Source organism: Saccharopolyspora endophytica (assembly GCF_018070075.1).
Classification (GTDB): domain Bacteria; phylum Actinomycetota; class Actinomycetes; order Mycobacteriales; family Pseudonocardiaceae; genus Saccharopolyspora; species Saccharopolyspora endophytica.
The window spans coordinates 1-230,686 of sequence record NZ_JAGPXE010000004.1; the positions used below are offsets into that span (position 1 = coordinate 1).

The following is a 230,686-nucleotide window of genomic DNA, read 5'->3' on the forward strand; positions in this document are numbered from 1 at the left end:
GAACCGGAGTCCCCTCCCGACCTCGACTCCCGCACCGGGTGACCCGATTTCAAGGGAAGTCCGGGTCCCGATCTCAGTGGAAATCGGAACCCGGACTTCAGTGGAAATCGGGTCGACGAAGGTGAGGGCCTTGTCAGCCGGCCTTGGCGGGCATGGCGACCTCGACGCTGCCGTTGTTGCGGCGGTGCTCGGCGACCCAGTTCTCGACCGCCTGGTGGCAGGCGCGGTCCAGGTGGCGGACCGTGCTCAGGTCGAGGTGGACGTGCTTGCCCGTGGGCAGCTTCTCCAGGTGGTCGAGCAGTCGGGGCAAGCGCAGGAACGTGGCGTTGCCGCCGAGCTCGACGTGAACCCGGTCCTCGCTGTGCTCGGCGTTGACCGACAGCCGGGAGACCTCGATCGCGGTCTTGACGACCGCGACGGCCAGGCCCGTCAGGGTGCCGATGAGCAGGTCGGTGGCCACGATCGTCACCGCGGTCAGCACCAGCACGAACGCCTCGGACCGGTGCTCGCGCACCAGCTTGGCGACCGCCTGGATCTCCAGCAGCTTCCACCCGGCCTGGATCAGCAGCGCGGCCAGCACGGCGGTCGGGATGAACGCCAGCAGACCGGGCAGCAGCACCACGAACAGCAGGAGCCAGAAGCCGTGCAGCACGCGGGACAGCTTCGTCTTCGCACCGGCCTGCACGTTGGCGGAGCTGCGCACGATCACGGCGGTCATCGGCAGCGCGCCGAAGACGCCGCAGACGGCGTTGCCCGCGCCCTGCGCGACGAGTTCCTTGTTGTACTGCGTCTTCGGGCCGTCGTGCATGCGGTCGACGGCGGCGGCGCTGAACAGGCTCTCCGCCGAGGCGATCAGCGCGAACGTGAGGATCGAGCCGAGCACCGCGAGGTTGACCGCGCCGAAGTCGGTCAGCGCGGGCGGGTTCAGCGACGCCAGCAGCGAGCCGACCTCGATCTTCTTGACCGGCAGGGCCAGCAGCGCGGCCGCCGCGCTGGTGAGGACCACGGCGATCAGCGCGCCGGGAACCAGGTTCAGCGGTGCGGGCACGAACTTCTTCCAGCCGGTCATGACCAGCAGCGCCGCGATGGCGAGGCCGAGCCCGGCGATGCCCTCCGGCGTGGTCACCATCGCGGTGGCCAGTTCGCCCAGTCCGCCGAACTTCTCGAAGGTCGTGTCGGGCTGGGCCAGACCGCCGACCGGGTAGATCTGGCCGAGGATCAGCACCAGGCCGATACCGGCGAGCATGCCCTGCACGACCGAAGGCGAGATGGCTCGGAACCAGGTGCCCAGCCGGCTCACGCCGAGCAGGATCTGCACCACACCGGCGCCGAGCACGATGATGCCGAGCATCCCGAGCCCGTGCTGGCTGACGGCCGAGGCCACCAGCACGGTCAGGCCCGCGGCCGGGCCGGAGACCTGCAGCGAGCTGCCGGGCAGCAGGCCGACGACCAGGCCACCGACGATGCCGGTGACGATGCCCAGCTCGACCGGAACACCGGATGCGGCGGCCACGCCCACGCACAGCGGGACGGCCACCAGGAACACCACCAGGGAGGCGGCGAGGTCCGCGCCGAACGTCGGCGCGCCGGGCATTCGCCCGGTTCGTGGTTGCGACGTGTCTTCAATTTGCGTTGTCACGATGCCCTCCAGGGCGAAAACGGGAGCGGGCATCGATCCGGGCACCCTGCGCGGTGGGGCCCGGATCGATGCCGCGAGCGCGGGCTTTCTCTACAGCGGGAGGAAGTCCTCGTCCTCCGCGGAGTGCGGTGCGACGTAGACCAGGCCGGTGTCGATCTCGTAGAACCAGCCGTGCAGGCGCAGCCGCCCGGATTCGATCCGGTCGCGGATGAACGGGTATTCGCGCAGCACGTTCAGCTGCGACCGGAGGTGCCGTTTGCTCTCGGCGCGGACGGCGGTGTCCTCGGGTTCGGTGGCGACCTGGGCTTCGGTGCCCAGCCAGGTGCACAGCGCGGGCAGCTCGTCGAGCCCGCGGCCGGCGATGGTCAGCGCGGTGACGGCGCCGCAGTGCGAGTGACCGCACACGATGATGTCGGGAATCCCCAGCTGCAGAACCGCGTACTCGATCGTGCCCATCTCACTGGAACCGGAGTCCGGGGAGTATTTCGGCACCACGTTTCCGGCGGTCCGCAGTTCGAACAAGGTTCCTGGCTCAGCCCCGGTGATGTGCGACGGCGTCACACGGGAATCTGAACATCCGATGAACAGTGCGGAAGGTGTCTGGCCCGCGGCCAACTGCTCGCGCTGGTCCGCGGAAAGCAGGTTCGGATAGCGACGTGCGTGTTGCACGAAGTTTTCGAAGCTCATTTTCGTATCTCCGGGTCGAATCGGCTCGGAAAAAGCGGAAGCCGAGTCGATCAGTGCCGCATGACCTGCAGCATCGCCGGTGAATGTCTGAGCCTGCCGTGCGCGTGGTGCGCATCGGCCCCGGTGTTCGGGAACGCGGCGGAGCGGATGAGGATTTCGAAATCCGCCGCCATCCACCGGGACGAACCGAGCAGGAGGTCCCGGTCGTGCTCGTGGCGCATCTGGGTGCGCCGGTGCGTCGCCGGACTGGGCAGGCGTTCGCGGAGCTTCTCGCCGTCCCGGTGTTCCTTCGGGTCGGGTTTGTGCTCGTTGGTGGTGGCGCAGGTGGCCTGACCGGCCAGCGCCGCGTCAGTCGGCCCCAGGGCGGCGAGCACGACCGCGAAGAGCAGGAAGAGTCCCACCCTCGTGATCTGCCATGCCGTGCCGCGCACCGAATGCCTCCCCGAAAAAGAGCAGCGGATCCCCTTCCGGCGACGCCGACGGTTGCGGGGTGAACGAGCGAAAGCGCTCGAACCCCACAATATCGGAAGCAGCACCTCCGCACGCAAGTCGCAGATCGGACGAATCTGCCGCGCAACAAATGAGAATTCCTTAATGCGGGAACCCGATGCCCACAATCACCCGGTCGTCGGGTCGACATCCCGCGCGCCACTACTTTCCGCGACATCAGACGTCACGGTGCGCACCTGAGATGTGATCGGCATAACCGCATCGAGGGACGGATCAGCAGCAATCTATTCACTTGCGAAACATCGCAGAAACGCGATTCCTACCGAACGCGATAATGATATGCATGCGCGAGTATGAATCCGAGCGATTCGTAACGACTCCGCGCGACCGAGTTGTCGGTCTCGACTTGGAGGAACACCCGCTCGGCCGTCGCCCGACCGGCGCCTTCCCGCATCAGCGCGGCGGCCACGCCGCGTCGCCGCCACTCCGGGGCCGTGCGCATCCCGTAGACGCCGCACCAGCCGTCCGAGACGGCGAACAGGCCGACCCCGACCGGAACGCCCCGGTGCACGGCGGTGGCGAACGCGACGGGCGCCGGCACCCGGTCCAGGCTCGGCTCAGGCCGACCCCCGACCGCCGCCACAGCGTCCAGCCACCGCGATCCGGGCTCGGCGTCCAGCAGGACTTCGACGTCCGACACCGAGCAGGCCTGCAGCAGCGCCTCCCGATCGGCCCGCATGACCGTGGTCGGCGCGTCGGCCCGGTAGCCGCGAGCGGCCAGGAGCCCGTCCAGCTCCTCGTGCTCGTCGAGCGGGCTGACCTGCACGATCGCCGGGCTCGAACGCTCGGCGTAGAAGCGCTCCGCGGCGTCGATCGCGGCTTCCGGGTCGTCGAGCGGACCGAGGGGCAGAGCCGAGTTCGAGCGGCGGCGGCCAAGCAGGTCGCAGTGCCGCAGCAGCCAGCCGTCGCGACGCACCACCGTCGAGGCGGGCCAGGTCGCCACCGCCGCGCGCTCGATCGCCCAGGTGTCGGGGTTCGTCACTCCGTGCGGAACGCCGGGTAGGGCTGCAGGTGCAACGCGCCCGCCCCGAAGCGGTCCACCAGAGCGTCGATGACGGTGTCGGCGAACTCCGCGACGTCGGACAGCTGCGCGTCCTGCGCGTCGGAGCGCAGGTGCCGCCAGCGGTCCACCAGCGCGGTGCTGCGGCGCGGCGACGGCTGGTGCAGGTCGATCGGCCGGTCGTGCTCGCCGGTGCGCGGCAGGAACCACCACGTCGACACCCACACCCACAGCAGCTGGGCGTTGAACAGCCTGGGCAGCAGCACCTCGTCGGAGTCCAGCTCCGGCCACACCTCGGCGATCTCCGAGCGCCAGGTCGCGAGCATGCTCTGCGCCAGGTTGTCCGGTAACGCGTAGGAGCACCACGAGGACGGGAACGGGTACTGCAGGTAGGCGGCGTCCATCGCGACGTCGCGCACGCAGCCCCACTCGAAGTCCAGGAAGCGAACTCCGCTGGATCCGGTGACGAGGCTGTTCTCCGGGCAGATGTCGGACGGGCTGAACGCCTGGTAGCGGCTGGAGCCCAGCTGCTCGGACGCGGCGGTGAGCCGCTCGACCAGCTCCGGCGGCGTGCGCACGCCGAGGATCTGGCTGAGCAGCTCGGGCAGCTCGCCGACCGAGGCGACGATGTCGTCGGCGACCGGGTCGGTCCAGGACTTGGCGCCCAGCCTGCGCATCAGCGCGTCGAAGTCGGCGGCGCAGCCGGCGGTGCTGCTGTGCAGGCGGCCCAGCGCCCGGGCCCACGCGAGCAGAGCGGTTTCGGCGGCGCGCGGGTCCTCGGCGAAGAGCACGTCGGCCAGCGTGGAGCCGCGGCCGAGGTCTTCGAGCACGAGCAGGCGCTCGTTGACGTCGTGCGCGATGAGTTCGGGGCTGACGCGCGCTTCCGGCGGCAGCGCCGTGGTCAGCTGGCAGCTGGCCGCCTCGTGCGCGAAGGGGTCGGTGCGCGCCTCCGGCGGGCACTCTCCGTAGTGCTTCACGACCACGGTGCGCGGCAGTTCGAACGGCGATTCGGCGATCCGCACCCGCAGCACGACCGAGCGGTCACTCCCGCCCAGGTCCTCCGCGTCGGCAAGCCGCACCGGAGCTCCGGTCCTCTTGCTCAGCACCGCTTCTGCGGTGGCGACCGTGTCGGTCGCCTCGGTGCTGGCCGGGACCCGGACCTCCGGGGGGCCGGTGGTGATCTCCACGCTCATCGTCTCCAGACACTACCCCCACAAACTGAACCTCTAGGGCCATGACCGGTCAAGTGACACCTGACCGGGCATCCGCCGTGTGCGCTGCGTATTCACCCCTGAACTCCCCACGCGCACGGCTCCCTCAGACGTTGACGGAACCGGCCCTCGGCAACGTTGCACGGGTGGCGAACTCCGATGCCGAATCGCTTCCCGCGCACATGAGTGAGCCCGGCCGAACGCGCGGATGACGCGCTCGGCCGGGCCACCACTCGATGGGAGCAACGTCAGCTCTGCGGCTCGACCGTCCCGGTCACGTCCTTCTCCGCGGCCTTGGCCTGCTTCGGCTTCGCGTCGATGCCGGCCTCCTTGCGCTGGGCGTCGGTGATCGGCGCCGGCGCGGCGGTCAGCGGGTCGAACCCGCCGCCGCTCTTCGGGAACGCGATGACGTCGCGCAGCGACTCGGCACCGGCCAGCAGCATGCAGATCCGGTCCCAGCCGAAGGCGATGCCGCCGTGCGGCGGGGCGCCGTACTTGAACGCCTCCAGCAGGAAGCCGAACTTCTCCTGCGCCTGGTCCTCGGTGATCCCCAGCAGCTCGAACACCCGCTCCTGCAGGTCCGGCCGGTGGATACGGATGGAGCCGCCGCCGATCTCGTTGCCGTTGCAGACGATGTCGTAGGCCCAGGCCAGCGCGTTCTCCGGGTCCTTCTCGAAGTTGTCGACCCAGTCGGCGTTCGGCGAGGTGAACGGGTGGTGCACCGCGGTCCACTTGCCGCTGCCGACGGCGACGTCGCCGGCCTCCATGTCCTCGACGGGCTCGAACATCGGCGCGTCGATGACCCACACGAACGACCACGCGTCGTGGTCGATGAGGCCGCAGCGCTCACCGATCTCCAGGCGCGCGGCGCCCAGCAGCGCTCGCGCCGAGGACTTCGAGCCCGCGCCGAAGAACACGCAGTCGCCCGGGTTGGCGCCGACGGCCTTGGCGAGGCCCTCGCGCTCGGTCTCGGACAGGTTCTTGGCGACCGGACCGGAGAGCTCGCCGTTCTCGCCGACGAGCACGTAGGCCAGACCCTTGGCGCCGCGCTGCTTGGCCCACTCCTGCCAGGCGTCGAGCTGGCGGCGCGGCTGGTCGGCACCGCCGGGCATGACCACGGCACCCACGTAGGGCGCCTGGAACACGCGGAACGGCGTGTCGGAGAAGTACTCGGTCATCTCGGTGAGCTCGAGACCGAAGCGCAGGTCGGGCTTGTCGGTGCCGTAGCGGGCCATCGCCTCGGCGTAGGTCATCCGCGGGATCGGGCGCGGGATCTCGTGGTCGACCAGCTTCCACAGGCCGGCCAGGATCTCCTCGCCGAGCTCGATGACGTCGTCCTGCTCGACGAAGCTCATCTCGATGTCGAGCTGGGTGAACTCGGGCTGCCGGTCGGCGCGGAAGTCCTCGTCGCGGTAGCAGCGCGCGATCTGGAAGTAGCGCTCCATGCCGCCGACCATCAGCAGCTGCTTGAACAGCTGCGGCGACTGCGGCAGCGCGTACCAGCTGCCGGGCTGCAGGCGGGCCGGGATCAGGAAGTCGCGGGCGCCCTCCGGGGTGGAGCGCGTCATCGTCGGCGTCTCGATCTCGACGAACTCGCGGCCGTGCAGCGTCTCGCGCGCGATGCGGTTGATGTCGCTGCGCATGCGCATGATCCGACCGGGCTCGCTGCGGCGCAGGTCCAGGTAGCGGTGCTTGAGGCGGATCTCCTCGCCGACTTCCAGGTGGTCGTCCAGCGGGAACGGCAGCGGGGCCGCTTCGCTGAGGACCTCCAGGTCGGTGGCGGTGACCTCGATGGCGCCGGTGGGGATCTCGGCGTTCTCGTTGCCCTCGGGGCGGACGATGACCTCGCCGGTGATCTTGATGCAGAACTCGGCGCGCAGCCGGTGAGCGCGCTCGGCCATCTCCCCTTCGCGGAAGACGACCTGGGAGACGCCGGAGGCGTCGCGCAGGTCGATGAAGATGACCCCGCCGTGATCGCGACGGCGCGCCACCCACCCTGCGAGGGTGACGGTCTGCCCGGCATGACCGGCGCGGAGCGATCCGGCCTCGTGCGTGCGCATCACGGGTACTCAGGCTCCTTCTTCCGCTTTTCGAGCGTTCGACTGCGTTGGCCGCTTCCCGCGTCGTGAGCAGGCGGGACGCGAGGTTCCAGGCTAGCCAACCTGCCCTGGGCGATCGCGGGCAGGGCGGCGGCCGGTCCTGCGATGTGAGCGGACCCGATCAGAGCCTCGACCTCGCCTCACCAGCATGACAGCCTGGTCCACACCTTTTTCCGAGTGATCGACAATTCGCGGTTTCTCGGACTGGATGCCCGGCGGAGTGAACCATTGTGGGCCGTTGCATACGTGTGGAAGAGAGGAACAACAAAACACAGGCATCGCCCGAGGTGGGCTACTCCTAAAGTGGGAGCCGCCTACCGGAACTCGGTCGTTGCGCAACAGTGACCCACTGATTAGCGTAAGTTCGGAATTCGCCGGACACGAGGAGTAACGATGACCGGCCCGAAAACCGAGGCCCGCCCGACCGCCCGCCCGGCCGTTCGCGGCATGCAGCAGGGCGCCCCGCAGGCCCACCCGACCCAGCAGCCACCCTCCCAGGCCACGAAGCCGCAACCGACGCAGCAGGCCAACGCGATCTCGGCCGAGCTGGCGGAACTGCTTCGAACGGGCCCGTTCGAAGCCGCTCTGCGCACCGCGATCCGCTCCAGCCGCCTGAGCCTGGAGCGCATCCAGCACCGCCTGCGCGCCAGAGGCACCCCTGTCAGCATCACGGCGCTGAGCTACTGGCAGTCCGGCCGCCGCCGCCCCGAGCGCCCCGATTCGCTGCTCGCGCTGGCCCAGCTGGAGCAGGTCCTGGGCGTTCCGGAGAGCTCCCTGTCCGCGCTGCTCGGTCCGCCGCGCCCGCGCGGCCGCACCCGGCAGGCGTCCGCCGAGGCACCGCCGCTGAGCGCGCTGTGGTCGGAGCACGAGTCGGCCGCGGAGCTGCTCACCAAGATCGACACCAACCACGACAGCAAGCTGACCCGCCTGTCGCACCACGACGTGGTGCACGTCGACCAGCACGGTGACCTGCGCAAAATCCGCACCCGCAAGCTGGTTCGGGCGGAGACCAACAACGCCGACCGCTGGGTGATCATGTTCGACGGCGCGTCGTCGGTGGCCACGCCGCCGATCATCCGCCCGATCCGCTCGTGCCGGCTGGGCCAGGTGCTCACCGACCACGCGCGCGATCTGGTGGTCGCCGAGCTGCTGTTCGACCACGCGCTGGCGCGGGGCGAGACGCTGCTGCTCGAATACGAGATCATCGATCCGCCGACCGGTCCGAACGAGGCCGAGCACAGCTTCTGCCGCCTCTTCCGGCTGCCGGTTCGCCAGTACGTGGTGGAGCTGCAGTTCGATCCGGCGCACCCGCCTGCGGGCTGCGAGAGCTACGTCGGCGATTCGTCGATGCAGGAGGCCGAGCAGCCCAAGCCGCTCCAGGTGGATCGATTCGGGCGCGCGCACGCGGTCGCGCTGGACTTCGGCATGGGAGTCTTCGGCGTCCGCTGGCAGCCCGAGCAGCAGAGCCAGGAGCTCCCGGAGACGGAGTAACCCGGTCCAGCGACCTGGTTCACCCACCCCTCTGCACGCGCCGTAACGAAGACGCGAACAATTCAAGAAACCGCGAAAGCTCCCGATCAGCGCGTCTTAGCATTCGAGAAACAATGGTCGGGCGCGCTCGACCACAAAAGAATTCCGGATTTCGGCTGCTTGCGGCAAAAGCACCGATCTTTTCCGACAATCGCGAGGAGGCCGAGTCGGCGCAGGCTCGGCCTCCTCCTCTTTGGCCGGGGCGTGACCGTTCGGTGAACGTCCGCCAACTTGTCCATACAAGTGGCCGTCGTGGCTGGCAGGATGCCGGGCATGACTGCTCCTGCCCGCGCTCTCGGCGTCGCCCTCTCCGCCCGGTGGGAAGGCGTCGGCGAGCCGTTCACCCTCGTCGAGTCGCCCCTCCCGGAGGCCCTGGAGGCCGGCGAGGTCCTGGTCGAGATCGAGCTGGCGACGGTGTGCGGCAGTGATCTGCACACCGTCACCGGCGGTCGCCCCGCCCCCTCGCCAGGCGTGCTCGGGCACGAGCAGGTCGGCCGCGTCATCGCGGTGGGCCCCGGCGAGGCGCCCCGCTGCCTGGATTCGACTCCGGTGACGCCCGGTCTCCGCGTGGTGTGGTCGGTGGCCGCCTCCTGCCTGCGCTGCGCGCGCTGCCTGGCGGGGATGCCGCAGAAGTGCCTGCACCTGCGCAAGTACGGGCACGAGGCGTGGGACGAGGGGCGGCCGCTGCGCGGAGGTTTCGCCACGCACTGCCTGCTGATGCCGGGAACCGCGATCGCCGCGGTCGACGAGTCGCTGCCCGCGGAGGTCGCCGCACCGGTGTCCTGCGCGACCGCGACGGTCGCCGCCGTGGTGGGCGCGGCGGGCCCCGTCGGCGACGGCACCCGCGCGCTGGTCAACGGAGCCGGGATGCTCGGGCTGACGGCGGTGGCGATGCTCTCGGCGGCCGGCGCCCACGTGGTGGCGGTCGACCCGCATCCGCTGCGCCGCGAGCAGGCGCTGGCCTTCGGGGCCTCGGAGGCGGAACCGGCCGGGAACCCGGTCGGCGAGGTGGACGTCGCGCTCGAACTGTCCGGCGCCACCGGCGCGGTGCAGTCCTGCCTGGACTCGCTGGCGGTCGGCGGTGTCGCGGTGCTGGCCGGTTCGGTGTCACCGGGACCGGCGGTCCAGCTGGATCCGGAGCGGCTGGTGCGCGGCTTGAACCGGATCGTCGGCGTGCACAACTACCACCCGCGCGACCTGCTCACGGCCGTCGACTTCATCACCGAACACCACCGCACCCGCCCGTTCGGAGACCTGGTCGCGGGCCGCTACGGCCTCACCGAGCTCGACGCGGCCTTCGCAGCCGCCCGCCGAGCCGAAGCCCCCCGCCAGGCCATCGCCCCCTGACCCCAAGACCCGGCCACCCGCCGTCGCCGACCGAACGCGGCCACACCCACCCTCCGGACACCGCACAACCCGGATTACCGCCGTAATCGGGTTCCCGAATACCGCCGTATTCCGGTTCCCGATTACGGCCGTAGTCCGGGGCCCGGGGGTGCTGCTCCTGTCCACGCGGGTCCGGAGCGGGTCACGTCGGTGCGGCGGCTGCGGGTGTTGGTGACGGTCACCGAGGCGACGTCCGGGCGGTAGCGGTCCTCGGAGCACTCCAGCGGTGTGCCCGCGGAGTCGGTGGTCACCCGTCGTTCTCGCAGCAGCGGTGCGCCTTCGGCGACTTCGAGCAGCCGCGCGTCGGTCGGGTCGGCGGCCACGGCGTCGAAGGTGTGGCGCGCGGCGTGCAGGTCGACTCCCTGCTCGGTGAGGTAGGCGTAGATCGATCCCGCGTCGAGGTCGGCGTCGAGCAGGCTTCGGCCGATCTGCTCGCGGTAGGTCATCCGCTCCAGCATGGCGGGGCGGCCGTCGAGCAGTCGCAGCCGCAGCAGCTGCACCGCCAGGGCGTCGGGTTCGAGCTGAAGTGCCGCGGCGATGGCCGGTTCGGGCCTGCGCAGCGCGATCTCCTGGAGCTGCTGGCCGGGCACGTGCCCGGTGATCTCGGCGCGGCGGGTGAACGACAGGAAGGACTCGAAGGGCTGGCTCGGCACGGCGTCGAGCACCACCGGTCGCTTTCCCTTGCCGCCGCCGATCAACCCCTCGTCGCGCAGCGCGGCGAGCGCTTGCCGGATCGGGCCGCGCGAGACCGAGAACTCCTGGCACAGCTGGGATTCCGACGGCAGGGATTCGCCCACGGCGATCTCGCCCGACCGGATGCGCTGCCTCAGTTCGCTCGCGAGCACGCGGTGCAGTGGAGTCGTCACGGACTGGACTATACAAGCTTGCACCGACAGCACATGGACGCCCGAAAAAGCCTGGTTGAACGACAGATTACTTGTACATACAAGTCATTGACCTTGCTTCTCGCGCGCTGGCACCGTGAGCGGTGTGAGCGTTTCGAGCAGTTCAACCGACTTGATCGTCGTGGGTGCCGGGATCGTCGGCCTGGCGCACGCCGTCGCGGCGGTGGAGCGGGGGATGTCGGTCACGGTCGTCGAACGCGACGCCCACGCCGTCGGCGCCTCCGTCCGCAACTTCGGGCACGCCTGCATCACCGCCCAGACCGGCGAGGCGCTGCGCTTCGCCGAGCACGCCAGGGGAACCTGGCTGCGGCTGGGCGAGCGGGCGGGCTTCGACGTCGCCGAGTGCGGCACGGTCGTGGCCGCCCGGTCGGCCGAGGAGACCGCTGCGCTGGAGGAGCTCGCCGAGCTCCGAGGGCCGGACCAGGTCCGGTTGCTCACCGCGGACGAAACCACCTCGACCGCACCGATTTCCGCCGAAGGACTGCACGGCGGCGCGCTCCTGCCCCGCGACCTGCGCGTCGACCAGCGGCGCGCCGCCGCCGCGATCGCCGCCTGGCTCGCCGAACAACCCGGGGTGCGCGTGCTGTGGGGGACCCCGGTGCTGAGCGTCGAAGACGGCCTGGTGCGCACCGGACAGGGCTCGCTGCACGGCGATCAGGTGGTGGTCTGCGTCGGCCACGACCTCGACCGGATCCTCCCGGACGCGGCCGAGGCGGCCGGAATCCGCCGCTGCGTCCTGCAGATGCTGCAACTCCGGACCCCCGGCCTGGAGCTCGGCCCGGCGCTGCTGACCGGAACCTCGATGCTGCGCTACCCGGCCCTGGCCGGGACCGAAGGCGCCCGCGCGCTGCGCGAGCGCTGGAGCGAGCAGCGGCCGGAGCTGCTCGCAGCGTCGGTCAACCACATGCTCACCCAGCTGCCCGGCGGCGACCTGGTCGTCGGCGACACCCACACCTACGCCCGCACCCCCGAACCCTGGTCGTCGGAGGAGTTCGACGAGCTCCTGCTCGCCGAGACCCGAGCGCTGCTCGGCCGCGACGACCTCGCGGTGGTCCGCCGCTGGCAAGGCGTCTACGCCTCCGCCGACGGCGAGTTCCTCCGCACCCGCGTCTCCCCCGGCGTCACCGCTGTCGCCGTGACCTCCGGAATCGGTATGACCACCGCTTTCGGGCTCGCTCCAACCGTTGTCGAATCCCTCGCCTGATCCCCTCGGGAGCACCTGATGTCCTTGCGCCGCTTCACACGCCCGATCGCCCTCGCCCTCGCAGCCGGCTCGGTCTTGGCCCTGACCGCCTGCGGCACCGGCGGTGATTCCGCCTCCGAGTCGCCGACCTGCCCGGACGGCAAGATCCGCTTCGGCGTCGAACCCTTCGAAGACCCCGCCCGGCTCACCCCGGCCGCGCAGAAGCTGGGCGACGCGCTGTCCAAGTCGCTCAACTGCCCGGTGGAAGTCCAGGTGACCCAGGAGTACTCGGCCGAGGTCCTGGCCATGCAGAACGGCAAGCTCGACATCGCGATCTTCGGACCGCTCGGCTACGTCTTCGCCAGCCAGCGCGCCGAGGCCGAGGCGGTGGCCTCGTTCGCCGACGCCAACCGCGTGCTGTCGACCTACACCGCGGGCATCTGGGTCCCGAAGGACTCCGACATCACCTCGGTGCAGCAGCTGCGGGGCCGGTCGCTCGCGCTGGGCTCGGTCGGTTCCACCTCCGGCGACGCGCTGCCGCGCAAGGCCCTGGCCGACACCAAGATCCCCGAGAAGGAGGTGAAGATCGACTACGCCGGCGGTCACCCGGAGGCGCTGCTGGCGCTGACCAACCGCTCCGTGGACGCCGCCGAGATCAACTCCCAGCAGCTGGCCAGCGCCACGGCGGCCGGGCTCTTCGACCCCGCCGCGCACCGCCGGATCTGGAGCTCCGCGCCGATCCCGAACGACCCGATCACCGTTCGCGGCGACATGGACCCGGCGTTCAAGCAGGCCGTCCGCGACGCGCTGCTCAACCTGGACCCGGCCACGGTCGGCGAGATCGGAGCGCTGCTGGACGTCTCCCCGCCCGGCCCGCTGGTGCCCGTCGACCGCTCCACCTACCAGCCGCTGTTCGACCTGGCCGCCTCCCTCAAGCTCACCGAAGGCGACGTCTGATGCTCACCGCCACGGGTCTGACCGTCCACTACGGATCCCGAGAAGTCCTGCACGGAGTCGACGTCACGGTCGCCTCGGGTGAACTGCTGGCCGTGCTCGGTGCCAACGGGTCCGGCAAGTCCACGATGCTGCGCGCCGCCGCGGGGCTGACCCCGGCCGAAGGCACGGTCACGATCGACGGCCGTCGCCGGGGTCCGCTGGACATCGCCTTGGTGTTCCAGCGGATTCACCTGGTCGGCCGCCGCAGCGTCCTGGACAACGTGTGCACCGGGGCGCTGGGCAGGCTCCCGCTGCACCGCTCGCTCACGCCCGCGCTGTTCCCCCGCTCGGTGCGGGAGGAGGCGATGGCCTGCCTGGAGCGCGTGGGGCTCGCCGACCGCGCGCACGACCGCGCTTCGGGCCTGTCCGGCGGCCAGCAGCAGCGCGTGGCCATCGCCCGCGCGCTGTGCCAGCGGGCGCCGGTGGTGCTGGCCGACGAGCCGGTGTCGGCGCTCGACCCGGCGGCTGCCGAGCAGGTCCTGGAGCTGCTGGCCGAGCTCGCCCACACCGAGCGGCTGGCCGTGCTCGCGGTGCTGCACCAGCCCGATCTCGCCCGCCGCTACGCCGACCGCATCGTCGGCCTGCACGACGGTGCGGTCGTCCTCGACGGGGACCCCGCTCAGCCCGTCGATTCCCTGTACCCGCACGCCCTGCTGGAGACGTCGTCGTGACCACCGCCCTGCACCCCGCGCGCCGCGCCGTTCCGCCGAAACCGCCGCGCGCCCGGCTCCGGATCATCGGCTGGACCGTCGCGGCGTTGCTCCTCGCCGCCCACGCGGTGGCCTGGAACGCCACCGAGATCTCGCTGACCGCGCTCGTCGAGGGCGCCACCGGCATGGGCGAGTTCCTGTCCGAGGCCGTGCCACCGGAGCTCGGCTCGGACGTGCTCGCCGAGAGCGCGTCGGCTGCGGTCGTCACGCTGTGGATCGGCCTGCTGGGCACGACGCTGTCCATCCCCGGATCGCTGCTGCTGGCCCTGCTGGCGACCCGCGGCACCGCGCCCGGCTGGGTCTACCAGCCGGCGCGGAGCCTGCTGTCGTTCCTGCGCGCGGTGCCCGACGTGGTGTTCGCGCTGATCTTCGTCACCGCGGTCGGGCTCGGTCCGTTCCCGGGCGTGCTGGCGCTGGTGTTCCACAACGTCGGCGTCATGGGCAAGTTGTGGGCGGAGACGCTGGAGGACGCCGATCCCGGTCCCGCGCAGGCGCTGCGCTCCGCCGGTGCCGGTCGAATCCAGGTCGCCGCGCACGCGCTGCTGCCGGTGGTCACGCCGCAGATGGTCGGCCTGCTGCTGTACCGGTTCGACGTCAACGTCCGGTCCTCGCTGGTGCTGGGCCTGGTCGGTGCCGGTGGCATCGGGTTCCTGATCAACCAGTCGATCCAGCTGTTCCAGTTCGACGAGATGCTCACCCACATCCTGGTGGTGCTGGTGCTGATCGTCGCAGTGGACCAGCTCTCCGCCCTCATCCGCCGCCTTCTCGGGAGCACGTCGTGATCGCCCTGGTCGCACTGGACATCGCAGGTACCACCATCGACGAGGGAGGAGCGGTCTACCGGGTCCTCGCCGAGGTCGTCGCCGAGCACGGCGCGACTCCCTCCGACGCGGACCTGCGGCACTGGATGGGCGCGGACAAGCGTGCGGCCCTGTCCGCGCTCACCGGCGATCCGGACGCGGTGGAGCGGTTGCACGACCGCTTCGTGGCAGGCCTCGGCGAGGTCTACGAGCGCACGCCGCCGCAACCGTTCCCAGGCGTGCCGGAAACCCTCGCGGCGCTGCGTGAATCAGGGGTGAAGGTCGCGCTGACCACCGGATTCGACCGGCGGATCACCGACCTGATCCTGTCCGAAGTGGACTGGAAGGTCGGCGACCAGCTCGACGCCGTGGTCTGCGCGAGCGAAGTGGCGGCAGGACGCCCGTCCCCGGACATGATCCACCGGGCGATGGAACTGACCGGAATCACCGACCCCGCGGAGGTTCTCACCGGAGGCGACACGGCCCTCGACGTCCAAGCGGGCCACGCCGCACGCGCCGGTCAGGTCGTCGCGGTCCTCACCGGCGCCCAAACCCGAACCGAGCTGGAGCAGCACAACCCCACGCTCGTCCTCCCCGGAGTCGCCGACCTGCGCGCCGCACTCACCACCTGACCGCGATCACAGCAGGGAGAGCTGCCCCACCCGATCCCGACCGGAGTCCGACCGCGGCAGCTCTTCCCGCTGCACGCGGAAGTTTCCGGACCGCTGTGGTCGCGCGAGGCCGTGACGCTCCTTGGCCTGCTCGACCAGGTCGACGACCTGCCGTTGGTAGGACTTCGGGGTGTAGGCGCCGTTGCGGTAGAGGCGTTCGTAGAGCGGGAGCAGGTCTGGCCGCCGAGCGCTGAGCCACTCGTGGAACCACTCGCGCGCGCCCGAGCGCAGGTGGAGCACGATCGGCGTCAGGCTCGTCGCGCCCGCCCCGGCGATCGCGGCCACCGTCCGGTCGATCTCCTCCGGTGAGTCGCTGAGCCCGGGCAGGATCGGCGCCATGAGCACCGAGCACCCGACGCCCGCCTCGGCGAACCGGCGCACCACGTCGAGCCGCCGCATCGGTGATGGCGTTCCCGGCTCCACGACCCGCCACAGGTCCTCGTCGACCGACCCGACCGACACCGCGATCGACACCTGGGTCCGCTGCGCGGCCTGCGCGATCAGGTCCAGGTCGCGCAGGATCAGCGTGCCCTTGGTCAGGATGGAGAACGGGTTCGCCCGGTCCCGCAGCGCGGCGATGATCTCCGGCATCAACCGGTAGCGACCCTCCGCCCGCTGGTAGGGATCGGTGTTGGTGCCCATCGCGATCGGCTCGCCGGACCAGCGCGGGCCGGCCAGCTCCTTGCGCAGCAACGTCGCCGCGTTGGTCTTCGCGACGATCTTGCTGTCGAAGTCGCGCCCCGAATCCAGGTCCAGGTACGTGTGCGTCCGCCGCGCGAAGCAGTAGACGCAGGCGTGGGTGCAGCCCCGGTAGGGGTTCACCGTCCAGCGGAACGGCACCTGCGCCTCTCCCGGCACGCGGTTGAGGATCGACTTCGCCTGGATCTCGATGGCGTAGGCACCCTCGGTCCCGGCCTCGATCGGCACCGGTTCGGGCAACGCCAACCCGGCTCGGCCGCTCCCGCGCACGACGGGGTCGGGCAGACCGAGCGGCAACTCCCCCGCCCGGCCTGCATCAACCCGCTGCTCTTCCCAACGCATGACCCGATTCGAACACAGATTCGAAGCTCTGTCGAGCCGTCCCCACCGAGCTCACACGATCGAGCGGCCGAGGTCACGCCCCCGAGAGCAGGACGACGGAGTTGTGGCCTCCCATGCCGAGGGAGGACTTGACCGTGATCCCGTCCTGGACGGGCGTCGGGCCGTTGAGCAGGCGCGGGTGACCGGAGGACACCGAGGGCGGGGCCGGGAGGGTGCCCCGGTCGTAGCCGAGAGCGGTGGCGGCGATCTCCACCGCCGAGGCCGCGCCCTGGCAGTGGCCGACCAGCGGTTTGACCGAGTACAGCTCGGCTTCTGCTGGGAACAGCGAGTCGAAGACCGTCGCCTCCGCCCGATCGCACTGGGCCGTGCCCGGGCCGTGGGCGTTGAGGTAGCGCAGGCTCGACGGTTCCACGCCCGCGTTCTCGACGGCGTCCTCGAAGCAGCGGGTGATGTCGGTCAGGCTCGGGTCGATCGAGGTGACGTGGTGCGCGTCGTGCGACATCGCTCCGCCGAGCACGTGCGCGTAGGACGTGCCGCCGCTCTCGCGCGACAGGATCATGGCCACCGACGCCTCGCCCATCGCGAAACCCCGGCTGCCCTCCTGGAACGGTCGGCACACCTCGGGCGGTTCGGCGTCGCTGAAGGCGACTCCGAGGCGTTCGAAGTGCAGCACGTTCTCCGGGGTCGCCGACACGTCCGTGGCGACGAAGACTACGTCGTCGACGATTCCCGCGTCGATCCACGCCTTGGCGGTGAGCAGTCCCGCGTTGCCCGACGAGCACATCGCCGAGACGTTCATCGCCGGCCCGTGGAAGCCGAACTCCTGCATCAGCAACGACATCGGCGTCGACGGCATCAGCCGCAGGTAGTCGCGCGAGGCGACGCTGCCCCCGTGCCGGAGGTAGAAGTCGCGCCACAGCTCCACTTCTCCGAGCACGACCGCGTGCAGCAGACCGACTCGCCGCCCTTCGCGCCACCCGCGTGCGCGCGCGTCGGCGACCGCTTCGCGGGCCGCGCCGCGCATCGAGCGACCGAACGTGCTCGGTCCGTCGGACTCGTCGCCTCCAGGCGGGATCGCGGCGATCCACGCCGTCCGGTCGCGGTCCTCCCCGTAGCCCTCGGCCAGGGTGGCCGCGTGCTTGCCGCCGAGCAGTCCGTCCCAGAACGGCTCCACGCCCCAGCCGTACCCGGTCACGATTCCCAGACCACGAATGCCTAAGTGCGGTTCCATCTCCATCACCTTCGAACGTCATGATCATCGCTGATCAGGGTGCTTTTCCCGTCCTCGGTGCAGATCGTCGTGATGGGGTGGTGCGCTACGGGGTGGTAACCGAGCTCTCGCCGGAAACCGGGTTCCGGCAAGCGGTCGTCCGCATCATTCGGCCCGCCGATGCGCGGAACCGGGGCTACGCTTCACGACGTGCTGGTCTACTCGATGGGCGTTTCGGTCGACGGCTACATCGCCGACCGGCGGGGCGAGTTCGCCTGGACGGCCCCGACCGAGGAGCTGTTCGGGTTCCACCTCGCGCGGACCCGCGAGCTCGGCGGTTTTCTGTGCGGCCGCAAGCTTTACGAGACCATGCTGGTGTGGGAGACGGACCCGTCGATGCGCTCCGACGAGCTCGGCGCCGCCTTCGCCGACGTCTGGTCGGCCCTGCCGAAGGTCGTCTTCAGCCGCACGCTCAACAGCGTTGACGGCAACGCCCGCCTGGCCGGCGGATCGCTGCGCGAGGAGGCCCGAGCGATCGCCGACTCCACCGACCAGGACGTCGGGATCGGCGGCGCCACCCTGGCGGCCGAGGCCATCGAGCTGGGCCTCGTCGACGACCTTCGTCTCTTCCGGCACCCGATCATCGTCGGCGGCGGTACCCCCTCCCTCCCGCCGGTCGCCGAGAACACCCGCCTGAACCTCGTCGAGACCCGGACCTTCAACGACGCCGTGGTCTACGAGCGCTACGTCCGGAACACGGCCTGACCCACCGCACGCCGGGGACAACGGGTTGCTCGCCAAGGGCTTTCGCGCATGCATGATGATGTGGGGACGAACGCCCGACAGCGAAGAGAGGGAGACGCTTGCGAGCGAGCAACACCACCCCGCGGCGGAAGATCACGTGGGGACAGCTCAAGGTCGGCGATCTCTGGATCGGCGACCGCCCGGCGAACGAGACGCGAGCGGTCACCGAGGTCGCCCCGGCCTCCGACGGAACCGCGACGATCACCTTCGACGACGGAACCGCGCAGACCCACCCGACCGACTTCGAGATCACCATCGCCGTCACCGGCGAGGAATGACCGCGCGGGTCACCGCGATTCGATGATCTCCGCCAGCAGCGCTCCCGCCCGCAGCAGACCCAGCGAACGTCGCGCGATGGCCTCCACCCGGGCGTCGAGCGCTGCGAGCGAGCAGCTCACGTCGCCCATCTCGCGGATCGCGGTGATCGCGGTGCGCACGTCCGGAACTCGGTAACCACCGGCCCGGAGCGCGGCGGTGATCCGCGCTTCCCGGATGGCGGCGATGCCGTAGCGGCGCGCCGTGCCCGCTCGGGTCGTGATCCGGTCGGGCTCGACCAGGCCTTCGCCCTCCCAGAAGCGCAGGGCCGACGATCTGACGCCCAACGCCTGGGAGAGCTCGGTGATGGTCATGGCGTCCGCCGCGACGGGCTCCGCGTCGGTCTCGGCCTCCGCCTGGATGGCCTCCAGCCCTCGACGGGCCGCCAACGCCCGCTCGCGCTCGTGGTGGAGCCCGGTGTGCAAGGAACCGATGAGCGCCGCGCCTTCCTCCGGCGAGCAGCGGCGGATGTCGCGCATCGCCCGCCGGGCCTCCACGGGCCCCACGGCGAGCACGAGGCCCCGGTATGCCCGGAGAGCGCGCACGTGCGCTTCGGAGAACCGCCGATACCCGTTGCCCGCTCTTGCGGCGGGCGGAATCACACCTCGTCGTTCCAGGTCGCGGACCTGCTGGACCGAATAGCCGGACGCCTCGGCGACCGCGGCGGTGCTCATCACAGCCCCCGGCTCGACCACGAACCCTCCACCAGCGCTTCAACCACACACTTGAGCCATGAGTATGGAGCACATCCTGGAGGCGGTCCGGAGCTTCGACGGCGTTCTCGAGCTCGCGCCGGTCGAAGGCGGCGAGTTCCCCGAGATCGCCTGGAACGACCACTTCTTCTACTACGCGCCCGACGGCGAGGTCCCGCAGCGCGAACAGCCCTACGCCACCGTCGTCACGAAGAACTACCCCGGCGACGACCGGTGCGACCTCGACGCACCCGGACGCCGGCGGCTGAACGTGCACGTGGGGAGGGCACGGTTCACCGAGCTGACCGGGGAGGATCCTCGATCCGCTCCGGCATCGCGGGACCTCACCGCCGTCGACGTCGTCTTCGGCCACCCCACCTACCGGGCGCTCGGATGGTTGTCGATCATCAACCCCGGCCGCGCCACGCACGAGCTGGCGATCGACCTCCTCCGCCACGCCCACGACGACGCCCGGCGCCGCGCGGAGCGGAGGGCACGCCGATGACGGGCCGAGACTCCGGCTCGACGCCCCCGGAAACCACCAGAGCAGCGCAGGAGCAGTCCTGACCGGTCCGGGCCGCGGCGCGCGAAGTTCGCGCCGCGGACCGGATTTCCGCGCGACGTCGTCGGTGGGCCGTCGTACCGTCCTCCCATGCCGGTTCACACGACCAACTACGCGAACACGTTCATCGAGGCGGCCGCGGACTGCCCGGTGGCGCAGGCGGAAGAACCCCCGCTGCGGACGACTCCGTCGGTGGCCCGCATCCAGTTCGACATGCTCATCGCCGATCCGTACCGGCACACCTCCGACGACGTGGTCTACGAGTCCAACGGACGACGGCGCGGCCTGAGCCGGGAGGAGTTCTTCGCCAAGGGGCAACCCTGCCTGCGGGCCTCGCCCCTGACCAAGCGGTACGGCTGGGGCGTCCACCACGACGCCGACGGACGCGTCGCGCTGGTCCCGGCGGGCTCCGACCAGTACCGCGAACTCGCCGCCGACCCCTCGCTCCAGCACGTGAACGCCATGCGATCCAGCCGCGCCTGACCCTCATGCGCAGCGCGGTCGATCACACCGGCCACGCGGTCACCTCGCCAACGCGTCCGAGATCGACTGGGCGATCGGGGTCGTGGGGCGGCCGATGAGGCGGGAGAGGTCTCCGCTGCCGCCCTGGAGCAGGCCCTTGGCGATGGCCGAGACGTCCACGTCGACGAGGATGTCGGCGAACGCGTCCGGGACACCGGCGCCGGTGAGGATGCCCTTGAGGGTTTCCGGCGGGACGTCGGTGTAGGTGACGTCCCGGCCCGACTGGCGGGCGAGCTCCGCCGCGTACTCCGCGAGCGTGAAGGCCCGGTCGCCGCTGAGCTCGTAGCTGCGGTTCTCGTGCCCCGACTCGGTCAGGACCGCGACCGCCGCGTCCGCGTAGTCCTCGCGGGTCGCCGAACCGATCTTGCCGTCACCGGCGCTGCCGACGACGCCGTGCTCCAGCTGGGTCGGGATCTGGGCCGTGTAGTTCTCGCTGTACCAGCCGTTGCGCAGGAAGGTCCAGGTCAGACCCGAGTCGAGGATGGCCTGCTCGGTGCCCTTGTGGTCGTCGGCGAGCGCGAAGTCCGCGTTCGGGCCGCCGAGCACTCCCGTGTAGACGATCCTGGCCACGCCCGCTTCCGTCGCCGCGTCGATCACCGCCCGGTGCTGCGGGAGCCGCCTGCCGGCGTCGGGGCTGGAGATCAGCAGGACGACGTCGCCGTCGTTGAACACCTCGCTGAAGGTGTCGGGCGTGTCGTAGTCGGCGATGCGCAGCTCGACGCCGCGCGCGGCCAGCGGCGCCGCCTTGGCCGCGTCGCGGACCACCGCGGCGACCTGGTCGGCGGGAACCGCGCGCAGCAGCCCCTCCACGACGAGCGAGCCGAGCTGTCCAGTGGCTCCGGTGACGACGATGCTCATGTCCATGTCCTCCAGCAATGCGTGAATGCGCTTCGGACTAACCGTATCGATGGAACTAACTTCTGGTGAGTACCCACTTTCGAGTAAGGTAGTGGCATGCCGGTAAGCAAGCAGGTCACCTTCACCGAACAGCCGAATGTGAATGCGGCCACCTGCCCCTCGCGCAGCGTTCTCGAGCACATCACGAGCCGCTGGGGCGTGCTCGTCCTCGCCGCCCTGTTGGAGGACGGCCGACGGTTCAGCGAACTGCGCCGGATCATCGGCGGCGTCAGCGAGAAGATGCTGGCCCAGACGCTGCAGACCCTCGAACGCGACGGTTTCGTGCACCGCGAGGCCCACCCGGTGATCCCCCCGCGAGTGGACTACTCGCTGACCGAGGTGGGTGAGCAGGCGGCGCGGCTGGTGTCCGGACTCGCCCGGTGGTCGGAGGCGCACGTGACCGGCGTGCTGGCCGCGCGGGAGGCCTACGACAACCGGACGTGAGCCGACGGGGTCCCGGGAGCCGCAGGACCGACCCGCATAATTGCCGGGTGACCGAGCCACCCGAGATTCCCGGACGTCGGCCGCGCCATCGACAGCCGGGACAACCCGCGTGGCAGCCGCCTCCGCAGCAGCCCGGCCGCCGGCCACCCCAGCCGCCCGGGGAGAACCCACCGTCCCGGGACGCCCAACCTCCTCGGGACGCTCAGCCTCCCCAGGACGGCCGGCCACCTCGGCAGGCGCCGCCGCGGCGCCCGGACCAGCAGCGCACCCGCCCGCCGCACCCGCAGCCGACTCCCCCGCCGCCGGAGGAACCGCGCTCCCACCGGCGCCGCGAAGAACCCGCCGGTCACGGGCACGGTCACGGTCACGGCCCGGCCGCCCCGGCGTCGACGCACGTCAAGCGACTGCTGGCGTTCCTGCTGATCCCGTTCGCGCTGGCCGCGGTCGTCGGGATCTTCGTGCTCTACCCGTGGGGCCACGACCAGAAGACCGGTGCCGATCTCGGGTTCGGGCAGTCCCCGGTCAACGGCGAGGTCATCTCCGCCGGAGCCACCTCGTGCAGCGAGGGCGAGGCCGGTCAGGGCTGCGTCCAGCTCGCCGTGAAGATGCAGGACGGGCCGCGCCCGAACCAGACCATCGAGCAGGTCGTGCCCACCGACCCCGGCAGCCCGCGCTTCGCCGTCGGCGATCAGGTCGTGCTCTCCTACGCCGGGGAGAACCCCGACGACCCGACGTCGTTCCAGGTCGTGGACTTCCAGCGCGGCATGCCGCTGACGCTGCTGGCGCTGGTGTTCGCCGCCGCCGTGCTCGTGCTCGGACGCTGGCAGGGGCTGGCCGCGCTCGTCGGTCTCGGCCTGAGCCTGGTGATGCTGGTCGGATTCGTGCTCCCCGCGATCCTCGCCGGTGAGGATCCGCTGCTGGTGGCGGTCGTCGGCGCCGGGCTGATCATGTTCGTCGTGCTGTACCTGACGCACGGGTTCTCCGCGCGGACCTCCACCGCCGTGCTCGGCACGATGCTGAGCCTGGCGCTCATCGGCGTCCTGAGCACCGCGTTCTCCGCCGCCACCAGCCTGACGGGGCTGGACGAGAACACCTCCAGCCTGATCGGGGCGCTGGGCGCACCCATCGACGCGCGCGGGCTGCTGCTCGCCGGGATCGTCATCGGCGCGCTCGGCGTCCTCGACGACGTGACCGTCACCCAGACCAGCGCCGTGTGGGAGCTGCGAGCGGCCAACCCGACGCTGTCCTGGCGGCAGCTCTACGGGGCGGGCTTGCGCATCGGTCGCGACCACGTCTCGTCGGCGGTCAACACGCTGGTGCTGGCCTACGCGGGCGCGGCGCTGCCGATGCTGCTGGCCTACACCCTCTCGGGACGCACCTTCGGCGAGATCGTCAGCTCGCAGGCCGTCGCGCAGGAGGTCGTGCGCACGCTCGTCGGCAGCGTCGGCCTGGTCGCGGCGGTGCCCATCACGACGGCGATCGCCGCGCTGGTGGCCGTCCAGGAACCCGCCGAACGGCCTGGCGAAGAGGGTGCCGAACGGGCGAAGAAGCGGCGACGTCCGGGTAAAACCGAGGGCCGGTAGGGCTGCGAGCAGCCGCCGACCTGCCGCAGACTGGCGGACATGCCCACGCCGTTACCCGATGTCGGCAGCGTCCTGGACGTCCCGGGCCGCCTGCTCGGCGGCCTGACGTCCCTCGCCGGAGCGGTGCTCCGCGAGACGACGGCCGTGCTCGCCGCGATCCACGCCCTGCCCCGCCTGGTGGTCGCGCTGGAGCGGATCGGACCGCTGTCCGACACCCTCGCCGAGACGCGGGACGCGCTGCGCGAGCTCGCCGACGGCGCGAACGACCTGGGCCCGACCACCGATCAGCTGCGCTTCCTGCACGAGCAGGTCGTTCAGCTCGCCTGTGACCTCCGCGTCCTCGAACCGGACGTGGAAACCCTCACCAAGACGACGGCCCAGCTCGACCAGACGGCCCAGCTCCTCATCGCAGCCCTCAACCGCGCCTGAACGTCACCTGTTCGAGCGGGCGGATTCGAATTTCGCGCGAAATTCGACCGCGAACTTCGCGCCTCCAATTTCGCGCGAAATTCGAATCCCCGGGTTCAGAGGGTGGCGACGAACTTCGAGACCGCCTCCGGCTGGAGGCGCTGGGCCATGCGGCCCTGAGGCGCGAGGGACGCCAGCTGGTAGAGGGGGCGGTTGGGCGGCGCCTCTCCCCTGGCCTCCGCGCGGAGCTGCGCGACGACCAGCTGGGAGAGCACCAGACCGCGGGTGTCCTCGTTGCCGGCCAAGGCGTCGGCCAGGCGGCGCAGGGCGTAGACGCCCAGCTCGCGGCCACCGGTCCCGGCGTACATGGCCAGCGAAACACTGATCGCCTTGCCCTTGGGCGCACCACCGATGAGCACGTTGATGGTGCGGGCACCGCGCAGGTCGGTGACGAACAGGTCCAGCCGCGTCGCCTTGTGCACGTCGACCACCCGGCTGCCCAGGGCGCGGGCCACGACCTCGTGCCCGCGCAGCGTGATGGTCTTGCGCGACTCGGTCCAGGCCAGCAGCAACAGCGGCACCGCGACGATCACCAGCGTCGTCACGAAGCCGACCGGCCCCGCGAACAGGCTGACGATACCGCCGAACGCGGCGGCCACGATGACCGCCGCGATCGCCACGTTGCGGGCCCGGACCCGCACGGTGCGCCGGTCCAGCAGGTCCAGCGGCACCGCCTCGACGTCGCTCATCGGCTCTCCGAGACCGCCGCGCGCACGTCGTCGACCAGCGACTCCAGCGACACCGCGCGCTGCTCGCCGGTGGCCAGCTCCTTGAGCTGCGCGCTGCCGGATTCCAGGTCCCGCTCGCCCAGCACCAGCGCGAAGCGGGCGCCGGAACGGTCGGCGGCCTTCATCGCGCCCTTGAGGCCCTTGCCGCCGTAGGCGATGTCGACCCGCACACCGTGCGCGCGCAGCCCGCCGGTGGCGGCGACCAGCGTGCGCTTGGCCGTCTCACCCATCGGCACGCAGTAGACGTCGCACCGCGACTGGTCACCGACCGACAGCCCTTCGGCCTGGCAGGCCAGCAGCGTGCGGTCCACGCCGAGGCCGAAGCCGATGCCGGACAGCTCCTGGCCGCCCAGCTCGGCCATCAGCCCGTCGTAGCGGCCACCGCCGCCGATGCCGGACTGCGCGCCGAGCCCGTCGTGGACGAACTCGAAGGTCGTCTTGGTGTAGTAGTCCAGGCCGCGCACCAGCCGCGGGTTCTCCACGAACTCCACGCCCAGGTCCACCAGGTGCGCCTTGACCGACTCGTAGTGCTCCTTGGCCTCGGCCGAGAGGTGGTCGACCATCAGCGGCGCGTCGGCGACCATCTCGCGGACCTCGGGGCGCTTGTCGTCGAGCACCCGCAGCGGGTTGAGCTCGGCGCGGCGCTGCGTGTCCTCGTCCAGCGGCAGCCCGCGCAGGAACTCCTGCAGCTTGGCGCGGTAGGTGGGACGGCAGGTCGCGTCGCCCAGCGAGGTCAGCTCGATGCGGTGCCCGGTCAGGCCCAGCCGCCGGTAGCCCTCGTCGGCGATCGCGATGACCTCGGCGTCCAGCGCCGGGTCGTCCACGCCGATGGCCTCCACGCCGACCTGCTGCAGCTGCCGGTAGCGGCCGGCCTGCGGGCGCTCGTAGCGGAAGAACGCGCCGCTGTAGTAGAGCTTCACCGGCAGCTGACCGCGGTCGAGGCCGTTCTCGATGACCGAGCGCATCACGCCGGCCGTGCCCTCCGGGCGCAGCGTCACCGAACGCCCGCCGCGGTCGGCGAAGGTGTACATCTCCTTGCTGACCACGTCGGTCGACTCGCCGACACCGCGCGCGAACAGCGAGGTGTCCTCGAACAGCGGCAGCTCGACGTAGCCGTAGCCGGCGCGGCGCGCGGCGTCGGACAGGGTCTCGCGGACCGCGAGGAAAGCCGCCGAGTCCGGCGGGAAGTACTCCGGGATGCCCTTGGGGGCGTTGAACGTGCTCATCAGGTGTGCGATTCGTCCTCGTCAGTGGGCGTCGGAAGCGGGCAGTTCCTGCAGGAACGGGTTGCCCGCGCGCTCGCGCCCGATGGTGGTGGTCGGTCCGTGGCCCGGCAGCACGACGGTCTCGTCGTCCAGCGGCAGCACCTGCGTGCTCAGCGACTCGAGCATCGCGCCGTGGTCGCCGCCGGGCAGATCGGTGCGCCCGATGGCGCCGGCGAAGAGGGTGTCGCCGGACAGCAGCAGCCGCCCGCCCTCCTCGGTGCCGACGCCGAACAGCACCGACCCGCCGGTATGGCCCGGGGTGTGCGTGACGTCGAAGCGCAACCCCGCCAGCTCCAGCACGTCGCCGTCGGCGATCTCGCGAACCTCGGCGGGCTCCTCACCGCTGATGCCGTCGCCGAAGAGCTGGCGGCCCGCGGGCCCCAGGGTCGCGCCCGGGTCGGCGAGCATGAACCGGTCGACGGAGTGGATGTGGGCGGGCACGTCGTGCTCGGCGCAGATCTGCGCGGCCGAGAGCACGTGGTCGAAGTGCCCGTGCGTCAGCAGCACGGCCGCAGGCGTGAGCCGGTGCTTGGCCAGCTGCTCGTCCAACGGCTCGACGGCGTCCTGACCGGGGTCGACGACGACGCAGGCTTCGCCCTCACCGCGGGCCAGCACGTAGCAGTTCGCCTGCAGCGGTCCTACCGGGAAGCCGAGGACAAGCACGTCAGAAGGGCCTTTCGTCGAGGATGCACAACCGAATGGCCACCCTAGATTATCGTCCGCCGCCGATCCGCCTGCGCACACCGGCATGGGCTCTCAGGAAGCGGTCCCGGGGCACCTCATAAACTTCGCTGCACAACATCAGATCATGGAGTGCGGGGAGGGGAGCAAGTGCCCAGCAACGAGCAGCGTCGTCAGGCGGCCAAACGGAAGCTCGAACGCCAGATGCAGCGCCGTGAGGAGCAGGCCAAGCGACGCCGGGTGATCACCATCGGGGCGACGATCGTGGTGGTCATCGCGATCGTGGTTGGCGTCTTCTACTTCAGCCGCAGCGGCAGCGAGCCCGCGGCCGAGCAGCCGCCGCCGCAGCCGCAGGTCAACATCCCGACCGAGCTGGCGCCGCCGCCGGCCCGTCCGACCCCGCTGGCCGACCCGGTCTCGTGCGCCTACCGCCCGGACGGCCAGGCGAGCAAGCCGGTCCAGCCGCCGGCCAACGGCGAGGTGTCCTCGAAGGGCACCGTGCAGGCCACCATCGAGACCAACCAGGGCACCATCCCGCTGACCCTGGACCGCTCGCTGGCCCCCTGCACCGTGAACAGCTTCATCAGCTTGGCCAAGCAGTCGTTCTACGAGGGCACCAACTGCCACCGGATCAGCACCGAGGGCCTGCAGATGCTGCAGTGCGGTGACCCGACCGGGCAGGGCTCCGGCGGTCCCGGCTACGCCTTCGACGACGAGACGTTCCCGGAGCTGAAGTACGGCCGCGGTTACCTGGCGATGGCGAACTCGGGCCCGAACACCAACGGCAGCCAGTTCTTCATGGTCTTCGGCGACGCCCAGCTCTCGCCGGACTACACCGTCTTCGGCACGATCTCGCCCGAGGGCCTGAAGGTCATCGACGACGTCGCCCGCGCGGGCCACGACGGCGCCTTCGACTCCTCCGCCGGCGGTGGCCACCCGAAGAAGCAGGTCACCTTCAACAAGGTCAACGTCCAGGCCTGACCCGGACCCCGCAGGGACCTCACGTGAAGAGGGGCACCGTTCCACCCGGAACGGTGCCCCTCTTCACTGCGTCGACCGGATTGCTCCGGTAATCCGAAACCCGATTACGGCAGTAATCCGCCCGCCCCCGATCCTCCCGATCCGGAGACGGAACACCGCAGTAATCGGGACCCGAAAACGGGAGTAATCCGGGTGGGACGGGACCGAGCGCAGAAGGTCGATGGACCTGGTCAGGTGGCGGAGGTGACTCGGTAGACGTCGTAGACGCCTTCGATGTTGCGGACCGCCTTGAGGACGTGGCCGAGGTGCTTGGGGTCGCCCATCTCGAAGGAGAACCGGCTGACCGCCACGCGGTCCTTCGAGGTGGTCACCGAGGCCGAGAGGATGTTGACGCGCTCGTCGGCCAGCACCTTGGTGACGTCGGAGAGCAGGCGGTGCCGGTCGAGCGCCTCGACCTGGATGGCGACCAGGAACACCGAGGACGACGACGGTGCCCAGTGCACCTCCACCAGGCGTTCCGGCGTCTTGCGCAGGTCGTCGGCGTTGGTGCAGTCGGTGCGGTGCACGCTGACCCAGCCGCCGCGGGTGACGAAGCCCAGGATCTCGTCGCCGGGAACCGGGGTGCAGCAGCGGGCGAGCTTCGCCCACACGTCACCGGCGTCCTTGACCACCACGCCGGAATCGCCGCTGCTGCGCCGCTTCCCGCCACCTTCCAAGGTGGACGGCGTGGAGCGCTCGGCGATCTGGTCGGCGGCCTGCTCCGGTCCGCCGATGTGCTGCACCAGCTGCTGCACGAGGTGCTGCGCGGAGAGCTGCTTCTCCCCCACCGCCGCGTAGAGCGCGGTGACGTCGACGTAGTGCAGCTCGCGGGCGACGGCGCCCAGCGCCTCGGCGGAGACCAGGCGCTGCACCGGGAGTCCGAGGCGCCGGATCTCCTTGGTGATCAGCTCCTTGCCGGACTCGATGGCCTCTTCGCGGCGCTCCTTGGCGAACCACTGCTTGATCTTGGCCTTCGCGCGCGGCGAGGCGACGAACGACAGCCAGTCGCGGCTCGGCCCGGACCCCTCCGCCTTGGAGGTGAAGATCTCGACGACCTCGCCGTTCTCCAGCTTGCGCTCCAGCGCCACCAGCCGGCCGTTGACCCGCGAGCCGATGCAGCGGTGCCCGACCTCGGTGTGCACGGCGTAGGCGAAGTCGACCGGGGTCGAGCCGGACGGCAGCGTGATCACATCGCCCTTGGGCGTGAAGACGAAGATCTCGCGGGTGGCCAGGTCGTAGCGCAGCGACTCCAGGAACTCGCCCGGGTCGGCGGCCTCGCGCTGCCAGTCCAGCAGCTGGCGCATCCAGGCCATCTCGTCGACCTCGACGCCACCGCCGCTGTTGCGGCCCTTGGTCTCCTTGTAGCGCCAGTGCGCCGCGATGCCGTACTCGGCGGTCCGGTGCATCTCGCGGGTGCGGATCTGCACTTCGAGGGGCTTGCCCTCGGGACCGATGACCGTGGTGTGCAGCGACTGGTAGACGCCGAAGCGCGGCTGGGCGATGTAGTCCTTGAACCGGCCGGGCATGGGCTGCCACAGCGCGTGCACCACGCCCATCGCCGCGTAGCAGTCGCGGATCTCGTCGACCAGGATCCGCACGCCCACCAGGTCGTGGATGTCGTCGAAGTCGCGACCGCGGACGATCATCTTCTGGTGGATCGAGTAGTAGTGCTTGGGCCTGCCCTCGACCTTGGCGGCCAGCCGGGCGGCGTCGAGCTGCGTGGACAACTCGTCGATCACGGTGCGCAGGTAGGTGTCGCGCGAGGGGGCGCGGTTGGCGACCAGGCGCACGATCTCGTCGTACTTCTTGGGCTGCAGGATGGCGAAGGCCAGGTCCTCCAGCTCCCACTTGATCGTGGCCATCCCGAGCCGGTGCGCCAGCGGCGCGAGCACTTCGAGGGTCTCGCGGGCCTTGCGGGCCTGCTTCTCCGGCGGCAGGAAGCGCATGGTGCGCATGTTGTGCAGCCGGTCCGACAGCTTGATCACCAGCACCCGCGGGTCCCGGGCCATCGCGATGATCATCTTGCGGATGGTCTCGGCCTCGGCCGCCGCGCCCAGCTTGACCTTGTCCAGCTTGGTGACGCCGTCGACCAGGTGGGCGACCTCGTCGCCGAAGTCGGACCCGAGCCGCTCCAGCGAGTAGTCGGTGTCCTCGACGGTGTCGTGCAGCAGCCCCGCGACCAGCGTGGTGGTGTCCATGCCGAGCTCGGCCAGGATCGTGGCCACCGCCAGCGGGTGGGTGATGTAGGGGTCACCCGACTTGCGCTTCTGGCTGCGGTGCTTCTCCTCGGCGACGTCGTAGGCGCGTTGCAGCAGCGTCAGATCGGCCTGCGGGTGCAGTTCGCGGTGGACCACCGCCAGCGGTTCCAGGACCTGCTTGACCTGGGCGGCGCGCTGGGCGGTGATCCTCCTCGCCAGTCTGGCGCGGACTCGGCGCGTGGCCGAGGTCGCACGCGGCTCGGCAACCGGATCGGTTGCCGAGGCAGGAGAATCAACGTGGTGGCTCACCGCACGCTCCCGGGCTCAGGCGTTGCTTAGTCCCAGGTCCGGGGGACCCGGACACTGAGAATAACGCCGACGGGTCAACGACCCATCCCTGGTGTGGTGGTCGATACGCCCAACGGTCACCTTCTGCAGTCGAGATGACCTTGGAAGTTCAGTCGAACCGATCACCGATCGTTGTGACGCTGCTGGTTGGCAGCGTCGGCGATCACGATCGCAGCAGGGCTCGGACGTGCTCGTCGACGATCTTGTCCCGGCCTTCCAGGGCGGTCAGCTCCATCACGACCGTGGCCGCCGTGACCTCCGCACCCGCCTGGCGGATCAGCCGGCACGCGGCACCCAGGGTGCCGCCGGTGGCCAGCACGTCGTCCACGACCAGGACCCGCTGCCCGGCACCCAGGGTGTCGGCGGGCAGTTCCAGCGTCGCCTGGCCGTACTCCAGCTCGTAGGAGATGCGGTCGGCGACCTCCGGCAGCTTGCCGGGCTTGCGCAGACCGATCACACCGGTGCCGAACGCCTGCGCGACGGCGGCGCCGAGCAGGAAGCCGCGGGCCTCCACGCCGGCGACGACGTCGAACTCCAGGCCCCGGCCCAGCGCGTCGGTGATGGCCCGCAGCGCCGCCGGATCGGCGAGCATCGGGCTGATGTCGCGGAAGAGCACGCCCGGCTCCGGGAAGTCGGGGACCTCCCGGATCAGCCGGACCGCGCTCTTGAGGGCGACGTCGTCGCCGTCGACGACTTCGACGCCCGCGGTGATTTCCTCGGTCATCAACGACGTCGCTTTCCGCTGGGCCGCGCGGCCTTGCCCGCCGGGCGCGCCGCGGGCTGCTGCCGCGTCGCACCCGCCGTGACCGGGCGCTTGGGCTCCTCCGGGACGTCCTCGCCCGCCTCGCGGGCGGCGGACTTGGCCCGGCGCTGCTCGACCTTCTTGGCGTGCGAGCGGTACTTCGACTCGCGCATCTTCAGGTCCACCAGCAGCGGGGTCGCGAGGTAGATCGAGGAGATGACACCGGCGATCATGCCGACCATCTGCACCAGCGCCAGGTCGCGCAGCACGCCGACGCCGAGCAGTCCGGCACCGACCACGAGCAGGCCCAGCACCGGCAGCAGCGCGATGACCGAGGTGTTGATCGAGCGCATCAGCGTCTGGTTGACCGCCAGGTTCGCCGCCTCCGGGTAGGTGCGGCGGGTCATGCTCAGCAGGCCCCGGGTGTTCTCCTTGACCTTGTCGAAGACCACCACGGTGTCGTACAGCGAGAACCCGAGGATCGTCAGCAGCCCGATCACGGTGCTCGGCGTGACCTCGAAGCCCACCAGCGAGTAGATGCCGGCGGTGACCACGACGTCGTGCAGCAGCGCGACGAGCGCCGCGACCGCCATCCACCTCTCGAAGTAGAACGCCAGGAAGATCGTCACCAGCACGAGGAACACGCCGAGCGCGAGCAGCGCCTGGGTGGTGATCTCCTCGCCCCAGGTGCCGGAGACCGCGCTGTCGCTGATCACCTGCTGGCTGGGCTTGCCCGTGCCGTCCAGCGGCTGGGTCTGGTTGAAGATCTCCTGCTTGACCTCGATGACCTGGTCCACCGTCAGCGACGAGGACCGGACCTGGATGCTCTGGTTCCCACCGGCGCCGACGACCTGGACCGTCTCGGCCGGGTGCCCGATGGCGTCGCTGAAGGCCGACTGCACCGCGTCGGTCTCGATCGGGCCCTGGGCGCCGACCGCGGGCATGGAGATCTTGGTCCCGCCCTCGAAGTCGATGCCGAGGTTGAACCCCTTGAACCCGATCGCGCCGATGCACACCAGCACCAGCAGACCGAGCGCGATGTACCAGCGGGAACGCTTGCCGATGATGTCGAAGGCACCGGTACCGGTGTAGAGCCGGTGGAAGACGCTCTCGCGCTTCTGGGCCCCTTCGGTGTCAGGAGTCGTCACCTTCACGCCTCCTTGGAGGTGGTCGCGGCGGCCTTGCGCGCGGCGCGGTTCCGGTTGCCGATGCGCTGCACGGCGCCCAGCCCGGAGACCGACGGCTTGGACAGGAACTTGTTCTTCGAGGCGAGCGCCACCAGCGGGTGCGTGACCAGGAAGACCACCACGAGGTCGAGCACCGTGGACATGCCCAGGGTGAACGCGAAGCCCTTCACCTGGCCGACGGCCAGCACGTAGAGCACCGCTGCGGCGAGGAAGCTGACCGCGTCGGCGGACAGGATCGTGCGCCGCGCCCGGACCCACGCCCGGGGCACCGAGGAGCGGAAGGTGCGACCCTCGCGGATCTCGTCCTTGAGCCTCTCGAAGAACACGATGAACGAGTCAGCGGTGATGCCGATGGCCACGATGAACCCGGCGACACCGGCCAGGTCCAGGGTGAACCCGATCCACCTCCCGAGCAGCACCAGCACCCCGTAGACCACGCCGCCGGACAGCACCAGCGACAGCACGGTCAGGATGCCCAGCAGCCGGTAGTAGGCCAGGCAGTACACGGCCACCAGCAGCAGGCCGATGCCACCGGCGATCAGACCGGCTTCCAGCGAGGCGATGCCCAGCGTCGCCGAGACCGTCTCGGCCTCGGACTGGTCGAAGGCCAGCGGCAGCGAGCCGTACTTGAGGATGTTGGCCAGGTCCGTGGCGGACTGCTGGTTGAACTGGCCGCTGATGCTGGCGTTGCCGCCCAGCAGCGGCTGGTTGATCGAGGGCGCGGAGACGACCTCGCCGTCCAGCACGAACGCGGCCTGCTGGCCGACGTTGGCCGAGGTGAAGTCGGCCCAGGTCTTGGCTCCGCCCGACTTGAAGTTCAGGCTGACCGTCCAGCCCGGGCTGCCACCCTGCGGGTTCGGCGGCTGGGCCATCGAGTCGGAGATCTCCTTGCCCTCCAGGAACACCGGCTCGAGGATGTACTTGGCCGTGCCCTCCCGGTCGCAGGCGACCAGCGGCAGCTTCGGGTCCTCGTTGCCGCGCAGCGGGTCCTCGGCCTTGCAGTCCAGTGCTTGCGCGGCCTGCATCAGCACGTTCGGATCAGTGCTCTGCCGGGTCGCCTTCGCGGCTTCGATCGCCTGGTTCGGGTCGCCCGGCGGCTGCGCCTGCTGCGGCGTCGTCGGCGCCGGGGGCTGGGTGGCGGGCAGCTGCTGGGCGACCTTGCGGAAGTTCAGCTCCGCGGTCTGCCCGAGCTGCTTGGCCTCTTCACCGCCCTCACCGGGCACGGTGATGATCAGGTTCGACCCGTCGAGGGCGACCTCGGAGCCGCCGATGCCCATGCCGTTGACGCGGGTCTCGATGATCTGGCGCGCCTGGTCCAGCGACTCCTTGCTGGGAGGCTGCCCGTCGGGGGTGCGCGCGGTGAGCGTGACCCGCGTTCCTCCCTGCAGGTCGATGCCCAGTTTCGGATTGGGCTTGCCATCACCGGTGAAGAACACCAGTGCGTACAGCGCCATCACGATCAGCGCGAAGATCGCGAGATAACGCCCTGGGCGCAGCTGCCCGGCCGGAGGTGCCACGGTGCGTCGGTCTCCTGTTCAGGGTCAGTTCGGATGCGCGACCCGGCCGGGGCCGAGAGCGCGAGCGGCGAGCGGTTTCGCCCTCGACAACGTACCGCCGGTTGTACCGGGTTCCGCCGTTCGATGCGATCTTGTGGCGGTCTTCGCCACCACCGACCGCCACGTACCGTCATCCAGTCTCGCAGGCCCGGAACGGGCCGCGACTACATGGGGTGGCCGAACGGCAGCGACGCGGGCCCGGAGTGGTTCGGCTCCGGTGCCCGCGTCGCGATGACGGCACGCTGTCCCCCGGCGGGCGCCCGACGTGCGGCACCCGTCACCGGGGTCGACCAGGCGCGTCAGCTGGTCTTCTGCTTCTCCGCCGAGTCGGCGACCTCGGTCGCGGACTTGTCCTCGACCTTGGTCTCCTCGGTCGCGGACTCCTCGGCGGGAGCCTCGACGGCCGGGGCCTCGGCGGCCTCGGTCTCGACCTTCTCCCGGACGGCCTGACGCACCCAGGTGGTGGTCATGCCCGGAGCGATCTCGATGTCGATGGTGTCATCGCTGGTCGACACGACGGTGCCGAAGACGCCGGAGGTCGTCATCACCCGGTCGCCTGCGGTGATCGAGTTCTGCAGCTTCTGCTGCTCGGCCATCGCGCGCTTCTGCTTGCGGGCCTGCAGGAACAGCGGCACCGCCAGCAGGACGATCAACAGCGGCAGGATCAGGGATTGGAGTTGCATCATGCTCCGTTCAGCGGGCGCACGACAGGACCAACCAACGAAGTCCGCGCCCGGTTTGTTCGGATGTTCTCGCCCCAGTCTGCCAGGTCAACGAAAGTGCCAGGTTGACGCGTGGCATTCAGCTGGTCCGCCGCCACCGTAACGGCGGATTGTCACCGTTGGGTCACTCCGCGAAAAGGGAGGGCGGACCTTCTCCGGGAGCGTTCGCCGGAGGCGTCATGCCCAGGTGGAACCAGGCGGCGGCGGTGGCCACCCGGCCTCGCGGCGTGCGGGCCAGCATTCCGGCCCTGACCAGGTACGGCTCGCACACCTCCTCCACCGTGGTGGGTTCCTCACCGACCGCGACCGCGAGCGTGGAGATGCCCACCGGCCCGCCGTGGAACGACTTGATCAGCGCCCGCAGCACCGCCCGGTCCAGGCGGTCCAGACCCATCTCGTCTACGTCGTAGACCTCCAGCGCGGCGCGCGCGACCTCGCGGGTCACGGCACCGTCGGCGCGGACCTCGGCGTAGTCGCGAACCCGGCGCAGCAGCCGGTTGGCGATGCGCGGCGTGCCCCGGGAACGGCCGGCGATCTCGGCGGCGCCGTCGTCGCGCAGGTCCACCCCGAGGATCCCGGCCGAGCGGCGAACCACCTGATCGAGTTCGTCGGAGGTGTAGAACTCCATGTGCGCGGTGAAGCCGAACCGGTCCCGCAGCGGACCCGTCAGCGCTCCGGAGCGGGTGGTGGCCCCTACCAGCGTGAACGGCGCGAGTTCGAGCGGGATGCTCGTCGCGCCCGGCCCCTTGCCCACGACGATGTCGACGCGGAAGTCCTCCATCGCCAGGTAGAGCATCTCCTCGGCGGGGCGGGCGATCCGGTGGATCTCGTCGATGAACAGCACGTCGCCCTCGGCGAGGTTGGACAGCATCGCCGCGAGGTCACCGGGCTTCTCCAGCGCGGGCCCGGAGGTGACGCGGATGGCCGAGCCCAGCTCCGCGGCGATGATCATCGACAGGCTCGTCTTGCCCAGGCCGGGCGGGCCGGAGAACAGCACGTGGTCGGGCTGGTCGCCGCGCCGCAGGGCGCCGTGCAGGACCAGTTCGAGCTGTTCGCGCACGCGCGCCTGCCCGACGAACTCGCTGAGCTTGCGCGGGCGCAGCGTCATCTCGACGTCGCCCTCGCCGTCGTCCTCGTGCGGGGCGAGCGAGACCGCGTCCTCGGGTGCCGACCAGTCCTCTTCCTCGTACATCGGCTACCTCACTTGGGCCCGAGGGTGGCCAGCGCCTTGCGCAGCACCGCGGAGGTGTCCAGGTCGCCGCCGCCGTTGGACAGCACGGCTTCCACGGTCTGGTCGGCCTGCTTGGCGGAGAAGCCCAGCCCCACCAGCGCCTCGGAGACCTCGCTGCGGATCCGGCCGCGGTCGACGGTGGCCGTCGGTTCGACCGTGGTGCCGGCGACGACGCCGACCTTGTCGCGCAGTTCGAGGATCAGCCGCTCGGCGCTCTTCTTGCCGATGCCCGGGACCTGGGTGAGCACGGTGAGGTTGCCGTCGGCCAGGGCCGTGCACAGCTGATCCGGCGAGAGCACCGCGAGGGTGGCCAGGGCCAGTCGGGGACCGACGCCGGAGGCCGTCTGCAGCAGCCCGAACAGGTCGCGGGCCTCGGCGTCGGCGAAGCCGTAGAGGGTCAGCGAGTCCTCGCGCACGATCAGCGAGGTCCACAGCCGGGTCTCCTCACCGCGCCGCAGGCCGGCGAGGGTGGACGGGGTGGCGTGCACCGCCATGCCGACGCCACCGACCTCGACCACGGCGTGGTCGAGGCCGATCGACAGCACCGGTCCGCGCACCGTGGAGATCATCGGGTCTTGCCTCCTGTGTTGGGAGCGGCCTGCTGCTGCCGGCCCGCTCGCTTCTCCTGCGCCGCTTTGAGCTTCGCGCGGTGGTTGCGCGCCATCTCGGCGGCTCGCGCCTCCGCCTGCGCCAGCCGGTCCATCATCGGCGCCCGCCACAGGTGGCAGACGGCCAGGGCCAGCGCGTCGGCGGCGTCGGCCGGTTTCGGCGCCTCGGCCAGCCCGAGGATCTTGGTGATCATCGTGGTGACCTGCTTCTTGTCGGCCCGGCCCGAACCGCTGATCGCGGCTTTGACCTCGCTCGGCGTGTGGAAGGCGACCGGCAGCCCGCGGCGCGCGGCGGCCAGCGCCACCACTCCGGAGACCTGCGCGGTGCCCATCACGGTGCGCACGTTGTGCTGGCTGAACACCCGCTCGATGGCCACGACCTGGGGTTCGTGGAGGTCCATCCACCGCTCGACCTCGGTGGCGACGGTCATCAGCCGCGAGGCGAGCTCGTCCTCCTGCGGACTGCGCGCCACGCCGACGGCCACGCACGCGACGGAGCGCCCCTTGCCGCCGTCGACCACACCGAGCCCGCAACGGGTCAACCCCGGGTCGACTCCCAACACGCGCACGACGCCACCCACCAAGCCGGAAAGAACACTCGTTCGAACCCTAACCAACCCGGGCTCACGCACCACACCCGACACGCCCTCCCCATCACCCGGGAGGGTGGGCCATTCGAATTTCGCGCGAAATTCGAGTCCCGAAGATCCCGGTCGAATTTCGCGCGAAATTCGAATGGCCCGGCGCGCCCGGCCTCGAGAGCCGAGGTCAGGGGCCGTCGACGCCTGGGGTCCAGGATTCGGGGAGGCCTGAGTCGGTGAGGATCGGTTGGTACTCGCGGAAGCCGCCGGGGGCGTCGGGTTGCCAGGGGAACTTGGCGTCCTCCGGGCTGGAGACGATGAGCTGCACCGCCGGGAAGTCCGGTCCGCTGTAGACCAGGAACGCCGAGCCGAGGTACTCCGGGTAGTGCTGGAGCGCGATCTTCTCGAAGGTCACCGGGCAGCCCTGCAGGAAGCCCTCGTAGAGCTGACCGGGCTGGAACCGCTCGCCCTGACCCGCGCGCTGCACGTAGGTGTTGACCACCGAGTGCGCGACCTCCTGCGGAAGCCCGATCACCACGACCTCGGGCTTGCCGAACCGGCGCCACGCGCCGACGGAGAAGGCGTAGGCCGGGCCGCTGTCGTCCCCGGCGACGTGCATGACCGCGGCGCCGTGCTGCTCCGCGGTGTTGACCATCCACTTGCGCAGTGATTCATCGGTGTCGACCACGGCGCCATTCTGCACGTCAACGCAAGAACCGCTCCCGCCGACGCCCGATTTCACGGACGCCAAGGGAGCGGTTCGCGCACTTGATGATCCGAATGCGAGCGGCGCAGCCGCGAGGCGTGAGGAACCACCCCCGCAACTCGCGCCGCCGCGGGTTCTGACACGTCGCCTGGCGATGACGCCGCGAAGCCAACCACAAGGACCACGGACTTCGTGACCGTCAGGCGTTGACCTCGGCCATGACCGAGTCGCTGACGTCGAAGGCAGCGTAGACGTTCTGGACGTCGTCGCAGTCCTCGAGGGCGTCGATCAGCTTGAAGATCTTGCGCGCGCCTTCGGCGTCGAGCTCGACGTTGACCGAGGCCAGGAAGTTGGTCTCGGCCGAGTCGTACTCGATGCCTTCGGCCTGCAGCGCCTTGCGGACGTCGACGACGTCCGTGGCCTCGCACAGGATCTCGTAGCTCTCGCCGAGGTCGTTGATCTCCTCGGCACCAGCCTCCAGGACGGCCGCGAGCACGTCGTCCTCACTGAGCCCGTTCTTCGGCAGCAGCACCACGCCGCGACGGGTGAACAGGTACGCCACCGAACCGGCGTCGGCCATCGAACCGCCGTTGCGGGTCATGGCCGTGCGGACCTCGCCCGCCGCCCGGTTGCGGTTGTCGGTCAGGCACTCCACCAGCACGGCCACGCCGTTGGGGCCGTAGCCCTCGTACATGATCGTCTGCCAGTCGGCGCCACCGGCCTCTTCGCCAGCTCCGCGCTTGCGAGCGCGTTCGACGTTGTCCCCAGGGACCGAGTTCTTCTTGGCCTTCTGGATCGCGTCGTAGAGGGTCGGATTGCCCTCCGGGTCACCGCCGCCCGTGCGGGCCGCGACCTCGATGTTCTTGATCAGCTTCGCGAAGAGCTTGCCGCGCTTGGCATCGACGGCGGCCTTCTTGTGCTTGGTGGTGGCCCACTTGGAGTGGCCGCTCATCTCTCCTCCGTCTTTCCACGCCCGTGACGGGATGTCACCGCCCGCGGACGATCCGTACGAAATAGCGGTGCACCCGCTCGTCCCCCTCGACCAGTTCCGGGTGGAAGGCCGTGGCGAGCACCGCTCCCTGCTGAACCGCGACGATCCTACCGGCGAGGCCTTCGCGCTCGGTGGCGTCGGGGGTGGTGGCGTCGTCGAGCGCCTCGGGCACCGCGGCCAGGACCGACACGCCGGAGCCGATTTTCTCGACCCACGGCGCGCGGATGAACACCGCGTGGACCGGGTCGGAGATCCCCTGGAAGTCGAGGTCGGTCTCGAAGGAGTCGACCTGCCTGCCGAAGGCGTTCCGGCGCACGACGACGTCCAGCGCGCCCAACGGGCGGACCGCTGCGGTCCTGTCGTCGTCAACGCTGGTGGCCAGCATGATCATTCCCGCGCAGGAGCCGTAGGCGGGCAGGCCGTCGGCCAGCCGCGCGCGCAGCGGTTCGTAGAGCTCGAAGGTGTCCAGCAGCCGGGTCATGGTGGTCGACTCCCCGCCGGGCAGCACGATGCCGTCGACGGCGTCGAGCTCCTCGACCCGCCGGACCGGGATCGCCCGCGCGCCGCAGCGCTCCAGCGCGGCCAGGTGCTCGGCCACTCCCCCTTGCAACGCCAGCACACCGATGACGGGCTGGTCCATCGCTTCCCCTCCTACCCACGGGATGTACGGGCTCATCCGTGAACGTGCGAGCGGCGCAGCCGCGAGGCGAGAACCACCCTCGCGACCTGCACCGCCGCGTCGCCGTGCAGTGACCGCCCGGAGTCCGGACGGCGTCTTCCGGTTCCGCTACGCAGCAGGACCGCAGTTCTCGCTCGTCACCAGCCGCGGCCGGCGAGGCGGTCCTTGCCGGAGAGGTCGTCGATGTTGATGCCGACCATGGCTTCGCCGAGACCGCGCGAGACCTTCGCGAGGACGTCCGGGTCGTCGTAGAAGGTGGTGGCCTTGACGATGGCCTCGGCGCGCTTGGCCGGGTCGCCGGACTTGAAGATGCCGGAGCCGACGAACACGCCCTCGGCGCCGAGCTGGCGCATCATCGCGGCGTCGGCGGGGGTGGCGATGCCGCCCGCGGTGAACAGCACGACCGGCAGCTCACCGGTGCGCGCGACCTCGCGGACCAGCTCGACGGGTGCGCGCAGCTCCTTGGCGGCGACGTAGATCTCGTCGGCCTCCAGGGTGGACAGCCGGCGCATGTCGGCGCGGATCTGGCGCATGTGCCGGGTGGCCTCGACGACGTTGCCGGTGCCGGCTTCGCCCTTGGAGCGGATCATCGACGCGCCTTCGGCGATCCGGCGCAGCGCCTCGCCGAGGTTGGTCGCACCGCAGACGAACGGCACCGTGAAGGCCCACTTGTTGATGTGGTTGGTCTCGTCGGCGGGGGTGAGCACCTCGGACTCGTCGATGTAGTCGACGCCGAGCGACTGCAGCACCTGGGCCTCGACGAAGTGGCCGATGCGGGCCTTGGCCATCACCGGGATGGACACCGAGTTGACGATGCCCTCGATCATGTCCGGATCGGACATCCGGGCCACGCCGCCCTGCACGCGGATGTCGGCGGGCACGCGTTCGAGCGCCATGACCGCGACCGCTCCGGCCTGCTCGGCGATCTTGGCCTGCTCGGGGGTGACCACGTCCATGATCACGCCGCCCTTGAGCATCTCGGCCATGCCCCGCTTCACGCCGTCGGTGCCGGTGGGAGCGGTGTCCGCTGCGCTAGTCAACTTTGATCTTCCTTCACATTCCGGAGGTGTTCCCGTCACCAACCTAGACACGAACTGGACCACCGCAACGGTCCACTCAGTCCCGATTTCAGTAGTCCACTTCGCGCGCGGGTCCCCCAGGCGCGGCCTTGCACGAGCACACCACCGGGTGTGTGATCGGAGACACATTTCTGGCCGTCCGGGTAGCGCAGGAGCTCGCCATGGGAAGCAAACAAGCCGGCACAGTGGCTGGGCCGGGTGCACCGGCCCCTTCAGATCCCGCTCAGATCCGCAACGTCGTCCTGGTCGGCCCTTCCGCGGCCGGCAAGACCACGCTCGTCGAGGCCCTGCTGGAGGCGACCTCCGCCATCCCGCGCCCCGGCGCGGTCACCGAGGGCACCACCGTGTGCGACCACGAACCGGCCTCGATCGACCAGCAGCGCTCCATCGCGCTGTCCGTCGCCCCGGTCCAGCACGGGGAGACCAAGATCAACCTGATCGACACCCCCGGCTACGCCGACTTCGTCGGTGAGCTGCGCGCGGGCCTGCGCGCGGCCGACGCGGCGCTGTTCGTGGTGGCCGCGACCGAGGGCGTCGACGCGGCGACCCGCGCCATCTGGCACGAGTGCGCGGCGGTGGGGATGCCGCGCGCGGTGGTCATCTCGCGACTCGACCAGCCGCGAGCCGACTTCGACACCGCACTGCTGACCTGCCAGGACGCCTTCGGAGGAGGCGTCCTTCCGCTGTACCTGCCGCACGTGGAAGGCGGCGAGCCGACCGGGCTGCTCGGGCTGGTCACCGAGAGCATCTACGAGAACGGCCAGGTCCGGCCCGCCGACGAGTCCCTGCGCGCCGAGGTGGAGCAGCCGCGCGGCGAGCTGATCGAGGCGATCATCGCCGAGAGCGAGGACGAATCCCTGATGGACCGCTACCTCGCAGGCGAGCAGATCGACGAGGACACGCTGATCGGCGACCTGGAGACGGCGGTGGCGCGCGGCGGACTGCACCCGGTGCTACCGGTGTCGGCGCTGACCGGCCTGGGCATCCCCGAGGTCCTCGATGGCATCCGGCGCGGCTTCCCCTCGCCGCTGGAGCACCAGCTGCCCGAGTTCACCGACCCGCAGGGCGGCAACCCGCGCCTGCTCACGCCCGATCCGGACGGGCCGCTGGCCGCCGAGGTCGTGCACACCTCCGTCGACTCCTACGTCGGACGTGTCTCGCTGGCCAGGGTCTTCTCCGGCACGATGCGCCCCGAGCGGCCGGTGCACGTCTCCGGGCACGGCATGGCCGAGCGCGGCCACCCCGATCACGACGAGGACGAGCGCGTCGCCCACCTGTACTCACCGCTGGGAGCGACCCTGCGGGAAGTGCCGCAGTGCGTGGCGGGCGACCTGTGCGCGCTGACCAAGGTCGGCTCGGCGGAGACGGGCGACACGCTCTCCGACCCGTCCGACCCGATGCTGCTCACCCCGTGGCCGATGCCCGAACCGCTGCTGCCGATCGCGGTCACCGCCCACAACCGCAGCGATGAGGACGCCCTGGCCCGCAACCTCAACCGGCTCATCGCCGCCGACCCGAGCCTGCGCCTGGAACGCGACAGCGAGACCCACCAGCTGGTCCTGTGGTGCATGGGCGAGGCGCACGCCGACGTCGTCCTGCAGCGGCTGCGCGAGGGCGGCGCGGAGGTGGACACGGTTCCGGTGCGGGTCGCGCTGCGGCAGACCTTCACGAAACCTGCCAAGGGGCACGGGCGGCACGTCAAGCAGTCCGGCGGGCACGGCCAGTACGCGGTGTGCGACCTGGAGGTCGAACCGCTGCCCGCGGGGTCCGGAGTGGAATTCGCCGAGAAGGTCGTGGGCGGTGCGGTGCCGCGCCAGTTCATCCCCAGCGTCGAGAAGGGGGTGCGCGCCCAGCTGGAGAAGGGCATCACCGAGGGCTGCCCGATCGTCGACGTCCGGGTCACGCTGGTGGACGGCAAGGCGCACAGCGTCGACTCCTCCGACGCGGCGTTCCAGGCCGCCGGTGCGCTGGGGGTGAAGGCAGCGGCCGAGCAGGCGGGCCTGACCACGCTCGAACCCGTCGACGAGGTCGCCGTGCACATCCCCGACGAGCACCTGGGCGCGATCCTCGGGGACCTGTCGAGCCGCCGGGGCAAGGTCGTGGGTACCGAGCCCGAGGACGGCGGCTGGACGGTCGTGCGGGCGCACGTCCCGGCCAGCGAGCTGATCCGCTACTCGGTCAACGTCCGGTCCCTGACCTCGGGCAGCGCGACCTTCACCAGGCACTTCGAGAGCTACGAGCCGGTGCCGAACGGCCTCGTGCCCAAGTGAGGGCGGCTCTGGACGGTCACCGCCGGCGCTCCGCGACCCCGGTCACGCCTTCGAGGAGGCGTGGACGGCGTGGAGGCGCTGGGCGATGGTGATCAGGGTCAGCGCCGCGAGGAGCCAGATGGCGACGTCGATGACGTGGGGAACGCCGAGACCGTGCAGGCCCGCGCCGGTGAGGATGATCAGGAAGCGCTCGGCCCGCTCGGCGAGGCCGCCGTCGGCCCGGAGGCCGTTGGCCTCGGCCCGAGCCTTGATGTAGGAGATCACCTGGGCACCTGCCAGGCAGATCAGCAGGCCCAGGCCTCGATCGCGATCGACGTCGACGACCAGCGCCCACCAGACCAATGATCCGAACAGGACGCCGTCGACGATGCGGTCGCAGCTGGCGTCGAGCACTCCCCCGAAGCGGGTGACGCGGCCACCGACCCGGGCCATCGCGCCGTCGAGGATGTCGAAGAGCAGGAAGATCGCGGTCACCACCGTGCCGACGAACAGCTCACCGCGCGGGAAGAACCACAACGCCGACACGACCGAGGCGACGGTGCCGACGACCGTCACCGCGTTCGGCGTCAGGCCGATGCGGACCAGGCCCAGCCCGATCGGATTGGTCAGCCGGGACAGGGACGCCCGCGCGAAGATGTTGAGCATGTGCCTTCAGGTGCCAGCGGTGGTGTGCAGTGACGTCCGCGCACGAGGCGCGTCGTTGCAGATTAACCGGATCTGGATCGGCTCCGGCCGCTGGTGTGACGATCTCCGAACCCGAGAAGTGACCCGCGCCACACCTGGGAATGGTTGAAGCTTCAACCTAGTTGGGCCAAGGTGAGAGCAACACCCGACACCAACACTCTTGGAGGCACGCGACCATGACGGCCACCGCGCAGATCCCCGGCTACACCACCGGCACCTGGGACATCGACCCGGTGCACTCGGACATCCTGTTCTCGGTGCGCCACATGGGCGTCGGCAAGTCCCGGGGTCGTTTCGGCGCCTTCTCCGCCGAGATCGTCACCGCCGAGGACCTGCTGCAGTCGTCGGTGAAGGCGACCATCGACGTCTCGTCGATCGACACCCGCAACGCCGACCGCGACGCCCACGTGCGCAGCGCCGACTTCTTCGACGCCGAGCAGCACCCCACCGCGACCTTCCGCTCCACCGGCATCCGCCAGGACGGCGAGAACTACCTGATCGACGGTGAGTTCACGCTCAAGGGCGTCACCAAGCCGGTCACCCTGACCGCCGAGCTCAACGGCTTCTCCGAGAACCTGCTGGGCATCTCGGCCACCACCACCATCAACCGCACCGACTTCGGTGTCGGTCAGCCCGGTGGCGCCGTCGTCGGCGAGAAGATCACCATCACGCTGGACATCGAAGCCCAGCTCCGCGCCTGATCCCCCTCAGGAAGAAGAGCAGGACCGGCCCACGCCGGTCCTGCTCTTCGCGTTCCGGCAAGCGACGAAGTCGCTTTCTCTTTGCCCCGGGAGGACAGCCGCAGCGCCGCGTTCGACATACTCAAGTCGCGGATCCCGGAGCCAGAAGGCGTGTCAGGTTCCGCCACCCGCACCGCCACGCACAACGAGCCCGGAGAACGAGCTACTCGGCCCAGGCGTCGGCCAGGAGCTTCCAGGTGTCTCCCAGCAGCTGCGGGAGCACCTTGGTGTGGCCGATGACCGGCATGAAGTTGGAGTCGCCGCCCCAGCGCGGCACCACGTGCTGGTGCAGGTGCGCGGCGATGCCGGCACCGGCCACGGGCCCCTGGTTGAGTCCGATGTTGAAGCCGTGCGGCGAAGAGATCTTGCGGATCACCCGCATCGCGCGCTTCGTGTACTCGGCGACCGCGACCGTCTCCTCGTCGGTGAGCTCGGTGTAGTCCGCGACGTGCCGGTACGGCAGCACCATCAGGTGGCCCGGGTTGTACGGGTACAGGTTGAGGATCGCGAACACCAGCTCGCCGCGTGCGACGATCAGCGAATCCGAGTCGGGTTGACCGGATTCGAGCAGGCGGCAGAACGGGCAGCCGTCGCTGTCATCGCCGTCCGGCTTGTTCTCGCCCTGGATGTAGGCCATCCGGTGCGGGGTCCACAGACGCTGCAGCGCGTCATCGACCCCCGCACCCTCCTGCCGCGTCAGCTCGACGCCCTCGGAACCGCTCACGCCTGGCCCGCCTGGAAGTTCTCGGCGTTGGGCGAGGCGTTCTCGCGCCGCTGCACCCAGTCGACCAGCGCGTTGATCGCGTCGTCGACCGGGACGCCGTTGATCTGCGAGCCGTCGCGGAACCGGAACGACACCGCGTCGGCCTCGACGTCCTTGCCGCCGGCCAGCAGCAGGAACGGGACCTTCTGCGTGGTGTGGTTGCGGATCTTCTTCTGCATCCGGTCGTCGCTGGTGTCGATGTCGACCCGGATCCCCTTGGCGCGCAACGCCTTGCGCACCTTCTGCAGGTGCTCGACGTGCTCGTCGGCGATCGGGATGCCCACCGCCTGCACCGGCGACAGCCACGCCGGGAACGCGCCCGCGTAGTGCTCGGTGAGCACCCCGAAGAAGCGCTCGATGGAGCCGAACAGCGCCCGGTGGATCTTGATCGGCCGCTGCTTGCCGCCGTCCGGGCCGGTGTACTCGAGGTTGAAGCGCTCCGGCAGGTGGTAGTCGACCTGGATGGTCGACATCTGCCAGCTGCGGCCCAGCGCGTCCTTGGCCTGCACGGAGATCTTCGGGCCGTAGAAGGCCGCGCCGCCCGGGTCGGGGACGAGCTCCAGGCCGGAGGACTCGGCGGCCTCGCGCAGCGCGTTGGTGGCGACCTCCCAGCTCTCGTCGTCACCCACGTACTTCTCCTCGTTGCGGGTGGACAACTCGAGGTAGAAGTCGTCGAGGCCGTAGTCGCGCAGCAGGTCCAGCACGAAGCCCAGGAGCGACTTGAGCTCGTCCTGCAGCTGGTCGGGCATGCAGTAGATGTGCGCGTCGTCCTGCGTCATGCCGCGCACGCGGGTCAGACCGTGCACCACGCCGGACTTCTCGTAGCGGTAGACCGAGCCGAACTCGAACAGCCGCAGCGGCAGCTCGCGGTAGGAGCGACCGCGAGAGCGGAAGATCAGGTTGTGGAACGGGCAGTTCATCGGCTTGAGGTAGTAGTCCACCCCTGGCTTGCGGAGCTCACCGTTGGCGTCGCGCTCCTCGTCGAGGTGCATCGCCGGGAACATGCCGTCCTTGTACCAGTCGAGGTGACCGGAGGTCTGGAACAGGGTTTCCTTGGTGATGTGCGGGGTGTTGACGAACTCGTAGTCCGCCTCCTCGTGCCGCTTGCGGGAGTAGTCCTCCAGCTCGCGGCGGATGACGCCGCCCTTGGGGTGGAACACCGGCAGGCCGGAGCCGATCTCGTCCGGGAAGGAGAACAGGTCCAGCTCAGCACCGAGGCGGCGGTGGTCGCGGCGCTCGGCCTCGGCGAGCCACTCGAGGTGCTCGTCGAGCTTCTCCTTGGACTCCCACGCCGTGCCGTAGACGCGCTGCAGCTGCTGGTTGTTCTGGTCGCCGCGCCAGTAGGCGGCGGCCACCCGCATCAGCTTGAAGGCCGGGATGAACCGGGTGTGCGGCACGTGCGGGCCGCGGCACAGGTCGCCCCAGACGCGCTCGCCGTGCCGGTCGATGTTGTCGTAGACCGTCAGCTCGCCGCCGCCGACCTCCATGATCTCGGAGGTGTCCACATCGGACTTGATGTCGACCAGTTCCAGCTTGTACGGCTCGCTCGCCAGCTCTTCCTTGGCGGCCTCGACGGAGTCCAGGCGGCGGCGGGAGAACTTCTGGCCGGACTTGAGGATCTGCTTCATGCGCTTCTCCAGCGCCTGCACGTCCTCCGGGGTGAACGGCTTGTCGACGTCGAAGTCGTAGTAGAAGCCGTCCCTGACCGGCGGGCCGATGCCCAGCTTGGCGTCCGGGAACAGGTTCTGCACCGCCTGCGCGAGCACGTGCGCGGCGGAGTGGCGGATGACGCTGCGGCCGTCCTCGGTCTCAGCGGCGACCGCCTCGACCTCGGCGTCGGACTCCGGCGCCCAGTCCAGGTCGCGCAGGTCGCCCTCGGCGTCGCGGACCACCACGATCGCGTCCGGGCCCTTCGACGGCAGCCCCGCCTCGGCGACGGCCGCACCCGCAGTAGTGCCCGCCGGAACCTTCACCCGGGGTGCTTGCTGGGCGTGGGAAGGCTGTACGGACACGATCACTCCTAGACTGGGCCGGTTCACCGGCGCGGACACGCTTCGCCACCCGATGCTATCGGTGGCCACCAACCCGTTAACGCCCAGCCCAAGCCCTCTGCAGGGGTTCCAGTGGTCACCTCGCTCGGCGGTGCGGGTAGCGGAACCTCAGCGGCCCTCCGGCTCCGGGGTCCGAGACTGATGTGTGCCGATACACGGCGCTACGGCTGTCCTCCCCAGAGAACCGCTGAGAAATCCCCCGAAGGGGACGACACAGCGGTGCGAGCTGCGCAGGTGGTCTTCGCGGCTCGCTGCCGATCGACAACCGCTCACCCCTGCTCGGCGATGAGCTGTTCGAGCTCCAGGGCGGACACGCGCTCACCTGCGAAGGCTCCGATCGCCGAGCAGACGCCCAGGGCGTGCAGCCGCTCGGCCTGGAGCTCGTCGTGGACGCCCCCGGCGACCACCGGCAGGTCCATCAGCTCGGCCGCTCCGGCCGCCGCGCCGAGCAGGTACTCGTCCAGCGGATCGGGTCCCTCGGGGTCGGCGAACCCGTCGAGGTGCGGGCCGTCGATGCGCACCCCGAACAGCGGCAGGCCGCGCAGCCGGGCGACCCGCGTGTAGTCGTCGCCGAACTGGTAGACGACCAGCCTGATGCCCATCTCGGCGAAGATCTCCACGGTGTCCACCGGGTCGCCCTGGTGGTCGAACAGCGCCGACTCCGGCATGCCCAGCGCCAGCGACTGCGCGGGCAGGCCCGTCTCGCGCAGGATGCGCTGCACGTCGTTGACCAGCTCGGGGTCACGGCAGTGCCGGTGGGAGAGGTTCATCGCCGCGACCGGTGCGCGCTCGCCGAAGCGCTCGGTCCAGCGCGCCGCGTGCCGGCACACCTCCCCCAGCGCCCAGCTGCCGAGCCGGGTGATCAGCCCGGTCTCCTCGGCCAGGTCGAGGAACGACTCCTGCCCGAGCTCGCCGAACTCGGGGTGGTCCCAGCGGATGTCCGCCGCCGCGGCGAACAGCGAGCGGTCGTGCAGCAGCCTCGCCGGCTCGTACTCGACGAACAGCTCCCCCTGCTCCAGGGCGGCGGGCAGGGCTGCGGAGAGCCTGAAGCGATCGCGGGCCTCGGCGTTGAGCGCGGCGTCGAAGAGCACCCACTGGGCGCGGCCGTCCTGCTTGGCCCGGTAGAGGGTGATGTCGGCGTCGCGCAGCAGCGACTCGGCGTCGGTCCCGGCCACCGGGCGTTCGACGATGCCGACGCTGGCCGAGGCCGACAGCTCGTGCGCACCGATGCGGGCAGGCCGGGTGACCTCGGAGAGCATCTTCTCCACCTGCCCGACCAGTCCGGCGGCGCCGTCGGTGTCGGGCACCAGCACCACGAACTCGTCACCGCCCATCCGCGCGGCCAGCGCGCCGAACTCGGCGGTCAGGGCCTGCAGGCGCTGCGCGACCGCGCGCAGCAGCTGGTCGCCGACCGGGTGCCCGAGGCTGTCGTTGACCGCCTTGAAGCCGTCGAGGTCGAAGAAGCACAGCCCGACCCGGCGGCCCGGCGCGGACGGTTCCAGCGCGCGTTCCATGCTGGTCTGCAGCTGGGTGCGATTGGGCAGCCCGGTCAGCGGGTCGTGCACGGCCTGGCGGCGGAACTGCTCCTGGAGCATGTGCCGGTCGGTGATGTCCTCGTAGAGCATCACCAGGTAGTCGGGCGCCCTGTTGGCGTCGCGCACCAGCGAGGCCGACAGCTGGGTCCAGATGTGCGAGCCGTGCTGCTCGGTGTAGCGGATCTCCAGCTGGTAGCGGTCGACCTCACCGCGGACCAGGTCGGCGTTGGCGACCGTGAGCTCCCCGATCCACGACGTGTCGGCCAGGTCGAAGATCGTCCGGCCCACCAGCGCCTCGCTGCCGAGCCGGAAGATCCGGGTCATGGAGGGGTTGATCTCGTCGATGACGCCGTCGAGGGTGACGATCGCGATCCCCAGGGCGGAGGAGAGGAACACCGCCCGCGACCGCGCCTCCGACGCCCGCAACGCCTCCTCGGCGGCGTCCCGGGCGTCGAGCACGGACTGCTTGATGATCTCCTGCTCGTCGAGGGTCTGCTCGCGCAGCGCCCCGGCGAAGCCCGATCCGACCGCGCCGAGCACGTCGACCAGCCTGGCCTGGTCCACCTCCCGGTGGGCCGGCAGCGCAGAGGCCAGGTGGTTGAGCGTCTTGTGCACGACGACGGGGTTGGTGAAGTGCACGCCGACGAGGCGCACACCGACCTGGCGCGCGGACTCCAGCGGTCCGTCGCAAGCGGCGAGCACGTCCTCGAAGCACTTCGCCAGGAACGCCTCGATCTCGGGACGACCCATCGCCACGTAGCTGGTGTGGATGATCTCGCGCGTCCACTGCGCAACCACGTGGTGACGTTCGACCTCCGCGTCGGAGGTTCCCTCGGATTCAGGCATTGCTCACACCTTCTGCCCGGCGTCGCCGGTCGCATCGCACCCGCGTCCGGGCTCGGACGGGGTGAAGTCGGTGATCAGTTTGGCGATCCCGCCACGACCTCGCACGACGACGGGCTCTCAGACCTTGCGGCCCACCAGGCCGTAGACGATGGTCTCCTCCGGGTGGTCGCCGACGTCCTCGGGCGAGTCCGGGTGCCACTCGGAGACGTAGACGACGCCGGGATCGACGAGTTCGAAGTCGGAGACCAGCTCGGCGACCTCGGCGCGGGTGCGCAGGGTGACGGGGTTGGTGCTGTTCTCGTAGAGCTTGACCAGGCCCTGCACGCCTTCCGGGAACTCCTCCCCGGTGACGTGCGAGAAGCCCAGGTAGCTGCCGGGGGCCAGCTTGTCGTGGTACCGGCCGATGATCTCGCGCGGCTTGGCGCTCTCCGGCACGAAGTGCACCAGCGCCACCATCATCACCGCGACCGGCTGCGAGAAGTCCAGCAGCCGCTGGGTTTCCGGGGATTCCAGGACGGCCTCGACGTCGATCAGGTCGGCCTGCACGATCGTGGCGTTGTCGTTGCCGTCCAGGATCGAGCGGCTGTGCGCGACGGCGACCGGCTCGTTGTCCACGTAGACCACGCGGGCCTGCGGGTCCACGGCGTGCACGATCTCGTGCACGTTGCCGGCGGTCGGGATTCCCGATCCGATGTCGAGGAACTGCCGGATGCCCTGGTCGAGGCAGTAGCGCACCGCGCGGCGCAGGAACGCGCGGTTGTTCAGCGCGACCTCCTTGACGTTGGGCACCACTTCCAGAACTTTGTTCCCGAGTTCGCGGTCCACGGCGAAGTTGTGCGCGCCGCCTAAGTAGAAGTCGTAGCAGCGGGCGGCACTGGGCTTGTCCAGGTCGACGCCCTCTGCCAGCCAATCGGGTCGCTGCTCCATAGAATCCAGCCTCCTGCACTCGGTTTGGTCGTTCAGGCACCCGAAACGGTGATCAAGAAGGCCATCGTAGGTGTCACACCTCGCGTTCGGCCATGCACCCGGAGTAGGGTCACCGGAACGCTCACGTGCTCGGCCCTTTCGAAGAATCCGTCGGGAACTTCGGGTTTTTCGAGCCTCATCGGCTCATCGCGCGCCGCCCACGAGATCGACGACCTCCGTCGCCGAAACCCGATCGCTGACATGCGGCCCCTGGATCAGGGCGACACCGATTTCCCCCAACCGGTGGGCCTGCTCCGCACTCGTCACACCGGTGGCCAGCACCGGCAGGTCCATCAAACGCGCCGCACCGACCGCGCTGCGCACCAGGTACTCGCTGAGCGGCTCCGGCCCGTCGGGATCGGCCAGCCCTTGGATGTGCGGCCCGTCGATGAGCACCCCGGCCAGCGGCAGGTCCTTGAGCCGGTCGACCCGCGTGTAGTCCGAGCCGAACTCGTGCACGAACAGCCGGATCCCCATCTCCGCGAAGATCTCCACGGTGTCCACCGGGTCGCCCTGGTAGTCGAACAGCGCCGGCTCCGGCAGGCACAGCACCAGCGACTCCGCGGGGAGGCCGGTGGTCTCCAACGCCTCCCGCAGGTCGCGGACGAGCTCCGGGTCGCGGCAGTGCCGGGCCGACAGCGTCACCGCCAGCAGCGGCGCGTGCTCCCCGAGCTCGCGCACCCACCGCGCCGCGTGCCTGCCGGCCTGCTCCAGGGTCCAGCCGCCCAGCCGGGTGATCAGGCCGGTTTCCTCGGCGAGGCCGAAGAACCTGTTGGATCCCAGTTCGCCGAACTCGTCGTGGTCCCAGCGCACGTTGGCCATCACGGCGAGCACGTCGCCGGTCTCCGCGTCGGCGACCGGGTCGTACTCCACGAACAGCTCGTTCTTGTCCAAGGCCGACGGAAGTGCCGCCGAGAGCCGGAAGTTCTCGTGCGCCACCGCGTTCCGCTCGGCGTCGAAGAGCACCCACAGCGCGCGGCCGTCGCGCTTGGCCCGGAACAGCGTGATGTCGGCGTCGCGCAGCAGCGAACCGGTGTCGGTGCCGACCACCTCACGCTCGACGATGCCGGCGCTGGCCGACGCGGCGAGCTCGTGCGCGCCGATCCACATCGGCTTGGTGACCTCGCGCAGCAACCGCTCGACCAGCTCGGTCACCCGGGCGGCGTCGTAGGAATCGGGGATGACCACGGCGAACTCGTCGCCGCCGGTGCGCGCCACCACGGCGCTCTCCTGCGCGGCCAGGGACTGCAGCCTCCGCGCGACCTCTCGCAGCATCCGGTCGCCGATGCCGTGGCCGAGGCTGTCGTTGACGGCCTTGAAACCGTCCAGGTCGAACAGGCACAGGGCGACCCGGCGGCCCGGGTAGACCGGCGTGAGCGCGGCGTCGATGCAGGATTCGAGCTGGGCGCGGTTGGCCAGCCCGGTCAGCGGGTCCTGGACGGCCTGGCGGCGGAACTGCTCCTGGAGCATGTGCCGGTCGGTGATGTCCTCGTAGAACACCACCAGGTGGTCGGGTTCGCCCCGATCGTCCCGGACCAGCGACGCGGTCATCCGGGTCCACACCTGGGCGCCGTCGGTGGTGGTGAAGCGGGCGTCGAGGTTCACCCGCTCGCTCGCGCCGTCGGCGAGGCCCGCGAGGGCGCCGGTGAGCTCGGGCCGCCACCGGTCGTCGACCAGCGCCAGCACCGAGGCGCCGGTCAGCTCCTCCTCCGTGAGGCCGAACATGCGGCGCAGGGCTCCGTTGGTCTCCTCGATGGCACCCGTGGTGCTGACCGCGGCGACCCCCATGGTCGAGGTGTGGAACAGCGCCCGCGAACGCGCGGGGAGATCTCGGCCGGGTCGCTCGACGGAGCCGCCGTCGGCGCGCAGCCCCTCGGCGAAACCCGCGGCGAGGTTCCCGAGAGCGGCCACGATCCGGTCCGGCGGAACCTCGGGCAGCAGGCCGGGCAGCTCGGCGGCCAGCAGCTTCAGGGTGCCGGGCAGGACCACGGGGTTGTCGGCGTGCAGCGGCAGCAGCGCCGCGCCCGCGCTGCCGGCCTCACCCGCCCGGTCCGGGCAGGCCAGTTCGCCGAGCAGGTGCTCCAGGCAGGTGCTCAGCAGTTCCTCGACGTCGCCGCGGCGCAGCGGCGCGTAGCTGTTGTGCGCGATCTCGCGCTTCCACCGCTGGATGAACTCGTGGCGATCCACCCTGGTGATCACGGTTCGACTCCGTCGGCGCTCCGGTGCGGCGTTCGACGCACTCGCCCACCCTGTCTCGACATCTGGACACCGCGTGTAACCGGCCCTGCACGTTGAGTACCGACGCGGTTGATCAGTGACCGATCCTACTGTCACTCACCGCGTCCGGTCACGTACTCAGCGCTGAATAAATCCGCCCGCAACACCCCTTTTGTCCAGCCAGGCCTGCGGAAATGATCTTGGTCGGGCGGGTTCGCCGAGGTGGTGGGCGAGATCAGTTATGAGCATTGTCACCAGCCCGCATCGCGGGATCGGGGGTAAGGGCTCCCTAAGCTGGTAAGGATTCCGCGCATGGCCCAGGCCCGGTCCACTTCGGGTCCGCTGCCACGCGGCTTCGCAGTCGAGCGCGCCGAGCCAGGCGCACCCAGGAGGAGAGTGCATGACCCGCCCGTTGCGAGTCGCGATCGTCGGGGCCGGCCCGGCCGGCGTTTACGCCGCCGACATCCTGACCAAGTCCGAGACCCCGGTCGAGATCGACCTGCTGGACCGGATGCCGGCACCGTACGGGCTGATCCGCTACGGCGTGGCGCCCGACCACCCGCGCATCAAGGGCATCATCAACGCGCTGCAGCGCGTGATGGAGAAGCCTGAGATCCGCTTCCTCGGCCACGTCGAGTACGGCGTGGACGTCAAGCTCGAAGACCTGCAGCGCTACTACGACGCGGTGATCTTCTCGACCGGCGCCGACCAGGACCGCCCGCTGGACATCCCGGGCATCGACCTGCCGCACAGCTACGGCGCCGCCGAGTTCGTCTACTGGTACGACGGTTACCCCGAAGCGCCGCGCGACTGGACGCTCGACGGCGAGCAGGTCGCGGTCATCGGCGCGGGCAACGTCGCGCTGGACGTGGCCCGGGTGCTGGCCAAGCAGGCCGACGACCTGCTCAGCACCGAGATCCCGGCCAACGTCTACCAGGGCCTGACCAAGTCGACGGTCACCGACGTGCACCTGTTCGCACGCCGCGGCCCGGCGCAGGCCAAGTTCACCCCGCTGGAGCTGCGCGAGCTCGACCACCAGGACGAGGTCGAGGTCATCGTGCACCCGGAGGGCTTCGAGCTCGACGAGGCCAGCGAGAAGGAAGCCCAGTCCAACAACCAGGTCAAGACCATCGTCAAGACCCTGCAGGACTGGGCGCTGCGCGACCCGAAGCACAACACCAAGCGCCGCCTGCACCTGCACTTCCTGCGGGCGCCGGTGGAGGTCGTCGGCACCGACCGCGTGGAGGGCTTCAAGGTCGAGGTCATGGAGCTCACCGGCGACGGCAACGTCCGCGGCACCGGCGAGTACGAGACCTACCCGGCCCAGCAGGTCTACCGCGCCGTCGGTTACCTCAGCTCGCCGGTCGCCGACCTGCCCTTCGACACCAAGAAGGGCACGGTGCCCAACGAGGGCGGCCGCGTGCTGGACCTCGACGGCGAGCACATCCCCGGCGTCTACACGACCGGTTGGATCAAGCGCGGCCCCGTCGGCCTGATCGGCCACACCAAGGGCGACGCCCTGGAGACGATCAACAACCTGCTGGCCGACCTCGACAAGCTCCCCCAGGCCGAGCAGCCCGACTCCGACAGCATCATCAACGTGCTGGAGGAGCGCGGCATCGAGTACACGACCTGGGACGGCTGGACCCGCCTGGACGCCCACGAGAAGTCCCTCGGCGAACCCCACGGCCGCGAACGCATCAAGGTCGTCGCCCGCGACGAAATGGTCAAGATCTCCCGAGCAGACTGACCCGACCGCTCACCCCCGAGAACGCCCCTGCGCCCCCAAGCGCAGGGGCGTTCTGCGCACAGCAGTCCCAAACCGAACCAACAACCAGCACCCCGGCCACGACAACAACGCGACCACCCGGATTACCGCCGTAATCAGGGACCCGATTACGGCGGTATTCAGGGTCCGATCGCGGCAGAAACCCGGTCTGGCTACGACGGCGATCGGCGTCCCGGTTACGACGGCGTCCCGAGACCGGACGGATTACCGCCGTAATCAGCCACCGGATTACGGCCGTATTCGGGCTGCCGATTACGGCGGTAATCCGGGTTCGCACTGAACACCGCCGCAATCAGGGGCTGATCGCGGCGGTGTTCGGGGGTGGTTTGCTGAGTCAGGGTTGGGATTGGGCCCGGGTCCGGGTGGCTTGGTGGCCTAGGAGGCCTCCGAGGGCGGTGATGAGGGCCAGGAAAAGCAGGAGGGTTGCTGCCGACCAGGATTGCTGGCCGCTGGCGATGAGCAGGGCGCTGGCTGCCAGGGGGACGAAGCCGCTGATCAGGCCGCTGAGGTTGGAGGAGATCGCGACGCCGCTGTAGCGCAGGTGCACCGGGAACAGGCCGGCCAGCAGCGAACCCGAGACCGCGTACGGGATCGACAGGCAGTTGATGCCCAGCGTCACCGCGATGATCACCAGCACCGGGTTGCGCGTGTCGATCATCCAGAACACCGGGAAGGCCACCAGCGCCGACAGGACCCCGCCCCACAGGCAGACCTTGCCGGGGCTGAACCGGTCGGCCAGCCTGCCGCCGAAGATCAGCGTCACGACCTCGGCCGCCGCCGCGAACAGCGTCGCACCCAGCATCAGCGACTTCGGCAGTCCCAGCTGCCCGGAGCCGTAGCTGATCACGAAGGTGGTCAGCAGGTAGAAGCCGCCGATGCCGATCAGCGACGCCGCGATGCCGATCAGCACCTGCCGCCAGGCGGTGCGGAACAGCTCCACTGCGGGCACCGAGGCCCGATCGTGCTCGGCGAGCATCTGCTCGAACAGCGGCGACTCCCCGACCCGGCGCCGCAGGTACAGCGCGACGCCCAGCAGCGGGAAGGCCGCCAGGAACGGCAGCCGCCAGCCCCACGAGTCGAACGACTCGTCGGGCAGCATCGCCACCAGGTAGAAACCGCCCGAGGACAGCAGCGTGCCGATGGGTGAGCCGATCTGCGGCAGCGCCGCGAACCGGCCCCGCTGCTCCGGCGGCGCGTGCTCCACGGCGAGCGTGACAGCACCGCCCCACTCACCGCCGACCGCGATGCCCTGCAGCACGCGCAGCGCGGTCAGCAGCAGCGGAGCGGCCAGACCGATGGCCATGAAGTCCGGCAGCAGGCCGATGAGCCCCGTGACCACGCTGATCAGCGTGACCGTGATGAGCAGGCTGCGCCTGCGTCCGATGCGGTCGCCGAGGTGGCCGAACACCACCGCGCCGAGCGGCCGCGCGAGGAAACCGATCGCGAACGAGGCGAAGGCGGCCAGCGTGGCCACCGCCGGGTCCTCGGTCGCGAAGTACAGCCGGTCGAACACGATCGACGCGGCCGTGCCGTAGAGGAAGTAGTCGTACCACTCCAAGGCGGTGCCGACGAACGCGGCGAACGCGACCTTGCGCGCCTCCGCGGGGTCGGTGCGTGGCGTGCTCGCTGTTTCGGTCACGGGGCCTCCCGGTGTGCCGGATCAGGTGGGGACTTCTGCGAACTCGTCCGCTCCGTGCACCGCGCGGCCGGCGACGAACGTGGCGCGCACGTCGATGTCGCCGATCTCCGAGACGGGCACGGTGGTGGGGTCGGCGTCGAGCAGCACGAGGTCGGCGAACATGCCCGCGGCGATCTGACCGCGCTGGTGCTCCTGACCGGCCGCCCACGCCGCGTGGGTGGTGTAGGCGCGCAGCGCCTCGACGGCGTCGACCCGCTCGTCGGGGGCGAGCACGCGCCCGGCCTTGGTGGTGCGGTCGACCATCGCGCGCATCCCCAGCAGCGGCGCGCCGTTGGACACGCACGGGCGGTCCGAGCTGCCGGGCACCACCAGGCCGGCGTCCAGGAAGGACCGGTGCCGGTACAGCCACGGCTCCCGCTCGTCGCCGACCGCTCCGATCATGGTGTCGCCGATCTCGTAGAGGAACCGCGACTGCGGCACCGGGATGACGCCCAGCGCGGCCATCCGGGAGAGCTGGTCGGGGCGCACCATCGCCGAGTGCTCGATGCGGTGCCGCGCGTCCGGTCGCGGAACCTCGCGCTGCGCCTGCTCGAACGCCTCCAACGTCAGGTCGATGGCGCGGTCGCCGATGGCGTGCGCGGCGATCCGCCAGCCGCCCCGGTGCGCGGTGAGGATCCGCTCGCGCAGCACGACCGGGTCGTCGCCGAGCACGCCGTGACCGCCGTGCCCGTGGAACGGGTCGGTGACCGCAGCGGTGCGGCTCGACAGCGCGCCATCGGTGAAGATCTTCATCGGCCCGATGCGCAGGAACTCGTCGCCGAAACCGCTGCGCAGCCCCAGATCCAGGCCGAAGGCGTCCGGACCGACCTGGTGCAGCACCTCGTTGGCGGGCATCAGCTCCACGCGCAGCGGCAGCTCGCCGCGCTGCCGCGCCAGCTGGTACGCGGCGGCCTCGGCCGGGCTGTGCCCGATCCAGCCGCCGCCGATGCCCGCTTCGGTGACGTGCGTGAGCCCTTCGGCCGCGTAGCGCGTCGCGGCGCGGCCGATCGCCGCCACCAGCTCCTCGACCGGGTAGGGCTTGACCAGCGCGTCGACGAGTTGCTGCGCCTGCTCGGCGAGCAGCCCGGTCGGCGATCCCTCGGCGTCGCGCTCGACCACGCCGCCCTCGGGAACGCGGGCGGAGCCGTCCAGAACCCCCGCCTTGGCGAGGATTTCGGTGCTGGCCACGCACATGTGCGCCGAGCGGTGCTTGAGCCACACCGGCCTGCCGCCGCCCGCCCTGTCGAGCCGGGCGCGGTCGGGGTGCCCGCCGATGACGAAGTCGTCGTAACCGGACCCGATCACCCAGCCGTCGGAGGGCAGTTCGGCGGCCTTGGCGGCGACCAGGTCGTAGAGCTCCTCGGCCGACCGGCAGCCGGACAGGTCGAGTTCGGCGAGCGAGAGCCCGTACCAGACCATGTGGTTGTGCGAGTCGGCGAAACCGGGCGTCACGACCGCGCCGCCGCCGTCGATCACCTGCCGCGCGGGCAGGTCGGCGATCTCCTCGTCCACCCCGACGATCCGGCCGCCGAGCACCCCGATGGTGTGCGCGGTGGGGTGGTGCGGGTTCATGGTCAGCGCGCGGACGTCGCGCAGCAGCAGGTCCAGCACTTCGTTCCTCTCCTCAGCCCAGGTGGTGCGTGCGGGTCAGCGGCAGCGTTGCCGCGCGGTGCACGTCGATCTCTACACCGTCGACCGACACCGGACCCGGTTCGCGCGGGACTTCCACGCGCGGGGTCGCGGTGTTGCGCACCATGTCCGCCCTGGTCAGCCCCCTGCTGTCGCGCACGGAGGCGTAGTTCGGGCCGCTGGGCAGGCGCGCGCGGTCGGCGGCGTCGGCGACGAACACCGTGGACAGCCTGCGGGGCGCGGCGCCGAGTCCGCCGAAGAAGGGGCGCATGACCCTCGGTTGGGTGAGCCTGGTGGACCCCGATCCCGACCCGCTGGCGCCCCAGGCGACGAACCCGGACTTGATCACCAGGTCGGGTTCGGCGCCGAACCAGGCCGGTTGCCACAGCACGATGTCGGCGAGCCTGCCCGGCTGCAGCGACCCGACCTCGTGGGCCATGCCGTGCGCGATCGCCGGGTTGAGGGTGATCTTGGCGAGGTAGCGCAACACCCGCTCGTTGTCGGCGTGCTCGGGCCCGGTCTCGCCGGCGAGCGCGGCCTGCACGTGGGCGAGCTGCCAGGTGCGGCGGGCGGTTTCAGCGATGCGGCCCATGCCCATCGAGTCGGAGTTGACGATGCTGATCGCCCCGGAGTCGTGCAGCGCGTTCTCCGCGGCGATGCCGTGCTCGCGGACCCTGCTGCCCGCGATGCTCCTGTCGCTGTCCACCATGGAGTGTCCCTTGTGGACCGTCATGGTCATCGGGAACAGCTCGGCGACCGTCGCCGGGGTCAGCGGCAGCGTCGGGGTGGTCGAGGAGGTCAGCACGTGCGGGCTGCCCACGACCTCCAGCAGGTCGGGATGCCCGCCACCGCCCTCGACGTGGTAGGCGTGCACCGTGCGACCCCGCGTCGCGTCGAGGGTGTCGGCGAGGAAGCCGGACTCGTTGAGCGTGTCGGTGTGCAGCGCGACCGGCAGGTCCGCCTGATCGGCCACGCCCAGGCAGGTGTCCACGATGTGCGGGGTGGCGCCCCAGTCCTCGTGGATCTTGAACCCGCCCGCGCCGGACAGGACCGCCCGTTCCAGCAGGTCGTTCGAGGACGACGATCCGCGGGCCAGGAACGCGACGTTGATCGGCACGTCCCGCCACGCCTCGATCATCGAGTGCAGGTTGTGGGCCGGGTTCGCGCCGACGTCCCACACCCCGCCCATACCCATGCCCACCAGCGAGGTCACCCCGGCCGCCAGCGCGGCGGGCACCACCTCGGGGCTGGACAGGTGCACGTGCGAGTCGACCACGCCGGGCGTGGCGATCAGGCCGTCACCGGTGATCATCGCGGTGTGCGAGTCGACGACCAGCTCCACGCCGTCCCCGGCCTCCGGGTTTCCCGCGCGCCCGACCCCGACGACCCGTCCTTCCTTGATCCCGATGTTGGTCTTGCGCACGCCCAGCACCGGATCCAGCAGCAGCACCCCGAGGATCACCATGTCCAGCGCGCTGTCCCGGCCCGCCTTCGGCGCGACGAGCAGTCCGTCGCGGGCGGTCTTGGCGCAGCCGCCGAGCATCTCCTCGCCGGGCTCGGTGTCGTCGTCCTCCACGCGCACCCACAGGTCGGTGTCGGCCAACCGCACCAGGTCACCGGTGGTCGGTCCGTACAGCGCCGCGTAGCGCTCCCGGGACAGGCTGGTCATCGGCTGCCTCCCATCGCCACGAGGACGAGTTCCTTGCGCTCCCCCGCTTCCAGGCGCACCGCCGTGCCCGCGGGCACCGCCAGCCGGAAACCGGCGAGCTCGACGTCGCTGCGCACCGCCGGGTTGAGCTGGTCCAGCGGGAAGTGGGAGGAGATCCACACCGGGCGTTCACCGGTGTTGTGCAGCCACGCCGTCCGCCGCTCGCGACCGGCCGCCAACTCGATCTCGCCGTCGGCGGCGCGCACCGCTCCCGGCGCGTCCGGGCCGGGCGGGCCGAACGGCTGCGGCACGTGCACCAGCGAGCTGCCGTGCGGGAACAGCGCTTCGACCTGGATCACCGGGACGGCGGCGGGAACACCCGGGCGGACCTGGTCGGCGGTCAGCAGCGCGCCGGCCCTGCGCACGATCTCGTCGATGTCCACGCCGTCCCAGGCGAGTTCGCAGATCTCGTCGCACACGTAGGCCACGGCGTCGGGCGCGCCGAGCAGCGCTCCGCGGGCCAGCCTGCGGCGGGCCAGCTCCGCGGCGGTGAACAGGTTCAGCCGCTCCTGCTCGCGGGGCGTCAAGTGCATGAGAGCACAGTCCTCTGGTCACCGGCCCAGCACAATGATGGATCCACGCCATCTGATCGCTCTAGATTGGGCGGATGCACACTTCGCTTCACGAGCCGGTCACACCCGACGGGCCGTTGCGCAGGCTGGTGCACTCCTGCCTGGACGATCTCGACGAGCTGGTCGCGGTGTTCCTGGCCGAGCTGCGCTCGATGGAGCCCTACGCCAGCGACGCCGTGCCGTGGTCGGAGCTGCGCGAGCACGCCGAGGGGAGCATGGAGCTGCTGCTGCGGCTGTCCGGAGGCCTGGCGGTCCCCGACAGGCTTGGCGACCTGTGCGAGCGCATCGGGCGCAGCCGCGCGCAGGCGGGCGTCCCGCTGGAGGTGCTGCTGCACGCGGTGCGCGTCGACTTCCGGGTGCTCTGGGACGCCTTCGCGCGACGGGTGTCCGAGGACGAGCTGCCGTCCCTGGTGCGCAGCGCCTCGCGGGTGTGGGCTGCGGTCGACCACCACACCACCCGCATCCACCTCGCGTACCTGTCCGAAGCCGCGGTGGTGGCCCGCGAGCAGGAGCACGAGCGGGCCCAGCTGGTGGCGCGGCTGCTGACGACCGACGCCCGCGATCCGCAGGTGGTCGCGCAGGTCGCCACGGCGCTCGACGTCTCGGCCGACGCGGACTTCGCGGTGGCCGCTGCTCCGCTGCCCGCCACCCGGCCGCTGCGCGACGCGGCCGACGAGCTGTCGGCGCGGGGCATCTCGGTGCACCTGCAGGACGTCGACCGGCGACCGGTGCTCATCGCGCAGCTGCCCGCCGGTGTCACGGCGGTGCCTCAGCGCTGGTTGCAGGAGGTCCCCTGCGGCCTCGCACCCGTGGCCCGCACGCTGGCGGGTGTGCCGCGTGCGGTGCGCATCGCCGCCGAGCTCGCCGGAATCGGCGCGGCCGAGGCGGGTCCGCGGGCGCTGCCCGACGTCTGGTCGTCGGTGGTGGCGGGGAGGCTGGGCGAGCTGGGCGACGCCCTGGCCGCCGAGGTGTTCGGCCGGATGCGCGGCATCGGCGCGGGCGAGCGCTCGCGGCTGCTGGAGACCGCGGCGGCCTACCTGCGCACCGGATCGGCGGGTGCGGTGGCCGGTGAGCTGTACTGCCACCGCAACACGGTTCTCAACCGGCTTCGCCGGATCGACGATCTCACCGGCTGCGATCTCACCCGTCCCGACCAGGCCGCGTTGTTCGTGGTGGCGCGGGCCTGCGACCCGAGTGCGTGATTTCGAACGCCGTGCGGGTCACCGGTTGTCCGGCGTACTACGGTGGTGGTGGACCTCTCTCGATCGCGCAAAGGATGGGACGTTGACCGCGACGCAGATCCCGGACACCACCCGAGCCGAACTCGACGCCGCGCTGCAGCGGGCCGCCGACGCCGCCGAGCCCTTCGGCGAGCAGGCCCCGGCGGAGCGCGCCCGCCAGCTGCGGGCCGTCGCCGACGCCCTCGACGCGGCGGCCGGTGAGCTGATCCCGCTGGCCATCAACGAGTCTCACCTCTCCGAGGGCCGGCTGACCGGTGAGCTGAAGCGGACCACCTTCCAGCTGCGCCTGTTCGCCGACACCGTCGAGCCCGGCGAGCACCTGCGGGTCACCTTCGACCGAGCCGACCCGGACTTCGCGCTGGGCCCCAAGCCGGACCTGCGGCGGATGCTGCTGCCGGTGGGCCCGGTTCTGGTGTTCGCCGCCAGCAACTTCCCCTTCGCGTTCTCCGTCGCCGGCGGTGACACCGCCGCAGCGCTGGCGGCCGGGTGCCCGGTGGTCCTCAAGGGCCACCCCGGTCACCCGGAGCTGTCGGTGCGGACCGGCGAGATCGTTGCCGAGGCGCTGCGCTCGGCCGGTGCGCCGGAAGGCGCGTTCAGCGTCGTGCTCGGCTTCGACACCGGCACCGACGCGCTGCGGGACGAGCGGATCAAGGCGGCCGCGTTCACCGGTTCGGTCCCGGCCGGGCGCGCGCTGTTCGACATCGCCCACTCGCGTCCGAAGCCGATCCCGTTCTTCGGCGAGCTCGGCAGCCTCAACCCGGTGTTCGTCGCACCGGGGGCCGTGGCCGCGCGCGGAACCGACATCGCCAAGACCTACGTGACCTCCTACTCCGGCAACGCCGGTCAGCTGTGCACCAAGCCCGGCCTGCTGTTCCTGCCCGCCGACCACGGCCTGGAGGACGCGCTCGCCGAGGAGTCGGCGGCCGTGGCGTCCCACCGGCTGCTCAACGAGCGGCTGCACGAGGGCTACTGCGGTCGGCGCTCGGTCGTCACCGACGTCCCGGGGGTGCGCGTGCTCGTCGACGGCGCGAGCGACTCGGCGGAGGACGGGGCGGCGCCCACGCTGCTGGCCACCGACGTGGAAACCCTGCTGGCCAACCGGGACGCGCTGCTGGAGGAGGTGTTCGGCCCGCTGTCCATCGTGGTCACCTACACCTCGGAGGACGAGGCCCGCCGCGCGGCGGAGGCGTTCGAGGGCAACCTCACCGCGACGGTCCACGCGGAGGACTCCGACACCGACTTCGTCGCCACGCTCCTGCCGCGCCTGCGGGAGCGCGCCGGGCGCCTGCTGTTCAACGGCTGGCCGACCGGCGTCGCCGTCTCCCACGCCATGCAGCACGGCGGTCCCTACCCGGCCACCACGGACGCCCGCTTCACCTCGGTCGGCACGGCGGCCCTCGACCGCTTCCTCCGCCCGGTGACCTACCAGAACGTCCCGGCCGCGCTGCTCCCGCAGCCCCTCCAGGACCACAACCCCTGGAACATCCCGCAGAAGATCCACGCTGCCGGCTAGACGCCCACCCAGCAGCAACCGCCACCTCGGCCCCCCGCGGACGAGGCCTGCGCGGAAACCACCGGAGTCCCGTCCCCACCGCGGCCATTCCAATTTCGCGCGAAATTCGAGGGCTTGAGATCGCCTTCGAATTTCTCGCGAAATTCGAATTTGTCGCCCGCGCGAGTGACGGGGGACGTCAGGCGGTTCGGCGGTAGCGGGCGACCGTGACCGCGGCCGTGGGCGTCACGGGTGACGGCAGGGCGGCGATCTTGGCTTCGAGGGCTTCGGGCGTGGTGTGCCAGGCGCTGGGCCCCATGGCCACGGCTGCCAGGGCCTCGGCGTGGGTCAGTTCGAGCCGGAACTCCACCGTGCGCCGCTCCAGCGGGGTGAAGTGGCCTCCGAGCTGGTCGGCGAGGCGTTCCGGTTTGGACTCGTCGACGTTGAGCAGGCCCAGGTGGTCGACCAGACCGGTGAGGTGGCCGGGGTCGGGGATCACGACGACGAGCTCACCGCCGGGACGCAGGATCCGGCGCATCTCCGGCGCGTTGCGCGGAGCGAAGACGTTGAGGACGACACCCGCCGCACCGGTGCGGATCGGCAGCGGCTGCCAGGCGTCGGCCACCGCCGCGCCGATGCGCGAGTGTGCCTTGGCAGCCCTGCGGCACGCGTACTTGGAGACGTCCAGGGCCACACCGATCCGCTCGCCGAGGGCGCGTACCAGGTAGAAGCCGGTGCCGGCCCCGATGTCGACCACCGGGCCGTCCCCGGTGACCGCCGCTGCCACCGCGTCGGCGATCGGGTCGTAGTGCCCGGCGCCCAGGAACCCGGCGCGGGCGGCGACCATCTCCGCGGTGTCACCGACGACCTTGCTGCGACCCGAGAGCAGGCTGACGTAGCCCTGCCGCGCGAAGTCGAACACGTGGTTCGACGAACACCGCAGCGAGTTCCCGCTTCGCTCCAGGTCGAGTCCGCAGTGCGGGCAGGCCAGCACCTCCACCACCTCGTCCAGCACAGCCCAGCCTCCACACGCTTCGCAGATGCGCGATTCTAGTCGTCGGGGAACGCGGCGAGCGGCGCGGAAGGAGGCGCGGCGATGTGGCACTGGCTGAGCGCACCCGAGTACCAGGCGGCGAGGTTCGCCGTCACCCACCTGATCGCCCTGACCTACCTGATCGGCTTCATCTGCTTCCTGCGGCAGTTCCGCGGTCTGCTCGGTGAGGACGGGCTGACGCCGGTGGTCCGATTCGTCCAGCGGGTGCCGTTCCGCCGGGCACCGAGCGTGTTCCACTTCCGCAGCTCCGACCGGTGGCTGGCGGGCGTGGCCTGGACCGGCATCGCCGCGAGCGCGCTCGCCCAGTTCGCGGACTTCGCCCCGGTCTGGGGCTGGATGCTCGTGTGGGCGCTGCTGTGGGTGCTGTACTCGTCGATCGTCAACGTCGGCCAGGTCTGGTACGGCTTCGGCTGGGAATCGCTGCTGCTCGAAGCCGGTTTCCTGGTGATCTTCCTGGGCCCGGCGCACATCGCCCCACCGGCGCCGGTGCTGTGGCTGCTGTGCTGGCTGCTGTTCCGCGTCGAGTTCGGCGCCGGGCTGATCAAGCTGCGCGGGGACTCCTGCTGGCGCGACCTCACGGCGCTGCACTACCACCACGAGACGCAGCCGATGCCGGGTCCGCTGAGCCGCTCGTTCCACTGGCTGCCGCGGCCGCTGCACAAGGTGGAGGTGCTGGCCAACCACGGGACCCAGCTCGTCGTTCCGTTCCTGCTGTTCGCCCCGCAACCGGTGGCCACCGTCGCGGCGGCGATCATCGTCGTCACGCAGGTGTGGCTGATGCTCAGCGGGAACTTCGCCTGGCTGAACTTCCTGACGATCACCCTGGCGTTCGCCGCCGTCGGCGGGCCGCCCGCCGCGCTCCCCGATCCGCCGGGCTGGTTCGCGGTGCTCGTGCTGGCGGTGACGGCGCTGTTCGTGGTGCTGGCGTACTGGCCGGTGCGCAACATGCTGGGACGCGGACAGGTCATGAACCGCAGCTTCAACCGGCTGCACCTGGGCAACACCTACGGCGCGTTCGGCAGCATCACGCGGGTCCGCTACGAGGTCGTCGTGCAGGGCGCCGACGAGCCGGGAGGCCCGTGGCGGGAGTACGAGTTCAAGGGCAAGCCCGGCGACCCCGCGCGCAGACCGCCCCAGATCGCGCCGTACCACCTGCGGCTGGACTGGCTGATGTGGTTCGTAGCCATCAACCCCTCCTACGGGCGCACCTGGCTGCCGAGGTTCCTGCGCGCCCTGCTCCGCAACGAGCCCCCGGTGCTGGCCCTGCTCCGGCACAACCCGTTCCCCGACGCACCGCCGAAGTGGGTCAAGGCCGACCTCTACCGCTACCGCTTCACCACCCGCCGGGACCGCCGCGCAACCGGCGACCACTGGAGCAGGACCAGGTCCTCGGACCTCGTTCCGCCCCTGAGCCTCGACGACCTGTGATCACCCCTGCGCGGCGGCTTCGAGTTCGGCGATGTCGAGCTTGCCCATGCTCAGCATCGCCTTCATGACCCGGTCGGAGACCGCGGGATCCGGCGAGGTGATCAGTTCCAGGAGGCGCCGGGGCGTGATCTGCCAGGACAGGCCGTAGCGGTCCTTGAGCCAGCCGCAGGGGCCGTGCTCGCCGCCTTCGCCGAGCTGCTCCCACAGCCGGTCGATCTCCTCCTGCGACTCGCAGGTGACCTCCAGCGAGACCGCCTCGGTGAATGTGAACTGCGGTCCACCGTTGAGCCCGACGAACTGCTGACCGAACAGTTCGAACTGCACCACCAGCACCGTGCCGGGCTCCCCCGGACCGGCCTCGCCGTGGTGCATGACGTGCACGATGCGCGAATCCGGGAAGATCGAGCAGTAGTGCTTCGCGGCTTCCTCGGCCTCGGTGTCGAACCACAGGTTCGGGGTGATCTTCTGGGCGAACTCGTACATGGGTCTACCCCTTCGTCGCGGAAAACCAGGCTGAAGGGGTAGACCCGCTCACGCATCGGAACTCATCGGTCAGAACGCGGGGCGCAGCGACATGCGGGCGTCCGTGCCGTCGAGCTTGACGCCCAGCACCTGGTGCAGCTGGATGTTGTTGCGCTCGAACCCGAGCTGGCAGGCGGCCATGTACAGCCGCCACACGCGCGCCCGCGCGTGCCCGGCCTCGGCGACCGCGGCCGACCAGTTGCGGTCGAGGTTCTCGCACCAGTGGGCCAGCGTCATCGCGTAGTGCTCGCGCAGGTTCTCCTCGTGGCGCACCTCGAAGCCGTTGTCGTTCATCGCCGACACCAGCGTGCCGACCGGTTCGAGCTCGCCGTCGGGGAACACGTAGCGGCCGATGAACTTGCCCGTCCGCGCCCTCTGCCGACCGTGCGGGCGGGTGATGCAGTGGTTGAGCAGCCGGCCCCCCGGCACCAGCTTGTCCTGCAGGAACGAGAAGTAGTGCGGCAGCTGCTTGAGACCGATGTGCTCGGTCAGGCCGATGGAGCTCACGGCGTCGAACCCGGTTTCCGGCACGTCCCGGTAGTCCATGTAGCGGACCTCGGCGAGGTCGGCCAGGCCGCGTTCGGCGATGGCCTTCTGCGCCCACTGCGCTTGCTGCCGCGACAGCGTGACGCCCAGCCCGCGCACCCCGTAGTGCTCGGCGGCGTGCATGACCATGCCGCCCCAGCCGCAGCCGACGTCGAGCAGCCGCTGGCCTTCGGACAGGTCGAGCTTGCGGGCCACCAGGTCGTGCTTGGTGAACTGCGCCTGCTCCAGGGTGGCGTCCTGCTCCGGGTAGACCGCGCAGGTGTAGGCCATCGACGGGCCGAGGACGTACTCGTAGAACCGGTTGGAGACGTCGTAGTGGTACGAGATCGACTGGCTGTCGCGGTTCTTCGAGTGTCGCCAGCCGCGCGAGCGGTGCTCGACCTCCGGCACCCGGACCGGCCACCAGAACCGGTACCCGGCCAGCTTGAAGAGCAGTTCGCGTCGCAGGTCCGCAGGCACGTCGTTGAGCGTCACCGACGGGAACGCCGAAAGCGCGCCGTACATGTCGCCGTGCACTTCCAGCGCGCCGCTGACGTAGGCGCGGGCGAGCCCCAGCTCACCGGGCGCGTTGGCCAGGTGCGACAGCGCCAGCGGCGAGCGGACTTCCACGCACACATCGGCCCCGGCGGTCCCTGCTCGGCTGCCGTCGAAGGCTCGGATCTCCACCGACAGGTCGCCGCCGAGAATCCGCTCGAACACCCCTGCCCATCCCATCAGAGGGTCTCCTTTCCAGTTTGATGTGTCGTCTGCCGCGAGTCAGCGCTCGCGAACGCACTTCTCGTACAGTCCCGGCAATCGGCCCTTCGGGTCGTAGGTGTCCTTCAGCCGCTGGTAGGCCGGTCGGTTGTAGAGCCGCCAGAACTCGTCCTCCTCGAAGTAGGAGTTGGAGTACAGCGACTTGTGCCCGTCGAGCTCGGTCACCTTCCGCTCGATCGCGCGGTTGTGCCTGCCCGGCGCCTCGCCGGGGCGCAGCGGCACCGTCGCCCAGAAGCCGACGTTGACGTAGAGGGTGTCGGGGTCCATCGGGTACAGCGACCAGCCCTTTCGGTCGCGCAGCCGCACCGGGCACAGCCAGATCGGCGAGATCCCGATGTCGCGGTGGAAGAACTCCAGGAACTCCGGCAACCGCTGGACCGGGATCTCGACGTCCTGGATCACCGGTTCGTTGAGGCCCTTGCCCTGCAGCACGGCGAGCCGGTCGGTCACCGAGTGCCGCCGGTCCCAGGCGACGATCCGCCGGTAGACGTCGGAGCGCTTGTACTTCGCCGGCCAGAAGCGGCGGATCAGCGGGTGCTGCACGCCGATCGCCCGCGAGCACCAGAACCAGTCGGTGTCCCAGCGCCACAGGTAGTCGTGGATGCTCAGGTAGTCGGTGCGGCGCTGCTGCACCGACCGGTAGTAGATCTGCTCGCCGGTGTAGTCGCTGGCGAAGGGCGCGGAGTCCACGTAGGACCCGAGGGTGAGGTGGTGCTCGGTCGGCGTGAACACGGTCCCGTCGACGAAATCGACCTGCTCGCCGTCGAATTCACCGTCCGCGCAGATCTCGGCGATCGCCTCGGTGCACTCGGCGGCGGTGGCGAACGGGACGTGGCGGAGCTTGACGTAGGGCTTGACCGCCTCCAGCTCGATCTCCAGCCGCAGCGCGTAGCCCAGCGTGCCGTAGGAGTTGGGGAAGCCCCGGAACAGGTCCGCGTGCTCGTTGTCCGGCCGCGCCACCACCACCGAACCGTCGGCGGTGAGGATCTCCATCTCGCGGACCGACTCGTGCGGCAGCCCGTTGCGGTAGGAGGTCGACTCGATGCCCAGCCCGGCCACCGCGCCGCCCAGCGTGATGGTCTTGAGCTGCGGCACCACCTTCGGGATGTGCCCGGTGGGCAGCAGCGCGTCCACGATCTGCTCGTAGGTCGCCATGCCCTGGACCTGCGCGGTTCCGGCTTCGGCGTCGACGTCGAAGACCTTGGTGAACCGGCCGACGTCGAGCCCCGGGGAGTCGGAGGGGGCGCGGAACCGGAAGAGGTTCGAGGTGGGTTTGGCGAGCCGGACCGGTGCACCGGCCGGCAGTTGTGCGTACTGCGCGACCAGCTCGGCCACGTCGTCGGAATGCTCGCCGATCATCGGCGTTACCCGATCCGCCATACCTCGACCGTAATGCCGGATCCGGTCTCAAGCACCCCCTTTAAAGAGGGCTCCGACCCCGCCCGCAAGCCGACGAACAGCCCAAAACCCGTCGGCGAAGGGCGGTTCCGCGATCTTCGGTGATCGCAAAACCGCAGGTTGGAGCCACGAACGGGGAGGTGTCGCAGACGCTTGCGTGATACATGCAAGTTCAGCGATATTTCGATCACATTTGCTGTGATCGGAGCAGTCCTGCGGCGCGGGGCCTTTCACCGCACGGCGCAGCCCATTGCCTCGACCGGGTGACTCCCACCCGCGCCGCCAATCAGGAAGAGGCTGGAAACAAGCAGCAGAGCACCTAGCGGCGCTTGAGGGCCCAGGCTCGCAGGCCGCGGAAGCTCTGGACCTTCGTCGGCCCCACCGAGATGAGCTTGTAGCCCTCGTGGCCGCGCAGCGCGGCGGCCATCTCGCGGTCGATGAGCACCGAGGCCGGGCGGGCGACCGACGTCAGGCGGCTGGCGATGTTCACCGTCGAGCCGTAGACGTCGCCGAAGCGCGCCAGCACCGGCCCGCGAGCCAGGGCGATCCGCAGCGGCGGCAGCAGGTCGTTCTTGGCGATCTCCTCGTTGAGGGTCAGCGCGATCTCCGCGCCCTCCTCCGGGCTGTCGGCCACGAACAGGACCTCGTCGCCGACGGTCTTGATGACGCGGCCGTGGTTCTGCGCGACCACACCTCCCGCCAGCGACTCGAAGCCGTCGATCAGCCGGGTCAGCTCCAGCTCGGTGAAGTCGCGGATCAGCCGGGTGTAGCCGACCAGGTCGGCGAAGCCCACGACCTGCACGCGCTCGTCGATGCCCGGATCGCGCTCGTCGAGCTCGCGCGCCACGGTGGCGGCCAGGTGCCGCCGCCACACGTAGTCCTGCATCTTCTCCATGACCGGCACGATCGCCGCCGCCACCTCGGTGGTGGTGTCCACATCGGTGGCGAAGCTCTGCCCCAGCAGCGACTTGAACAGGCCCGTCTGCCACTCGGCCAGCCGGGACATCGTCTGCGCCAGCGAACGCGCCACCGCGGATTCGAGCTCGTCGGGGATCACGTCCGCCGACACCAGCGACACCAGGGCGCGCAGCGCCGCGACGTCGGCGTCGGTGAAGATCACCTCGTCCGAGTCGACGTGCGCGAAGCCCATCGCCTGCCACAGCTGCTCGGCGCGCTCCAGGGAAACGCCGGACGCCTCGGCGATCTCGTCCTTGGTGTACTGGGGCGGCGAACCGAGGAGGATCTCCTCGATTCGCCGGATCCGGTCATCGCGACGTTCGGACAACGAGCACGTCGCAATCAGATCGTCGGGACACCTCGGACGGGACCGAACCGAGGATGCGCCCCTTGAGGGTGTTGAGCCCTCGGCTACCCACGACCAGCAGGTCGGCGCTGTGCTTCTCGGCCGCGCCCAGCAGCACCGAGACCGGCTCGCCGACGGCGGCGACGGTCTCGATGTCGGTCGCACCGGCCTTGCGGGCGGTGTCCGATGCCGTCTGCACCGTGTCCTGGGCCGGAGCCGAACCCATGACCTGGAAGGCCTCGTCGCCGAGCTGATCGGCGGCGCGTTCCAGCTCCTTCGGGTCGGTCGGGTAGTAGGCGCAGACGATCACCAGCCGCGCCGACGAGGCACTGGCGACCTCGGCGGCCCGGCCAACCGCGCGCAGCGAAGGCGCGGAGCCGTCCGTTCCCACGACGACGGTGCGATAACTGGACATCGCTCTCCCACTTCCTTTGGGGCCGACATTTCGACGCTCCGGGTGAGAACACTAACGATCGAGGGCGGCCGCAGTCACGGCCCGTGCGCGGAGGCCTCCACCAGTGCCTCACGCCACGGTGACGGACCAGGCCGGTTGTGCCGTTCCACAACTCTCTCCCGGAACTGTCGTCCAACCGGACAGCGCGACACTCGATCATGCGGCGTACGTTTCGCCGCAACCTGTGATTCGAACAATGGAGTCGACGTGTCAGCACCTAGCCTGCAACCCGGGCGGGGAATATTTCGCCGCAAGCCCATCGAGACCATCACCTCGGACGGCGAGGGAACAGGTCTGAGCAAGTCCCTGGGCTTGTGGCAGCTCACCGCCATCGGCGTGGGCGGCATCATCGGCGCCGGGATCTTCTCGCTGGCCGGCGCGGTCGCCAACGAGAAGGCCGGGCCCGCCGTGCTGATCTCGTTCCTGATCGCCGGCATCGCCAGCGCCGCCGCGGCGTTCTCCTACGCCGAGTTCGCGGGCATGATCCCCAAGGCGGGCTCGGCCTACACCTACGGCTACGTCGTGCTCGGTGAGGTCGTCGGCTGGCTGATCGGCTGGGACCTGCTGCTGGAGTACACCGCGATCGTGGCGGTGGTGGCCATCAGCATCTCCGGGTACTTCAACGAAGTCGTCGGCTACATCGGCGTCGACCTCCCGGTGTGGATGCTCGGAGCACCGGGCACCGAGGAGGAGGGCGTCGCGCCCGGCAGCTACAAGATCAACCTCTTCGCCGTGCTGCTGTGCCTGTTCATCGCCTTCATGCTGAACCTGGGCATGAAGAGCGCCGCGCGGTTCGAGACCTTCCTGGTGTACCTGAAGGTCGCCGTGGTGCTGCTGGTCATCGGCGTCGGCGCCTTCTACATCAACACCGGCAACTACACGCCGTTCTTCCCCTTCGGCACCAGCGGGGCCATCACCGGTGCCGCGACGGTGTTCTTCGCGGTCTTCGGCTACGACGCCATGAGCACCGCCGCCGAGGAGTCCAAAGAGGCCCAGAAGCACATGCCCAAGGCGATCCTGTACTCGCTGGGCATCTCGATGGTGCTGTACGTGCTGGCCTGCCTGGTGCTGACCGGCATGATCCCGTTCGACCAGATCAAGGGCGAGAGCGCGTTCGCCTCCGCCTTCACCGACGTGGGCCTGCCGATGCTCGGCGCGATCATCGGCGTGGGCGCGATCCTGGGCATCCTCACCGTGATGTTCACCTTCATGCTCGGCGTGACCCGCGTCGGCTACTCGATGAGCCGCGACGGCCTGCTGCCCGCGTGGTTCAGCAAGACCCACCCGGTGCGCAAGGTGCCCACCCGGTTCACCTGGCTGATCGGCGTCGCCTCGGCCGTCATCGCCGGTCTGCTGCCCATCGGTGAGGCCGCGGAGCTGACCAACATCGGCATCCTGCTGGCGTTCGTGATCGTGTGCGCCGCGGTGATCGTGCTCCGCTACAAGCGGCCCGACCTGCCCCGCGAGTTCAAGACGCCGGGCATGCCGGTGGTGCCGATCATCGGCATCGCGTTCTCGATCTGGCTGGTGACCTTCCTGGCCTGGGAGACCTGGCTGCGGTTCGCGGGCTGGTTCGCCATCGGCCTGATCATCTACTTCGCCTACGGCTACCGGAAGTCGAAGATGAACTCCTGATCGCCGGCACCGGACCGGCGCGCGCTGCGCCGGTCCGGTGTTGATCGGTTGAGCTCATGTCTGCTGCGTCTCAGCGTGCACTGGATCACAGCGTTATCCGGTGTCGTATGCCTAGGGTTTTCCCTGGCGCCACCGGGGCTTTTCGCGGTGCTGCCAGGAGAACGACCGGGCCTCGATGCTGAGGGGTGCTTTGTGACGCGCGTTCGCGAACTGAGCCCGTACGTGGAGCTGCACCGCGCGCAATGGCGGGAGCTGCGCGATTCGCTCCCCCTCCCGCTGAGCGAAGACGAGCTGGTCGCGCTGCGCGGCCTCGGCGAACCGGTCGACCTCGACGAGGTCGCCGACGTCTACCTGCCGCTGTCCCGGCTGATCAGCCTCCAGGTCGCCGCCCGGCAGCGGCTGCACGAGAGCACCACGACGTTCCTCGGTGAGGAGACCGGCGGGACCAAGGTGCCCTTCGTCATCGGCCTGGCCGGCAGCGTCGCGGTCGGCAAGTCCACCACCGCGCGCATCCTGCGCACCCTGCTCGCCCGCTGGCCCGACCACCCGCGCGTGGACCTGGTGACCACCGACGGGTTCCTGCACTCGAAGGCCGAGCTGGTCCGGCGCGGGCTGATGCACCGCAAGGGGTTTCCGGAGAGCTACGACCGGCGGGCGCTGCTGCGCTTCGTCACCGAGGTCAAGTCCGGGGCTCCCGAGGTCTCCGCCCCGGTGTACTCGCACGTCGCCTACGACATCGTGCCCGACGAGCGCAACGTGGTGCGCCAGCCCGACATCCTCATCGTCGAGGGCCTCAACGTCCTGCAGCCGGGCCCCAGCCTCACCGTCTCGGACCTGTTCGACTTCTCGATCTACGTCGACGCCCGCACCGAGCACATCGCGCGCTGGTACACCGACCGGTTCCTGGCGCTGCGCAGCACCGCCTTCGCCGATCCGGAATCGCACTTCCACCACTTCGCGGAGCTCACCGACTCCGAGGCGCGCGCCGAGGCCGACCACCTCTGGCGCACCATCAACGAGCCCAATCTGGTGGACAACATCCTGCCCACCCGGCCCCGCGCGACCCTCGTCCTCCGCAAGGACATCGACCACACCATCAACAGAGTCCGCCTCCGCAAGCTCTGACCCACCCAGCGCAGTCGAATTTCGCGCGAAATTCGACTCCGAAAGTCCGGGGTCGAATTTCGCGCGAGATTCGAATCCTTCACCCGGCCGCGTGACAGCGCACGAGCCCAGCCCGCTCCGCAGCAACTGCCCTGACCTGGGGTTTTCGAATTTCGCCCGAAGTGTGGAGGCGAGATTTCCGTGTCGAACTTCGCGCGAAATTCGAAGGCTCTCCCCTGCGCGGCGTGTTGTGCCTGGTCAGGTCGGGCGGTGCCGGGTGCGTTTGGTGAGCAGGAGTTGGAGGTGGGTGTTGAGGCGTTCGGTGGCGTCGGCGAGGTCGATGCCCGTGAGGTCGGTGGCGCGGCGGACGCGGTAGCGCAGGGTGTTGGGGTGCACGTGCAGGGCCGAGCTGGCGGCTTTGACGTCGCCGAAGTGGTCCAGGTAGGCCAGCAGGCTGCGCGCGAGGTCCGTGGCGTGCTCGGAGTCGTGGTCGTGGAGGGCGGTGAGCCGGGCGTCCCGGTAGCGCTCGTTGCCCTGCAGCACGGTGAGGATCTCGCTGATCACCACCTGGGCGCGCACGTCGGAGATCGTGGCGACCTCGGCGTCGATGTCGTGCACCAGCGCGTCCAGCACCCGGTCGGCCTCGGCCCGCGACTCGGCGACCTCGTCCAGCGTCGGCACGGCGGAGCCGACGCCCGCCTGCACCCGCAAGGTCAGGTGCTGCTTGGCGGCGGCGACGATCTCGCGGGTCAGCGACAGCGCCGAATGCGCGGCGGAGCGCTCCGGCAGCTCCGGCAGCAGCACGTACACCCGCGACCCGATGGTTGTGACCAGCGCGCTGCGCCGGTAGGCCGAGGCGTGCACCGAGATCAGGCCGGTCATCTCCGCCCGCTGCAGCTCCAGCTCCGAGCGGTCGACGCTGCCCACCGGGCGCAGGGTGAACACCGCGACCACCGCGGGCCGGTCCGCGTCGGCACCGATGTTGTCGGCGACCGAGCGCGCGTCGACCCGGCCTTCCAGCAGCCCGGCCAGCAGGTTCTCCCGGAGCCTCGGCCCCGCGGTGGCCTCTGAGCGCTGCCGGATCAGCTGCAGGGCCGCCAGCCGCGCGGCACCGAGCAGCGCGCGTTCGGACCGCTCCGACAGCGGGCGCCGGCCCTCCTGCACCCAGATCGAGCCGAGCGGTTGGCTGCCCGCGTGGATGCCCACCGCCATCCGGCGCCGGATGCCCAGGTCCGGCCGCTCGTCGATGCGCACCACGTCCTCACCGGCTCGAAGCCGCTGGTAGACGCCCCATTCACGCAGCATCGCCAGGTACTGCTCGGGGCCTTGGCGGCCGAGGATGGACAGCCGCCGCAGCTCGTCGACCTCGTCGTCGGAGCGCGAGTAGGCCAGCACGCGGCTCGCGGTGTCCTCGATGCTGACGATGCCGTCGGTCATCGCCGCGACCGTCTGGGACAGCGAGAACAGGTCGCCCAACGCCTCGCCGACATCCGCGTCGCTGGTCAGCCGGGCGTTGTCGATCGCGTTGTGGGCGTAGGCCTCCAGCCGCTCCCAGCGGACCTCCGGTCGCACGCCCAGCAGCGCGATGCCGCCCGCGATCGCGGTGTCCCGCAGTGCTCGCGCCTCGGGCTCGGAGCCGACCTTGACCGCCACCACCGAGGCGCCGTCGCGCGCCGCGGCCCGCACCAGCGGTGCCGCGGCCCGGCCGCGCGCGCCGATGACCAGCACGAAATCGTTGTCGCGAGCGCTGCCGGACTCCTCCTCGGGGTCGACAATGACCACGTCACGAACCTCGACGTCCAAGCCTCGCGGTGCGGCGAGCACATCCACCAAGGGGTCACCGACCGCGGCCAGCAGCTGCCGCAGCGGCACTCCCACATCGGTCACTCCGACCGACTCGACATCACGCGCCATTTGTCCGATCCCACAAACCGACACCATCAACGATAGCCAACTGAACAAGCTCCGGGCGTGAGTCACACCCTAACCTCCAATCAACACACCCACGGCGTCTCAAGGAGGCGGAACAGGCATGGACGCGATCACCTCGGTGCCGGTGCCCTACAACGAGCCGGTCAAGGGCTACGCGCCCGGCTCGCCGGAACGCGAGTCGCTGCAGAAGCGCGTGGCCGAGCTGGAGTCCGAGCGCATCGAGCTCGCCCAGACCATCGGCGGCACCCAGCGCATGGCGGGCGGCGACCGCTTCGACGTCGTCCAGCCCCACGACCACCAGCACGTGCTCGGCACGTCGGCCCAGGCCACCGCGGGCGACGTCGCCGACGCCGTGGCCGCCGCCAAGGACGCCGCCCCGGGCTGGGCCGCGACCTCCTTCGACGAGCGGGCCGCGGTCATCCTGCGCGCCGCCGACCTGCTGGCCGGTCCCTGGCGCGACACCATCAACGGCGCCACCATCCTCGGCCAGTCGAAGTCGGTGCAGCAGGCCGAGATCGACGCCGCCTGCGAGTTCATCGACTTCCTGCGGTTCAACGTCCACTACGCCCGGCAGATCATCGCCGAGCAGCCCCGCTCGGTCCCGGGCGAGTGGAACCGGATGGACTACCGGCCGCTGGACGGGTTCGTCACCGCGATCACCCCGTTCAACTTCACCGCCATCGCCGGCAACCTGCCCACCGCGCCCGCGCTGATGGGCAACACGGTGGTGTGGAAGCCGACCCCGTCGCAGCAGTTCGCCGCGCACTTCACGATGCGGCTGTTCGAGGCCGCCGGACTGCCCCCGGGCGTGATCAACCTCGTCACCGGTGACGGCCACGCCGTCAGCGATGTCGCGCTGACCGACCCGGGCTTCGCGGGCCTGCACTTCACCGGATCGACCGCCACGTTCAAGAAGCTGTGGCGCACGATCGGCGAGAACCTCGACTCCTACCGCAGCTACCCGCGCATCGTGGGCGAGACCGGCGGCAAGGACTTCATCGTCGTGCACCCCTCGGCCGACCCCGCTCCGCTGGCCACCGCGTTCGCCCGCGGCGCCTTCGAGTTCCAGGGCCAGAAGTGCTCGGCCGCCTCGCGCGCCTACGTGCCGCGCTCCATCTGGGAGGGCGGTCTGCGCGAGGAGCTCGCCGACCTGGCGCGCACCATCCGCTTCGGCGACGTCACCGACTTCTCCTACTTCGGCGGTGCCGTCATCGACGCGCGCGCCTTCGCCAAGCACAAGGCCGCGCTGGACCGCGCCAAGACCACCGACACCATCGAGGTCCTGGCCGGTGGCGGCTACGACGACTCCGTCGGCTACTTCGTCGAGCCCACCGTGCTGGTGTGCACCGACCCGGCCGACGAGGTCTTCACCACCGAGTACTTCGGGCCGATCCTCGCCGTGCACGTCTACGACGACGCCCAGTACTCGCAGGTCCTCGACGTCGTGGACTCCTCCAGCCCGTACGCGCTGACCGGCGCGGTGTTCTCCACCGACCGCTCCGCCATCGACGAAGCCCACCGCAAGCTGCGCGGTGCCGCGGGCAACTTCTACGTCAACGACAAGCCGACGGGCTCGATCGTCTCCCGCCAGCCCTTCGGCGGCAGCCGCGCCTCCGGTACCAACGACAAGGCCGGATCGCTACTCAACATCCAGCGCTGGACCAGCCCGCGCGCCATCAAGGAGACCTGGGACGCGCCGACCGGCCACACCTACCCCCACATGGGATGAGCACGACGGGGCGCCCCGGACGGTCCGGGGCGCCCCCTTTGTCCGGAACAGCTTGAGCGTGGGGAGAATTCGGTGTTGCGCAGTGCTTTGCTGGCCGCGGGACGCTCGCCTTCGGTGCGACGGCTCGTCGAGGCCAACCCGCTGACCAAGCCCGTGGTTCGGCGTTTCGTGCCCGGCACGTCACCCGAGGACGCCGTGCGGGCCACCCGGGAGTTGAGCGGCCACGGCTTGTTCGTGACGTTGGACCGGCTCGGCGAGGACACCCTCGACGCGGGCCAAGCCACCGCCACCGTCCGGGACTACCGGCAGGTGCTGGGAGTTCTGGCCGAGCAGGGGCTCGCCGAGCGGGCCGAGGTGTCGGTGAAGCTGTCGGCGGTGGGCCAGTTCCTGCCCTCCGACGGCGAGAAGATCGCGCTGGACAACGCCCGGCTGATCTGCGAGGCCGCGAGCGCGGCGGGCACCACGGTCACCCTCGACATGGAGGACCACACCACCACCGATTCGACCCTGGGCATCCTGCGCGACCTGCGCGTGGACTTCCCGTGGGTGGGCGCTGTGCTGCAGGCCTACCTGCGGCGGACCGAGCAGGACTGCCGCGACCTGGCCACGGCCGGTTCCCGGGTCCGGCTGTGCAAGGGCGCCTACGACGAGCCGGAATCGGTGGCCTACCAGGACAAGTCGGAAGTCGACCGCTCCTACGTGCGGTGCCTGAAGGTCCTGATGCAGGGCGAGGGCTACCCGATGGTCGCCTCGCACGACCCCCGCATGGTCGCCATCGCCGGTGAGCTGGCCGCCCGCAACGGCCGCACGAACGGGGACTTCGAGTACCAGATGCTCTACGGCATCCGGCCCGAGGAGCAGCGCCGCATCGCCGCGGCCGGCGGACGGCTCCGCGTCTACGCCGCCTACGGCGACGAGTGGTACGGCTACTTCATGCGCCGCCTGGCCGAACGCCCGGCCAACCTCGCCTTCTTCCTCCGCTCCCTCGCCACCCAAGGCTGACCCCGCACGACGCCCGCGCAGTCCCCGATTTCAGTGGAAACCCGGTCCCCGACTTCCACTGAATTCGGGTGTCCGAGTTCCACTGAAACCCGGTCACCTGACGCCCACCGAAGCCGGGTCCCGGATTTCCACTGAAATCGGGGACCTTCGTTCCATTGAAATCGTGTGGACAGGCCACCCGGAGTGACTCGGGCGGAGAGGTCGGGGAGTCACCCCGGGTGGGTGGGTTGTCAGGGCAGGGCGGTGATGCGGTCTGCCGGTGGTGGGGTGATGCCCGGGTGGGCGTTGAGGTAGGCCAGGAAGGCGTCGAGGTCTACCGGTCCGCCGACGACGTCGGTGCCCTTGGTGAGTTCGGTGAAGCCGTCGCCGCCTCCGGCGAGGAAGTTGTTCACCGAGACCCGGTACGGGGCGTTGGGGTCGACCGGCTGACCGTTGATGCTGATCTCGGTGACCTTCGAACCGATCGGCGCACCCGCCGAGTAGCTGTAGTGCAGACCGGCCGAGACCTGCAGGACGTTGGTCTCCTCCGGGGTCCACTGCTGCTCGAGGACGGCCTTGAGCTGGGCGCCCGTGAGCGTCATGGTCTGCATGATGTTGCCGAACGGCTGGACCGCGAACGCCTCGCCGTAGGTGATCACGCCGTCGCCCTCACCGGCCGGTGAGCCGGGGAAGAGCAGGTCGGCGCGGATGCCGCCGGGGTTGGTGATGGCGACCTGCGGCGAGTTGGCCGCGGTGGCCTCGAACTGCGCGTCGGCGATGACGTCACCCAGCGGCGACTCCCCGGACGGGGCGGCCGCGCGGGGCAGGTCTCCGGTGATGCTGCCGACCGGGCGGTTGGCGATCGGCGCCGCCTTGGTGGCCGCCTCGTCGATCAGCGCCTGAGCGGCGGGGTCGGCCGGCACGTCGCGGGTGACGATCTCGTTGCGCGCCTTGGTCTCCGAGCGCACGACGTCCTGGCTGACGCGGTCGATGGCCAGGTCGGCGACCGAGAGCAGGCGGCCGTAGGAGGCGCCTTGCAGCACCTGGCGCGGGTTGCCCGCCGGGTCGTCGATCGTGCAGTTGTACTGGGCGTGGCTGTGCCCGGTGAAGATCAGGTCGACGTTCGGCGACGCGGCCTTGGCGATCTCGCTCGCCGGCCCCGGCGTCAGGTTGCAGCCGTCCGGTCCACCGCCCTCGGCGCTGTCGCCCTGGTGCAGCAGCACGACCTGCGCCTTCACGCCCATGGTGTCGAGCATCTTCGAGGTGCGGTTGATGGCCTCGACCTCGTCGCCGAACTCGAGACCTTCGATGGCGCCCGGGGCCACCACCGACGGGAGTTCTTCCAGCGTCGCGCCGATGATGCCGACGCGCGTGCCGTTGACGTTCTGGACGTCGAAGGGCTTGAGCGCGGGACGACCGTCGGTGAAGCTGACATTGGCGCCGAGCTGCTCGAAGTCCGCGCCGGGGAACGGGTCCCGGAACTGGCAGCCGTCGCCGGGGTGGCAACCGCCGTCGGACATCCGCCGCAGTTCCTCGTATCCCTCGTCGAACTCGTGGTTCCCGACGACCGAAGCGGACACGCCGAGCTGGTTGAGGAATTCGATCGTGGGCTCGTCGTGGAACAGCGCGCTGTTGACCGGCGAGGCGCCGACGTTGTCGCCCGCCGAGAGCACCAGCGAGTTCTTCACCTCTCCGCGCAGCCGCGCCACGTGTGTGGCCAGGAACTGCGCACCGCCGGCGTCGACGGTGCTGCCGTCGGGCAGCGTGATGCGGCCGGACGAGCCCGCCGGGGGTTCGAGGTTGCCGTGCAGGTCGTTGAACGTGATCAGCCGGACCTGGTTGGTCGACGGCGCCGTTCCCGCTGCCGGGGCCGCCGACACGGCCGGGGCCGCCGTCACCGCCGCCGCGGCCAGCACGGCGGTCCCCAGCGCCGCCGGACGGCTGAACCGAGCTGTCTTCACACCGATTTCCTTCCGCTGAGTGCCCTCCGCTCCACTTCCCCGACGCGCCGGAGGGTCGCCAGCGGAGATCTTCTCCTGCGGACATGTCCAAGACCAGCACCATCAGGTGAATGTCTGGAAGCAGACACCCCCGTCGCCCGGGGCTCGGCGACCCCCTGAAACCGGTCTGACCAGGCGAGAAAGCACGGGGAAAGCCCCGTTCCTCAGGATGGACTCCGTTTTGGAAAGGGCCGCCTGCAGACGTCGTTCACTTGGGGGGGAGTGATCGGGATGGATTCGGGCACGCTGGATCTCTCCACCTTCCCGGAACTGCCCGGTCGCGGAGCCCTGATCACCGACGGGGACGAGCTGCACGCCTCCGACCTCGGCAATCTCGTCGACCGAAAACCCGCCGCGATCCTGCGTCCGCGGTCCACCGCCGACATCGCCGTCGCGGCCGCCTGGTGCTGCCGCAACGGCGTCCCGCTGCGCGCCCACGGCACCCTGCACACCACCGGTGGTCAGGCGCTGTGCCCGTCCGGCGGGATCCAGGTCGACATGCGCAGCCTCGAGCTCATCCACGCGGTGACCGACGACCACGCCGACGTCGAGGCGGGAGTGCTGCTGCGCGACGTCGTCTGGCACGCCTGGCTGCGGGGGCGCCGGTTGACCTCGGGCCCGACGGGGTACCTCCAGCTGAGCACCGGTGGGGTGCTCAGCGTCGGCGGCATCTCCAGCCTGCACAGCGAGGGCGCGATCATCGACCGGGTGCAGGCCGTCGAGGTCGTCACCCCGACGGGAGCCGTGCGGTGGTGCACGCCGGAGCGCAACGGCGCGCTGTTCAACGCGGTCCTCGGCGGTCTCGGTTGCGCGGGGATCATCACGCGCGCGCGGTTGGGGCTGACCCCGGTTCCGCCGCTGACCAGGGTGTACGACCTGCACTTCCCGTCGCTGCAGGAGGCGGTGCGGGCGGCTCGCGTGCTGGTCCGGCGCGGCGAGGTCGACGACCTGCTGATCCGCTGGTTCGCCCCGCAGCGCCACCGCTACCAGCTCCGCTTCACCACCTACCACCGCGCGGACCGCAAGCCCGACGACGCGCACCTGCTGCGCGGGCTCGACGCGACCGCGCAGACCTGGGACGTCTCCTACTGGGAGTTCGTGACCAGCACCGACAACCGCTACGAGCCGTTCGTGACGGCCGGCTGGAACCGGGTGCACAAGGTGTGGGCTGACTACTTCATGCCCGATTCGGCGCTGGACGAGTTCCTGGCGGGCACGGCTCCGGAGATCACCGACCTCGATCTCAGCGAGACCAGCATCGGGCTGCTGTTCCCGCACCGCCGCTCGTCGTTCACCCGGCCTGGCCTGCGACTTCCGGACGACGAGCTGGTGTGGCTGTTCGACATGCTCTCCGACGCCGCGGGCCAGACCGATCCGTTCTGGCTGCCGGACCGGCTGCGCCGCAACCAGCGCTGGCGTCGCCGCGCCACCGATCTCGGCGGAACCCTCTACCCCATCGGCACCGACCTCGACCCCGCCTCCCACGACCTGGTGCTCGCCCACCCCGCCCAGATGTCCTTCGCGCAGGAGGACCAGTGCCTCAGGTGAGCGTCTGGGTGCCGATGACGTCGAGCAGCCGCAACCGCTCCGCCGCGTCCTCGTCCGGGGCGGTGTAGACGACCAGCCGCAGGTCGCTGACGGGCACCTCCAGCACGTCGCAGTCCACCGGGGTGGGACCGAGTTCGGGGTGGTCGACGACCTTGGAGTGCGCCACGTGCTCACCGACGGTGCGCGACTCCCACAGCTCGGCGAAGCGCGGGAACGCGCGAAGGTCGTCGAGCAGCGCTCGCAGTTCCGCGTCGGCCGGGAAGCGGGCCGCGGCCGAACGCAGGTCCGCGACCGTCGCCTCCTCGAACACCGCGGCCAGCTCGGGCGTCGAGCGCACCCGCATCGGGAGGCCGGCGTGGTAGGCCCACACGACGTTGCGCTCCCGCGCCGACAGCGTCGTGGGATCGCCGAACAGCGCCGCGTACAGCGGGTTCCAGGCGGTGAGGGTCCAGCCGGCGTCGAACACGCCGACGGGGATGCCGCGCAGCTGGTCGAGCAGCCGCTGCAGGCTCGGCGTCAGGTGCGGCGAGCTGTGCCCGCTGGTGGGGGTGGCTTGCCCGGCGAGCGCGAACAGGTGGTCGCGCTCGCCGCCGGTCAGCCGCAGCGCCCTGGCCAGGGCGCTCACGACCTGCGGAGACGGGTGGGCACGGCCCTGTTCGAGGCGGATGACGTAGTCGACCGAGATGCCGGCCAGCAGGGCGAGTTCCTCCCGGCGCAACCCCTTGGCACGACGGCCGAGCCCTGCGGGAAGTCCCACCTCGGCCGGGACGATCCGGTCGCGCCAGCCGCGCAGCGCCGCACCGAGCTCTGCGGGTTGTTCGGTCATCGCTCCAGTATCGCCCGCACTCGCTCGGCATGGGTGGTACCGGCGGTCCCAGGACGACCGTTGCATCGGGCTTCGCTCGCTCGGCGGCGCAGGGTGGTGGCATGACGACGACGCTCATCACCGGCGCCAACCGCGGCCTGGGTCTGGAGACCGCGCGGCGGTTGGTCGACATCGGGCACACCGTGTTGCTCGGGGCGCGTGACCCGCGACGTGGCGCGGAGGCCGCGGCCGAGATCGGAGCCGTTCCCCTTGTCATCGATGTGACCAGCGAGGATTCGGTTCGCGCGGCAGCCGAGAGCCTCGACGGGCTGGACGTGCTGGTCAACAACGCGGGCGTGCCCGGTGCCGTGCTGCCGCCCGGCCAGGCCTCCCCCACCGACCTGCTCGCCGCCTACGAGATCAACCTCTTCGGCCCGGTCCGGGTGCTCAACGCGTTCCTGCCGCTGCTGGAGTCGAGTCCGAACCCGGTGGTGGTCAACGTCAGCAGCCGTCTCGGATCGATCGACGCGGCGGCGAAACCGGATCCCACCGCGGATGATCCGCACTGGATCCCGGTGCCGGTCTACTCCTCGGCGAAGGCCGCGTTGAACATGCTCACCGCGCAGTACGCTCGGGCGTTCCCTGCGATGCGCATCAACTCCGTCTGCCCTGGCTTCACCGCCACCGACTTCAACGGCCACCGGGGAGTCCAGACCGTCGCCGAAGGGACGGAGATCATCGTCCGGATGGCCACCACCGGTCCCGACGGCCCCACGGGCGGTTTCTTCTCCCGCGAAGGCGAGGTGGCGTGGTGAACACCCCGCGCGTGGAGGTCGTGCTGGACTTCGTGTGCGTGCACTCCTACCTGGGGTTCACGCGCTTCCGGCGCGCGGTCGAGGCGCATCGGCGAACCGGCGGTGAGGTGGAGGTGCGGTTCGCGCCCTTCCAGCTGCGTCCCGATGCCTCTCCGGACGGTGAGCCGCTGTTCGAGCTGCACGCGCGGGAGCGCGGCGAATCGGTCGCCCGCGAGATCGCGGCGTCCTCGATCGGCGAGCAGGACGGTCTGCGGTTGCACTTCCGGCGCGCGATCTTCACCAACACCTTCGAGGCCCACCGCCTCCTCGCCGCCGCGTCCGAACAGGGCAGCGGTGAGGTCATGGCCGAGCGCCTCTTCCGCGCCTACTTCACCGACGGCCTCAACATCGGCGACCCACCCACCCTCACGGCACTGGCCGACGAACTCGGCGTCGCTGCACCGGTGGGCGGGGCGGATTCCCTGCGCGCCGAGCTCGGTCGCGTCCGCGCCCTCGGCATCGACATGCCCCCGGTCTTCCGCTTCCCGTCCGGCGCGATCACCGGGAGCGGGGAGTTCGAGCGGTTTCGCGCGGCGTTGCGCGAGCTCATCTGAATGTCAGCCCGCGCCTCGGGCTTCGGCTCGGAAGGTCAGCGGGGTTCGGCCGTCGTGCTTGCGGAAGAACTTGCTGAAGTCTCCCGGTGTGGTGAAGCCGAGGTGCCGGGCGATGTCCGCTGAAGCGCGGTCGGTGTGGACGAGCAGCCGCTTGGCCTCCAGGACGATCCGGGCGTCCAGGTAGGACTTCGCCGAGCGGCCCGTCGCGGACAGCGTTGCGCGGGTGAGGGTTCGAGCGCTGTACCCGAGGTCTGCGGCGTAGTCGGCGACCCGGTGGGTGCGGGTGAAGTCGCGCTCCACCGCCGCTTGGAATCGCTCGAACGGGCTGTCGGCCGGGGTGGCGGGCGGCGGCGCCTCACCCGCGTGGGCCAGTCGCAGCAGCAGCACCGCCAGCAGCATCCGCAGCGACCTGTTGTGCGCCTCCAGCGTCATCGAGCCCAGGTCGGCGTAGTCGGCGAGCAGGTGCCGCAGCGCCAGATCGACCGCGTCGCGGGCCGAACCTCCTGGTAGCACGGGGGTTTCCGGAGGCGGCGGGTCGACGGTGACGAACCCGGGGCGCCAGATGACGATCGTGCCGCGCGAGCGGGGCAGCGCGCCGTACTGGTGCACCTGGCCGGGGCGCACCCACAGCCAGCCGCCGGGTTCGATGACGTGCTCGGTGAAGTCGACGGTGTGCGGCAGCGGGTCTGCGTCGGCGTGGACGTGGATCAGGTGGTGGAAGTCGGGCCGCTGCGGACCGGCGAGGTCGATCCCGCGGCGCTCGGCGCGCGAGCGCAGCTCGGTGAAGTCGATGACGTCCATGCCGATCGGTGCGTTCAGCCCCGGCCGGTAGCCGACGTCGGTGATCTCGGCCATTCAGGTCCTGTCCGATTATTCCCATCCCTTGTCGCCAGAATACCTGCTCACCTGCGTGATCGGTGCTTAGCGTGAAGTCATCAGCGCGAGGTGACCGAAAAGGAGAAGCGTGCGACTCGTCGTGGGGATGACCGGAGCGACCGGGGCGCCACTCGGTGTGCGACTGCTGGAGCAGCTGGGCGAACTGCCCGAGGTGGAGACCCACCTGGTGCTCAGCCGCTGGGCGCGGGCAACGGTGGAGCTGGAGACCGGGCTGAGCGTCAAGGAGATCGGCGCGCTCGCCGACGTCGTCCACAACCCGGATGACCAGGGCGCGAGCATCTCGTCCGGCTCGTACCGCACCGACGGCATGGTGATCGTGCCGTGCTCGATGAAGACGCTCGCCGGCATTCGCTCCGGTTACGCCGACGGCCTGGTGGCGCGCGCGGCGGACGTGACGATCAAGGAACGCCGTCCGCTGGTGCTCGTGCCGCGCGAGACGCCGCTGAGCGAGATCCACCTGGAGAACATGCTGGCGCTCTCGCGGATGGGCGTGCGGATCGTGCCGCCGATGCCGGCCTTCTACAACAACCCGACCTCGATCGACGACTTCGTCGAGCACATCACCGCCCGCGTCCTCGACCAGCTCGACCTGCCGGCCCCGGCCGCCCAGCGCTGGGAAGGCCTGCGCACCGCCAAGCTCAAGGTTTTCTGAGTTCCACGAAGGAGAAGTACGACATGGCCTATGACGACCTGCGGTCGTTCCTCGACGCCCTGGAGAAGGAGGGGCAGCTGCTGCGGATCAGCGAGGAGGTGTCCCCCGAACCGGATCTGGCCGCTGCGGCGAACGCGGCGGGTCGCATCGGTGAGGGCGCACCGGCGTTGTGGTTCGACAACGTCTCGGGGTTCACCGACGCGCGGATCGCGATGAACGTGCACGGTTCCTGGCGCAACCACGCGATGGCGCTGGGCCTGCCGAAGGAGACCTCCACCCGCGAGCAGGTCGAGGAGTTCGCCCGGCGCTGGGACGACTTCCCGGTCGCCCCGGTCCGCCGCGAGGACGCGCCGTGGAAGGCCAACAGCGTCTCCGGGGAGGACGTGAACCTCTTCGACGTGCTGCCGCTGTTCCGGCTCAACGACGGTGACGGCGGGTTCTACCTGGACAAGGCCGCCGTCGTCTCGCGCGACCCGGACGCGCCGGAGGACTTCGACAAGCAGAACCTGGGCATCTACCGGATCGAGGTGATCGGCACGGACCGGCTCGCGCTGCAACCAGTGCCGATGCACGACATCGCCCAGCACCTGCGCAAGGCCGAGGAGCTCGGCGAGGACCTGCCGGTGGCGATCACCCTCGGCAACGACCCGGTGGTGCCGATCGTGGCGGGCATGCCGATGGCCTACGACCAGTCCGAGTACGAGATGGCCGGTGCGCTGCGCGGTGAACCGATGCCGATCGCGACCGCTCCGCTGACCGGTTTCGACGTGCCGTGGGGTTCGGAGGTGGTCATCGAGGGCCGCATCGAGTCGCGGGTGCGGCAGATCGAGGGCCCGTTCGGCGAGTTCACCGGGCACTACTCGGGCGGCAGGCGGATGCCGGTGGTGCGCATCGAGCGGATCTCCTACCGCACCAACCCGATCTTCGAGTCGCTGTACCTGGGCATGCCCTGGACCGAGTGCGACTACCTGGTGGGCCCGAACACCTGCGTCCCGCTGCTCAAGCAGCTGCGCGCGGAGTTCCCGGAGGTCAAGGCCGTCAACGCGATGTACACGCACGGCCTGCTGGTGATCATCTCGACGGCCAAGCGCTACGGCGGGTTCGCCAAGGCGGTGGGCATGCGCGCGATGACCACGCCGCACGGCCTGGGCTACGTCAGCCAGGTGATCCTGGTCGACGAGGACGTGGACCCGTTCGACCTGCCGCAGGTCATGTGGGCGCAGTCGGCGAAGGTCAACCCGTCCGAGGACGTGGTGGTCATCCCGAACCTGTCGGTGGTGGAACTGGCTCCCGCCTCGCAGCCGGCGGGCGTGACCAGCAAGATGATCATCGACGCGACCACCCCGGTGAAACCCGACGTGCGCGGCAACTTCGGCACCCCGACCAAGGACCTCCCCGAAACCGCCGAGTGGGCCGAACGCCTGCGCTCCCGGCTCGCCCACCGATGAAGCGCACTGCGCGGAAAGGAAACCCGATGCAGACCATCTGCCCCCGCTGCGCCGATCCGGAGATCCGCACGGTGACGACCTCGCCGGTGCCGGGCGTCTGGGAGGTGCTGCAGTGCCCGCGCTGCCTGTACATGTGGCGCACCACCGAACCCGCACGACGCACCACCCGCGAGCACTACCCGGAGCAGTTCCGCCTGACCCCGGACGCCATTGCCACCGCGTCCGAGGTCCCGACCATCCCACCGCTGCGCGGCTAGAGCCTGGCGGCGAGAACGGCTTTGCCCTCCCCGGTGAGCTCGGCGAAGGCGGCCGACCTCCCGGCGAGGGTCATCAGCAGCGCTTCGCCCGGCCCCCGGACCTCGGGGCCTTCGCCGCGGGACCAGTCCAGGTCCGCGGCCACCAGGCGGAGGCCGGCGGCGCGCTTCTTGGCCCCGACGGGCGGGGCTTTGAACGCCAGGTCCAGCACGGTGCGCAGCCGTTGCGGTGGGATCTCGCGCGGGTGGCCGAGCGGACGTCGGATGTCCTGGTGGTGGATCAGCGCGTCCACCAGCGGGATCATGCCGCCCAGCGCCGTGATCGGGCCGGTCGGCCGGAGGTGGGCGCGCAGTCGGTCGAGCAGTTCGCCGGTGCTGCGGGGACGGGTTTCGGCGACGCCGAGATCGTTGAGGGCGTTCGGCGCGAAACCCGCCCGGGCGGCGCGTTTGAGCACGTCGGGCCAGGTGAGGTCGTCGTAGCTGATCGCGTGCGCGACCACGTCGCGCACCCGCCAGCCCGCGCACAGGCTCGGTGCCTCCCACTGCTCGCGGGTGAGGGTGCCGAGGTACTCCGCGAGATCGGTGCGTTCGGCGACGGCCATCGCCATCGTGTCGGCTCGCCGCATGGACCACCTCCAGTTCCCGTGCGCCACGCCCGCACCTGCGAACCTGTCACGACCGAGGTCGGTGTGCGCGTGCGAGCGGGTTCACGGTAGCCCCGGCCCCTGACAGTCGAGGTCGTCCGCCGGAAGTTCGCCAGTGAGCAGGTAGTTCGCGGCCGCGTCGTCGACGCAGGGGTTGCGCTGGCTGGCGAAGACGCCGTGCGAGTAGGAGTCGTGCAGCGTCACCATGCGCGGGCCGGGAAGCCTGGCCTGCATCCGCCGGGCACCGTCGAGCGGGGTGGTCGGGTCGTGCTCGGCCTGGGTGAGCAGCACCGGCGGCATGCCCGGGTGCCCGAACCGAGCGGGTTCGACGGGTTCGGGCCAGTAGGCGCAGGTGGTGGCTTCGAGCCCGGTGACGATCGGTTCCGGGTCGGCCGCGCGCAGCGCCCGGAGGGAACCGATGACCTCGTCCTCGGTGGGACGCCTGCTGTCGGCGCACTTGACGGTGCGCAGCGCCGCCTCGTAGTTGCGGGATTCCGGGTCGCCCTCGGGCAGCGCGGGGCTCAGCGGCACGCCCTGGTGCACGTGAGCGCTGAGGTCGCGGGCGAAGGGCTCCCAGCGCTCGGTGCGCGAGAGGGTCTTGTAGACGAGGTTGTCGAACTCCGCGGGACCGAAGCTCCCGGTCAGCCCGGCGCGGGCCGCCGAATACGTCTCGCGGACCTGCTGCTTCGTCTCGCCGAGCCCGAATTCCGGGCGTGCGGCGATCCATTCGAAGAGGGTGTCGCGCTGGTCGAGCATCGCGAACGCCTGCCGGACGTCGAAGTCGTGCCAGCGGTCCGGGCTCACGACGCTGTCGAGCACCATCCGCCCGACGCGGTCGGGGAACTGCGCGGCGTAGGCGGCGCCGAGGTAGCTGCCGTAGGAGACGCCGAGGAAGTTGAGCTTCGGCTCCCCGAGCGCTTCCCGGATGCGGTCCACGTCGCGGGCGGTGCTCGTGGTGTTCATCCACGCCGCGTCCGGGTTGTGCCGCAGGCAGTCCTCGGCCATCGCGCGTAATCGGTGCAGGTGTTGGGATTCCGCTCGTCGGTCGGCCGGAATCGGCTCGGGCGCGGGGTGTTCGAACAGCCCGCCCAGCTCACCGCAGTCGAGCGGGGCGCTGCGGCCGACGCCGCGCGGGTCGAACCCGATGATGTCGTAGCTGCGGCGCACCGACTCCGGCAGCTTCTCCCCCTTGCTCACCGCGTATTCCAGCCCGGACCCGCCGGGCCCTCCCGGGTTGACCAGCAACGCGCCCCGGTGTTCGGCGGGCGTGCCGGTCGCGCGCACGCGCGAGATCGCGATCGAGATCGACCGGTCCCCCTCTCCCAGCGGTACCGACAGCTCCGCGCACTCGGCACCGTCGAAGGGGCAGGCACCGAACTCAGGCGGCTCGGCCGCCGCAGGCGTTGCGGTGAGCAAGGGGGCGAGCAGCACCAGAGCCACCACCGGGCGAAGCGTTCTCATCACTTCGGGTTCACATCCCTACGGCGAGTTGTCAGACTTATTGAAAACGATTATCATCGCCGAGCGTCAAGCGCAATGACCGGGAGGAGTCGGTGTGAGTCACCTGTTGTTGGTGGAGAGCTGGGTCGGGGCGATGAGCACGTTGCTCCCCAGAGCGATCAACGAGGAGGGCCACCGGTTCAGCTTCGTCACCAGAGATCTGCAGCACTACCTGCGCTCCGCCCCAGGCCCCGGCCCGCACCCGCTGCTGGGTGCGGACAACGTGCTCACCTGCGAGACCAACGACCCCGAAGTGCTGCTGCCGCACCTGGAACGGCTGCAGCCGGTGCTGGGCTTCGACGGGGTCGCGACCTCGTGCGACTACTACCTGCCCACCGCCGCGAAGATCGCCCAGCGGTTGGGACTTCCCGGGCCCGCGCCGGAAGCCGTCGAAAGCGCCTGCGCCAAGGATCAGACCCGGCGCGCGCTGCACGAGGCCGGAGTCCCCGGACCGGCCTTCGCGCTCGCCGAAACGCTGCGCGGCCTGGAGGAAGCGGCCGCGGCGATGGGCTTCCCGCTGGTGCTCAAGCCCGTGGACCTGTGCGCGGGCATGTTCGTGCGGCGGGTCGACGACGTCGAGCAGCTGCGCGCGGCTTTCGCCGAGCTGCAAGGATTTCCGGTCAACGCTCGTGGCCAGCAACGCAGTCCCGTGGTGTTGCTGGAGGAGCTGTTGACCGGCGCCGAGGTGAGCGTGGAGACGGTCACCTTCGGCGGGCGGACCACGGTCGTCGGCGTCACCGACAAGAGCGTCGCCGGCGCACCGTGGTTCGTCGAAACCGGTCACATGTTCCCGGCCGCGCTCGACGACGAGACCCGCGACGGCGTCGTCTCGACCGCCGTGGCCGCGATCGAGGCGCTGGGCCTGGACAACACCGTCTGCCACACCGAGATCAAGCTGACCGCCGACGGCCCGCGCATCGTCGAGGTCAACCCGCGTCCGGCGGGCAACCAGATCACCGAGCTGATCCGCCGCGTCACCGGCATCGACCTCGCCGGGGTGTACGCGCAGGTCGCGCTCGGCGAGAAGCCCGATCTCAGCCCGGTGGACACCGGGGCGTCGAGCGCGGCGATCTCGTTCCTGCTGCCGCCGCGCACCGGGCCGATCGCCGAGATCCAGGGCACCGAAGCGCTGCGCGATCCCGCGGTGGCGGAGTTCAAGCTCAAGCCCGCCGGCCACCGAGCCGGCCCCGCGACCAGCAACAACAACTACCTGGGCCACGTGATGGTGACCAGCGACCGGCCTGGGGCGGCGCGTCCGCACGCCGAGCTGCTGATCTCCGGGCTGGACGTGCGCTACGCGGAGGACGTCGCGTGACGGCGCTGGACGACCTCATCGAGACCGCGCTCCCCGAGGCGGATGCCGAGGTCAGCGTGGGTTTCCTGACCCAGCAAGGGGTCCGGCACGCCTCCCGGCAGCGCTCCTACCGCAACCACGTGCTCAGCCTCCGCGTCGGTGAGGCCGTCGGATCCTGCGCGGTGGAACCCGGCGAGGTCGGCGAGGACGTCGTGCTGGACTGCGTCGGCGAACCCGTCCGCAAGCTCCTGCGGCACCCGCTGCCCGCCGTGCGGATCGCCGCTCTCGACGCGCACCTGCAACACCTGCGTCCGCACCACGAGCACGCCGAGGCCGTGCACCTCGACCGCGGTGACTCGCTGCGGAAATCGCTGCACCGCTCGGAGCACGTCGTGGGCCTGCTGCCCTCCGGGGTCCGCCGGGTGCTGGTCGTGGGCGTCGTGAACTCCCTGCTGCAACGCCTGCGGGAACGCGGGATCGGTTACGTGGCCTGCGACCGCAAGGGCGGCCGCACCGAGTGGGACGAGCCGGTGATCACCGACGCCGAGAGCGCGCTGGACGACTGCGACGCGGTGCTGGCCTCCGGGATGGTGCTGAGCAGCCCCACCTTCCAGACGCTGCTCGACCACGCGCGCCGGACCGGGCGACCGCTGGTGTTCTTCGCCCAGACCGGGAGCGGGATCCTGCCGCACTTCCTCGGTGACGGCGTCACCGCCGTGTCCGCCGAGCCGTACCCCTTCTTCTGGCTCGACGGCGGCCCGAGCGTGCTCTACCGCTACTCGGAGGTGGCGGGCCGTTGAACGCAGCACCGAACCCCGGCCTGTTGGACCTCGTTCGGGAGACGCCCCTGGCGCGCGTGTCGGCTCCGCTGCCACGTCCCCACCCGGGGTTCTGGGCGAAGCTGGAATGTCTCAGCGCGGGTGGGATGAAAGCCCGCGCCGCCCTGTCGATGCTGCGCGGCGCCCGCCGGCGCGGCGAGCTGCGGCCCGGCGCCCCGGTCGTGGAGTCGACCAGCGGAACCCTCGGCGTGGGACTGGCTTTCGCCGGCAACGCGCTGGGACATCCGATCGTGCTCGTCGTCGACAGCGAGCTCGAACCCGGCATGCGCGCGCTGCTGCGGGCCCACGGAACCCGGCTGGAGGTCGTCGACCAGCCGCACCCGGTGGGCGGCTGGCAGCAGGCGCGACTGGACCGGGTGCAGCGGATCTGCCGCGACCTGCCCGGCGCCTACTGGCCGGACCAGTACAACAACCCCGACAACCCGGCCGGTTACGACGAGATGGGTGCCGAGATCGCCCGATGCCTGGACCGCGTCGACGTGCTGGTGTGCAGCGTCGGTTCCGGCGGCCACAGCTCGGGTGCGATCCGCGCGGTGCGCAAGCGGTGGCCGCAGGCGCGGCTGATCGGCGTGGACACCGTCGGATCGACGATCTTCGGCCAGCCCGCGCGTCCTCGCGTGATGCGCGGTCTCGGCAGCAGCATCCACCCGCGCAACGTCGCCTACGAGCTCTTCGACGAGGTGCACTGGGTCGGTCCGGCCGAGGCGGTCGCCGCCTGCCGGACCCTGGCCCGCGATTCCTTCGTCACCGGCGGCTGGAGCACCGGGGCGGTGGCGCTGGTCGCGGCGTGGGCGTCGCGGGTGGAGCCGGGCGCGAACGTCGTGACGGTGTTCCCCGACGGCCCGCAGCGCTACCTGGGCACCGTCTTCGACGACGACTACTGCCGCGCGCGGGGACTCCTCGACTGCGCCACGGCCACCCGCCCGGTGGAGGTCGCCGATCCCGAGGTCGAGGCCACGGGGTGGACGCGCTGCCGGGTGATCAACGATCCCCTGGTGAAGCTGGAGGTGCCCGCGTGAAGCTGAGCTGGCGGGTGGGCGGACTCGCGCTGCGCGAACCGCTGCGGATCTCGCGATCGGTCATGGCCGAACGCGGCGCGGTCACCGTCGCCGCGGAGCACGACGGCGTCGTCGGCCACGGCGAGGTGGTGACCAGCGTCTACTACGGACTGGACGTGGACCGCATCGAGCGGGAACTCGCGGCGGCACAACGGGAACTCGTTCCGCTCGACCCCACTTCCGCGCTGGTGGCGGGCATCTCGGCCTCCCCCGGCGTGCGGTCGGCGGTGGACGCGGCGTTGCACGACCTGGTCGCCCGCACGCGCGGCGTCGCCGTCTACGACCTGGTCGGGACGGCACCGAGCTGGCCGGTGCCCACGGCGCGCACCATCGGCATCACCCCGACCCACCGCGCCGTGGCGTCGGCATGCGAACTGGCCTCGCAGGGGTTCCGGCTGCTCAAGGTGAAGATCGGCGCCGAGCCCGAGGAGCTGGACCGGGTCAAGGCCATCCGCGACGCGCTGCCGGACGTCCGGCTGCTGCTGGACCCCAACGGCGCCTGGGAACCCGAGCAGGCGGCCGACATGCTGCGCGCTGCGGCCGGCTTCGACGTCGACGCGGTGGAGCAGCCCATCGCCCCGGGCACGCCCGACGTGCTCGCCCAGGTGGCGGCGGACTCCCCGATCCCGGTGATCGCCGACGAGGACGCCCGCACCGTCGACGACGTGCGCGCGCTGGGCTCGCGGGTGCACGGGATCAACATCAAACTGCCCGAATGCGGTGGGATTCGGGCCGCGCGGGAACTCGTCGACACCGCACGGGAGTTCGGCGTCGACGTGATGCTCGGGTGCCAGGTCGCCAGTTCGCTGGGCATCGCCCCGGCCGTGCACCTGACCGGGCTGGCCCGCTGGGTCGACCTCGACGGTCACCTGCTGCTGGCCCGCGATCCCTGGACCGGCATCGGCGGCGAGGACGGGCTGCTGCGGATCACCGACACCACCGGACTGGGGGTTCGACCCGCTTGAAGACCTGGCGACTCATCCGCACCTACCCGCTGGCGGTGCAGGTGCTGCTGGTCAACCAGCTCGGCGTGAACACCGGCTTCTACCTGCTCATCCCCTACCTCGCCGGCTACCTCGGGCACGACCTCGGGATGTCGGCGGCGGTGGTCGGGGTGATCCTCGGCGTGCGCAACCTCAGCCAGCAGGGCCTGTTCCTGGTCGGCGGCTCGGCCGCGGACCGGCTCGGCGCGCGCGGCGTCATCATCGCCGGATGCGCGCTGCGCGCGGTGGGTTTCGGGCTGTTCGCCTTCGGCACCTCCGTACCGGTGCTGCTGGGCGCCTCGGTGCTCAGCGGCCTGGCGGGTGCGCTGTTCAACCCGGCGGTGCGCGCCTACCTCGCGACCGAGGCCGGTGACCGCCGCGCCGAGGTGTTCTCGCTGTTCAACGTGTTCGCCAACACCGGGATGCTGCTCGGCCCGCTGCTGGGCAGCGCGCTGCTGCTGGTGAACTTCCGGCTCTCGGCGGTGATCGCGGCGGTGATCTTCGCGCTGCTGACGGTCGCCCAGGTGCTGGTGCTGCCGGTGCGGCGGGTGGAGCGCTCGGGGACCTCGGTTCTCACCGACTGGCGCGGCGTGCTCACCGACCGCCGGTTCCTGGCGTTCACCGGAGCGCTGACCGGCATGTTCGCCCTGCAGAACCAGCTGTACCTGGTTCTTCCGATGCACGCCGAGCAGTTCACCGGTTCACCCGCGGCGGTGTCGGTGATCTTCCTGGTGTCGACGGCCGCGAGCCTGCTGCTGCAGGTGCGCATCACCGCCCGGTTCTCCGAGCGGTGGAGCCGGGGGCGTTCCATCACCACCGGTCTGGCGCTGATGGGCGGGTCGTTCGCGGTCACCGCCGTCGCGGCGAGCCTGCTGCCCGGCGCTCCGCCGAACTCGCCCGGGGAGGCGCTGCTGCGGCTGACCCCGGTGCTGGTCACCGCGTTCGGGCTGTCCGTCGGCGTGATGCTGGCCCAACCGTTCGTCTACGAGCTGATCCCCTCGTTCGGCGGAACGGCGCTGTCCGGCACCTACTTCGGCGTGTTCTACCTGGCCTCCGGGCTGACCGCCGCCGCGGGCAACGCCCTCATCGGCTGGGCCACCGACCTCGCCGCCCCGAGCCTGCCGTGGCTCCCGTCCGCCCTGTGCGTCCTCATCGGACTCGCCTCCGCACTGGCCGTCCTCGCCGTCCACCGCCGCACCGGCATCGGCCCCCGAACCGAGGAACCCGCATGCGCAACTTCCTGACCGACAACCCCGAGATCTACGAGGCCTGGTTCCCCGACCCCCACCACACCGCGGCCACCTTCGTCGACGACGTCGTCACCCGCTTCACCGGATCTCAGCGGAAACCAGATTCCCGATCTCCGCTGAAATCCCCACGCCCGAGCCGAGACCTGCTCGACGTGGGGTGCGGGACGGGGCGGGACGCGCGGTACTGGGTGCGCAACGGGTACCGGGTGACCGGCATCGACACCTCAGCCGACATGGTCGCCCACGCCCAGCAGCACTGCCCGGAAGCGGAATTCGTCGTCGCCGACATGCGGGAGTTCTCGCTGGGCCGCGAGTTCGACGTGATCACCTGCCTGGACAGCGCGCTGCTGTACTGCCACCGCAACGAGGAACTGCTGTCGTTCCTGCGGCGGTGCCACGAGCACCTCCGCCCGGGCGGGTTGCTGGTCGCCGAGGCCCGCAACGGTGCGTTCTTCCTGGGCAACACCGAACTGCTGGACGAGACCTCCGAACGCGAGCTCAGCTACGACGGATCGACCTACCGGTCCCGGACGCGGCTGTGGATCGACCACGCCGAACAGCTGCTGCGGCGAGAACGCGCGTGGCAGCACGACGGCTCGGAGCTCGTCCAGCGATCCGCCTGGCGGCTGCTGTTCCCGCAGGAACTGCGCCACTTCGCCGGCACCTGCGGATTCGACGTCCTGGCCCTGTTCGACGAACCCGGCCCCCGCACCGACACCCCGTGGCGGGCCGACGCGGAGCTGTCCGAGCGGATGTCCGGAGACCGCCTGCACCTGATCGCACGCCGACGCTGAAGGAGATCCCCATGCAGAACCTCAACCGCCGCGGCTTCCTGGGCCTGACCGCCGGCGCCGTCCTGCTCACCGGGTGCGCCCCGGGCGGTGGGAGCACCGTCGGAGCGCCGAAACCCGGTGGCCGGTTACGGGCCGCGTTCTCCGGCGGTGGCGCCGCCGAGGTCCTCGACCCGCACGAGACCGACCTCTACATCGAGATCGCCCGCGCCAAGGCCCTCTACGACAAGCTCGCCGACTACGGCTCGGACATGTCCCCGCAGCCCCGGCTCGCCGAGCGCTGGGAGCCCTCCGCCGACCTGCTGGCCTGGCGGATCACGCTGCAGCAGACGACCTTCCACGACGGCCGCCCGCTGCGCGCCGCCGATGTGCTGGCCAGCTACGCGCGCATCACCGAACCCGGTGGCAGCCGCCGCGCCAAGTCCACCCTGTCGGTGATCGACCTGGCGAACAGCCGCGCGATCGACGACCGCACCGTCGAGTTCCGGCTCAAGCGGCCCTACGCCGAGTTCCCCAACGCGCTGGCCACCCTCGGCGCCTACATCATCCCCGAGGGCACCACCGACTTCAGCAAGCCGATCGGAACCGGCCCGTTCAAGCTGGTCTCCTTCGAACCGGGCCGTTCCTTCCTCGCAACGCGCAATCCCGAGTACTTCGACGGCGCGCCGCTGGTCGACGAGCTGCAGATCGTGGTCACCAACGACGAGGCCGCGCGGGTGAACGCGCTGCTGGGCAGGCAGATCGACTACGCCCACGACCTCACCCTCACCAGCGCCCGCACCTACGAGTCCAGCGGTCAGCTCCAGGTCCACCGGTTGCCGCTGGGCAACTTCCACGGATTGGCGATGAAGGTCGACCGCCCGCCGTTCGACCGCCCCGAGCTGCGGCAGGCCATGTTCCACCTCATCGACCGCGAGGAGCTGCTGCGCTCGGTGCTGCAGGGCTCCGGCCAGGTCGGCAACGACCTCTACGGCAAGGGATACCGCTACTACGCCGAACTGCCGCAGCGCCGGCAGGACCTGGAGCGGGCGCGGGCGCTGGTGAAGCAGGCCGGGGCTGAGGGCATGACCATCGACTTCAACACCTCCGACGCCTCCACCGGTCTGAAGGAGGCGGCGATGGCCATCAGCGACCAGGCGCGCAAGGTGGGCCTCAACCTCAACGTGCGGATGGGCAACAAGGACACCTACTGGTCCGACATCAACAAGAGCGGTGTCCTGGCCAGCTACCGCTCCGGCGGGATGCCGCTGGACTCGCACTTCTCCCAGCGGTTGCTGTCGGGCTCCACGACCAACAACACCGCGTGGCGGCGCCCCGAGTTCGACGCCCTCTACGACGAGGCCCAGTCCACGCTGGACGAGAACCGCCGCGCCGAGATCTACCGGCGCATGCAGGAGCAGCTGTTCAACGAGGGCGGTTTCGTGTGGTGGGGCGTGTCCGACTGGATCGTCGCCTCGGCCGCCAACGTCGGCGGGGTCGACGACCGGGCTCCCGCCAACACCCTGGACTGGGCGCGCTTCGACAAGGTGTGGCTGGCGTGATCCCCTACCTGCTTCGCCGCGTCCTGCTCGGCGTCGTCCAGGTGTTCCTCGTGGTCGTGGGGATCTTCCTGCTGACCGAAGCGCTCCCCGGCGATGCGGCCGTGACGATCGCCGGGGACAACCCCGATCCGGCCGTCATCGCCGGGCTTCGGGAGCAGCTGGGCTTGGATCGGCCGATGTGGCAGCGGTTCGCGGACTGGTGCCTGGCCGCCGCCCAAGGCGATCTCGGCACCTCGCTGGCCGGTCCGCGCAGCGTCGCCGAGGTCATCGGTTCGGCCGCCGGGCCGACGCTGTTGCTGGCCTGCTCGGCGCTGGTGCTGCTGGTGCCGCTGTCGACCGGTGTCGGCGTGCTGGCCGCCCGCCGGGAAGGCGGTCGAGTGGACCGGGCGATCACCAGCACCACCCTCGGGTTGTACGCGGCACCTGAGTTCGCGATGGCGATCCTGCTGGTGACGGTCTTCGCCGTGCAGCTGGGCTGGTTCCCGCCGACGGCCGTGGGCGGTTCCCTGCTGAGCAGGCCCGACCTGCTGGTGCTGCCGGTCGTCGTGCTGCTGCTGCGGCCGATCTGCTCGCTGAGCCGCCTCGTGCGCGCCGGGATGATCGAGGCGCAGCGGTCCCCCTACGTGCAGCACGCCCGGCGCCTCGGGCTCTCACCCGCCCGGATCCGGTTCGCGCACGCGCTGCCCAACGCCGCGGCCCCGGCGGTGCAGCAGCTGGCGCGGACGGCGGACTGGCTGATCGGAGGCGTGATCGTGGTGGAGGCCATCTTCGTGGTCCCGGGCCTGGGAACCACGCTGCTGGACGCCGTCTCGGCACGGGACCTGCCGGTGCTGCAGGGGCTGGCCCTGGTGTTCGCGAGCACGACGGTGCTGGTCAACCTCGGCGCCGACGTCGCCGCCCGCATCCTGTCCCCCACCGCGGAGGCCCACCGATGAGCAGGTACCTGATCCCCGGCGCGCTGGTCGCCGCACCGGTGCTGGTGGCGCTGTTCGGTCCGCTGTTCGCCGCGGACGACCCCGCCAAGGACGTGGCGTTCGTGCTCGGCGGCGGGCACCTGTTCGGCACCGACTTCGTCGGCCGCGACGTGCTCGACGAGGTGCTGCTCGGCGGCCGGTCGCTGGTGTTCACGGCTCTGACGGCCACCGCCTGCACCTACCTGCTGGCCCTCCCGCTGGGGCTGCTCGCGGGCATGACCCGCAACCGGCTGCTGGACGAGGTGGTGATGCGTCCGCTGGACCTGCTGCTCGCGGTCCCGTCGATGCTGATGTTGCTGCTGCTGGCGGCGCTGGCCCCGGGCCAACCGTGGGTTCTCGTGGCGGTCGTCGCGCTGATCAACCTGCCGGACGTCGTGCGCATCACCCGCGCCGCCGCGCTGTCGCTGGCGGCACGGCCCGCCGTGGAGGCGATGCGGCTGCAGGGCGAGAGCCGGGCGCGCATCGCCGTGGGCTACGTCGCCCGCGCGATGCGACGCACGCTGGCGGCCGACCTGGGAACCCGGTTCACCGGGGCGATCTACCTGGTGGCCTCGGCGAGCTTCCTCGGCGTGGGGCTCTCCCCGCAGGCCGGGGACTGGGCGGCGATGGTGGACCGCAACCGCACCGGGCTGTTCCTGCAGCCGTGGGCGGTGGTGCTGCCCGCGCTGCTGATCATCGCGCTGTCGGTCGGCGTGAACCTGCTGTTCGACCGCTGGCTCCGGCAGTCCGACACGACCTTCCTGGAGGCCCGGTGACCGCCATCGACGTGCGGAACCTGACCGTCACCCTCGGCGATCGCAAGCTCGTCTCGGACGCCACGTTCCGCCTGAACGGCGGCGAGATCGCAGCGCTGGTCGGCGAGTCCGGCAGCGGCAAGACCACCACCGCTCTCGCGCTGCTCGGCGAGAGACCGCCCGGCGCGGTGATCTCCGGTGATGTCGACGTCGACGGGCAGGTGGGGTTCATCCCGCAGCAGCCGTCGGCGGCGCTGAACCCGGTGCGCCGCATCGGTTCGGTGCTCGCCGAGATCGCCCGGCTGCACGTGCCGAAGCAGCAGGTCCGGCAGCGGGTCCTGGACGCGCTCCGGCGCGCGCAGATCCCGGACGGCGAGCGGTTCCTGCGCCGCTACCCGCATCAGCTCTCCGGTGGACAGCAGCAGCGGATCGTGCTGGCCCAGGCCCTCATCGGCGACCCGAAGGTGCTCATCGCCGACGAGCCGACGACCGGTCAGGACCCGGTCACGAGGTCGCAGCTGGCGGCGGAGCTGCGGGCGGTCGCCGAGCAGGGTGTGGCGATCCTGCTGCTCACCCACGACCTCGACCTGGTCCGCGACCTCGCGCACCGGGTCCTGCTCGTGGAGGGCGGCCGCGTTCGTCCCTCCGATGTGGACGGCATCGCCGAGGCGACGGCGGTCGCACCGGCACCTCCGCAGGCGGCGGATCCGGTCCTGTCCGTGCGGGGCCTGACCGCGGGCCATCGCGGGACCGACACGCTCCACGGAGTTTCGCTGCAGGTCGCGCCGGGTGAGAGGCTCGCGGTGCTGGGCCGTTCCGGCAGCGGGAAGACGACCCTCGCGCGGTGTGTCTCCGGACTCCACCGGCACCGCTCGGGTGAGGTCCTGCTCGGCGGTGAGCCGTTGTCCCCGGTGCTGCGCCGGCGTTCCCGGGAGCAGCTCGCCCGCGTGCAGCACGTCTTCCAGGACGCGCGGGCCTCGTTCAGCGAGTTCACCCCGGTGCTGGACCAGGTCGCGCGGACCGCGGAGCGGTTGCGGGACGTGCCCGGTGACCGGGCGCGGGCGCGAGCCGCCGATGAGCTGGCGCAGCTGGGGATTCCCGAGTCGACCGCGAGGCGGACCCCGGCGGGCCTGTCCGGTGGGGAGTTGCAGCGGGCCGCGCTGGTCCGCGCGGTGCTGGCCGAACCGGACGTGCTGATCTGCGACGAGATCACCTCCGGTCTGGACCCGCGACGACGAGCGGACCTGCTGGACGTGCTGGCCAAGCTGCAGCACAACACCGGGTGCGCGTTGCTGGTCATCACCCACGACCTGGCCGGTGTCGCCGGGCTCGCGCACCGCGTCCTGGTGCTCGACGAGGGCCGGGTGGTCGAGCAGGGGCCCGCCGCCGAGGTCCTGGCCTCGCCGCGGCACGCGGTCACCAGGTCCCTCGTCACCGCCGAAGCGGGAGGTCGGGAGACATGGCCTACCGCTAATTGAATATGATTTTCAAAAGACGTTGTCGACGGAGGAGGTAGACGTGATCCAGCTCGGGGAGCGACAGATCGGCCGGTACGTGGTGCGCGAAGCGACCCGGGCGGACGCGGCGGGCGCCAGGTCGGTCATGCTCGACACCTTCTACCAGGAGTTCGGCTACGGCTACGACCCGCGCTGGCACGACGACGTGGTCGACATGGACACCGCCTACTTCGACGACCCCCGGCAAGCCCTGTTGGTCGCCGCGCTGGACGACGAGGTCGTCGCCACCACCTCCGTCCGCGCCGACGGCCCGCAGAGCCCGCCGCACGCGCCCTGGCTCGCCGAGCGCTATCCCTCGGGCAGGACCGCCCAGATCTTCCGCGTCTACGTCCGCCGCGAGCACCGCCGCCACGGGCTGGCCAGGGAACTGGTCGAGATGGCCTGCCGCTTCGTCGCGCTGACGCCCGGCTACGAGTCGATCTACCTGCACACCAACGCCGCCATCGACGGTGCCGAGCCGTTCTGGCGCAGCGTCGCCAAGGAGATCCACGACGGCCGCACCGACCCGGCGCACAGCCCTGCCGTGCACTTCGAGATCCCGATCCCGGTCATCTGACCGTCGGCCGACACACCCGCCTCACCACGAACATCACTCCACGGCGGCGTGTTCAAAGGTTCTTCTCGCCAACCGGTTTCAGCGCGTGATCGATTCGCCACCCCATCCAGCGATGACTGTTCGCTAGCGTTTTCGAACGCCGCGCGGCACACTTGAAACATCAGTTCGACGGACGGATTCTCGTTCGACGGCTCGTTGTTTGACAAGTGCAGAGTGGGAAAGCACAGGCGCTCAACCGAGAAGGCGCCGCTGCGCGATCTCCAGGAATTCACCACGCCCCGACCCCACCGCGTACACGCCCAGCGAAACCGAGAACCGGAACTCCGAGAGGAGCCGAACATGCGACACGAATTCAGCTCGTACCCTCCCACCGGCCTGCGCATAACCCGCGAGCAGCCGCGACAGGCCGCGCTCGCCGAACGCGTTGTGGGCGGGCACGAAGTCCAGCGCCGGGTCGTCGACCGCGGCATCCGTCCAGTCCAGAACCCCTGTCAGACGACCGGATTCGTCCACCAGGCAATGACCGGGGTGCAGATCCGCGTGAACCAGGCGCAGATCCGCGGTCCGTGACCAGTGCACGTCGTCGTGGATCCACGATCGCCAGCGCGCCGCCTTCTTCTCGGGAACCTCCATCATGCTCTCCGCCAGCCTCAGGTGATCGTCGGTCTCCTCCCGGAGATCCCGAGCGCCTGAGACCGGCACGCCCAGCCGCGCGACCTCGTCGACCTCGGTGCGGTGCAGTTCCGCGATCACCGCACCGAGGTCGGCGAAGAACTCCTCGGAGGGCTCACGCCACCACTGGTACTCCAGGGTTTTCGGGTGTTCCGGCCCCAGCGGCCGTCCCGGGAGCCTGCGGTAGGCGACAAGCTCCGGCGTGCAGATCTCCCAGTCGGGAACGGCGACGGGCAGGCGTGGGCGCAGGTGCTCCAGCAGGCGCCGCTCGCCCTCGATCAGGTCGCCGACCTCACGACGCCGGGGTACGCGCAGCACCCAGCGGGTCCCGTCGGCGTCGACCGCATGTCCGACCTGGAAGTCCCAGCCGGTCTCATCGATCTCCTCGACCCGGACCCGAAGGCCGTGCCGTTGCGCGAGTTCTGCCAGCACCGCTCCGACGTTAGCGGACCCGTCCACCCGGATTTGGTCGCGAGCTGTGCGGCCGCGAGATCGCTCGCACCCCGCACCGCCTCCGAGCGACTCGGCTGCGGGGTTCAGCCGCTGGCGACCTCGCCCGCGGCCGGAACGTCGTCGGGCAGCAGCAGGCAGAGGTCCTCCAGCGTCGGGGACGCCGTGCGCCGCAGCCGCTTCGCGTGGCGGGTGACCGCGGCGTCCATGACCTGGCGCGCGTAACGACCGTTGCCGAACGACGGGCCTCGCGGCGTGGACACGAAGTGCGCCCGCAGCGCCGCGACCGTCGGCCCGGTGCACTCGTAGCCGGCCGCAGCGGCGTGCTGGGTGACGATGGTGACCAGCTCGTCGTTGCTGTAGTCGGCGAAGCGCACCCGCTGGGAGAACCGCGAGGACAGACCCGGGTTGGCGGACAGGAACTCCTCCATCTGCCCCTCGTACCCGGCCGCCACCACCACGACCTCGTCGCGGTGGTCCTCCATCAGCTTGACCAGCGTGTCGATGGCCTCCTGACCGAAGTCGGAGCCGGAACCGCGCTGCGAGGACAGCGTGTAGGCCTCGTCGATGAACAGCACACCGCCGCGCGCCCGGTCGAACGCCTCGGTGGTGCGGTGGGCGGTGTGGCCGACGTACTCGCCGACCAGGTCACCACGACCGACCTCGACGACCTGCCCCCGCTGGAGGATGCCCAGCGCGGCGAGGATCTCGCCGTAGAGGCGGGCGATCGTCGTCTTACCGGTACCGGGCGGCCCGCCGAAGATCAGGTGCCTGCTCAGCGACGGCACCGGCAGTCCGGCGGCCTGGCGCTGCTTGGCCGAGGCCAGCAGGTCGACCATGTTGCCGACCTCCGACTTCACATCGGCCAGGCCGACCATGTGGTGCAGCTTGTTGAGCAGGCTCTCCACCTTGGCCGTGTCCGCGTTGGCCGCACCCGCCCCGACACCGCTGCCCGGCAGCGCACCGATGTCCTCCGGCAGCAGCCGGGTCATGGCGACGGGGTTGAGCTCGGGGTCGTCGGCGAGGCGGTAGGCCTGGCGGCCGATCATCTCCTCGAACACCTTGCGGGCGGTGCGGCCGTTGCCGAACGCCTCGTCCCGCGGGTACTTCGAGAAGTAGCCGAGCACCGCCTCGCGGGTCTCGAACTCCAGCCGGTAGTCGTTGGCGCGGCACATGCCCTCGACGATGGTGACCAGCTCTTCGTTGCTGTAGTCGGCGAACTCGATGGTCCGCGAGAACCGGGATCCCAGGCCGGGGTTGGTGGCCAGGAACTTGCGCATCTCCATGGTGTAACCGGCGACGATGACCACCACGTCCTCGCGGTGGTCCTCCATCAGCTTCACCAGCGTGTCCACGGCTTCCTGACCGAAGTCGGCGCCGCCGCCACCTCCACCGGAGAGCGTGTAGGCCTCGTCGATGAACAGCACACCGCCGAGGGCCTTCTCGAAGCACTCGGTGGTCTTCAGCGCGGTGCCGCCGACGACGCTGGCCACCAGGTCGGCGCGGCCGACCTCGATGAGCTGGCCGGCGCGCAGCACGCCGAGCTCCTTGAGGATCTGCCCGTAGAGCCGCGCGACCGTCGTCTTACCGGTACCGGGCGAACCCGCGAACACCAGGTGCCTGCTCATCGGCGGCATCGGCAGCCCGACCGCCGCGCGCTTCTCGGCCATCTGCTCCAGGCGGGTCAGGACCTCCACCTCGCGCTTGACGTCGGTGAGACCGACCAGCGCGTCGAGCTCACCGAGGAGCTCTCCCAGCCGGCCTTCCGAGCTCCGCTTGGCCTGCGCCGGTACGGGTTCGTAGCCGGACTCGCTCGACGGCGCCGCGTCGGCGCTGCGGGAGCTGCCGAAGCGCTGGGAATCGTCGGACTCGGGTGCGGCCTCACCCGAGTCGCTCTCCGGGTCGCCGTTCTGGGCGCTGGTGATTCCGCTGAGCCGCACGTTGTCGCGGCGGACCTGCAACCGCACACCGGCGCCGCGGTTGTCCTTGGTGACGGTGTCGCGGACGCTGATCGACTCGGTGGAGCCGACGACGATGCCGTCGGCGGCGTTCCCGGAGATCTCGCAGCGGTCGAGCACGCCGGAGGACCCGGCCGCCCACTCCAGACCGTTGCCCTCGCAGCCGCGGATGCGGGTCTGCTCCAGGGCCACCGACGAGGTCCCGGAGGCCTTCACACCGTGCTCCCCGGCGTCTGAGAGGTCGCAGCTGCGCAGCACCGATTGGCCATCGGCAACCAGCACCGCCGTTCCCCCGCTGGCCGCGACGGTGATCCCGCGCAGGTCTGCGGAGCTCTGCTCGCTGACGCGCACGCCGACGCCCCCGGCGCCGGAGATCGCGACGTCCTCGACCTCGATCTGCGCCTTCGCGGCCAGCAGCACCGCATCGCCGGTCGCCTCCGCGACAGCGCCACCGGAGATGATGACCTTCGCACCGCGCACCTCGATGCCGGGACCGGCCGGGCGTCGCAGCGTCAGCTCGCGGAAGGTCCCGGTGCCGTTCTCGGTCACGACCACCCCGGCGCCACCGGCACCGGTCACGTCGAGCGAGGAGAACGACGGCGACGCCCCGGCGATCCACACCCCGGCGTCCCGGGAGTCCACGACGGTGCACTCGCCGAACTCGCCCTGGGAGCCTTCGAGCACGTGCACGCCGTACCCGGCGGGCTTGTCGATGCGCAGCCGGTGGATCTCGGGCTCGCCCTGCTGCACCAGCACGACGCCCTGCGCCCCGGGGGAGGTGATCGTGCAGTCCTCGATCACCGGCGTCGATCGGGAGGCGATGAGCAGTCCGACACCGGCCGGCTCGGTGATGGAGGTGCCGCTCAGCCGGAAGGAGCTGTTGCCCTCCACCACCACGGCGGGGTTCCCGGCGCGCACGATCCGGGAATCGCGCATCGCGCCCCGAGCGCGTTCCGCGGCCAGCACGGCGCTGCCCTCGGCGTCGGCGATGGTGCATCCGACGAACTGCGGGTCGGCATCGGTGCGGATCACGACCGCGGCTGCTTTGACGTTGCTGATCGTGCAGTTCCCGAAGTGGCCCTCGGCGCCGTCGATGGCGATCACCCCGGCCCCGGCGGGGTTGGTGAACTCGGTTCCGCTGGCGCTGGCCTCGGCCTGGCCGTGCACGTAGAGCGCTGCCGCCGACGACGCCTCGACGCGGCACTCCTCCAGCTTCAGCCGACCGGTGGAGACGTCGATGGCCGAGGTCTCGGGTCCGCTGTGGACCAGGACCAAGCCGGAGAGCACCGCGGTTTCGGCCGCCATCACGATGGCCGGGTCACCGGTGGACTCGATCCGCACGCCCCCTTCCGCTCCCGCCGCCGACAGCGTCACGTCGCGGCTGAGCACCACTGATTCGGTGTAGGTGCCGGGCTGGATGGAGATGACGTCACCGGTGGTCGCCGCCGCGATGGCGTCACCGATGGTGCGGAACGAGTCCGGGGCGGTCGCGGAGACCGACAGCATCGATCGTGTGTTGGTCATTCTCGCCCCAGTTTTTCTTCAGCCGATTCGGTTTTCAATCGTTCGGTGAGAACACCCATCGCGCGGTGCAGGTCCAGCCGGCCGAGCGCGGGAGGCTCGGTGCTCGCGGCCACCACGTGCGAGACCAGGTCGGGATCCGGCGCCAGGTGGTAGCGGTCGAGGTAGTAGTGGACCGCGTCGTTCCAGACCCAGGTGCCGTCCGAGCGGAAGTTCAGCGGCACGGTGCGGTTCGGGTCGATCACATCGGGCATGACCTGATCGGTGGCCATCGCGATCGGCGCGGAGCGCAGGTAACCGAGCACGCGCTGCCGCTCCACCGCTTCGGCGCGCGGGTGATCGGGTCGGAAGAACGGTTTGCCGAGGGTGTCGGCACCGTCGAACACCCGCGCCAGCCGCGCGGGCGGCGCCGGGTTCCAGACCAGTTCGGACGTCGCCAGCGCGGCCTCGTGGTACCGGGTCGGGGCGGCGTCGGCGTGGAAGACCTCGACGCGCGGGTCGGCGCCCGCTTCGGTGAGCCCGTGCTGGATCTCGGCCGTGAGTTCGACGAGATCGGCGTCCTGCTCCGCTTCGACGAGGTACACCGGCTCCGTCGTCTCCGCCGAGACCCGGCCGCTGCGCCACAGCGCCCGCACTCCCCCCACCCGCTCGGCGGACCGCACTGCGGCCTCGTCGGCGTCGTCGGCGGATTCCGCGGCGAACCGCCACGGCGGTGGTTCGGTGGCGCGCGGTGCCTCCGCGAGCGCGGCGGCGTCGATGTCGTGCTCCTGCGCCAGGGCCGTGAGCAGTTCGACCTCCGGCTCGGTCAGCGCCAGGCCCAGGCCGACGGCGCTGATGAGCGAGTCGGCGATCTCGTCGAGCTCGTCGTCGGCCAGGCAGGTGCGCAGGACCGCGAGCTCGGCGTCGGGGATCCGGCCCGCCAGCTGGAGCAGGAGACCGTGCACCTCGGGGGGTTCCGGTCTCACCGATCGACTCCGGCGGCCTTGGCGAACGGGCTCGTCGGCTCGCCGAGCAGCACCGAGTACCGCTCGTGGTCGGGTGCGGTGGCATCGGCGGCGGGCCGCTCGTCGCGGTTCTTGGCGGCCTCGGTCAGGCGTTCCAGCACGCGGGCGTCGTGCCGCTTGCGGGCTTCCTCGGACCGCTGCTTCTTCCCGACCTCGGTGAGCAGCACTCGACCGGCATCGGCTTCCACGGCCAGCACCCGGTAGGACGTGGCGGGCGGGAACACGACGTCGGCGGCGTTCTCGTCGGCGGCGAGACCTCCGAGCCGCCGCGCGGTCACCGACCAGATCAGCAGTTCCACCGAGCCGGGCACGGACGCCGACTCGTCCGAGACGCCGAGCATCGGCGCGGGTTCGACGAGTTCGCTGCCGACCACGTAGTCCTCGACGGTCTCCGCGTCGCCGGGGCCGCCGCGCACGACCAGTCCTTGCAGCGACGGGAGCCGCCGCAGGCCACCCGCCAGGCAGGAGATGAACGGGTAGTGCGAGGCCACGTCTCCGGTGCGGATCGCGTTGACGAACTCACGCTGGTCAGAGGTCGCGAACACGTGCACGGCGGCGAGTTCGGTGAGCATCGCGTCGTCCACCGGCATGCCGCCTCGCAGTCCCGGCCGCTCGGCGAGGAGCCTGGTCACCGACCGGGTAGCGGCGTCGTACTTCCAGCCGAGGGACTTCTTGAACTGCTGCCGGTCCTCCTCGGTGCTGGCGTGGTCGACCAGCAGCAGCGGCTTCAACGCGGCTGCGGCGACCTGATCATCGGTCTCGGCCTCCGCGACGGCTTCGGACACGTCCGCGCTCGTCTCGGCCGCCTCGACGGACGAGACCTGGTCCGTCGAAGCGGTTTCCGCCTGGTGTGCGGATTCCGGCTCCGCGGAACCTTCCTGCACGTCAGCTGCTCGGATGTCGGCCAGGTTCAACGTCGTCGTCTGCTCCGCGGCCGACTTCGAGTCGAGGGCGTCCTGGGCGGCCTCGTCCTTCGCGTCAGCCGCTGCTGCGGAGTTGACCGCGTCGGAAACCGCCTGCTGCACCGCAGGTTCGGTGGGCACCGCGGTGGTCGCCACCGGAACGGCCGCAACGACCTGCCCCGGTGCGGGCCGCTTCTGGGCTACCGCTGCCGGAGTCGGGGCAGGTGCGTGAACCGGCGCCGAAACCGCCGGTGCAGCAGCGGGAGCGTGCATCCGGTTGACCGCGGCAGCGGGAGCGATCGGAGACGGACCAGCCGCAGCCGCAGCGGGAGGAGTTGCGGGCGCCATCGGTGATGGGGCTGGCGGGCTTGGCGCAGGTGCGGGCGGGGCCGGGGCGGCCGCAACCCGCGGTGCCGCGGGCAGCGGTCCGACCGCCGATGCGACGGGCGGCGGTGCCACGGGTGCCGGGGCTTCCGGTGCCGCATCGGCCCGCACGGGAGCCGCCGGTTCGGGCTCCGGCTCGGGTTCGGGTTCGGGTTCGGGCTCTGGTTCCGCGGGCTTCATCGACGGGAGCGGGGTGCTGGACGCGACGGCCGGGATCTGCACCGATGTCGCCGTGACGGGCACCGCGACGGGGCTCACGACAACCGGTTTCCGCTCCTCGACCGGCCTTTCCGGTGCAGCGGGGGTTTCGGCTTCGGCGACGGCGGCGAGCGCCGGCGTGATCGGCCCGCTCGGTTCCTGATCGACAGGCCGCTGGGCATCCGGCACCGGCGGTTCCGGTGCCTGCGCTTGCGGCGACTGCGGTTGCGACAACTGCGGAAGCGGCGTGGCCGGTCCCAGCCCTGCGGGAACCGGCGGAACGGGCGCCACGTCCGCAGCGGCAGCAGCAGGAGCGACCGGGGATGCCGTGTCGGCCTGACCGGGACGCCACCCGTCACCGATGGGCCGCATCCGTCCCTCGGCGTCGACGACGACCGGCGAGACGATGCGCAACGGCTCGGTCGGCTGGTGCCGAATCGGCTGCGGCGCCGCACCATCCGGCGTCGTGGCAGGCTCCTCCGGGGCGGGCGCGGCAAAGCTCTGCTGCGCCACCGTCGGCAACTGGGCGGTGGGCTGGGCCCCCGAGGACGCAGCTGATGGGGGTGCGGGAATCCAGGCAACGGTCTGGCCACCGATTCCCACCGGAACCACACCCGTGGACGCTTCCCAGGGGTGCGCGCCCAGCGGCGCGCTCGCGGAGCTCTCGACGGCGGGACCCGGGCCTGCGGTGCCGAGCACGTGCACGTCGACCTTCAGCGACGCGGCCAGGCGTCCCAGGTAGCCGGGCTCGGCGTGGGGCGTGGCGATCAGGCGCAGGCGTTCCCGCGCGGCAGCGGGCAGCCCACCGGCGAGCCGTTCCACCGCGGTCAGGACGCGCTGCGGCGGCGGTCCCCCCGCGGAGCTGATGACGAAGTTGACGGCGTCCGGCGAGATGGGGAGCCTCGATGCGACGGGGTCGACCGGCACGCGGACGGGGCGCACGAGCAGACCTGCGGGCAGCACGTCGACCAGCCACCCGTCCTGCAGCCAGAACGTTCCGGTCCCGGCCTCGCTGAGCCCGGAGACCGGCGGGAGCCAGTTCCGCGGGATCGGCGGAACTCCGGGCTGGTAGGTGCTCTCCAGCACGAACGGGAGCCAGCTGGGCCGGCCGGAATCGTCGGGCACCAGCCAGGTCTGCCCGCCTTCGGGCAGGTACTGCGGCACGGCGTGGCAGCCGTGCACGGGTTGTCCGATCAGCTCGGCGAGCTGCTGCGCGATGGGCCGGACGCTCACCGGTTCGGGCCCGTACCCGATCAGCCCGAACGTCTCGCGCAGTTGCGCGGGGAGACCGCCGACGAAGGCGGCGAGGGCTTCGGTCGCCGGCAGCGGCTCACCGGGTGCGCCGACGACGATGGCGAGCCGGTTGCGCGACAGCGGCACCCGGAACCCGATGTCGGAGTGGGGCCTGGCCGGTTGACCGGCGGTGCGCACCCAGACCCCGGCGGGGATGGGTGTGACGCTGATCCGCGGGTCGATCGGCCGGGTTCGCAGGCTCGTGGAGAGCCCGTCCTGCCATTCCGGGACGGGGTAGCTGGGGCCGTCGTGAAGCTTCGACCGGCCGGGCCGGAACCCGACCCATCCGGTCTGCTGACCAGCGGAGAAGAGCTCGCCGCCGGGGAGCATGACCAGTTCGCCGTCGGGGGCCACGACCTCGACGCCGAGGGCTTCGGACAACCTCAGCGCCAGCGGGCGGGAGCCGTTCGGGGCCGCGAGCCCCGCCCGGGGCGAGAGCAGCCGGATCGCGGGAAGACCGACGCCGTCGGGGCGCAGCTCGGCGCGCAAGGCGGCCAGCACCTCGGGTTCGAGCTGGTCGAAAGCGGGCAGCGCGGACTCGTCGATGTAGACCTGCGTGCGTCCGTCCGCCAGGGTGAACGGAGGCGGCGGTATCGGGGCACCCGATTCCTCCGCGCGCACGACCACGCCTGCACCCGTTCGCTCGACGACCACTGCGCCCATGTGCTGCCTGCCTCCTCCCTGTCGCCCCGTTACTTCCACGGCTGGCGAGCGCGAGGAGGTTCAACGTGGCTGCGGACTGGGGTGGGCCCGAGCGGTCACCGTCCGCGGTAGTAGGACGACGAGGACGGGTAGTCGTCGTACTCGTCTTCGTAGGACGGTGAGCGCCGCCGCCTCGGCGAACGTCCCAGTCCCAGATCGGTTTCTCGGGTGAAGCCGCTGGTGGGATCGGCATGCGGGTCGTAACCCCGGTACCCCGGTACGTAATCCCGGTTCTCGACGTTGGTCAACCGAGGCGTCGTGCCCGGCAGGATCGTGCGCCGCCCGTCCGGCCCCTGGTGGAAGTGACCGCTCACGGTCATGGCCGAGTGGATGTTGCGCCGGTCGACGTGGCGCACCGAGTCCCACTCGGTCTGGTACTGCATCCGCTCCAGCAGCTCCCGCGGCAGGTTCTGCGACGCCATGTGAATCATGTTGCCCGACGACTCGATCTGGTAGATCTGCCCCGACATCGGCACGTACCAACGCCCGTCGTACCGAACCGGCTCGCCACCGTCGGGCACCACGAACTGATGCGCCGCAGTCGCGCTCGGCGTCACCGACACGTAACCCGAATCCCTGGCGTGCTCACCACCGTGCACGTGCGAAACCAGGTTGTAGTCCCGACCCCACGAGGTCATCCCGTCCCGGAAGATCTCCTCCGGCGGACGCGTATCACCCCGATACATCCACGACGGACGCGACGGATTCGCCCGCAACTGCGGATTGTCCAACCGCACCGGACCCGCCGACAGCGACGAACTCCCCTGAGCCGAAGACGACGGAACCGCCGTGTACGTCGAATACGACGGCCGACCCGACGACGAACGATGCGACCCCGACGAATGATGCGACCGCGAGGACTCGTGCGAACGACGCGACGAATACCCATCCGACGGCGGCAAACCAGGCGAGACGTCCGCCGATTCGGTGTTCGGCACGGACTCCTGGCGGGGCCGGATCTCGGCGTTGCCCAGCAGGCGCGAGACGTCCTGGATCGCGCGCGCGTCGCCGTTCCCGGTCTCCAGCACGGCCCTGCGGTCCTGGTCGAAGCCGGGGTGCAGCCGCACGTAGTTGGTGAAGTCGCGCGGCGTGTGGTCCTTGCCGTCCCACAGGGTCACGCGGTCGCCGTCCTGGCTGGGGGTCACGCGGATGACCTGCTCGTCCGGGTTCGGGTTGGTGTCGCGGCCCTGCTCGACCAGCGCCGACACGTCGTCGTTCGGGCTCGGGTAGTGCAGTCCGTCGCGGGTGGGCACCGCCAGGGTCTGGAAGTCGTCGGTGGCGCCGCTGCGCTGCCAGGGTTCGGTGGCCGCGAACAGCTCGACGATCTGCTGTTCCGCCGACTTGCTCAGCGGCAGCACGTCCAGCAGGTCCATCAGGTCGTTGAGCTGGGCTTCCTCTGAGCGGTCCCCGGTTTCGTCGCCGAGCAGCCTCGGGTCGGACAGCAGCGCCTCGATGCGGTCGTGGGTGGCCGGGTCCTGCGCTGCGGCGACCATCGCCGAGGCGAGTTCCACGCGAGCCTGCCACTCCCCCTTGTTGGTGCTGCTGGGGAACATACGGAACTCCCAGCGGTCGTGGGGGCCGCCTTGGACGTGCTCGAAGTTGAGCCCTTCGTTGCGGCTGGAGTTCAGGGTGCGCACGTCCTCCGGGGTCTGCAGCGCGGTGGCGCGCGGAGGGATCGGCATCGCGCCCACCGCTCGGAGTTCGCGCTGGTGTCCGCCCATCGTGGAGTTCGCCATGCGGTACAGCGACTGCTCGCGCGCCTTGGCCAGTCCGGCGAGCGCCACGCTGGCTTGGGGCGTGAAGGTCGCGCCGTCGAAGCTGACGTTGACGTGCCCGCCGCCCTCGTCAACCGAGCCGCCGTACTTCTCCACGACGGAGCGGATGATGTCGGCTGCGGTGGCGAAGCGCTGCCACGAGCGCGCGTCGCCGCCGAGCTTCTCCGACGCCGCCTCGATGCCGTTGTCGAGGGTGTCCTCGTCGACCAGTCGCCAGCGGTCCGGCGCCTTCTTGACCAGTCCGGATCCCAGTTCCTGACCGTCGCGCCAGTCGCCCAGGCCGGCGTCGCGGAAGGCGGTGCCGAGTTCCTGCACGGCGACGTCGAAGTGCTCTTCGGGGACGGTGAACTCGATCTCGGTGCCGAACCGCGCGTCGGGCCGGCTGCTGGCACCGCCGGGAACGCCGTCGGCGTGGTACTGGACGGGGTTGACGCCCGAGGACACCGCGGACCGCGCGGCCCGGTAGGTGTCGAGCATCGCGGCGAAGCGCTGGTCGCGGGGCACGGACGAGGCCGGCGCGGGGTCGTGGGACCGGTTCGTGCTGTCGCCGATCGGTCCGTCCTGGCTGGGCGGGAGTCCCGGTCGCCGGTCGTAGTAGTAGTACGAGCTGCTGCTCGACGGCGGGTAATACGTCGACGAGGAGGAGCTGGTCGTCGGGTAGTAGCTGGAGGTCGACGGGTACGTCGCGGACGACGGGACGGTTCGGCTCGACTCCTGCGAGGAACGGCTGGGCAGGGGCGGTGGGGCGAGCCCGAGGTCGGTGTGGCGGGTGAAACCGCTGCGGGAGTCGGCGTGCGGGTCGTAACCCCGGTAGCCCTCTTCGTAGTAGCGGTTCTCCACGTTGGTGAGCTGCGGCGTCGTCCCGGGCAGGATCGTCCGGCGGCCGTCGGGTCCCTGGTGGAAGTAGCCGCGCACCGTCATCGCGGAGTGGATGTTGCGCCGGTCGACGTGCCGGACCGAGTCCCACTCGGTCTGGTACTGCATGCGGTCGAGCAGATCCTGCGGCAGGTTCTGCGAGGCCATGTGAATCATGTTGCCCGAGGACTCGATCTGGTAGATCTGGCCCGACATCGGCACGTACCAACGTCCGTGGTGGCGGATGGGTTCACCGCCGTCGGGGACCACGAACTGGTGCGCGGCCACGGAACTCGGGGTGACCGACACGTAGCCGGAGTTGCGGGCGGCGTCTCCGCCGTGCACGTGGGCGACCAGGTTGTAGTCCCGGCCCCACGCGGTCATGCCGTTGCGGAAGATCTCCTCCGGCGGGCGCGTGTCGCCCCGGTACATCCAGCGCGGGCGCGGTGGGTTCGCGCGCAGCTGCGGGTTGTCGAGCCGCACGGGTCCGGCGGGTTGTGCCGGTGCGGCCGTGTAGGTCGAGTACGTCGGCGTGTGGTGGCTCGACGAGGAGTGGTGCGACCTGGACGAGTGGTGCGAGCGCGACGAGGAGTGGTGCGACCGCGAGGACTCGTACGAGCTGCGGTAGCGGTCGTCGGGCGAGACGCCGGGAGAAACGTCCGCCGGGTTGGCCTCGCGCGGGGACGACGTCGTCGTCCCCGATGAAGGCGGAACCACACCATCGGTCACCAAGGACCCGGGCAGATGAGGCGAAGCGACGTCCATGATCTGCTGCAGGTGGCGGTCGAGAATCCGGTAGTCGACACCCTCCTGCCGGATGTCCATCAGGTCACCCGGCACCGGGCTGTCCGAGGTGTTCAGCAACTGACGCGGATGCGGATACGCATCCCGCACACCGAAGAAGTGCATCACCTCGTGCGTGAACTCCGACGGACTCGCACCCACCGCCCACCGATGCTGATCCATCGGATTCTTCACATCATCCGGCCGACCCGGGACCACCTCGATGACGCCGTCCGCGTCGGCCGGGTCGTCGACGAAGGTGACCTGGCCGTGCGCGCGGACGTCGGGTCCGGGCAGGACGTTCTCGGGCTGGTTGAGCAGGCGCTCGAGGCCGTCGGCGGTGTTGGCGCGCACCGCTGCCAGATCCGCCTGGCTCACGCCCTCAGCCGGACGCAGGTGCAGCTTCGTCTCGAAGTTCCAGCGACCCGCCTCCGGGGTCATGCTGTAGCGGACCTCCTGCCGGATGCCGCTCGCCGGACCGCGCTGGATCGTCCGGCGGTCGCCGTTGCCGTCCACCACGAACGCGTTGTCCAGCGGCTTCCACCGCTCTGCCTCCACCTCGAACCTCGGCGGTTGCTGGCGAGCGGGCTGCGGTTCGGCGGTCTGCGTCGGGCGGTCGTCCGAGGGCGTCGGGTCAGCCGTGGGCGTGTCGTCGCGAACGACGCGCGGCCGGGATCCGTCGGGCTGGAAGCTGCGCCACTGGAACTTGCCGCGACCGTTGTCGACCAGCGCCACGACCTCCTTGCCGAGGTCGATGGCGACCCGGGTGCCGCTGTCGGCGAAGTCGACGCCGCGAGCACCGGGGGCCGGGACCAGCACGACGCGGTCCGCGCTCGGGTCGACCTGGGCGGACAGGGTTTCGGTACTGACGGGACCTGCCGGGGCCTGGATCCTGGGGCTGTCGGCGATCGCGCTGGGCACGCGAACCGAGCCGGCGCCGTCCTGAGCCCGGGGTGCGTCGCCGGGAGCGCTCGTCGATTCGGGGGGAAGTCCCGGTCGCCGGTCGTAGTAGTACCTGTCGTTCGACGTCGGGTAGTACCTCGACGAGGAAGAGGTGCTCGCCGGGTAGTACGAGGACGACTCGTGCGAGGACCGGCTCGGCCGGGGGCGTTCGGCGAGCCCGAGATCGGTGTCCCGGGTGAAGCCGCTGGTGGGATCGGCGTGAGGGTCGTAACCCCGGTATCCGGGGACGTAGTTGCGGTTCTCGACGTTGTGGAGCCTCGGCGTCGTGCCCGGCAGGATCGTGCGCCGCCCGTCCGGCCCCTGGTGGAAGTGACCGCTCACGGTCATCGCCGAGTGGATGTTGCGCCGGTCGACGTGCCGGACGGAATCCCACTCCGTCTGGTACTGCATGCGGTCCAGCAGATCCTGCGGCAGGTTCTGCGACGCCATGTGAATCATGTTGCCCGACGACTCGATCTGGTAGATCTGCCCCGACATCGGCACGTACCAACGACCGTTGTAGTAGACGGGTTCACCGCCGTCGGGCACCACGAACTGGTGCGCGGCGGTCGCGCTGGGAGTCACCGACACGTAGCCGGAGTTGCGCGCGGCCTCACCGCCGTGCACGTGGCTGACCAGGTTGTAGTCCCGGCCCCACGAGCTCATGCCATCGCGGAAGATCTCCTCCGGCGGACGCGTATCACCCCGATACATCCACGACGGACGCGACGGATTCGCCCGCAACTGCGGATTGTCCAACCGCACCGGACCCGCCGACAGCGACGAACTCCCCTGAGCCGAAGACGACGGAACCGCCGTGTACGTCGAATACGACGGCCGACCCGACGACGAACGATGCGACCCCGACGAACGATGAGACCCCGACGAACGATGCGACTGCGAGGACTCGTGCGAACGACGCGACGAATACCCATCCGACGGCGGCAAACCAGGCGAGACGTCCGCCGATTCGGTGCCGCTGGCCTGGGTGTCCTCGGCCAGCCCGAGGTCGCTGTCGCGGGTGAACCCGCTGCCCTGGTCGGCGTGCGGGTCGTAACCCCGGTGACCCGGGGCGAAGTTCTCGTTGTCGACGTTGGTGATGTTCGGCGTCGTGCCGGGCAGGATGGTGCGCTTGCCGTCGGGGCCCTGGTGGAAGTAGCCCTCGACGGTCATCGCGGAGTGGATGTTCTCCGAATCGACGTGGCGGACGGCGTCCCACTCGGTCTGGAACTTCATGCGGTCCAGCAGCGCCGGCGGCAGGTTCTGCGACGCCATGTGGATCATGTTGCCCGACGACTCGATCTGGTAGATCTGCCCGGCCATCGGGAAGTACCACTTGCCGTCGCGCTGGATCGGCTGGCCGCCGTTGGGCACCACGAACTGGTGCGCCGCAACGGAACTGGGCGTCACCGACACGTAGCCGGAGTTCATCGCCTGGTCGCCGCCGTGCACGTGGGCGACCAGGTCGTAGTCCCGGCCCCAGGAGGTCATGCCGTCGCGGAAGACCTCCTCCGGTGGACGCGTGTCGCCGCGGTACATCCAGCGCGGGCGCGGTGGGTTCGCCCGCAGCTGCGGGTTGTCGAGCACGACCTCGTCGGTGGCGGTCTGCTGAGCGTCGGGTGAGGTCGGGGAACCGCTGCTGGAGCTCTCAGCGCTGGGCGGCAGTCCGGGTCCCCGGTCGTAGTAGTCGTCGTACGAGCTCGAATACCTCGGGTAGTAGGACGACGAGTTCGTGGTGGCCGGGTAGTCGTCGTAGCCGTCGTCGGACGGCGAGCGCCGCCTGGGCGAACGACCGAGCCCGAGGTCGGTGTCGCGGGTGAACCCGCTGTCCCGGTCGGCGTGCGGGTCGTAACCCCGGTATCCGTCGACGAAGCCGTCGTTGTCGACGTTGGTGAGCCTCGGCGTCGTTCCGGGCAGGATCGTGCGGCGGCCGTCGGGTCCCTGGTGGAAGTGGCCGCTGACGGTCATGGCGGAGTGGATGTTGCGCCGGTCGACGTGCCGGACCGAGTCCCACTCGGTCTGGTACCGCATGCGCTCCAGCAGGTCCCGCGGGAGGTTCTGCGAGGCCATGTGGATCATGTTGCCGGAGGACTGGATCTGGTAGATCTGCCCCGACATCGGCACGTACCAACGCCCGTCGTGCCGGATCGGTTCGCCACCGTCGGGCACGACGAACTGGTGCGCGGCGGTCGCGCTGGGAGTGACCGACACGTAGCCGGAGTTGCGCGCGGCATCACCGCCGTGCACGTGGCTGACCAGGTTGTAGTCCCGGCCCCACGAGGTCATCCCGTCCCGGAAGATCTCCTCCGGCGGACGCGTGTCGCCCCGGTACATCCACGACGGACGCGGCGGATTCGCCCGCAACTGCGGGTTGTCGAGGGTGACGGGGCCGGTCGGGGACGAAGTCGTCGGGTACGACGAGGCCGTGGTGTAGGTCGGGTACGCGGACGACGAGGTGGTCGCGTAGTACGGGTCGTGCGAGCGCGGCGCGTGCGAGGACCGCGACGAGCCCACGTACGGGTCGTGGTGGCTGCCGCGGTGCCTGCGGGGCCGGTCGCTCGGCGGGACCGCCGGTGAGACGTCGGCCGGGTTCGTCTCTCGCTGGGACGACGTCGTCGTGCCCGACGAGGACGGGACCACACCATCGGTGACCAGCGACCCGGGCAGGTGGGGCGAAGCCACGTCCATGATCTGCTGCAGGTGACGGTCCAGGATCCGGTAGTCGACACCCTCCTGCCGGATGTCCATCAGGTCACCCGGCACCGGGCTGTCCGAAGTGTCCAGCAACTGACGCGGATGCGGATACGCATCCCGAACACCGAAGAAGTGCATCACCTCGTGCGTGAACTCCGACGGACTCGCACCAGCAGCCCACCGATGCTGATCCATCGGATTCTTCACATCATCCGGCCGACCCGGAACGACGTCGATGGTGCTGTAGGCGTCGGCCGGGTCGTCGACGAAGACCACGTTGGCGTGGGCCTCGACGTCCGGGCCGGGCAGCAGGTGGGCCTGCTGGTTGACCAGCTGCTCGATGCCCGCGGCGGTGTTGGCCCGCACCGCAGCCAGATCCGCCTGGCTCACGCCCTCAGCCGGACGCAGGTGCAGCTTCGTCTCCAGGTTCCAGCGACTCGGCTCGGGCGTGAGGCTGTAGCGGATCTCCTGCCGGATGCCGCTTCCCGGTCCGCGCTGCACGCTCGGTTGCCCGTCGGCGCCGCCGAAGACGAAGGCGTTGTCCAGCGGCTTCCACCGCTCTGCCTCCACCTCGAACCTCGGCAACGGCTCGTCGACGTCGGCGGGTTGGTCGGCCACGGGCTGCTGGACCGGTGCGGGTTGCGGGGCCGCGGCCGGGAGCCGGTCGCGGATGGACTCGGCGATCTGGGCGCTGGAGGGGTCGGCGAAGAACTCCGCGGCGCGCTGCGATCCGAAGTCCTCGATGCCGGACGCGTAGGCCACCGCGGCGAGGATCTCGCGGCCGGTGCTCTGCTTCGTCACGCCGAGGTCGCGGACGTCGATCTCGACGCTGCGCCCGGTCTCCTGGGTGTTGGTGGTGGACTGCGCGGTTCCGGTGCGTTCCAGGTTCGCCGGGACGTAGTGCGCGTCGGCCTTCGCCGCCCCGCTGCCGGGGGTGGAGTGGGCGACGCCGTCGTGGCCGGTGAGCTGGTAGGTGCCGCGCAGGTCCTGGGCGATCTGGTTCGACAGCGCACCGCCGACGATGTCCCCGCCGGTGCTGTGGTGCTGCTGGGCGTTGCCGCCGGGGGCGGTCGGGAATCCGCCCAGGTGGTTGGGCTGGCCGGTGTAGGGGTTGGTCTCGGGCCGGACGCCCAGCACCATCGTGTTGTCGTCCAGCCAGGGCAGCGCGAAGAACTTCTGCTTGCGCCACTGCCCGTCCTGGCCCCGTTCGATCAGGTTGCCGGACCGGTCGAAGCGCCGGCCGTCGGTGTCGGTCCTGGTCTCGTCCGGGCGGATCCCGGTGTCCTGAGGGGTGTTCGGCGGCGCTCCGGGAGCGATGTCGGAGGTCTCACGCCGCAGGTCCTGGAGCTCGAACTCGTTCTCGGCGATCTGCCTGCCGAGCTGGTCGAGCCGCTGCACGTCCGGTTCGGTGACCTCGATGGCCGCGCGGTGGATGATCTCGACCTGGCCCGGGTCGGGACGCGGTCCGCCGTCGAGGTGCGGTTCGACCATGGCCTGCGCGGCGTCGGCGAGCTGGTTGATCCGGTTGGTCACCCGGTCGTACTGCGAGGTCAGCTCGGCGATCTGGTCTTCGAGGGACTGGATCTCCTGCTGCGCCTGCTCGGGGGTTCGGGTGTTCCCCGGCACGGCCGCGTCCTGAGCGGTGGTGACCGGTGCGGTCCCGGTCGTCGCGGGTGCGTTGCGCGGGGTGTCGAACGGGGTGTGCTCGCCTTCCCGGACGTCGAACTCCACCGGTGTGCCGGTGAACCCGTTGGTGCCCTCCATCCGGTGCTCGGACCAGGAGGGCGCGAAGTGCGGCTTGGAGCGGATCACCACGTCGTAGTGCGGGATCGCGGTGTAGCGGCGCCAGTCCTGCCGGCGGCTGCGGGAGTTGTGGCTCTCCTCCAGCGCGGCGGCCGCCGTCACGGAGCCGGCGACGCCCCGCGAGGCGGAGTTCTCGGCGTTGCTCCAGTTGGTGCCGTGGATGGCCATCACGCCCAGGCCGGCGTCAGCGCTGCGGGCGTTGGCGTCGCTGGAGGACTGCCCGGTCTCCTGGCCGTGCTTCTCCTCGTGCTGCGCCTCGGTCCAGGAGTGCATGAACCGCGGATCGGTCAGCCGGGGCTTGACCTGCACCTCGTAGTCCACCGAGAGGAACCGGTCGTGCACCTTGAACGAGGTCGTGTAGCCGTCGTCGCTGAGCAGCCGCCGGTCGTTGCCGATGTTCGGCACGATCATGTCCGGTGAGAACAGCGTGTCGATCTTGCCCCGGTTCGGCGTTCCCGCGCCGAACCAGCGGTTCACCAGGTCCTTGTGCCCTCGGGCGTCGACGATGGCGTCCACCACCTGCTCGGTGAGCTGCGGATCCCTGGTGCCCTTGGCCAGCTGGAAGGACGGGGTCTGCTTGGCGGCGTCGGTGATGTCGCGGCCGGTCGAGGCGGGCGCGTGGTCGGTGGGCTGGTCGAGCAGGAACTCCGGCAGGCTCAGGTCGACCTTGCCCCGGGTCTCGGACACCTGCGGGGGCAGCGTCACCTCGCGCCGTTCGGGGTGGCGGTAGGCGCTGGACCCGACCGAGCCTTCGGTGAAGGTCGACAGCAGCAGCGGCGGGACGCGGAACCTGTGCACCGTGAAGTTGACCTTCACGGGTGCCCGAACGCCGACGTGGTCGTCGGTGTCCGAGCGGTCCTGGCGGAACGTGTCGATCTCGTTGGCCTGCTCCGTGCCGCTCTGGTTCGACCAGCCCACCACCGGCATGGGCGCCATCGCCCCGCCGTCGGCGGTCGTCGGGACGGTGGGCCAGGCGGTCAGCGACACCGAGGTGGCCACGTCGCGCGATGAGTCCTGGCCTTGCCCGCGCACGCCTTGGGTTTCGACGTAACCACCGGTCGCCACGTCGCCGCGGTCGATGATCTCCGCGCCCGGCTGCTGCTCGGCGGTCGCGGTGAACGTGTAGTAGTCCGAGCCGAACCACCGGGAGCGGAACATGGTGCGCTGCCAGCCGCCGTTGAGCATCTCGCGGACGTCGGCCGGGTTGTCGAGCGCGCGCAGCGCGTTGGTGGCGTCGAAGAGCGGTGCCGGGCGGCCGGAATCCGGCGTCCAGCCGGGGAACAGCTCGGGCGCGGCGTGCCAGAGCGCGCGGATCGCGTCGTCCGACAAGCGGTCCCGGGTTCCCGGCTGCTGAGTCTGATCGGTCTGCGTCTGGTCGGACTGCGACTGGCCGTCCTGATCGGTCTGCGCCTGATCGGTCCGGATCGAGCTCGCCGGGTCGGGGGTGTCCCGGGTGAATCCGGAGACGACGACGGAGCGGTCCAGTCCCTTGCCGAGGTCGCGCAGCAGCGGCAGGTCCTCGGTGAGCCGGCCGTCCGGGTGCGTGGTCACCGGGTTCTGCGGCTTGACGTAGAGCAGGCCGTCGGGGACGACGATCTCGACGTGGTCGCTCTGCGCCCCGGTCGGGTAGGGGCTGATCGCGTCCCAGCGGTGGTTCGGCTGCCCGAACAGCTGCTGCCAGGCGTCGGCGCGCACCGAGAGCACCAGGTCACCGGTGTAGAGCTGCATCGGCGTCTTGACCTGCGAGGCGGACTTGGTGGAGCCGCCCAGCGAATCATCGGTCCCACGACCGGTCGACAGGGACGCGCCCGCGCCGGCATCGGCCATGGCGCCCCAGAAGTTGAGCCCGATCTCGCCCTCGGTGCCGCTGCTGGTGCCGTGGGAGATCGACACGCCCGTCTTGTTGGTGGTCTCCCACGTCGAGTTGCCGGGCACCGGGCCGAGCGGCCGCTCGTTGTGCACCCGCATCTCGAACGCGCCGCGCTGCATGCGGTCGAAGAGCACGCCGCCGTGCGCACCGCCGTCGCGCACCTGCGGCGCGTGGAACATGCCCGCGAGCCGGGTCTGCCACCACTGCGGGTCGACGTCGACGAGGTGCTTCGGGTTGCTGTGCTCGGGGTCGGTGCTGCCGGTGTGCGCGATCCAGCGGCGGAACCGCTCGAACTTGCCCTCCTTGGCGCTGCGGACGGCGTCGCGCTGCATCTCGTGGAACGCGTCGTTGGCCTTGCCGTAGAGGTCGACCACCGAGACCACGGCGGTGTTGTTCATGTCGACGCGGTTGCCGTCGTTGAGGTCGCGCGTGGCGGCGGGCGCCGGGTCGCCCGGGTCCCAGCCCGCGTCGGCGTCGAGCATGAAGCTGGCCACCCGGTAGTCCGCGTGTCCCGGGACCACCGTCTTGGTGGGTGGGGTCTTGCGGCTGAACGGGTTTCGCGCGGAGGTGTCGGTTGCTTCGAGCTTCCAGGTGACGTCGCGGGTGACCCGGTCGGCCTTGCCCTCGTACTTGATGCGCTGCTCGGATTCGAGGCTGTCGCCGTGCCCGCTGGACTTGCCGCGGCTCCAGCTGCCGCCGAGTCCCGCGATGCCGCCGACGTAGCTGTTGGAGCCGTACCCGGAAGGCCGGATCGTGGTGCGGACCATGCCCGCCAGCAGCGCGCCGACGCCGAAGCTGGTCTTGAACCCGGTCTTCCAGCCGCTGCCGTGCCTGCGCGTCGCGCTGAACCTGACGTCGTTGTCGAGCGTGCGCCGTCCCGTCACCTCGCCGAGGTCGGCGGTGAGCTCGAAGTGGAACTTCCGCCCGCCGGCGGTGACGTCGACGGTCACCGGCTTGCCGTCGCCGGTGAGGTCGTCGAACTTGGTCATCACCTTGTAGGGGCCGAAGCTGCTCAGGTCGCGGTTGACCTGGTTCCAGTCGACCGTGCTGGTGTCCACGCCGCGCGAGGTGAGCTGCTGCTGGATGTGCTGGCGGGCCTCGTCGCGCAGCTGACCGGTTCCGCCCACCCGGACCACGTTCTTGAACATGCCCTCGCCGTCGAGGACGGTGCGGATGCGCTCGCCCTGCTCGGGCGTGGTGGTCGGCTGCGCGGCGGGGGTCGTGCCGTCGGGGTTGAGGGCGTCGTGGAGCAGCCGCTCGAACTCGGGCACGTCCTCGTTGCGCACCCACACGTAGGTGGCGCCGTCGGTGGGCTGCAACTGGACCGGGTCGGACTCGGCCTCGCCTCCCGGCCGCGAGGTGATCTCCGCGGCCAGCGAGAGGTCGATCCGGTAGCGCTGGGCACCGTCGCTCTCCAGCGACTTGTCCTTGTTGGTGCCCGCTTCCCGGCCGGTCTGGGACTCCTTGCGGTTGGAGGTCAGCGAGAGGACGCCGATGGGGCCGATCTGCAGCGGACTGCCGTGCCCGTCGATCTTCGCCTCGCCCGAGGTGAACAGGCCCCGGAGGCGGATACCGCCGACGGCGCGCGACCCGATGCCGTTGGAGACGCTGGTGTCCTTGGTGTTGCGGAGGATCTCGCCGGTGCGGATCGGCTGCGGGTCACCGATCTTCTCGAAACCGCGCACCTGCGGCTCGACCTTCACCTTGACCTCGGGGTGCTTCGACCAGTTCTTGCCCGGCATCCGCAGCCACTTGGGGTAGGTGGTGCGCTGGCTGATGTCGATGCCGTTGACCAGGCCCTCGGAGGTCTCCTCCACGAACTGCGCGGTGTCGACCTTGGTGGCCACGCCGTCGTGGAGCGTGGGGTCATTGCGCACCCAGTCCGGCAGCGCGGACATGACGTTGCGGTTGAGCTCGCCGACGCCCGCGTAGCTGTCGAGGTTGGCGATCAGCTGCTGGACGTCGGCGGGCACCGGCACGGCTGCGCGCGGAGCCGGGGTGTTCTGGGCGGTGCCGTTCTGGTTCTGCTGGTCGTTCTGGGTGCCCGGCACGGCGGGAACGGTGGTCGTCGGGTTCGTGTCGGCGGGAGCGGGTGCCGGACGGGGCTTCTCGAGGACCGTCTCCGGGTAGGCCAAGCGGACCGTGGGGTCGAACCGGGAGCTGCCGCGGTTGCCGTCGGACTCCCACTGGACCTGGAAGTTGACGTCGAACGCCTTGTGGTGACCGCCGAGCTTCGCGGTGCGTTCCCTGGTGTTGCCGGTCTTGTCCGAGACGGTGTTGCTGCGGCTCTCGCCCCAGCCGAGGAACGGCATCACGCGCAAGTTCAGCGAGGTCGCCGCCACCTCGATGGCCGAGTCCACCCAGCCGACGACCGCGTTCTGCCGCAGCTTGCGGGAAACCCCGTGGCTGGTGATGGACCTGCTGGCGCCTTCGTGCTTGCTGCTCTGCGACGGGGTGTTGTGCACGGCGGTGTCGGTGGCGACGACCGGAGCGACGGTGTCGGGATCCATCCGCACGAACACGCTCTGCACGCCGTCGCGAGTGGGCACCTGGAAGCTGCGTCCGCTGGAGAGGACCTGCAGCAGGCCGAGCTCGCCTCGGGTGTTGACCAGCTGCTGGAACTGCTGCTGCAACCCGGCCCGCACCGGTGGGGCGACGTCGATCTTGGCGGCGACGTTGGCCGCCAGCGGCGCGTTCTGGTTCGGGGACCACACGCCGTCGCTGGGCAGCAGCCGGGAGTTGTTGGAGATGACGCCGTCGCGGGTGAGCTCCGGGGGACGCGGCGTCTCGTCGACGTGCGCGGTCATGTCGGCGGCGAAGGAGTCCGCGGCGCGCGCCGTCTCCGGCAGCACCGGTGCCGGGGTGGCCTGCGACGGGTCGGTCAGCGTCAGGTCCAGCTGCGGGTCCTGGTCCAGCGCCGCGAAGAGGTCGTCGTTCGCGGTCGTGTCGACGCTCTGCTGGGTCTGGTCCTGCTGCGCCGTGCTCTGGTCGTTGTTCGCGTCCTGAGGCGTGCTCTGGTCCTGAGTGGACTGCTGGTCCCGACCGGTGTCCTGGCTCTGGGACTGCTGGTCGTTCGCGGTGCTTTCCGACCTCTCCTGGTTCTGCGTCGTCTCGTGGTTCTGCGAGGAGTCCTGGGGCTGCGACGTGTCCTGGTTCTGCGAGCTCTCGACGACGTTGCCGCTGGAGTCGACGGTGACCGCGGCATCGGAGGACTCGGCGGCGGGCGAACCGGGGATCTCCGGCACCGCGGTCTGCGAGGTGGCGGCCACGTCGGTGACCGAGGTGCTGCCCTGACCGGTGCCGGTCGTGCCACCGCGCGTGGTGGACGAGTTCGAGCCCGACTGCGACTGGCCTTGCGACGGCGTCGAACTCGTCGGAGTGGTCGAGTTCGACGCGGTGCTCGTCGGTGCTGGGGTCTGCCCGGTCTGACCCGTGCCGGACATCCCGCCGACGGGCTGCTGGCCGCTGACGGCACCGCTGCCGGTCTGCTCGTTCTGCTGAACCTGGCCGTTCGCGTCCTGGACCTGGGTGCTCGACTGATCCTGACCGTCCGGCCGGCTCTGCCCGTCGAGCTGCGTCTGACCGTCCGGCTGCGTTCGACCGTCGGCTTGGGTCTGCGAGGTGGTCGAGGCGGTGCTGCCGGACTGGTCCTGCTGCCCGGTCTCGCTCACCTGGGGCTGGGCCAGGTCGGTCTGCGACTGCGTCGAGTTCGACCCGATCTGGCCGACCTGCGCGGTGGAGTCCGCGCCGGTGCCGACCGGTGTCGTCGTCCGCGTCCCGGTGTCGTTCTGCGCGACTTCCTGCGGAGCGCTCTCCGATGTGGTGATCGCGGTGGAATCGGAGTCCGTTGTGGACTGCTGCGGCGCCGCCGGGTCCGAACCGCTCTGCTGCGGCACGTTGCTCTGCGGAGCGGGCTGCGCCGGGTTGATGCCCGACGAGCTCGGCTGCGAGGTCGAGTCGGTGCCCTGCGGGGCGGGATCGGGCGAGGACGCGTCCGGGTTGGTCTGGCCGGACTGCTGGGCACCGGAGTTCACCGGTGTCTGAGCGCCACTGGAACCTCCGACCTGCGCGGCAGACGTGGAGTTCCCGTCGTTGACGGCACCGGACGTGTTCTGCGCATCACCCTGGCCGGGAGCTGCGGGTTCCGATGTGGACGACGGAATGCCGCTGGTGCCATCGATGTTCGAATGACCGGCGGGCGGGAGCCCGGGTGAGATGTCCGCGTCGGACGACGAGCTCGACGGCGGGAGGCCGGTCGAGCTCACGGCGTCCGAGGAATTCGCTGGCGGAAGCCCCGGCGAGATCTCCGGACTGGAGCTCGACGGCGACGAGCTCCCGAGCGAGCCGTCGGCGCCGACGCTGACGGTCTCCACCGACTCCGGCGAACCACCGGTACCCGACCCCGGCTGCGACGGGACCTGCGTCTGCGACTCGGTGATCGACGGCGGACCGCTCGACTCCGGACCGCCCTGACCGTCCGACCGGCCCGGGACCTGCGTCTGGGACTGCCCGAGCGACGACGGGTTCGTTCCAGCGCCGTCCGGCCCGCGGCTTCCCCCGCCCTGGTTCCCCTGGCCCTTGGAGCCATCGGAGCCGCCGCCTGCGACGCCGCCTCCCCCGGCGAGGCCGCCGTCGGAGGAGGTGCTCTGGGCGTCGCCGTCGATGTCGGGGGTGTCCAGGTCCCCGTCGCCGCCCAGCAGCGGCGAGGTGTCGGAGTTCGAGCCGTCGCCCTCCCGCTGCGCGGCGAGGAACGGGTTCTCGCCGCTGCCCGGGGTGAGGTTGCCGTAGATCCCGGCGCCGATGACGCTGCCCAGGTTCTCCGAGAGACCGGCGGACATGCCCGCGGTGAACGAGTACGGGTTGGCCTGGAAGCCCTTGCCCGTCATCGCGCTGTAGAGGCCCTCGGTGAAGAACTCGTGCAGGCCCTCTTCGACCGCGTCGGCCAGGCCGCGACCGAACTTCTCGGCCCACATGCCCTTGAGGCTCATGCCCGCGTAGTTGCCGGGGGTGGCGGCACCGAGGTCGCGGGCGATGTGGGTGTTCATGTGGTCGGAGACCTGGGTGGCGAACTTGGCCAGCGACGGGGCCTTCGGGAAGTCGTCGGCGAAGTTCTTGGCAGCGGCTTCGGCGGCGGCCTTGAGGATGTCGTTGTCGATCTGGTCGCCGATGCCCTTGACCAGGCCCTTGGCCAGCATGTTGCCCATCGCGCCGCCGAGCGCTGCGAAGGGCAGGGCCAGCGCTCCGCCGAGCGCACCGACGGCTGCCGCCTGCTTGGTGGAGTCCTCGTCCCAGTCGTCGCGGGTGCCCTTGGCCATCTGGATGCCCTGGGCGGCGGCGTCGATGGCGACCTGGAAGGCGATGCCGAAGACCTGCGCCTGGATGACGCGCATCAGCAGCCGGCCCCAGATGTTCTTCAGCAGGAAGCGGACGATGGCGTAGCGACCGGCGAGCCAGGCCATGCTGGCGCCGAAGGTGGGGCCGGCCATCGCGATGGCCCAGGCGATCTCGGCGAGCAGCTCGATCAGCGACAGCAGGCTGACGAGCTTGACGTACTCGGTCTGCACCGAGAGCTGCTTGAGGAATCCGGCGATCTGCTCGTAACCGGTGGCGGCGGTTTCGATGTAGCCGTTGCTCTCGACGTACGGCGCCATGCGGTCGGCGAAGCGCATCGCCGCCTTGCCGTAGAACTCCGAGCGGATGAGCTTGATGGCCTGGGCGAGTTCTGGCGTGAGTTCGCTTCGCAGCCGTGCGGAGGTGTTGCGCCACGAATCCGACAGCTTCCGAAGTTGATCTTCGTTGATCTGCGGCCACTTCTCACCGGTCAAGACCATGAAGAGGTTTCCGACCTCTTCCGGAACCATGATCGCCATAGTCAGCCCCCACGCCCTCGTTCGTGCGCGATCGGGCTCGGCGTGACTCGCGGATCACGCCGAGCGCGCGCTCACGCCTTCCTGCCGCCCTGGCTCACCTCGCTGTTCGCGGTCTGGTTCATGTCGTCGAAGGTCTTGCCGACGTCGACGACCTTCTCGCCGTCGGTGCCGATGGTGATGCCGAGCATGCGGAGGAACTCCAGCCCGTCCTTCTCACCGGGCTCGTACTTCGTCCGCAAGGTCTTGGCGATGTCGTCGTCGCCCTCGATGGCGAAGGCGTTGCAGTCGTGGGCGAGATCGGCGTAGATGGAGTTGGCGGTCTCGGCGATGCGGGTCAGGTCGACGCCGCCCTTCTTGAGCGCCTCGATGTCCGCTGCGACGAGGTCGCTGTCCTCACTTGCCACGATCGGTCCCCTCCCCCTCGTCGGCGGCGTCGGACATGCCGTCGGCCTCGCGCACCGCCTCGTCGAACATCTTGTCCAGGTCGAACTCGCCGTTGACCATCTCGGTCAGCGCCGAACCGAAACCCGCGGGTGCCATCGCGCTGTAGGTGGCGATGGACTTCTGGCTCGCCTCGTCCTGGGCCTGCCGAACCAGCTCGACGATCTTGTTGGCCAGTTCGGCGGGCGCCATCGTGCGGTAGCGGGTGCCGGAGAACTTCAGGCCGGTGAGCCGTTGCCGGTGGTCCACCGTCGCGGATATCGAGCGGTCCTTGCTGGAGACCGTCGTGGTCTCCTTCTCGGCCCGCTCCTGCGCCTCGCGGATGCGCTCCTGCTGCTTCCGGAGGTCGGCCAGCGCGTTTTCCATCTGGTTGAACAGGGGAGATGACATCGCTGGTCACTCCCTCCTTCCCGGTGCCTGCCTGACGAAGACTTCTCAGAACCCGGCCGCAGCCGCCGATTCAGGTGCAGGACTCACGCGCCGCTGAGCAAGTCCGCACCTCCAACTCGTTCCTCAGCCCTGCCCGGACGCGGTCGCCTGGGCGGTCTGCTCCTGCTCCGCGGGCGTGGGCTGCGTCTGCGGCTGGCGCGGCGGACGGACGGGACCCGCGGCGACCTGCTCGTCGACGTCGAAGTCCGCTTCGTCGGGCAGCCCGATGACGCCCATGCCCGCGTCGGCGTTGGTGCCCCAGACGTCTTCGTCCTCGGACAGCCAGGTCTGCCGTTCGCGCTCGTTCTTGTCGCCCTGCTGGCCGCCCATTCCGCCCATCATCGGCGGCATGAACGGCATTCCGCCCATTCCCTGCTGGGTGGAGGGGCCGTTGAGCTGGCTCATGCCCGGTGGCAGCGCCGAGGACTGCGATCCGCCGAGGCCGGAGCCCGCGCCGGAACCCATGCCGAAGCCGGTCGTGCCGCCACCTGCTCCGCCGCGCTGCTGCTCGGAGCCGCTGCCCGAGCCGCCGAGACCGTCGGCCGAACCGTCCGGCGAGCCGAAGCCGTCGGAGACGCTGTCGAAGCCGTAGCCCTCGGCCGGATCGGACACGCCGTCGAAGCCGCCGGAGCCGAGACCGCCTGCGCCGTCGCCGAATCCACCGGCTCCGCCGTTGGCGACGTCGCCGAGGCCCGCGCCCGCGCCGGACCCGAGACCGCCGGGGTCGAAACCGCCCAAGCCGCCGTTGGCGGGGTCGCCCAAGCCGGCGCCGGCGTCGGAACCGAGGCCACCGGGATCGAAACCGCCCTGGCCGCCGGGCAGATCGCCGAATCCTCCGGCACCACCGTTCGCCGGATCGCCCAGGCCCTGACCCGCGCCCACACCACCATCAGCGCCACCCGGCAGATCACCGAAACCACCGGCACCACCATTGGCCGGGTCGCCGAGGCCTTGGCCCGCCCCGAGACCGGAATCCGCGCCACCAGGAAGACCCGCGTCACCGAAACCACCAGCGCCACCGTTGGCGAGATCACCCAGACCCGCACCAGCACCATCGTTGGCACCGGTACCGAAACCACCGGCACCACCATTGGCCGGGTCGCCGAGGCCCTGGCCAGTGCCAAGACCGGAATCCGCACCACCTGGCAGACCCGCGTCACCGAAACCACCGGCACCACCGTTGGCGAGATCACCCAGACCCGCACCAGCACCATCGTTGGCACCGGTACCGAAACCACCGGCACCACCATTGGCCGGGTCGCCGAGGCCCTGGCCAGTGCCAAGACCGGAATCCGCACCACCTGGCAGACCCGCGTCACCGAAACCACCGGCACCACCGTTGGCCAGGTCACCGATGCCTTCACCGGCACCCGGGATCGGGTTTCCGTTGGAGTCCAGGGGAACGCCGGTCATGCCGCCGGGACGGTCCTGGTCCTGCTGACCGGGGATGTCGCCGAAGCCGCCGGCACCGCCGTTGGCGGGGTTGAAGGAGCTCTCGGTCAGGCCGCTGTCGACCAGGCCGGGCTGCTGCGGTCCGTCGCCGAGGCCACCGGCGCCTCCGTTGGCGAGGTCGTTCTGACCGAAGTCGCCGAAGCCGCCCGCGCCGCCGTTCGCCGGGTCGCCGTTGGGGGTGGTGCCGGGCTTGTTGCCCGCACCGCCGCCTGCGCCACCAGGCAGACCGAGCCCGCCGGGGCCGACCATCGGCGGGGGCGCACCGCCGTTCGCACCGTTGTCGCCGGTACCCAAACCGGAGTCGCCGCCGAGGCCGTCGCCACCGCCGAGGCCACCGGCACCGCCGTTGGCGAGGTCACCACCACCGGGGCCACCGAGGCCGTCACCGGTGCCGAGGCCGCCGATGCCACCGTTGGCCGGGTCGCCTCCGCCGGGACCTCCGAGGCCGTCACCGCCACCGAGGCCACCGGCACCGCCGTTGGCGAGATCGCCACCACCGGGGCCACCGAGGCCGTCACCACCGCCGAGACCGCCCACACCACCGTTGGCCGGATCACCGCCGCCGAGTCCGTCACCGCCACCGGGTGGCGGCACGTCGGTGTTCCCGTCGGGCGGGGGCACGTTCGTGTTGCCACCGGGCGGCGGGACGTTGGTGTCCCCACCGGGCGGCGGTGGGAAGTTCGTGTTGCCACCGGGCGGCGGCGGCACGTTCGTGTTGCCGTCGGGCGGCGGCGTGGTCGACGGGGTGTGCGGGGCGCTGGTCTCCGGCTCGGTGAGCTCCTTGATCGCCGACTGCGCGTACTTCAGCTCCTCCTCGAGGGGCTTGAGCGCCGCGGCCGCCGCGGTGTCGAGCGTCTTGAGCTCGGTGAGCGCGGCGTTGGTGATCTCCGTGTTCATCTTGTCCCACGGACCGGCGGTGACCAGGTTGCCTTCCTTGAAGCTGGCCAGCGAGGTGTTGATGTACTCCTGGGCTTCGGAGGTGCTCTTGCCGTCGAGCTGGTAGTTCGGCGCGCCCTTGACCAGGCCGACGCCGTTGGTCAGGAACTCGTAGAGCTGGTTCTCGTAGTCGACCCGCTTGTTGTTGGGCAGGTAGAGCGCCCGGGCGCGGAAGTCGTAGAAGGCTTGGGCGAGTCCGTTGACCGCCGCTTCGATCTTGTCGCCGAGGTTCTTCAGCGCCACCGAGACCGCGACGCCGCGGTCGATGGTGAGCTGTTCGTGCAGGCCCTCCAGCTTGTCGGCGTTCTGGTCCATGCGCCCCTGGATGACCGAGGCGGCCTTGCCGCTGAACCCGGAGTCCTCTGAGTCCAGCGACTTGGCCCAGGTCCGGAAGTCCTTGCCGGTGGCTTCCAGCCACTTCTCGTACTTGCCGACGAGGTCCTGCGCCTGGCGCAGGGTCGGCAGGTCGAGGGTGCCGCTCTTGCCCGAGGACATCTCGGCGACGATGGTCCCGGCGTCGTTGATCGCCTTGGTCCACGCGTCGGCCGCCGCCGTGTTGCGGTTGACCCGGTAGTAGACCCGGTCGAACGCGGTGTAGGTGAGGTCTTCGGTGGGGGCGACCCGGTTGGTCAGGTCTTCCTTGAGCTTGTCCCCGGTGAAGTCGGCGTCCTTGCCGCCGGCACCACCATCCCCGCCGCCGGCGACCTCGAACCACTTGACGCCTTCGGCCATGGATTTCAGGTCCGGCCCCTTTCCGGTCAACGCGTTGAGGGCCTGGAAGAACGTCCAGTCACTGCTGGGGCCAGACAGGTCCGCGTTCTCGGGCATGGGCTTTCTCCTGCTCCAGGGCTGATGCCGTCAGATGAGGTCGATCAACGGGGGTCGTGGGCTAGCTGCTGGGAACCTGAGTCAAGCGGCCGGGGTCTGCGTTCCGGAGATGTCCGGGTAGTCCTGGACGAACTCGGTCGCCGAGTAGCTGGCCAGGTCGTCGGTGTCCTCGAAGACTCGCTTGGCGTCGTTGAGGGCCTCGGTGAACTTGCGCCAGTCCTTGCTGGTCTTCTCGTTCATCGTCTCGGTGGACTTGCCCAGCGCGCCCAGGGATTCGTTGAGCGACGCGATCGCCGGCCACTCCGGGTTGCCCGCGTGGACCCGCTCGCCGAGGTCGGCGGCGAGGCGGATTCCCGAGCTGGCGCCCAGGAACTCCCTGCGCAGGTCGTCCTCGTGCGTGTCGACGTTCTTGATCAGCTTCTCGTACTGACCGCTGTCGAACTTCGTCTTCGTCTCGTCAGCCACGAGACTCTCCTTTTCTCAGGGAGGGAAAGGGGAATCGGGTGCGGGCCGCTGCGCGTGGCGACCCGCACCCGAAACTTCAACCACCTGAAGCACTTCAGCGGCTGTAGCCGCCTCTTCAGGTCTGGGACTCAGCTTGCACCGCCGCGGGTTCTCAGCGGTTCTCTGGTGAGGACGGCCGACACGCCGTGTCTTGGCATACATCAGCCTCGGATCCCGGAGCCAGAGGGCCGCTGCGCCTTCCCCGTTCGGGGGTTTCCGCCACCCGCACCGCATAGCAAGGTGAGTGAGAACCACCTACCTACGCCATGATCTGGGCGCTGCGGTTGTCACCGTCCTGGAAGGCCTGCGCGGCGTTGTTCGAGGAGGTGTAGCCGCTGCTCAGGCGGGTGTTCATCTCGGTGTAGGCCTGGTTCCACTTCTGCTGCTTCTCGGCCCACAGCGGCGCGGCCTTGCCCTGGGTGGCCTCGCCCATGTTCTTCAGGAAGCCGTTGAGCTCGTCGAGGATGGTGCCCATCTGACGAACGGCCTGCTGCAGCCCCATGTTGACCTCTTCGTAGGCCCCGTGCTGCACGCTGAACTGCGTCATCTCGATCTCCGTTCTGAGTAAGTGGGTCGATCAGGGGGTGTTCGGTGCACCGCCGTGCAAGCGGCGGAGCCGCTTTCTCCTTGCCCCACCCTTGCAACCGGCACCGCCGCGGGTTCTGACACGTCTTCTGGCGAGTACGCCGCGACGCCGTGTATTGGCATACATCAGGAGTGGCGCACGGAGTCCAGAAGGCGTGTCAGGTTCCGCCACCCGCACCGCCTCGCACAACGAGCTGCACCGAACACAAAAAGAATCAGAGGCCTGCGCCGGAGGCGCTGTCTGCTGCCTGCTGGGCTGCCTGCAGCGAGGCGTTGCGAACGTCCATCACGCGCTGGTTGAGCTGGTTGAGCTCGTTCTCGATGCGCGAGAAGTCGCCGGCCCACACGCCGAACTTGTCGACCAGCATGCGACCGGAGTCGGACACGTTGGCCTGGCCCAGCGAGGAGGCCTGCGCCTGGACCTGGTTGTTGAGCTGGCGCATCTGCGACAGCGACTGGTTGGTCGCCTCGATGATCTGCTGCAGCTGCGAGTCGTTGAGGCCGTACTGGGCGCCTGGTGCGGTCATCGGGTTCTCCTTGCAAATGTGCGGGATTCGACTTGCTTACTGCGAGCCGTCCACGGGGGACGGCATGTCATGGTGCTGTGTGCACACCACCACCTGCGGCTCGCTCCGGTGCGAGAACCGGTCCGGTCGGCAGCAGCGAGAGCAGGTGCGCTGGAACCGGAACCGCGTCGGACAGCCGATAGCCGAGGGCTTCGGCCGCGCTCTGGCCGGGCACCGGGTACTTGGCGCCCGAGTCGGTGACCAGGTAGAGGCCGGCGCCTGGCACGCCGGGCGCGGGCAGCGTGCGAGCGAGCACGCCCGCGCCTGGTTGGACGTCGATGCGGTCGGCGGTGAACTCGTCGCGCTCGATGCCCGGTCCGTCGACGATCACGCCGGCTTCGGGCCATCCGCTGACCAATGTGGACTTGGCGCCGCGTGACCCGGGTTCGACCTGGGCGCAGGGCGCTCCGAGGTCCGAGGAGTCCGACGTTCCGGCGGTGGGCAGCAGCGACGGCGGCTTGTCCGGCAGCTGCGACATCAGCGGCGACGAGGGCATCTGCCCGACCGAGGCCATAGCCGCGGGTGAGAGGACCCGCGGGCTCGGCTGCCCGCCACCGGCCGGGTCGCCCATCGCCAGCGCGGCGGTGGTGCCGTTGACCGGCATCAGTCCGCCCGTGGTGAGCATGTGGAGCGTCTGCGGGCGGCCGACGACACTGACGGAGAAGATCTGCCCGATGCGGGTGGGCTGGCCGCCGAGCGACGGGCCGGGCTGTCCCGCTCCGGGGATCCGCAGCGGTCCGAGGTCCGGTCCGGCGGGCATGGCGTTGATGAACGCGTCTCGCACCGGCAGCGCGGTGGAGGCGTCGTAGCCCAGCACCGCGGCCACCCACGGCGCGCTGAGCTTCATCCGCTTGTCCCGCCACACCAGGTACTGGTCGCCGCTGCTGGAGCGCACCAGGACGGCTTCGTCCTGCCGCGCGGGTTCCACATCGGACGTGTCGCCGACGTGCAGGGTGACGGTGGCGTGCGGAGCCCCGGCGGCGTCGCGGGTGGTGGTCGCGCAGACCAGCCACGCCTGGGCCGCGCTGCCCGCGCCGCCTGCCGGGATCCCGTCGGGGGCGCCGATGATGCCGATCGGAGTGCCGCGCGGGACGTCGCTCAACGTCGAGCGGGACACCTCCGCGACCTCCTTCGCCCCGAGCAGCCGCGCCGACGCGTAGTTGAGCACCGGGCGCAGCGTGCCGTCGGAGGCCAGCACGTACTGGCTCCCCGTCTCCTTCTCCACGATGAGCTTGCCGGGCTCGGACCAGTCGGTCGCTCCGCCGAAGCCGAGAACGCCGGCGACGGCGAATCCGGCGACGATGAGCATCGACAGCATCAGGCCGATGACGTAGCCCAGCGGGGTCCGCCGCAGCGGCGGATCGGGCGCGTCGGGTTCGGCCTGCACCAGCGCGGAGACGACCCGCGCCGACATGAAGGAGTGCGCCTGGACCTGATCACTTCGCGAGTGCACGACGACCTCCCCGCACAGCTGCGCAAGTCGGCCGCGGCAGCGCCTCTGCTACGACCATGAGGCCCTCACCAGTGCGTAGAGGTTCAGGGCGGCGAAGGTCATCGGGATGATCGCGATGGCGAGGGTGGTGTGCGCCCAGTCGCCGGCGCGGCCCCAGTGCGGCAGCATCTTCCGGCCGGGCAGGCCGCGGGCCCCGGCGAGCAGGAGCCCGGCGAGCAGGACCAGCCCGCCGATGATGAAGATCCGCCAGGTTCCGGGGATCAGCAGGCACATCGCGGAGATCACCGCGGCGAGCCCGAGGAAGCCGGGCACCATGACGGCGACGCGCTGGCGGGAGCTGACGAACTCGCGGGAGTGCAGCAGGAGCAGCAGCGAGGCGATCGCGGCGAGGGTCGGCGACGCCCACCCCGGGGTGAAGGCGAGGATGCCGAGGCAGCCCGCGATGACGACGCCGAGCCCGAAGCACAGGGCGGTGAGGTTGAAGTCGGCCGCGGCGGTGCGGTTCATCAGCTCGCGTCCGGGTTCCGGGTCGATGCCTTCCTGGAACTCCTCGGCGGAGGTCGGCAGCGGCGGCACCTTGAGCCCGGCCATCCAGGCGGCGATGCGCGGAACGCGGGTTCCGACCAGCAGCGTCACGGCGAGCACGACGGCGGCGGCACCGCCCGCGGAGAGCATGTCGAAGGTGTTGAGCAGGCCGACGAGCGCGGTGAGGCCGGTCGCCAGCATCGCGGCGAGGTACCCGGCGCCGAATCCGCCGCCGACCAGGAAGCGGCCGAGCACGATGGCGCTGGTGCACACCGCCGCCGCGGTCAGGCAGGGCGCGACGAGCTGCGGGTTCATCGCGAGGACGGGTCGGCCGATCATCGGCAGCGCCCAGCCGGCGGCGGCGCCGAACGCGGCGCTGCCGGTGAACAGCAGTTCCGCGGCGGCCCGGTCGCCGAGCGCCCGCGAGGCCAGGGTGGCCGCGCCGAGCAGCAGCAGCGCGACGCTGCCGGCGGTGATCGCCACCCACTGCCCCGCGCCGACGGTGGGCAGCAGGACGAGCCCGAGCGCGAGCGAGGCGCCGAGCAGCGCGAGGAACGCGCGGCGGGTGCTCTCCGGACGCCACAGGTCGCGGCGCTGGTTGCGGATTCCGGTGGCCACGCCGTCGGCGAGGTCGTCGAAGTCGGCCGGCGGCAACTGGTCGTTGCGCGGCCTGAGGTAGAGGATGTCGCCGTCGTAGAGGCCCAAGGCGGCGGTGCCGAGATCCTCCTGCAGGGCGGGCTCACCGAGCCGCTGCAGGACCCAACCGTCGTGTTCCAGACCCGCGTTGCCGAGTCCTCCCCCGAGGTGGTCGAGGAAGGTGGGCAGCAGGTCCGCGAGCGGAATGTGGGCGGGTACCGCGAGCTCGACCCGCGAGCTGGGGCCCTGAATCGTCAGTCGACACACCTCGCCCGCGGCGACCGCGGGCTGAGCCGTCGTTCCCGTCATACCCACCACACGGTCCCCGGTCTAGGAACAGTTCAACCAATTTGACGAACGCCGGTCTCCGGCGGCAGCCCGCCCACCTGCGCCGGGCGCGTTGCGCACCGCCGATCGGCCGAACCGGGCCCACTCCGCCCAGTTCCGGACGATGGTCGGTATTTCGGTCGGCCGGTTTCCCGCTGCGGCTTTGACCCGTTTGGAGTCCTGCAGCCGTGTAGGGGATGAGGGGTAGCAGGGAAAGGATCTGATCGCATTGAGTGTGACGCCGTTTCGGCGACCGGCCAGGCAGAAGCCCCCCGCGATGCCCGACGGGGAACTGTCCTTGCAGGAGCCGCCCGTCATACCCGAGCAGGTCAGTGGCGGTTTCGGCGGTCTGCTGATGTACCTGCCGATGGCGCTGGGTTCCGGGGCCATGATGCTGATGTTCATGGGCCGCGGCGGTTCCGGCGGTTTCGGCGGCATCGGGCTCATCGTGGTGGCGCTGATGGCGGTGTCCATGCTGGCCATGGGTTTCGGCCAGATGGGGCGCAACATCGGCGAGCGCAAGCGCCGCCTCAAGGGCGAGCGCCGCGACTACCTGCGCTACCTGGGCCAGATGCGCAAGCAGGTCCGCCAGGTCGCGGTGGATCAGCGAAAGGCGTTGTCGTGGCGGCATCCTGACCCGTCGGGCCTGTGGTCGGTGGCGATGAGCGGACGGCTGTGGGAGCGGCGCTTGTCGCACGCCGACTTCGCCGAGGTCCGCATCGGCCGGTCCGCGCAGCGGCTGGCGATGAAGATGACGCCGGTGCAGTCCAAGCCGGTGGAGGACCTGGAGCCGCTGTCCGCTCGGGCGCTGCGCCGGTTCATCAAGGCATACACCACTGTGGACGATCTGCCGACGGCCCTGTTCCTGCGCGGTTTCTCGCAGGTGCAGATGCGCGGTGACGTCGAGGCCGCGCGCGGCCTGCTGCGCGCCGTGCTGGCGCAGCTGGTGACCTTCCACTCCCCCGACGACCTCAAGATCGCCGTGTGCGCGAGCTCCGACCGGGCGTCCGAGTGGGACTGGGTGAAGTGGCTGCCGCACGCCCAGCACGCCAGCCAGCAGGACGGCGCCGGTCACGTGCGGATGCTGACCAGCACGCTCGCCGAGCTGGAGGCCGTCGTCGGTCCGGACCTGGGCGACCGGGGCCGGTTCGAGGCCGGTGCGAGCCCGACCCGCGACGAGCCGTTCGTGGTGGTCGTCCTCGACGGCATCACCACCCCGGCGGAGTCCCGGCTGGCCGGTGCCGGCTACCGCAACGCGACCGTGCTCAACCTCGACATGTCCGGGACCGCCCAGCGCACGACGCTGCGCCTGGAGCTGGCGAGCGAAAAGATCGACATGATCCGGCTCAACCGCTCCGGCGCCGAGGTGCGCACCGAGCTGGGCACCCCGGACTCGCTGAGCCTGTCGCAGGTGACCTCGCTGGCGCGCACGCTGGCTCCGTTCCGGCTCAGCGCCACCACCGACATCGTCGAGCCGATGGTCACCGACTTCGACCTCGCCGCGCTGCTGGAGGTCGGCGAGATGGACAAGCTCGACGCCGCCCGCACCTGGGCGCGGACCTCGCCGCAGGACCGGCTGCGGGTGCCGATCGGCATCGCCGAGAACGGCACCAAGATCGAGCTGGACATCAAGGAGTCCGCGCAGGGCGGCATGGGCCCGCACGGCCTGCTGATCGGCGCGACGGGTTCGGGCAAGTCGGAGCTGCTGCGCACGCTGGTGGTCGCGATGGCGATCACGCACTCCTCGGAGTTCCTCAACTTCGTGCTGGTGGACTTCAAGGGCGGCGCGACGTTCCTGGGCCTGGACGAGCTGCCGCACACCTCGGCGGTGATCACCAACCTGGCCGACGAGGCACCGCTGGTCACCCGCATGCAGGACGCGCTGCAGGGCGAGATGGTGCGCCGCCAGGAGCTGCTGCGCTCGGCGGGCAACTACAGCTCGCTGCTGGAGTACGAGAAGGCCCGCGCCGCGGGCGCTCAGCTGGCTCCGATGCCGAGCCTGTTCCTGGTGGTCGACGAGTTCAGCGAGCTGCTGGCCTCGCACCCCGACTTCGCGGAGCTGTTCGTGATGATCGGCCGGCTGGGCCGGTCGCTGGGCGTGCACCTGCTGCTGGCCTCGCAGCGCATCGACGACGGCCGGATGCACAAGCTGGAGAGCCACCTGTCCTACCGGATCGGCCTGCGCACCTTCTCGGCGATGGAGAGCCGTTCGGTGATCGGTGTCCCGGACGCCTACCAGCTGCCGAGCGCGCCGGGCAACGGCTACCTGCGCTCGGACGTGGCCACCCTGTCGCGGTTCAAGGCCGCCTACGTCTCGGCGCCGTTCAAGCGGCGCACCGCGGAGCAGCGCAAGGCCGAGATCAGCCGCCAGGTGGTGACCTTCGGCGCCGCCCGGCTGCCCGACGCGCCCACCGCGCAGGTCCCGGAGCCGGAACCCGAGACCGAGGAGGAGTCGACCGAGACCCTGCTGCAGGTCGCGGTCAGCCGTCTCAAGGGCCAGGGCCCGCCGGCGCACCAGGTGTGGCTACCTCCGCTGGACGAGCCGCCGACGCTCGACGAGCTGCTGCCGCCGCTGGTCCCGGATGCCGACCACGGCCTGACCCCGATCAGCTGGCCGGGTCGCGGCAAGCTGCAGGTGCCGGTGGGCGTCATCGACAAGCCCTTCGACCAGGCCCGCGAGCTGTACATGGTGGACCTGTCCGGGGTCGGCGGGCACGTCGGCATCGCCGGTGGCCCGCAGGCGGGCAAGTCGACGATGCTGCGCACGCTCATCGCCGGTCTCGCGCTGACCCACACGCCCTCGGAGGTGCAGTTCTACTGCCTGGACTTCGGTGGCGGCACCCTGCAGACCCTCGGCGAGCTGCCGCACATCGGCGGCATCGCCGGGCGCATGGACAAAGAGCGGGTCAGCCGCACCGTGGCCGAGGTGCAGGGCGTGCTGGCCAAGCGCGAGGAGCTCTTCGCCGCGCACGGCGTGGAGAACATGGCCGAGTACCGGGAGCTGCGCCGCAAGGGCAAGATCCCGGAGGACTCCTTCGGCGACGTGTTCCTGGTGGTGGACAACTGGGGCACTCTGCGCAGCGACTTCGAGCAGCACGACCAGACGATCCGCTCGCTGGCCTCGCGCGGCCTGACCTACGGCATCCACCTGATGCTGACCACCGGCCGCTGGGCCGACATCCACAGCCAGCTGCGCGACCAGCTGGGAACCCGGCTGGAGCTGCGGCTGGGCGACTCGATCGACTCGGTGATCGACATGCGCGCGGCGGCGGGCGTTCCGCGCCAGCCGGGGCGCGGTCTGACGATGGACAAGCTGCACTTCCTGTCCGCGGTCCCGCGCCTGGACGGCCTGCGCCGGGTCGACGACCTGGCCAAGGGCGCCCGGATGCTGGCCGAGGCCGTTGCCGACAACTGGGACGGCGAGGACGCCGCCGGGGTCCGGATGCTGCCGTCGGTGCTGCCCGCCGGGCAGCTGCCCGAGCCGCAGGGCACGCTGCGGGTCGCGCTGGGCTGGGGCGAGGCGGACCTGCAGCCGGTGTGGCACGACTTCTCCACCCAGCCGCACCTGACGGTCCTCGGCGACACCGGCAGCGGCAAGACCGCGCTGCTGCGGTTGATCGCCGACGCGATCCCGAAGAACTACGCGCCGGGCGAGGCCGAGCTGATCCTGGTCGACTCGCGCCGCGTGCTGCTGGACGCGGTCCCGGACGCCTACCGGCGGGGTTTCGCGTTCTCGGCGACCGCCGCGAAGGACATCGTGGGCACCGCCGCGGGCGAGCTGCGCGAGCGGCTGCCCGGCGCGGACGTCACGCCGCAGCAGCTGCAGCGGCGCGACTGGTGGTCGGGCCCGGAGGTGTTCATCCTCGTCGACGACTACGACCTGCTGGCCAGCACCATGGGCGGTCCGCTGGACTCGCTGCTGGACCTGCTGCCGCAGGCCGCTGACATCGGTCTGCACGTGATCCTCACCCGCAGCGCCGCCGGTTCCTCGCGGCTGTCGATGGACTCGGTGGTGCGACGCATGCAGGAGTCCAACACGCCGGACCTGGCGTTCTCCTGCCCGCCCACGGAGATGCCGCTGCTCAACGGCATGCGCCCGCAGGTGCTGCCCACGGGCCGGGCGCACCTGGTGACCCGCCGCAGCGCGACGCTGATGCAGGCGGGCTGGCTGGAGCCGCGTCCGGCGGGAGACCGGGCGTGAGGGCGGCGGTCGCGGTGGTGGCCGGGGTGGTGCTCGCGATGGCACCGATCCCGGCCGCAGCCCAGCAGCAGCAGTGCGCGCAACCGGCGAATCACGTGGTGCCGCAGGAGGGTTGGGCCCTGCAACGCCTCGACCCGAGCCGCGTGTGGGGACTGACGACCGGCGAGTCGGTGACCGTCGCGGTCATCGGCACGGGTGTCAGCGCTGCGGCGCCGGCGCTGTCCGGTGCGGTGCTGTCCGGGCAGAGCCTCAGCGGCGGCGCGGGCGACGACGACTGCGCGGGCCGCGACACGTTCATGGCCGGGGTGATCGCGGCACGTCCGGCGGCGGGCACCGGTTTCACCGGCATCGCACCGGGCGCGCGGATCCTGCCGATCCGCATCACCAACGACCCGAAGGAGGTCGAGGCGGGCAAGCTGGCCTCGGCGATCCGCTCGGCCGCCGACGGCGGGGCGAAGGTGATCGCCGTGTCGGTCGGCACGGCCGCCGCCGACGGCGGGCTGCGCGCGGCGGTGTCCTACGCGCTGAGCAAGGACGCACTGGTCATCGCACCGTCCGATGTGGACGTGGGCGAGGACGCGATCCCCTACCCCGCCGCGTTCCCGGAGGCGCTGGCGGTCACCGGCATCACCGGCGCGGGCGAGCCGATCCAGCACGCGGCAGGCCCGCCCGCGCTGGTCGCGCCGGGCAACGAGGTGGTCGGCATCGCCCCGCGCGGCAGCGGTCAGCTGGTGGCCTCCGGCGGCGGCATCGGGGTCGCGTTCGTCGCGGGCACGGCCGCGCTGGTGCGGGCCTACCACCCGCAGCTGTCCGCGTCCCAGGTGCGAGAGCGCCTGCAGGACACCGCCGATCACCCGCCCGCCGAGCTGCCGGACCCGCAGCGCGGCTACGGCGTGGTCAACCCGGCGTCCGCGGTCACCTCGGTGCTGCCCGCCGAGTCCGGCGAGATGCCGATGGCCGCGGCCGCTCAACCGGTTCACCTGCCACCGACGCCGGTCGTCGACCCGCTGCCGCGACTGGTCGCGCTGCTGGTCACCGGCTCGGTGGGGCTGCTGGCGGTGCTCGGCGCGATCGGCGCGGTGCTGCTGCCGCGAGCCCGCGAGCGGGGCTGGCGGTCGGCGTGGCACGGCACCCCGAAGAACGGGGGCTAGGCTACGTGCGCGAGCAGAACTCGATCACGCCCGCTGCGGCGGCGCACATCGGTCGCGATCCGCGAATGACCCAACCGAAAAGTTCGAACGCGCGCGACTCCGGTGACCGGTCGGCACCGGTCCGGGATCAGGCAGGGGCGCGTTGATGACGTCGGGTGGAGCATCGGAGGTCTTCGGGCGGGACTCGGAGCTGGCGCAGCTGCGCGGGCTCGCCGGTGAGGTGGTGGCCGGTCGCGGCAACGTGCTCTGGCTCGAGGGTGAACCGGGCATCGGCAAGACGGCGCTGCTGCGCGCCCTGCTCGCCGAGGCCGAGCGCCTGGGCTGCGCGGTGCACCACGCCGCGGCCGACCAGCTCTCCCAGCGCTTCCCGCTGCGCGTGCTGCTGGACTGCCTCGCGGTGCACCCGAAGTCCGACGACCCCGAGATCCTCGGGATCCACGAACGCCTGCGCCTGGCCAGCGACGACCCGGTCCCGGCGATCGCCGAGCAGCTCATCTCGCTGGTCGAGAAGCTGTGCGCGGCGGGCTCCCTGGTGCTGGCCGTGGACGACGTGCAGTGGGCGGACGAGTCCAGCCTGCTGGTGTGGCACCGGCTGAGCCGGCTCGCCGAGCACCTGCCGCTGCTGCTGGTGGCGGCGATCCGCCCGTCCGGCAGCCGCACCGAGCTCGGCGTGGTGCGCGGCGAGGACCGCGCTGCGGTGCGGATCTCGGTCCCGCCGCTGGACGAGGCGGCCACGGCGGACCTGGCCGCGCACCTGACCGGCGCCGCCGAGGTCGGGCCCGCGCTGCTGGAGACGCTGGGCCGCGCGGCCGGAAACCCCCGCTACGTGCGGGAGATGGTGCTGGCGCTGGCGCGCGAGAACCACCTCGACGCCGACGCTGCGCGCGCGGAGCTCACCCCGGACATGACCGACGGCGCGCTGCCGCGCTCGCTGGCCGAGGCCATCGCCGCCCGGCTGGGCTTCGTCGGCAGCGACACCATCGGGCTGCTGCGGATGGCGGCGCTGCTGGGCCCCACGTTCTCGGTGACCGATCTGCGCACCGTCTCCGAGCGCCCGGTGGTGGCCCTGGTGGGCTGCGTGGAGGAGGCCCTGACCGCCGGTCTGCTGGTGGAGTCGGGGTCGCGGTTGACCTTCCAGCACGGGCTGATCCGCCAAGCGCTGCACGAGACCACGCCGACCGCCCTGAGGCTGGCGCTGCACCACCAGGCCGCCCGCGCGCTGGCGTCGTCCGGCGCTCCCGTGGAGCGCATCGGCGAGCAGCTGCTGGCCTCGATCTCCGTCGACGACGCCGAGATCGACGACTGGGGCCTGGACTGGCTGGTCGACAACAGCCGGATGCTGGCCCACCGCGCGCCGGACTGCGCCGAAGCGCTCCTCGGCAGCGCGATCCCGCTGCTGTCCACGCACGACCCGCGGCGTGAGTGCTTGCGCACCGCACGGGTTCTGGCGATGGTGCAGCTGGGGCGCCCGGAGCAGGCGCGCGAGCTCAGCGAACGCGCGCTGGCCGACACCCACGACCCGTCGTGCGCGGCGGAGCTCAGCTGGTACCTGGCGTGGTCGCTGGCCGTGCTCGGGCTCGACGACCTGGCCACCGAGGTGGTCGAGAAGGCTTTGCGGACACCGGGTTTCGACCGGCCGTGGCTGGCGCGGATGCACGAGGTGCTCGGGCAGGTCATGCTCTCGCGCGGGCACTTCGAGGCCGCGGACGCCGCGGTGGAGCGCGCGCTGGCCGAAGCCCGCCCCGCCCGCGACGGTTTCGCCCTCGGCCTCGCCCTGCACGTGCGCGGAGCCGCGATGGCGCGCCGGTGCGACCTGGCCGAGGCGGTGATCTGCTACGAGCAGGCGGGCGCCGCCCTGGGAGACGCACCGGAGAACACCGATCTTCGGCTGACGGTGCTCGGCAACCGGATGATGCTGCTGTTCGGCCTGGGCCAGGCGGCGGAGGCCGAGGGCGCCCTGCACGAGATGCTCGCCATCGCCGAGCGTTCCGCGACCCCGGCGCGGCTGGCCGCGGTGCGCCTGTCGGCGGCCAACCACTACTACACGATTGGCCGGTGGGAGGACGCGACAGCCGAGCTGGACGCGGCCACCGAGCTCGCCGACCGGCTCGACGAGGCGGGACGCCGCTGGCTGCACGGTCTTTCGGCGCTGCTGGCGGGTCACCGCGACGACAGGTCGACGCTGCTGCGCAGCCTGCAGGCCGCCGGCTGCGAGGAGAACCCGGCCACCCGCTCGGCCGCGGAGTTCCTGCTGCTGGCGGGTGCGATGCGCGCGGAGACCGAGTCGGATCCGCAGCGCGCCGTGCGGCTGCTGGCGGAGGCGCTGACCGAGGGCAAGCGGTTCGGCACCCGCTACCTGTGGCTGCCGAACCTGGTGCGGCTGGCGATCGAGACCGGCGAGACCGGGATCGCAGGCCGGGCCACGGACGCGTGCGCCGAGGACGCCGCGGTCGGTGCGGTGCCCAACATCGTCGCCGCCTCGCAGCACTGCCGCGGCCTGCTGGAGCGGGATCCGACGGCGCTGCGGGCCGCGATCGAGCTCTACAGCAAGACCAGCCAGCCGCCCAGGTACGCGCGAGCGCTGGAGGACATGGCGGTGGTGCTGGCCGAGCGCGGCGAGTCCGCGCAGGCGCGCACCGCCTACGGGCGGGCCGTGAAGGTCTACCAGAAGCTCGGCGCGACCTGGGACCTGCGGCGTGCGGACGCGCGGATGCGCCCGCACGGCGTGCGGCACGCGCGGGGCCGGCGGCACCGCGCCACCAACGGCTGGGAGTCGCTGACGCCGACGGAGCGGCAGATCGCCCACCTGGTGGCCGACGGGCTGCCCAACCCGGACATCGCGGCGGCGCTGTTCTCCTCCCGGCGCACGGTGGAGGTCCACGTCTCGCACATCCTGGCCAAGCTCGGCGTGCGGTCGCGCGTGGAGATCGCGGTGGAGGCGACGCGGCACGGTGGCGAGGAGATGCGCAGCGACTCCAGATCCGCGTGACGCCTGAATCGGTGCCGCAGAGTCACGGTTTCGGTGCGATGATCACGCGTTAGGCCGATCGCGCACGGCACTCAACGCGACCCCGCGCACCGACGAGCTCACGCCGTGTCACCGATCACAGCACCGTCATCGTTCGTTCACAGGAGCTTTATTTTTCCGACCGACTGGTTGGTTCGGCACATGGGGACGGAACACGGCAAATCGACCACCCCCGTGCTCATCTGAGCGCCACGCGGGCACCACGGAGAAAAACTACGTGAGCTCCCGGATTTCCCCCGTTCGAGCTAACGGGCAAGCTCATCGCTGCCATCCGGAGATCCCGTTTCCGGTCGTCCTCCTCCCGATCTTTCCGGGATTTGTGAACGATTCACCGACGGGGCAGACAACCGAATGAAGAAGCCACATGACGCTAGTCGGAGATCCGCGATCCGCGATCGCATTCGAACGGGCCCACGCCTCCTCCACGAACAGAGGTGGTGAGCACACGATTCGGAACACTGATACGACGTTGAAGTCGCTCTACGACGACCACTACGTGAGATTGCTGGCGTACGTGAACAGAATCCTCTCCGATCCGCACCACGCCGAGGACGTCGTGCAGGAGACGATGCTCCGAGCCTGGCAGCACGCGGACACCCTGACGCCGGAGCGCGGCTCGGTCTGGGGCTGGCTGACCAGGGTGGCGCACAACATCGCCATCGACCGCATCCGCGCCCGCCGCGCGCGCCCCACCGAGGTCGACGAATCCGCAGGCAGCAGCTCCGCCGAGTACGACGCCGACCACGCCGACGCCGTGGTCAACCGGGTCGTGGTGGCCACCATGGTCAACAAGCTGGGGCCCGCGCACCGCTCGGTGCTCTACGAGGTCTACTTCGCCGACCACACCGCGACCAGGGCCGCGAGCTCGCTGGGCATTCCGCCGGGAACGGTGAAATCCCGGCTGCACCACGCCCTGAGGAACCTCAAAACCACCATGGAACCCCGTTCCCGGGATCCTTTTCGCGCGAAATCCTGAGAGCGGTCCCACCGCGGGGAAACGTCCGACATCCCATTGCGATGTGACAATGCGACGGCGAACGTCCCACCGAGTTCGATTTCGCGGTTTCCGAAACGATTCAAGGGCAGCCGCACGAATTCCTGTGGATGAGACTCGACTCCAATCTATGTGTTTGCGGCGAGGAATCGGGATCGGCTATTCGGCGCAACAACAGGCGGGCGGCAGTGGTGCCGATCTCCGCACTCGGTTGAGCGATCACGGTCAACCGGGGCGAGAACCAATCCGCCCACGGGAAATCGTCGAATCCCACCAGAGCCACGTCGTCGGGCACCCGCAGACCGGCCTCGCTGATCGCCCGCATGGCACCGATGGTCATGCTGTTGTTGGCCGCGATGACCGCCGTCGGCGCGTCCGGCCGCGCCAGCAGCCCGGCGGTGACCCGCGTCGCGCGCTCGCTCTCCGAAGCGCCCTCCACCAGCAGCTGCTCGTCGAAGCCGATCCCGTTGCGCGCCAGGCCGTCCCGGTATCCGCGCAGCCGCTCCTCGGTCGTGGTCAACCCGCCCAGCCCGGAGACCATCGCGATCCGGGTGTGCCCCAGCTCGGCGAGGTGGTCGACCAGCATCGCGGTGGGCTCGGCGTTGTCCGGCCCGACCTGGTCGTAGCGGTCGTCGCTGAGCCGGTCGGTGAGCACGACCGGAACCCGTTGCGCGTCCAGGTATTCCAGCGCGCGCGCCGGTTCGGCCGAGGGCGCCAGGATCACCCCGTCCACCCGGCGCTCGTGCATGCTGCGGGCCACGGTGAGCTCGTGGTCGGGGTCGTCGCGCGGGTCGGCCAGCAGCAGCGTGTAGCCCTGCCGCACCGCCTCTGACTCGATGCCCTGCAGCACCTGGCCGAAGTAGGGGTTGGAGATCGCCGACATCACCACGGCGATGGACCGCGACCCGCCGGTGGCCAGCGAGCGCGCGAGGGTGTTCGGGCTGTACCCGGTCTCGGCGATCGCGGCCTGCACGACCTGCCGGGTCTCCTCGCGCACCGTGCGGGTGCCGTTGATGACGTGCGAGACCGTCGCGGTGGACACTCCCGCGACGCGCGCTACGTCGGCCATGGTCGCCATCGACAAGCACTCCTTCGGGCTCGATCGGGTGAGGGGAAGCATACCCGGCAAACGCTTGCGCAAGCGCTTAACTTGGACTTACAGTGCCGAGCACTCAAAGCGGAGGCCGCGCCGAGGCGCGCACATCGACCCGCACCGCCGCGGGTCCGGGGAGGACGAGAGCACCCATGACCACATCAAGGGCCCCGGAGACGTCCGCGCCCCCTCGCGCACGGCGCGGGGCCGTGCTCGGCGCGTCGACCATCGCCGCGCTCGGCGGTCTGCTCTTCGGCTACGACACCGGCGTGATCTCGGCGGCGCTGCTCTACATCGCCCCGGAGTTCTCGCTGTCCGACGGCATGCAGCAGTTCGTGGTGGCGTCCCTGCTGCTCGGCGCGATCGTCGGCTCGATCGGCGCGGGACCCGTGGTCGACCGCATCGGCCGCAAGGTCACCCTGATCGCCCTGTCGGCCGTGTTCTCCGCGGGCGCGCTGCTGTCGGCGCTGGCCCCGGACACCACGATCCTGGTCGTGGCGCGGGTCCTGCTGGGCCTGGCCATCGGCGGTTCGTCGCTGGTGGTGCCGACCTACATCGCCGAGATCGCCCCGCCGACGCTGCGCGGCCGGCTGGTGTCGATGAACCAGCTGATGATCACCATCGGCATCTTCGCGTCCTACCTCGTCGGCTACGCCTTCGCCGAGAGCGGCGGCTGGCGCTGGATGGTCGGACTGGCCGTGGTGCCGTCGCTGGTCATGCTGGCCGGCCTGTTCACGCTGGCCGAGAGCCCGCGCTGGCTGCTCTCGCGCGGCCGGACCGAGGACGCCCGCAAGGCGCTGCTGCGCACGCACTCCGCGGCTGACGCCGACGCCTCGCTGGCGGAGATGTCCGAGGCGATGCGCGAGGAGAGCAAGTTCAGCTACCGGGACCTGCTGAGCCCGAAGCTGCGTCCCGCCGTGCTGCTCGGCTTCGCGGTCGCCGCCACCAACCAGCTGGTCGGCGTCAACGCGGTCATCTACTACGCACCCACGATCCTCAAGCAGGCCGGGCTCGGCGACTCCGCAGCGATCCTGTCCTCGGTCGGCATCGGCGCCGCCAACATGATCTTCACGATGATCGCGCTGCTGTTCATCGACAAGGTGGGCCGCCGCCCGCTGCTGCTGGGCGGCACGAGCGTGGTCATCCTGGTGCTGTTCGGGCTGGGCGCGCTGTACCTGCTGCCCAGCGTGCACGGGCTGGGACTGCTGCTCACCGGCGGGCTGATGCTCTACGAGGCGGCGTTCGCGGCGAGCCTGGGTCTGGCGATCTGGCTGATCAACAGCGAGGTGTTCCCGACCGCGGTGCGCGGCAAGGCCGCCGGTGTCGGCACGGTGACGCACTGGGGCCTGGACTTCCTGATCTCCATCTCGGTGCTGACGCTGATCAACGCGCTGACCCCGACCGGCCTGTTCTGGATCTACGGCCTGCTGGGCGTCCTCGGCCTGGTCTACCTGTGGCGGAACCTGCCGGAGACGAAGAATCGCACGCTGGAGGACATCGAGAGCTCGCTGCGCAAGGGGAAGCAGGCGTGATCCCCCGGCACCACGACGGCCTGCCCGGCCTGCTCGACCGCGCCCGGGCGCTGGCCTCGACCGGCTCGCGCCGCGTCCTGGGCATCGCGGGCGGGCCCGGTTCCGGGAAGGGCACGCTGGCCGAGAAGCTGGTCGGCGAACTGGGTTCGGCGGCCGTGGTGGTGCCGATGGACGGTTTCCACCTGGCCGAGGCGGAGTTGCACCGCCTCGGCCGGCGGGACCGCAAGGGCGCCCCGGACACCTTCGACGCGGCGGGCTACGTCGCGCTGCTGCGCCGAATCCGCGAGGCCACCGAGACGGTGTACGCGCCGCGGTTCCACCGCGAGGTCGAGGAGTCCTGCGCGGGCGCCATCGCGGTCGACCCCGACGTCCCGCTGGTCATCACCGAGGGCAACTACCTGCTGCTCGACCAGGCTCCCTGGTCCGGGGTCCGGCCCCTGCTCGACGAGTCCTGGTTCCTGCACCAGTCCGACGACGAGCTCGTCTCCCGCCTGGTCGAACGGCACGTCCACCACGGCAAGACCCGCGCCGAGGCCGAGGACTGGGTCCACCGCAGCGACATGCGCAACGCCCGGCTCATCACCCCCACCAGCACCCGAGCGGACCTCCTGATCACCGACTTCTGACGTGGATCAGGAAATCACTCCGCTCGGCGGTGCGGGTAGCGGAACCCGTCGCTCCGCCGCCCACCACCAGCCGTGGGTTCAGGACTGGGGGCGGTTGTGATCGAGCGCATCGCTTCGTCGATTGGCACGGGTGGCGAACCCGCGCATACGGTCGGAGGTGGAACCGCACACCTCTAGTTTGAGAGCGAAACCCCATGGCGAAGATCCTGTTCGTGCTCACCGGCGCGGACCACTGGACGCTCAACGACGGCACGAAGCACCCCACGGGGTTCTGGGCCGAGGAGTTCGCGGCACCGTACGAGGCCTTCACCGACGCGGGCCACGAGGTCGTGATCGCCTCCCCGGGCGCGGTGGTGCCCCCGGTCGACCGAGGCAGCCTGAGCGCCGACGCCAACGGCGGGCAGGAAGCCGCCGACCGCGTCGCCGCGATCCTGGACGACGCCACCGAGCTGAAGAACCCGATCGACCTGGCGAAGGTGAACCCGGCCGACTACGACGCGGTGTTCTACCCGGGCGGGCACGGCCCGATGGAGGACCTCGCGGTCAACGCCGACTCCGCTCGCGTCCTCACCGAGACCCTCGACTCCGGCAAGCCCCTGGCGATCGTCTGCCACGCCCCGGCCGCGCTGCTGGCCACCGCACGGGGCGGCGAGTCCCCGTTCCGCGGTTACTCGCTCACGGCCTTCACCAACTCCGAGGAGATCCAGGCAGGCCTGGCGGACAAGGCCCCGTGGCTGCTGCAGGACCGCCTCGCCGATCTCGGCGTCACCTTCGACGAGGGCACGCCCTGGTCCCCCAACGTCGTGGTCGACCGCAACCTCTACACGGGCCAGAACCCGGCGTCCTCGGCCCCGCTCGCCCAGCGGGTCCTCAAAGCGCTCTGACCCCAGCAGCTTTCGCCTGCCCTGAAACGAGACCGGTCCCGACACGACGCGCGTGTCGGGACCGGTCTCGTTCGGGGGCGATCAGATCGAGGAGGGGTAGCGCTGAGGCGAGGAGGCTTCCCTCTCCCCCTCGCCTCAGCACGGTGTTTGCTGCTCGCGAACACCGACCCCCAGGGTGACGTGGCGCGGCGTCAACCGGTCGCCGGCGGCGGGGCGTCGGGCCGGCTCCCGTGCGCGAGATCCGCGCGCGTTCGCCCGGCACTGCGGCGACGCCTCCAGGGTATGGCCGGTGATCATCTGACCTCCAGTTCGTTCTCGCACAGTCAGCGCCGGAAATCAGGAACCGATTGCTGCACCAGGAGCCCCCTGCCCCGTAGGATCGCTCCCTCGATCTCACGAAAGAGGGGTGTGCCTCGGTGTTGGCCGGCGACGATCGGGAGTGCCTGGGACGGCTGCGCGACATGCAGCGCGAGGCCGCCGAGCCCGGTGGGTTGCGCCGGTTGCTCACCCGCTTCGCCGACGAGGTCGGGGGGTCCGCGGCGCTGTTCGACGCTGCGGGCAAGCCCATCGCCAGCGCACCCGCCCGCGCTCTGCCCGAGGAGGTCGTCGACACCGCGCGCCGCGTGCGGCTGGGCGAGCACCGGTCCGTCGTCGAGCACGACGGGCACGACCAGCTCGCGGCGTTCGCCATCAGCGGCGAACCCGGCGCGCCCACGCTGGCGCTGGCCGGATCGGCGCTCGACCGCTTCACCTCCGAACCGAGGCGCACCGACTCCCTGCGCGTGCTGGCGCTGACCTGGCAGGCCCAGCACGCGCACGAGCGGTCCAGGCTGGTGGAGGCCGCCAACGACCAGGTCCGCGAGGCCGTGCTGCACCTGCTGATGGACGGCGGGCTGGCCACCGCGCACCGCACGGCCGAGGCGCTCGGCGACTCGCTGCCGGACCCGATGCGGGTGTGGGTCGTGGAAGTCGGTTCCCTCGACAAGGGCGAGCGCGACGCGATCGCCGACGAGCTGATCCGCATCACCGACGGCCGGGCCTGGATGATCAAGTGCCCGGTGTACAGCGGGCACCTCATCCCCGCGGTCGCGCCCATGAGCCACGAGGAGGAGCAGGCCTGCCTGCGGGAGCTGGTGGCGAAGGCCAACGCCGACATCGGCCGGATCAGCGCGGGCATCAGCACCGTCCTCCCGCTGCGGGACTTCCCCACCGGCTACCAGCAGGCGTTCCACGCGCTGGCGCACGCGCGCGGCAACGCCGAGCGCTTCGCGACCTTCCGCCGCAGCCACGACCTCGCCGCCGAACTCACCGGCCGCGGGCAGGACTGGGCGCGGCGGGTGCTGGCACCGCTGGAGGACTTCGAACCCGCGCGCCCCCAGGACCCGTCGCGCGACGACCTGCGCAGCACCCTCATGTCGTGGCTGGCGTTCCACCAGCAGGCCACCCGGCACCTCAAGATCCACCGCAACACCCTCAGCGGTCGGCTGCACAAGATCGGTGGGCTGCTGGGCCGCGACCTGCACCGGCTCCCCGACCAGGCGGAGCTGGACCTCGCGCTGCGGCTGCACGGCGGCCCCGAGGCGCCGCGGTCACCGCGCGACATCGACGATCTGCTGCGCGGCGAGGAGGTTCGCCATTGGGCGGAGGTGCTGATCGCGCCGCTGCGGGACTCACCGCGACTCGTCGACACCGTGCGGGCTTGGCTGCTGGCCGACGCCAGGACGAGCCTCGCCGCCGAGGCGCTGGGCACCTCCGCCGCGGCGGTCCGCAAGCGACTGGTCAGCGCCGAGCAGCTGCTGGAGCGATCGCTGCTGAACTCCCCCTCGCTGAGCTACGACCTGCACTTCGCGTTCCGCGCGCTCGACTGACGACCGGCGCGCGGATCCAGGGGCTGAAAAATCGTGACCCGAGAATTGAACCGTAGTAGGCTCGAATACGTGCCCCCGCTTCTTTCCGCTCTGCGGGTGGAAATCGAAAAAGGGGAAATGCAACCGAATCCGTGAATGCGGCACCGCGATGGCCGCTCTGCCCACGGCGGACACCTCAGCTGGGAAAACGGGAATCCACTGGCGCGCTGGCGGTTTCACGACGACCACCTTCCGGAGATGCTCTTGATCGGTCTAGGGTCCCGATCTGAGAGCGCTCTCATGCAGTGCGTTCGTCGCATTGTCCTTTTCCGGAGGTGCTTGAAACATGACTCCCGTCTCACAACGGCGTGGGCGACGCCGGTTCCCGTTCTTCGCGGGAATGGCCGCTGTCGCCGCCGTCACCGCCGTCGCGCCCAGTGCGGCGGCGATGCCCGGCGCGATCCACGCTCAACCCGCGAAGCCCGCGGCTCCGGCACCCGGACCCCAGGCATGCGCGGGCACCGACACGCCGGACTTCGGTCCGAACATGCGGATCTTCGACCCGTCGATGTCGCCGGAGAGCATCCAGCAGCAGCTCGACGACGACTTCAACAACCTCAAGGACACGCTGGCCGACCAGATGTCCGAGGACCGGGTCGCGCACCTGTTCAAGCCGGGTGAGTACGCCGTCAACGACAACGTCGGCTACTACACCTCGGTGGCGGGCCTGGGCAAGAACCCGGGTGACGTCACCATCAACGGCAACATCACGGTCGACGCGTTCAACGAGTCCGACGAGGGCAACGCGACCCAGAACTTCTGGCGCTCGGCGGAGAACATGACCGTCAAGCCCAACGGCGCCAACCGCTGGGGCGTGTCGCAGGCCGCGCCGATGCGTCGCATGGACATCCAGGGCGACCTGGACCTGTACCCGGCGAGCTACGGCTGGGCCAGCGGTGGCTACCTCGCCGACACCAAGGTCTCGGGCACCACGGAGTCCTCGTCGCAGCAGCAGTGGTACACCCGCGACTCGCAGCTGGGCGCCTGGGACGGCGGCGTCTGGAACATGACGTTCTCCGGCGTGCAGGGCGCACCGCCCACCGCGTTCCCGACCCCGCCGCACACCACGCTGGAGTCGACCCCGGTGTCGGCCGACGTGCCGTACCTGTACGTCGACGACGCGGGCAAGTTCCAGGTGTTCCGCCCGGACGTGCGCACCGATGCCACCGGTCCGAGCTGGGCCAACGGTGAGACCCCGGGCAAGTCGGTGCCGATGAGCCAGTTCTACGTGGCCAAGCCGACCGACACCGCCGCGGACATCAACGCCGCCGTGGCCTCGGGCTGCAACCTGTTCTTCACCCCGGGTGTGTACCACCTGGACGACACGATCAAGATCACCAACCCGGACACCATCGTGCTGGGCATCGGTTACCCGACGCTCATGCCCGACACCGGCAAGACGGCGATGGAGGTCGCCGACGTCGACGGCGTGCGCATCAAGGGCGTGCTGTTCGACGCGGGCACCCAGAACTCGCCGAGCCTGCTGACCGTCGGCGAGGAGGGCGCTTCGGCGGACCACTCGCAGAACCCGACGATCATGCAGGACGTGTTCTTCCGGCTGGGCGGCACCGTCGCGGGCAAGGCGACCAACAGCCTGATCGTGAACAGCAAGAACGCGGTCATGGACCACATCTGGGCCTGGCGCGCCGACCACGGCAACGAAGGCTCGTTCGGCTGGGACGTCAACCCGGGCGACACGGGTGTGCTGGTCAACGGTGACGACGTGACGGCCACCGGCCTGTTCGTCGAGCACTACAACAAGTACCAGGTCATCTGGAACGGCAACAACGGCAAGACGATCTTCTTCCAGAACGAGATGCCCTACGACGTTCCGGACCAGGCCTCGTACATGAACGACAACGGCCTGGAGGGCTGGGCCGCCTACAAGGTGGGCGACCAGGTCACCAACCACGAGGCCTGGGGCTTGGGGAGCTACTGCTTCTTCAACACCAACCCCGAGGTGAAGAACCACCACGCCTTCGAGGTTCCGGCGGTGCCGGGCGTGAAGTTCCACAGCATGGCGACGGTCTCGCTCAACGAGAAGGGATCGATCACCCACGTCATCAACGACACGGGTGATGTGACCCCGCCGGCGACCACGCCGTCGAACCTGGCGAACTTCCCGTGATCTGATCACCGGCGATCGGAGTCCGGGCGGGGCCACCACGGCCTCGCCCGGACTTCTCGCATCGGGGCCCGGGAACCGGGCGGTTCGGACCCGAACCGCCGGCTGGTGCCCCTCAGGTGGACTCGCGGACGACGAGTTCCGTGGTCAGGGTGATCGCCGGCTCGACGGGCTCGCCGGCGATCAGGCGCAGCAGCTGGGACGCGAGGTGGCGGCCGATGCCGTCGATGGGCTGGCTCACGGTGGTCAGCCGCGGCTCGGTGTAGCGGGCCCTGGTGATGTCGTCGAAACCGACCAGCGCCACGTCGTCCGGAACGCGGGAGCCGTTCTGGCGCAGCACGTGCAGCGCCCCCTCGGCCATCAGGTCGGAGGCGGCGAACACGGCGTCGATCCCGGGGTCCTCGTCCAGCAGCCGCTTCATCGCCGCCTCGCCGGAAACGCGGGTGAAGTCCCCCGCCGCCACGACCGGCTCCTGCGAGCCCCCGACGGCGTCCAGGTACCCGTCGAGGCGGTCCATCCCGGCGATCATGTCCTGCGGTCCGGTGATCGTCGCGATGCGCCTGCGCCCGGAGGAGATCAGGTGCTCCACGGCCGTCCTCGCACCACCCCGGTTGTCCACGCCGACGCTGGGCACCTCGACCGGGCCGAGTACGCGTTCGTTGCTGACCACCGGGATTCCCGACTTCGCCAGCGCCGCCGACAGCGGGTCCGTGCCGTGCAGCGAGGCGAGCATGACGCCGTCGACCCGACCGGCCACGGCCGAGCGCTCGATCCGGTCGCGACTCGCCTCGGACCCGGCCAGCATCAGCACCAGCTGCTCGTCCTCGTCGTCCAGCTCCTGGCTGACGCCCTGGATGAGCCGGGGGAAGAACTGGTCGTCGGAGAACACGCGCGTCGAGGATTCCGGCAGCACCAGCGCGATCAGGCCGGTCCGGTGGGTGACGAGGCTGCGCGCGGCCTGGTTGGGCACGTAGCCGACCTCGGCGATCGCGCGTTCCACCGCTCTCCTGCTCGACGGTGCGACGGGCTGGTCGTTGATCACCCGCGACACGGTCGCGCGGGAGACCCCGGAGCGGGCCGCGACGGTCTCCAGGGTCGGGCGACGATCGCCTCTGGCCATGACCCTTCCCCTCGGTGGAGCGAACTGATGGTGAACGGTACCCAGATCGGCCGGCGGCGGTCAGCGAAATCCGGCAATCCACCGGAGGGGCGTCGAAAAGTCGCAGAACGCCCGGGAAGTGCGAACTCCGGCGTCGTCGCTGGCGAGAAGCGGACAGCCCGGAACCGGAACGTTGACTTCCGTTCGGGATCGAGAAAGTCTGAAATTGAGAGCGCTCTCAGATCTTCATTCCTCCTAGTTCGGAGAGTGAAAAACATGACCGCATCCGCAACGAAGCGGCGCTGGCGCCGTGGTGCACTGGGCCTGCTGACCGCGAGCGCGCTGGCCTCGGCCACCGTCTCCGCCTCGCTCCCGGCCCAGGCAGCACAACCCGCCGAGCCGCACCCCGCGACCGTCGCACCCGCGGGAACCCCGCCGCCCGAGGCGTTCTGGGGTGATGTCGCGAGCATTCCCCCGGCGCAGAACGAACTCATGGTCAAGGTCGTCAACCAGACCAACGGGCAGTACCCCGACGACCAGGTGTACTGGACGTTCAACGGCGAGACGCACTCGATCGCCGAGCAGCCCTACCTGGACATGCCCGCGAACAACTCGGGTCGCATGGAGTTCCACCTCGGCGCCCCGGACAGCCCGCTGACGGACTTCATCGAGTTCACCGTCGGCGAGAACGTCTTCAACGGCAACACCACTCGCGTCGACGCGTTCGGCTTGAAGCTGGCGATGCGGCTGCACGCCGACGACGGGTTCGACGCGGCGTTCGGCGAGGACTACGAGACGTTCCAGGAGACCCGCGAGGCGACGTTCCAGAAGTTCCGCGACGAGGTCCCGGAGGAGTTCAAGCACCTGGCCGACGACCCGAACCGGATCATCGCGCCCGGCAGCTCGCCGGAGTTCCAGGACGGCGGCGCGCAGGCGAACTACTTCACCGACTACGCGAACTCGGTGGGCGTCGACGAGACGACCAAGAACATCTTCGGTTGCGCCGGAACCCTCGGCGGCGACGCCAACAAGTGCGCCGCGCTCAACCGCCACGTCGCCGACCTGCCGGAGGACCAGCAGCACGACCCGTCGAAGTTCTACCCGACGGGACCGGCGAACTACTACGCCAAGTTCTGGCACGACCACAACATCGACGGGAAGTCCTACGGGTTCCCGTACGACGACGTGGCCGAGCAGGCCTCCTACGTCTCCCACGAAGGCCCGCAGTGGCTCGTGGTCGCCGTCGGGTGGTGAGGTTTTCATGAAAACCTCACCACCCCAACAAAGGTGACCTCCAACGAGACCCCCGATGAGCAGGGGCGATGAGTTCCGGAGGACGTTCAGGCCCGTTCTTCGGGAGGGGGAAGTTCCCATGAGAACTTCCCCGTGAGAGCTCGGGACGCGCCCGCACCCTCCCGCGCGGGCGCGTCCCGGACCTGCATCAGTCGGCGACGCGGGGTCGCACCAGTGCGGTTTTGAGTTCTTCGCAGAGTTCGGCGAGGGCTTGGGGCGCGCTGCGGCAGATGTTCGGGAAGGACATGTAGCCGTGCGGCATGCCGACGTAGGTGGTGGTGCGGACCGGGACACCGGCGGCTCGCAGCGCTTCGCCGTAGCGCAGGCCGTCGTCGCGGATCGGGTCGTGCTCGGCGACCTGGATCAGCGCCGGCGGCAGCCCCTCGTGCGTCGCCGCCTTCAGCGGTGACACCAGCGGGTTCGCCGGGTCCTGCCCGTCGAGGTAGGTGTCGCGCATCTTCCGCGCCTCGCGGGCGGTGATCACCGGGGCCTCGGCGTTGTCCTCCAGCGACCGGCTGCCCAGCGTCATGTCGGTGGCCGGGTAGATCAGGCCCTGGAAGGCGATCTCCGGACCGGAGCGGTCCCGCGCGAGCAGGCACATCACGGCGGCGAGGTTGCCGCCGGCGCTGTCGCCCATGACCGCGATCCGGTCCGGGTCGGCACCGAGTTCGGCGGCGCGTCCGGCGACGTCGACGAGCGCGGCGTAGCAGTCCTCCACGGCCACCGGGAACCGGTGGGTGGGCGCGAGCCGGTAGTCCACCGACACCACGACGGCCCCGACCTCCGTGGCGACCCGGCCGCACAGCCAGTCCGCCATGTCGAGGTTGCCGCTGACCCAGCCGCCGCCGTGGATGTTGACGATCAGCGGCAGCGGCCCGGTGGCCCGCATCGGCCGGTACACCCGGATCCCGATGCGGCCGTCGGCCCCGGCAGCGGTGAGGTCGCTGGTGACGATGCCGGGAGCGCGAGAGCCCAGCAGGAAGTCGATGACCTTGTTTCGCGGCAAGGTCTTCCGCTGCCGCGCGATCAGCTGCTCGTCGGTCATGCCGGTGACGCTGGGAGCCAGGCCCAGCGCCTTGCCCAGCAACCGGACGCGCAGATCCATCTCCGTCATGCGATTCCTCCCGCGATCAGTGGGTGTTGGCGGTGGCGCGCTGCTGCGCTTCGAGCGCTTCGGCTTCCTCGCCACCGATGGCCTCGCCGCGGGCGACCAGCCCGGCCACCTCCGACAGCGGGATCTGCTTGAGCAGCAGCGAGAGCAGGAACGCGATGACCATGAACGGCACCAGGTACCAGAACACGGGCGCCAGCGCGTCGGCGTAGGCGGCGACGATGGCGTCCCGAACGGGTTCGGGCAGCTGCTGCAGCATGTTCGGCGACAGCGACACCGCGGACTGCTCGGCCTGCTGCGCGGACGCACCGGCACCGGCGAAGATCTCGGTGAGGTTCTCGGCCAGCCGGGTGGAGAAGATCGTGCCGAACACCGCGACACCCAGCGCGCCGCCGACCTCGCGGAAGTAGTTGTTGGTGCTGGTCGCGGTGCCGATCAGCGCCGGGTCGACGGAGTTCTGCACCACCAGCACCACGACCTGCATGATCAGGCCGAGGCCGGCGCCGAAGACGAACAGGAACACGCACAGCAGCCACACCGGCGTGTCGGCCGACAGCGTGGTCATGGCGAGCATCCCGCCCGCGGTGATGAGCGTGCCCAGGATCGGGAACACCTTGTAGCGGCCGGTCTTGGTGATCAGCGCACCGGAGGTGATGGAGGTCAGCATCAGTCCGGCCATCATCGGCAGCATCGCCATGCCCGACACCGCCGCCGAGGTCCCGGTGGACATCTGCAGGAAGGTGGGCAGGAAACCCAGCGCGGCGAACATGCCCAGTCCGAGCACCAGCCCGATGCTGGTGGCGTTGACGAAGATGGGGTTGCGGAACAGCGACAGCGGGATGACCGGGTCGCTCGCCCGGGACTCGACCAGCACGAACAGCGCCGCGGCGATGACCAGACCCGCCGCCCACAGCCAGGTTTCGGGCGCGCTCCAGCCGTGCGCGGAGTCGCCGCCGAAGTCGGTGAAGAAGATCAGGCTCGTGGTGGCCAGCGCCAGCAGCACCACGCCGGGGATGTCCAGCGGCTTGGTGGCCTTCTTGCTGGGCAGGGTCAGCGCGAAGTAGGTGATGGCGAACGCGGCGATGCCGATCGGGATGTTGATGTAGAACGCCCAGTGCCAGGACAGGTTGTCGACGAAGAACCCGCCGAGCAGCGGCCCGCCGACCGCGGCGAGACCGAAGATGCCGCCGAGCGGTCCGAGGTACTTGCCGCGCTCGCTGGCGGGCACGATGTCGGCGATGATCGCCTGCGAGAGGATCATCAGACCACCGCCGCCGAGGCCCTGCGCGGCGCGGAAGATCACGAACGTCCAGAAGTCGCCGGCCACGGCGCAACCGACCGAGGCGACCGTGAACAGCGCGATCGCGATCAGGAACAGCTTGCGCCTGCCGAGCACGTCGCCGAACTTGCCGTAGATCGGCATGACGATGGTGGTGGCCAGCAGGTAGGCGGTGGTGATCCACGCCTGGTGCGCGACGCCGCCGAGGTCGCCGACGATGGTGGGCATCGCGGTGGACACGATGGTCTGGTCGAGGCTGGCCAGCAGCATGCCCGCGATCAGCGCGCTGAAGATGATCCAGATCCGCCGCTTGGTGAGCAGTAACCTGGGTTCGGTTTCGGTCATCGGGTCCCTCCGGTGAGCGTGGCGGCGAAAACCTCGCGAGCGGCCACCAGGCGGCGTTGCATGAGCGCGTTCAACGGCTCGGAGTTGGCTGGTTCGAGGAACTGCCCCAAGCAGGCGCCGGCGAGCGCGCAGACCACCTGGACGGCGACGGAGGCCCGGAGGTCACCTTCCGGAAGACCTTCCCTGGCTCGCACCAGTTCGACGTCGGCGCGTTCGCGCGTCTGGACGTGCTCGAAAACCCGCGAGAGCAGCCGGGGTTCGCGGTCCATGGCCGCGACCAGGTCCGCGACGTGCTCGGGCGTGAGCCCGACCTCGGTCCAGCGGTCGACCAGGAGCGCGGCGTAGTCGTCGAGCAGGCTCGCCGAGACCCCCGGTTCGTCCGGGTCGCCGCCCGAGGTGAACCGTTCCTCGATCTCGTGCTGGTCCCACAGCGTTGTGAACCCCAGTACCGCGTCCTCCTTGGACGCGAAGTAGTTGAAGAAGGTGCGCCTGGAGATGCCCGCCTCGTCGCAGACCTCGTCCACGGTGAAGCCGGACAGCCCGTCCTCGGCCGTCCGGCGACGCGCTGCGGCGGTCAGCCGGTGAGCCGTGCGGACCCGGCGCGTCAGAGCGGGAGTTGCACTATCAACCACGGAGTGCATTATTGCACTCTGCCTTCCATGGTGCAGAAGGGGTGGCCTGGGGTACAACTGGCGCCATGGTGGACGCCATCGGCACCGGTCTGGGCAGCCTCGGATACCGGTTCAACATGATCGCCCGGCAAGCGCGGGCGAACTTCGAGCAACGGCTCGGCGAGGCCGGGGCGAGCTTCACGACGTGGACGATCCTGGAGGCCCTCACCGTGCACGGGCCGATGATCCAGCGGGACCTGGCCGGATCGCTGCACGTCAGCGGCCAGACGCTGGCCCGCCAGGTGGACCGGCTGGTCGAGACCGGATGGCTGGAGCGCGGCGAGGCCGAGGGCGACCGCCGCGCGGTCCGCCTGCACCTCACCGACGCCGGTCGCGCCGCCCACCGCCGCCTCCAGCGGGCGTCGCGGAAGGCCAACGAGCAGCTGGTGGCAGGCCTGTCACCGGAGGAGATCGACGGCCTCAGCGAGCTGCTCACCCGGCTCTCCCGGAACTTCGGGTGACACCGTTGACCTCCACCGCGCTGGAAGTGTGAGGCTGTGACCATGACCGATCCCTGGGACGTCGAGTCGCTCGACCTCGACGCGTACCTGGCCCGCACCGGGCAGCCCGCGTCACCGCCGTCCGTCGAGGCCCTCACCGCGCTGCACGAGGCGCACGTGCGCACGATCCCCTTCGAGAACGTCGATCCCGCGCTCGGGCGCACACCGCGCCTCGACCTGGAATCGATCACGGCGAAGCTGGTGCGCAGGCAGCGCGGCGGGTACTGCTTCGAGCACTCCCTGCTGTTCGCCGCCGTCCTGGAACGCCTCGGCTACGCGGTGTCCCGCCGTGCGGCGCGGGTGCAGCCGCACCGCAACGGCCCGCGCACCCACATGAACCTCGTCGTCACCGTCGACGGCGACGAGCACCTGGCCGACGTCGGCTTCGGCGCGGGCGTGCTGCGCCCGATGAAGCTGGCCGACGGCGCGGCGGTCGACCAGGCCGGCTGGAACCACCGGCTGACCTGCGACGGTCGACTGTGGACGCTGGAGAAGGAGACCGCCGAGGGCTGGGAACCGCTGCACGCCTTCGACGACCAGCCGCAACGGCTCATCGACTACGAGGTCTACAACCACTACACCGCCACGCACCCGGACTCGCCGTTCACCGGCAGGCTCGTCGTGATGCGGCTCGACGAGGGCATCAGCCGCAAGCTCATCGGCGACACGCTCGTCGTCGAACGACCCGACGGCACGCAGGAGAGGACACCGATCGACGACCGGGCAGAAGCCCTCCGCGCGCTCGACGTCGTGCTCACCGACGACGAACTGTCCGGCCTCTAGACCAGCTGCTGCAGGTCGTCGGCGATCTGGGAGAGGGGCGGCAGGGCCAGGACTCGGCGCTGCACCGCTCGGGCGGCGTTGCGGAACGACGGTTCGTCCAGGACCCGGGACACCGCCTCGTGCAGCAGCGGCACGGTCACGTCCTCGATGGCGAACGCCAGCCCCGCGCCGATCTCGGTGATGCGGGCGGCGTTGCCGGGCTGCTCGGCGAACATCGGCAGCCCCACCATCGGCACCCCGGCGTAGAGCGATTCGCGGGTGCTGTTGAATCCGCAGTGGGTGATGAACGCGTCGCAGGCGGGCAGCAGCGTCTGCTGCTGAACGAACGAGGTCAGGTGCACGTTCTCCGCGCGCACCCCGGTCCACTCCCCCGGATCGCGGTTGGCGCCGAGCGCGACGACACCCGTGACCGGGAGCTTGCCGAGCGTTTCGATGATCGTGTCGAGCAGCTGGGGGCGCTCGCCGAGCATCATCGGCGCGTTGGACCCGAGGCTGGCCAGCACCAGCGGGCGGTCCGGGAGGTCGGCGACGGCCGGCTCGAGCCGCTGGGGGTCGCCGTCGGGAATCCGGTAGTGGTGCGCGGATTCGAGCCGCGCTGCGTCCGGGTAGTAGGCCTCGGGCACGACTCCGGCCCGGAAGGCGCTCATCGGCTGCCACGGGTCGTCCACGGGGGCGAGCCCGAAGTGCGCGCGACCGGCGTTGATGTCGTCGAGGACCTCGCCGAACGGTGCCATCGGGCCGATGTCGATCACGGCGTTGGGGATGCCCCACTTCTCGGCCGCGAAGTAGCCGCCGAACTCGGTGGCCTCGCGGACGATCAGGTCCGGGCGCTCCACGTGCTCCAGGAGCTTCTCGCCGAAGTGACGTCCGAGCACGCCGATGAAGTTGCCGCCGAAGACCTCCGGGGTGACGCCGATGGTCTCGGTGCCGCGCCGCTCGGCGACGTCGGTGAGCCCCTTCGCACCGAAGCGCTGCGGGTCCGCGGCGAGGTCGCGCATGGTGATCAGGCCCGGCAGGACGACGGACCGGAGACCGGCCTGCTCGACGGTCTCCGCCATGGCTTCACTGGTGGCGACGAGGACGTCGTGCCCGGCGTCGCGCAGCTGGCGGCCGACCGGCAGCATCAGCGGGACGAGGTGCGAGTAGGCGGGCATTGCGGTCAGGACGATGCGCAAGGGGAATCCCATTCGGGCTCGACGACGAACTGGACAGCATGCTGTCTAGTTGCGACGGTACACCCGCCTCGTCACCGCTCGTGACGGGGAACCACCGCGTACACGGCGAGGTCCTTCGGCGTCCCCTTCGCCCGGAAACGACGGCTGCGCGCCACGTACCGCGCGCGGTCGGCGGCCTCCAGGACCTGCTCGGTGACCAGCATTTCCCCGCCGTTGGCGGCGTCGGCGACGCGCGCGGCGATGTTGACGTCGACCCCGATGTAGTCCTTGCCGACCTTGCGCGGCCAACCGCGGTGCAGGCCCACGCGCAGCGACGGGCGGTAGCCGTCGTGGTTGAGCGCGCTGACCGCCGACCCCAGCGCAGCGGCGGCCTCGATCGCCTTGTCGACGTCGGAGAAGGCCACCATCACGCCGTCGCCGAGCGACTTGACCACCACGCCGCCGTACCCGCCGACGACCTCGCGGCTGACGCCGAAGAACTCCCGCAGCAACCGCAGGACCTGGTCGTCACCGGCGCGCAGCGCCCAGGTGGAGAAGCCCACGAGGTCGGTGAACATGATCGTCACGGCACCGTCGGCGGCGCCCCGGCTGGTCAGCGCCTGCCACGCCTGCACGGTCACCAGGCCGAGCTCGCGCACCGCGCTCGGCTGATCGCCCGCGACCTGCATCATCAGCCGCGCCACGCGGTCGGAGGGCTTCCCCGATTCGGAGAACGCGAGCTCACCGGCCCCGGGCAGCATCCGCCGGACCCCGCGCAGCGTTCCGACCACCCGCCGGCTCTGGTTGACCTGCCGCGCTCGATCCCCGGCACGACCCCAGAACCCCGCGGGCCGCGACTCACCGACCATCACACACCGTCCCTCGCACCGAGCCAGCCTACCGGCAACCTACTCCGAAGTAGGTTTCAGCCGACCCCGAGGTGCAGCGCAGATCACCCGGAATCACCCCACGAAGATCGTTGCGCTGGCTAGCATCCACCGCGCGGTAGGTCGAACGACGAGGGGACTGCTCGTGGCACAGCCGTCGGAGCGCATCCAGGAGATGATGCGGAAGTTCGAGGAGCAGGCAGCGCAAGCCGGTCAGCTCCGCGAGCGCATGCAGGAGATCAAGGGGCAGGGCCGCAGCGCCGACGGCAGCGTCACGGTGACCGTCGCCCCGTCCGGCGCGGTGCTGGACCTGCAGCTGACCGCGAGCGCCACGCGCCAGCCGCACACCTCCCTGCAGCAGAGCATCATGACCGCGATCCGCGAAGGCACCCAGGACGCCGCCCGGCAGATGGACGAGACCGTCCAACCGGTGCTGGGCGATCGCGCCGAGCAGTTCAAGAGCGCCTTCAACGCCCACTCCCCCGCACCGCCCACGGCACCATCCGCTCCGCCTCGCGCGGACGACGATGACGACTACTCCGACGGCTCGTTCCTGAGGTGACCCGATGACGATGAAGGTCGCCCCAGGGGCGCTGTCCGCCCACAGCCAGGGTTCCGAAGGCGTGTCCCAGCACCTCGACCAGCTGGCCCAAGTGCTGGAGCAGGCTCGCGTCAGCGATGACTGCTTCGGCCCTCTCGGCGAGCTGATGGCCTTCGCCTACTTCGATTCGCTGGAGGAGTGCCGGGACCTGGCCACGAAGGCCGGTGGGTTCATGCAGCACATCTCCCAGGCCGTGGCGGACTGCGCGAAGGACTACAGCGAGACGGATCAGAAGGAAGCCGACAACCTCGGCGGCATCGACATCGCCGGCCTGGGCGGCGCGGGTTCCGGCCCCGGCACGATCGGCGGGGTCAACGGCGCCGGTGGAGCGCGCCGCGGCTTCATGGACCAGACCGCCGCGTACGGCATGTCCACCGCCTCGGCCGCGCAGGACCTCGCCAGGGCCGAGAACCCGCCGGACATCGCCATCGCGACGGTCAACGCCCGGATGGAGCAGCTCCAGCTGGTCACCAGCCCCGGTCAGTCCTTCGTGGACAACGGTCTGGGTTTCCTGATCTCGCTGGTGATCAGCCCGCTGGTCGAGTTCGTGCTGGAACCGGCCATCGGCGACCCCGAGCAGATGCGCGCCACGGCCAAGGGCTGGGCGCAGGTCGCCGAGTGGCTGGAGAAGCTCGGCGAGCAGGAGCAGCAGCGCGCCGAGTCCACCCGCCCGGCCTGGGAGGGCCAGGCCGGTGACGCGTTCCGCAAGCAGATGACCGAGTTCACCGGCGGCACCCGGGCTTTCGCGGCCGACGTCCTCGGCCTGAAGCAGATGCTGGAACTCGCCGCGGACCTCTTCGACGCCTTCGTCGAGATGGTCATCGACATCATCCAGGAACTGGTCCTCGGCCTGATCATCGAGTGGGTCGCCGCCCTCGCGGCCTCCTGGATCACCGCCGGAGCCTCGGTCGGAGCCGCCTCGGGCATGACAGCGGGCCAGGTCGCCATCACCGGCACCCGCCTCGGCACCAAGGTCGCCGAACTCCTCCACAAGCTGAAGCCGCTGGTCACCAAGCTGGAAGAACTCCTCGTCCAACTCCGACGCGGCCCGCTCCGCCAAGTCGTGGAGAAGATGAACGACCTCCGCGGCGGCAACATGGCAGAGCGCTGGGTCTCCCGCCAGATCGACGCCAACCCGCTGGCCAAGACGCTCACTCGTGGAGATCACGGAAGCCTGCCGAATGCCCAGAACGCGGTGAGAGAGGCAGAAGAAGCCTTGAGCGCGGGCAGGCCAGGAGCGGAAGCGGAGCTCCGAGCAGCGCGGAACGCCCTGGAGAACGCCCGGGAGAACGACATGGCGTCGACGACGGGCAATCGTTTCGCACGGCAAGGTGCTACCGATCCCGACGCTCCAGGTGCGCGCACCAGCTGGAGCGGGGATCTCGTCGAAAGCGCCAAGGGAGAACAAGCCCTCGCGACCAACGTCGTGCAAGCAGGGCTCGGGACGCTTGGCCTGGGAGGCACGACTCGTGCGACCGACGCCGCTCTCAGCGCGGGCGGCCAAGCCCTCACCGAGCAGGGCATCGAGCAAGGCGTCAAATACGGTTACAACAAGGCTGAGGACCCGTCCACGGCTGAGGACCGGAAGGCCGCAACGGAACGTGGCTTCGAGGTTTAGGAGACGATGACCCGTGACGGTGTCGGAGAAGCTCGGCGCCGCGTTGACCGCGCGGCGGTGGTGCAGGCCTGGCGAACCAATCTTGTGGGCGACCTGGCAGGTCGACAAGCGCTATCAGGTCAAGGGGCTCGACGAGGACGGCCGTCCTAAGAAAGGACTGGGCGCCACACTGGGAGACGCCGCTTCGAGCGCTGCCGGCGCCGTGGCAGTCGGCGCGCTCACCATGGTTTTCGGAGGTGGCGACAGCAGTTTCGGCCCCGGCACCACCCAGCGTGGTCGCGACTTGACGATCGTCGGATCTGGCCAGGAGTGCGCTGCCATGAATCTGATCAACACCAGATACCCGGCCGGTCATGTCGGATTCGACATGCTGTGGGTGCTGACTCCGCAACGGCTCGCGGTCCTCGTACCACCCATGTTGGAGGACTCCGAGATCCCCGCTCACCCCACCTTGTCCGAGACGTTCAGCGAAATGGGCCGGATTCTGGTCGGGAAGGAGACCGAGCAGTTCGGCTGGAACACGCCTGGCGAGCCGGTCTCCAGCAAGCCGGTCACCACCTGGTTCGAGATCGCGCTTCACGACGTCGTCGACTGCCGGACCGTGGGCGAGAAGAAGGACTCGCACCGCTATTGCGGTCTGCAGTTCGCCGACGGATCAGGGTTCGTGCTCAACGCCCGCAACCCGGCCGACGCGCAGACGATGGTCGACGCCCTGAACCACCAGCGAGGCATCCGTGGCTGATCTGAAGTTGCTTGACCGCGAGCTGCTTCGGGAGAAGTGGCAGAAGATGCTCGCTGAAACCTGGCTCAGCGAGGGGGAAACGCTGCGCTGGCTGGAAGTTCCGGCGCAGGGCCACGTGGGCTCCGTGGTGAACCAGAAACCGGCGGTTCCACACAAACCGCTCTCCGAGGTGCGGAAATCGCTGGTCGAGGAACCGAACTGGCCGCTTCCCAGCGAACAGCTGACCAGAGGCGAGTTCCTCGGCGACGAGTGGGCCGACGACCCCGCAGTCATGTGGTGGGCCTTCGCCGACCATCCGGAACGGGACGCGGTGCGCATGGCCGACCACATCGCCAACGTTCCCGGCGAGGCGTTCCTCGCCATCACCGAGCGGCGAGTGGCGGTCGTGGTGAGGAGCAACCAGGTCGCGAAGGAAGCCGAGGAACCACAGGGTCTGTTCGGCCGGGCGAGGTCCGTCGTCCAGAAGGCCACCGACAGCCTGCCCTCGACGAACCACCCGGTCTCCTACTTCGAGGTCCCGACCGAGCGGATCACCCGGATCCAACCGGTCCGCATGGGCCGGAGCATCCCCCGGGCCACCTGCCTCCGCCTCGACTTCACCGACGGCTCGACCTTCTACGCCCACTCCCGCACCAAACAGGACCCGGCGGAGGTCTTCCCCCCCGCGCTGACTCCCCACCCCGGTCTTGGACCTCCAACCAGACCCTCGCGCCCAGGTGAGGTTCCGGATTTCAGTGGAAGTCCGAACCCCGATTTCAGCGGAGATCCGTGTTCCGACTTCCACTGAAATCGTGTCCCCCAGGGCGCCTGACCAGGTCACGGCGCCTGGTTGAGTTGACATGCAAGTCGTGGCTTGCCTATTGTTCGTGGTGTGGATGACGCCGTGTTCAAGGCGCTGGCCGATGGCACGCGGCGCGCGATCCTCGACGAGCTGACCGAGCAGAACGGGCAGACACTGTTCGAGATCTGCGCACGATTGGCCACCAAGCACGGGCTCGCCTCGTCACGGCAGGCGATCTCGCAGCACCTCGACGCCCTGGCGGCAGCGGGGCTGGTCAGGGCGAGCCGTGAAGGCCGGTACAAGTTCCACCACATCGACACCGCGCCGCTCGAACCGATCGTCGAGCGGTGGCTGGGGAAAGGCCGGGAGCATGAGGATCAACCTGCACAGCATGATGGTCGATGACCAGGACAAGGCGCTGCGCTTCTACACCGAGATGCTCGGTTTCGAGGTCAAGCACGACATCCCGATGGGCGAGTTCCGCTGGATCACCCTCGTCTCGCCCGAGGAGCCCCACGGCACCGAACTCGTGCTCGAACCCGACCAGCACCCTGCGGCCAAGCCCTTCAAGCAGGCGCTGGTGGCCGACGGGATCCCCTTCACCTCGTTCGCGGTCGAGGACGTCCAGGCCGAGTACGACCGCCTCACCGCCCAGGGCGTGCGCTTCACCCAGCAGCCCACCGACATGGGCCCGGTCACCACGGCGGTCCTCGACGACACCTGCGGGCACCTCATCCCGCTCGCCCCCGCGACGGCCTGACCAGGGCGCCGGTTCGAACTGCGCGCTAAGTACGAACGGGCCGCACCTCCTCAGGTCGTCTGGTTGAGGGCTCGGTCGAGGTCTCGCCAGAGGTCTTCCGGGGATTCGAGGCCGACCGACAGCCGGAGCAGGGTGTCCGGGATGCCGCCTGCCGCGCGGTCCTCCGGGGCGACGATGTGGTGCGACAGCGATGCCGGGTGTTGCAGCAGCGTGTCGGTGCTGCCGAGGCTGACCGCCGGGGTGATCAGGCGGACGGCGGAAACCACCTCGTGCGGCGGGGTTTCCGCCTCGAACGACAGCATCGCGCCGCCGGTGGCGAGCTGGCCGAGCTTGCTCGGGTCCGGGTAGTGCACGGCGCTGACCTTCGGGTGCGCGAGCAGCCGCTCCGCGAGAACCGCTGCGGTGGCCGACGAGCGCTCCATGCGGACCGGCAGCGTGGCCAGACCGCGCTGCAGGAGGTACGCGGCCGAGGGGTGCAGCACGCCGCCGGTGGCGATGCGGACCTGCCGCAGGCGCTGGGCGAACTCCTCCGCGCAGGTCACCACACCGCCCATCGCGTCCCCGTGCCCGCCGAGGAACTTCGTCGCGCTGTGCAGGACCGCGGCGGCGCCGAAGTCGGTGGGCCGCTGCAGAGCGGGTGTGGCGAAGGTGTTGTCGACGAGCACCGGAACGCCGCCCGCGGCGTCCACGACGGCGCGGATGTCGATCTCCGCGAGCGTCGGGTTGGCCGGGCTCTCGACGATGACGAGCCCGGTCTCCGGCCTGACGGCGGCGCCGACGTCGGCCGGGTCCGCCCAGGTGAGCTGGTTGCCCAGCAGCCCGGACGCGATGAGGTGGTCACTGGTGCCGTAGAGCGGCCTGACCGCCACGACGTGCGGTCTGCCTGCGGCGACGGTGGCGAGCAGGCACGCCGACAGCGCCGCCATGCCCGAGGCGAAGGCGACACCGGACTCGCAACCTTCGAGCTCGGCGATCGCTCCTTCGAACCGGGCGACCGTCGGGTTGCCGAGCCGGGCGTAGATCGGCGGGCCCGTCACCTGGGCACCGGTGGTCATCACGTCGAGGCGCTCGGCCTCGTCCCTGCTGTCCCGGCTGGGATAGGTCGTCGAGAGGTCCAGCGGAACGGCGTGCAAGCCCTGATCGGTGAGGTCGTCGCGGCCTGCGTGCACGGCACGGGTCCAAAACGTCTGTTCGGTCACCACCCGAGGATCAGCGGTCCTCCGGCGCTGCGGTCGGATCTCCGGACGAACGTCGGCCGAGGGCGGTGTTGCTCCGCATCGGTCCGGCCGCGCCGGTGTGGGAGCGCGTTCGTCCGGCGATCGTCCGGTCAGCTTTCGGCGCCCGGCGGCATGAGCGGGCCACCGCGCCACTGGTGGAAGATCAAGTGGGTGTGCACCATGACGACCTCGTCGCGCGCGGTGAGCTCGTCCAGCACCAGCCTCTGCAGGTCGCCGGCGTCAACGACGGTCACGTGGATGAGGTAGTCGTCCGGGCCGGTCAGGTGGTAGAGGTGCCGCGTCTCGGGCAGGGACAGGACGTGCTGCACGAACGGGTCCACGATCGGACGCCGGTGCGGGTGCACGCGCACCGCCAGCATCGCCTCCAGCGGGCGACCGACCGAGCTCGGCTCGATCCGCACCGCCGACCCGCACATCACGCCCGCGTCCCGGAGGCGCGCCAGCCGGTCCGAGCACGTCGAGGTCGCGATGCCCGCTCTCGCCGCTAGTTCGCGGTTGGTCATCCGGGCGTCCTCCTGCAACGCCCGCAGCAACCGCATGTCCACGACGTCCAGTTCCACCTGTGCAGCCACGGGCCGCAGGGTACGGGGCATCGGGATTTTGACGGTTTCTTGATGGCTGACCGCCGGTCGCGGACCTAGCATCTGGGCATCGGCCTTCGGCCGTGGTGTGCCGGGAAGTCTGGTCGGCGTTGTCATGGTGTGCGCCGTTCGGACTGGAGTGGTGATGATGACCGGCAACGACGCTGGAGTGCTCGAACTCGCGCAGGTCGACGCGAGCATGCTCGGACTGGTGGGTGGCAAGGCCGCCGGGCTCGGTGAGCTCATCGGAGCCGGGTTCCGGGTCCCCGAGGGGTTCTGCCTGACGACCCGGGCGCACGTGACCGGCGAGATCCCCGAGCGGGAGGTCCTCGACGCCTACCGGCGGCTCGGGGGCGGTCGGGTGGCGGTGCGGTCGAGCGCGACCGCGGAGGACCTGCCGGACGCGAGCTTCGCCGGGCAGCAGGACACGTTCCTCAACGTCAGCGGCGAGCAGGAACTGCTGTCGGCGATCCGCCGCTGCTGGGACTCGCTGCACTCCGACCGGGCCGTCGCCTACCGCGACGCCAACGAGATCGGCACCGACGTGCGCATGGCCGTCGTGGTGCAGCGGATGGTCGACGCGAAGGCCGCCGGGGTGCTGTTCACCGCGAACCCGCTGACCGGGACGCGCGCGGAGATGGTCGTCGACGCCGCGCCCGGGCTGGGCGACGTGGTCGTCGACGGATCGGTGATCGCCGACCACTACGTCCTCGACGGAACCCCGCCGCGCACCGACGGGTGCCTGGACCGCGGCCAGCTCGACGCGCTGCGCGACGCGGGCGCGCGGGTGCAGGAGAGCTTCGGCTCGCCGCAGGACATCGAGTGGGCCATCGACCGGGACGGCGAGCTGTGGCTGTTGCAGTCCCGGGCCATCACGACGCTCTTCCCGCTCCCGCCCCGAACCGACGACCTGCGGGTCTACTTCGAGATGGGGCACATGCAGGGGATGCTGCGTCCCTTCACCCCGGCCGGCATGTCGGCGATGACGCACGGCGCGAAGCTGTGGATGGACTCCGCTGGTCTCTCCGGTGGCGCGTTCGGCGATGCGATGGGCATCGTCCCCGTGGGCGGCCGGCTGTTCATGGACTTCTCGGACCTGCTGCGCAACAAGCGGTTCCGCTCCCGGTTGCCGCAGATGATGGAGGTCTACGGCCCGCGCAACGTCGAGATCGTGCAGCGGCTGCTCACCGATCCGCGGTTCGCGCCGACCACCGGCGGACTGCCCTTCCCGGTCGCGCCGCTGCTGAAGAAGAGCCTCGTGGTCGTGCCGAAGGCGAAGTTCGAGCTCATCCGCACGCTGATCGACCCCGACGCCGCGCGCGAGCGCGCCTTCCGCGCCACCGAGAAGCTCAAGCGCCAGGCGAGGGCTCCGGAGTTCGCCCACTCGCAGCAGCGCCTGCGCTTCGCCGAAGAGGTGCAGCGGGACTTCATGACCGCCTCGGACGTGATCTGGCCGCTGTTCATCGGCATCCTCCTCGGTCAGCTGCCGAAGTCGCTGCTCAAGGGCGTCGCCACGACGAGCGAGCTGGACACCGTCCTCGGCGGGCTGCCGCACAACGTCACCACCGAGATGGACCTCGCGCTGTGGCGGCTGACCACCGGCCTCGACGACGAGGCGCGGGAACTCCTGCGCAGCACGCCACCTGCCGAGCTCACCGACCGCTACCGAGCGGGCGAGCTGCCCGACATCGGGCTGGACGACTTCCTCGCCCGCTACGGCCACCGCGCACCGGCGGAGGTCGACGTCGGGATGCCGCGCTGGTCGGAGGACCCGACGCAGATCTTCGCCACCATCGCCGGATACCTGCGGATCACCGATCCCGAGCAGGCACCGGACCGGCGGTTCGAGAAGGCCGCGGCCCGAGCTGAGGCCATGATCGACGAGCTGTTCCAGCGCGCCCGTCGCGAGCGCCCGGTCCGCGCCCACCTCGCCCGCTTCCTCATGCGCCGCGCCCGCAAGCTCACCGGGCTGCGCGAGCTGGGCAAGTTCGCGTGGCTGTACTCGTTGCAGGCGGTGCGCGAGCAGCTGCTGCGCATCGGCGACGACCTCAGCCGGCGCGGTCTGCTGGAACGGCCCGGCGACGTGCTGTTCCTGGAGCTCGACGAGATCCGCGCCGCTGTGGGCGGATCTGATCAGAGCGCCCTCGCCGCGGAGCGACAAGCCCGCTACGACAGGGAGGTTCGCCGCCGCTCGGTTCCGATCGCGGTGCTCTCCGACGGCACGGACCTGGAGGCCACGGCACCGCCCGCACCGGCCGCCGACGGCGCGCTGGTCGGGCTGGGGGCCTCTCCCGGCAAGGTCACCGGGCCCGCTCGCGTGGTGCACGACCCGGCGACCGCGCGGATCGAGCCCGGCGAGATCCTGGTGGCCACCACCACCGACCCCGGTTGGACGCCGTTGTTCATGACGGCGGCCGGTCTGGTCACCGAAACCGGTTCACCGATGGCGCACGGGCCGACCGTGGCCCGCGAGTACGGCATCCCGGCGGTGATCTGCGTCCGCGACGCCACCACGGACATCACCACGGGTCAGATCATCACCGTGGACGCGACCTCGGGAACCGTCACACCGGGATGACCCGGTCCGCACAATCGCGAAAATCGTTGGCACACAAGCAGAGATGCTGAAGTCGGAGGGCTGGGGACGCTGCAGGCCTCGATCTTCCCGGAGAACGAGGCCGGCCTCGCCTTGCACCGCGCCGCCGGGTTCCGCGTGGCCGGAACCCGGGAGCGCATCGCCCTGCACCAGGGGGTCTGGCGCGACACCGCCCCGCTGGAACGCCGCCGCGCCGGCTGATCAGGCCGCGCCTTCGGCCTCCAGGGGGAGCTCGACCTCGCTCGGGGTGAGCTGGACGTACACCGTGCCGCCCTCGACGAGGACCTGGTGGGTGCGCAGCGCCCGCTTGGCCGGCGGGCCCGTGGGCGTGCCGCTGCGCAGGTCGAAGAACGCCGCGTGCAGCGGACATTCGACGAAGCAGCCTTCGAGGAATCCGGCGGACAACGACGCGTCCTGGTGGGTGCAGGTGTCGTCGACCGCGTAGAACACGCCGTCGGCGTTGAACACGGCGATCGGGACGTCGGCGACGAACCGGGTCGACTCGCCCGGGGCGAGCTCGTCGGCGCGGCAGACAGCGAACATCGAACCTCCAGTGTTGCGCATTAGAGAACTGGTTACGCCATGCGCAACAGAGTGAAGGTCATCTCCGAGGCGCGTCAAGACGTCGAAGGAGTCGATTTTCCGATGGATTTCCCTGTTAACGCACGACATCGTCGATCAACCCGACGTGGCGGCGGCTACCTCGCGGTAACCCGCGCGGACGTCTTGACAGCGCCCGATCCGCGCCCGCATCGTGTTGTCGATCGAGCAACGCAGTGCTCATCGCGCAACAACTTCACACCCTTGCGGAACGAGCCGAAAGGCACCCCGAGATGACCGCTGCGGAGTTGCCGCACAGCCTGCTGGCCACTCTCCCCGGCCACCACTACACCGATCCGTCGATCTTCGCCCTGGAGCAGTCGCGGATCTTCGAAACCGGTTGGTTCTGCGCGGTGCGCAGCGCCGACCTGGCGGAACCCGGCGCTTTCCAGACCGCGCAGGTCGGGCGGGAGAGCGTGCTCATCGCCCGCGACCGCAGGGGAAACCTCAACGCCTTCCTCAACGTGTGCCGGCACCGGGGCGCCCGGTTGTGCACCGAGGAGGCCGGACAGGTGCAGCGGTCGCTGCAATGCCCGTACCACGCCTGGACCTACGGCCTGGACGGCAAGCTGATCGCGGCGCCGAACCTCGGCGGCATGCCCGACATCGACCGCGAGGAGTACGGCCTCAACCGCGTCCACCTGCGCGAATGGCTCGGCTACGCCTGGGTCTGCCTGGCCGAGGACCCGCCGTCCTTCGACGACACGGTGATCGCCGACGTCGCCCAGCGCCTCGGCGACGCGGGCGAGCTCGACGCCTACGACATCGCCGCGCTCGAACTCGGCGAGCGGATCCGCTACGACGTCAAGGCGAACTGGAAGCAGATCATCGAGAACTTCATGGAGTGCTACCACTGCGCCACGATCCACCCGGAGCTCACCGAGGTGCTCCCGGAGTTCGCCGACGGGTTCGCCGCCCAGTACTACGTCGGGCACGGAGCCGAGTTCGGCGATGACGTGCGGGGTTTCACCGTCGACGGCGGTGACGGCGTGCAGCGGCTGCCGGGCGTGGCCGAGCACCAGGACCGGCGCTACTACGCGATCACCGTGCGCCCGCAGGTGTTCATCAACCTGGTCCCCGACCACGTGATCATCCACCGGATGTTCCCGCTCACCGCGGAGCGGACCCTCGTGGACTGCGACTGGCTGTACCTGCCGGACGTCGTCGCCTCCGGCCAGGACCTGTCGCGGTCGGTGGAGCTGTTCCACCGGGTCAACCAGCAGGACTTCGACGCCTGCGAGCGCTGCCAGCTCGCCATGGGCTCCCGCTCCTACGCCTCCGGCGGCGTGCTCGTGCCCAGCGAGCACCACATCGCCGAGTTCCACGACTGGGTCCGCGAACGGCTCGCCGGGTGACCCGCTCAGCGGGCGCGCTGATCAGGTCGGTGCGCGTTCAGCAGGAGGTAGCGGACCGCGATGCCGCCGACTCCCAGGCTGATGCCGACGAAGATCAGGCCCGGGCTGGCGGCGAGCAGCCCGGTCAGGAACACCAGCGCACCGAGCAGCGCGACCGCGATCGCCGCCCACCGCCGACGACTGGTGGCGCGGTCCGGCGGTGGGTGCTTCACCGACTCCGCGAACCGGGGGTCGTTCTCCTCGAACCACCGCTCGATCTCCTGGAGCCTCCGACGCTCGTACCGGCTCAACATCACATCTCCCCGGCTCACGCGCAGGGTGCCACACCATCAACATAGACCTCCTGCTCACCCTCTGTGAAGTGCGCGAAACGCCTGATCATGCCCATTTCTGGCATATTGAAGACGTGGTCGCGCTGTTGTGGCTCATCGCCGGTGTAGTGCTGGTCGCGGCCGAGGTCATCTCGGGTGAACTCGTGCTGCTGATGCTCGGCGTCGCCGCGCTGGGATCCGCCGGAGCCGCCGCGCTGGGCGCGCCGCTCGCCGTCGACGCCGCGGTGTTCGCCGCGCTGAGCCTGGGCCTGGTCCTGCTCGCGCGTCCGGCGCTGAAGCGGCGGCTGATGCGGGGCATCGAGTACCGCACCAACACCGAAGCCCTGATCGGCAAGAAGGCGTTCGTCGAATCCACCGTGAACTCCGTCGGTGGCCTGGTGCTGATCGACGGGCAGAGCTGGTCGGCGCGTCCGCTGGACGAGAACGAGGTGCATCGAGCGGGCGAGACGGTGACGGTCATGGACATCTCCGGAGCGACCGCCGTCGTTTCGGGCGAACTGTGAGGAGGCCGCCATGGACCCGACCGCACTGATCGTGCTGGCCGTCATCATCCTGCTGGTCGTCGTGCTCGCGACCAAGACCGTGCTGCTGGTGCCGCAGGCGACCGCATCGGTGATCGAACGGCTCGGCCGCTACCGGTCCGTCGCGCAGCCGGGGCTCAACCTGCTGGTGCCGTTCTTCGACCGGGTCCGCGCCCGCGTCGACCTGCGCGAGCAGGTCGTCTCCTTCCCCCCGCAGCCGGTCATCACCCAGGACAACCTGACCGTGTCCATCGACACCGTCGTCTACTTCCAGGTCACCGACGCGCGCTCGGCGGTCTACGAGATCTCCAACTACATCACCGGCGTCGAGCAGCTCACCACCACGACGCTGCGCAACGTCGTCGGTGGCATGAGCCTGGAGGAGACGCTGACCTCGCGCGACGCGATCAACACGCAGCTGCGCGGGGTGCTGGACAAGGAGACGGGCCGGTGGGGCATCCGCGTCGCGCGCGTGGAGCTCAAGGCCATCGACCCGCCACCGTCCATCCAGGATTCGATGGAGAAGCAGATGCGCGCCGACCGCGAGAAGCGCGCGATGATCCTCAACGCCGAGGGAACCCGCGAATCGGCCATCAAGACCGCCGAAGGCCAGAAGCAGGCGGCGATCCTGGGCGCGGAAGGCCAGAAGCAGGCCGCCATCCTCACCGCGGAAGCCGCCCGGCAGTCCAGCATCCTGCGCGCCCAGGGCGACCGCGCGAGCCAGTACCTCAAGTCGCAGGGGCAGGCCAAGGCCATCGAGAAGGTCTTCGCGGCGGTCAAGCGCGCCAAGCCGACTCCGGAACTGCTCGCGTACCAGTACCTGCAGACGCTGCCGAAGATGGCCGAGGGCGACGCCAACAAGGTGTGGGTCGTGCCCAGCGAGTTCGGCAAGTCGCTGGAGGGCTTCGCCCGGAGCCTGGGCAAGGCCGACGAGGAGGGCGTCTTCCGCTACGAACCGCCGGAGCAGACCGAGGACGCTCCCCCGGCCGAGACCGTGGAGGACGCGGTGCAGGCGTGGTTCGACACCTCCACCAACCCCGAGGTCGCCGAGGCGGTCCGCGCGGCCGAAGCCGTAGCGCGCAAGGAGGTCCCCGCCCCCGGCGAGTTCGGCACGCAGGTCCCCGCGCCGCGACCGGGCATCGCGCAACAACCGTCGTCCGACCAGACCTGACGTCGGCTTCGGAGCGCCGCTGTGCGTACCGTGATGCCATCCGGGCGCGTTCCGGGCGATGTCGATCGAGGAGTGGTTCGGGCGTGGGTGAGCGGATGCAGATCGGCGAGGTCGCCGAGCGCACGGGGCTGTCGCTGCGCACGATCCGCTACTACGAGGAGGTCGGCCTGGTCGTGCCCAGCGCGCGCAGCCAGGGCGGGTTCCGCCTCTACACCGACCCCGACGTCGAGCGGCTGGAGCTGATCAAGGGCATGAAGCCGCTGGGCTTCCAGCTCGACGAGATGCGCGACCTGCTGGCGATCCTCGACCCGACCCCGGGGTCCGCGGAGGTCGAGGACCCGCAGCTCCGGCTGGCCGAGTTCAGCGCCACCGCCGAGAAGTCCTGCCAGAAGCTGCGCACGAAGCTCCGGCTCGCCGAGAAGTTCGCGGCGATGCTGCGCGAGCGCGTCGACCACGAGTGATCCCGGCCTCATCCGGCCTGCCGGATTCGGGAGTTCCGGGAACTCTCATCTAACGTAAGGGAAGAGTTGCCGGGCAGCGTCGCCCCTCTCCCCTGTTCTCCTCCCGCCGCGATCGGTGACGATGCGCGGCGCCCGAACCACGTCTGGTTGTCGCGTGCCCGAGCTGTCGCTGTCCCGCCCCGCCTGGCTGTCGCCGAAGGTCGCCCGCACCGAGGTCCTCGGTGGCCTGGTCGTCGCGCTCGCGCTGATCCCCGAGGCGATCTCGTTCTCGATCATCGCCGGTGTCGATCCGAGCGTGGGCCTGTTCGCCTCGTTCACCATGGCGGTGGTCATCTCGATCGTCGGCGGACGACCCGCGATGATCTCGGCCGCCACGGGTGCGATCGCGCTGGTCGTGGCCCCGCTGGCGCGCGAGCACGGGTTGGGCGTGCTGGTCGCCACCGTGATCCTGGGCGGGGTGTTCCAGGTCGCGCTGGGGGCGTTGGGCGTGGCGAAGCTGATGCGGTTCGTGCCGCGCAGCGTCATGGTCGGGTTCGTCAACGCGCTGGCCATCATGATCTTCATGGCCCAGGTGCCCGAGCTCATCGGTGTGCCGTGGATGGTCTACCCGCTGTTCGCGGCCGGGCTGCTCGTCATGGTGCTGTTCCCGAAGCTCACCAAGGTCGTCCCGGCACCGCTGGTGTCGATCGTGGCGCTGACCGCGGTGACCATCGCCGCGGGCATCGCCGTGCCCACCGTCGGCGACAAGGGGGCGCTGCCGTCCTCGCTGCCGATCCCGGGCATCCCGGACGTGCCGCTCACGCTGGACACGCTCGAGCTCATCGCTCCCTACGCCCTGGCGTTCGCGCTGGTCGGGCTCATGGAGTCGCTGATGACGGCGAAGCTCGTCGACGACATCACCGACACGCGATCGAACAAGACCCGCGAGTCGATCGGGCAGGGCATCGCCAACATCGTCACCGGCTTCTTCGGCGGCATGGGCGGCTGCGCGATGATCGGCCAGACCATGATCAACGTGAAGACGGCCGGCTCCCGCACGCGGTTGTCGACCTTCCTGGCGGGCGCGTTCCTGATGGTGCTGTGCATCGCCTTCGGGCCGCTGGTCTCGCAGATCCCGATGGCCGCGCTGGTCGCGGTGATGGTGCTGGTCTCCGTCGGCACCTTCGACTGGCACAGCATCGCGCCGAAGACCCTCAAGCGGATGCCGGCGGGCGAGATCATCGTGATGCTGGCGACGGTGGCCGTGGTCGTGGCCACCGACAACCTCGCGATCGGCGTGGTCGTCGGATCGATCACCGCGATGGTCATCTTCGCCCGCCGCGTCGCCCACCTCGTCGAGGTCACCGCCGTCACCGACCCCGACGGCGGCCAGGTCGTCTACCACGTCACCGGTGAGCTGTTCTTCGCCTCCAGCAACGAGCTGGTCCACCGGTTCGACTACGCGAACGACCCCGCCGAGGTCGTCATCGACCTCACCGACGCCCACATCTGGGACGCCTCCACCGTCGCCGCCCTCGACGCCATCACCACCAGGTACGAGGCGCGCGGCAAGCAGGTCGACATCGTCGGCCTCAACGAGCCCAGCGCCGCCATGCACCACCGCCTCACCGGAGAGCTCACCGGAAACCACTGAGGCGTGGGGGAAACGTTCGTCAAGTGAGATGCCGGGGCGTCGACAGCGAGATCACGACGCGCGATCATGGCTGCATGCACGACGAGCGTCCCGTCACCGACATCGACACCTCCTCGCCCAGCGTCGCCCGCGGTTACGACCACTGGCTGGGCGGCAAGGACAACTTCGAGGTCGACCGGACGATCCTCAAGGCCATCGAGGAGATCGTGCCCGAGGCCCGCCCGCTCGCCCAGGAGAACCGGTACTGGCTGATCCGGGCCGCGCGGTTCCTCAGCTCGCCGCTGCACGCCGGCATCGACCAGTTCCTGGACCTGGGCTGCGGGCTTCCGACGATGCAGAACGTGCACCAGGTCGCCCAGGCCAACAACCCGGACGCCGTCGTGGTCTACGTCGACAACGACCCGACGGTCGCCGCCTACGGGCGGGCGATGCTGGCGGAGAACGAGAACACCCACTTCTCCATCAACGACCTGCGCCACCCCGACGAGATCCTCGGCGACCCGGTGATCACCGCGAACCTGGACTTCGAGCGCCCGATCGCGCTGATCCACTCGGGCACCATGCACCACGTCTCCGACGAGCACCGGCCGCGCGAGGTCATGCAGCGCTACGTCGAAGCGCTCGCCCCCGGGTCGTACGTGGCGATGTCGCACTTCAGCTGGCCGCCGGACTCGGAGTCCTACCGCGAGATGGCCCGCACGATCGAGGGCACGCTGCACGAGATGGTCGCGTCCTGCTGGTGGCGCAGCAACGAGGAGGTCCTGACCTTCCTCGACGGCCTGGACGTCCTCTCCCCCGGCCTGGTCCGCACGGTCGACTGGTGGCCCGAAGGCCCCTCGCTCACGCCGAGGTCGGAGATCACCAACCTCATCTACGGAGCCGTGGCGAGGAAGCCCTGACCTCCGCGTCGGGCGGTCCTGGCCCGTCCCGCCCGGACGGTTCGGACCAGAACCGCCACCTGGTGACGCCGGGCTAGTCCCGCTGGGGGCGGGGGAAGGTCACCGGGCTGCGGTGGCCGTCGGCGTCGATCGCGCGCACGCCGAAGAAGACGTTGTCCTTCGACAGGTCGATCACCGCGGTCGTGACGTCGCCGACGTCGATGCGGTGCGTCCAGTCGGAGTCGGTCGTCTCGCGCCACACGACCTCGTACCCGGCCAGGTCCGGTTCCGGGCCGCGTTCCCAGGCCAGCTCGGTGTCGTTGGTCAGGTTCGCGGTGCGCACGACCACGCCGGTGGGCGCGCCCGGCCCCTGCGCCAGCGACCAGATCGCCGCCAGGTTGACCTTCGCGACGCGGGCGATGTAGCCGAAGTCGCAGAACTCCGGCAGGTCCCCGTAGCGGACGCCGCCCTCCTCGCGCACGTCCTGGTGCTGGTGCCGGAAGTCCTCGTTCGGCTCGGTGAACCGCGCTGCCGGATAGCCCTTCTCGAGGAACGGGATGTGATCACCACCGCGCAGGAAGCGGTCTCGGCGGTAGATGACCCGGACGTCCATCCCCGTCGCGGAGTTGGCGGCGACGTCGGTGACGAAGCGGGAGAGCTGACGCGAGGGTGAATCGTTCTCTCCACCCACCGAGCGCCGGGTCTCGGCCTCCTCGGGGGTTTCCGAGGTGGGCACGCCTTCGGCGAACAACCGGATGGTGCGCGGATCGGAGGTGCCGTCGTCGGCGCGGCTGGCTCCGACGATGTCGTCGGTGAACATCGCGCGCACGTCCACGCCGTCGGCGGCGAAGCGCTCGGCCATGTGGTTCGCGCCGTAGAGCCCCTGCTCCTCGGCGGCCACGGCCGCCAGGACCACTGTGGACTCGATCGGCTCCTCGGCCAGCAGCCGCGCCAGTTCGAGCACGACCGCCACGCCGGAGGCGTCGTCGTCGGCACCGGGCGCATCGCTGACGGCGTCCATGACGTCGGTGGCGCGGGAGTCGTAGTGCCCGCTGACCACGTGCACCCGATCCGGGTCGGTGGTGCCGCGGATGGTGGCGACCACGTTGGTGATCCGGGTGGTGACCGGGATGCGGTTGGCGGGCTCCTGGTCGTAGGACTGCAGCTCGACGGTCATCCGCCCGCCGGAACGGGCCGCGCAGGCCTGCATCTCGGCGAACAACCAGTCGCGCGCGGCTCCGATGCCGCGCTGCGGGTCGTCCTGGCTGGACAGGGTGTGCCGCGTTCCGAAGCTCACCAGCCGGCGCACCACGTCCTCGATCCGCCGCTCGTCGACCTGGGCGAGCAGCGCGCGCAACCGCGCGTCGGGCTCCTGCGGCGAGATCGGATCACCGGGCGGCAGCGCTCCACCTCCGACCGGCCGCAGGTCGGCGGCCCCGGCGGTGCCGGTGAGCACGACGGCGCCGGTGATGCCGGCGGAGGCGGACAGGAAGGCGCGACGGCTGTGACCAGCACCGGATGTGAGACCCATGCACAGTTTCTACGTGTCCGCACGGGCCCGAAGAAGCGGCCGAAGAGGTCACCGGATGCCGCCGAACGGAGCACCCGCGGAGGTTCAGCTGAAGCCGTCGAGGACGCGCCGCTGGACGTCCGCGGCGAAGTCGTCGAAAGCGGCTGACACGCGCTGCTCGTCGCCGGTGGCCAGCAGGTCGACGAACAGACCGCGCAAGGTCGACATCAGCGAGGTCGCCACGGCCTGCGCCCGCGATTCCGGGCAGCCGTAGCGGACCAGCCCGGCGGCGATGAGGTCGTTGCGCTGCCGCATCGAGTCCGCGACGGCCTTGGTCAGCGCGGGGTCGCCGTACATGGCGTGGCCGGTGATCGCCACGAACAGCCGGACGTACCGGCGACCGCTCTCGCTGACGGCCCGGCGCCAGATGGCGCGCAGCGGATCGGGGTCGTCGCGCGGCATGTCGGGCAACGACAGCGTTTCGGCCAGCACCCGGTCGACGATCTCGGCGACGAGCCGGTCCTTCGACGCGAAGTGGTGGACCAGCGTCGCGTGGCTGACCCCGACCGACTCGGCGACCTTGCGCAACGACAGGTCGTCGAGCCCCTTCTCCAGGGCGTGTTCCGTCGCGGCGGCGAGCACCTCGCCGCGGCGGTGCTGGAAGCGCAGCTTCCGTCCGTCGACCCGTTCCATGACGCCAGAGTAGCTGGTCCGAGAGATTGATTGACCAATTGGTAGAGCTACTTTAAAGTCGATCGCGTTCTGGAACGCTTGCTCGTGCGCCGAACGCGTTTCGACGGTCGTGCGACCCGAGGAACTTCGCGAGGACCCATCCGGTGCGCCCGCTCGAAGGGCGCCTCCCCAAGAGGACGAATACATGGAATTGAAACGTTCCACCGGCCCCCTCTCCCGATTCCGGCGATTACTGGTCGTCTCCACGGCCGTGCTCGGGCTGGTCGGCGGCAGCGTCACGCTGGCCCAGGCGGCCGAACCCGCCGACGTGCACGGTCCCGACCCGACCGAGGAGAGCATCACCGCCCCGCGCGGACCGTTCGAGGTCGACGAGGAATCCGTGTCGCGCTTGAGCGTCACCGGTTTCGGCGGCGGGACGATCTACTACCCGACCGACACCACCGACGGGCTGTTCTCCGCGGTGTCGATCTCCCCCGGCTACACCGGGACGCAGGACTCCATCGCGTGGCTCGGCCCGAGGCTCGCCTCGCAGGGCTTCGTGGTGTTCACGATCGACACCAACTCCACCTCCGACCAGCCCGACTCCCGCGCACGGCAGCTGCAGGCGTCGCTGGACTACCTCACCAACGACAGCAGCGTGAAGGACCTCATCGACCCGGCTCGGCTCGGCGTGATGGGCCACTCGATGGGCGGCGGCGGTTCGCTGAAGGCCGCGCTGGACAACCCGGCGCTCAAGGCCGTCGTCCCGCTGACCCCGTGGCACACCACCAAGGACTTCTCCGGGGTGGGCGCGCCGACGCTGGTCATCGGCGCGCAGAACGACACGGTCGCGCCGGTTTCCCAGCACTCCAAGCCGTTCTACGAGAGCCTGCCCGACGACCCGGGCAAGGCATACCTGGAACTGGCCGGCGCCAGCCACTTCGCGCCCAACCGGGACAACACCACGATCGCCAAGTTCGGCATCTCCTGGCTCAAGCGGTTCCTCGACGACGACACCCGCTACGACCAGTTCCTGTGCCCGCCCCCGGAGGGCGACCCGGCGATCTCGGACTACCAGTCGACCTGCCCGTACTGACCCGGGTGGACAGGTGACCATCGCGGCGCCGGAACGGGGGGTCCGGCGCCGCGGTGCTGTTCATCTGGACAGGACCGAGAGCAGCGCGTCGTAAGTCCGCTCGACGACCCCTTCTTCGCTGCTCAGGACCGTCACCGCCGGCCGGCTCCGCACGACCTCCGCGAGCTGGTCGTAGGCCCGGGCGAGGAATTCGGCCCCGCCTTCGCGCGCCACGATCCTCTTGACCTGCTCGTGCCAGTCCGGGTCACCGCCACCACCGCGCCGGGCGAACCGCTCCACGGAGCGCCGCCGCGTGTCCAGCACCATGACCTCGACGAACTCGGCGCCGCTGTCCCGAGCCACGGCCTCGAACCGCTCGATCTCCGCCGTCCTGGCCAGGTACTGCGGGAAGACCACGTCCCGCCCTCCTCGCAGGTGTTCCGCCGCCATCCGCAGGGCCAACGGCCGAACGATCTCCCCGACCTCGGCGAAGTGCTCCCGCCATCCGCCGATCAAACCGCGCAGCACGTCCACGTCGAGGTTGAGCACCCCCGCGTGCTCGTCGACGTACCGCCGGGCCAACGTCGACTTCCCGATCCCCGGAGGCCCGTTCAAGTGCACCATCCGAACCACGCGACCACCCCAAGCACGAGGGCGTGCATTTCGTCCGAAACCTACACCCCGCGCTCCCGGGGAGACGCGTTCGCGGGAGCCGGCGCCGCGGGATCAGGTTGCGTTCGGCTGGGTGGTTCTCGCTGGTAGGGGGTCGGTGTTCGGTGTCTCCCGGAGGGGCACCAGCAGCGAACCCACGACGCAGATGGCGAGGTTGAGACCCAGGCCGAGCAAGCCTGCCGGGATGCCGTGGAACTTGTCGATGTCGAAGACCGTCCAGGCGCCGGAGACCAGTGCGCCCGCGAGCATCCCCCAGAACAGCGGTCCCGCGGAGAGCCTGCGCCAGTAGAGGCCCAGGATGAACGCCGGGGCGATCTGGACGATGAGCTCGAACTTGAGCACGAAGATGTTGTACAGCGTGGTCGGCGGGTTCCAGGCGAGCACCAGCAGCAAGGCGATCGCGACCACGCCGGCGAGCTTGCCGACCAGGACCTGCTTGCGCTCGGAGGAGTTCGGCGCGATGTAGCGGCCGTAGAGGTCTCGCGAGATCACCGAGGAGAAGCTCAGCAGCGCGGAGTCCGCAGTGGACACGATCGCGGCCACCACTCCGCCGAAGAGCACGATCATCAGCGCGTAGAAGAACAGGTTGATGCCCGCGACCTCGTTGGCGATCAGCCCGACCAGCTGCTCCGAGTCGTCCTCCGACAGTCCCGGGAACATCCGGATCCCGATGATGCCGACCACGAACACGACGCCGGTGGTGGCCAGCGGCATCCACGCCATGATCGCCAGCGACCGCTTGAGGGTGCGTTCGCTGCGGGCCGCGTAGATGCGCTGGATGGCGTGCGGGTAGACCGCCGCACCGATGCCGATCATGATGATCATCGACAGCCAGTTCACCGAGTCCTCGCTGCTGGGCACACCGAGCTTCTCGGGCTCGTTGTCGGCCAGGTACTGCGTCACCGCGCCCAGGTCGCCGCCGACCAGGGACAGCGCGCCGATCAGCAGCACCGCCACGCCCACCAGCAGCGCGATGCCCTGCATGACATCGGTGAGCGCGACCGCGCGCATACCGCCCGACCACGAGTAGACGAGCATGACGACGACGAAGGCGATCACGCCGATCTGGTACGGGACGGTGTTGCCGGTGAGCCCGGAGATGCCCTGGCCCATCGCCACCAGCTGCTCCAGCAGGTAGTTCGCCAGACCCCACAGCATGAGCACCGTGACCAGCAGCGACACCGGCGTGGAGCGGAAGCGGTGGCGCACCCAGTCGGTGGGGGTCACGAACTTCTCGCGCTTGGCGATGGCGTAGAGCCGGGGCGCGAACAGCAGGTAAGCGGCGATCACCGCGATCATGAACGGGACCGACTGCCACCAGGTGAAGCCGGAGCGGTAGGCCTCGGGCGCGTAGCCGACGATCGAGTTACCGCTGTACTGCGAAGCGTAGAGGGTGAAGAACAGGGCGACGAAACCGAGTCCGGATCCGCCGAGGTAGTAGCCGCGGGAGGTCTTCTGCTCCCCCTCGGGCTGGCCGCGTCCGGCGAAGTAGCCGATGACCAGCATGATGATCGCGTAGGCGGCCAGCACCAGGATTCCGCTGAGACCGGCGAAGCTCAGGCCGTTCACGCCCCACCTCCGGCTTCTTCTTCGGGCTCGTCGATGTTCCAGCGGCGCAGGCAGATCCAACTGGTCAGCGCGGCGAACAGCAGCGTGGAGACCACCGAGATCGCCATCCAGTAGGGAACTCCGAGCACCATCGGGTGCGTGGTGCCGGGCGGCAGGTAGAACGGGACTCCGAACAGCACGATCACCGCCATGCCCACCCACAACGAGCGGAGGCGGATCGGTTCGTACCTGGGGCGGTCCTGAGATCTTCGTTGATCCATCATGGACTCCGAATCGTTCTGTCTCGTACTCTTTTTCGCGCAGGATGGCACACCTGGCCACACGGTGCCCACGATTTCAACGGAAATCGGATCCCCGATTTCCGTTGAGATCCGGTCCCTGGTTTCCCTTGAAATCGTGGGTCAGATGACGTTGTCGGAACGCCAGCGCGCGAGTTGCTCCTCGTCCGCGCCGAGTAGTTGGCCGTAGATCTCGGCGTTGTGCTCGCCGAGCTCCGGGCCGAGCGAGCGGACCTCACCCGGCGTGTCGGACAGGCGCGGCACGACGTTCTGCATCGGGAACTCCCCCAGCTCGGGGTGCATCAGCCGGACGATGGCCTGCCGCGCCGCGAAGTGCGGATCGGCCGTCATGTCCGCCGCGGTGTACACCCGACCGGCCGGAACCCCCGCTTCGTGCAGCTTGTCGAGCACGTCCGCGGCGTCGAACCCGCGAGTCCAGGCGGCGATGAGCTCGTCGAGCTCCACCTGGTTCTCGCCCCGCGCGTCATGGGTGCCGTAGCGCTCGCCGGTGGCCAGTTCCGGTTCGCCCATCAGCTCGCACAGCCGCGCGAACACGGTGTCCCGGTTCGCACCGATGATGATCTCGGCGCCGTCGGCGGTCGGGTAGGCGTTGCTGGGGGCGATGCGCGGCAGCACCGAACCGGTGCGTTCCCGCTGGTAGCCGGCGATTTCCCACTCCGGCAGCATCGACTCCATGAACGCCAGGACCGCCTCGTAGATCGCGGTGTCGACGACCTGGCCCCGCCCAGTGCGGTTGCGCGCGTGCAACGCCATGACCGCGCCCAGCGCCGAGAACGTCGCCGCCAGCGAGTCGCCGACGCTCACGCCGACGCGGCTCGGCGGGCGGTCCGGCTCACCGGTCACGTGCCGCATGCCTCCCATGGCCTCGCCGATGGCGCCGAACCCGGCGCGAGAGGCGTACGGGCCGTCCTGGCCGTAGCCGGTGACGCGGACCAGCACCAGCCGCGGGTTGATCTCCTGCAGCTCGTCGTAGCTCAGGCCCCAGCGCTCCAGCGTGCCCGGCCGGAAGTTCTCCACGAAGACATCGGCACCGGCCACGAGTTCGCGCAGGATCCGCTGCCCCTCCGCGGTGCGCAGGTTGGCGGTCACCGACTTCTTGTTGCGGGCGATCACCGGCCAGGACAGGGACTTCCCCTCGTGCTTGACCTGCCCCCACTGCCGCATCGGGTCACCCGCGCCGGGGTCCTCGACCTTGATGACCTCGGCTCCGAAGTCGGCCAGCAGCTGGCCGCAGAACGGGCCCGCGATGAGCGTTCCCGCCTCGATGACGCGGACGTCCGACAGCGGACCGCTCCTCGTTGCCGTCACCGGGTTTCCTCCTCTTCCTCTTCCGGGCGCAGCAGCGTCGCCCGAGCGGCCAGCACGTGCGACTGCATGACGGAGTGCGCCCAGTCGCCGTCACCTGCCTCGATGGCCTCGGTCAGCTCGCGGTGCTGGGTGAAGCTGCGGTGGAGCTCGGCGGTCGTGTACCGGTGGAACGTGCGGCGCACCAGCGGCACCTCGATCACCCGCGACAGCAGCTCCGGCAGCAGCCGCCGTCCGCCCGCCTGGTGGATGGCCTGGTGGAACTGCATGTTCAGCCGGGTGATCTCGTCGTGCGCCCCGTCGTCGTCGAGGCGCTCCAGCTGCCGCTCCATGGCATCGCAGAGCTCGCGCAGCGCTGCGACGTCGGCGTTGCCGCGCAGGGCGGCGTTGCGGGCGGCGTAGCTCTCCAGAACGCTGCGCAGCCCGAAGATCTCCTCGAAGTCCTCCGCGCTGAGCGAGACGACCTCGGCACCGCGGTTGGGCACCACCTGCACCAGGCCATCGGCCTGCAATCGGCGGATCGCCTCGCGCACCGGGGTGCGGCTCAGGCCGTAGTCCTCGGCGAGCTGTTCCTCGCGCAGCCGGGTTCCGGCCGGGCGCATTCCGGTGAGGATGTCCTCGCGAAGTGCCCGGTAGGCCCGCGCGGCAGCTTGTGACACGTCCCACTTCCCTTCGAAATTGTGCACAACCTAGCAATCAGATCTGGGCCTGAACAGACCTTGCGCCAGGTTGATGGAAAACGCAGCATTGCTTCGCACGCAGATTGTGCACAAAAGGAGGCGATCGTGACCGCAAGGCTGCCGTCCAGCATCGAGATCGTGGAGGTCGGGCCGCGCGACGGCCTGCAGAACGAGAGCACCTTGCTGCCCACGGCGACGAAGGTGGAGCTCATCGAGCGGGCGATCGCAGCGGGTGCGCGCCGGATCGAGGCCGTCTCCTTCGTGCATCCGCGGCTCGTGCCGCAGATGGCCGACGCCGAGGCGGTGATGGCCGCCGTCCCGCGGCGCGACGACGTCTTCTACTCGGGCCTGGTGCTCAACCGGCGCGGTTTCGACCGCGCGCTGGACACCGGGTTGACGGAGGTCAACGTCGTGGTCGTGGCCACCGACGAGTTCAGCGAGCGGAATCAGGGCGTCACCACCGAGGAAGGCCTGCGCACCTGGGAGGACATCGCCGCGCGCGCCCACGCCGTCGGGGTGCGCCCGGTGGCCACGATCGCCGTGGCGTTCGGCTGCCCGTTCGAGGGGCCGGTGAGCAGCGATCACGTTGTCGAGCTGGCGCGCCGCATCGCCGAGGCGGGCCCGTTCGAACTCGCCCTGGCCGACACCATCGGCGCGGGCGTGCCCACCCAGGTCGGCGAGCTGGTCGGCAGGATCCGCGAGACGACCGGCGCCCGCCTGCGCTGCCACTTCCACAACACACGGAACACCGGCTACGCCAACGCCTTCGCCGCCGCGACAGCCGGTGTGTCCACGTTGGACGCCAGCGTGGGCGGGATCGGTGGTTGCCCCTTCGCTCCCGACGCCACCGGCAACATCGCCACCGAGGACCTCGAACACCTGTTGACCGGCATGGGGGTGCGCACCGGTCTCGACCTGGAAGGACTGTCGCGCACGGGAACGTGGATCGGCGAGCGGCTGGGCAAGGAGGTTCCCGCGCTGCTCGGCAGGGCAGGCCCGTTCCCGCAGCGGTGACCAGCAGACCTCATCCGAACCGTCCGCGTGAGAGCGCCGAGCACCCCGCATCGGGATGCTCGGCGCTTCTGGCCCGGTCTAGAAGCCGGAGACGTCGAGGAGGGGTTCCTGGGTTCCGTCGGGGTCTTGCGACGGCCAGGTCCAGTCCTTCGTTCCCGCTGCCCTCAAGGCGTTCTTGACCTGCTCCGGGGACGCGGTCGGGTTGGTCGCCTTGTGGAGGGCGGCGCCTCCCGCCACGTGCGGTGCGGCCATGGAGGTCCCGGAGATCGTGTTGTAGGTGCCGTTGGGCCAGGTGGAGTTGATGCACACGCCCGGTGCGATCAGGTCGACGTCGGCGCCGAAGTTGGAGAAGTCGGCGAAGGTGTCGTCCTCGTCGTCCCGGCAGGTCGCCGGAGCGCCGCCGCCCGGTCGGCCGTTGAAGTCGGCCAGCGCGCTGACGGTGATGACCTCGTCGTAGGCGGCCGGGACGCTGTCCTTGGCGTCGGCGGCGTCGTTGCCCGCGGCGACCGCGAAGGTGACGCCGGCCGAGACCGCGCGGCAGATCGCCTGGTGCTCGGAATCGCCGCTGCTGCGGCCGCACTGCCCGTCGTCGGTGCCCTCGCCGCCGAGGCTCATGTTGGCCACGTCGATCTGCCCGGCGTTGGCCGCGACGTAGTCGATGCCGCAGACGACGTCGGCCGTGGTGCCGACGCCCGCGTCGTTGAGGACCTTGACCGGCCAGATCCGCGCGCCCGGCGCGACGCCGACGACGCCGTCACCGTTGTCGAGCGCGCCGATCGTGCCCGCGACGTGCGTGCCGTGACCGTGGCCGTCCTCCGGAGGCAGTATCGGCAGCGTGCAGTTCTTGCCGCCCACCACGTTGAGGTCGGGGTGGTCGCTGTCCACGCCGGTGTCGATGACCGCGACGTCGACGTCGGTGCGCTGGTCGGTGCCGTCGATCCCGGCGGTCGGGCTGGCGTCGGCGTTGGCGCGGTCGACGCCGGTGGGCAGCGACTGAGCGGTGCTGCGCACCTGGCGGACCGGCTCCACCCAGGCCACGTCGGGATCGGCCGCGATGCGGTCGCGCGACTGCTCGCTCATCCGGCCGGAGTAGCCCTTCAGCGCCGACTGGTAGAGGTGCCCGACCTTGGCGCCGTTGTCCTGGGAGTGCTTGTTCGCCTTGGCCTTCGCGTCGGTGCCGTCCTTGAGCACCACGATGTAGTCGCCCTCGGGCGCGGGCGCGGCCTGCGCGGTCAGCCCCGTCGCACCCGCTAAAGCGCAGGCCAGCAGGATCGCCGTGGTTCGTCTTCGCATCGAAACCCCTCCGTTGATCCGACCTCTCGCCGACCACGACGACGTGCGACATCAACTCACGACGGCAGACCGCCCAGTCGGTACGAGCATGGCTGAAGACCATGACATGCGAGTTGACGCATGTCCAGATCTCGATCACTCAAAATCGTTGTCGGAGTTGTTATTTCGACACCCACCCCTCCGCTTCTTACGATTCGGCAATAATGTTCGGCCGAACAACCGGATGATCTCCTTCCGATACGTGGTTTTCGGAGGAAGTCGACTTCGCATCACGCGGGGGAAGATCTCAGGTGAAGGGCCGGAGAACGCGACCCCGCGGGTATTGCGCGCGGCGCAGCGACCTGGCGACGCTCTTCGAGTCCGGAGAATTCCTGCGCGAGGAGGGCGTCGTGGTCACGTTAGGCACGTGGAATCTGGAGAACCTGTTCCGCCCGGGCAGCGACGGCGGACCCGACTCCGCCCAGGAGTACCAGGCCAAGCTGGACTCGCTGGCCGCGACCATCACCTCGATCGCGCCGGACGTGCTGGCCGTGCAGGAGGTCGGTGACCCCGAGGCACTCGCGGACCTGATCGGCAAGCTCGAAGGCCGGTGGCACACCGAGCTCGCCGAGCCCGACGGTCGCGGCATCCGCGTCGGCTTCTGCTCCCGGCACCCGCTGACCGACCTCGCGCAGGTCACCGACTTCCCCGAACAGCTCCAGCCCGTGCAGACCACCGACGACGGCGAGACCGTCCGGCAGATGAGCCGTCCCGTGCTGCAGGCCGGCGTCGAGATCGACGGACAGCACCTCACCCTGCTGACCTGCCACCTCAAGTCGAAGCTGCTGACCTACCCGGGCGGCCGGTTCAACCCGCGCGACGAGGACGAACGCGCCCGCTACGCGGTCTACGCGCTCGACCGGCGGGCCGCCGAGGCCGCCACCGTCCGCGTCCACGCCACCCAGCTGCTCGAAGGCCGCGGTCAGGAGCGGGCCGTGGTGGTCCTCGGCGACCTCAACGACACCCCCGACGCCGCGACCACGACGCTGCTGCACGGGCCGCCCGGATCCGAGATCGGCACGCCCGGGTTCGACCGCCCCGACCAGGGCGACGGAGCGCGGCTGTGGAACCTGGCCGGCCTGATCCCCGCCGACAAGCGGCACTCCCGGACCTACAACGGCCGCCCGGAGCTCATCGACCACATCCTGGTCAGCCACCGGCTCGTCGGCCGCATCGCCGAAGCCACCACGATCGACACCGCGGCGACGTCGGTCACCGACCAGCCGCGGCAGCGGCGCAACGAACCGGCCTCCGACCACCGGCCGGTGATCACCCGCTTCTGAGCCGCACGGCGCCACCAGCCGGGGCGCGGCATGCGGGCGGTTGGGTACCGACCATGATCAATGGTCCTCTTGCCTGATCAGTTCGGACCACAACCGCCCGCAGCCGCGATGAGACCCTCCCCGAAACCTCGCGGACAGGCCTTTCGCTCCCGGGCGACGTGCGGCCACGGTCACCGAAGTTCACCACTGCCGGACCCCATGAGGTGGTGCGCGACATCGGCCGAGGCCGGACGCGAGAAGATCAGCGGCATGACCACGAACGATCGCCGCGACGCGACCCGAGTCCGCGAGGAGGGCCAACCGTGAGCAGGCCCCTCTACCAAGTCAAGGCGGACTTCTTCAAAACGCTCGGCCACCCGGCTCGCATCCGCGTGCTGGAGCTGCTCAGCGAAGGCGAGCACGCGGTCTCGGAGATGCTGCCCGAAGTCGGTGTGGAGGCCGCGAACCTCTCGCAGCACCTCGCCGTGCTGCGCCGCGCCGGACTCGTGGTCACGCGCAAGGAAGGAGCGACGGTCTTCTACTCGCTCACCAGCCCTCACATCGCCGAGCTGCTGGCCGTCGCGCGCCGCATCCTCACCGGGGTGCTGGCTGGGCAGGCCGGCCTGCTCGAAGACCTCCGCATCGCGACGTCCGAGGCCGAGTCCCGGACCAGGCGGGAGGCACCCTCCTGACTGATGCCCGGGCCGCTCCACGGGACGCAGCCCTGCGAGGACGAGCCCGCTTCGCGGCTTGACGAGCCGTTAGCATGGCCGCTCGGTGAACGCTGTCGACGAACGGTGGGCCTGTGACGACATCGAGCTATGCCGAGGCCGCTGCGGCGGGCATCTGGGGATCGGGAGCCGAGCGGGTCGGCTACATCCCGTCGGTGACCGTCGCGCCGGTCATCTCCGCGCTGGTCGAGACCGACGGGGGCGCGGACGGCGTCTCACCGCACGTCACCCCGCTGTCGCGGGAGGAAGAGGCGATCGGGGTCATCGGGGCGCTGCCGCTGGCGGGCCGCTTCGGGGCGGTCGTCATGCAGGACAACGGTTTCGGCAACGCGCTGACCGCGCTGACCACCTTCTCGATCTCCTACCACCTGCCGCTGCTGATCTTCGCCAACACGCGAGGCGGACTCGGCGAGTACAACTCGATGATCCACTCGATCAGCCAGCACGCCCCCGCCCTGCTGCGCACCGTCGGGCTGCCGGTGTTCGAGCTGGACCGCCGCTCGTCCCCGCAGGACTGGCAGGACGCCACCGTCGAGGCCGGCGTGCACGCGCGGATGACCTACCGGCCCGTCGTCGTCCTCGCCTCGTTCTGGAACACCGACGGGAAGGTCGCCTGATGCGCCGGATCGAAGCCCTGCGGCAGCTCGTCGAGCTCACCGAGGAGCGCCCGCTGGTGGTGACCTGCGCGGCGACCAGCCGCGAACTCGCCTCGGTCGCCGATCGGGACAACCACCTGTACCTGCTGGACTCGATGGGGCTGGCCGGTTCCGTGACCACCGGGCTGGCGATGGCCGTCGAGGACTCGCCGGTGGAGAAGGTCATCGGGATCGAGGGCGACGGCTCCCTGCTGATGAACCCGAACGTCCTGCCCACCGGCGGTTTCACCGCGCCCCGGGCGCTGCTGCTGGTGCTGCTGGACAACCGCTCCTACGGGTCCACCGCAGGGCTGCCCACCTACACCGACCGGATCGACCTCGGCGCGATGGCCGAGGCCAGCGGGTGGACCACCGGCCGCGCCACCGATCCCGAAACGCTGCGCACCGAGTTCACCCGCCTGCTCGGCACTCCCGGCCCGGCGTTCCTGCACGTGCGCATCGAACCGGGCAACGCCTCCGACATCCCGAAGCTGCTCGCGGACCCGGTCGCGCTCACCCACCGCTTCCAGACCTGGCTGACCGCGAAGATCAGCTGATCAGGCGGGGTTCGCCTGAGCCGCCGCGGCTTCTAACCGGAGCTTGCGGGTGGCGGGCCCGAAGACCGCCAGGGCCACGGCGCCCACGATCCAGGTACCCGCGATGAAGTAGAAGACGGTCATGTAGCCGTAGCCGCTGTAGAGGGCCGCGATGATCAGCGGACCGACGGCGTTGGACAGCCGGCCCACGCCGTAGGAGATCGAGGTGCCCAGCGAGCGGCCGCGGGTGTCGTAGAGCTCGGGCGAGTAGGCGTAGGCCAGGGCCGTGTAGCCGCGCTCGAACAGGTTGACCATGAAGCCGAAGACGACCACCAGCACGGGCAGGAAGGTCAACCCGTACAGCAGTCCGGACCCGGCGATGACCAGGCCGAACACCACCAGGCACCACTTGCGCTCGAAGCGGTCGGTGACCTGCGCGGCCAGGAAGGACCCCAGCGGCGCGCCGACGGTGGTCAGGGCGACGAAGAAGATCGAGTCCTCGACGCTGACGCCCTCGGCGGCCAGCAATGTCGGGGCCCACGAGGAGAACCCGAAGAAGCCGATGGTCTGGGTGATCCACAGCACCGACAGCAGGATCGTCGGGAACAGGAACTTCTTCTGCTTGAGCATCGCCAGGCCCGGCTTGGCGACGGGCTCGGCCACCACCGGCTCCTCAGCGGCGGGCAGTTCCCCGTGCTCGGCGGTGGCCTGGGACTCCAGGTCCCGCAGGACGGCCTCGGCCTCGCCGTGGCGACCGCGGGATTCCAGCCATTGCGGCGATTCCACGAGCCTGCGCAGGAACAGCAGGAACAGCACGCCCATCGCGCCCCACAGGTAGACCAGGCGCCAGGTCTGCTCCCCCATCGGCACCACGAACGAGGCGATGAGGTTGGTCGCCGGGGTGCCGCAGATGCCGATCATGATCACGTACGCCTGGAACTTGCCGCGCTTGGCGCGCGGGAAGACCTCGTTGAGGTAGACGACGGCGACCACGGTCATCGCGGACAGGCCTGCGCTGGTCAGGACGCGGAACACGCCCATCGACAGCATGTCCCAGGCGAACACCGTGGCCAGCGACCACACCGAGAACCACATCGTGGTCAGCGTCAGGGTCCGCTTGCGGCCGAGCCGGTCGGCCAGTCCGCCCGCCACGACCGAGCCGATGAACATGCCCACGAACGACAGCGACGTCACGTAGGCGATGTGGCTGACGTCCGACCCCCACAGCACGCGCACCTTGGGCGCGGTGATGGCGAAGGTGTTGATGTCGGCGAACTCGAAGAAGTAGGCGAACGCCAGCGCGACGATCGTGGTCTTGTGGAACTTGGAGATCGGCAACCGGTCGAGCCGGTTCGCCGAGTTCGTAACGGAGTGCGGCACTGCGGTCTCCTACGGGGAATGAGCGCGTTCGCTCAGGCCTGCTCCTCTGGCCAGTACAGGCGCATCGGGTTGTCGACGAGCAGCGCTCGTCGCTGCTCGGGGGTGACGGCGATCTGCGGGACGTGGTCGAGCAGCAGGCCGTCGTCGGGCATGTGGTCGGTGAGGTTGGGGTGCGGCCAGTCCGTTCCCCACAGGACGCGGTCCGGGAAGGTCTCGACGACCTTCCGGGCGAACGGGACGACGTCGGCGTAGGCGTGCCGCTCGCCGTCCAGCGCGGGCGGTCCCGTCCTGGTCAGCCGCTCCGGGCAGGACACCTTGACCCACGCGCCGCTGCGGGCGACGAAGTCGAGGAACCCGGTGAACTCCGGCCCTTCGGGGTCCGCGCCGACGTCGGGCCGGCCCATGTGGTCGATCACGAGGGTGACCGGCAGCGACAGGAAGAAGTCCCGCAGGTCGGGAAGGTCCGGTGCCTCGAAGTAGAGGACCACGTGCCAGCCCAGCGGGGCGATCTTGGCGGCGATGGTCTCCAGCGCGTCGGTCGGCGCGGCGTCGACGAGCCGCTTGACGAAGTTGAAGCGCACGCCCCGGACACCCGCCGCGTGCAGGCGTTCCAGCTCCTCGCGCGTCACGTCGGAGGTCACCGAGGCCACCCCGCGCGCCCGGCCGCCCGAGGCCCGCAGCGCGTCGACCAGGGCGCTGTTGTCGCTGCCGTGGCAGGTGGCCTGCACGATGACGTTGCGGGACAGCCCGAGGTGGTCGCGCAGCGCGAACAGCTGGTCCTTGCCCGCGTCCACCGGCGTGTACTTGCGCTCGGGCGCGAACGGGAACTCCTCGGCCGGGCCGAAGACGTGGCAGTGCGCGTCGACGGCGCCTTCGGGCGCGGTGAAGGCCGGTTCGCTCGGGTTCGGGTGCCAGGGCAACCACCCCGGGGTCACTTCAGTCCACATAGGTCAGTCCCAGGTCGGCGAGCTTGGGCCGCATGTCGTAGAGGTCCAGGCCGAGCACCCCGTCCTGGAACTTCTCGCGCTTGCCCGCCTCGTTGGCCTCGCGCGCGGCCGCCGCGGCGGCGACGTCGGCGGCCTTGGCGGCGGGCACCACGACGACGCCATCGGCGTCGGCGACGATGACGTCACCTGGGTTGACCAGCGCGTTCGCCACCACGACCGGCACGTTGACCGAGCCGAGGGTGGCCTTGACGGTGCCCTTGGCGTTGACGGCGCGCGAGAACACCGGGAAGTCCATCTCCCGCAGGTCGTCGACGTCGCGGCAACCGCCGTCGATGATCAGACCGCGAGCGCCCCGGGCGCGCATGGAGGTGGCGAGCAGCTCGCCGAAGAAGCCGTCCTCGCTCTCGGTGGTGCAGCCGGCCACGACGACGTCGCCGTCCTGCACCTGCTCGGTGGCGACGTGCAGCATCCAGTTGTCGCCGGGCTGCAGGAGTGCGGTGACGGCCGTGCCGCAGAGCTTCGCTCCCTGGTAGACCGGCCGGATGTAGGGGCGCATCAGACCGACCCGGCCCATGGCCTCGTGCACCGTGGCCACGCCGAACCGGGACAGGGCCTCGACGGCTCCGCGGTCGGCGCGCTCGACGGTGCGGTGGACGACTCCGAGTTCGTGCACGGTGGAGAACTCCTTCGTTGGTGGCGGGGTCAGCGGCCCTGAGTGGTCAGGCGGATGTCCAGGCGCGGGTAGACGCGGCGGGCGTTGCCCTCTTCGATGGCGGCGAGGGATTCGGCGGACAGGCCGGCGTTCTCGACGTAGCGGCGGGTGTCGTCGAAGTGGTGACCGGTGCGCGGGTCGACGCCGCGGACCGCGCCGATCATCTCCGAGGCGAACAGCACCGAGGAATGCGGAATGACGTCCAGCAGCAGGTCGATGCCCGGCTGGTGGTAGACGCAGGTGTCGAAGAAGACGTTGCCCAGCAGCGCTTCCTCGGGTTCGGGCTTGCCCAGCGCCTGCGCCAGACCGCGAAAGCGCCCCCAGTGGTAGGGAACCGCGCCGCCGCCGTGCGGGATCACCAGTCGCAGCTCGGGGAAGTCGGTGAACAGGTCACCCTGCAGCAGCTGCATGAACGCGGTGGTGTCGGCGTTGAGGTAGTGCGCGCCGGTGGTGTGGAAGGCCGGGTTGCAGCTGGTCGAGACGTGCACCATGGCGGGCACGTCCAGCTCGACGAGCTTCTCCCACACCGGGTACCAGTGGCGGTCGGTCAGCGGCGGCGAGGTCCAGTGCCCGCCGGACGGGTCGGGGTTGATGTTCACCGCGACCGCGCCCAGGTCCACGACCCGCTCCAGCTCGGAGACCACGGTGGCCGGGTCGACGCCGGGCGACTGGGGCAGCATCGCGCCGAAGGCGAAGCGCCGCGGGTAGAGCTCGGCGACCCGGTGGCACAGGTCGTTGCAGATGCGCGCCCACGTCGAGGAGGTCTCGTAGTCGCCGACGTGGTGCGCCATGAAGGAGGCTCGCGGGGAGAACACGGTGACGTCGATACCGCGTTCGTCCATCTGGCGCAGCTGCTGGGTCTCCAGCGACTCGCGGATCTCGTCGTCGCTGATGACCGGCCCCGCCGGGTCGGGCCGCCGGGCCGGGTCGGCGAGTCCGGCCACCTGGGCGTCGCGCCAGCGGCCGAGCGGGGCCGGGGCGGTGGTGTAGTGGCCGTGGACGTCGATGATCACGCGGAGCGCTCCTTCGCGACGGGGGTGAGCGGGGCGGACGGGACGAGCACGTCGCCGGACATCAGCAGGCGGGCGGTGCGCAGCAGCGCCGAGCGCACGACCCGCTGGGGGTCGGCGGGGTCGAGCCCGAGGGTCACGCTGAACTCGCCGGAGGGGTGCTCGACCGACACCGTCGGTTCGGTGCCGGTGATGCCGGTGGCGACGTCGTGGGCGACGCTGCCCTCCAGCACGCAGGCGGTGGCGGCGGTGACGGCCGCGAGCACGCCGATGGACCGGTGGGCGACCCGGGGGATGAGGCTGCGGGTGGACACGCTGCCGCCGTGCTTCGGCGGCGCCACGAGGGTCATCTTCGGGTAGTTCCTGTCGGTGACGTCGCCGAGCCCCATGACCCGTCCGCAGACCAGGCGCAGGGCCTCCACCTTGACCTTGAGCGCGTCGTCGGCGTCGATCTCGGCGGGCGTCTCGTCACCGGTGGCGCCGAGCCGGGCGGCTTCGACGATGACCAGCGGCTGGCCGTTGTCGATCAGCGTCACCTCGACCTGCCCGACCCCGTCGACCTCGACGGTGTCGCGGACGTTGCCGGTGGGCAGCAGGGAGCTCGCGACCGAGCCTGCGGTGTCGAGGAAGCCGATCTCGATCGGTGCCGCGCTGCCGGGGGCGCCGTCGATCCGCGCCTCACCTGCGTATTCGACGTGGCGCCGACCGTCGGGTCCGGTGGGCGTGCGGACGGTGATCTCGGCGATCATGCCGGTGTTGCGGGTGAGCACGCGGGCGGTGGTCAGGTCCCCGGCGGGTTCGACCATGCCGGTCTCGACGGCGAACGGCAGCACGGCGGCCAGCATGTTCCCGCAGTTGGCGGTCACGTCGACGGCGGTGCCACCGGGCTGCACCTGCCCGAACGTCCACTCGACGTCCACACCGGGCCGCGAGCCGGGGGCGACGATGCCGACCTTGCTCGTCAGCGGGTGCGCTCCCCCGATCCCGTCGATCTGGCGCTCGTCGGGCGAGCCGAGGGCGGCCAGCAGCACGGCGTCGCGGGCCCGGGCGTCCGCGGGTAGCGCGCGCTCGTCGAAGAACGGTCCCCGCGAGGTGCCACCCCTCATGAGCAGGCACGGGATCGCGGTCTGCGAACCGCGGCGGCGCGCGGTGTCGGCTGGCATGGCAGTCCTCCATCGGGTCATCTCGTTGCGAGGAACCTAAACGATGGACACGATTGTTCACAATCTTTTCGACAAAATTACTTGCCAGATTGCGCACCACTTCTGATCAGCCGGACCGCACCGCGGCCGCCTCCTCGCGCACCGCTACCGTTCGGAAGATGCGCGCTCCGGAGAAACGAGCCGTCGAGGCCGTGACCGACCACCTCGCCCGCCTCGACCTCGACCCCGACGCGCTGTCGCTCGCGCAGGTCATCGGCACCGCGCTCGGGGCGACCGGCTGCGCGCTCACCATCGCCGGCGAACGGCACCAGTGGGGGCACGGCGCGGAGCGCTGGCTCAGCCGTCCGGTCGAGCACGACGGCGAGGTGCAGGCCGTGCTGGCCGTGGCCCCCGAATCAGCCGGGCCGGTGGACTCGCTGGCGACCGTCCTCGGACCGCCGCTCACCGCGCTGCGACTGGCCGCCGAGACCGACCGGCTCCGCCGCGACGGCGACGCGGCCGCGCGCGAGCTCGTCGACGACCGGTGGCGCACGACGGTCGAGATGGAGCAGGAGCGGCGCGGCCTGGAACGCGACCTGCACGACGGGGCCCAGCACCACCTGGTCGCGCTGAAGATGTCGATGGCGCTGGTCGAGCACACCGGCGCCACCCCGGAACGGCTCGCCGAGCTGGAGTCCAAACTGGACGCCGCCGAGAAGGCGCTGACCGACACCGCCGCGGGGATCCTGCCGATCCCGCTGTCCACCCAGGGTCTCGCGGGCGCGCTGGCGGCCGAGCTCGACGCGCACGCCGACGTCTCCCTCGACACCGCGGGATTCCACCGCCGCTACCCGCCGCTGGTGGAGTCCACCGTGTACTTCGCGTGCCTGGAAGCGGTCAACAACGGCCACAAGCACGCGCCCGGCGCGACCATCACCGTCGTCGTCCGCGACACCGCGCGGGGACTCGAATTCGTCGTCTCCGACGACGGGCCCGGATTCGCCATCACCGACCGCAACCCCGGGCTGCCGAACCTCTCCGCGCGGATGGCCACCGTCGGCGGCACCATCGACGTCCGCTCAGCACCCGGTCAGGGCACCACGATCACGGGCGTCGTCCCGCGCTGAGCAGGCCCTCGGCGGTGCGCACCAGCGCCTCGCACACCGACGCGTCCCGGCCACCGGTGACGGGCCGGACGGCGTGCGCCCGCCACCGCTCCGCGGCTCGCTGCGCGGCGACGCGCACCTGCTCGTCGTTGGCCTCCGGCTCCAGGCCGAGGCGGGAGCGCGGGTCGGTGCCCTCCGCGCCGAGCAGCCGCGCGGCGTCCTCGGACACCCCGCGCAGCAGGCGCGTCTCCCCGCCCAGGAGCTCGTCGAGCAGGTCCAGTTCGGTGATCTCGTGGGCTTCGGCGGCGATCCGGTCCACCGACCACCGCAGCGGGTGATCGGCGGGCAACCCCGGCAGCAGCGCGCGCACCGAGACGATCGCGCGCCGGGCCGCGATGACCGGCGCCCAGGTGATCAGCCTGCGCGCCAGCTCGTCCGCGCTCGCGGTCTCGCTCAGCTCCACCCGGTGCCGGTCGCTGCGCAGCGCCGCCCGGAACCCGGAGGTGGGCGGCACCCGGCACAGCACCGCGTCGACCGATCCGCGCGGACCGTCGTCGGCCACGATCTCCTCGGCCAGCGCGCGGTCGGCGGGCACGTCGGCGAACACCACGGTCACCCCGAGCACGGATGCGCTGTCCACTTCGGACGAATCCGGTCCGCCCGCGTCGGAGACCACGGCCAGGCGCGGCGGCTGCACCAGCCGCGCGGCCACGGCGTCCCAGCCCGCCCGCGCCGGCCCTGAGCCCGCCGCTTCCTGCCCCTGCTTCACCAGGTCGGTGACCAGCTGGAACAGGGCGCTGGCCTCGCCCCGCGAGGTGATGGTGGTCGTCGTCCGGTCCGCGAGGCGCACCGACACCACGGCGGCTCCCCCGGTCACCGAGCACTCCATGGCGCCGCCGAGGACGGCGAGTCGTTCGGCGTCCTGGTGCAGCGCGGCGCGCAGGTCGGCCGCCGAGAGCTCACCGATCGAGGTCCGCAGCCGCGCGCAGAGGGCTTCGTCGCGCCCGAACTCCACCTCGACGGCCGGGTTCTCGCGGTTGATCCCCTCGCCCGCCAGCAGGTTCAGCACGGCCGCGACCCCGTGGTAGAAGCCGGACTCGATCTGCCAGCCGACGCGCCTGCCCAGGTCGCCGGAGAACCGGACCGGGTGCGGCAACGTCGCCGCCAGCTCCTCCAGCGCAGCCCGCGGTCCCTTGTCCGGCAGCATCGCCGGGTACACGCCGCGCACCACGGTGCGGAAGTTGTCGAGCATGTCGTCCACGGCGGTGCCGAGCTCGGCGATCCGCGCTCTCTCGCCGCCCTCGGCGAGGTGCTCGCCGAAACCGCGCAGCCGCCGCCGGAGCTCGTCGAGGTCGCGCAGCGTCGAGGTGGTGATCGCGCGGACGAGCCGACGCCGCTCCAGATCGCGCACGTGCGCCAGCCGCTCCCGCGCGGCGGTCACCTCACCGCGCAGCGCGCGGAAGCGCTCCTCGGCGCGGGCGTGGTCCTCGCGCAGCCGATCAAGGTCGGCCGTCACCGCCAGCCAACCGGCGGTGTCGCGCAACGCCGCCTGCTCCTTGGCGCCCCAGCGCCGGGCACCGGCGACCAGCAGCACTCCCCCGCCGCGCACCGGTTCCCGGGCGGACTCCTCGACGGGTCCGGTGCGGTCCTCTGCGGGGGACGCGGCGACGACGTCGAAGTGCTCGTGCCGGTCGGCCGCGGGCACGCAGTAGGCGGCCTGCCCGCCGACGGCGTCGGCCAGCTGGTCGACCAGGGCGCCCGCCAACCGCTCCTGAGGCGCGGACGCCACCACGTCGTGCGCGCGCCGGTTCTTCCGCATCACCACTGGGTCCTGTTCACGAGTGCGGCGAAGCCGCTGTTCCCGATGCGGGACTCAGCCCGCACCGCCGCGAGTTCTCGGGTTCTGCCACCGCCGAGCGAGGCGATTCCTCAGCCCTCGATCCGGCTGGACCTCAGGTACGCGAGGACCGCCAGGACCCTGCGGTGGTGCATGGCCTGGTCCCGCGGGAGCCCCAGCTTGGTGAAGATCGAGGCGGTGTGCTTCTCGACGACCTTGGCGGAGACGAACAGCTCCTTGGCGATCGCGTTGTTGGCGTGGCCCTCGGCCATCAGGCGCAGCACGTCGACCTCCCGGTCCGTCAGCGACGAGATGGGGCTGTCGGCCCGCCGGGCGGGCGCCTCGACCAGGCGTTTCGCCAGCGTCGGCTCGATCACGATCTCGCCGGCGGTGATCCGGTCCAGCGTGTCGGCCAGCACCTGGACGCCCGCGACGCGCTCCTTGAGCCGGTAGCCGATGCGCTCGGCACCGATCTCCAGCACGCGCATCAGGTAGTGCGTCTCGGCGTAGTGCGACAGCAGCAGCAGGCCCGTCTCGGGGCTGCGCGCCCGGATCTTCTCGGCGGTGGTCAGCCCCCCGTCGGGTTCCGGGGGCATCCTGATGTCGAGCACCGCCACGTCCACCTTCTCGGTGGCCACGATCCCCAGCAGCGAATCACCGTCGCCGACGCAGCCGACGACCTCGTGCCCGGCGGCCTGCAGCAGCAGGACCAGCCCCTCCCGGAACAGCGCGCCGTCCTCGGCGATGGCTACCCGCACAGCAGCACCGCCCGCAGGTTGCGCCAGGTCGACGAACCCGGCCGTTGCTCGGTTATGCGCACGCGCACGAACCTCCTGCCTCGCACTCGCACCCGCACGGTCGTACCGGGTTCAAGAGTAGCCAGGTGATCCGCGACGAGGAGACCGGTCCGCACTCGCGCCTGCGGGCCGAGCGCGTGCTCCGGCAGATCCAGCCGAATCAGCAGGTCGTAGCGCTCGGCGAGGGACAAGCACGTCGGTTCCAGGCCTTCGGCGAGCACCGGCGGGTGGATCATCCCGCCGAGCTGGCGCAGGTTCTCGATGAGCGAGATGACCGTTTCCCGCAGCGCCTCGATGCGGGAGGAGACGCGCAGGTCGGCGACCCCGGCGGAGAACAGGTCCAGTTCGACCGCCAGCGCCGACAGGCCCGCCGCGGGGCCGTCGTTGAGCGCGCGTTCCAGCTCGAACCGGTACTCGGCGGCACCGCGGCCGGGCACGCGCAGCCAGCCGGGCAGCCACCTGCCACCCCGCACGTTGTACCTGCCCGCACTCCCGACCATCGTCCCAGCCTCGCGCGAGCGGCTGCCCGGCAAAAGGGTGCCAGCCCGTTGCGGTGGTAGGGCTATCCCCACGGTTCTCCGGCTCGCATAGGGTTGACGCGAGCTGAGTTGTGATTATCTTTTGCTGACGCGAAGGGAGCACACAAGGTGCGTTACGGCGTTGGCATCGACCTCGGGACTTCGTTCACGTCCGCTGCGGTCAGCGGCGAGGGTGGTACCCGCATGGTGTCGCTGTCATCCGAGGTGGTCATCCCCTCAGTTGCGCACCCGGCTCCGGACGGTGCGCTGCTGACCGGGAACTCCGCGCTGAGCGCGGTGTCCGACCCGGCTCAGGTGGCCCGCAACTTCAAGCGCAGGCTGGGCGATCCCACACCGCTCGTGCTCGGCGGCTCCGCCTACTCGCCCGCGGCGCTGATGGCCGCGCAGCTGCGCGACGTCCTCGACATCGTGACCCGGGAGATGGGCGCAGCGCCGGAATCCGTCGCGCTGACCTACCCGGCGATCTGGGGCCCGTACCGGCAGGAGCACTTCACCGAAGTTCCCCGGCTGGCGGGCGTGGAGGACTTCCGCCTGATCACCGAGCCGGAAGCGGCCGCCACCCACTACTCGACCGAGCGCAGGCTCGAAGACGGCGAGGTCGTCGCCGTCTACGACCTCGGCGGCGGCACGTTCGACACCACGATCCTGCGCATGCGCGCCGGACGCATGGAGATCCTCGGCACGCCGGAGGGGATCGAGCACCTGGGCGGCATCGACTTCGACGAGGCGCTGCTGGCCCACATCGACCAGCGGCTCGACGGCGCGATCAGCCGGCTCGACGCGACCGAACCCCGGGCGGCGTCCGCGCTCGCCACGATCCAGGCGATGTGCGTGCGCGCCAAGGAGGAGCTCTCCACCGAGCCGGACGTGAACCTCACGATCCCGCTGCCCTCCGGCCCGCGCGGCGTGACCATCACGCGGCTGGAGTTCAACGAGATGATCCGGCCGTCGGTGCAGCTGACCACCGAGGCGCTGCACAGGACCATGACCTCGGCCGGGCTGCGCGCCGACGACCTCTCGGCGGTGCTGCTCGCGGGCGGTTCGTCCCGCGTCCCGCTGGTCGCGCAGATGCTGTCCCAGGAGTTCAACAAGCCGGTCCGGGTCACGCTGCACCCGAAGTTCACCGTGGCGCTGGGCGCGGCGCGCACCGCGACGCAGCCGAGACCCGCCCCCGCGTCCGAGGTGACTCCGGAACCCGTTGCCTCCCAGGCCGTTCCGGAGGAGCCCGCGCGCAAGAAGAACTGGCTCGTGCCCGCCGTCGCAGCCCTGGCGGCCCTGGTCATCGGCGTGGGCGTGACCGTGTTCGCCACCACCGGAAGCGATTCCGACGCGGCCCGAGGCGCGGTCGCCGAGAAACCCGCTCCGCCTGCGGGTCCGCTGCCGGTCTACGACGGCAAGGTGCTCGAACCCTTCGCCGGCTACCTCGGCTCCGACGTCAACTGGGGCGGTTCCTACATCTTCGACGAGGGCACCGAGCAGGGCTCGGTGATCAAGGCGGTGGCCGACCCCGCCAACGAGGGCCTGCGGGTGTCCTGGATGGAGGACAAGCCCGCCCAGATGTACTTGCAGACCAACACCCCTCGCGGTCCGCTCGACCTCACGGCCTACTCCGCGAACGACGGGGCGCTGGTCTTCGACGCGATCGTGCACACCCCGCCGACCGGCGAGACCACGAAGATCGGGATGCACTGCGAGTTCCCCTGCCGCTCCGAGGTCCCGGCCAGCCACCTGTTCGCCGACCTCCCGCCGGAACACCGCACCACGGTGAAGATCCCGCTGTCGTGCTTCGTCGCCGGCGGGCTCGACCAGCGGCGGGTCAACACGCCGTTCCTGGTGTGGTCCCAGCGCCGGATGGACATCACCTTCGCCGACGTGCGCATCGAGCCCCAGGTGCCCGACGCGACTCCCTGCGACGCGCTGAGCTGAGCCGTCACGCGGCTTCCAGGACGCGCGGGGCGAACCGGGTGCGCAGCGACCGGATCGCGTGGTGCAGGCGGCTTTTCACCGTCCCGACCGGCACGCCGAGGGCGGTGGCGGCCGACGCGGTGGTGCGGTCGGTGACGTAGACCTCGACGACCGCGCTGCGGTGCGCCGGGGAGAGGTGGTCGAGCAGCTCGTCGACGACCATCCGGCTCTCGACCTCGTCGCTGGGCGCGGACTGCACGGCCCGGTTGGCCAGCTCCTCGCTCTCGAACGCCACCTCGGTGGGCCGCGCCTTGCGGCTGCGGTGCTGGTCGACGGCGACGTTGTGGGCGACGCGCAGCAGCCAGCCGCGCACCGAGCCGTTGCCGTTGCTGAGCCGGTCGGCGTGCCGCCAGGCCCGCAGCCAGGTCTCCTGCACGATGTCCTCGGCGAGGTAGCGGTCCCCCGTCAAGCGAGTGGCGTAGGAGAGCAGCGCGCCGCCGTGCTCGCGAATGACACCGTCCATGTCGGTGGCTACGGGCCGAATGGTGCTCGTGGTGTCCATTTCGCCGTTCCTCTCTCGACGGATGATCCGGGAAGCCCTACCCGGCCGTGACTAAGAGGAATGCTTTCGCGTTTCGCGGCAGGAATCGTCGGGTCTGTCCCTCCGTTCCCCGGTGCTGTCCCGCACTTTCGGGGGAGGCTGACCCACTCAAGGGGGTAGGGCTATCCCCCACCCGACGTCCGGTAGAGCGCCGAGAGATCCCGGGCCGCGTCGGTGACCGCGCCGATGAGATCGTCCACCCTGTCCTCGCCGAAGCGCACGGTGGGCCCCTGGACGACGACCGAGGCGATGACGTGCCCGGTCTGGTCGTGCACCGGGGCCGCCACGGCTCGCACGCCGACGAGCCGCTCCTCGTTGTTCAACGCGTGACCCCGCGACCGGATACGGGCGAGTTCGTCGGCGAGCTCGGCGTGGGTGGTGATCGTGTTCGGGGTGTGGCGCTGGAACGGCTCGGGCATGGTGGCCGGCTCGGTGCCGAAGGCCAGCAGGGTCTTGCCCATGGCGCAGACGTGGATCGGGTTGCGGGCGCCGGGTTCCTGGTCGTAGCGCAGCGGGTGCGTCGACGGGATCTGCACCAGCACCGCCACCTCGTCACCGATGCGCGTGCCGAGGCTGACTGCTTCGCCGGTCCGGTCGCGCAGCGCGGTCAGGACCGGGTGCATGACGGTGGTGCCCATGCGCTCCAGCGCCAGCCTGCCGAGGATCGCGGTGGTCGGGCCGAGGAAGTAGCGCTCGGTGGCCGGGTCCTGCGCGAGCATGTCGGCGGTGTGCAGGGCGCGCATGATGCGGTGCGCGGTGCTGACGGTCAGGCCGAGCTGCGTGGCCACGGCGGTGGGGGTCAGCTGCTCGGCCTTCTCGAAGCAGCGCAGCACGGCCATCGCCCGGTCCACCGACTGCGTGCCCGAGCGCCGTTCCCCGGTCAGCTCTGACATGCGCCGTCGCCCTCGGCGTTCGGGTCGACCTCGGCCCACAGGCTCGGCAGGTTCACCACGATGCCCTCCTGGGTGCTGCGGGCGATGACCACGACGGCCTCCTCGTCGGCGGAGGGGTTCTCCTCGCGGTGCGGGACGTAGGGCGGCACGAAGATGTAGTCGCCCGGCTCGGTCTCGACGCGGACCTCCTCGGGCCCCTCGGCGAAGACGAACACGGGGTGCCCGGAGACGACGTAGATGGCGGTCTCGGCCTCGCCGTGGTGGTGGTCGCCGGAGTTGGTGGCCGGCCCGACGTGGGTGCGGCCCATCCACAGCTTCTCCGAGCCGACGGTCTTGCCCGAGATGGCCTCGAAGCGCCGCATCCCGGAGGTCTGGTTGGTGTCGGAGGTGAGCCCGCCGCCGCGCACGTGCTCCAGCTTCTGATGCCAGTCCGCGGTGCCGCCGGGCCGGTTCTCGTTGCCTGACAAGGACTTCTCCTCGCTGTTCCTGCATAGTGGTCGGCCTTGATGTCCAGCCTGCCACGTTCATACCGCGTGGGACGTCAATATTGCAATGTGGGACGGCAGATCGGAGAGTGGGCGAGGCGGAACCCGCAGGACTTCGACCGCTGGTACTCGAAGTTCGCCCGCCAACCCCTGGAGGTCGCCGCCCAGATCCGACCGGAGCAGACCGCCTACCAACGGATCCCGGTCGACGACGCCTTCGCCGCGCAGCTCCAGACGACCTTCGACACCTGGACCCGAGCAGGAGCCCTCCAAGGCCGAGAGGACCTGCGCGACCACGTCGATCCCACCGTCACCGCCCCCTGATCCCGTGCGGCGACGCGGAAGCCTGGTGACCACCGGCCGGTTTCTACCCGGTCGAGTCAGGATCTCCGGGTTTCCGCAGGTGGAGGCAGAAGCAGGCCCCTCCCTCGTCGTCGTGCTCGTACCAGGCGCTTCCGCCGTTGGCCTCCGTGAGGCTGCGGACGATCCACAGCCCGAGACCGGTTCCTTCGACTTCCCGCCCGGCGTTGGGCTCGCGGCTGAAGCGCTCGAAGAGGTGGGGCACGAACTCCACCGGAACTCCAGAACCGCTGTCGCGCACTCGGATCTCCACCCGGCCCGACCGCTCGGTGGCTCGAACCTCGATGGGCGGACTTCCGTAGATGAACGCGTTCTCCAGGTAGATGACGAGCATCTCGGAGAGGTCCTGGCGGTCCACGAACGCCACGAGATCCGGGCTGCACGAGACCTTCACGTCCTGGGCCTTGTCCCCGCAGTCGGCGAGCCGTTCGAGGATGGGCCCGAGCACCGCCACTGGTTTGGGGTACGAGCGGGACTCCTCCGCGTCGATCCGGGACGCGGTGAGCAGCTTGCGCATGAGCGCCTGGAGGCCTTCCATGCGGTTGATCACCTGGTTGACCACCTCGACGCCGTGCTGATCGCCGTTCGCGAAGAGGTGGTCCCGCAGGAGGTCCACGAGCAGCTTGATCTCGGCGACCGGTGTGCGGAGCTCGTGGGCGGCGACCGCGACGATCGTCGTCTGGCGCTCCAGGGCGCTTTCGAGGTCGTGCTCGACCTCCTTGCGGTGCGTGACATCGCGCAGGGCCGCGACGTGGACGCGTTCGCCCTGCCAGGTCGTGGCGGTCACGCGCATCTCGGCCACCCGCGGTGGCCTGCCGGGTGAGAGCAGGTCGATCTCGCTGGTCTCGTGGGCGACGACCGGGAAGCCGAACGGTGTCCCGACGAGCTCTCCCGCCGATCGGCCGAACATCACCTCGGCGGCCGGGTTGCACGAGCGGATGATCCCTCGGTGGTCGACCGCGACGATCCCGTCCGCGGAGGCCGTCGCCAGGCGCTGGTCGCCCCCGCTCTGGAACGGAGAGCCGGACGTCCGCCCTTCGGCTTCTCCGCTGGATCGAGCGTTCGGCCGGTCGCTCATAGGATCACCGTTCCACCGGCTAACGCGGCTCTGCCGGCCGTTGCGGCTGCTCGGGGACCAACGGGGTGGCGAACAGGGCGCGGGACGCGCCGTGCAGGGGTTCGCCGATGTGCATGCCGAGGCCGTCGATGTCCACCTGCCGGATGCGGTGGTCGTGCGCGGTACCCCGGGCCTGGACGACGGCGAGGGCCCGCCGGACCTCGCCTCCGTGCTCGAAGTCGCGGAGCAGGATCGTGATGTCGGCGAGGCTGGCGATCTCCACGGCGAGGTCGGGTGTGAGCGACGGAGCGAGGCGGGGACCGGCCGCCGACGTGAGCAGCGCGGTGATCTCGCGGGGACGCAGCACGGCCCCCAGCGCGACGAGGAAGTCCAGCAGCGCCCGCGAGGTGGTGATCCGCTCGAGCGCGGAGAGCGTGTCGATCACCATGCGGTGGGGCTCGAACTCGGTGACGTTGCGGCGCAGCCGGATGAAGTGGTCCTCCATCGACGACTCCTCCGGGTACTCCGACACCACCCGCAGCAGCCCGGTCTCCTCCATCGCGTCCAGGTCCAGGCCCCAGCCCGCGGCGTTGCGCACGAGCTGCTCGCGGGTCTCGTCGAAGGTGTAGAAGAGGCAGCGCTCCTGGGCGTCGAGCGCGGAGGCGGCGAAGTGCAGTCCGGCCAACGTCTTGCCCGCGCCGGAGGAGCCGCTGAGCAGGGCGATCGCGTCCCGGTAGAAGCCGCCGCCGCACATCTCGTCCAGCTCGGCGTTGCCCGAGGACACGCGGGCCCGCGAAGCCCGCGCCCGCGTCCCGAGGAACGCCAGGGGCATGACGACGATCCCCTCCTGCGGGTCGATGGCGAACAGCCACTCGCCGGTGCGGTGGGCGGCGCCGCGGAACTTGACGATCTCGACGGTCCGTCGGCGCTGCTCTTGGCGCAGGACGTTGCGGAGGATGATCACGTTGTTGAGCACGAACTCCTCGACGCCCAACCGCGACACGCCGTCGTGCTCTTCCGTCCGCTCAGCGGTCAGCACCGACGTGACCCCGATCCTCTCCAGGGCTGAAGCGATCCGGAACAGCTCCTGGCGGATGTTCCCGGCCTCGCTGAACCGGGTGAGGATGGCGCCGATCGAGTCGAGCGCGACGCGCGTCGCACCCGTGCGGCGGACCGCGTGTTCGATGCGGGCGATCAGCGCCGAGAAGTCGTAGTCGCCGACGGTGGAGGTCTCCTCGACGTCGTCCGAAGCGTCGACGAAGGTCCACTTCTCCTCGCGTTCCCACAGCTCGATGGGTTTGCCCATCGAGCGGGCGTTGCGGCGGATGGCTGCGGCGGTCTCCTCGAACGTGACGAAGACACCGGCCTGGTCGAGAGCGCGGATGCCGTGGGCGAGGAACTCGACGGCGAAGAGCGTCTTGCCGCTGCCGGTCGTCCCGGTGACCAGCGTGGACCGCCCGGCGGGCAGCCCGCCCAACGCGACCTGGTCGAAACCGCTGATGCCGGTCGGGAGCCGTTCGATCGCATCGCTGCTGCTCACGCGGTCACCCTCCTTCCGAGAACAGCGCATCGGCATCGGGCAGGCCCAGGGCGGCCGTGATGCGGCGATGGTCCGAGAGGTCCCCGATCACCCGGCGTTGCGGCAACGGCGCGAGCCTGACCACCGTCGGCGTCGCCAGGATCCGCAGCTCCCCGGCCAGATCGGGGCGTTCCGCGGCGTCGACGACCTCGATCTCGTAGCGGCCGGGCACCCGGTGTTCGCACACCGCACGCAGGTTGATCTTCGCGGCCTGGGAGCGCTCCGTCCGCCCGACCACGAACAACCTGAACGTAAATTCAGCCACCTGAAACACGCGCTCCCGCCCACACCGAGCCGAACGGATGTGCGGCCGCGCCTCGCGCCGCCGACCGGCCCATCGTCCCCCAACGCGCCGAACACCGCGCTCCGCGAACACCCGATCCGGCTGCGAGCTCAGGAGAACGCGCCCACGCCTCCGGGAGCTCGGGAAACCCTTGGCAGCGGCCGGTGTTCTGCGGTTAATCTCTGGCGCATGGGTGATCAGTGCGTGTTCTGCGGGATCGTGGCCGGTGAGCTTCCGAGCGTGAAGGTGGCCGAGGACGACGCCACGGTGGCGTTCATGGACATCAACCCGGCTTCGGACGGCCACCTGCTGGTCATCCCGAAGCGGCACAGCCAGGACCTGTTCGACATCCCGGCCGATGACCTCTCCGCCGTCACGCTCACCGCGCAGCGCGTCGCCAAGGCGGCCGCGAAGGAGTTCGGCGCCGACGGGGTGAACCTGCTCAACTGCTGCGGCTCAGCCGCCTGGCAGTCGGTCTTCCACTTCCACCTCCACGTCATCCCGCGCTACCGCGACAAGACCAAGGACACGCTGATGCTGCCCTGGAGGCCCGACGTCCCGGGCGACGAGAACACCCTCACCGACCTCGGCAACCACCTCGCCAACGCCCTCAACTGACCCGGGAGTCCAGAACCCCGACCCCCGCCACGATCAAACCCGGGGCTCGAGGATCGTCCGGCGAGCGGCGGACCCGGTGCATCCAGCTGGAACCATCACCCGAAGCTCCGCCGCTCCCACCCACAACACGGATTACGGCAGTAATCCGCTCCCTGATTACGGCAGTAATCCGGCCCCTGATTACGGCGGTATTCCGGGTTGTGGGACCGCCCGGACCCGGGGTGGTCGGCCGGCGTCCCGGATTTCAGTGGAAATCAGGGGCCCGATTTCCACTGAAATCCAGGGGTCACCGGGGTAGGAGGTCTGGTACGAGCCTGGTGAGATCGGGTAGGACGTCGGTGGTTCCGCTGGGGTGGGTGCTGCAGGTGGCGCGGTAGGGGTCTGCGTTGGTTCCCGTGGTGCCCAGGGCTTGGTCCGCGAAGTGCGCGATGGTGTCCGCGGCCTGGTGGGAGTTGCGGTGCAGGGCGATGTTGTGGCCGGCGGCGGGGATGACGGCCGCGCGCAGGCAGGCGTGCGGGTGGAACCCGGGGGCCTCGTAGTCGGCGAGCGCTGAGCCGGCGCGTTCGAGCGCTTCGGGCGAGTCGTGGACACCGGCGGTGGTGCGGCACGAGGAACCGCCGGGACCGCAGACGAAGGCGTCGTGCTGGCCGTTGATGAGGAACGTGGGGATGCGGATCCCCTTGTGCGTTCCGTCGTACTCGCGGCTCAGGGCGAGCGGTTCGGTGACCGTCATGGGGTTCTGCAGCCTGTCGTCGACCGCGAGCATCGCGGGATCTGCGCCGGGCCCGCGGAAGAAGGGCAGCTGGGCACGCGTTCCCGGGCGCGAGGCCAGGTAGCCGGGGTCGGCTTTCCAGCGCGCTGGGGGCAGCGCGGGCTGCAGAGCGGCGGGGATCATCGTGGACAGCAGGTTCACGCCTTGTTCGATCCGAAACCTGTTGCTGTATCCCGTTCCGATGACGAGATCGGCATCGTTGTGGAGCGCGCTCTCCAACCAGACCACGGCCGTGCCGTAGGAATGACCGACGAGACCGACTCGGGGGTACGGCGTTCCGCCGACCTCGCCGTCGCGGAGCTGGGTGATGAGCTGGTGGACCGTCTCCGCAGCCGCGTTGGGAGTGATGAGCGCGCTGAGCGGGTGGTCGCTGCGGCCCGCCCCGACGCGGTCGATGTTCAGCGTCGCGTACCCGTGGTCGACCAGGCGGTTGACGGTGGAGTACGTCTCGGGTTGCAAGGGCGAATCCCAGTACCACGTGCCGTAGGTGAGCCCGTGCACGAGCAGCAGCACGGCGGGCGACTGCCCGGTGGCCGCCGCTCTGGCCCGAGTGGTTTCGCTCATGCACAGCTCGCCGTGGATCGTGCTGGGCACGGACGGCTCCGGCAGCGCGGGCAGCGGGGTGTTCGCCGGGACCGCCACCGCCGGGAGCCGCACGGGCAGCTCACCGACGAAGGGGCAGGTCTTGCCCGGCGACCGGGTCGGTGTGCCGAAGTCCCGCGAGTCCTGGAGAGCAGGACCGGCGGCCGCCGACGGGATGATCATCGGCACGGCCAGGACGGTGGTGATCGTCGCGAGAGCCCGCCCCCACGACCTTCTCATTGCGCGCATGACTCCCCCGAGAAATGAGCGTGACCGGGTAGGCGAATGACCGGAGGTGGTCATTCGCCTACGAGTGATGGGATTCGGCCGCGGAGTGCGGCGAGGGCGGCACCAGGCGTCGCTGCGCCTGGCCGCGTGTCAGCGCCTGGAGATCAGTGCGCGCTCAGCGGGCGTATGAGGTCGGAGCTGTGGATTCGGAACCTCGTGTTCTTGCGCGGCGCGGCCATGGCCCCTCCCCCTCGTCGTCGCAGTGGAGCCTGGCGCGAGGACGGCTCCGACTCCGCAACTCCACTGGTGAGCGACATTCTCATGTGGACTCAACCGCGCCGCCACTCGAAGATCGACCAGCTCGGTCAGAAGATGGACCAGCCGGTGAGCGTGGTGAAGTGATCGAGCGCGGCGACACCGGCGACGGAGTTGCCTCGGGCGTCCAGACCCGGGCTCCACACGGCGATCGCACACCGTCCCGGCACGATCGCGAGGATCCCGCCGCCGACGCCGCTCTTGCCGGGAATCCCGACTCGGTAGGCGAAATCGCCTGCGGCGTCGTAGGTCCCGCAGGTGAGCATGATCGCGTTGACCCGCTTGGCCTGCCTGCGGGTGAGCAGCTCCGAACCGTCCCGGCGCACGCCGTGCGCGGCGAGGAACCGCCCGGCCAGGGCCAGGTCGCGGCAGCTCATCTCGATCGAGCACTGCCGGACGTACTGGTCGAGCACCGTCGCCACCGGGTTGCGCACGTTGCCGTAGGACGCCATGAAGTGCGTCAGCGCCAGGTTCCGGTCGGCGTGCGCGGCCTCCGAGGCCGACACCTCGGCGTCGACCCGCAGGTCCGGGTTGCCGCTCTCGGTGCGCAGGAACGCCAGCAGCTCGCCGCTGGCATCGCCGACCTGCGAGATCAGCTCGTCGGTGACCGTCAGCGCGCCCGCGTTGATGAACGGGTTCCGCGGGATGCCCCGTTCGTGCTCCAGCTGGATCAGGGAGTTGAAGGCGTTGCCCGAGGGCTCCCGGCCGACGCGGCGCCACAGCGCCTCATCGCTGCCGGCGAGCACGAGCGCGAGGGTGAAGACCTTCGAGATGCTCTGAACCGAGAACGGCATCTGCCAGTCGCCGACCCCGCGCACGCGCCCTTCGAGATCCGCGATGGCGATGCCGAAATGAGCAGGATCGACCCTCGCGAGCGCCGGGATGTAATCCGCGACCACCCCGCTCCCGCGCAGCGGTGCGACCTCATCGACGATCCGCCCGAGCAACTGGTTCAGCTCCACGAGCGACCATCATGTCATCGAAGCGGTCCACAAGAGACCACGAGGGCGCGAAGAGCCCCGGTCCTCGATCGACCGCGACCGATCAGAGGATGTCCAGCGGTGTCGCCCGATCCGGCGCCGGGAACTGCGCGTCGAGCTCGGCGAGATCGTCCTCCGACAACCGGATCTCCAGCGCCGCGTGGTTCTCCTCGACGTGGCCGCGGGTCGCGGCCTTCGGGATCGCGCAGAGACCGTCACCGGCCAGGACCCAGGCGATGGCGATCTGCGCGGGCGTGACCCCGTGGCGCTCCGCGACCCGCCCCAACACCGGGTCCCCGAGCAACCTGCCCTGCTCGATCGGTGAGTACGCCATCACCGGCAACTCCCGCTCCCGGCACCACGGCAGCAGGTCGAACTCGATCCCGCGCCGCGTGAGGTTGTAGAGCACCTGGTTGACCGCGCAGTCGCTGCCGCCGTCCTGGCCCCACAACTCCCGCATGTCGTCGGTGTCGAGGTTGCTGACCCCGAAATGACGGATCTTGCCGTTGTCGCGCAATTCCTCGAACGCTTCGAGCGTCTCGTCCAACGGCGTTCCGCCCCGCCAGTGCAGCAGGTAGAGATCGAGGTGATCGGTCCCCAACCGGCGCAGGCTGCGCTCGCACGCCTCGACCGCGCCCCGCCGGTCGGCGTTGTGCGGGAACACCTTGCTGACCAGGAAGACCTCGTCCCGCCGACCGTCGATCGCCTCGCCGACGACTTCCTCCGCGCCACCGCTGCCGTACATCTCAGCGGTGTCGATCAGCCCGAGGCCGAGGTCGAGTCCGTGCCGCAGCGCCGCGCTCTCCGCCGCGCGGTCCGAACCGCGCTCGCCCATCCCCCAGGTGCCCTGTCCCAGCACGGGCAGGTCACCGCCGGACGGCAGTCGCAGGTGTCGCATCGTTCGCACTCCGTTTCGCGTGGTCGACGAGCAGGCCGTGCCGGGCGCGACGACCAGTCTAGGGAACGCGCCGCCCACCGCGCCGCGGTCCGACGAGCCGCCGTGCCGGCCACCCGGCCACGACCAGCGCTGCCAGCGCGACTGCGAGCCACGTCACGAGTCGCCAGGACTCTCCTGCGACCAGGTTGTTCCCCACCACGACGTAGACGAGATTGGCGGGGAACGTTCCCACGGCCGTCCCCGCGAGGAAGGGCAGCGGACGCACGCGCGTGATGCCGGCCCCGTAGTTGACGACGCCGTAGGGCAGCACGGGCAGCAGGCGGCAGAGCGCGGTGGCGGTGAACCCGCGGCGGGCGAACACCGAGTCCAGCTCCTGCAGGCGTCCCGCGCGCAGGCGCGGCGCGACCGCCTCGCGGCCGAGCAGGCGCGCGATGCCGAACGCCAGTCCCGCACCCAGCACCGTGCCCGCCACGACCACGGGCAGGGCCACCGGCAGCGCGAACAGCGTTCCAGCGATGGTCGACAGCGCGGGCCTCGGCGCGAAGACGAGCGCGGCCGCCCCGAAGACCAGGACGAACAGCAGCGGTGCCCACGGGCCGCGCTCAGCGCGCCACCGGTCGACGTTCCACAGCTCGGAGCCGAACAGCAGCCCCACGGCGAGGGCGACGGCGAGTCCGACGAGGAGGAGCACCAGTCGCAGGTACGGCGAACCGACGGCCGTCGAGGCCTTCCTGATCGCAGAAGTCACCACTGCTCGCACCCAGCGCCCGAGGAATCATCGCGTCGACCTCCTCGACGCCGACCGCCCACTGTAGCCGCGACGCGCGTCGGTCCGACCTCGCGAGGCGCCAGTTCCCCAGCGGGGAAGCCGAATTCCGCACCCTTCGCGTGAGAGAGGACATACCGCTTCGCAACCACTCGCCGAGCTCTCTAGTCTGGGGCCCGTGAACTCAACGGCACAGCACCGCGGAACGAGGAAGTGGCTGGCACTTCCTCTTCTCGTGCTGGGCTTCCTCCTGGTTCCCCTCGTGCTCCTGCCTGCGCACGCGCTTCCCGGGCACGCGGCGATGATGTCGCTGTCGACCTCGTCGAGCGCGCACCACGGCGAGCCGGGCGGGCACCACGACACCCCGGCGCTGTCGAACGACGCCGTGACCAGCCACGAAGGCGGTCAGAACCACGGGGATCCGCACTGCCACGTCGGTCCGGACTACAGCGCTGTCGCTCTCACCCGACCCCTGAACACCCCGTCTGAGCTGGGATTCCTCCTCCTCGCGCTCGCCTTCGCCGCAGCGGCGATCGCTGCGCTGCGCACCGAGCCGGCGTGGGCTCGGCGACTTCGGCACTGGTTCTCCCGACCACCGTGGAGAACATCCGGAACCTCATTCCTCCACTTCGCGTGCATCGCGCGAACCTGATGACCGGATCGGGTCCTCGTCCACCACATCGCGGGTGAATTCCCGATGAACGCGTGCTTGATCCGCGTTCTCCCCCGCGAATCGCGTTCTCGGACGGGGCCTCCTCTCGCGCGACGGTGACGCCTCCCCGTTGTCGCCGGGTCTTTCCGGCACGCGAGTCGTCGTACGCGCATCGGTTCACGCTTTCCGCTCTTCTCATCGCGGTGGCGCACCGAAGTGCGCCCCGAAACCTGGAGGTTCGCAGTGATCCACGATTCGGTGATCGGTTGTGTCGGATCGACCCCGATGGTGCGACTCAGCCGTTGCTTCCCCGAACCCGAAGTGGAAGTGCTCGCCAAGCTGGAGATGCTCAATCCCGGCGGGAGCATGAAGGACCGCCCCGCGCGGTTCATCGTCGAGCAGGGCTTGGCCGACGGGACGTTGCGCCCCGGCATGCGGCTGGTCGAGAGCACCTCCGGCAACCTCGGCATCGCCCTGGCCATGGCAGCCGGACTGCACGGGTTGTCGTTCACCGCCGTGGTCGACCCCAAGACGTCTCCGACGAACCTGCGCCTGTTGGAGCTGTTCGGCGCCGACGTCGAGATGGTGACCGAGCCGGACGAGGCCGGCGGCTACCTGCACTCGCGCGTGCGCCGGGCCGAGGAACTGGTGCGCTCCATCCCGAACGCGGCGCAGGTCAACCAGTACGCCAACGACCTGAACTGGCGTTCCTACCACGACACCGCCGGTGCCGAGATCCTCGACGCCGTTGACGGTCCCCTCGACTACCTGGTGGCCGCGGTGTCCACCACCGGGTCCATCCAGGGCATCGCGCGACGCCTGCGCGAGGACCACCCGAACCTCAAGGTCATCGCCGTCGACGCCGTCGGCTCGGTCATCTTCGGCGCCCCCGCCGGGGCTCGGCAGATCCCCGGCTTCGGGGCCAGCCGGGTCCCGGAGATCTGCGATCCGGCCGAGATCGACGACGTCGTGCACGTCGCCGACGCCGAGTCCGCCGCCGGGTGCCGACGGCTGCTGGCCACGGAGAAGGTCTTCGCAGGCGGGTCGTCAGGCGCGGTGATCGCCGGCATCGAACACCTCGTCTCCAGGCTGGAGGGCCCGGCCCGGATCGTGACCGTGCTGCCCGACCGAGGGGAGCGCTACCTCGATCTGGTCTACGACGACGAGTGGGTCGCCAACCTGCCCGACCCGTGGCAGGAGCACGAGGCGGTGACACCGTGACCCGCACCGTGCGCACCCGGCACCCGGCCTCGCCGCAGCAAGCGGATGCCACCAGCGGTCACGGGCGCAACCTGGCCCTGCTGTGGGCAGGGCAGTTCGTCAACACCGCAGGGCTGATGATGCTGGTGCCGATCATGCCCTTCTACCTGGAGCAGATCGGCACCAGCGGAGTCGCCGAGACCCAGACCTGGGCCGGGGTGGCCATCGCCGCGCCGGCCCTGGCCCTGACCGTCGTCACCCCGCTGTGGGGGCGGCTGGGCGACCGCATCGGCCGCAAGTGGATGGTGGTGCGCGCGCTGCTGGGGCTGGCCCTGGCCATGGTCGTCATGGCCTCGGCGGGTTCCCCCGCACTGCTCGTGGTCGGCCGCCTGCTGCAGGGCACGCTCGGCGGTGTCGTCGAAGCCGCCGCCGCGTTCGCCGGCTCCACCGGCTCGGACGACAAGCGCGGCTCAGCGCTGGGCAAGTCCTTCAGCGCCACCGCAGCCGGTGCGCTCGCCGGGCCGATCGCCGGTGGCCTGCTGGTCGGCTCGGGTGGCCTGCCCCAGCTCATGCTGGGCATCGCCGGGATCGCGACCGCGATCGCGGTGGCCTGCGCGTGGGCGCTGCGCGAACCCGACCGCACCCCTGAACACCGCACCGAGGCGAAACCGGCGGAGCGGCAACGCCCTTCGGTCCTGCGGGTGCCGGGTGCGGTGCCGCTGGCCGCGGCCGCCGTCGGCGTCTACTTCGGCGTTTACGGCCTGATCCCGGTCTACGCCGAGCACGTCGAAGGCATCGTCGCCGAGCAGGGCAGCGCGAGCCTGTGGGTCGGCGTCCTGCACTCGGTGATGTGGAGCGCGACCCTGCTCGGCTCGTTCTGGTGGGGCAAGCGCAACGACCTCACCGGACGGCCGCTGCGCACCTTCGCCCTCGCCGCCGGTGGGTGCGCGGCGGCCATCGCGGTCGTGTCCCTGCCGCTGGACCCCTACGCGATGATCCCGGTGCGCCTGGCGCAGGGCTTCTGCTTCGCCGCCCTCGCCCAATCGGTGTTCCTGCACTTCAGCAAGCACGCGCCCGCCGACCACAAGAGCGGGTTCGTCAGCACCGCCAACAGCTACCTGCTCATCGGTCAATCCGCCGGACCGCTGCTGGCTGGCCCGCTGGTCGCGATGCTCACGACGCCCGGCACCGTGCTCATCATGGCCGGTGCCTGCGGACTCGGGTGCCTGCTGGCCATCAAGCCGTACCTGGACGAGAAGCGCGCCCACGACGAGGTTCCGGACGAGACCCGTCCGACCCCGGCCGTCACCTCACCACGCGGAGGCGTCGCGGCGGTTCCGTTCCGCGGCTGGCTCACCGGCTCGCACCACCACGCCTCCCGGTGCGCGACACCGTGGGACCGCGGGGAATCCCCGGCCTCCTGGCAGCGCAGCGGCGTGATCACGCAGGACCGGCAACCCGCCTTCTACGCCTACGAGCAAACCGGACCGCACGGCACCGTCCGCGGTGTCCTGGCCTCCGTGCACCTGGACAGCGGGTTGCGGACGCACGAGGAGATCGTGCCCGAGCGCGCCACCGCGCTCGCCGGACTCATGGAGCACGGCCGGATGGGGCTCGGCCCGGCCCTGCTCGGCTTCTCCGGTGACGGCCGCACCACCCGGCACCTCGGAGACCTCGCGCGGCGGTGCCCGATCACCGAGGTCCAGGCCCACGACGGCCAGATCCACCGGCTCTGGCGCATCATCGACCACCCGAGGCAGGACGAGATCATCGCCGAACTGGACGAGCGCACGGCCTTCATCGCCGACGGTCACCACCGCTACGCCGCCGCGCGGCAGCACCGGCGCTCGGCCTACGCCGCCGGTCGCGGGCCCGGCCCGTGGGACTACTTCCCCGGCCTGCTGGTGGACGTCACCGCCACCCCGCTGCGGCTCGCGCCCCTCCACCGCGTCCTGCCCCACCTCGACCCGCAGCAGGCGCTGCGCGGAGCCTCGGCGCACTTCCGGATGCACCCGCTGCGCGGACCGCTCACGCACTGGCTCACCGTGCTGAAGCGCCACGCCGGAGGTCCGCCTGCCTTCGTCCTCGCCACCCCGCGCGGCGGCTTCCTGCTCACCGAACCACGACCCGCATTCCTCGAGACCGCGCTCAGCGACTCCCGACCACCGCTGCGGTCGCTGCACGTGGCAGTCCTCGACTCGGCCGTGATCCGCCACCTGTGGCGGGTCCCGGACGAGCCCCGGCACGTGGCGTGCGAACCGAGCGCCGCCTCCGCGATCCGCGAGGCCCGACGCACCGGAGGAGTGGCGGTCCTGACCAACCCGCCGACCCAGCACGACCTCGAAACCGCTGCCGCCTCGGGCGTCCGCCTCCCCCGCGGATCAACCTCGTTCGGGCCCAAACCCCACCCAGGCCTGGTGTTCCGGTCCCTCGACGAGTGAGTCGGTCCCCGCTCACCCCGAGGGCCGGACCGCGAGGAGTTCCACGGCGGGGCTGTTGAACCTCCGCCGACGCACGCGGAGTCCGACCTGCTCGAACCCCGCCCGCAGGGCTTCGTCGCGCAGCACCTCGGGCTCCACGCCGAGGACGTGCCGGTGGACGCTGATCACCAGCCGTCCGCCGGGTCGCAGCACGCGGAACGCCTCGGAGAACCCCCGCGAGCGCTCCCACAGCATCACGTTGTTCACCGAGATCACCGCATCGGCGAAGTCGTCGGCGCACCCGGTCCGCTCGGCCGCACCCTCGCGCACCTCCACCAGTCCCCGCGCGATCTCCTCCGCGCACCTCGACGCGGCCATCTCCCGCATCGCGACCGAGGGATCCACACCCAGCACGTGACCTCCCGGCGCCACTGCCGCAGCGGCCAACCGCAGGCCCACCCCCGGCCCGTGCCCCACCACGACCACCGCGCCACCGGGGCTCAGCCCTGCCCGCTCCACGGCTCGTCGCTCCTGCTCGGAGTTCCCCTTCACCATGAGCGCGCCGCCGAGTCGGCCGACCAACCCGCGCGGATGGCCGAAACCGCGATCGAACACCCACGTCATCAGTCCCGCCATACCGAGAAGCACACCACTGGCGAGCCCCGGACGCATCGGGGACGAACCCCGGACCGACCGCGAACCGGTCGTCGGCGTCGAGGCGGTCATCCTCCTGACCTGCACGAACGGAGAAACAACCGCAGTCGCCCGATTCACCGGCTACGCCTCCGCGAACCACCGGCGGTCGAGGAGCGCAGCGTGGTGCCCGGTCCCGTTGCGGACGTCGTAGGCGCGGGCCCGCTCGTAGGCCTCGGCACGCCGCCGCTCGCCGCGGGTCCGGTCCCCGCGCAGCAGGTGGAACCGCGCCACCGCGGCGACGTCCTCGACCGCGTCCAGGGAGGTGGTGTCGATGTTCTCCTCGGCCGCGGCGACGATCTCCCGCGCGGTCGGTGAGCCGCCGAGGTCCGCGGGCGCGCCGTCCGCCGCGCGCACCATCGCCCACAACGCGCACCGCTCGGCGACCGCGTCGAGCTCCTGCCAGTTGATGGCCGCCGTCAACGCCTGCCACGCCTCGTCGTGCTTGCCGCACACCGCGAGGTATCCCGCGCGGTCGACCCTGATGCTCATGACGCGGTGCGGTGGACCCACCATCCCGGGGACGCGCAGATCGAGCTCGCGCAACGCTTCTCCGGCGTCGAACGTTCCGATGATGGCGCTGAGCAGCCCGATGGTCATCGTCTTCTCCGGCGCCCACCAGTGCGAGCCGTCGGCGAGCCACCGGTCGGTCCAGTCCTCGGCGGCGTCCCGCTCACCCGTGTGCGCGTGCCAGTACGCGCGCGCCACGGCGAGTTCGGCCGCGCCGTGGCCGGTTCGCAGGGTCTCCTGCTCGAGCTGGTTCAGGAACCCTTCGACGGTCGTTCGCGGCACCGCCGGATCGTCGAGCAGCACGGACAGCGGTTGGAACACCATCGAGGACATCGACTCGGTCGCGCTCTCGGGAATCTCGTGCCTGCGCTGCTTCAGCAGCTCCATGGTGGGCACGAACAGCCGGAAGCCCTCGGCGTGCTCACCGCGCTGGAACACCGAGAACAGCTGGAACATCCGCGCCAGCACCATGTGCAGGGCGGAGTCGAGCTTCGCCGCATCGGTGTACAGCGCGTCGAGGATCTTCTCCTGCTCGATCCCCGGCTCCATCGCCACCGCCGCGACGTAGTTGTCGTTCACCCTCTCCAGCTCGGCGATCTCGTCCTCGCTGAACCGCGCGATGTACTCGTCGAAGGCGTTCATGACCTGCCCTTCGATGTGCCGGTACCGGTGGCCGCGGTGATGAGCGCGCTGAGGCTGTCCCCCAGCAGCAGGTGATCGTCATCGGTCAGCGTCTGACCGGCGTGCAGGCGTCCCAGCACGTGCAGCGCCCGCACCGCCTGCGCGGCGACGTCGTCCGGCAGCGCACCGTCGAGGGCCCGGACCGCGGGCGAGGCCACGTTGAGCACGAGGCGCGGGCCCGCGGGCTCCCAGGGCGCCGCGATCCCGCCGAGAACCGATCCCCAGCCGCTGGTCCCCGACGCCTCCGGGTGCCATTCGTCGTCCGCGCCGAGTTCGAGGGCGGCCACGGACTCCACGCCGAGATCGACGACCTGCGCCCGGTGACCGGGCAGCACACCGGCCACGAGCCCCTCGATCGACGCGGCCAACCGCCGGTCGCTGGCGGGCGCGGCGGCATCGACGAACGTCTCCAGGTCGAGGTGCCGCACCACCACGTCCACATCGGACTCATCGAGCCTGGCCAGCAACTGCGGTTCGTGGACGTGGGAGGCGTCGATCAGGACCAGGTCGTGGTGCCGGGCGAGCGGGGCGAGCGCCCGGAACTGCCCGGGCGACAGCACCGGGTGCACCACGCGCGCCGGCGGCTCCGCGTCCGTGCCCGCGACCAGTTGCCGCAATGTCCGCTCACCCCGGGACGTGCCGAAGCGCAGGTGGTCGTACATGAACGCGAACATCGACGGGTCGGTGAGCGCCATCGCCCGCAACCCCACGGCGTGCGCCCCGACGAAGAGCCGGAAGGTGTCCGGGTGCGAGCGGGCCAATTCCTCGACGTGCCGCTGGATCTGCTCCCCGACGGCCGCGGCGGCCTCGCGGGTCAGGTTGGTCTCCTGCAGCGACTCCCGCGACGCGGTCAGCGGCAGCGTCCCGGCGTCGACGATCAGGCGGGCGAAGTACGCCCAGTCCGGCGCGAGCTGGGTGTTGTCGTTCGCCACGAGCATCCCGCGGCTGTGGACGACGTCCCCGCCGCGGCGCGCCGAGGAGGTTTCCTCCGGGGTCACGAACGCGACGCCCCGCACGCCCAGCAGCGGCACGTCGATCCGCACCGTGGTGAGCGGGTCGAAGCCGAAGGTCTCGGCGCACAGCCGCGCCCGGGTCTCCGCGTCGAGGGCTTCCGGCGGGGTCGCGGTGCTCACGCGTAGCGGGACACCCGCGGTGTCGACGTCGATCGGTGTGTCGAGGTACCGGGCGAACTCCCGCGCCACCCGCGTCAGACGCCGCGGGTTCGCCCACGCCCGTTCCTCGGGCCGCGGCCGGACGACGACCCGCGAACCCGGGCGGCTCAACGGTTCCGGCGCCGCGGTGATCTCGTAGGTGCCGTCGCTGGCTCCGACCCAGCGCACCGTCGGGGCGTCCTCGGTGCGCGCGCTGCGCGAGACCACCTCGACGGTATCGGCGATCAGGAAGCACGAGAGCAGCCCGATGCCGAACCGGCCGAGGAAGTCCTCCTGAACCCGTTCCAGGTCGGCGCGCTTGGACGACGCACCGATCGTCGCCAGCAGCGCCCGCATCTCGCCCGCGTCGAGCCCGATCCCGTTGTCCTCGACCACGATAGCCTCGTCCTCGACGGCCACCCGGATCAGGCCGCGGGGAGCGGAATCCGCCGCCGCGCCGTCCCCGGCACGCGCCACGATCGCGTCGCGCGCGTTCTGCAACAGCTCCCGCAGGAACACGCGCGAACTGGAATACAGGTGCTGCGACAGGATTTCCACCACACCGCGCAGATCGACCTGGAAAAGCTCGGTCCTAGCGCCCGCACCGGGCCCCACCTGATTCACAGCGCAAGCGTAGATGTCCCCCACCGCGCCTGGGTGCGGTTCACAACAATCGCGGGATGCGGGGCGACTACGAGCAGAGGACCAACGCCGTGGTCACCGAGACCCAACAACAGCGAAGGCGCGACGTGGCACCTTCCAGGAAGGCTCGACGGCCGCAGGGCTTTTCGCCATCACGCGTGCGGCCGTGGTGGGCGTGGTCAATCGACGTCGGCGAGGAACACGCGTCCTCCGCCGTAGGCGGCGAGCTGGTGGTGGGCACGGGCGAGCGCATCGTGCTCGGTGCCGACGATTCGTGCGGTGTGCTGGCCTTCGGCATCGGTGATCTGCCAGCCATCATCGGACAACGTCCGCGTGACGTGGCGGGAGTGCCGCATCAGGCCATCACCATCGCGGCGCCGTGCCGAGTCGCCGGGTTCACCTCGGTGCGGCGGTTGCAGGCCGGGACAACGCTCACCGCCGCCGTGCGCAGCACGCGGTGCACGCGGGGCGCCGTGTTGATGAGGTGCAACGAGATGTGCCGATGAGCCGCGTAGGTGTGCGCGGCGACGAGGAGGTCGAGCCCTGCGGCATCGAGGGTGGTGGCCTGCGCCAGGTCCACGAGCGTCTCCGGTGGGGCGGTCAGCAGATGCGGCCAGAGCCGCTCGGCCAGCCGGGTGACTTCCACATCGACGAGGTCACCGTCCACCGCGAGAACGGTGGGCAGGGTCGGGCTTTCGCTGGCCCGCATCGGGCTCCAATCACGTGGGAGGATCCGGCGGCCTGGCGCGACGCGGAGCGTCGCGGCTTCAGACCGCAGGTGGGGGAACAAGATTCCGGGAACCCGGGGCCCGCGGAAGCGGACTCGGCTCAAACCGGGGGAACGGTGTTGCAGCAGCGGCGGCCGGTTGCGCGCCCGGTGGTGGGCAGCGTCGTCGCGGCGACCAGCGCGCTGCTGGGCAGGTCGGTTCGGCAGGCCTCAACCGCACCCCGAGAGCGGGTGCGGGAGTTGTGCCGACGAACCGCAGTTCCCGGCCCGCACACGAGGTGCGGGCCGGGAAGGAGAGCTCAGCGGAGTCTCAGGCCACGCGGACGACGTCGGCCTGCGGGCCCTTGGGGCCCTGGCTGACGTCGTAGGTCACCTGCTGGTTCTCTTCGAGGGTGCGGAACCCGGCCGCGTCAATGGCCGAGTAGTGCACGAACACGTCCGGCCCGCCCTCGTCCGGGGCGATGAAGCCGAAGCCCTTCTCCGAGTTGAACCACTTCACGGTTCCGTTGGTCATGACAGTCTCCTTCGGGAGCTGGGGTATGACGGGCATCCGCACCGCGCGGAGGCCCGGGCCGGGGGATCTCAGACGGCGGCTCACTCCAGCTACGACCAAAGAAAGAAGCTCGCCCGCATCAACATCCTGCGAGCATGCGCAAAACACGAACCCAGAAGTACAACGACCACCACTCACCCTACACGCGCACCCGCGTGCCGTCACCCTCTGCGCGCTGCTGCTCCGGCTCAGCTCAACTGGAGATCGTTTCTCGCAGCGCCCGCCGGACCAGTGCCATCAACGGATGACCATCCGGGAAGATCACCTTCTCCGGAACGGCTCCCACAACAGCGAGAGCCCCAATCGATGGATTCCATCAATTGGGGCTCTCGCCTGGGAATTGCAATGGTGCGCGATACTGGGATTGAACCAGTGACCTCTACCGTGTCAAGGTAGCGCTCTCCCACTGAGCTAATCGCGCGAGGCGGAGGCGGGAATCGAACCCGCGTACAGGGCTTTGCAGGCCCTTGCCTAAGCCACTCGGCCACTCCGCCGGACTCCGCATCCACACCGAAGCCGGCTGGAACGCCAGAGAACCAGAGCGGATGACGGGACTCGAACCCGCGACCCTCACCTTGGCAAGGTGATGCGCTACCAGCTGCGCTACATCCGCCTGCTGCGACATCTCGGCCCGGTGTCCCGGGCCTGTCCGCCGCGTTGCAATGAACTCTAGACCACGCCCAAGATCGGGATCAAAGGGGGGTCCCCGCTCCGCCTGGTCGCAACCGGGCAGAGCGCTTCTGACCTGATCAGCCCATGTCGAAGGGCAGCAGGCGGGTGAGCGCGTCGTCGACGTCGACCCACAGGTTCTCGTTGCCCGGGACCACCACGTCGTAGGTGCGGTCCAGGAAGTCGGCGAGCTCCTGCGCCGAAGCCTCGAACACCGCGTGGCCGGACGGCGAGCTCAGCTCGATGGCGACGACCTCCGGGTCGTCGACCGCCGGGCGGATCGTCACGTCGCCCTCGCCGGCGTGCGCGATCAGGCCGTCGGCCAGCAGATCGCGGGCGAAGACCCATTCGACCCATCCGGCGCGGCCGGTGCGGAACGCGGCCACCACGGCGTAGGGGTCCTGGGTGTCGTAGCGGAGTTCGACCTGGACCGGCACTGCGGGCGCTTGCGGAGCCAGCAGATCGAACACGGCCGTAGAACGGAGTGTCACGTGATCATTACGCATTGTCCTCCCCTTCCTGCTCCCTCCCGGTCCGTTTATCGACCGAGCAACACAGTTGTGACGCCTCATCGGGCAGATTTACTCGCGACTCCCGCATAGATCACCCGGTCGGGCCATGCCCGAATTCGCTGGGCGACCAAGCGAGTGCACTCCGTGGTCGAAATCCCGGGGTCGGAGTGGTCGCCGGTTCCGGCCGATCCCCTTCCGATCGGACGGGCCCGTCGCCCACGCCGGAGACTCGATCCGTCGCGAACTCTCCCGATCAGAGCGGCCGGCCCAAGGGACCCGCCTCGCCCAGTGACCCACGTCGTTACGTTCTGTAACTAGGTCGACTGTGTCCGAGCCCGGTCTGCAGATCGGTCGCTCACGCCCGGTGAATCCCGCCTCCGCGTACCGGCTGACCACCGGGTTCACGCTTCGTCGGGTTCGCCTGACGTGACTCAAGAATAAGCGACGAAGGGCCTTCGCATTTTCCCGAAAATGCCTTGGATGAGACGTCCACCACGAGATGTCACCGGTTCGGGCTAATGGTTCTCACCGCGTCGGTTACAGCGCACGCACGGCACCGAACGCGCGGTCGAGAGGCGGCTCACAGTGTGACCAGGATCGAAGGCTCGCCACAGGGCCCAAAGACCCGGCTTCCGACGAACCGGACAATGATCCCAGTCACAATTCAGTCACAGCATCGTGCGGCGAGCACCCGTCTGTCCGCTTGACAGCAAACCGCTGTTCACCGGGCCCGGGAACAATGGTCGGTTACCGACTCGTCGGCGCTGTGACCCACTGCACCACGGGTGGCCCACTGCGACCGTATCCTGAGCACGCGAGCCCGACGAACAGCCTTTAGGTGGAGAGCCCTGAACGATCACACCGAGCCGGAAGCCCGACAGACCGGTGCGGAACCGGGCGACCACGAGCACCCCAAGCACCCGCGCCTGCACGCGCTGCGTGAGCGCCTGCGCGCTTACCGCGCGTACGTCCGCCGCCGCCGGACCCTGAACATCACCTACCGCGTCGTGCTCGGCGCGTTCGGCACGGCGGTCCTCATCGCAGGGCTCCTGATGATCCCCTACCCGGGCCCGGGATGGCTGGTGGTCTTCGCCGGCCTCGGCATCCTCGCCACCGAGTTCCACTGGGCGCACCGGGTCAACATGTTCGCCAAGCGGCACTACCAGCGGTGGGTCCACTGGCTCGGCCGCCAGAACCTCGCCACCAAGCTCACGATCATGGCCGCCACCGGCCTCGTCGTCGTGGTGACGCTGTGGCTGCTGGGCATGTTCGGCACGATCGGCGGCTGGCTCGGCCTGCGCTGGACGTGGTTGGCCTCCCCCCTGTTCGGCCCCTAGAAACGATCGTGTATTGTTCTTCTCGTCGCCGGGAACGGTGAACGAACAACAGAACAAGGGCGATTAGCTCAGGGGGAGAGCGCTTCGTTCACACCGAAGAGGTCACTGGTTCGATCCCAGTATCGCCCACATTCAGTAGATGACCCTGACCAGCATGTTCAGGGTCATCTACTTTTTTGTGGATGCCCGTAATGCCCTTTTGGGCATCGCTCAGTACCTAAAGTGGTGCCTATTCGGCGTCCTCCGACTGCCGTTCCCGCTCTAGAAGCACCTGCCGGTACTGAGCCGGCAGAGCTCGTAGGAACTGCACGATCGCTTCCTCGTTTCGCGTTTCCGGTTCTCCCCCAGCTCCCGGCACGACAGCCTGCTCGCCCGGGGCCTTCGGGAGGAAGAGTCTCCCGATGTCCTCTGCGGCGTCTCGATCGAGCTCGGGAACGTCCTCGGCGTAGGTGTCCAGGGTGAAGGCGACCGTTGCGTGACCGAGTCGACTGCTGACGACCTTGGGGTGCACGCCAGAGCGCAGCGCGATGGTCGCGTAGCTGTGCCTCACGCCGTGCAATGTGATCAGCGGAAGGCTCACCCTGTCCACGAGCGCGTTGAACTTCTCCGTGATGGTGTCCGGGTAGATCCGACCTCCGTTCTCCCAGCAGAAGACCAGCCCGTTGTCCTGGTACCCGCTGCCAAAGGCCGCGCGCTCAGAATCGAGGCGTTCCAGGTGTTCAGTCAGGACGGCCGTGGTGTAGCGGTCGAGGGCGACAGGACGTCGACTCTTCTTGCTCTTACCTCCGCCCGAGACGACTTTGCCGCCGGCGACCACGCTCGTGACGTTCATACGCAATGTGGCGCCGCCTGAGGCACTCAGATCGAGCCCGTCGCGGGTGAGTCCGCACAACTCCGAACGCCTCATGCCTGTCGAAGCCACCAGGACCCACAGGGCGTAAAACCGATCGGCACGGGCGGCTTCGAGGAACCGCGCCATTTGTCCCGGACTCCACGTCTTGTGCGGGCGGCGAACCTGCGAGGGGGCCTTCACGCTCTCCATCGGGTTCGCCCCAACTACGCTCCATGCCTTTGCCGTGCTGAATGCCGAGCCAAGCATGATGTGGACGCTGTGCACCGTCTTCGGGGCATAGCCAACCTGTGGCTCGGCAGGAACGCGGCCAACCTCGTATCGACGCACGGCCTTACGTGCTCCGGCGTAGGTGACGCCTGTCTTCTCAGCGATCTCGCGGATCCTGAGGTTCTCCTTCCGTTCCTGTGCGCCCTTCCACAGCTGGTACATCTCCCAGTTGGTGTTGGGCTGATCGAGCCGTGCCTTAGTAAGCAGGTGCTCGTAGAGCGCCGCTACAACGGACGGCGTGATGTCCTGCATTCGCCGATTACCAATGATCGGCAACACGTAATAGCGCGCCAAATTCTCGTAGTTGGCCGCCGTCGTGGCTTCCGTGGTGGTCCGGACGTACGAGAACCACGATTCGAAGAAGGTCGACACGGTTTGCCGTGACGGCTTCACGTACGTTTCCGTTGCCAATGCCCCACGTGCGATGAGCATCGCTTCCCAAGCGTCATCTTCGGTTTCGAAGCCGCTCTGGCGGATCTCGGGCCGTTCACCCGTCAGGATGTCTGGCGGGCCGTAGAACTTGTAGGCCCATTTCCTGCCACGCGGGAAGACGCTGCCGGGAACCCGGCGGCCGGACTTCTTCTTTCGTTCTGTCATGCAGCATCAGCCTCTGTCGAATCGGTGGGATCGGGCTTGACGAAGTCGGCGAGCTGGGCGCGCACGATGTACACACGCCGACCGAACCGTTTGACCGGCAGCTTTCCCTCAGCTGCGTAGCGGTACGCGGAAGCACGACTCAACCCCAGCTCGCGTGCCGCTTCGGGAATCGAGATCAGTACTGGCCCGCTCGCGGCCGATTCGGTGGCTGGGCGCGAGTTCTGGATGGAGGAAAGGTTCCCGGTTTCGAGGGCCGCCGCAGCGAGGGAAAGGGCCGTGGTCAACAGCGCGGCCATCTGCTGGTTCGGATCGCCGGCGGGTGTGCCGGCCGTGCTTTCGAGACGAGACATCGACGCTCCTCGGTTCGACGGGTACGGGTTTCCCGCGCCAAAGTGACTACGCAATGTGTCCTTTCGGTCCGGCCTACAGAGGCTGGAACAGTGGGGGGGTCGTGGGCTGGGCTGGGCTGGAGCGGTTTTCCGACCCGCAAACCCGCAAACCCGCAAAACGGGGTTTGAGCTGGGGTTTTGGTTGCGGGTTTGGTGCGGGTTTGCGGGTTTGGAGTGCTGGTTCTTGCGGGTTTGCGGGTTTGGCGGTGGACGTGGCGGGTTTGGTCCCCGTCCCTGCCCCGGCTTCTTTTTCCTGGTGAACTTGGGTGGTTGCTGGGTTTGCGGGTTTGCGGGTTTGGTTTGGGGGGTCATGAGGTTTGGGTCTGGCGCTCGACCCAGTAGACGCGGCTGCCGGTGTGGCTGTTGGTGACGCTGCGTAGAACGATGTCGCCGCGCCACCGTCCGATCTGGCCGGTGAGCTTGCGTCCGAGCGACTTCGCGGACAGGAGCTTTCCGGCGCCGGTCGTGGGGAAGTTGCCCTGCCACGGGTCGAGGCCGGAGTCGACTTCGGCGGTGGCGCGCAGGTCGTTGGCGGAGACTTCCTTGCTGCCGTGGAGTTGGTGCCAGCGCAGCAGGAAGCCTCGCCACTCGGCGGCGTCGTCGTCGAGGTCGCGCGAGGTTTCGGCGTTGCCGAGGAAGCCGCCGATGCCGTGGTGTTCGAGGAATCCGCCGAGGTACTGGGCCCAGCGGGTGAACTGTCGCATCTGCGGAACCGAGCTGGAGGTGGGTGCGCCGGCCGCGGTCCAGTCGAGGATCAGCACCAGCAGGTGTCGCAGCACGACCGCCTGGTTGACCGGGTCGAGGATCCAGGTGTCGAGGTTCGGGATCGTGAACCCGCCACGGGCCTCGGGGCGCGGGCAGTCGGGATCGAGGCGAACCCACACGCTCCGGGAGGCCATGTCGCCGCCGACGCGCAGGTTGTTGCCGGTGGCCAGCCACAACCGGTCGTTGGGGAACGTGGAGGCGGCGTTGGTGCCCAGCTTGCGGTCGGTCCAGGTCCGCTCGGTCACCAGCCGCGCCAGAACGGCGGAGTTGATGACCGCGCCCTCTTCGAGGTTGTCGAAGACCACGACGCCGACCTGGTCGGCGAGCACGGTGGTGATGGCCTTGCGCAGTTCTTCCTCGGAGTCGGTCCACGTCAGAACTCGCTGCCCGACCAGCATCCCCACGCAGCCGGACAGGATGGTCTTGCCGCTGCCGGGCATGGTCGCGTCGATGACCCCAAACGGCGAGAGCGCGCGGGTGAACGGGCGGATGATCGGCGTGACGAGCATGCCGAGGTAGTTGGCGCGATCGGCGTTAGACACCCACGGGAAGTCCCGCAAGAACGTCTCCAGCAGAAACGTCTTGGCTTCCTCGACCTGCTGCTGGCTGGGCTGATCGGGCACCGGTTCCAGGTGGCTGCGGCCGGCGAGCAGGTACCCGGTGGCCGGGTCGTAGCCGGGCTGCTGCAGCAGCGTCCCGTCGGGGCGCAGGACCGGGGTGGAGATGATCCGGCGCAGCACCGGCAGGTCCGGCCAGGAGCGGCGCGAGAGCACCGATCCCAGCACCGACAGCGCCGGGGACTTCTCGACCTCGACGTGGTTGCCGTGCTTGTCCACGTCCGGGGCGACGACGTTGAGGTGTTCGGCCATGAGGCTGGCCAGCAGCGGGGGTTTGAGCTGCACGGCCGACAGCGGCAGGGCGACGTCGTCATCGCCCGCGGTCGGGTCACCGGATCCGGAGACGGCCTCGACCAGCACCGGGGCGCCGTCCTGGACGTAGGTGTCGGGCAGCAGTCGGGAGCCCACCGCGGTGGTGAGCACGCGGATGGCGTCGGGGTTGGTGCTGATGCGTACCTTCGGGCGTCCGTCGTCGCCGACCGGCCACATCGACGGCCGGGAGGGGGTGGCGTGGGCTTCGGTCATGCCGCATCACCCCGGACACCGATCGTGCGGGGGTTGCGTGCCGCGCACCGGAACCCGGAGGTGATCGTGGCGTCGATCTGCGCCGGGGTCCACGGCTCGTTCGGTCGGGTCAGCGGCAGCCGGGACATGGCGTGGTGCAACGCCTCCCGCACCACGGTCTCCTCGACCGCTCCCCCGGCCACCAGCCGCCCCAGCGCGAGAGCGGCGGTGAACAGGGCCTGGTTCTGCGCGCCTGTACCGGTCGCTGCGAGCCGGTCGCACTCGTTGCGGACAGCGGCGGCCACGTAGCGGGAGGCACGCACAGCGGGGATCTCACGAGGCGCTGAGACCGCCGCTGGTGGCTTGGGAGCAAGTGCCTGGACCAACCAGGCGGGCAACTCAACCGGTTCGGAGTCGTTGATGAGCTCGTAGATCCCGTCGGGGGTGATCGAGCCCGGGGCGACGACGTAGCCGCCCCCGGCGCGGGTGTCGATCAGCGGCCCGAGCCCACCCTGGTGGCCGTTGGTGTTGCGCAGCCGCATCCCGGCCGGGGCGCGGAAGTAGAAGTGCCGTCCCCCGCTTGGAGTCGCCACCGTGTAGGTCGCCGGCACCGTCGCCCCGGCCTGGTCGGCGAGCACGGTCAGGACATCGAGGCCGCAAGCGACCCCCCTGCTGTTCCAGCCTTCTGGCCAGACCCAGCCGGGCTTGGGCTGGTCGCAGTCCACGACCAGCAGCCCCGAGGGGCCGGTGGCGACCGCGACGTTGAACGCCGCGGTCGACCAGCACGCCCACACCCGCGAGGCATCCGAGGTCGCGCGCTGCTCCCAGCCCTGGTGTCCACCGGCGCAGATGCCGGTGGCGGGGCAGTCTTTCCGGCCGTGCAACGCGGGGCTGCGCTTCGTGCGCGGCCTCAGCGGGAACACCTTCCAGCCCCGCCGTGCCAGCAGCAGCGCCTGATCACGCAACTGCCCGGCAACAGCGCTGGGGGCCTGGTGTGTGGTCACGAGAGCTCACCTCCACAAAGGACATTGATCGGAAAGGGGTGTGCAGCGTCAGCCCTGCTGGTAGAGGGGGTGGCAGTACGGGCACAGCCACCGCCGCGCGTCGATCTGCCGCCACTCATCGGCGGTCGCCATCTCCTCCAGCACGGCTCGGTCGGCGAGCCGGACCGGGCCGATGGGATCGTCGTAGGCCAGGACCTCCGGGCATGCGGGGTGAGCACAGATCAGTTCCCACTCGCTGTCCGCGCCGCGCTCGACGGTGACCTCGACGACCACACCCCGGGGTTGCGACGGGTCGTGCAGGCCGTGTGCCATGCCCAGCTCGACCGCGACGTCCTCGGCCTCGGCGTAGGTGAGATCGGTGTAGACCTCGACCTCGTCGCCGTGGATGTCACGCAGGACGACCTGCCATGCCGGTTTGCAGCATCGCCAGCTGCTCTCCTTCGGGCACAGCGGCCGGCCTTCGTGGACCGCCATGGCCAGCTCAGTAGCCACAGCCCGAACGGTTTCCCAAAAGCCGTACTGGTCGCAGAGCTCAGCGGTCGGCAGCGTCCAGTCGATGCCGTACTTACCGAGGAACACCGCGGCATCGCGGACGTGCCCCGGAGCGCCGCCGGTGGGGCCGCTGAAGACCTCGCATCCGGACGCGACGTGGAACAGCCCCCACTGGCCGGTGAACCGCCACTGCCCGGTCACGATGTCGCGGCCCACGCGCGGCGCGACCACCAGGCCAGGAACCGGGGTCGGCTCCACGATCCCGACGATCTGGTTCTTGCCCAGCTGCAGCGGAATCCGGTCCGGAACCTCGGGACAGGTGCAGGGTTCGGTGTAGGTGTGCATCGTGGGTACTCCCTTCAACATGGCCGATGGCCTCATGCGGCGGTCTTTTCGGTGCTGGTGTCGGTGGGTTTCAGTCGCGCTCGTCGATGGGTGTGACCATCGGCAGCGCCTCGGTGACGATCTGGGTCGCGGTCCAGCGGTCGTGCTGGTCGTGGAGCTCGTTCACGAGGTCCTCGACCTGGGTGGGGGTGGTGGTCTGGTTCATCCGGCGGGCGAACTCGGCGGCGTCCACAACGTCTCCATTCGTGACAGTGCGTAGCTGTTTTGGGGCGTGTTGGGGGAAGGGAACGGCGAGGGAGGCGGGAGGGAATTCGGGTGGAGCAAGGGAGAATTCCCTGCGGCGTTCTCTTGGGCCGTTCCCTGGGGTTGAGCTGGCGGTTTGAGCTGGAAGGGAGTCAGTGAGTCCGGTCTTGCCGACTGGCTGGCGCCGCCTGTGGGGAGGTGTTTCGGCTAGCTGGGCTCGTTCTCTCCCTCGCGGGCGGCGAGGGCGGCGTGAACACGGTGCGTGGTCACGGTGGGGATGCCGTCGATCTTCTTGACGTCGACGCCGAGCGCGGCGAGCTGGGCCTTGAGCTTGCCGCCGTCGAGGGCCTGGTAGGCCCGGTGGTTGGGGGCGAGCTTGCGCAGGCGGGCGACGACGTCGGTGGCCTTGACCTTGTCGGCGTCCTCTAGCACGGACGCGACGTCCTCGAGCAGGTCGCGCTGCTCGGGGGCCTGTTCGGTGCGGCGGAAGCGGGTGCCGGCGCGCAGGATGCGGGCGCGTTCGGCGATCTGCTCGGCGCTGCTGCCGTCGATGAAGTTGGTGCGGACGGTTTCGATGGTGTTGTCGGCGTCCTTGACCACCAGCACGCCCTTGTCCTTGCCCTGTCGCAGCTCGTGCGGGGCGGCCCCACCTGCGTCAACGGCGGCGTCGCCGAGGGCCATGCGGGACTGGGACTCGGTGGCCACGACCAGCGAAGCGCGGATGTGGGCACCGTTGCGGGCGCGGATGGGGAGGTTTTCGTTGGTGGGGTCCTGGGTGCCCTGCCAGAACGTCACGTTCACTGCCCGGCCCTGGTTCTGGATCTTGCGCACGGCATTGAAGAACCGGCTGTTGGCCTTCGACCCGCCGTAGGGGATGCCGTCCTCGTCCCGGGCGGGGCACTCGTAGGCCACCTGGGCCTCATCGACGACCAGGACGATCGGGGGGAAACCGCTGGTCACGTCGCGCGAGAGCGCCGCGGTGATGCC

The 230,686-nt window shown here is 70.3% G+C and carries 193 protein-coding genes and 4 tRNA genes (1 of these 197 cut by a window edge); 82 read left to right on the top strand and 115 right to left on the bottom strand.

The features are described 5' to 3' along the window. Positions 1-133: 133 nt before the first annotated feature. The 6 genes from KBO27_RS10700 to aspS form a co-directional block, all read right to left on the bottom strand. Positions 134-1,594: a SulP family inorganic anion transporter gene (locus KBO27_RS10700; RefSeq protein WP_210969849.1), complete on the bottom strand. Its 1,461-nt coding sequence runs from the start codon at positions 1,592-1,594 to the stop codon at positions 134-136. Positions 1,595-1,729: 135 nt separating this feature from the next. Further along, positions 1,730-2,326 carry a carbonic anhydrase gene (locus KBO27_RS10705; RefSeq protein WP_210969850.1) on the bottom strand — a complete coding sequence of 199 codons (597 nt, stop codon included), beginning with the start codon at positions 2,324-2,326 and terminating at the stop codon, positions 1,730-1,732. A 50-nt stretch (positions 2,327-2,376) separates the two neighbouring features. Next, positions 2,377-2,757: a hypothetical protein gene (locus KBO27_RS10710; protein ID WP_210969851.1), complete on the bottom strand. Its 381-nt coding sequence runs from the start codon at positions 2,755-2,757 to the stop codon at positions 2,377-2,379. A gap of 338 nt (positions 2,758-3,095) precedes the next feature. After that, the gene (locus KBO27_RS34550) at positions 3,096-3,818 is read right to left on the bottom strand and encodes a GNAT family N-acetyltransferase (RefSeq protein WP_210969852.1); all 723 of its coding nucleotides are present in this window, start codon (positions 3,816-3,818) and stop codon (positions 3,096-3,098) included. Continuing rightward, entirely contained in the window at positions 3,815-5,023 is a 1,209-nt protein-coding gene (locus tag KBO27_RS10720; protein ID WP_372448843.1) for a phosphotransferase family protein, read from the bottom strand. The genes KBO27_RS34550 and KBO27_RS10720 overlap by 4 nt, the downstream gene beginning before the upstream one ends. 272 nt (positions 5,024-5,295) lie before the next feature. After that, the gene (aspS, locus tag KBO27_RS10725; RefSeq protein WP_210969854.1) at positions 5,296-7,110 is read right to left on the bottom strand and encodes an aspartate--tRNA ligase; all 1,815 of its coding nucleotides are present in this window, start codon (positions 7,108-7,110) and stop codon (positions 5,296-5,298) included. Between the two features lie 429 nt (positions 7,111-7,539). On the opposite strand from aspS, the gene KBO27_RS10730 reads away from it, so the two are divergent. Further along, positions 7,540-8,637 (top strand): hypothetical protein, encoded by a 1,098-nt coding sequence (locus tag KBO27_RS10730; protein WP_210969855.1) that lies wholly within the window; start codon positions 7,540-7,542, stop codon positions 8,635-8,637. 312 nt (positions 8,638-8,949) lie between these two features. Continuing rightward, positions 8,950-10,023, top strand: a complete 1,074-nt coding sequence (locus tag KBO27_RS10735) for a zinc-binding dehydrogenase (protein WP_210969856.1) — start codon at positions 8,950-8,952, stop codon at positions 10,021-10,023. 122 nt (positions 10,024-10,145) lie between these two features. On the opposite strand, the gene KBO27_RS10740 is transcribed toward KBO27_RS10735, so the two are convergent. Next, positions 10,146-10,928, bottom strand: a complete 783-nt coding sequence (locus KBO27_RS10740; protein WP_210969857.1) for a GntR family transcriptional regulator — start codon at positions 10,926-10,928, stop codon at positions 10,146-10,148. Between the two features lie 124 nt (positions 10,929-11,052). On the opposite strand from KBO27_RS10740, the gene KBO27_RS10745 reads away from it, so the two are divergent. Genes KBO27_RS10745 through KBO27_RS10765 form a run of 5 tightly spaced genes read left to right on the top strand, consistent with a single transcriptional unit; the run spans position 11,053 to position 15,288 of the window. Then, positions 11,053-12,171 carry a TIGR03364 family FAD-dependent oxidoreductase gene (locus KBO27_RS10745; RefSeq protein WP_307870341.1) on the top strand — a complete coding sequence of 373 codons (1,119 nt, stop codon included), beginning with the start codon at positions 11,053-11,055 and terminating at the stop codon, positions 12,169-12,171. 18 nt (positions 12,172-12,189) lie between these two features. Beyond that, on the top strand, positions 12,190-13,107 hold the full coding sequence (locus KBO27_RS10750; protein WP_210969858.1) for a phosphate/phosphite/phosphonate ABC transporter substrate-binding protein: 918 nt from the start codon (positions 12,190-12,192) through the stop codon (positions 13,105-13,107). Beyond that, positions 13,107-13,817 (top strand): phosphonate ABC transporter ATP-binding protein, encoded by a 711-nt coding sequence (locus KBO27_RS10755; protein ID WP_210969859.1) that lies wholly within the window; start codon positions 13,107-13,109, stop codon positions 13,815-13,817. The genes KBO27_RS10750 and KBO27_RS10755 overlap by 1 nt, the downstream gene beginning before the upstream one ends. After that, positions 13,814-14,638, top strand: a complete 825-nt coding sequence (gene phnE / locus KBO27_RS10760) for a phosphonate ABC transporter, permease protein PhnE (RefSeq protein ID WP_307870342.1) — start codon at positions 13,814-13,816, stop codon at positions 14,636-14,638. The genes KBO27_RS10755 and phnE overlap by 4 nt, the downstream gene beginning before the upstream one ends. Beyond that, complete coding sequence (locus KBO27_RS10765; protein ID WP_210969860.1) at positions 14,635-15,288, top strand: phosphonatase-like hydrolase; 654 nt, start codon at positions 14,635-14,637, stop codon at positions 15,286-15,288. The genes phnE and KBO27_RS10765 overlap by 4 nt, the downstream gene beginning before the upstream one ends. A gap of 6 nt (positions 15,289-15,294) precedes the next feature. Here the strand turns inward: KBO27_RS10765 and KBO27_RS10770 are convergent, their stop codons facing one another. After that, positions 15,295-16,368, bottom strand: a complete 1,074-nt coding sequence (locus tag KBO27_RS10770) for an Rv2578c family radical SAM protein (protein WP_210969861.1) — start codon at positions 16,366-16,368, stop codon at positions 15,295-15,297. Between the two features lie 73 nt (positions 16,369-16,441). After that, entirely contained in the window at positions 16,442-17,599 is a 1,158-nt protein-coding gene (locus tag KBO27_RS10775; protein ID WP_210969862.1) for a beta-ketoacyl synthase N-terminal-like domain-containing protein, read from the bottom strand. Positions 17,600-17,788: 189 nt separating this feature from the next. Between KBO27_RS10775 and KBO27_RS10780 the strand changes: the two genes are divergently transcribed. Continuing rightward, positions 17,789-18,343: a dihydrofolate reductase family protein gene (locus KBO27_RS10780; RefSeq protein ID WP_210969863.1), complete on the top strand. Its 555-nt coding sequence runs from the start codon at positions 17,789-17,791 to the stop codon at positions 18,341-18,343. Positions 18,344-18,441: 98 nt separating this feature from the next. Next, positions 18,442-18,660, top strand: coding sequence for a hypothetical protein (locus tag KBO27_RS10785; protein WP_210969864.1), 219 nt, complete (start codon positions 18,442-18,444; stop codon positions 18,658-18,660). Between the two features lie 9 nt (positions 18,661-18,669). Here KBO27_RS10785 and KBO27_RS10790 read toward each other — a convergent pair whose 3' ends face one another. After that, positions 18,670-19,371, bottom strand: coding sequence for a MerR family transcriptional regulator (locus KBO27_RS10790; RefSeq protein ID WP_210969865.1), 702 nt, complete (start codon positions 19,369-19,371; stop codon positions 18,670-18,672). A 58-nt stretch (positions 19,372-19,429) separates the two neighbouring features. Between KBO27_RS10790 and KBO27_RS10795 the strand changes: the two genes are divergently transcribed. Further along, positions 19,430-19,894 carry a DUF6194 family protein gene (locus tag KBO27_RS10795; RefSeq protein ID WP_246536874.1) on the top strand — a complete coding sequence of 155 codons (465 nt, stop codon included), beginning with the start codon at positions 19,430-19,432 and terminating at the stop codon, positions 19,892-19,894. A gap of 147 nt (positions 19,895-20,041) precedes the next feature. Further along, complete coding sequence (locus KBO27_RS10800) at positions 20,042-20,434, top strand: DUF6157 family protein (RefSeq protein ID WP_210969866.1); 393 nt, start codon at positions 20,042-20,044, stop codon at positions 20,432-20,434. Positions 20,435-20,473: 39 nt separating this feature from the next. On the opposite strand, the gene KBO27_RS10805 is transcribed toward KBO27_RS10800, so the two are convergent. Next, positions 20,474-21,331, bottom strand: a complete 858-nt coding sequence (locus tag KBO27_RS10805) for an SDR family oxidoreductase (RefSeq protein ID WP_210969867.1) — start codon at positions 21,329-21,331, stop codon at positions 20,474-20,476. 96 nt (positions 21,332-21,427) lie between these two features. Between KBO27_RS10805 and KBO27_RS10810 the strand changes: the two genes are divergently transcribed. The 3 genes from KBO27_RS10810 (at position 21,428) to KBO27_RS10820 (ending at position 23,826) form a co-directional block, all read left to right on the top strand. Then, positions 21,428-21,814: a winged helix-turn-helix transcriptional regulator gene (locus KBO27_RS10810; RefSeq protein ID WP_210969868.1), complete on the top strand. Its 387-nt coding sequence runs from the start codon at positions 21,428-21,430 to the stop codon at positions 21,812-21,814. Between the two features lie 404 nt (positions 21,815-22,218). Then, the gene (locus KBO27_RS10815; RefSeq protein WP_372448844.1) at positions 22,219-23,397 is read left to right on the top strand and encodes a YibE/F family protein; all 1,179 of its coding nucleotides are present in this window, start codon (positions 22,219-22,221) and stop codon (positions 23,395-23,397) included. Positions 23,398-23,436: 39 nt separating this feature from the next. Continuing rightward, a complete protein-coding gene (locus KBO27_RS10820; RefSeq protein WP_210969869.1) occupies positions 23,437-23,826 on the top strand; it encodes a hypothetical protein in 390 nt (129 codons plus the stop codon). Positions 23,827-23,921: 95 nt separating this feature from the next. Here KBO27_RS10820 and KBO27_RS10825 read toward each other — a convergent pair whose 3' ends face one another. From KBO27_RS10825 to KBO27_RS10835, 3 genes are read right to left on the bottom strand one after another with little or no spacing between them, the layout of a single operon-like run. After that, on the bottom strand, positions 23,922-24,554 hold the full coding sequence (locus KBO27_RS10825; protein ID WP_210969870.1) for a hypothetical protein: 633 nt from the start codon (positions 24,552-24,554) through the stop codon (positions 23,922-23,924). After that, positions 24,551-25,819: a histidine--tRNA ligase gene (gene hisS, locus KBO27_RS10830; RefSeq protein WP_210969871.1), complete on the bottom strand. Its 1,269-nt coding sequence runs from the start codon at positions 25,817-25,819 to the stop codon at positions 24,551-24,553. The genes KBO27_RS10825 and hisS overlap by 4 nt, the downstream gene beginning before the upstream one ends. A 21-nt stretch (positions 25,820-25,840) precedes the next feature. Next, a complete protein-coding gene (locus tag KBO27_RS10835) occupies positions 25,841-26,521 on the bottom strand; it encodes an MBL fold metallo-hydrolase (protein WP_210969872.1) in 681 nt (226 codons plus the stop codon). 168 nt (positions 26,522-26,689) lie between these two features. On the opposite strand from KBO27_RS10835, the gene KBO27_RS10840 reads away from it, so the two are divergent. Next, positions 26,690-27,520: a peptidylprolyl isomerase gene (locus KBO27_RS10840; protein ID WP_210969873.1), complete on the top strand. Its 831-nt coding sequence runs from the start codon at positions 26,690-26,692 to the stop codon at positions 27,518-27,520. Between the two features lie 230 nt (positions 27,521-27,750). Here KBO27_RS10840 and KBO27_RS10845 read toward each other — a convergent pair whose 3' ends face one another. The 12 genes from KBO27_RS10845 to pdxS all read right to left on the bottom strand — a co-directional run bounded on the left by KBO27_RS10845 (position 27,751) and on the right by pdxS (position 40,148). Next, on the bottom strand, positions 27,751-30,066 hold the full coding sequence (locus KBO27_RS10845) for a RelA/SpoT family protein (protein WP_132626730.1): 2,316 nt from the start codon (positions 30,064-30,066) through the stop codon (positions 27,751-27,753). A 202-nt stretch (positions 30,067-30,268) separates the two neighbouring features. Further along, positions 30,269-30,829: an adenine phosphoribosyltransferase gene (locus KBO27_RS10850; RefSeq protein WP_210969874.1), complete on the bottom strand. Its 561-nt coding sequence runs from the start codon at positions 30,827-30,829 to the stop codon at positions 30,269-30,271. After that, on the bottom strand, positions 30,829-32,001 hold the full coding sequence (secF, locus tag KBO27_RS10855; RefSeq protein WP_210969875.1) for a protein translocase subunit SecF: 1,173 nt from the start codon (positions 31,999-32,001) through the stop codon (positions 30,829-30,831). Before secF ends, KBO27_RS10850 begins: the two co-directional genes overlap by 1 nt. Further along, the gene (gene secD / locus KBO27_RS10860) at positions 31,998-33,551 is read right to left on the bottom strand and encodes a protein translocase subunit SecD (protein WP_210969876.1); all 1,554 of its coding nucleotides are present in this window, start codon (positions 33,549-33,551) and stop codon (positions 31,998-32,000) included. Before secD ends, secF begins: the two co-directional genes overlap by 4 nt. A 338-nt stretch (positions 33,552-33,889) precedes the next feature. Further along, positions 33,890-34,273, bottom strand: coding sequence for a preprotein translocase subunit YajC (gene yajC, locus KBO27_RS10865; RefSeq protein ID WP_210969877.1), 384 nt, complete (start codon positions 34,271-34,273; stop codon positions 33,890-33,892). Positions 34,274-34,436: 163 nt separating this feature from the next. Next, positions 34,437-35,504: a Holliday junction branch migration DNA helicase RuvB gene (ruvB, locus tag KBO27_RS10870; protein ID WP_210969878.1), complete on the bottom strand. Its 1,068-nt coding sequence runs from the start codon at positions 35,502-35,504 to the stop codon at positions 34,437-34,439. Positions 35,505-35,512: 8 nt separating this feature from the next. After that, complete coding sequence (gene ruvA / locus KBO27_RS10875) at positions 35,513-36,112, bottom strand: Holliday junction branch migration protein RuvA (RefSeq protein ID WP_210969879.1); 600 nt, start codon at positions 36,110-36,112, stop codon at positions 35,513-35,515. Continuing rightward, positions 36,109-36,720 (bottom strand): crossover junction endodeoxyribonuclease RuvC, encoded by a 612-nt coding sequence (ruvC, locus tag KBO27_RS10880; RefSeq protein WP_210969880.1) that lies wholly within the window; start codon positions 36,718-36,720, stop codon positions 36,109-36,111. Before ruvC ends, ruvA begins: the two co-directional genes overlap by 4 nt. A gap of 199 nt (positions 36,721-36,919) precedes the next feature. Beyond that, positions 36,920-37,387: a DUF4262 domain-containing protein gene (locus KBO27_RS10885; RefSeq protein WP_210970315.1), complete on the bottom strand. Its 468-nt coding sequence runs from the start codon at positions 37,385-37,387 to the stop codon at positions 36,920-36,922. Between the two features lie 250 nt (positions 37,388-37,637). Further along, positions 37,638-38,390, bottom strand: a complete 753-nt coding sequence (locus tag KBO27_RS10890; protein WP_210969881.1) for a YebC/PmpR family DNA-binding transcriptional regulator — start codon at positions 38,388-38,390, stop codon at positions 37,638-37,640. Between the two features lie 34 nt (positions 38,391-38,424). Continuing rightward, on the bottom strand, positions 38,425-39,069 hold the full coding sequence (pdxT, locus tag KBO27_RS10895; protein WP_210969882.1) for a pyridoxal 5'-phosphate synthase glutaminase subunit PdxT: 645 nt from the start codon (positions 39,067-39,069) through the stop codon (positions 38,425-38,427). A 176-nt stretch (positions 39,070-39,245) separates the two neighbouring features. Then, positions 39,246-40,148: a pyridoxal 5'-phosphate synthase lyase subunit PdxS gene (gene pdxS / locus KBO27_RS10900; RefSeq protein WP_210969883.1), complete on the bottom strand. Its 903-nt coding sequence runs from the start codon at positions 40,146-40,148 to the stop codon at positions 39,246-39,248. 200 nt (positions 40,149-40,348) lie between these two features. Here pdxS and KBO27_RS10905 point away from each other — a divergent pair, with 200 nt between their 5' ends. Then, a complete protein-coding gene (locus KBO27_RS10905; RefSeq protein WP_210969884.1) occupies positions 40,349-42,457 on the top strand; it encodes an elongation factor G-like protein EF-G2 in 2,109 nt (702 codons plus the stop codon). 42 nt (positions 42,458-42,499) lie between these two features. On the opposite strand, the gene pgsA is transcribed toward KBO27_RS10905, so the two are convergent. Further along, positions 42,500-43,102 carry a phosphatidylinositol phosphate synthase gene (gene pgsA / locus KBO27_RS10910; RefSeq protein WP_210969885.1) on the bottom strand — a complete coding sequence of 201 codons (603 nt, stop codon included), beginning with the start codon at positions 43,100-43,102 and terminating at the stop codon, positions 42,500-42,502. 215 nt (positions 43,103-43,317) lie between these two features. On the opposite strand from pgsA, the gene KBO27_RS10915 reads away from it, so the two are divergent. Continuing rightward, positions 43,318-43,842, top strand: a complete 525-nt coding sequence (locus tag KBO27_RS10915; RefSeq protein ID WP_132685575.1) for a YceI family protein — start codon at positions 43,318-43,320, stop codon at positions 43,840-43,842. A gap of 202 nt (positions 43,843-44,044) precedes the next feature. On the opposite strand, the gene KBO27_RS10920 is transcribed toward KBO27_RS10915, so the two are convergent. The 5 genes from KBO27_RS10920 to KBO27_RS10940 all read right to left on the bottom strand — a co-directional run bounded on the left by KBO27_RS10920 (position 44,045) and on the right by KBO27_RS10940 (position 52,241). Next, a complete protein-coding gene (locus KBO27_RS10920) occupies positions 44,045-44,518 on the bottom strand; it encodes an HIT family protein (protein ID WP_210970317.1) in 474 nt (157 codons plus the stop codon). Positions 44,519-44,601: 83 nt separating this feature from the next. Further along, entirely contained in the window at positions 44,602-46,617 is a 2,016-nt protein-coding gene (gene thrS, locus KBO27_RS10925; protein ID WP_210970316.1) for a threonine--tRNA ligase, read from the bottom strand. A gap of 347 nt (positions 46,618-46,964) precedes the next feature. After that, positions 46,965-49,076, bottom strand: coding sequence for a putative bifunctional diguanylate cyclase/phosphodiesterase (locus tag KBO27_RS10930; protein ID WP_210969886.1), 2,112 nt, complete (start codon positions 49,074-49,076; stop codon positions 46,965-46,967). Between the two features lie 117 nt (positions 49,077-49,193). Then, positions 49,194-50,003 carry an SAM-dependent methyltransferase gene (locus KBO27_RS10935; RefSeq protein WP_210969887.1) on the bottom strand — a complete coding sequence of 270 codons (810 nt, stop codon included), beginning with the start codon at positions 50,001-50,003 and terminating at the stop codon, positions 49,194-49,196. A 183-nt stretch (positions 50,004-50,186) separates the two neighbouring features. Beyond that, positions 50,187-52,241, bottom strand: a complete 2,055-nt coding sequence (locus tag KBO27_RS10940; RefSeq protein WP_307870344.1) for a putative bifunctional diguanylate cyclase/phosphodiesterase — start codon at positions 52,239-52,241, stop codon at positions 50,187-50,189. 418 nt (positions 52,242-52,659) lie between these two features. Here KBO27_RS10940 and KBO27_RS10945 point away from each other — a divergent pair, with 418 nt between their 5' ends. Then, positions 52,660-54,009, top strand: a complete 1,350-nt coding sequence (locus KBO27_RS10945; RefSeq protein WP_210969888.1) for an FAD-dependent oxidoreductase — start codon at positions 52,660-52,662, stop codon at positions 54,007-54,009. A 373-nt stretch (positions 54,010-54,382) separates the two neighbouring features. Here KBO27_RS10945 and KBO27_RS10950 read toward each other — a convergent pair whose 3' ends face one another. From KBO27_RS10950 to ureA, 4 genes are read right to left on the bottom strand one after another with little or no spacing between them, the layout of a single operon-like run. Continuing rightward, positions 54,383-55,687, bottom strand: coding sequence for an MFS transporter (locus KBO27_RS10950; protein WP_210969889.1), 1,305 nt, complete (start codon positions 55,685-55,687; stop codon positions 54,383-54,385). A gap of 21 nt (positions 55,688-55,708) precedes the next feature. Then, positions 55,709-57,337 carry an amidohydrolase gene (locus KBO27_RS10955; protein ID WP_210969890.1) on the bottom strand — a complete coding sequence of 543 codons (1,629 nt, stop codon included), beginning with the start codon at positions 57,335-57,337 and terminating at the stop codon, positions 55,709-55,711. A gap of 13 nt (positions 57,338-57,350) precedes the next feature. Beyond that, positions 57,351-59,024, bottom strand: coding sequence for an urease subunit alpha (locus KBO27_RS10960; protein WP_210969891.1), 1,674 nt, complete (start codon positions 59,022-59,024; stop codon positions 57,351-57,353). Further along, positions 59,021-59,596 (bottom strand): urease subunit gamma, encoded by a 576-nt coding sequence (ureA, locus tag KBO27_RS34775; protein WP_210969892.1) that lies wholly within the window; start codon positions 59,594-59,596, stop codon positions 59,021-59,023. The genes KBO27_RS10960 and ureA overlap by 4 nt, the downstream gene beginning before the upstream one ends. A 74-nt stretch (positions 59,597-59,670) precedes the next feature. On the opposite strand from ureA, the gene KBO27_RS10970 reads away from it, so the two are divergent. Both KBO27_RS10970 and KBO27_RS10975 read left to right on the top strand, forming a co-directional pair. Beyond that, positions 59,671-60,837, top strand: a complete 1,167-nt coding sequence (locus KBO27_RS10970) for an RsbRD N-terminal domain-containing protein (RefSeq protein ID WP_210969893.1) — start codon at positions 59,671-59,673, stop codon at positions 60,835-60,837. 82 nt (positions 60,838-60,919) lie between these two features. Then, a complete protein-coding gene (locus tag KBO27_RS10975) occupies positions 60,920-62,389 on the top strand; it encodes an aldehyde dehydrogenase (NADP(+)) (protein ID WP_210969894.1) in 1,470 nt (489 codons plus the stop codon). Between the two features lie 178 nt (positions 62,390-62,567). Here the strand turns inward: KBO27_RS10975 and KBO27_RS10980 are convergent, their stop codons facing one another. After that, entirely contained in the window at positions 62,568-63,383 is an 816-nt protein-coding gene (locus KBO27_RS10980; RefSeq protein ID WP_210969895.1) for a putative RNA methyltransferase, read from the bottom strand. An 81-nt stretch (positions 63,384-63,464) separates the two neighbouring features. On the opposite strand from KBO27_RS10980, the gene KBO27_RS10985 reads away from it, so the two are divergent. Then, a complete protein-coding gene (locus tag KBO27_RS10985; protein WP_210969896.1) occupies positions 63,465-64,850 on the top strand; it encodes a lipase maturation factor family protein in 1,386 nt (461 codons plus the stop codon). On the opposite strand, the gene KBO27_RS10990 is transcribed toward KBO27_RS10985, so the two are convergent. The 5 genes from KBO27_RS10990 to KBO27_RS11010 all read right to left on the bottom strand — a co-directional run bounded on the left by KBO27_RS10990 (position 64,851) and on the right by KBO27_RS11010 (position 69,790). Further along, positions 64,851-65,333, bottom strand: coding sequence for a VOC family protein (locus KBO27_RS10990; protein ID WP_210969897.1), 483 nt, complete (start codon positions 65,331-65,333; stop codon positions 64,851-64,853). A gap of 69 nt (positions 65,334-65,402) precedes the next feature. After that, positions 65,403-66,632, bottom strand: a complete 1,230-nt coding sequence (locus KBO27_RS10995) for an SAM-dependent methyltransferase (RefSeq protein ID WP_210969898.1) — start codon at positions 66,630-66,632, stop codon at positions 65,403-65,405. 42 nt (positions 66,633-66,674) lie between these two features. Next, positions 66,675-68,054: an FAD-binding oxidoreductase gene (locus KBO27_RS11000; protein WP_210969899.1), complete on the bottom strand. Its 1,380-nt coding sequence runs from the start codon at positions 68,052-68,054 to the stop codon at positions 66,675-66,677. Positions 68,055-68,391: 337 nt separating this feature from the next. Beyond that, the gene (locus tag KBO27_RS11005) at positions 68,392-69,357 is read right to left on the bottom strand and encodes an adenylate/guanylate cyclase domain-containing protein (protein ID WP_246536875.1); all 966 of its coding nucleotides are present in this window, start codon (positions 69,355-69,357) and stop codon (positions 68,392-68,394) included. Further along, positions 69,338-69,790, bottom strand: a complete 453-nt coding sequence (locus tag KBO27_RS11010; RefSeq protein ID WP_210969900.1) for a universal stress protein — start codon at positions 69,788-69,790, stop codon at positions 69,338-69,340. The genes KBO27_RS11005 and KBO27_RS11010 overlap by 20 nt, the downstream gene beginning before the upstream one ends. Before the next feature lie 246 nt (positions 69,791-70,036). Between KBO27_RS11010 and KBO27_RS11015 the strand changes: the two genes are divergently transcribed. Further along, the gene (locus KBO27_RS11015) at positions 70,037-71,464 is read left to right on the top strand and encodes an amino acid permease (RefSeq protein WP_210969901.1); all 1,428 of its coding nucleotides are present in this window, start codon (positions 70,037-70,039) and stop codon (positions 71,462-71,464) included. 192 nt (positions 71,465-71,656) lie between these two features. After that, positions 71,657-72,589 (top strand): type I pantothenate kinase, encoded by a 933-nt coding sequence (gene coaA / locus KBO27_RS11020; RefSeq protein WP_210969902.1) that lies wholly within the window; start codon positions 71,657-71,659, stop codon positions 72,587-72,589. Positions 72,590-72,826: 237 nt separating this feature from the next. Here the strand turns inward: coaA and KBO27_RS11025 are convergent, their stop codons facing one another. Then, on the bottom strand, positions 72,827-74,482 hold the full coding sequence (locus tag KBO27_RS11025; RefSeq protein WP_210969903.1) for a PucR family transcriptional regulator: 1,656 nt from the start codon (positions 74,480-74,482) through the stop codon (positions 72,827-72,829). 118 nt (positions 74,483-74,600) lie between these two features. Here KBO27_RS11025 and pruA point away from each other — a divergent pair, with 118 nt between their 5' ends. After that, positions 74,601-76,229 (top strand): L-glutamate gamma-semialdehyde dehydrogenase, encoded by a 1,629-nt coding sequence (gene pruA / locus KBO27_RS11030; RefSeq protein ID WP_210969904.1) that lies wholly within the window; start codon positions 74,601-74,603, stop codon positions 76,227-76,229. Positions 76,230-76,301: 72 nt separating this feature from the next. Further along, positions 76,302-77,231: a proline dehydrogenase family protein gene (locus KBO27_RS11035; RefSeq protein WP_210969905.1), complete on the top strand. Its 930-nt coding sequence runs from the start codon at positions 76,302-76,304 to the stop codon at positions 77,229-77,231. Positions 77,232-77,461: 230 nt separating this feature from the next. Here the strand turns inward: KBO27_RS11035 and KBO27_RS11040 are convergent, their stop codons facing one another. Further along, complete coding sequence (locus tag KBO27_RS11040) at positions 77,462-79,171, bottom strand: bifunctional metallophosphatase/5'-nucleotidase (RefSeq protein ID WP_307870346.1); 1,710 nt, start codon at positions 79,169-79,171, stop codon at positions 77,462-77,464. A 270-nt stretch (positions 79,172-79,441) separates the two neighbouring features. On the opposite strand from KBO27_RS11040, the gene KBO27_RS11045 reads away from it, so the two are divergent. Then, positions 79,442-80,758 (top strand): FAD-binding protein, encoded by a 1,317-nt coding sequence (locus KBO27_RS11045; protein WP_210969906.1) that lies wholly within the window; start codon positions 79,442-79,444, stop codon positions 80,756-80,758. Here KBO27_RS11045 and KBO27_RS11050 read toward each other — a convergent pair. Further along, a complete protein-coding gene (locus KBO27_RS11050; RefSeq protein WP_210969907.1) occupies positions 80,751-81,584 on the bottom strand; it encodes a helix-turn-helix domain-containing protein in 834 nt (277 codons plus the stop codon). The genes KBO27_RS11045 and KBO27_RS11050 overlap by 8 nt on opposite strands. Before the next feature lie 101 nt (positions 81,585-81,685). Here KBO27_RS11050 and KBO27_RS11055 point away from each other — a divergent pair, with 101 nt between their 5' ends. Both KBO27_RS11055 and KBO27_RS11060 read left to right on the top strand, forming a co-directional pair. Beyond that, a complete protein-coding gene (locus KBO27_RS11055; protein ID WP_210969908.1) occupies positions 81,686-82,378 on the top strand; it encodes an SDR family NAD(P)-dependent oxidoreductase in 693 nt (230 codons plus the stop codon). Next, positions 82,375-82,971 carry a DsbA family oxidoreductase gene (locus KBO27_RS11060; RefSeq protein ID WP_307870347.1) on the top strand — a complete coding sequence of 199 codons (597 nt, stop codon included), beginning with the start codon at positions 82,375-82,377 and terminating at the stop codon, positions 82,969-82,971. Before KBO27_RS11055 ends, KBO27_RS11060 begins: the two co-directional genes overlap by 4 nt. A 3-nt stretch (positions 82,972-82,974) precedes the next feature. Here the strand turns inward: KBO27_RS11060 and KBO27_RS11065 are convergent, their stop codons facing one another. After that, complete coding sequence (locus KBO27_RS11065; RefSeq protein WP_210969910.1) at positions 82,975-83,826, bottom strand: helix-turn-helix domain-containing protein; 852 nt, start codon at positions 83,824-83,826, stop codon at positions 82,975-82,977. 109 nt (positions 83,827-83,935) lie between these two features. Between KBO27_RS11065 and KBO27_RS11070 the strand changes: the two genes are divergently transcribed. The 3 genes from KBO27_RS11070 to KBO27_RS11080 are packed head-to-tail and all read left to right on the top strand — an operon-like array spanning position 83,936 to position 86,225. After that, the gene (locus KBO27_RS11070; RefSeq protein ID WP_307870348.1) at positions 83,936-84,520 is read left to right on the top strand and encodes a non-oxidative hydroxyarylic acid decarboxylases subunit B; all 585 of its coding nucleotides are present in this window, start codon (positions 83,936-83,938) and stop codon (positions 84,518-84,520) included. Between the two features lie 23 nt (positions 84,521-84,543). Next, complete coding sequence (locus KBO27_RS11075; protein WP_210969911.1) at positions 84,544-85,968, top strand: non-oxidative hydroxyarylic acid decarboxylases subunit C; 1,425 nt, start codon at positions 84,544-84,546, stop codon at positions 85,966-85,968. Between the two features lie 26 nt (positions 85,969-85,994). After that, positions 85,995-86,225, top strand: a complete 231-nt coding sequence (locus KBO27_RS11080; RefSeq protein ID WP_210969912.1) for a non-oxidative hydroxyarylic acid decarboxylases subunit D — start codon at positions 85,995-85,997, stop codon at positions 86,223-86,225. On the opposite strand, the gene KBO27_RS11085 is transcribed toward KBO27_RS11080, so the two are convergent. Both KBO27_RS11085 and KBO27_RS11090 read right to left on the bottom strand, forming a co-directional pair. Then, on the bottom strand, positions 86,222-86,848 hold the full coding sequence (locus KBO27_RS11085) for a maleylpyruvate isomerase family mycothiol-dependent enzyme (protein ID WP_210969913.1): 627 nt from the start codon (positions 86,846-86,848) through the stop codon (positions 86,222-86,224). The genes KBO27_RS11080 and KBO27_RS11085 overlap by 4 nt on opposite strands. Before the next feature lie 81 nt (positions 86,849-86,929). Next, positions 86,930-88,327, bottom strand: a complete 1,398-nt coding sequence (locus KBO27_RS11090; protein WP_210969914.1) for an alpha/beta hydrolase — start codon at positions 88,325-88,327, stop codon at positions 86,930-86,932. 94 nt (positions 88,328-88,421) lie between these two features. On the opposite strand from KBO27_RS11090, the gene KBO27_RS11095 reads away from it, so the two are divergent. Genes KBO27_RS11095 through KBO27_RS11145 form a run of 11 tightly spaced genes read left to right on the top strand, consistent with a single transcriptional unit; the run spans position 88,422 to position 99,903 of the window. Further along, a complete protein-coding gene (locus KBO27_RS11095) occupies positions 88,422-89,681 on the top strand; it encodes an ATP-grasp domain-containing protein (protein ID WP_210969915.1) in 1,260 nt (419 codons plus the stop codon). Continuing rightward, positions 89,678-90,460 (top strand): Rossmann-like domain-containing protein, encoded by a 783-nt coding sequence (locus KBO27_RS11100; RefSeq protein ID WP_307870349.1) that lies wholly within the window; start codon positions 89,678-89,680, stop codon positions 90,458-90,460. The genes KBO27_RS11095 and KBO27_RS11100 overlap by 4 nt, the downstream gene beginning before the upstream one ends. Continuing rightward, complete coding sequence (locus KBO27_RS11105; RefSeq protein ID WP_210969916.1) at positions 90,457-91,518, top strand: PLP-dependent cysteine synthase family protein; 1,062 nt, start codon at positions 90,457-90,459, stop codon at positions 91,516-91,518. Before KBO27_RS11100 ends, KBO27_RS11105 begins: the two co-directional genes overlap by 4 nt. Next, positions 91,515-92,522, top strand: a complete 1,008-nt coding sequence (locus KBO27_RS11110; protein ID WP_307870350.1) for a dipeptide epimerase — start codon at positions 91,515-91,517, stop codon at positions 92,520-92,522. Before KBO27_RS11105 ends, KBO27_RS11110 begins: the two co-directional genes overlap by 4 nt. Next, positions 92,519-93,784, top strand: coding sequence for an MFS transporter (locus KBO27_RS11115; RefSeq protein WP_210969917.1), 1,266 nt, complete (start codon positions 92,519-92,521; stop codon positions 93,782-93,784). Before KBO27_RS11110 ends, KBO27_RS11115 begins: the two co-directional genes overlap by 4 nt. Beyond that, the gene (locus tag KBO27_RS11120) at positions 93,769-94,584 is read left to right on the top strand and encodes a class I SAM-dependent methyltransferase (protein ID WP_210969918.1); all 816 of its coding nucleotides are present in this window, start codon (positions 93,769-93,771) and stop codon (positions 94,582-94,584) included. The genes KBO27_RS11115 and KBO27_RS11120 overlap by 16 nt, the downstream gene beginning before the upstream one ends. Before the next feature lie 11 nt (positions 94,585-94,595). Beyond that, on the top strand, positions 94,596-96,122 hold the full coding sequence (locus KBO27_RS11125; protein ID WP_210969919.1) for an ABC transporter substrate-binding protein: 1,527 nt from the start codon (positions 94,596-94,598) through the stop codon (positions 96,120-96,122). Further along, positions 96,119-97,057, top strand: coding sequence for an ABC transporter permease (locus tag KBO27_RS11130; RefSeq protein WP_307870351.1), 939 nt, complete (start codon positions 96,119-96,121; stop codon positions 97,055-97,057). Before KBO27_RS11125 ends, KBO27_RS11130 begins: the two co-directional genes overlap by 4 nt. Further along, positions 97,054-97,851: an ABC transporter permease gene (locus KBO27_RS11135; RefSeq protein WP_210969921.1), complete on the top strand. Its 798-nt coding sequence runs from the start codon at positions 97,054-97,056 to the stop codon at positions 97,849-97,851. The genes KBO27_RS11130 and KBO27_RS11135 overlap by 4 nt, the downstream gene beginning before the upstream one ends. After that, positions 97,848-99,308 carry an ABC transporter ATP-binding protein gene (locus KBO27_RS11140; protein ID WP_307870352.1) on the top strand — a complete coding sequence of 487 codons (1,461 nt, stop codon included), beginning with the start codon at positions 97,848-97,850 and terminating at the stop codon, positions 99,306-99,308. Before KBO27_RS11135 ends, KBO27_RS11140 begins: the two co-directional genes overlap by 4 nt. Positions 99,309-99,348: 40 nt before the next feature. Next, a complete protein-coding gene (locus KBO27_RS11145; RefSeq protein WP_307870353.1) occupies positions 99,349-99,903 on the top strand; it encodes a GNAT family N-acetyltransferase in 555 nt (184 codons plus the stop codon). Between the two features lie 231 nt (positions 99,904-100,134). On the opposite strand, the gene KBO27_RS11150 is transcribed toward KBO27_RS11145, so the two are convergent. The 13 genes from KBO27_RS11150 to eccD form a co-directional block, all read right to left on the bottom strand. Then, positions 100,135-101,007, bottom strand: a complete 873-nt coding sequence (locus KBO27_RS11150) for a macrolide 2'-phosphotransferase (protein ID WP_210969922.1) — start codon at positions 101,005-101,007, stop codon at positions 100,135-100,137. Positions 101,008-101,111: 104 nt separating this feature from the next. After that, positions 101,112-104,507 carry a right-handed parallel beta-helix repeat-containing protein gene (locus KBO27_RS11155; RefSeq protein ID WP_210969923.1) on the bottom strand — a complete coding sequence of 1,132 codons (3,396 nt, stop codon included), beginning with the start codon at positions 104,505-104,507 and terminating at the stop codon, positions 101,112-101,114. Further along, positions 104,504-105,469 (bottom strand): hypothetical protein, encoded by a 966-nt coding sequence (locus KBO27_RS11160; protein WP_210969924.1) that lies wholly within the window; start codon positions 105,467-105,469, stop codon positions 104,504-104,506. Before KBO27_RS11160 ends, KBO27_RS11155 begins: the two co-directional genes overlap by 4 nt. Further along, positions 105,466-108,948, bottom strand: coding sequence for a hypothetical protein (locus KBO27_RS11165; protein WP_210969925.1), 3,483 nt, complete (start codon positions 108,946-108,948; stop codon positions 105,466-105,468). Before KBO27_RS11165 ends, KBO27_RS11160 begins: the two co-directional genes overlap by 4 nt. A 95-nt stretch (positions 108,949-109,043) precedes the next feature. Further along, positions 109,044-125,570, bottom strand: a complete 16,527-nt coding sequence (locus KBO27_RS11170; RefSeq protein WP_210969926.1) for a WXG100-like domain-containing protein — start codon at positions 125,568-125,570, stop codon at positions 109,044-109,046. An 80-nt stretch (positions 125,571-125,650) separates the two neighbouring features. After that, a complete protein-coding gene (locus KBO27_RS11175) occupies positions 125,651-125,983 on the bottom strand; it encodes a hypothetical protein (RefSeq protein ID WP_210969927.1) in 333 nt (110 codons plus the stop codon). Beyond that, positions 125,973-126,410, bottom strand: coding sequence for a YbaB/EbfC family nucleoid-associated protein (locus KBO27_RS11180; RefSeq protein ID WP_210969928.1), 438 nt, complete (start codon positions 126,408-126,410; stop codon positions 125,973-125,975). Before KBO27_RS11180 ends, KBO27_RS11175 begins: the two co-directional genes overlap by 11 nt. Before the next feature lie 123 nt (positions 126,411-126,533). Further along, a complete protein-coding gene (locus KBO27_RS34205; RefSeq protein ID WP_210969929.1) occupies positions 126,534-129,665 on the bottom strand; it encodes a hypothetical protein in 3,132 nt (1,043 codons plus the stop codon). Between the two features lie 81 nt (positions 129,666-129,746). Further along, entirely contained in the window at positions 129,747-130,130 is a 384-nt protein-coding gene (locus KBO27_RS11190) for a hypothetical protein (RefSeq protein ID WP_210969930.1), read from the bottom strand. A 298-nt stretch (positions 130,131-130,428) separates the two neighbouring features. Further along, the gene (locus tag KBO27_RS11195) at positions 130,429-130,716 is read right to left on the bottom strand and encodes a WXG100 family type VII secretion target (protein ID WP_132622914.1); all 288 of its coding nucleotides are present in this window, start codon (positions 130,714-130,716) and stop codon (positions 130,429-130,431) included. A gap of 253 nt (positions 130,717-130,969) precedes the next feature. Further along, a complete protein-coding gene (locus KBO27_RS11200; RefSeq protein ID WP_132622916.1) occupies positions 130,970-131,281 on the bottom strand; it encodes a hypothetical protein in 312 nt (103 codons plus the stop codon). A gap of 67 nt (positions 131,282-131,348) precedes the next feature. Then, positions 131,349-132,773 carry a type VII secretion protein EccB gene (gene eccB / locus KBO27_RS11205; protein ID WP_210969931.1) on the bottom strand — a complete coding sequence of 475 codons (1,425 nt, stop codon included), beginning with the start codon at positions 132,771-132,773 and terminating at the stop codon, positions 131,349-131,351. A gap of 48 nt (positions 132,774-132,821) precedes the next feature. After that, the gene (eccD, locus tag KBO27_RS11210) at positions 132,822-134,243 is read right to left on the bottom strand and encodes a type VII secretion integral membrane protein EccD (protein ID WP_210969932.1); all 1,422 of its coding nucleotides are present in this window, start codon (positions 134,241-134,243) and stop codon (positions 132,822-132,824) included. 295 nt (positions 134,244-134,538) lie between these two features. On the opposite strand from eccD, the gene eccCa reads away from it, so the two are divergent. The 4 genes from eccCa to KBO27_RS11230 all read left to right on the top strand — a co-directional run bounded on the left by eccCa (position 134,539) and on the right by KBO27_RS11230 (position 143,617). Further along, positions 134,539-138,462 (top strand): type VII secretion protein EccCa, encoded by a 3,924-nt coding sequence (gene eccCa, locus KBO27_RS11215; protein ID WP_246536877.1) that lies wholly within the window; start codon positions 134,539-134,541, stop codon positions 138,460-138,462. Further along, entirely contained in the window at positions 138,459-139,613 is a 1,155-nt protein-coding gene (locus KBO27_RS11220; RefSeq protein WP_210969934.1) for a S8 family serine peptidase, read from the top strand. The genes eccCa and KBO27_RS11220 overlap by 4 nt, the downstream gene beginning before the upstream one ends. A gap of 145 nt (positions 139,614-139,758) precedes the next feature. After that, a complete protein-coding gene (locus KBO27_RS11225) occupies positions 139,759-142,602 on the top strand; it encodes a helix-turn-helix transcriptional regulator (protein ID WP_210969935.1) in 2,844 nt (947 codons plus the stop codon). Between the two features lie 508 nt (positions 142,603-143,110). Beyond that, complete coding sequence (locus tag KBO27_RS11230) at positions 143,111-143,617, top strand: sigma-70 family RNA polymerase sigma factor (protein ID WP_246536878.1); 507 nt, start codon at positions 143,111-143,113, stop codon at positions 143,615-143,617. A 100-nt stretch (positions 143,618-143,717) separates the two neighbouring features. Here KBO27_RS11230 and KBO27_RS11235 read toward each other — a convergent pair whose 3' ends face one another. Then, positions 143,718-144,713 (bottom strand): LacI family DNA-binding transcriptional regulator, encoded by a 996-nt coding sequence (locus KBO27_RS11235; RefSeq protein ID WP_210969937.1) that lies wholly within the window; start codon positions 144,711-144,713, stop codon positions 143,718-143,720. Positions 144,714-144,880: 167 nt separating this feature from the next. Between KBO27_RS11235 and KBO27_RS11240 the strand changes: the two genes are divergently transcribed. The 5 genes from KBO27_RS11240 to KBO27_RS11260 all read left to right on the top strand — a co-directional run bounded on the left by KBO27_RS11240 (position 144,881) and on the right by KBO27_RS11260 (position 151,805). Continuing rightward, positions 144,881-146,260 carry a sugar porter family MFS transporter gene (locus tag KBO27_RS11240; protein ID WP_210969938.1) on the top strand — a complete coding sequence of 460 codons (1,380 nt, stop codon included), beginning with the start codon at positions 144,881-144,883 and terminating at the stop codon, positions 146,258-146,260. Further along, complete coding sequence (locus tag KBO27_RS11245; RefSeq protein WP_372448845.1) at positions 146,260-146,886, top strand: nucleoside/nucleotide kinase family protein; 627 nt, start codon at positions 146,260-146,262, stop codon at positions 146,884-146,886. The genes KBO27_RS11240 and KBO27_RS11245 overlap by 1 nt, the downstream gene beginning before the upstream one ends. 194 nt (positions 146,887-147,080) lie before the next feature. Beyond that, entirely contained in the window at positions 147,081-147,770 is a 690-nt protein-coding gene (locus KBO27_RS11250) for a type 1 glutamine amidotransferase domain-containing protein (RefSeq protein ID WP_210969939.1), read from the top strand. Between the two features lie 416 nt (positions 147,771-148,186). After that, on the top strand, positions 148,187-149,638 hold the full coding sequence (locus tag KBO27_RS11255) for a PucR family transcriptional regulator (protein WP_210969940.1): 1,452 nt from the start codon (positions 148,187-148,189) through the stop codon (positions 149,636-149,638). A gap of 325 nt (positions 149,639-149,963) precedes the next feature. After that, entirely contained in the window at positions 149,964-151,805 is a 1,842-nt protein-coding gene (locus KBO27_RS11260) for a pectate lyase-like domain-containing protein (RefSeq protein ID WP_246536879.1), read from the top strand. 112 nt (positions 151,806-151,917) lie between these two features. Here KBO27_RS11260 and KBO27_RS11265 read toward each other — a convergent pair whose 3' ends face one another. Continuing rightward, positions 151,918-152,922, bottom strand: a complete 1,005-nt coding sequence (locus KBO27_RS11265) for a LacI family DNA-binding transcriptional regulator (RefSeq protein WP_210969941.1) — start codon at positions 152,920-152,922, stop codon at positions 151,918-151,920. A gap of 255 nt (positions 152,923-153,177) precedes the next feature. Between KBO27_RS11265 and KBO27_RS11270 the strand changes: the two genes are divergently transcribed. Continuing rightward, positions 153,178-154,155, top strand: coding sequence for a glycoside hydrolase family 64 protein (locus KBO27_RS11270; RefSeq protein ID WP_210969942.1), 978 nt, complete (start codon positions 153,178-153,180; stop codon positions 154,153-154,155). Positions 154,156-154,342: 187 nt separating this feature from the next. On the opposite strand, the gene KBO27_RS11275 is transcribed toward KBO27_RS11270, so the two are convergent. The 3 genes from KBO27_RS11275 to KBO27_RS11285 are packed head-to-tail and all read right to left on the bottom strand — an operon-like array spanning position 154,343 to position 157,561. Then, a complete protein-coding gene (locus KBO27_RS11275) occupies positions 154,343-155,308 on the bottom strand; it encodes an alpha/beta hydrolase (protein WP_210969943.1) in 966 nt (321 codons plus the stop codon). 16 nt (positions 155,309-155,324) lie between these two features. Further along, positions 155,325-156,929 carry an MDR family MFS transporter gene (locus tag KBO27_RS11280; RefSeq protein ID WP_210969944.1) on the bottom strand — a complete coding sequence of 535 codons (1,605 nt, stop codon included), beginning with the start codon at positions 156,927-156,929 and terminating at the stop codon, positions 155,325-155,327. After that, positions 156,926-157,561 (bottom strand): TetR/AcrR family transcriptional regulator, encoded by a 636-nt coding sequence (locus KBO27_RS11285; RefSeq protein ID WP_307870354.1) that lies wholly within the window; start codon positions 157,559-157,561, stop codon positions 156,926-156,928. The genes KBO27_RS11280 and KBO27_RS11285 overlap by 4 nt, the downstream gene beginning before the upstream one ends. A 65-nt stretch (positions 157,562-157,626) precedes the next feature. Here KBO27_RS11285 and KBO27_RS11290 point away from each other — a divergent pair, with 65 nt between their 5' ends. Both KBO27_RS11290 and KBO27_RS11295 read left to right on the top strand, forming a co-directional pair. Then, positions 157,627-158,061, top strand: coding sequence for a MarR family winged helix-turn-helix transcriptional regulator (locus tag KBO27_RS11290; RefSeq protein ID WP_210969946.1), 435 nt, complete (start codon positions 157,627-157,629; stop codon positions 158,059-158,061). A 42-nt stretch (positions 158,062-158,103) separates the two neighbouring features. Next, positions 158,104-158,883, top strand: coding sequence for an arylamine N-acetyltransferase family protein (locus tag KBO27_RS11295; protein ID WP_210969947.1), 780 nt, complete (start codon positions 158,104-158,106; stop codon positions 158,881-158,883). On the opposite strand, the gene KBO27_RS11300 is transcribed toward KBO27_RS11295, so the two are convergent. Next, on the bottom strand, positions 158,880-160,070 hold the full coding sequence (locus KBO27_RS11300; RefSeq protein WP_210969948.1) for a glycosyltransferase: 1,191 nt from the start codon (positions 160,068-160,070) through the stop codon (positions 158,880-158,882). The genes KBO27_RS11295 and KBO27_RS11300 overlap by 4 nt on opposite strands. 59 nt (positions 160,071-160,129) lie before the next feature. Next, complete coding sequence (locus tag KBO27_RS11305) at positions 160,130-160,906, bottom strand: adenylate/guanylate cyclase domain-containing protein (RefSeq protein WP_210969949.1); 777 nt, start codon at positions 160,904-160,906, stop codon at positions 160,130-160,132. A gap of 163 nt (positions 160,907-161,069) precedes the next feature. Here KBO27_RS11305 and KBO27_RS11310 point away from each other — a divergent pair, with 163 nt between their 5' ends. The 6 genes from KBO27_RS11310 to KBO27_RS11335 all read left to right on the top strand — a co-directional run bounded on the left by KBO27_RS11310 (position 161,070) and on the right by KBO27_RS11335 (position 165,426). After that, entirely contained in the window at positions 161,070-161,486 is a 417-nt protein-coding gene (locus KBO27_RS11310) for a YbaB/EbfC family nucleoid-associated protein (protein WP_307870355.1), read from the top strand. A gap of 4 nt (positions 161,487-161,490) precedes the next feature. Beyond that, positions 161,491-163,143 carry a WXG100 family type VII secretion target gene (locus tag KBO27_RS11315; RefSeq protein ID WP_210969950.1) on the top strand — a complete coding sequence of 551 codons (1,653 nt, stop codon included), beginning with the start codon at positions 161,491-161,493 and terminating at the stop codon, positions 163,141-163,143. Positions 163,144-163,156: 13 nt separating this feature from the next. Continuing rightward, positions 163,157-163,885 (top strand): hypothetical protein, encoded by a 729-nt coding sequence (locus KBO27_RS11320; protein WP_210969951.1) that lies wholly within the window; start codon positions 163,157-163,159, stop codon positions 163,883-163,885. Beyond that, positions 163,878-164,672 carry a hypothetical protein gene (locus KBO27_RS11325; protein WP_210969952.1) on the top strand — a complete coding sequence of 265 codons (795 nt, stop codon included), beginning with the start codon at positions 163,878-163,880 and terminating at the stop codon, positions 164,670-164,672. The genes KBO27_RS11320 and KBO27_RS11325 overlap by 8 nt, the downstream gene beginning before the upstream one ends. Positions 164,673-164,756: 84 nt before the next feature. After that, positions 164,757-165,071: an ArsR/SmtB family transcription factor gene (locus KBO27_RS11330; protein ID WP_210969953.1), complete on the top strand. Its 315-nt coding sequence runs from the start codon at positions 164,757-164,759 to the stop codon at positions 165,069-165,071. Further along, the gene (locus KBO27_RS11335) at positions 165,037-165,426 is read left to right on the top strand and encodes a VOC family protein (RefSeq protein ID WP_210969954.1); all 390 of its coding nucleotides are present in this window, start codon (positions 165,037-165,039) and stop codon (positions 165,424-165,426) included. The genes KBO27_RS11330 and KBO27_RS11335 overlap by 35 nt, the downstream gene beginning before the upstream one ends. Positions 165,427-165,476: 50 nt before the next feature. On the opposite strand, the gene KBO27_RS11340 is transcribed toward KBO27_RS11335, so the two are convergent. Together KBO27_RS11340 and KBO27_RS11345 are read right to left on the bottom strand one after the other, a co-directional pair. Continuing rightward, positions 165,477-166,625, bottom strand: a complete 1,149-nt coding sequence (locus KBO27_RS11340) for a trans-sulfuration enzyme family protein (RefSeq protein WP_210969955.1) — start codon at positions 166,623-166,625, stop codon at positions 165,477-165,479. Positions 166,626-166,753: 128 nt separating this feature from the next. Further along, on the bottom strand, positions 166,754-167,236 hold the full coding sequence (locus KBO27_RS11345; protein WP_210969956.1) for an Lrp/AsnC family transcriptional regulator: 483 nt from the start codon (positions 167,234-167,236) through the stop codon (positions 166,754-166,756). Between the two features lie 157 nt (positions 167,237-167,393). On the opposite strand from KBO27_RS11345, the gene KBO27_RS11350 reads away from it, so the two are divergent. Continuing rightward, the gene (locus KBO27_RS11350) at positions 167,394-169,823 is read left to right on the top strand and encodes a PEP/pyruvate-binding domain-containing protein (RefSeq protein ID WP_210969957.1); all 2,430 of its coding nucleotides are present in this window, start codon (positions 167,394-167,396) and stop codon (positions 169,821-169,823) included. A 219-nt stretch (positions 169,824-170,042) separates the two neighbouring features. Here the strand turns inward: KBO27_RS11350 and KBO27_RS11355 are convergent, their stop codons facing one another. After that, entirely contained in the window at positions 170,043-170,384 is a 342-nt protein-coding gene (locus KBO27_RS11355; protein WP_210969958.1) for a bifunctional 3-phenylpropionate/cinnamic acid dioxygenase ferredoxin subunit, read from the bottom strand. A 290-nt stretch (positions 170,385-170,674) separates the two neighbouring features. Between KBO27_RS11355 and KBO27_RS11360 the strand changes: the two genes are divergently transcribed. Beyond that, on the top strand, positions 170,675-171,796 hold the full coding sequence (locus KBO27_RS11360; protein ID WP_210969959.1) for an aromatic ring-hydroxylating oxygenase subunit alpha: 1,122 nt from the start codon (positions 170,675-170,677) through the stop codon (positions 171,794-171,796). A gap of 5 nt (positions 171,797-171,801) precedes the next feature. Here the strand turns inward: KBO27_RS11360 and KBO27_RS11365 are convergent, their stop codons facing one another. Continuing rightward, entirely contained in the window at positions 171,802-172,089 is a 288-nt protein-coding gene (locus tag KBO27_RS11365; RefSeq protein ID WP_210969960.1) for a DUF3040 domain-containing protein, read from the bottom strand. A gap of 113 nt (positions 172,090-172,202) precedes the next feature. Here KBO27_RS11365 and KBO27_RS11370 point away from each other — a divergent pair, with 113 nt between their 5' ends. From KBO27_RS11370 to KBO27_RS11390, 5 genes are all read left to right on the top strand, one after another. Beyond that, the gene (locus KBO27_RS11370) at positions 172,203-172,631 is read left to right on the top strand and encodes an NfeD family protein (RefSeq protein WP_307870356.1); all 429 of its coding nucleotides are present in this window, start codon (positions 172,203-172,205) and stop codon (positions 172,629-172,631) included. A 10-nt stretch (positions 172,632-172,641) separates the two neighbouring features. Next, positions 172,642-173,820, top strand: a complete 1,179-nt coding sequence (locus KBO27_RS11375) for an SPFH domain-containing protein (protein WP_210969961.1) — start codon at positions 172,642-172,644, stop codon at positions 173,818-173,820. Positions 173,821-173,915: 95 nt separating this feature from the next. Further along, positions 173,916-174,281 carry a MerR family transcriptional regulator gene (locus tag KBO27_RS11380; protein WP_210970330.1) on the top strand — a complete coding sequence of 122 codons (366 nt, stop codon included), beginning with the start codon at positions 173,916-173,918 and terminating at the stop codon, positions 174,279-174,281. Positions 174,282-174,402: 121 nt separating this feature from the next. After that, a complete protein-coding gene (locus KBO27_RS11385; RefSeq protein WP_210970331.1) occupies positions 174,403-175,914 on the top strand; it encodes a SulP family inorganic anion transporter in 1,512 nt (503 codons plus the stop codon). 74 nt (positions 175,915-175,988) lie between these two features. After that, positions 175,989-176,813, top strand: a complete 825-nt coding sequence (locus KBO27_RS11390) for an SAM-dependent methyltransferase (RefSeq protein WP_210969962.1) — start codon at positions 175,989-175,991, stop codon at positions 176,811-176,813. Between the two features lie 73 nt (positions 176,814-176,886). On the opposite strand, the gene KBO27_RS11395 is transcribed toward KBO27_RS11390, so the two are convergent. Together KBO27_RS11395 and KBO27_RS11400 are read right to left on the bottom strand one after the other, a co-directional pair. Then, positions 176,887-178,323, bottom strand: a complete 1,437-nt coding sequence (locus KBO27_RS11395; protein WP_210969963.1) for a M20/M25/M40 family metallo-hydrolase — start codon at positions 178,321-178,323, stop codon at positions 176,887-176,889. Between the two features lie 84 nt (positions 178,324-178,407). Next, positions 178,408-178,995 (bottom strand): TetR/AcrR family transcriptional regulator, encoded by a 588-nt coding sequence (locus tag KBO27_RS11400; protein WP_210969964.1) that lies wholly within the window; start codon positions 178,993-178,995, stop codon positions 178,408-178,410. Between the two features lie 184 nt (positions 178,996-179,179). On the opposite strand from KBO27_RS11400, the gene KBO27_RS11405 reads away from it, so the two are divergent. Further along, on the top strand, positions 179,180-180,070 hold the full coding sequence (locus KBO27_RS11405) for a poly(ethylene terephthalate) hydrolase family protein (RefSeq protein WP_210969965.1): 891 nt from the start codon (positions 179,180-179,182) through the stop codon (positions 180,068-180,070). A gap of 60 nt (positions 180,071-180,130) precedes the next feature. Here KBO27_RS11405 and KBO27_RS11410 read toward each other — a convergent pair whose 3' ends face one another. The 5 genes from KBO27_RS11410 to KBO27_RS11430 all read right to left on the bottom strand — a co-directional run bounded on the left by KBO27_RS11410 (position 180,131) and on the right by KBO27_RS11430 (position 184,553). Then, positions 180,131-180,673, bottom strand: a complete 543-nt coding sequence (locus KBO27_RS11410; protein WP_210969966.1) for an AAA family ATPase — start codon at positions 180,671-180,673, stop codon at positions 180,131-180,133. 102 nt (positions 180,674-180,775) lie between these two features. After that, positions 180,776-182,290: a sodium:solute symporter family protein gene (locus KBO27_RS11415; protein ID WP_210969967.1), complete on the bottom strand. Its 1,515-nt coding sequence runs from the start codon at positions 182,288-182,290 to the stop codon at positions 180,776-180,778. After that, a complete protein-coding gene (locus KBO27_RS11420; RefSeq protein ID WP_210969968.1) occupies positions 182,287-182,550 on the bottom strand; it encodes a hypothetical protein in 264 nt (87 codons plus the stop codon). The genes KBO27_RS11415 and KBO27_RS11420 overlap by 4 nt, the downstream gene beginning before the upstream one ends. A 141-nt stretch (positions 182,551-182,691) precedes the next feature. Beyond that, entirely contained in the window at positions 182,692-183,897 is a 1,206-nt protein-coding gene (locus KBO27_RS11425) for a CaiB/BaiF CoA transferase family protein (RefSeq protein WP_210969969.1), read from the bottom strand. After that, positions 183,894-184,553, bottom strand: coding sequence for a GntR family transcriptional regulator (locus tag KBO27_RS11430; protein WP_210969970.1), 660 nt, complete (start codon positions 184,551-184,553; stop codon positions 183,894-183,896). Before KBO27_RS11430 ends, KBO27_RS11425 begins: the two co-directional genes overlap by 4 nt. A 126-nt stretch (positions 184,554-184,679) precedes the next feature. Between KBO27_RS11430 and KBO27_RS11435 the strand changes: the two genes are divergently transcribed. Further along, complete coding sequence (locus tag KBO27_RS11435; protein ID WP_307870359.1) at positions 184,680-185,588, top strand: hydroxymethylglutaryl-CoA lyase; 909 nt, start codon at positions 184,680-184,682, stop codon at positions 185,586-185,588. Between the two features lie 78 nt (positions 185,589-185,666). Here KBO27_RS11435 and KBO27_RS11440 read toward each other — a convergent pair whose 3' ends face one another. Beyond that, positions 185,667-186,881 carry a S8 family peptidase gene (locus KBO27_RS11440; RefSeq protein ID WP_210969971.1) on the bottom strand — a complete coding sequence of 405 codons (1,215 nt, stop codon included), beginning with the start codon at positions 186,879-186,881 and terminating at the stop codon, positions 185,667-185,669. 389 nt (positions 186,882-187,270) lie between these two features. Here KBO27_RS11440 and KBO27_RS11445 point away from each other — a divergent pair, with 389 nt between their 5' ends. From KBO27_RS11445 to KBO27_RS11460, 4 genes are all read left to right on the top strand, one after another. Continuing rightward, positions 187,271-188,203, top strand: coding sequence for an endonuclease/exonuclease/phosphatase family protein (locus KBO27_RS11445; protein WP_210969972.1), 933 nt, complete (start codon positions 187,271-187,273; stop codon positions 188,201-188,203). 302 nt (positions 188,204-188,505) lie between these two features. Next, positions 188,506-188,874 (top strand): ArsR/SmtB family transcription factor, encoded by a 369-nt coding sequence (locus KBO27_RS11450; RefSeq protein ID WP_210969973.1) that lies wholly within the window; start codon positions 188,506-188,508, stop codon positions 188,872-188,874. Positions 188,875-188,987: 113 nt separating this feature from the next. After that, positions 188,988-189,530 carry a thiamine pyrophosphate-binding protein gene (locus KBO27_RS11455; RefSeq protein ID WP_210969974.1) on the top strand — a complete coding sequence of 181 codons (543 nt, stop codon included), beginning with the start codon at positions 188,988-188,990 and terminating at the stop codon, positions 189,528-189,530. After that, on the top strand, positions 189,530-190,105 hold the full coding sequence (locus KBO27_RS11460; RefSeq protein ID WP_210969975.1) for a thiamine pyrophosphate-dependent enzyme: 576 nt from the start codon (positions 189,530-189,532) through the stop codon (positions 190,103-190,105). Before KBO27_RS11455 ends, KBO27_RS11460 begins: the two co-directional genes overlap by 1 nt. Here KBO27_RS11460 and KBO27_RS11465 read toward each other — a convergent pair whose 3' ends face one another. From KBO27_RS11465 to KBO27_RS11485, 5 genes are read right to left on the bottom strand one after another with little or no spacing between them, the layout of a single operon-like run. Next, positions 190,106-191,464: an MFS transporter gene (locus KBO27_RS11465; RefSeq protein WP_210969976.1), complete on the bottom strand. Its 1,359-nt coding sequence runs from the start codon at positions 191,462-191,464 to the stop codon at positions 190,106-190,108. Between the two features lie 32 nt (positions 191,465-191,496). Then, a complete protein-coding gene (locus KBO27_RS11470) occupies positions 191,497-192,411 on the bottom strand; it encodes an amidohydrolase family protein (protein ID WP_210969977.1) in 915 nt (304 codons plus the stop codon). Next, positions 192,401-193,084, bottom strand: coding sequence for a 4-carboxy-4-hydroxy-2-oxoadipate aldolase/oxaloacetate decarboxylase (gene ligK / locus KBO27_RS11475; protein WP_307870360.1), 684 nt, complete (start codon positions 193,082-193,084; stop codon positions 192,401-192,403). Before ligK ends, KBO27_RS11470 begins: the two co-directional genes overlap by 11 nt. A gap of 29 nt (positions 193,085-193,113) precedes the next feature. Beyond that, complete coding sequence (locus KBO27_RS11480; RefSeq protein ID WP_210969978.1) at positions 193,114-194,136, bottom strand: amidohydrolase family protein; 1,023 nt, start codon at positions 194,134-194,136, stop codon at positions 193,114-193,116. Then, positions 194,133-195,296: a 4-oxalomesaconate tautomerase gene (locus KBO27_RS11485; protein WP_210969979.1), complete on the bottom strand. Its 1,164-nt coding sequence runs from the start codon at positions 195,294-195,296 to the stop codon at positions 194,133-194,135. The genes KBO27_RS11480 and KBO27_RS11485 overlap by 4 nt, the downstream gene beginning before the upstream one ends. A 158-nt stretch (positions 195,297-195,454) precedes the next feature. Here KBO27_RS11485 and KBO27_RS11490 point away from each other — a divergent pair, with 158 nt between their 5' ends. Further along, positions 195,455-196,402, top strand: a complete 948-nt coding sequence (locus KBO27_RS11490) for a sensor histidine kinase (protein WP_210969980.1) — start codon at positions 195,455-195,457, stop codon at positions 196,400-196,402. Here the strand turns inward: KBO27_RS11490 and KBO27_RS11495 are convergent. The 3 genes from KBO27_RS11495 to KBO27_RS11505 all read right to left on the bottom strand — a co-directional run bounded on the left by KBO27_RS11495 (position 196,380) and on the right by KBO27_RS11505 (position 199,515). Continuing rightward, on the bottom strand, positions 196,380-198,200 hold the full coding sequence (locus KBO27_RS11495; protein ID WP_210969981.1) for a serine/threonine-protein kinase: 1,821 nt from the start codon (positions 198,198-198,200) through the stop codon (positions 196,380-196,382). The genes KBO27_RS11490 and KBO27_RS11495 overlap by 23 nt on opposite strands. Before the next feature lie 110 nt (positions 198,201-198,310). Next, complete coding sequence (locus tag KBO27_RS11500) at positions 198,311-198,976, bottom strand: response regulator transcription factor (protein ID WP_210969982.1); 666 nt, start codon at positions 198,974-198,976, stop codon at positions 198,311-198,313. Continuing rightward, positions 198,967-199,515 (bottom strand): hypothetical protein, encoded by a 549-nt coding sequence (locus KBO27_RS11505; RefSeq protein WP_210969983.1) that lies wholly within the window; start codon positions 199,513-199,515, stop codon positions 198,967-198,969. The genes KBO27_RS11500 and KBO27_RS11505 overlap by 10 nt, the downstream gene beginning before the upstream one ends. Positions 199,516-199,662: 147 nt before the next feature. On the opposite strand from KBO27_RS11505, the gene KBO27_RS34555 reads away from it, so the two are divergent. Further along, positions 199,663-201,480 (top strand): Hsp70 family protein, encoded by a 1,818-nt coding sequence (locus KBO27_RS34555; protein WP_210969984.1) that lies wholly within the window; start codon positions 199,663-199,665, stop codon positions 201,478-201,480. Between the two features lie 4 nt (positions 201,481-201,484). Here KBO27_RS34555 and KBO27_RS11515 read toward each other — a convergent pair whose 3' ends face one another. The 3 genes from KBO27_RS11515 to KBO27_RS11525 form a co-directional block, all read right to left on the bottom strand. Further along, positions 201,485-202,021 carry a sigma-70 family RNA polymerase sigma factor gene (locus tag KBO27_RS11515; RefSeq protein ID WP_281420724.1) on the bottom strand — a complete coding sequence of 179 codons (537 nt, stop codon included), beginning with the start codon at positions 202,019-202,021 and terminating at the stop codon, positions 201,485-201,487. 161 nt (positions 202,022-202,182) lie between these two features. Continuing rightward, a complete protein-coding gene (locus KBO27_RS11520) occupies positions 202,183-202,953 on the bottom strand; it encodes an IclR family transcriptional regulator (protein WP_210969985.1) in 771 nt (256 codons plus the stop codon). Further along, positions 202,941-203,420, bottom strand: coding sequence for a cupin domain-containing protein (locus KBO27_RS11525; RefSeq protein ID WP_210969986.1), 480 nt, complete (start codon positions 203,418-203,420; stop codon positions 202,941-202,943). Before KBO27_RS11525 ends, KBO27_RS11520 begins: the two co-directional genes overlap by 13 nt. 87 nt (positions 203,421-203,507) lie before the next feature. Here KBO27_RS11525 and KBO27_RS11530 point away from each other — a divergent pair, with 87 nt between their 5' ends. Then, on the top strand, positions 203,508-203,762 hold the full coding sequence (locus tag KBO27_RS11530; protein ID WP_210969987.1) for a type 2 periplasmic-binding domain-containing protein: 255 nt from the start codon (positions 203,508-203,510) through the stop codon (positions 203,760-203,762). Positions 203,763-203,805: 43 nt separating this feature from the next. Here the strand turns inward: KBO27_RS11530 and KBO27_RS11535 are convergent, their stop codons facing one another. Genes KBO27_RS11535 through KBO27_RS11545 form a run of 3 tightly spaced genes read right to left on the bottom strand, consistent with a single transcriptional unit; the run spans position 203,806 to position 206,708 of the window. Then, the gene (locus KBO27_RS11535) at positions 203,806-204,876 is read right to left on the bottom strand and encodes a PAS domain-containing sensor histidine kinase (RefSeq protein ID WP_210969988.1); all 1,071 of its coding nucleotides are present in this window, start codon (positions 204,874-204,876) and stop codon (positions 203,806-203,808) included. A 19-nt stretch (positions 204,877-204,895) separates the two neighbouring features. Beyond that, positions 204,896-206,395, bottom strand: coding sequence for a circadian clock protein KaiC (gene kaiC, locus KBO27_RS11540; RefSeq protein ID WP_210969989.1), 1,500 nt, complete (start codon positions 206,393-206,395; stop codon positions 204,896-204,898). Between the two features lie 4 nt (positions 206,396-206,399). Continuing rightward, positions 206,400-206,708, bottom strand: a complete 309-nt coding sequence (locus KBO27_RS11545; protein WP_210969990.1) for a circadian clock KaiB family protein — start codon at positions 206,706-206,708, stop codon at positions 206,400-206,402. A 198-nt stretch (positions 206,709-206,906) separates the two neighbouring features. Between KBO27_RS11545 and KBO27_RS11550 the strand changes: the two genes are divergently transcribed. Then, positions 206,907-207,335, top strand: coding sequence for an HIT family protein (locus tag KBO27_RS11550; RefSeq protein ID WP_210969991.1), 429 nt, complete (start codon positions 206,907-206,909; stop codon positions 207,333-207,335). 286 nt (positions 207,336-207,621) lie between these two features. Here KBO27_RS11550 and KBO27_RS34215 read toward each other — a convergent pair whose 3' ends face one another. From KBO27_RS34215 to KBO27_RS33620, 4 genes are all read right to left on the bottom strand, one after another. Beyond that, positions 207,622-208,929 (bottom strand): alpha/beta hydrolase, encoded by a 1,308-nt coding sequence (locus tag KBO27_RS34215; RefSeq protein ID WP_210969992.1) that lies wholly within the window; start codon positions 208,927-208,929, stop codon positions 207,622-207,624. Positions 208,930-209,282: 353 nt separating this feature from the next. Next, on the bottom strand, positions 209,283-210,194 hold the full coding sequence (locus tag KBO27_RS11560; protein WP_210969993.1) for a glutaminase: 912 nt from the start codon (positions 210,192-210,194) through the stop codon (positions 209,283-209,285). Positions 210,195-210,276: 82 nt separating this feature from the next. Then, the gene (locus KBO27_RS11565; protein ID WP_210969994.1) at positions 210,277-211,110 is read right to left on the bottom strand and encodes an aldo/keto reductase; all 834 of its coding nucleotides are present in this window, start codon (positions 211,108-211,110) and stop codon (positions 210,277-210,279) included. A 58-nt stretch (positions 211,111-211,168) separates the two neighbouring features. Continuing rightward, the gene (locus tag KBO27_RS33620) at positions 211,169-211,858 is read right to left on the bottom strand and encodes a TVP38/TMEM64 family protein (RefSeq protein WP_210969995.1); all 690 of its coding nucleotides are present in this window, start codon (positions 211,856-211,858) and stop codon (positions 211,169-211,171) included. Between the two features lie 196 nt (positions 211,859-212,054). Between KBO27_RS33620 and KBO27_RS11575 the strand changes: the two genes are divergently transcribed. The 3 genes from KBO27_RS11575 (at position 212,055) to KBO27_RS11585 (ending at position 216,169) form a co-directional block, all read left to right on the top strand. Further along, entirely contained in the window at positions 212,055-212,528 is a 474-nt protein-coding gene (locus KBO27_RS11575; protein WP_210969996.1) for a hypothetical protein, read from the top strand. Positions 212,529-212,786: 258 nt separating this feature from the next. Beyond that, complete coding sequence (sbnA, locus tag KBO27_RS11580; protein ID WP_307870396.1) at positions 212,787-213,749, top strand: 2,3-diaminopropionate biosynthesis protein SbnA; 963 nt, start codon at positions 212,787-212,789, stop codon at positions 213,747-213,749. After that, positions 213,746-216,169: an MFS transporter gene (locus KBO27_RS11585; protein ID WP_210969998.1), complete on the top strand. Its 2,424-nt coding sequence runs from the start codon at positions 213,746-213,748 to the stop codon at positions 216,167-216,169. The genes sbnA and KBO27_RS11585 overlap by 4 nt, the downstream gene beginning before the upstream one ends. A gap of 12 nt (positions 216,170-216,181) precedes the next feature. On the opposite strand, the gene KBO27_RS11590 is transcribed toward KBO27_RS11585, so the two are convergent. The 10 genes from KBO27_RS11590 to KBO27_RS11635 all read right to left on the bottom strand — a co-directional run bounded on the left by KBO27_RS11590 (position 216,182) and on the right by KBO27_RS11635 (position 222,280). Next, positions 216,182-216,772, bottom strand: coding sequence for a class I SAM-dependent methyltransferase (locus KBO27_RS11590; RefSeq protein WP_246536891.1), 591 nt, complete (start codon positions 216,770-216,772; stop codon positions 216,182-216,184). Positions 216,773-216,925: 153 nt separating this feature from the next. Further along, positions 216,926-217,993: a hypothetical protein gene (locus tag KBO27_RS11595; protein ID WP_210969999.1), complete on the bottom strand. Its 1,068-nt coding sequence runs from the start codon at positions 217,991-217,993 to the stop codon at positions 216,926-216,928. After that, positions 217,990-219,807 carry an ATP-binding protein gene (locus tag KBO27_RS11600; RefSeq protein WP_210970000.1) on the bottom strand — a complete coding sequence of 606 codons (1,818 nt, stop codon included), beginning with the start codon at positions 219,805-219,807 and terminating at the stop codon, positions 217,990-217,992. The genes KBO27_RS11595 and KBO27_RS11600 overlap by 4 nt, the downstream gene beginning before the upstream one ends. A 197-nt stretch (positions 219,808-220,004) precedes the next feature. Beyond that, positions 220,005-220,181, bottom strand: a complete 177-nt coding sequence (locus KBO27_RS11605; protein WP_210970001.1) for a hypothetical protein — start codon at positions 220,179-220,181, stop codon at positions 220,005-220,007. Further along, positions 220,181-220,534, bottom strand: a complete 354-nt coding sequence (locus KBO27_RS11610; protein WP_210970002.1) for an STAS domain-containing protein — start codon at positions 220,532-220,534, stop codon at positions 220,181-220,183. The genes KBO27_RS11605 and KBO27_RS11610 overlap by 1 nt, the downstream gene beginning before the upstream one ends. 328 nt (positions 220,535-220,862) lie before the next feature. Next, positions 220,863-221,066 carry a cold-shock protein gene (locus tag KBO27_RS11615; RefSeq protein ID WP_183787266.1) on the bottom strand — a complete coding sequence of 68 codons (204 nt, stop codon included), beginning with the start codon at positions 221,064-221,066 and terminating at the stop codon, positions 220,863-220,865. Positions 221,067-221,451: 385 nt separating this feature from the next. Then, a tRNA-Val gene (locus tag KBO27_RS11620) sits at positions 221,452-221,526 on the bottom strand. Position 221,527: 1 nt separating this feature from the next. Beyond that, positions 221,528-221,599: transfer RNA gene (locus KBO27_RS11625), tRNA-Cys, on the bottom strand. A gap of 46 nt (positions 221,600-221,645) precedes the next feature. After that, a tRNA-Gly gene (locus KBO27_RS11630) sits at positions 221,646-221,718 on the bottom strand. A 136-nt stretch (positions 221,719-221,854) separates the two neighbouring features. Continuing rightward, on the bottom strand, positions 221,855-222,280 hold the full coding sequence (locus KBO27_RS11635; protein ID WP_093412952.1) for an SsgA family sporulation/cell division regulator: 426 nt from the start codon (positions 222,278-222,280) through the stop codon (positions 221,855-221,857). A 791-nt stretch (positions 222,281-223,071) separates the two neighbouring features. On the opposite strand from KBO27_RS11635, the gene KBO27_RS11640 reads away from it, so the two are divergent. Then, a complete protein-coding gene (locus KBO27_RS11640) occupies positions 223,072-223,623 on the top strand; it encodes a TIGR02611 family protein (protein WP_307870361.1) in 552 nt (183 codons plus the stop codon). 57 nt (positions 223,624-223,680) lie between these two features. Then, a tRNA-Val gene (locus KBO27_RS11645) sits at positions 223,681-223,752 on the top strand. A 100-nt stretch (positions 223,753-223,852) separates the two neighbouring features. On the opposite strand, the gene KBO27_RS11650 is transcribed toward KBO27_RS11645, so the two are convergent. The 7 genes from KBO27_RS11650 to KBO27_RS11680 form a co-directional block, all read right to left on the bottom strand. Then, a complete protein-coding gene (locus KBO27_RS11650; RefSeq protein ID WP_210970003.1) occupies positions 223,853-225,340 on the bottom strand; it encodes a site-specific integrase in 1,488 nt (495 codons plus the stop codon). Then, complete coding sequence (locus KBO27_RS33625; RefSeq protein ID WP_246536893.1) at positions 225,337-225,690, bottom strand: helix-turn-helix domain-containing protein; 354 nt, start codon at positions 225,688-225,690, stop codon at positions 225,337-225,339. Before KBO27_RS33625 ends, KBO27_RS11650 begins: the two co-directional genes overlap by 4 nt. A gap of 347 nt (positions 225,691-226,037) precedes the next feature. Then, complete coding sequence (locus KBO27_RS11660) at positions 226,038-227,636, bottom strand: hypothetical protein (RefSeq protein ID WP_210970004.1); 1,599 nt, start codon at positions 227,634-227,636, stop codon at positions 226,038-226,040. Continuing rightward, on the bottom strand, positions 227,633-228,619 hold the full coding sequence (locus KBO27_RS11665; protein WP_210970005.1) for a bifunctional DNA primase/polymerase: 987 nt from the start codon (positions 228,617-228,619) through the stop codon (positions 227,633-227,635). Before KBO27_RS11665 ends, KBO27_RS11660 begins: the two co-directional genes overlap by 4 nt. Positions 228,620-228,667: 48 nt before the next feature. Further along, on the bottom strand, positions 228,668-229,456 hold the full coding sequence (locus KBO27_RS11670; protein ID WP_210970006.1) for a hypothetical protein: 789 nt from the start codon (positions 229,454-229,456) through the stop codon (positions 228,668-228,670). Positions 229,457-229,526: 70 nt separating this feature from the next. Continuing rightward, positions 229,527-229,688 carry a hypothetical protein gene (locus KBO27_RS11675; RefSeq protein WP_210970007.1) on the bottom strand — a complete coding sequence of 54 codons (162 nt, stop codon included), beginning with the start codon at positions 229,686-229,688 and terminating at the stop codon, positions 229,527-229,529. Between the two features lie 218 nt (positions 229,689-229,906). Beyond that, on the bottom strand, positions 229,907-230,686 hold the final stretch of the coding sequence (locus tag KBO27_RS11680) for an FtsK/SpoIIIE domain-containing protein (RefSeq protein WP_210970008.1). Its footprint extends 1,470 nt past the window's final position; only the last 780 of its 2,250 coding nucleotides appear in the window; its start codon lies beyond the right edge, outside the window — the gene reads right to left on this strand; its stop codon occupies positions 229,907-229,909.

Coding starts and splice junctions, on each gene's coding strand:
- KBO27_RS10700 (WP_210969849.1), bottom strand. CDS start 1,594: ATGCCCGGCGCGCCGACGTTCGGCGCGGACCTCGCCGCCTCCCTGGTG.
- KBO27_RS10705 (WP_210969850.1), bottom strand. CDS start 2,326: ATGAGCTTCGAAAACTTCGTGCAACACGCACGTCGCTATCCGAACCTG.
- KBO27_RS10730 (WP_210969855.1), top strand. CDS start 7,540: ATGACCGGCCCGAAAACCGAGGCCCGCCCGACCGCCCGCCCGGCCGTT.
- KBO27_RS10735 (WP_210969856.1), top strand. CDS start 8,950: ATGACTGCTCCTGCCCGCGCTCTCGGCGTCGCCCTCTCCGCCCGGTGG.
- KBO27_RS10750 (WP_210969858.1), top strand. CDS start 12,190: ATGTCCTTGCGCCGCTTCACACGCCCGATCGCCCTCGCCCTCGCAGCC.
- KBO27_RS10755 (WP_210969859.1), top strand. CDS start 13,107: ATGCTCACCGCCACGGGTCTGACCGTCCACTACGGATCCCGAGAAGTC.
- KBO27_RS10770 (WP_210969861.1), bottom strand. CDS start 16,368: ATGCGTTGGGAAGAGCAGCGGGTTGATGCAGGCCGGGCGGGGGAGTTG.
- KBO27_RS10775 (WP_210969862.1), bottom strand. CDS start 17,599: ATGGAACCGCACTTAGGCATTCGTGGTCTGGGAATCGTGACCGGGTAC.
- KBO27_RS10790 (WP_210969865.1), bottom strand. CDS start 19,371: ATGAGCACCGCCGCGGTCGCCGAGGCGTCCGGCTATTCGGTCCAGCAG.
- KBO27_RS10795 (WP_246536874.1), top strand. CDS start 19,430: ATGAGTATGGAGCACATCCTGGAGGCGGTCCGGAGCTTCGACGGCGTT.
- KBO27_RS10800 (WP_210969866.1), top strand. CDS start 20,042: ATGCCGGTTCACACGACCAACTACGCGAACACGTTCATCGAGGCGGCC.
- KBO27_RS10805 (WP_210969867.1), bottom strand. CDS start 21,331: ATGAGCATCGTCGTCACCGGAGCCACTGGACAGCTCGGCTCGCTCGTC.
- KBO27_RS10810 (WP_210969868.1), top strand. CDS start 21,428: ATGCCGGTAAGCAAGCAGGTCACCTTCACCGAACAGCCGAATGTGAAT.
- KBO27_RS10820 (WP_210969869.1), top strand. CDS start 23,437: ATGCCCACGCCGTTACCCGATGTCGGCAGCGTCCTGGACGTCCCGGGC.
- KBO27_RS10825 (WP_210969870.1), bottom strand. CDS start 24,554: ATGAGCGACGTCGAGGCGGTGCCGCTGGACCTGCTGGACCGGCGCACC.
- hisS (WP_210969871.1), bottom strand. CDS start 25,819: ATGAGCACGTTCAACGCCCCCAAGGGCATCCCGGAGTACTTCCCGCCG.
- KBO27_RS10850 (WP_210969874.1), bottom strand. CDS start 30,829: ATGACCGAGGAAATCACCGCGGGCGTCGAAGTCGTCGACGGCGACGAC.
- yajC (WP_210969877.1), bottom strand. CDS start 34,273: ATGCAACTCCAATCCCTGATCCTGCCGCTGTTGATCGTCCTGCTGGCG.
- ruvB (WP_210969878.1), bottom strand. CDS start 35,504: ATGTACGAGGAAGAGGACTGGTCGGCACCCGAGGACGCGGTCTCGCTC.
- ruvA (WP_210969879.1), bottom strand. CDS start 36,112: ATGATCTCCACGGTGCGCGGACCGGTGCTGTCGATCGGCCTCGACCAC.
- KBO27_RS10885 (WP_210970315.1), bottom strand. CDS start 37,387: ATGGTCAACACCGCGGAGCAGCACGGCGCCGCGGTCATGCACGTCGCC.
- KBO27_RS10890 (WP_210969881.1), bottom strand. CDS start 38,390: ATGAGCGGCCACTCCAAGTGGGCCACCACCAAGCACAAGAAGGCCGCC.
- pdxT (WP_210969882.1), bottom strand. CDS start 39,069: ATGGACCAGCCCGTCATCGGTGTGCTGGCGTTGCAAGGGGGAGTGGCC.
- KBO27_RS10905 (WP_210969884.1), top strand. CDS start 40,349: ATGGGAAGCAAACAAGCCGGCACAGTGGCTGGGCCGGGTGCACCGGCC.
- pgsA (WP_210969885.1), bottom strand. CDS start 43,102: ATGCTCAACATCTTCGCGCGGGCGTCCCTGTCCCGGCTGACCAATCCG.
- KBO27_RS10915 (WP_132685575.1), top strand. CDS start 43,318: ATGACGGCCACCGCGCAGATCCCCGGCTACACCACCGGCACCTGGGAC.
- KBO27_RS10920 (WP_210970317.1), bottom strand. CDS start 44,518: ATGGCCTACATCCAGGGCGAGAACAAGCCGGACGGCGATGACAGCGAC.
- KBO27_RS10930 (WP_210969886.1), bottom strand. CDS start 49,076: ATGCCTGAATCCGAGGGAACCTCCGACGCGGAGGTCGAACGTCACCAC.
- KBO27_RS10935 (WP_210969887.1), bottom strand. CDS start 50,003: ATGGAGCAGCGACCCGATTGGCTGGCAGAGGGCGTCGACCTGGACAAG.
- KBO27_RS10945 (WP_210969888.1), top strand. CDS start 52,660: ATGACCCGCCCGTTGCGAGTCGCGATCGTCGGGGCCGGCCCGGCCGGC.
- KBO27_RS10960 (WP_210969891.1), bottom strand. CDS start 59,024: ATGACCAGCCTGTCCCGGGAGCGCTACGCGGCGCTGTACGGACCGACC.
- ureA (WP_210969892.1), bottom strand. CDS start 59,596: ATGCACTTGACGCCCCGCGAGCAGGAGCGGCTGAACCTGTTCACCGCC.
- KBO27_RS10970 (WP_210969893.1), top strand. CDS start 59,671: ATGCACACTTCGCTTCACGAGCCGGTCACACCCGACGGGCCGTTGCGC.
- KBO27_RS10985 (WP_210969896.1), top strand. CDS start 63,465: ATGTGGCACTGGCTGAGCGCACCCGAGTACCAGGCGGCGAGGTTCGCC.
- KBO27_RS10990 (WP_210969897.1), bottom strand. CDS start 65,333: ATGTACGAGTTCGCCCAGAAGATCACCCCGAACCTGTGGTTCGACACC.
- KBO27_RS10995 (WP_210969898.1), bottom strand. CDS start 66,632: ATGGGATGGGCAGGGGTGTTCGAGCGGATTCTCGGCGGCGACCTGTCG.
- KBO27_RS11000 (WP_210969899.1), bottom strand. CDS start 68,054: ATGGCGGATCGGGTAACGCCGATGATCGGCGAGCATTCCGACGACGTG.
- KBO27_RS11010 (WP_210969900.1), bottom strand. CDS start 69,790: ATGTCCAGTTATCGCACCGTCGTCGTGGGAACGGACGGCTCCGCGCCT.
- KBO27_RS11025 (WP_210969903.1), bottom strand. CDS start 74,482: ATGGCGCGTGATGTCGAGTCGGTCGGAGTGACCGATGTGGGAGTGCCG.
- pruA (WP_210969904.1), top strand. CDS start 74,601: ATGGACGCGATCACCTCGGTGCCGGTGCCCTACAACGAGCCGGTCAAG.
- KBO27_RS11045 (WP_210969906.1), top strand. CDS start 79,442: ATGGATTCGGGCACGCTGGATCTCTCCACCTTCCCGGAACTGCCCGGT.
- KBO27_RS11050 (WP_210969907.1), bottom strand. CDS start 81,584: ATGACCGAACAACCCGCAGAGCTCGGTGCGGCGCTGCGCGGCTGGCGC.
- KBO27_RS11055 (WP_210969908.1), top strand. CDS start 81,686: ATGACGACGACGCTCATCACCGGCGCCAACCGCGGCCTGGGTCTGGAG.
- KBO27_RS11065 (WP_210969910.1), bottom strand. CDS start 83,826: ATGGCCGAGATCACCGACGTCGGCTACCGGCCGGGGCTGAACGCACCG.
- KBO27_RS11075 (WP_210969911.1), top strand. CDS start 84,544: ATGGCCTATGACGACCTGCGGTCGTTCCTCGACGCCCTGGAGAAGGAG.
- KBO27_RS11080 (WP_210969912.1), top strand. CDS start 85,995: ATGCAGACCATCTGCCCCCGCTGCGCCGATCCGGAGATCCGCACGGTG.
- KBO27_RS11085 (WP_210969913.1), bottom strand. CDS start 86,848: ATGCGGCGAGCCGACACGATGGCGATGGCCGTCGCCGAACGCACCGAT.
- KBO27_RS11090 (WP_210969914.1), bottom strand. CDS start 88,327: ATGAGAACGCTTCGCCCGGTGGTGGCTCTGGTGCTGCTCGCCCCCTTG.
- KBO27_RS11120 (WP_210969918.1), top strand. CDS start 93,769: ATGCGCAACTTCCTGACCGACAACCCCGAGATCTACGAGGCCTGGTTC.
- KBO27_RS11125 (WP_210969919.1), top strand. CDS start 94,596: ATGCAGAACCTCAACCGCCGCGGCTTCCTGGGCCTGACCGCCGGCGCC.
- KBO27_RS11135 (WP_210969921.1), top strand. CDS start 97,054: ATGAGCAGGTACCTGATCCCCGGCGCGCTGGTCGCCGCACCGGTGCTG.
- KBO27_RS11155 (WP_210969923.1), bottom strand. CDS start 104,507: ATGACCAACACACGATCGATGCTGTCGGTCTCCGCGACCGCCCCGGAC.
- KBO27_RS11165 (WP_210969925.1), bottom strand. CDS start 108,948: ATGGGCGCAGTGGTCGTCGAGCGAACGGGTGCAGGCGTGGTCGTGCGC.
- KBO27_RS11170 (WP_210969926.1), bottom strand. CDS start 125,570: ATGGTTCCGGAAGAGGTCGGAAACCTCTTCATGGTCTTGACCGGTGAG.
- KBO27_RS11180 (WP_210969928.1), bottom strand. CDS start 126,410: ATGTCATCTCCCCTGTTCAACCAGATGGAAAACGCGCTGGCCGACCTC.
- KBO27_RS34205 (WP_210969929.1), bottom strand. CDS start 129,665: ATGCCCGAGAACGCGGACCTGTCTGGCCCCAGCAGTGACTGGACGTTC.
- KBO27_RS11195 (WP_132622914.1), bottom strand. CDS start 130,716: ATGACGCAGTTCAGCGTGCAGCACGGGGCCTACGAAGAGGTCAACATG.
- KBO27_RS11200 (WP_132622916.1), bottom strand. CDS start 131,281: ATGACCGCACCAGGCGCCCAGTACGGCCTCAACGACTCGCAGCTGCAG.
- eccD (WP_210969932.1), bottom strand. CDS start 134,243: ATGACGGGAACGACGGCTCAGCCCGCGGTCGCCGCGGGCGAGGTGTGT.
- eccCa (WP_246536877.1), top strand. CDS start 134,539: ATGCCCGACGGGGAACTGTCCTTGCAGGAGCCGCCCGTCATACCCGAG.
- KBO27_RS11225 (WP_210969935.1), top strand. CDS start 139,759: ATGACGTCGGGTGGAGCATCGGAGGTCTTCGGGCGGGACTCGGAGCTG.
- KBO27_RS11235 (WP_210969937.1), bottom strand. CDS start 144,713: ATGGCGACCATGGCCGACGTAGCGCGCGTCGCGGGAGTGTCCACCGCG.
- KBO27_RS11240 (WP_210969938.1), top strand. CDS start 144,881: ATGACCACATCAAGGGCCCCGGAGACGTCCGCGCCCCCTCGCGCACGG.
- KBO27_RS11250 (WP_210969939.1), top strand. CDS start 147,081: ATGGCGAAGATCCTGTTCGTGCTCACCGGCGCGGACCACTGGACGCTC.
- KBO27_RS11260 (WP_246536879.1), top strand. CDS start 149,964: ATGACTCCCGTCTCACAACGGCGTGGGCGACGCCGGTTCCCGTTCTTC.
- KBO27_RS11265 (WP_210969941.1), bottom strand. CDS start 152,922: ATGGCCAGAGGCGATCGTCGCCCGACCCTGGAGACCGTCGCGGCCCGC.
- KBO27_RS11270 (WP_210969942.1), top strand. CDS start 153,178: ATGACCGCATCCGCAACGAAGCGGCGCTGGCGCCGTGGTGCACTGGGC.
- KBO27_RS11275 (WP_210969943.1), bottom strand. CDS start 155,308: ATGACGGAGATGGATCTGCGCGTCCGGTTGCTGGGCAAGGCGCTGGGC.
- KBO27_RS11280 (WP_210969944.1), bottom strand. CDS start 156,929: ATGACCGAAACCGAACCCAGGTTACTGCTCACCAAGCGGCGGATCTGG.
- KBO27_RS11290 (WP_210969946.1), top strand. CDS start 157,627: ATGGTGGACGCCATCGGCACCGGTCTGGGCAGCCTCGGATACCGGTTC.
- KBO27_RS11295 (WP_210969947.1), top strand. CDS start 158,104: ATGACCGATCCCTGGGACGTCGAGTCGCTCGACCTCGACGCGTACCTG.
- KBO27_RS11300 (WP_210969948.1), bottom strand. CDS start 160,070: ATGGGATTCCCCTTGCGCATCGTCCTGACCGCAATGCCCGCCTACTCG.
- KBO27_RS11305 (WP_210969949.1), bottom strand. CDS start 160,906: ATGGTCGGTGAGTCGCGGCCCGCGGGGTTCTGGGGTCGTGCCGGGGAT.
- KBO27_RS11315 (WP_210969950.1), top strand. CDS start 161,491: ATGACGATGAAGGTCGCCCCAGGGGCGCTGTCCGCCCACAGCCAGGGT.
- KBO27_RS11335 (WP_210969954.1), top strand. CDS start 165,037: ATGAGGATCAACCTGCACAGCATGATGGTCGATGACCAGGACAAGGCG.
- KBO27_RS11350 (WP_210969957.1), top strand. CDS start 167,394: ATGACCGGCAACGACGCTGGAGTGCTCGAACTCGCGCAGGTCGACGCG.
- KBO27_RS11355 (WP_210969958.1), bottom strand. CDS start 170,384: ATGTTCGCTGTCTGCCGCGCCGACGAGCTCGCCCCGGGCGAGTCGACC.
- KBO27_RS11360 (WP_210969959.1), top strand. CDS start 170,675: ATGACCGCTGCGGAGTTGCCGCACAGCCTGCTGGCCACTCTCCCCGGC.
- KBO27_RS11365 (WP_210969960.1), bottom strand. CDS start 172,089: ATGTTGAGCCGGTACGAGCGTCGGAGGCTCCAGGAGATCGAGCGGTGG.
- KBO27_RS11375 (WP_210969961.1), top strand. CDS start 172,642: ATGGACCCGACCGCACTGATCGTGCTGGCCGTCATCATCCTGCTGGTC.
- KBO27_RS11380 (WP_210970330.1), top strand. CDS start 173,916: ATGCAGATCGGCGAGGTCGCCGAGCGCACGGGGCTGTCGCTGCGCACG.
- KBO27_RS11385 (WP_210970331.1), top strand. CDS start 174,403: ATGCGCGGCGCCCGAACCACGTCTGGTTGTCGCGTGCCCGAGCTGTCG.
- KBO27_RS11390 (WP_210969962.1), top strand. CDS start 175,989: ATGCACGACGAGCGTCCCGTCACCGACATCGACACCTCCTCGCCCAGC.
- KBO27_RS11395 (WP_210969963.1), bottom strand. CDS start 178,323: ATGGGTCTCACATCCGGTGCTGGTCACAGCCGTCGCGCCTTCCTGTCC.
- KBO27_RS11400 (WP_210969964.1), bottom strand. CDS start 178,995: ATGGAACGGGTCGACGGACGGAAGCTGCGCTTCCAGCACCGCCGCGGC.
- KBO27_RS11405 (WP_210969965.1), top strand. CDS start 179,180: ATGGAATTGAAACGTTCCACCGGCCCCCTCTCCCGATTCCGGCGATTA.
- KBO27_RS11410 (WP_210969966.1), bottom strand. CDS start 180,673: ATGGTGCACTTGAACGGGCCTCCGGGGATCGGGAAGTCGACGTTGGCC.
- KBO27_RS11420 (WP_210969968.1), bottom strand. CDS start 182,550: ATGGATCAACGAAGATCTCAGGACCGCCCCAGGTACGAACCGATCCGC.
- KBO27_RS11440 (WP_210969971.1), bottom strand. CDS start 186,881: ATGCGAAGACGAACCACGGCGATCCTGCTGGCCTGCGCTTTAGCGGGT.
- KBO27_RS11460 (WP_210969975.1), top strand. CDS start 189,530: ATGCGCCGGATCGAAGCCCTGCGGCAGCTCGTCGAGCTCACCGAGGAG.
- KBO27_RS11470 (WP_210969977.1), bottom strand. CDS start 192,411: ATGTGGACTGAAGTGACCCCGGGGTGGTTGCCCTGGCACCCGAACCCG.
- KBO27_RS11485 (WP_210969979.1), bottom strand. CDS start 195,296: ATGCCAGCCGACACCGCGCGCCGCCGCGGTTCGCAGACCGCGATCCCG.
- KBO27_RS11490 (WP_210969980.1), top strand. CDS start 195,455: ATGCGCGCTCCGGAGAAACGAGCCGTCGAGGCCGTGACCGACCACCTC.
- KBO27_RS11495 (WP_210969981.1), bottom strand. CDS start 198,200: ATGCGGAAGAACCGGCGCGCGCACGACGTGGTGGCGTCCGCGCCTCAG.
- KBO27_RS11505 (WP_210969983.1), bottom strand. CDS start 199,515: ATGGTCGGGAGTGCGGGCAGGTACAACGTGCGGGGTGGCAGGTGGCTG.
- KBO27_RS11515 (WP_281420724.1), bottom strand. CDS start 202,021: ATGGACACCACGAGCACCATTCGGCCCGTAGCCACCGACATGGACGGT.
- KBO27_RS11520 (WP_210969985.1), bottom strand. CDS start 202,953: ATGTCAGAGCTGACCGGGGAACGGCGCTCGGGCACGCAGTCGGTGGAC.
- KBO27_RS11535 (WP_210969988.1), bottom strand. CDS start 204,876: ATGAGCGACCGGCCGAACGCTCGATCCAGCGGAGAAGCCGAAGGGCGG.
- KBO27_RS11550 (WP_210969991.1), top strand. CDS start 206,907: ATGGGTGATCAGTGCGTGTTCTGCGGGATCGTGGCCGGTGAGCTTCCG.
- KBO27_RS34215 (WP_210969992.1), bottom strand. CDS start 208,929: ATGAGAAGGTCGTGGGGGCGGGCTCTCGCGACGATCACCACCGTCCTG.
- KBO27_RS11565 (WP_210969994.1), bottom strand. CDS start 211,110: ATGCGACACCTGCGACTGCCGTCCGGCGGTGACCTGCCCGTGCTGGGA.
- KBO27_RS11590 (WP_246536891.1), bottom strand. CDS start 216,772: ATGACGTGGGTGTTCGATCGCGGTTTCGGCCATCCGCGCGGGTTGGTC.
- KBO27_RS11595 (WP_210969999.1), bottom strand. CDS start 217,993: ATGAACGCCTTCGACGAGTACATCGCGCGGTTCAGCGAGGACGAGATC.
- KBO27_RS11605 (WP_210970001.1), bottom strand. CDS start 220,181: ATGCGGCACTCCCGCCACGTCACGCGGACGTTGTCCGATGATGGCTGG.
- KBO27_RS11610 (WP_210970002.1), bottom strand. CDS start 220,534: ATGCGGGCCAGCGAAAGCCCGACCCTGCCCACCGTTCTCGCGGTGGAC.
- KBO27_RS11615 (WP_183787266.1), bottom strand. CDS start 221,066: ATGACCAACGGAACCGTGAAGTGGTTCAACTCGGAGAAGGGCTTCGGC.
- KBO27_RS11635 (WP_093412952.1), bottom strand. CDS start 222,280: ATGCGTAATGATCACGTGACACTCCGTTCTACGGCCGTGTTCGATCTG.
- KBO27_RS11650 (WP_210970003.1), bottom strand. CDS start 225,340: ATGACAGAACGAAAGAAGAAGTCCGGCCGCCGGGTTCCCGGCAGCGTC.
- KBO27_RS33625 (WP_246536893.1), bottom strand. CDS start 225,690: ATGTCTCGTCTCGAAAGCACGGCCGGCACACCCGCCGGCGATCCGAAC.
- KBO27_RS11660 (WP_210970004.1), bottom strand. CDS start 227,636: ATGACCGAAGCCCACGCCACCCCCTCCCGGCCGTCGATGTGGCCGGTC.
- KBO27_RS11670 (WP_210970006.1), bottom strand. CDS start 229,456: ATGCACACCTACACCGAACCCTGCACCTGTCCCGAGGTTCCGGACCGG.